198 protein-coding genes, 2 pseudogenes, 2 riboswitches and 1 other annotated feature (2 of these 203 running past the window's edge) are annotated in these 230,686 nt (G+C 37.6%); of the genes and pseudogenes, 40 read left to right on the forward strand and 160 right to left on the reverse strand.

All coding sequences use genetic code 11. The features are described 5' to 3' along the window. Window positions 1-360, forward strand: the 3' portion of a protein-coding gene (locus HXV90_RS12085; RefSeq protein ID WP_269897319.1) for a hypothetical protein. The gene continues 66 nt to the left of window position 1, outside the view; only the last 360 of its 426 coding nucleotides appear in the window; its start codon lies off the left edge, out of view; it ends in the stop codon at window positions 358-360. Window positions 361-386: 26 nt separating this feature from the next. Here the strand turns inward: HXV90_RS12085 and HXV90_RS12090 are convergent, their stop codons facing one another. The 7 genes from HXV90_RS12090 to HXV90_RS12120 all read right to left on the reverse strand — a co-directional run bounded on the left by HXV90_RS12090 (window position 387) and on the right by HXV90_RS12120 (window position 10,554). Then, a complete protein-coding gene (locus HXV90_RS12090; RefSeq protein ID WP_048392050.1) occupies window positions 387-1,694 on the reverse strand; it encodes a murein hydrolase activator EnvC family protein in 1,308 nt (435 codons plus the stop codon). Window positions 1,695-1,747: 53 nt separating this feature from the next. Further along, entirely contained in the window at window positions 1,748-2,632 is an 885-nt protein-coding gene (gene ftsX, locus HXV90_RS12095) for a permease-like cell division protein FtsX (RefSeq protein ID WP_004227513.1), read from the reverse strand. Then, window positions 2,622-3,308, reverse strand: a complete 687-nt coding sequence (gene ftsE, locus HXV90_RS12100) for a cell division ATP-binding protein FtsE (RefSeq protein WP_016991524.1) — start codon at window positions 3,306-3,308, stop codon at window positions 2,622-2,624. Before ftsE ends, ftsX begins: the two co-directional genes overlap by 11 nt. A gap of 242 nt (window positions 3,309-3,550) precedes the next feature. Next, complete coding sequence (locus HXV90_RS12105; protein WP_269897320.1) at window positions 3,551-4,738, reverse strand: DUF4097 family beta strand repeat-containing protein; 1,188 nt, start codon at window positions 4,736-4,738, stop codon at window positions 3,551-3,553. A gap of 283 nt (window positions 4,739-5,021) precedes the next feature. Continuing rightward, complete coding sequence (gene uvrA, locus HXV90_RS12110) at window positions 5,022-7,889, reverse strand: excinuclease ABC subunit UvrA (protein ID WP_112117403.1); 2,868 nt, start codon at window positions 7,887-7,889, stop codon at window positions 5,022-5,024. Window positions 7,890-7,896: 7 nt separating this feature from the next. Then, window positions 7,897-9,876, reverse strand: coding sequence for an excinuclease ABC subunit UvrB (uvrB, locus tag HXV90_RS12115; RefSeq protein ID WP_115674275.1), 1,980 nt, complete (start codon window positions 9,874-9,876; stop codon window positions 7,897-7,899). A gap of 429 nt (window positions 9,877-10,305) precedes the next feature. Then, window positions 10,306-10,554 (reverse strand): IDEAL domain-containing protein, encoded by a 249-nt coding sequence (locus HXV90_RS12120; protein WP_048392054.1) that lies wholly within the window; start codon window positions 10,552-10,554, stop codon window positions 10,306-10,308. A 227-nt stretch (window positions 10,555-10,781) separates the two neighbouring features. On the opposite strand from HXV90_RS12120, the gene HXV90_RS12125 reads away from it, so the two are divergent. Then, window positions 10,782-11,291: a competence protein ComK gene (locus HXV90_RS12125; protein WP_048392055.1), complete on the forward strand. Its 510-nt coding sequence runs from the start codon at window positions 10,782-10,784 to the stop codon at window positions 11,289-11,291. A gap of 43 nt (window positions 11,292-11,334) precedes the next feature. On the opposite strand, the gene prfB is transcribed toward HXV90_RS12125, so the two are convergent. From prfB to HXV90_RS12300, 35 genes are all read right to left on the reverse strand, one after another. Continuing rightward, window positions 11,335-12,439, reverse strand: a protein-coding gene (gene prfB, locus HXV90_RS12130; RefSeq protein WP_237497242.1) for a peptide chain release factor 2 whose coding sequence is annotated in 2 segments (ribosomal slippage) — window positions 11,335-12,363 and window positions 12,365-12,439 — 1,104 coding nt in all. Because the reading frame shifts where the segments join, the coding sequence is not laid out codon by codon here. Window positions 12,440-12,561: 122 nt separating this feature from the next. Next, a complete protein-coding gene (locus tag HXV90_RS12135; RefSeq protein WP_048392056.1) occupies window positions 12,562-13,104 on the reverse strand; it encodes a competence protein ComK in 543 nt (180 codons plus the stop codon). A gap of 328 nt (window positions 13,105-13,432) precedes the next feature. Then, window positions 13,433-15,943: a preprotein translocase subunit SecA gene (gene secA / locus HXV90_RS12140; RefSeq protein WP_269897321.1), complete on the reverse strand. Its 2,511-nt coding sequence runs from the start codon at window positions 15,941-15,943 to the stop codon at window positions 13,433-13,435. A gap of 144 nt (window positions 15,944-16,087) precedes the next feature. Then, window positions 16,088-16,639 carry a ribosome hibernation-promoting factor, HPF/YfiA family gene (gene hpf, locus HXV90_RS12145; RefSeq protein ID WP_004227537.1) on the reverse strand — a complete coding sequence of 184 codons (552 nt, stop codon included), beginning with the start codon at window positions 16,637-16,639 and terminating at the stop codon, window positions 16,088-16,090. Window positions 16,640-16,729: 90 nt separating this feature from the next. Then, on the reverse strand, window positions 16,730-17,113 hold the full coding sequence (locus HXV90_RS12150; protein WP_269897322.1) for a PilZ domain-containing protein: 384 nt from the start codon (window positions 17,111-17,113) through the stop codon (window positions 16,730-16,732). A 181-nt stretch (window positions 17,114-17,294) separates the two neighbouring features. After that, window positions 17,295-17,705 carry a flagellar export chaperone FliS gene (fliS, locus tag HXV90_RS12155; RefSeq protein WP_269897323.1) on the reverse strand — a complete coding sequence of 137 codons (411 nt, stop codon included), beginning with the start codon at window positions 17,703-17,705 and terminating at the stop codon, window positions 17,295-17,297. 274 nt (window positions 17,706-17,979) lie between these two features. After that, window positions 17,980-18,342, reverse strand: a complete 363-nt coding sequence (locus HXV90_RS12160; RefSeq protein ID WP_216486501.1) for a flagellar protein FliT — start codon at window positions 18,340-18,342, stop codon at window positions 17,980-17,982. A gap of 35 nt (window positions 18,343-18,377) precedes the next feature. Continuing rightward, the gene (fliD, locus tag HXV90_RS12165; protein ID WP_269897324.1) at window positions 18,378-19,931 is read right to left on the reverse strand and encodes a flagellar filament capping protein FliD; all 1,554 of its coding nucleotides are present in this window, start codon (window positions 19,929-19,931) and stop codon (window positions 18,378-18,380) included. A gap of 30 nt (window positions 19,932-19,961) precedes the next feature. Next, complete coding sequence (locus HXV90_RS12170) at window positions 19,962-20,336, reverse strand: flagellar protein FlaG (protein ID WP_131522097.1); 375 nt, start codon at window positions 20,334-20,336, stop codon at window positions 19,962-19,964. A 129-nt stretch (window positions 20,337-20,465) separates the two neighbouring features. Beyond that, on the reverse strand, window positions 20,466-21,149 hold the full coding sequence (locus tag HXV90_RS12175; RefSeq protein WP_216486513.1) for an acylneuraminate cytidylyltransferase family protein: 684 nt from the start codon (window positions 21,147-21,149) through the stop codon (window positions 20,466-20,468). Further along, a complete protein-coding gene (locus HXV90_RS12180; RefSeq protein WP_237899349.1) occupies window positions 21,146-22,195 on the reverse strand; it encodes a nucleotidyltransferase family protein in 1,050 nt (349 codons plus the stop codon). The genes HXV90_RS12175 and HXV90_RS12180 overlap by 4 nt, the downstream gene beginning before the upstream one ends. Before the next feature lie 3 nt (window positions 22,196-22,198). Beyond that, window positions 22,199-22,822, reverse strand: a complete 624-nt coding sequence (locus HXV90_RS12185) for an acetyltransferase (protein WP_237899348.1) — start codon at window positions 22,820-22,822, stop codon at window positions 22,199-22,201. Then, window positions 22,815-23,891 carry an N-acetylneuraminate synthase gene (gene neuB / locus HXV90_RS12190; RefSeq protein WP_237899346.1) on the reverse strand — a complete coding sequence of 359 codons (1,077 nt, stop codon included), beginning with the start codon at window positions 23,889-23,891 and terminating at the stop codon, window positions 22,815-22,817. Before neuB ends, HXV90_RS12185 begins: the two co-directional genes overlap by 8 nt. Continuing rightward, window positions 23,888-25,009, reverse strand: a complete 1,122-nt coding sequence (gene neuC / locus HXV90_RS12195; protein WP_237899344.1) for a UDP-N-acetylglucosamine 2-epimerase — start codon at window positions 25,007-25,009, stop codon at window positions 23,888-23,890. Before neuC ends, neuB begins: the two co-directional genes overlap by 4 nt. Before the next feature lies 1 nt (window position 25,010). After that, the gene (locus HXV90_RS12200) at window positions 25,011-25,469 is read right to left on the reverse strand and encodes a polysaccharide deacetylase family protein (RefSeq protein WP_237899342.1); all 459 of its coding nucleotides are present in this window, start codon (window positions 25,467-25,469) and stop codon (window positions 25,011-25,013) included. An 85-nt stretch (window positions 25,470-25,554) separates the two neighbouring features. Then, window positions 25,555-26,712, reverse strand: a complete 1,158-nt coding sequence (locus HXV90_RS12205) for a LegC family aminotransferase (protein ID WP_237899335.1) — start codon at window positions 26,710-26,712, stop codon at window positions 25,555-25,557. Further along, window positions 26,709-27,707 carry an NAD-dependent 4,6-dehydratase LegB gene (locus HXV90_RS12210; protein WP_237899326.1) on the reverse strand — a complete coding sequence of 333 codons (999 nt, stop codon included), beginning with the start codon at window positions 27,705-27,707 and terminating at the stop codon, window positions 26,709-26,711. The genes HXV90_RS12205 and HXV90_RS12210 overlap by 4 nt, the downstream gene beginning before the upstream one ends. Before the next feature lie 17 nt (window positions 27,708-27,724). Further along, window positions 27,725-28,060: a DUF8042 domain-containing protein gene (locus HXV90_RS12215; protein ID WP_237899325.1), complete on the reverse strand. Its 336-nt coding sequence runs from the start codon at window positions 28,058-28,060 to the stop codon at window positions 27,725-27,727. Further along, a complete protein-coding gene (locus HXV90_RS12220) occupies window positions 28,057-30,945 on the reverse strand; it encodes a 6-hydroxymethylpterin diphosphokinase MptE-like protein (RefSeq protein ID WP_237899324.1) in 2,889 nt (962 codons plus the stop codon). The genes HXV90_RS12215 and HXV90_RS12220 overlap by 4 nt, the downstream gene beginning before the upstream one ends. A 135-nt stretch (window positions 30,946-31,080) precedes the next feature. Next, the gene (locus HXV90_RS12225) at window positions 31,081-32,319 is read right to left on the reverse strand and encodes a flagellin N-terminal helical domain-containing protein (RefSeq protein WP_269897325.1); all 1,239 of its coding nucleotides are present in this window, start codon (window positions 32,317-32,319) and stop codon (window positions 31,081-31,083) included. A gap of 204 nt (window positions 32,320-32,523) precedes the next feature. After that, entirely contained in the window at window positions 32,524-33,684 is a 1,161-nt protein-coding gene (gene fliB, locus HXV90_RS12230) for a flagellin lysine-N-methylase (protein WP_237899323.1), read from the reverse strand. Window positions 33,685-33,761: 77 nt separating this feature from the next. After that, window positions 33,762-33,983 (reverse strand): carbon storage regulator CsrA, encoded by a 222-nt coding sequence (gene csrA / locus HXV90_RS12235; RefSeq protein ID WP_237899319.1) that lies wholly within the window; start codon window positions 33,981-33,983, stop codon window positions 33,762-33,764. Beyond that, window positions 33,983-34,348 (reverse strand): flagellar assembly protein FliW, encoded by a 366-nt coding sequence (fliW, locus tag HXV90_RS12240; RefSeq protein WP_269897326.1) that lies wholly within the window; start codon window positions 34,346-34,348, stop codon window positions 33,983-33,985. Before fliW ends, csrA begins: the two co-directional genes overlap by 1 nt. Before the next feature lie 105 nt (window positions 34,349-34,453). Continuing rightward, window positions 34,454-35,020 carry a DUF6470 family protein gene (locus tag HXV90_RS12245; RefSeq protein ID WP_269897327.1) on the reverse strand — a complete coding sequence of 189 codons (567 nt, stop codon included), beginning with the start codon at window positions 35,018-35,020 and terminating at the stop codon, window positions 34,454-34,456. A gap of 93 nt (window positions 35,021-35,113) precedes the next feature. Further along, on the reverse strand, window positions 35,114-36,040 hold the full coding sequence (flgL, locus tag HXV90_RS12250; RefSeq protein WP_237899314.1) for a flagellar hook-associated protein FlgL: 927 nt from the start codon (window positions 36,038-36,040) through the stop codon (window positions 35,114-35,116). 25 nt (window positions 36,041-36,065) lie between these two features. After that, window positions 36,066-37,628, reverse strand: a complete 1,563-nt coding sequence (gene flgK / locus HXV90_RS12255; RefSeq protein WP_237899313.1) for a flagellar hook-associated protein FlgK — start codon at window positions 37,626-37,628, stop codon at window positions 36,066-36,068. Window positions 37,629-37,644: 16 nt separating this feature from the next. After that, window positions 37,645-38,145 carry a flagellar protein FlgN gene (locus HXV90_RS12260; RefSeq protein WP_016994953.1) on the reverse strand — a complete coding sequence of 167 codons (501 nt, stop codon included), beginning with the start codon at window positions 38,143-38,145 and terminating at the stop codon, window positions 37,645-37,647. Window positions 38,146-38,172: 27 nt separating this feature from the next. Then, entirely contained in the window at window positions 38,173-38,433 is a 261-nt protein-coding gene (flgM, locus tag HXV90_RS12265) for a flagellar biosynthesis anti-sigma factor FlgM (RefSeq protein ID WP_016994952.1), read from the reverse strand. 121 nt (window positions 38,434-38,554) lie between these two features. Then, window positions 38,555-38,968, reverse strand: a complete 414-nt coding sequence (locus tag HXV90_RS12270; protein WP_036076801.1) for a TIGR03826 family flagellar region protein — start codon at window positions 38,966-38,968, stop codon at window positions 38,555-38,557. Between the two features lie 77 nt (window positions 38,969-39,045). Next, on the reverse strand, window positions 39,046-39,636 hold the full coding sequence (locus HXV90_RS12275; protein ID WP_269897328.1) for a ComF family protein: 591 nt from the start codon (window positions 39,634-39,636) through the stop codon (window positions 39,046-39,048). Next, a complete protein-coding gene (locus HXV90_RS12280; protein WP_442916324.1) occupies window positions 39,629-40,999 on the reverse strand; it encodes an ATP-dependent helicase ComFA in 1,371 nt (456 codons plus the stop codon). Before HXV90_RS12280 ends, HXV90_RS12275 begins: the two co-directional genes overlap by 8 nt. Before the next feature lie 62 nt (window positions 41,000-41,061). Continuing rightward, window positions 41,062-41,904 carry a DegV family protein gene (locus tag HXV90_RS12285; protein WP_048392086.1) on the reverse strand — a complete coding sequence of 281 codons (843 nt, stop codon included), beginning with the start codon at window positions 41,902-41,904 and terminating at the stop codon, window positions 41,062-41,064. A 268-nt stretch (window positions 41,905-42,172) separates the two neighbouring features. Continuing rightward, window positions 42,173-42,718: a DUF3225 domain-containing protein gene (locus HXV90_RS12290; RefSeq protein ID WP_004227588.1), complete on the reverse strand. Its 546-nt coding sequence runs from the start codon at window positions 42,716-42,718 to the stop codon at window positions 42,173-42,175. A 285-nt stretch (window positions 42,719-43,003) separates the two neighbouring features. After that, the gene (locus tag HXV90_RS12295) at window positions 43,004-43,678 is read right to left on the reverse strand and encodes a response regulator transcription factor (protein WP_004227590.1); all 675 of its coding nucleotides are present in this window, start codon (window positions 43,676-43,678) and stop codon (window positions 43,004-43,006) included. 35 nt (window positions 43,679-43,713) lie between these two features. Beyond that, complete coding sequence (locus tag HXV90_RS12300) at window positions 43,714-44,862, reverse strand: sensor histidine kinase (RefSeq protein ID WP_048392088.1); 1,149 nt, start codon at window positions 44,860-44,862, stop codon at window positions 43,714-43,716. A 165-nt stretch (window positions 44,863-45,027) separates the two neighbouring features. On the opposite strand from HXV90_RS12300, the gene HXV90_RS12305 reads away from it, so the two are divergent. Further along, window positions 45,028-45,663: a YigZ family protein gene (locus tag HXV90_RS12305; RefSeq protein ID WP_269897330.1), complete on the forward strand. Its 636-nt coding sequence runs from the start codon at window positions 45,028-45,030 to the stop codon at window positions 45,661-45,663. A 147-nt stretch (window positions 45,664-45,810) separates the two neighbouring features. Next, entirely contained in the window at window positions 45,811-46,866 is a 1,056-nt protein-coding gene (locus HXV90_RS12310) for an LCP family protein (RefSeq protein ID WP_103117452.1), read from the forward strand. 238 nt (window positions 46,867-47,104) lie between these two features. Here HXV90_RS12310 and HXV90_RS12315 read toward each other — a convergent pair whose 3' ends face one another. Continuing rightward, complete coding sequence (locus tag HXV90_RS12315) at window positions 47,105-48,172, reverse strand: glycosyltransferase family 4 protein (RefSeq protein ID WP_269897331.1); 1,068 nt, start codon at window positions 48,170-48,172, stop codon at window positions 47,105-47,107. A gap of 225 nt (window positions 48,173-48,397) precedes the next feature. Between HXV90_RS12315 and secA2 the strand changes: the two genes are divergently transcribed. Continuing rightward, a complete protein-coding gene (gene secA2 / locus HXV90_RS12320; RefSeq protein ID WP_269897332.1) occupies window positions 48,398-50,761 on the forward strand; it encodes an accessory Sec system translocase SecA2 in 2,364 nt (787 codons plus the stop codon). Next, window positions 50,761-51,657, forward strand: coding sequence for an accessory Sec system S-layer assembly protein (locus tag HXV90_RS12325; RefSeq protein ID WP_269897333.1), 897 nt, complete (start codon window positions 50,761-50,763; stop codon window positions 51,655-51,657). The genes secA2 and HXV90_RS12325 overlap by 1 nt, the downstream gene beginning before the upstream one ends. Before the next feature lie 83 nt (window positions 51,658-51,740). Here the strand turns inward: HXV90_RS12325 and HXV90_RS12330 are convergent, their stop codons facing one another. Further along, window positions 51,741-52,634: a C40 family peptidase gene (locus tag HXV90_RS12330; protein WP_269897334.1), complete on the reverse strand. Its 894-nt coding sequence runs from the start codon at window positions 52,632-52,634 to the stop codon at window positions 51,741-51,743. 250 nt (window positions 52,635-52,884) lie between these two features. Between HXV90_RS12330 and brnQ the strand changes: the two genes are divergently transcribed. Both brnQ and HXV90_RS12340 read left to right on the forward strand, forming a co-directional pair. Further along, window positions 52,885-54,204 carry a branched-chain amino acid transport system II carrier protein gene (brnQ, locus tag HXV90_RS12335; RefSeq protein ID WP_048392094.1) on the forward strand — a complete coding sequence of 440 codons (1,320 nt, stop codon included), beginning with the start codon at window positions 52,885-52,887 and terminating at the stop codon, window positions 54,202-54,204. Between the two features lie 181 nt (window positions 54,205-54,385). Then, entirely contained in the window at window positions 54,386-55,753 is a 1,368-nt protein-coding gene (locus HXV90_RS12340; protein WP_269897335.1) for a S41 family peptidase, read from the forward strand. Between the two features lie 38 nt (window positions 55,754-55,791). Here the strand turns inward: HXV90_RS12340 and HXV90_RS12345 are convergent, their stop codons facing one another. Then, window positions 55,792-56,391 carry a TetR/AcrR family transcriptional regulator gene (locus HXV90_RS12345; protein WP_103117447.1) on the reverse strand — a complete coding sequence of 200 codons (600 nt, stop codon included), beginning with the start codon at window positions 56,389-56,391 and terminating at the stop codon, window positions 55,792-55,794. A 565-nt stretch (window positions 56,392-56,956) separates the two neighbouring features. On the opposite strand from HXV90_RS12345, the gene HXV90_RS12350 reads away from it, so the two are divergent. Continuing rightward, window positions 56,957-57,931: a proline dehydrogenase family protein gene (locus HXV90_RS12350; RefSeq protein ID WP_036074906.1), complete on the forward strand. Its 975-nt coding sequence runs from the start codon at window positions 56,957-56,959 to the stop codon at window positions 57,929-57,931. Window positions 57,932-58,034: 103 nt separating this feature from the next. On the opposite strand, the gene HXV90_RS12355 is transcribed toward HXV90_RS12350, so the two are convergent. Then, window positions 58,035-59,372 carry an AAA-type ATPase lid domain-containing protein gene (locus HXV90_RS12355; RefSeq protein WP_048395890.1) on the reverse strand — a complete coding sequence of 446 codons (1,338 nt, stop codon included), beginning with the start codon at window positions 59,370-59,372 and terminating at the stop codon, window positions 58,035-58,037. Between the two features lie 179 nt (window positions 59,373-59,551). On the opposite strand from HXV90_RS12355, the gene pruA reads away from it, so the two are divergent. After that, on the forward strand, window positions 59,552-61,096 hold the full coding sequence (gene pruA, locus HXV90_RS12360) for an L-glutamate gamma-semialdehyde dehydrogenase (protein WP_112117357.1): 1,545 nt from the start codon (window positions 59,552-59,554) through the stop codon (window positions 61,094-61,096). A 275-nt stretch (window positions 61,097-61,371) separates the two neighbouring features. Beyond that, window positions 61,372-63,339, forward strand: coding sequence for an S-layer homology domain-containing protein (locus HXV90_RS12365; protein ID WP_269897336.1), 1,968 nt, complete (start codon window positions 61,372-61,374; stop codon window positions 63,337-63,339). A 414-nt stretch (window positions 63,340-63,753) separates the two neighbouring features. Here the strand turns inward: HXV90_RS12365 and HXV90_RS12370 are convergent, their stop codons facing one another. The 4 genes from HXV90_RS12370 to HXV90_RS12385 form a co-directional block, all read right to left on the reverse strand. Further along, window positions 63,754-65,670 carry an N-acetylmuramoyl-L-alanine amidase gene (locus HXV90_RS12370; RefSeq protein WP_269897337.1) on the reverse strand — a complete coding sequence of 639 codons (1,917 nt, stop codon included), beginning with the start codon at window positions 65,668-65,670 and terminating at the stop codon, window positions 63,754-63,756. 233 nt (window positions 65,671-65,903) lie between these two features. Next, window positions 65,904-66,815 carry a C40 family peptidase gene (locus HXV90_RS12375; RefSeq protein ID WP_009371892.1) on the reverse strand — a complete coding sequence of 304 codons (912 nt, stop codon included), beginning with the start codon at window positions 66,813-66,815 and terminating at the stop codon, window positions 65,904-65,906. Window positions 66,816-67,036: 221 nt separating this feature from the next. Then, window positions 67,037-68,104, reverse strand: a complete 1,068-nt coding sequence (locus HXV90_RS12380) for a CAP and S-layer homology domain-containing protein (RefSeq protein ID WP_054548730.1) — start codon at window positions 68,102-68,104, stop codon at window positions 67,037-67,039. 200 nt (window positions 68,105-68,304) lie between these two features. Next, window positions 68,305-72,303, reverse strand: a complete 3,999-nt coding sequence (locus HXV90_RS12385) for a cell wall-binding protein (RefSeq protein WP_269897338.1) — start codon at window positions 72,301-72,303, stop codon at window positions 68,305-68,307. Between the two features lie 347 nt (window positions 72,304-72,650). Between HXV90_RS12385 and HXV90_RS12390 the strand changes: the two genes are divergently transcribed. Continuing rightward, window positions 72,651-73,328 carry a hypothetical protein gene (locus tag HXV90_RS12390; RefSeq protein WP_221679402.1) on the forward strand — a complete coding sequence of 226 codons (678 nt, stop codon included), beginning with the start codon at window positions 72,651-72,653 and terminating at the stop codon, window positions 73,326-73,328. Next, on the forward strand, window positions 73,325-74,584 hold the full coding sequence (locus tag HXV90_RS12395; RefSeq protein ID WP_269897339.1) for an HlyD family secretion protein: 1,260 nt from the start codon (window positions 73,325-73,327) through the stop codon (window positions 74,582-74,584). The genes HXV90_RS12390 and HXV90_RS12395 overlap by 4 nt, the downstream gene beginning before the upstream one ends. A gap of 86 nt (window positions 74,585-74,670) precedes the next feature. Here HXV90_RS12395 and HXV90_RS12400 read toward each other — a convergent pair whose 3' ends face one another. Both HXV90_RS12400 and HXV90_RS12405 read right to left on the reverse strand, forming a co-directional pair. After that, entirely contained in the window at window positions 74,671-77,163 is a 2,493-nt protein-coding gene (locus HXV90_RS12400) for an S-layer homology domain-containing protein (RefSeq protein ID WP_269897340.1), read from the reverse strand. 66 nt (window positions 77,164-77,229) lie between these two features. Beyond that, on the reverse strand, window positions 77,230-79,122 hold the full coding sequence (locus HXV90_RS12405) for a stalk domain-containing protein (RefSeq protein ID WP_269897341.1): 1,893 nt from the start codon (window positions 79,120-79,122) through the stop codon (window positions 77,230-77,232). A gap of 750 nt (window positions 79,123-79,872) precedes the next feature. Between HXV90_RS12405 and HXV90_RS12410 the strand changes: the two are divergent. Next, window positions 79,873-80,332: pseudogene (locus HXV90_RS12410) on the forward strand (transposase); the annotation flags it as partial. Window positions 80,333-80,448: 116 nt separating this feature from the next. Here HXV90_RS12410 and HXV90_RS12415 read toward each other — a convergent pair. After that, window positions 80,449-84,033, reverse strand: coding sequence for an S-layer homology domain-containing protein (locus HXV90_RS12415; RefSeq protein ID WP_269897342.1), 3,585 nt, complete (start codon window positions 84,031-84,033; stop codon window positions 80,449-80,451). A gap of 631 nt (window positions 84,034-84,664) precedes the next feature. Between HXV90_RS12415 and HXV90_RS12420 the strand changes: the two genes are divergently transcribed. The 5 genes from HXV90_RS12420 to csaB all read left to right on the forward strand — a co-directional run bounded on the left by HXV90_RS12420 (window position 84,665) and on the right by csaB (window position 92,164). Continuing rightward, window positions 84,665-86,515 carry an S-layer homology domain-containing protein gene (locus tag HXV90_RS12420; protein WP_269897343.1) on the forward strand — a complete coding sequence of 617 codons (1,851 nt, stop codon included), beginning with the start codon at window positions 84,665-84,667 and terminating at the stop codon, window positions 86,513-86,515. 342 nt (window positions 86,516-86,857) lie between these two features. Continuing rightward, entirely contained in the window at window positions 86,858-87,598 is a 741-nt protein-coding gene (locus HXV90_RS12425; protein ID WP_269897344.1) for a WecB/TagA/CpsF family glycosyltransferase, read from the forward strand. Further along, entirely contained in the window at window positions 87,595-89,151 is a 1,557-nt protein-coding gene (locus tag HXV90_RS12430) for a putative polysaccharide biosynthesis protein (RefSeq protein ID WP_269897345.1), read from the forward strand. The genes HXV90_RS12425 and HXV90_RS12430 overlap by 4 nt, the downstream gene beginning before the upstream one ends. Before the next feature lie 20 nt (window positions 89,152-89,171). Continuing rightward, window positions 89,172-91,085, forward strand: coding sequence for a DUF5693 family protein (locus HXV90_RS12435; RefSeq protein WP_269897346.1), 1,914 nt, complete (start codon window positions 89,172-89,174; stop codon window positions 91,083-91,085). After that, a complete protein-coding gene (gene csaB / locus HXV90_RS12440) occupies window positions 91,085-92,164 on the forward strand; it encodes a polysaccharide pyruvyl transferase CsaB (RefSeq protein ID WP_269897347.1) in 1,080 nt (359 codons plus the stop codon). Before HXV90_RS12435 ends, csaB begins: the two co-directional genes overlap by 1 nt. 40 nt (window positions 92,165-92,204) lie before the next feature. Here the strand turns inward: csaB and HXV90_RS12445 are convergent, their stop codons facing one another. The 3 genes from HXV90_RS12445 to HXV90_RS12455 form a co-directional block, all read right to left on the reverse strand. After that, entirely contained in the window at window positions 92,205-93,035 is an 831-nt protein-coding gene (locus HXV90_RS12445) for a flagellin N-terminal helical domain-containing protein (RefSeq protein ID WP_269897348.1), read from the reverse strand. 252 nt (window positions 93,036-93,287) lie between these two features. Then, complete coding sequence (locus HXV90_RS12450) at window positions 93,288-93,947, reverse strand: ribbon-helix-helix domain-containing protein (protein WP_131520806.1); 660 nt, start codon at window positions 93,945-93,947, stop codon at window positions 93,288-93,290. Window positions 93,948-94,450: 503 nt separating this feature from the next. After that, window positions 94,451-94,927, reverse strand: a complete 477-nt coding sequence (locus tag HXV90_RS12455) for an IDEAL domain-containing protein (RefSeq protein ID WP_004269498.1) — start codon at window positions 94,925-94,927, stop codon at window positions 94,451-94,453. A 204-nt stretch (window positions 94,928-95,131) separates the two neighbouring features. Here HXV90_RS12455 and HXV90_RS12460 point away from each other — a divergent pair, with 204 nt between their 5' ends. Together HXV90_RS12460 and HXV90_RS12465 are read left to right on the forward strand one after the other, a co-directional pair. Further along, the gene (locus HXV90_RS12460; protein WP_257961610.1) at window positions 95,132-96,706 is read left to right on the forward strand and encodes a hypothetical protein; all 1,575 of its coding nucleotides are present in this window, start codon (window positions 95,132-95,134) and stop codon (window positions 96,704-96,706) included. After that, window positions 96,703-99,465 (forward strand): DEAD/DEAH box helicase, encoded by a 2,763-nt coding sequence (locus tag HXV90_RS12465; protein ID WP_269897349.1) that lies wholly within the window; start codon window positions 96,703-96,705, stop codon window positions 99,463-99,465. Before HXV90_RS12460 ends, HXV90_RS12465 begins: the two co-directional genes overlap by 4 nt. 243 nt (window positions 99,466-99,708) lie before the next feature. Here HXV90_RS12465 and HXV90_RS12470 read toward each other — a convergent pair whose 3' ends face one another. Continuing rightward, window positions 99,709-100,107 (reverse strand): single-stranded DNA-binding protein, encoded by a 399-nt coding sequence (locus tag HXV90_RS12470; protein ID WP_103117429.1) that lies wholly within the window; start codon window positions 100,105-100,107, stop codon window positions 99,709-99,711. A 297-nt stretch (window positions 100,108-100,404) separates the two neighbouring features. Here HXV90_RS12470 and HXV90_RS12475 point away from each other — a divergent pair, with 297 nt between their 5' ends. After that, window positions 100,405-100,830: a YwpF family protein gene (locus HXV90_RS12475; protein ID WP_048395644.1), complete on the forward strand. Its 426-nt coding sequence runs from the start codon at window positions 100,405-100,407 to the stop codon at window positions 100,828-100,830. Between the two features lie 276 nt (window positions 100,831-101,106). Here the strand turns inward: HXV90_RS12475 and HXV90_RS12480 are convergent, their stop codons facing one another. The 48 genes from HXV90_RS12480 to HXV90_RS12715 all read right to left on the reverse strand — a co-directional run bounded on the left by HXV90_RS12480 (window position 101,107) and on the right by HXV90_RS12715 (window position 146,744). Then, window positions 101,107-101,532, reverse strand: a complete 426-nt coding sequence (locus tag HXV90_RS12480) for a hypothetical protein (RefSeq protein ID WP_269897350.1) — start codon at window positions 101,530-101,532, stop codon at window positions 101,107-101,109. Between the two features lie 109 nt (window positions 101,533-101,641). Then, window positions 101,642-102,025 carry a hypothetical protein gene (locus HXV90_RS12485; RefSeq protein WP_048395640.1) on the reverse strand — a complete coding sequence of 128 codons (384 nt, stop codon included), beginning with the start codon at window positions 102,023-102,025 and terminating at the stop codon, window positions 101,642-101,644. A gap of 147 nt (window positions 102,026-102,172) precedes the next feature. Beyond that, window positions 102,173-102,616 (reverse strand): 3-hydroxyacyl-ACP dehydratase FabZ, encoded by a 444-nt coding sequence (gene fabZ / locus HXV90_RS12490; protein ID WP_016991806.1) that lies wholly within the window; start codon window positions 102,614-102,616, stop codon window positions 102,173-102,175. Between the two features lie 56 nt (window positions 102,617-102,672). Next, window positions 102,673-102,963 carry a DNA-directed RNA polymerase subunit beta gene (locus HXV90_RS12495; RefSeq protein WP_269897351.1) on the reverse strand — a complete coding sequence of 97 codons (291 nt, stop codon included), beginning with the start codon at window positions 102,961-102,963 and terminating at the stop codon, window positions 102,673-102,675. A 47-nt stretch (window positions 102,964-103,010) separates the two neighbouring features. After that, window positions 103,011-103,850, reverse strand: a complete 840-nt coding sequence (locus HXV90_RS12500) for a flagellar hook-basal body protein (RefSeq protein WP_048395638.1) — start codon at window positions 103,848-103,850, stop codon at window positions 103,011-103,013. A 24-nt stretch (window positions 103,851-103,874) separates the two neighbouring features. Continuing rightward, window positions 103,875-104,708, reverse strand: coding sequence for a flagellar hook-basal body protein (locus HXV90_RS12505; RefSeq protein ID WP_269897352.1), 834 nt, complete (start codon window positions 104,706-104,708; stop codon window positions 103,875-103,877). Between the two features lie 21 nt (window positions 104,709-104,729). After that, a complete protein-coding gene (locus HXV90_RS12510; RefSeq protein WP_004269486.1) occupies window positions 104,730-105,725 on the reverse strand; it encodes a rod shape-determining protein in 996 nt (331 codons plus the stop codon). 209 nt (window positions 105,726-105,934) lie between these two features. After that, complete coding sequence (locus HXV90_RS12515; RefSeq protein WP_004269485.1) at window positions 105,935-106,195, reverse strand: sporulation transcriptional regulator SpoIIID; 261 nt, start codon at window positions 106,193-106,195, stop codon at window positions 105,935-105,937. Between the two features lie 156 nt (window positions 106,196-106,351). Continuing rightward, window positions 106,352-107,029, reverse strand: coding sequence for a M23 family metallopeptidase (locus tag HXV90_RS12520; protein ID WP_048395635.1), 678 nt, complete (start codon window positions 107,027-107,029; stop codon window positions 106,352-106,354). 37 nt (window positions 107,030-107,066) lie between these two features. Beyond that, on the reverse strand, window positions 107,067-108,005 hold the full coding sequence (gene spoIID / locus HXV90_RS12525; protein ID WP_048395630.1) for a stage II sporulation protein D: 939 nt from the start codon (window positions 108,003-108,005) through the stop codon (window positions 107,067-107,069). Between the two features lie 81 nt (window positions 108,006-108,086). After that, window positions 108,087-109,397 (reverse strand): UDP-N-acetylglucosamine 1-carboxyvinyltransferase, encoded by a 1,311-nt coding sequence (gene murA, locus HXV90_RS12530; RefSeq protein WP_048395622.1) that lies wholly within the window; start codon window positions 109,395-109,397, stop codon window positions 108,087-108,089. 463 nt (window positions 109,398-109,860) lie between these two features. Beyond that, entirely contained in the window at window positions 109,861-110,100 is a 240-nt protein-coding gene (locus HXV90_RS12535; protein ID WP_004269481.1) for a DUF1146 family protein, read from the reverse strand. A gap of 81 nt (window positions 110,101-110,181) precedes the next feature. Then, window positions 110,182-110,589, reverse strand: a complete 408-nt coding sequence (locus HXV90_RS12540; protein WP_004269480.1) for a F0F1 ATP synthase subunit epsilon — start codon at window positions 110,587-110,589, stop codon at window positions 110,182-110,184. 24 nt (window positions 110,590-110,613) lie between these two features. Then, window positions 110,614-112,029 carry a F0F1 ATP synthase subunit beta gene (gene atpD / locus HXV90_RS12545; protein ID WP_004269479.1) on the reverse strand — a complete coding sequence of 472 codons (1,416 nt, stop codon included), beginning with the start codon at window positions 112,027-112,029 and terminating at the stop codon, window positions 110,614-110,616. Window positions 112,030-112,080: 51 nt separating this feature from the next. Next, window positions 112,081-112,938, reverse strand: a complete 858-nt coding sequence (gene atpG, locus HXV90_RS12550; RefSeq protein ID WP_004269478.1) for an ATP synthase F1 subunit gamma — start codon at window positions 112,936-112,938, stop codon at window positions 112,081-112,083. A 47-nt stretch (window positions 112,939-112,985) separates the two neighbouring features. After that, complete coding sequence (atpA, locus tag HXV90_RS12555) at window positions 112,986-114,494, reverse strand: F0F1 ATP synthase subunit alpha (RefSeq protein WP_004269477.1); 1,509 nt, start codon at window positions 114,492-114,494, stop codon at window positions 112,986-112,988. Between the two features lie 28 nt (window positions 114,495-114,522). Beyond that, the gene (locus HXV90_RS12560) at window positions 114,523-115,059 is read right to left on the reverse strand and encodes a F0F1 ATP synthase subunit delta (protein WP_115674213.1); all 537 of its coding nucleotides are present in this window, start codon (window positions 115,057-115,059) and stop codon (window positions 114,523-114,525) included. Next, entirely contained in the window at window positions 115,056-115,577 is a 522-nt protein-coding gene (gene atpF / locus HXV90_RS12565) for a F0F1 ATP synthase subunit B (RefSeq protein WP_016992759.1), read from the reverse strand. The genes HXV90_RS12560 and atpF overlap by 4 nt, the downstream gene beginning before the upstream one ends. A gap of 172 nt (window positions 115,578-115,749) precedes the next feature. Continuing rightward, a complete protein-coding gene (atpE, locus tag HXV90_RS12570; RefSeq protein ID WP_004269474.1) occupies window positions 115,750-115,974 on the reverse strand; it encodes a F0F1 ATP synthase subunit C in 225 nt (74 codons plus the stop codon). Window positions 115,975-116,037: 63 nt separating this feature from the next. After that, on the reverse strand, window positions 116,038-116,748 hold the full coding sequence (gene atpB / locus HXV90_RS12575; RefSeq protein ID WP_004269473.1) for a F0F1 ATP synthase subunit A: 711 nt from the start codon (window positions 116,746-116,748) through the stop codon (window positions 116,038-116,040). Between the two features lie 36 nt (window positions 116,749-116,784). After that, complete coding sequence (locus HXV90_RS12580; protein WP_004269472.1) at window positions 116,785-117,156, reverse strand: ATP synthase subunit I; 372 nt, start codon at window positions 117,154-117,156, stop codon at window positions 116,785-116,787. Between the two features lie 537 nt (window positions 117,157-117,693). Continuing rightward, entirely contained in the window at window positions 117,694-118,815 is a 1,122-nt protein-coding gene (wecB, locus tag HXV90_RS12585; RefSeq protein WP_004269471.1) for a non-hydrolyzing UDP-N-acetylglucosamine 2-epimerase, read from the reverse strand. Between the two features lie 157 nt (window positions 118,816-118,972). Continuing rightward, complete coding sequence (upp, locus tag HXV90_RS12590) at window positions 118,973-119,602, reverse strand: uracil phosphoribosyltransferase (RefSeq protein WP_004269470.1); 630 nt, start codon at window positions 119,600-119,602, stop codon at window positions 118,973-118,975. 124 nt (window positions 119,603-119,726) lie between these two features. Further along, window positions 119,727-121,883 carry an EAL domain-containing protein gene (locus tag HXV90_RS12595; protein ID WP_054548715.1) on the reverse strand — a complete coding sequence of 719 codons (2,157 nt, stop codon included), beginning with the start codon at window positions 121,881-121,883 and terminating at the stop codon, window positions 119,727-119,729. Window positions 121,884-122,168: 285 nt separating this feature from the next. After that, a complete protein-coding gene (gene glyA / locus HXV90_RS12600; protein WP_048395620.1) occupies window positions 122,169-123,410 on the reverse strand; it encodes a serine hydroxymethyltransferase in 1,242 nt (413 codons plus the stop codon). A gap of 58 nt (window positions 123,411-123,468) precedes the next feature. Further along, on the reverse strand, window positions 123,469-124,011 hold the full coding sequence (locus tag HXV90_RS12605) for a TIGR01440 family protein (protein WP_016992753.1): 543 nt from the start codon (window positions 124,009-124,011) through the stop codon (window positions 123,469-123,471). 86 nt (window positions 124,012-124,097) lie between these two features. Continuing rightward, window positions 124,098-124,535, reverse strand: a complete 438-nt coding sequence (gene rpiB, locus HXV90_RS12610; RefSeq protein ID WP_004269466.1) for a ribose 5-phosphate isomerase B — start codon at window positions 124,533-124,535, stop codon at window positions 124,098-124,100. Window positions 124,536-124,863: 328 nt separating this feature from the next. Then, window positions 124,864-126,147, reverse strand: a complete 1,284-nt coding sequence (locus HXV90_RS12615) for a methyl-accepting chemotaxis protein (protein WP_004269465.1) — start codon at window positions 126,145-126,147, stop codon at window positions 124,864-124,866. An 8-nt stretch (window positions 126,148-126,155) separates the two neighbouring features. Continuing rightward, entirely contained in the window at window positions 126,156-126,596 is a 441-nt protein-coding gene (locus HXV90_RS12620) for a low molecular weight protein arginine phosphatase (protein WP_054548714.1), read from the reverse strand. Window positions 126,597-126,618: 22 nt separating this feature from the next. Next, entirely contained in the window at window positions 126,619-127,116 is a 498-nt protein-coding gene (locus tag HXV90_RS12625; RefSeq protein WP_048395616.1) for a manganese efflux pump, read from the reverse strand. 169 nt (window positions 127,117-127,285) lie between these two features. Further along, window positions 127,286-128,320, reverse strand: a complete 1,035-nt coding sequence (locus tag HXV90_RS12630) for an L-threonylcarbamoyladenylate synthase (RefSeq protein ID WP_269897353.1) — start codon at window positions 128,318-128,320, stop codon at window positions 127,286-127,288. Between the two features lie 101 nt (window positions 128,321-128,421). Then, complete coding sequence (locus tag HXV90_RS12635; RefSeq protein WP_066036937.1) at window positions 128,422-129,015, reverse strand: stage II sporulation protein R; 594 nt, start codon at window positions 129,013-129,015, stop codon at window positions 128,422-128,424. A gap of 44 nt (window positions 129,016-129,059) precedes the next feature. Beyond that, a complete protein-coding gene (gene prmC, locus HXV90_RS12640) occupies window positions 129,060-129,920 on the reverse strand; it encodes a peptide chain release factor N(5)-glutamine methyltransferase (protein WP_112117318.1) in 861 nt (286 codons plus the stop codon). Next, window positions 129,907-130,983: a peptide chain release factor 1 gene (gene prfA / locus HXV90_RS12645; protein WP_004269459.1), complete on the reverse strand. Its 1,077-nt coding sequence runs from the start codon at window positions 130,981-130,983 to the stop codon at window positions 129,907-129,909. The genes prmC and prfA overlap by 14 nt, the downstream gene beginning before the upstream one ends. 173 nt (window positions 130,984-131,156) lie before the next feature. Beyond that, the gene (locus HXV90_RS12650; protein WP_048395608.1) at window positions 131,157-131,729 is read right to left on the reverse strand and encodes a thymidine kinase; all 573 of its coding nucleotides are present in this window, start codon (window positions 131,727-131,729) and stop codon (window positions 131,157-131,159) included. A 116-nt stretch (window positions 131,730-131,845) separates the two neighbouring features. Then, the gene (gene rpmE / locus HXV90_RS12655; RefSeq protein WP_004269457.1) at window positions 131,846-132,049 is read right to left on the reverse strand and encodes a 50S ribosomal protein L31; all 204 of its coding nucleotides are present in this window, start codon (window positions 132,047-132,049) and stop codon (window positions 131,846-131,848) included. 203 nt (window positions 132,050-132,252) lie between these two features. Continuing rightward, window positions 132,253-133,302, reverse strand: coding sequence for an NAD(P)/FAD-dependent oxidoreductase (locus tag HXV90_RS12660; protein WP_269897354.1), 1,050 nt, complete (start codon window positions 133,300-133,302; stop codon window positions 132,253-132,255). A gap of 123 nt (window positions 133,303-133,425) precedes the next feature. Next, window positions 133,426-134,460 (reverse strand): FecCD family ABC transporter permease, encoded by a 1,035-nt coding sequence (locus HXV90_RS12665; protein ID WP_009371943.1) that lies wholly within the window; start codon window positions 134,458-134,460, stop codon window positions 133,426-133,428. Beyond that, window positions 134,457-135,509 carry a FecCD family ABC transporter permease gene (locus HXV90_RS12670; protein ID WP_269897355.1) on the reverse strand — a complete coding sequence of 351 codons (1,053 nt, stop codon included), beginning with the start codon at window positions 135,507-135,509 and terminating at the stop codon, window positions 134,457-134,459. The genes HXV90_RS12665 and HXV90_RS12670 overlap by 4 nt, the downstream gene beginning before the upstream one ends. Before the next feature lie 32 nt (window positions 135,510-135,541). Then, window positions 135,542-136,336: an ABC transporter ATP-binding protein gene (locus tag HXV90_RS12675; protein WP_048395606.1), complete on the reverse strand. Its 795-nt coding sequence runs from the start codon at window positions 136,334-136,336 to the stop codon at window positions 135,542-135,544. A 37-nt stretch (window positions 136,337-136,373) separates the two neighbouring features. After that, on the reverse strand, window positions 136,374-138,098 hold the full coding sequence (locus tag HXV90_RS12680) for an ABC transporter ATP-binding protein (RefSeq protein WP_103117424.1): 1,725 nt from the start codon (window positions 138,096-138,098) through the stop codon (window positions 136,374-136,376). Window positions 138,099-138,173: 75 nt separating this feature from the next. After that, a complete protein-coding gene (locus tag HXV90_RS12685) occupies window positions 138,174-140,075 on the reverse strand; it encodes an AraC family transcriptional regulator (protein ID WP_269897356.1) in 1,902 nt (633 codons plus the stop codon). A 134-nt stretch (window positions 140,076-140,209) separates the two neighbouring features. Beyond that, complete coding sequence (rho, locus tag HXV90_RS12690) at window positions 140,210-141,493, reverse strand: transcription termination factor Rho (RefSeq protein WP_016992739.1); 1,284 nt, start codon at window positions 141,491-141,493, stop codon at window positions 140,210-140,212. 223 nt (window positions 141,494-141,716) lie between these two features. After that, window positions 141,717-142,673 (reverse strand): class II fructose-bisphosphatase, encoded by a 957-nt coding sequence (glpX, locus tag HXV90_RS12695; RefSeq protein WP_004269449.1) that lies wholly within the window; start codon window positions 142,671-142,673, stop codon window positions 141,717-141,719. Between the two features lie 94 nt (window positions 142,674-142,767). Next, window positions 142,768-144,054: a UDP-N-acetylglucosamine 1-carboxyvinyltransferase gene (locus HXV90_RS12700; protein ID WP_048395599.1), complete on the reverse strand. Its 1,287-nt coding sequence runs from the start codon at window positions 144,052-144,054 to the stop codon at window positions 142,768-142,770. A 62-nt stretch (window positions 144,055-144,116) separates the two neighbouring features. Next, window positions 144,117-144,767: a fructose-6-phosphate aldolase gene (fsa, locus tag HXV90_RS12705; RefSeq protein ID WP_269897357.1), complete on the reverse strand. Its 651-nt coding sequence runs from the start codon at window positions 144,765-144,767 to the stop codon at window positions 144,117-144,119. A 149-nt stretch (window positions 144,768-144,916) separates the two neighbouring features. Beyond that, window positions 144,917-145,771 (reverse strand): class II fructose-bisphosphate aldolase, encoded by an 855-nt coding sequence (locus HXV90_RS12710; RefSeq protein ID WP_004269446.1) that lies wholly within the window; start codon window positions 145,769-145,771, stop codon window positions 144,917-144,919. A 613-nt stretch (window positions 145,772-146,384) separates the two neighbouring features. Beyond that, complete coding sequence (locus HXV90_RS12715) at window positions 146,385-146,744, reverse strand: response regulator (RefSeq protein WP_004269444.1); 360 nt, start codon at window positions 146,742-146,744, stop codon at window positions 146,385-146,387. A 153-nt stretch (window positions 146,745-146,897) separates the two neighbouring features. Between HXV90_RS12715 and HXV90_RS12720 the strand changes: the two genes are divergently transcribed. Then, window positions 146,898-147,428: a DUF2529 family protein gene (locus tag HXV90_RS12720; protein ID WP_054548562.1), complete on the forward strand. Its 531-nt coding sequence runs from the start codon at window positions 146,898-146,900 to the stop codon at window positions 147,426-147,428. Between the two features lie 51 nt (window positions 147,429-147,479). Here HXV90_RS12720 and HXV90_RS12725 read toward each other — a convergent pair whose 3' ends face one another. From HXV90_RS12725 to speB, 21 genes are all read right to left on the reverse strand, one after another. Then, window positions 147,480-149,072 (reverse strand): CTP synthase, encoded by a 1,593-nt coding sequence (locus tag HXV90_RS12725; protein ID WP_048393729.1) that lies wholly within the window; start codon window positions 149,070-149,072, stop codon window positions 147,480-147,482. A gap of 444 nt (window positions 149,073-149,516) precedes the next feature. After that, window positions 149,517-150,059 carry a DNA-directed RNA polymerase subunit delta gene (rpoE, locus tag HXV90_RS12730; protein WP_103117419.1) on the reverse strand — a complete coding sequence of 181 codons (543 nt, stop codon included), beginning with the start codon at window positions 150,057-150,059 and terminating at the stop codon, window positions 149,517-149,519. Between the two features lie 449 nt (window positions 150,060-150,508). Continuing rightward, window positions 150,509-153,757 (reverse strand): fused isobutyryl-CoA mutase/GTPase IcmF, encoded by a 3,249-nt coding sequence (gene icmF, locus HXV90_RS12735; protein WP_048393735.1) that lies wholly within the window; start codon window positions 153,755-153,757, stop codon window positions 150,509-150,511. Between the two features lie 90 nt (window positions 153,758-153,847). After that, window positions 153,848-154,480, reverse strand: a complete 633-nt coding sequence (locus HXV90_RS12740) for a TetR/AcrR family transcriptional regulator (protein ID WP_048393737.1) — start codon at window positions 154,478-154,480, stop codon at window positions 153,848-153,850. A gap of 3 nt (window positions 154,481-154,483) precedes the next feature. Then, a complete protein-coding gene (locus tag HXV90_RS12745; protein ID WP_016993589.1) occupies window positions 154,484-155,620 on the reverse strand; it encodes an acyl-CoA dehydrogenase in 1,137 nt (378 codons plus the stop codon). Between the two features lie 167 nt (window positions 155,621-155,787). Continuing rightward, complete coding sequence (locus HXV90_RS12750) at window positions 155,788-156,924, reverse strand: acyl-CoA dehydrogenase (protein ID WP_054548564.1); 1,137 nt, start codon at window positions 156,922-156,924, stop codon at window positions 155,788-155,790. 59 nt (window positions 156,925-156,983) lie between these two features. Then, on the reverse strand, window positions 156,984-157,835 hold the full coding sequence (locus HXV90_RS12755) for a 3-hydroxybutyryl-CoA dehydrogenase (RefSeq protein ID WP_004269435.1): 852 nt from the start codon (window positions 157,833-157,835) through the stop codon (window positions 156,984-156,986). After that, window positions 157,835-159,040 (reverse strand): acetyl-CoA C-acetyltransferase, encoded by a 1,206-nt coding sequence (locus tag HXV90_RS12760; RefSeq protein ID WP_269897358.1) that lies wholly within the window; start codon window positions 159,038-159,040, stop codon window positions 157,835-157,837. Before HXV90_RS12760 ends, HXV90_RS12755 begins: the two co-directional genes overlap by 1 nt. Before the next feature lie 196 nt (window positions 159,041-159,236). Continuing rightward, the gene (locus tag HXV90_RS12765) at window positions 159,237-161,468 is read right to left on the reverse strand and encodes a heterodisulfide reductase-related iron-sulfur binding cluster (protein ID WP_269897359.1); all 2,232 of its coding nucleotides are present in this window, start codon (window positions 161,466-161,468) and stop codon (window positions 159,237-159,239) included. A gap of 360 nt (window positions 161,469-161,828) precedes the next feature. After that, window positions 161,829-162,392, reverse strand: a complete 564-nt coding sequence (locus tag HXV90_RS12770) for a cob(I)yrinic acid a,c-diamide adenosyltransferase (RefSeq protein WP_004231536.1) — start codon at window positions 162,390-162,392, stop codon at window positions 161,829-161,831. A 12-nt stretch (window positions 162,393-162,404) separates the two neighbouring features. Next, window positions 162,405-163,865, reverse strand: coding sequence for an adenosylcobinamide amidohydrolase (locus HXV90_RS12775; protein ID WP_269897360.1), 1,461 nt, complete (start codon window positions 163,863-163,865; stop codon window positions 162,405-162,407). Next, entirely contained in the window at window positions 163,862-164,863 is a 1,002-nt protein-coding gene (locus HXV90_RS12780; protein ID WP_004231533.1) for a FecCD family ABC transporter permease, read from the reverse strand. Before HXV90_RS12780 ends, HXV90_RS12775 begins: the two co-directional genes overlap by 4 nt. Continuing rightward, window positions 164,860-165,828 (reverse strand): ABC transporter substrate-binding protein, encoded by a 969-nt coding sequence (locus HXV90_RS12785; RefSeq protein ID WP_269897361.1) that lies wholly within the window; start codon window positions 165,826-165,828, stop codon window positions 164,860-164,862. Before HXV90_RS12785 ends, HXV90_RS12780 begins: the two co-directional genes overlap by 4 nt. Before the next feature lie 137 nt (window positions 165,829-165,965). Continuing rightward, window positions 165,966-166,148, reverse strand: a riboswitch (cobalamin riboswitch). 57 nt (window positions 166,149-166,205) lie between these two features. After that, window positions 166,206-167,873 carry an acyl-CoA dehydrogenase family protein gene (locus HXV90_RS12790; protein ID WP_115674200.1) on the reverse strand — a complete coding sequence of 556 codons (1,668 nt, stop codon included), beginning with the start codon at window positions 167,871-167,873 and terminating at the stop codon, window positions 166,206-166,208. Window position 167,874: 1 nt separating this feature from the next. Further along, complete coding sequence (locus HXV90_RS12795) at window positions 167,875-169,377, reverse strand: class I adenylate-forming enzyme family protein (protein WP_112117309.1); 1,503 nt, start codon at window positions 169,375-169,377, stop codon at window positions 167,875-167,877. Then, the gene (locus HXV90_RS12800) at window positions 169,370-169,759 is read right to left on the reverse strand and encodes a MerR family transcriptional regulator (RefSeq protein ID WP_066037054.1); all 390 of its coding nucleotides are present in this window, start codon (window positions 169,757-169,759) and stop codon (window positions 169,370-169,372) included. Before HXV90_RS12800 ends, HXV90_RS12795 begins: the two co-directional genes overlap by 8 nt. Before the next feature lie 232 nt (window positions 169,760-169,991). Next, the gene (gene argS / locus HXV90_RS12805) at window positions 169,992-171,659 is read right to left on the reverse strand and encodes an arginine--tRNA ligase (RefSeq protein ID WP_269899040.1); all 1,668 of its coding nucleotides are present in this window, start codon (window positions 171,657-171,659) and stop codon (window positions 169,992-169,994) included. Then, entirely contained in the window at window positions 171,659-172,090 is a 432-nt protein-coding gene (locus HXV90_RS12810) for a YwiB family protein (RefSeq protein WP_048393761.1), read from the reverse strand. The genes argS and HXV90_RS12810 overlap by 1 nt, the downstream gene beginning before the upstream one ends. Before the next feature lie 155 nt (window positions 172,091-172,245). Further along, window positions 172,246-172,878, reverse strand: coding sequence for a membrane protein insertase YidC (yidC, locus tag HXV90_RS12815; protein ID WP_269897362.1), 633 nt, complete (start codon window positions 172,876-172,878; stop codon window positions 172,246-172,248). Between the two features lie 24 nt (window positions 172,879-172,902). Next, window positions 172,903-173,178, reverse strand: a complete 276-nt coding sequence (locus tag HXV90_RS12820) for a hypothetical protein (RefSeq protein WP_004231520.1) — start codon at window positions 173,176-173,178, stop codon at window positions 172,903-172,905. Between the two features lie 163 nt (window positions 173,179-173,341). Continuing rightward, window positions 173,342-174,214 carry an agmatinase gene (gene speB / locus HXV90_RS12825; RefSeq protein WP_004231519.1) on the reverse strand — a complete coding sequence of 291 codons (873 nt, stop codon included), beginning with the start codon at window positions 174,212-174,214 and terminating at the stop codon, window positions 173,342-173,344. A gap of 301 nt (window positions 174,215-174,515) precedes the next feature. Between speB and HXV90_RS12830 the strand changes: the two genes are divergently transcribed. Continuing rightward, on the forward strand, window positions 174,516-176,570 hold the full coding sequence (locus HXV90_RS12830; RefSeq protein ID WP_048393764.1) for a transglycosylase domain-containing protein: 2,055 nt from the start codon (window positions 174,516-174,518) through the stop codon (window positions 176,568-176,570). Between the two features lie 354 nt (window positions 176,571-176,924). On the opposite strand, the gene HXV90_RS12835 is transcribed toward HXV90_RS12830, so the two are convergent. Then, entirely contained in the window at window positions 176,925-177,443 is a 519-nt protein-coding gene (locus tag HXV90_RS12835; protein WP_004231517.1) for a YwhD family protein, read from the reverse strand. Window positions 177,444-177,609: 166 nt separating this feature from the next. Between HXV90_RS12835 and HXV90_RS12840 the strand changes: the two genes are divergently transcribed. Next, a complete protein-coding gene (locus HXV90_RS12840) occupies window positions 177,610-177,795 on the forward strand; it encodes a 2-hydroxymuconate tautomerase (RefSeq protein WP_004231516.1) in 186 nt (61 codons plus the stop codon). Window positions 177,796-177,916: 121 nt separating this feature from the next. Further along, the gene (locus HXV90_RS12845) at window positions 177,917-178,585 is read left to right on the forward strand and encodes a class A sortase (protein ID WP_054548575.1); all 669 of its coding nucleotides are present in this window, start codon (window positions 177,917-177,919) and stop codon (window positions 178,583-178,585) included. 55 nt (window positions 178,586-178,640) lie between these two features. Here the strand turns inward: HXV90_RS12845 and HXV90_RS12850 are convergent, their stop codons facing one another. From HXV90_RS12850 to HXV90_RS12860, 3 genes are all read right to left on the reverse strand, one after another. Then, window positions 178,641-184,088 (reverse strand): collagen binding domain-containing protein, encoded by a 5,448-nt coding sequence (locus HXV90_RS12850; protein WP_269897363.1) that lies wholly within the window; start codon window positions 184,086-184,088, stop codon window positions 178,641-178,643. 369 nt (window positions 184,089-184,457) lie between these two features. Beyond that, on the reverse strand, window positions 184,458-185,765 hold the full coding sequence (locus HXV90_RS12855; RefSeq protein ID WP_269897364.1) for an HD domain-containing protein: 1,308 nt from the start codon (window positions 185,763-185,765) through the stop codon (window positions 184,458-184,460). A gap of 202 nt (window positions 185,766-185,967) precedes the next feature. Beyond that, entirely contained in the window at window positions 185,968-186,192 is a 225-nt protein-coding gene (locus tag HXV90_RS12860) for a YuzB family protein (RefSeq protein WP_004227652.1), read from the reverse strand. Between the two features lie 235 nt (window positions 186,193-186,427). Here HXV90_RS12860 and HXV90_RS12865 point away from each other — a divergent pair, with 235 nt between their 5' ends. Beyond that, window positions 186,428-187,078, forward strand: a complete 651-nt coding sequence (locus HXV90_RS12865) for an RsfA family transcriptional regulator (RefSeq protein WP_004227650.1) — start codon at window positions 186,428-186,430, stop codon at window positions 187,076-187,078. A 36-nt stretch (window positions 187,079-187,114) separates the two neighbouring features. Here the strand turns inward: HXV90_RS12865 and HXV90_RS12870 are convergent, their stop codons facing one another. After that, complete coding sequence (locus HXV90_RS12870; RefSeq protein WP_269897365.1) at window positions 187,115-187,948, reverse strand: octanoyl-[GcvH]:protein N-octanoyltransferase; 834 nt, start codon at window positions 187,946-187,948, stop codon at window positions 187,115-187,117. A gap of 156 nt (window positions 187,949-188,104) precedes the next feature. On the opposite strand from HXV90_RS12870, the gene hemQ reads away from it, so the two are divergent. Beyond that, window positions 188,105-188,854, forward strand: coding sequence for a hydrogen peroxide-dependent heme synthase (gene hemQ / locus HXV90_RS12875; protein WP_004227638.1), 750 nt, complete (start codon window positions 188,105-188,107; stop codon window positions 188,852-188,854). A 462-nt stretch (window positions 188,855-189,316) separates the two neighbouring features. Here hemQ and HXV90_RS12880 read toward each other — a convergent pair whose 3' ends face one another. Further along, window positions 189,317-189,487 (reverse strand): hypothetical protein, encoded by a 171-nt coding sequence (locus tag HXV90_RS12880; RefSeq protein ID WP_004227634.1) that lies wholly within the window; start codon window positions 189,485-189,487, stop codon window positions 189,317-189,319. Window positions 189,488-189,732: 245 nt separating this feature from the next. Here HXV90_RS12880 and HXV90_RS12885 point away from each other — a divergent pair, with 245 nt between their 5' ends. Beyond that, window positions 189,733-190,158 carry a cell wall hydrolase gene (locus HXV90_RS12885; protein ID WP_004227631.1) on the forward strand — a complete coding sequence of 142 codons (426 nt, stop codon included), beginning with the start codon at window positions 189,733-189,735 and terminating at the stop codon, window positions 190,156-190,158. Window positions 190,159-190,180: 22 nt separating this feature from the next. Then, a complete protein-coding gene (gene gerQ, locus HXV90_RS12890; protein ID WP_004227629.1) occupies window positions 190,181-190,516 on the forward strand; it encodes a spore coat protein GerQ in 336 nt (111 codons plus the stop codon). 82 nt (window positions 190,517-190,598) lie between these two features. Here the strand turns inward: gerQ and HXV90_RS12895 are convergent, their stop codons facing one another. The 5 genes from HXV90_RS12895 to HXV90_RS12915 form a co-directional block, all read right to left on the reverse strand. Continuing rightward, window positions 190,599-191,774, reverse strand: a complete 1,176-nt coding sequence (locus HXV90_RS12895) for a M20 family metallopeptidase (RefSeq protein ID WP_103117407.1) — start codon at window positions 191,772-191,774, stop codon at window positions 190,599-190,601. A 163-nt stretch (window positions 191,775-191,937) separates the two neighbouring features. Then, a complete protein-coding gene (locus HXV90_RS12900; RefSeq protein ID WP_103117406.1) occupies window positions 191,938-192,318 on the reverse strand; it encodes a DUF423 domain-containing protein in 381 nt (126 codons plus the stop codon). A 26-nt stretch (window positions 192,319-192,344) separates the two neighbouring features. Next, window positions 192,345-192,611 (reverse strand): YwdI family protein, encoded by a 267-nt coding sequence (locus HXV90_RS12905; protein ID WP_048393438.1) that lies wholly within the window; start codon window positions 192,609-192,611, stop codon window positions 192,345-192,347. Further along, entirely contained in the window at window positions 192,611-192,787 is a 177-nt protein-coding gene (locus tag HXV90_RS12910) for a hypothetical protein (RefSeq protein ID WP_048393435.1), read from the reverse strand. The genes HXV90_RS12905 and HXV90_RS12910 overlap by 1 nt, the downstream gene beginning before the upstream one ends. Window positions 192,788-192,862: 75 nt before the next feature. Continuing rightward, window positions 192,863-193,540 carry a uracil-DNA glycosylase gene (locus HXV90_RS12915; RefSeq protein WP_103117405.1) on the reverse strand — a complete coding sequence of 226 codons (678 nt, stop codon included), beginning with the start codon at window positions 193,538-193,540 and terminating at the stop codon, window positions 192,863-192,865. 175 nt (window positions 193,541-193,715) lie between these two features. Here HXV90_RS12915 and thiD point away from each other — a divergent pair, with 175 nt between their 5' ends. Then, a complete protein-coding gene (gene thiD / locus HXV90_RS12920) occupies window positions 193,716-194,546 on the forward strand; it encodes a bifunctional hydroxymethylpyrimidine kinase/phosphomethylpyrimidine kinase (RefSeq protein ID WP_269897366.1) in 831 nt (276 codons plus the stop codon). Between the two features lie 45 nt (window positions 194,547-194,591). On the opposite strand, the gene HXV90_RS12925 is transcribed toward thiD, so the two are convergent. Continuing rightward, a complete protein-coding gene (locus tag HXV90_RS12925) occupies window positions 194,592-195,140 on the reverse strand; it encodes an acyl-CoA thioesterase (RefSeq protein ID WP_004227610.1) in 549 nt (182 codons plus the stop codon). Between the two features lie 196 nt (window positions 195,141-195,336). Between HXV90_RS12925 and HXV90_RS12930 the strand changes: the two genes are divergently transcribed. From HXV90_RS12930 to bshB2, 3 genes are all read left to right on the forward strand, one after another. Beyond that, window positions 195,337-195,618: a hypothetical protein gene (locus tag HXV90_RS12930; RefSeq protein ID WP_048393429.1), complete on the forward strand. Its 282-nt coding sequence runs from the start codon at window positions 195,337-195,339 to the stop codon at window positions 195,616-195,618. A 558-nt stretch (window positions 195,619-196,176) separates the two neighbouring features. Further along, window positions 196,177-196,527 (forward strand): YojF family protein, encoded by a 351-nt coding sequence (locus tag HXV90_RS12935; RefSeq protein WP_004225428.1) that lies wholly within the window; start codon window positions 196,177-196,179, stop codon window positions 196,525-196,527. Window positions 196,528-196,540: 13 nt separating this feature from the next. Next, complete coding sequence (gene bshB2 / locus HXV90_RS12940; protein ID WP_048393426.1) at window positions 196,541-197,230, forward strand: bacillithiol biosynthesis deacetylase BshB2; 690 nt, start codon at window positions 196,541-196,543, stop codon at window positions 197,228-197,230. A 41-nt stretch (window positions 197,231-197,271) separates the two neighbouring features. On the opposite strand, the gene HXV90_RS12945 is transcribed toward bshB2, so the two are convergent. Next, a complete protein-coding gene (locus HXV90_RS12945) occupies window positions 197,272-198,015 on the reverse strand; it encodes a TerC family protein (RefSeq protein ID WP_269897367.1) in 744 nt (247 codons plus the stop codon). Between the two features lie 289 nt (window positions 198,016-198,304). Between HXV90_RS12945 and ilvA the strand changes: the two genes are divergently transcribed. Then, entirely contained in the window at window positions 198,305-199,567 is a 1,263-nt protein-coding gene (ilvA, locus tag HXV90_RS12950; RefSeq protein ID WP_048393422.1) for a threonine ammonia-lyase IlvA, read from the forward strand. 505 nt (window positions 199,568-200,072) lie between these two features. Here ilvA and HXV90_RS12955 read toward each other — a convergent pair. From HXV90_RS12955 to HXV90_RS12965, 3 genes are all read right to left on the reverse strand, one after another. After that, window positions 200,073-200,867 carry an ABC transporter ATP-binding protein gene (locus HXV90_RS12955; protein ID WP_269897368.1) on the reverse strand — a complete coding sequence of 265 codons (795 nt, stop codon included), beginning with the start codon at window positions 200,865-200,867 and terminating at the stop codon, window positions 200,073-200,075. Further along, a complete protein-coding gene (locus tag HXV90_RS12960) occupies window positions 200,860-201,888 on the reverse strand; it encodes an ABC transporter permease (protein ID WP_009371612.1) in 1,029 nt (342 codons plus the stop codon). The genes HXV90_RS12955 and HXV90_RS12960 overlap by 8 nt, the downstream gene beginning before the upstream one ends. 84 nt (window positions 201,889-201,972) lie before the next feature. After that, on the reverse strand, window positions 201,973-202,995 hold the full coding sequence (locus HXV90_RS12965) for an ABC transporter substrate-binding protein (RefSeq protein ID WP_054549123.1): 1,023 nt from the start codon (window positions 202,993-202,995) through the stop codon (window positions 201,973-201,975). Between the two features lie 321 nt (window positions 202,996-203,316). Then, window positions 203,317-203,361, forward strand: a riboswitch (PreQ1 riboswitch). A 6-nt stretch (window positions 203,362-203,367) separates the two neighbouring features. On the opposite strand from HXV90_RS12965, the gene HXV90_RS12970 reads away from it, so the two are divergent. Both HXV90_RS12970 and trpB read left to right on the forward strand, forming a co-directional pair. Continuing rightward, a complete protein-coding gene (locus HXV90_RS12970; RefSeq protein WP_048393417.1) occupies window positions 203,368-203,850 on the forward strand; it encodes a QueT transporter family protein in 483 nt (160 codons plus the stop codon). Window positions 203,851-203,918: 68 nt separating this feature from the next. After that, window positions 203,919-204,118, forward strand: a binding site (T-box leader). Between the two features lie 58 nt (window positions 204,119-204,176). Further along, window positions 204,177-205,340, forward strand: a complete 1,164-nt coding sequence (gene trpB, locus HXV90_RS12975; protein WP_054549122.1) for a tryptophan synthase subunit beta — start codon at window positions 204,177-204,179, stop codon at window positions 205,338-205,340. A gap of 43 nt (window positions 205,341-205,383) precedes the next feature. On the opposite strand, the gene HXV90_RS12980 is transcribed toward trpB, so the two are convergent. The 3 genes from HXV90_RS12980 to HXV90_RS12990 form a co-directional block, all read right to left on the reverse strand. After that, window positions 205,384-207,003, reverse strand: a complete 1,620-nt coding sequence (locus HXV90_RS12980) for a long-chain fatty acid--CoA ligase (protein ID WP_066037065.1) — start codon at window positions 207,001-207,003, stop codon at window positions 205,384-205,386. 188 nt (window positions 207,004-207,191) lie between these two features. After that, window positions 207,192-208,145 carry an L-threonine 3-dehydrogenase gene (locus HXV90_RS12985; protein ID WP_004225462.1) on the reverse strand — a complete coding sequence of 318 codons (954 nt, stop codon included), beginning with the start codon at window positions 208,143-208,145 and terminating at the stop codon, window positions 207,192-207,194. 351 nt (window positions 208,146-208,496) lie between these two features. Continuing rightward, the gene (locus HXV90_RS12990; RefSeq protein ID WP_269897369.1) at window positions 208,497-210,167 is read right to left on the reverse strand and encodes a methyl-accepting chemotaxis protein; all 1,671 of its coding nucleotides are present in this window, start codon (window positions 210,165-210,167) and stop codon (window positions 208,497-208,499) included. Between the two features lie 234 nt (window positions 210,168-210,401). Between HXV90_RS12990 and HXV90_RS12995 the strand changes: the two genes are divergently transcribed. Next, window positions 210,402-211,577, forward strand: a complete 1,176-nt coding sequence (locus tag HXV90_RS12995) for an FtsW/RodA/SpoVE family cell cycle protein (RefSeq protein WP_254660008.1) — start codon at window positions 210,402-210,404, stop codon at window positions 211,575-211,577. Between the two features lie 57 nt (window positions 211,578-211,634). Here the strand turns inward: HXV90_RS12995 and HXV90_RS13000 are convergent, their stop codons facing one another. From HXV90_RS13000 to HXV90_RS13070, 14 genes and pseudogenes are all read right to left on the reverse strand, one after another. Next, window positions 211,635-212,615 carry an N-acetylglucosamine kinase gene (locus HXV90_RS13000; protein WP_269897370.1) on the reverse strand — a complete coding sequence of 327 codons (981 nt, stop codon included), beginning with the start codon at window positions 212,613-212,615 and terminating at the stop codon, window positions 211,635-211,637. A gap of 12 nt (window positions 212,616-212,627) precedes the next feature. Next, window positions 212,628-213,629, reverse strand: coding sequence for an asparaginase (locus tag HXV90_RS13005; RefSeq protein ID WP_269897371.1), 1,002 nt, complete (start codon window positions 213,627-213,629; stop codon window positions 212,628-212,630). An 18-nt stretch (window positions 213,630-213,647) separates the two neighbouring features. Beyond that, window positions 213,648-214,799 carry an ROK family transcriptional regulator gene (locus tag HXV90_RS13010; RefSeq protein WP_048393408.1) on the reverse strand — a complete coding sequence of 384 codons (1,152 nt, stop codon included), beginning with the start codon at window positions 214,797-214,799 and terminating at the stop codon, window positions 213,648-213,650. A 14-nt stretch (window positions 214,800-214,813) separates the two neighbouring features. After that, window positions 214,814-215,695 (reverse strand): sugar phosphate isomerase/epimerase family protein, encoded by an 882-nt coding sequence (locus HXV90_RS13015; protein ID WP_269897372.1) that lies wholly within the window; start codon window positions 215,693-215,695, stop codon window positions 214,814-214,816. A gap of 1 nt (window position 215,696) precedes the next feature. Then, a complete protein-coding gene (locus HXV90_RS13020) occupies window positions 215,697-216,755 on the reverse strand; it encodes a Gfo/Idh/MocA family protein (RefSeq protein ID WP_048393404.1) in 1,059 nt (352 codons plus the stop codon). Between the two features lie 13 nt (window positions 216,756-216,768). Then, a complete protein-coding gene (locus tag HXV90_RS13025) occupies window positions 216,769-217,647 on the reverse strand; it encodes a sugar phosphate isomerase/epimerase family protein (RefSeq protein ID WP_112117293.1) in 879 nt (292 codons plus the stop codon). Window positions 217,648-217,665: 18 nt separating this feature from the next. After that, window positions 217,666-218,631 (reverse strand): ABC transporter ATP-binding protein, encoded by a 966-nt coding sequence (locus HXV90_RS13030; protein WP_048393399.1) that lies wholly within the window; start codon window positions 218,629-218,631, stop codon window positions 217,666-217,668. Continuing rightward, complete coding sequence (locus HXV90_RS13035; protein WP_054549115.1) at window positions 218,624-219,616, reverse strand: ABC transporter ATP-binding protein; 993 nt, start codon at window positions 219,614-219,616, stop codon at window positions 218,624-218,626. Before HXV90_RS13035 ends, HXV90_RS13030 begins: the two co-directional genes overlap by 8 nt. Before the next feature lie 11 nt (window positions 219,617-219,627). Beyond that, entirely contained in the window at window positions 219,628-220,524 is an 897-nt protein-coding gene (locus HXV90_RS13040) for an ABC transporter permease (protein ID WP_048393395.1), read from the reverse strand. Window positions 220,525-220,537: 13 nt separating this feature from the next. Further along, window positions 220,538-221,461 carry a nickel ABC transporter permease gene (gene nikB, locus HXV90_RS13045; protein WP_054549113.1) on the reverse strand — a complete coding sequence of 308 codons (924 nt, stop codon included), beginning with the start codon at window positions 221,459-221,461 and terminating at the stop codon, window positions 220,538-220,540. Window positions 221,462-221,527: 66 nt separating this feature from the next. Further along, window positions 221,528-223,108 (reverse strand): annotated as a pseudogene (locus HXV90_RS23520) (glutathione ABC transporter substrate-binding protein). A 482-nt stretch (window positions 223,109-223,590) separates the two neighbouring features. Then, window positions 223,591-224,943: an aspartate aminotransferase family protein gene (locus HXV90_RS13060; RefSeq protein WP_269897374.1), complete on the reverse strand. Its 1,353-nt coding sequence runs from the start codon at window positions 224,941-224,943 to the stop codon at window positions 223,591-223,593. Between the two features lie 24 nt (window positions 224,944-224,967). Continuing rightward, the gene (locus HXV90_RS13065; RefSeq protein ID WP_269897375.1) at window positions 224,968-226,497 is read right to left on the reverse strand and encodes a CoA-acylating methylmalonate-semialdehyde dehydrogenase; all 1,530 of its coding nucleotides are present in this window, start codon (window positions 226,495-226,497) and stop codon (window positions 224,968-224,970) included. Between the two features lie 24 nt (window positions 226,498-226,521). Then, window positions 226,522-227,934, reverse strand: coding sequence for an amino acid permease (locus HXV90_RS13070; protein ID WP_048393384.1), 1,413 nt, complete (start codon window positions 227,932-227,934; stop codon window positions 226,522-226,524). Between the two features lie 233 nt (window positions 227,935-228,167). On the opposite strand from HXV90_RS13070, the gene HXV90_RS13075 reads away from it, so the two are divergent. Further along, a complete protein-coding gene (locus tag HXV90_RS13075) occupies window positions 228,168-229,736 on the forward strand; it encodes a PucR family transcriptional regulator (protein WP_269897376.1) in 1,569 nt (522 codons plus the stop codon). Window positions 229,737-229,788: 52 nt separating this feature from the next. On the opposite strand, the gene HXV90_RS13080 is transcribed toward HXV90_RS13075, so the two are convergent. Then, the gene (locus tag HXV90_RS13080; RefSeq protein ID WP_048393380.1) at window positions 229,789-230,583 is read right to left on the reverse strand and encodes a carbon-nitrogen family hydrolase; all 795 of its coding nucleotides are present in this window, start codon (window positions 230,581-230,583) and stop codon (window positions 229,789-229,791) included. 96 nt (window positions 230,584-230,679) lie between these two features. Between HXV90_RS13080 and HXV90_RS13085 the strand changes: the two genes are divergently transcribed. Then, window positions 230,680-230,686: the beginning of a pyridoxal phosphate-dependent aminotransferase gene (locus HXV90_RS13085; RefSeq protein ID WP_269897377.1), read on the forward strand. Its footprint extends 1,163 nt past the window's final position; the window shows 7 of its 1,170 coding nt (coding positions 1-7); the start codon lies at window positions 230,680-230,682; the stop codon falls past the right edge of the window.

Genomic DNA, 230,686 nt, shown 5'->3' on the forward strand with positions numbered 1-230,686 from the left:
TACTCAGAGTATCGAACAAAGAATTTACTACAAGATTTTTCACCTAATAAATATCTTCTAGAAATAGTAAATAAGATAACGATTTGGAAAGTTGACATTGGTACCAATAAAAGCTTTACCATTATCAATCGTGAAAATCTACGATTAAGATGTTTGCGTTTAGACTTACGTACTTTGGAAGTAAAAAGAACCTTATTAAATAACAAAAAAGCTGATGTTGTCTATCAATTGGATCTTACTTATTTTGACCATACATTAAAAATACTGTTCTTCAAAAATGGCTTATTGGCTATTAATGGGCAAACCTATAAGTTGATGAATGGTGAAACATTCGATGAAATATTAAAAGCTATACACTAGAAAACGCTAGTGTATAGCTTTTATGTTTACAATGGAATATATTTCAGTGGATTTACACTGCCGACTGCTTGTCCTTTCCAAGGACCAATATGCACTTCAAAGTGTAAGTGTGGGCCAGTAGAGCGACCTGTACTACCCATGGCTGCAATTTGTTGACCTTGTGTTACTTCTTGTCCTACACTAACATTAAATGCACTTAAATGTGCATAAACGGTTGTGTAAATTTGTCCATCGATAGAGTGCGTTACAATGACAACATTACCATACGAACTAAGTGGTGCTGCGTAAGAAACAACGCCATCTGCTGCTGCCCATATTGGTGTTCCCGTTGCATTTGCAAGGTCGACACCATAATGGAATTCAGGACCTGCTCCAAGATTTCGCCAACCATATGGTGATGTTAAGCGACCATTCGTTGGTTTTATCCAAGTTCCGTTTGATTGAGGCGCATGGACTGTACCACCAGATGATCCGCCACCATTGTTAGCAGCAGCAGCTGCCGCGGCCGCGGCGGCTGCTTTACGTTTTGCCTCTTGCTGACGTGCAATTTCAGCCAAACGATTTTGTTCAGCAATAATTTGATCTTGCAATTCCTGACTTACTTCCAAAGCCTCTGAGTATTCTTTTTCAAGTAATACCTTTTCTGATTTCAGCTTTTCTTGCTCTTTTTCTAATTGGTCTACTAGTTTATTTTTCTCAGTTTTTTGACTGTCTAATGATGCTTTTAATCGTTCAAGCTCAGCTTTTTTACCTTCTAGGTTTTTACGTTTCTCTTCTACACTTTGCTTTTGCTCTTCTAATTTTTGTTTATCATCTTTTTGATCTTGAATAATTTGACGATCCGCTTCCAATAATGCATTAACTGCAGAGAAACGATCAATAAAGTCTACAAAACTATTAGAGCCTAGCAAAACATCTAAATAACTTACAGAGCCCCCAGCTTGAATGGCACGTGCACGTTCTTGTAACAATAAATCGCGCTCTTCAATTTTATGCAAAAGCTCTTCAATAGAAGCTTCTAACTTTTTAATTTCCTCATTTGTTGCCCGAATATCTGCTTGTACTTTTTTAATATTACTATTAGTTTTGTCGATTTCAGCGTTCAATGCTTGAATTTGATCTAAGATTTGTTGTTGCTTTTCTTGATTAGCTGTAATTGCATTTGATTTATTGCTGATAGATGAATTTAACTGATTCTTCTTTGTTTCAACTTGTTTCTTTTCTTCTTTTAAATCCGATAAACTTGTTGCATATGCTGATGGGGTTTGGATAAAAAGAATTAGAGCAGATGCTGCTGCAAGTGTTTTTAATATGTTTTTCGCCTTACTTTTCACCGATTGAACTCCCCTTCGACTATTCTTTTCTTTTTCACAAATATCCGTTGTGACTAAATTTTTAAAAACTTACGTACTGACATGAAACTTCCCCAAATACCGATCAGTACACCAATGAGTAACAGAAGACCGCTTACCTGATACACAAGTGGAGAAAAATCTAGTAATTGAACAAGCTCTCCTTGTAAACGTGGTGCAATAATTTTATAAATATTGTGGTAAAGGGTCGTGACAACCGCAATCGGAATAATTGAACCTAAAATTCCAAGCCACATACCTTCTAATAAGAATGGGATACGCACGAATGAATTTGTAGCCCCTACAAGTTTCATAATTTCTATTTCATCACGTCGAGCTATAATCGTTATACGAATTGTATTCGAAATTAAGAAAATTGCCGTAAATAATAACCCTAAAATAAGTACGATTCCTACATTACGACTAATATTTAAGAAGTTAAATAGTTTTTCAACTTTTCCTTCGCCATACATTACATCATATGTATACTCATATTTATCAATGGTTTTCGCAACTTTTGCTGTTTGCTGTGGATCAGCAGCTTTTACATAAATAACGTTACGTAAAGGGTTACTTTGTTCAAATAGTTTAAAATCATCACCGAAGTCTTTTACTAGCTTGGTTAACTCATCTTCCTTAGTGGAATACGTCATCTCGGAGACACCAGGCAATTTTTTGACTTTTTCGATGAGTGCTTTTTCAGCAGCTTCATCTGCTGTTTCATCAATTAACACTTTAATTTCGACATCATTTTCTAAATCCGTTGCTACTTTATTTAAATTCATCATAATAAGCGCAAAAACACCTACTAGAATGAGCGTAACGGTAACGGCACTGACAGAGGCAATGGTCATCCAGCTATTTCGACCAAGTGATTTGATACTTTCCCGGAAGTGGCGCTTTACTGTACTAAATTTCATAGCCGTATTCACCTCCGTGTTCATCACGGACAATTAAGCCGCCTTCAATTGCAATAACACGACGTCGAATCGTATTTACAATTTCACGGTTGTGGGTTGCCATTACAATCGTTGTCCCACGTGCATTAATTTCCTCAAATAAATTCATAATTTCCCATGATGTTTCAGGGTCAAGATTCCCTGTAGGTTCATCTGCAATCACCACTTTTGGGACATTGACGATTGAACGAGCAATCGATACTCGTTGCTGCTCTCCTCCTGAAAGTTCATTTGGAAACATTCTTGCTTTATGCTTCAATCCAACTAGTTCTAGCACTTCCATAACCCGACGTCGGATTTCATCTGGCTTTTCCTCTATTACTTCAAGCGCAAACGCTACATTCTCATAGACATTCAAACGAGGTAGCAATTTGAAATCTTGGAAAACTACACCAAGTTGACGGCGCAAAAAAGGGACCTTCTTATTCTTTAAAGTTGCTAAATCAATACCATTTACAATTATTTGTCCTGATGTTGCTTTTTCTTCACGGTACATCAATTTAATAAATGTGGATTTCCCTGCCCCACTTGGGCCAACTACATACACAAATTCGCCTTGCTTTATATTAACGGAAATACCATTTGTCGCAACAACACCGTTTGGGTATTTCTTTGTCACATTTTTCATTTCTATCATGATTAAACCACCTAAAACTCTCATCTATGTAAGAGGTATTTCTTTTACTATTATAGCACTCTATTTCTGTTTTTTTATTACAGTTTCATTTCAATCCGTGGCAGTTCCTTCTATTTCATTCTTTCCTTGCCATTATCCTTAAAAATATGACAAAAATAAAAACAAGATTCGCCTCTATGTGCTAGGTCGAATCCTGTTTGAAAAGAAAAAGCATTCAAGCTTTACCTTGAATGCTTCTACTGTTAAATTTGTTGTTCATCTGTTGTTGTGTAGCGCACTAAAACAGCACCAGTTTTCGATTCACCCTCGATAAATAGGCGATTCGCATTTTCAACTTCTTTGTCGAAACGGACTACTTTGGATAAGAATTGATCTTGTGACTCCATTTTAGAAACATCCTGGATACCCACATCCACTTTACCGAAATTCGTTACGACTTTACCGCTCAATGAAATTGTTCGTGGGACATATAATTCCACTGCTCCAGCAACTGTTTGAGCTTTAATTTTAGAAGAATTTGTCGAGCATGTTGTTACGACTACATGTCCATTGACAGACTTAGCTTCAACTTCATCCAATGCACCATCCAAATAAACACGCCCATTCAATGTTTCAGCCTCTAAATCCTTACCTCGAACATTCGTTAATTCAATGGAACCATTAGAAGAATCCACTTCAGCTTTTCCAAAATTAAATTTCGTACCTTTAATGGCACCGTTTAACGTTTTCACTTTTAATTCTTTAAATTCTGTATCCTGTAATGAAACACTACCATTCATTAGACGAACAGATAATTTTTCAAGTTTATCCTTTGGTACTAGCACCTTCACATTGACTTGAACAAGCTTTAATTGGCTCAAAATACGAAGTGATTGCGCTTCTTCTTTCACAACAAATTGCTCTAAGAAGTGATTACGAGTTTCTTCTTCACTTTCGTTCATCAAAGGTGCCTTTACCTTGCAAATCACCTGAATAGTTTCTCCTTCACTGGATTCCAATGAGAAGTTACCATTCGGTAATTCAACAATAATATTGTCCACATTGGCAGCAGCCACTTCTTCTGTATGGGTAAATTCAATTTTATCTCCAAATGGAGAAGCTACATCAAATTCCTTTACCTTTTTAACAGCCGTATTCATCATATCCATAAAAAGAGAACCGATTTGCGTTAAATCCTTACGAAAATCCTGCATTTCATCTTGGAAGTATTTCATAAAATCATCTTTTTTCTTGTCACCATCTTTTGATTTTTCTTCAAATAATGGCTCTTTTTCATTTGAAAAGGATTGCGTCTCTTTCGACACATCATTCATAACATGTTGAGTAGACTTGCCAGGTTGCTCTAATGCTTCTAATAATGTAATCGCCTCTTGTGCCGAAATTGTTCCTTTTTCTACAAGTTCTAAAATTCGTTGACGTTCATTTTGCATAAATAAATAGCCTCCCTCAGTTCGTTATACTATTTATACGATTCATCATGTGAAAAGTTTCACTGCAAAATTGAATAAATTGGGTCTTTTCATTTCAACATCGACAGGCTTTTACCTCTGAAGATTTTATTGCTCGTTTTTTAGATTAGTTGGATCACTTCTGACCTCTGTTTGAGTGGGTTCTTCACATTTCGAATCATTTTCAATCTGGATTGAGCGACTTTCCCCAATTTAAGATCACCTTTCAATCCAGATTAATCATTTCCGTTCGAATGTAAAAATCTTAAGACTTAGTAGCTTCTGCTAGCAATGCATCCATTCTCATACGATCACGTTCCAGAATTGGTTTTAAGTATTTGCCTGTATAGGAGCCTGCTACTTCTACTACCTCTTCAGGTGTACCAGTTGCAACAATCGTACCACCTTTGTCTCCGCCTTCTGGACCTAAGTCAATGATATAATCAGCTGTTTTAATCACATCCAAGTTATGCTCAATAACTAATACCGAATCACCGTTTTCAACAAGACGCTGTAAAACGACAAGTAAACGAGCAATATCATCGGCATGTAATCCTGTCGTTGGTTCATCTAAAATATAGAAGGATTTCCCTGTTGAGCGTCGATGTAATTCAGAGGCTAGTTTTACACGCTGCGCCTCACCACCCGATAAGGTTGTGGCTGGTTGCCCTAATTTCATATAACCCAACCCCACATCAACAATCGTTTGTAGCTTACGCTGGATCTTTGGAATATTTTCAAAGAACACTACTGCATTTTCAATTGTCATATCGAGAATATCTGCAATACTCTTATCTTTATACTTCACTTCAAGTGTTTCACGGTTATAACGTTTGCCGTGACATACTTCACATGGTACATAAACATCTGGAAGGAAATGCATTTCAATTTTAATAATGCCGTCACCACGACATGCTTCACAGCGACCGCCCTTAACATTGAAGCTAAAGCGTCCTTTTTTATAGCCTCGTACCTTTGCTTCATTTGTTGCTGCGAAAACATCGCGAATATCATCAAAAACACCTGTATAAGTTGCTGGGTTTGAACGAGGTGTACGACCAATTGGCGATTGATCAATATCGATTACTTTTTCAAGCTCATCGATACCTGTCACTTCTTTATGCTCGCCAGGCTTAACCTTTGAACGATTAAGCTTCTGTGCCAAAGATTTATATAAAATTTCATTTATCAGTGTAGATTTCCCTGAACCAGACACACCTGTCACTGCTACAAATAAGCCTAATGGAACATCTACTTTAACATTGCGTAAATTATTTTCCTTGGCACCTTTAATGGAGAGCTTTCGACCATTTGGTTGGCGTCTTTCAATTGGTAAAGGAATAAACTTTCTACCACTTAAATATTGTCCAGTTAAGGATTTTTCATTATTCATAACTTCCTGTGGTGTACCTGCTGCCACAATTTGACCGCCATGGACGCCTGCTCCAGGTCCTACATCGATGAGATAATCTGCAGCAAGCATCGTATCTTCATCATGCTCTACCACAATCAGCGTATTTCCAATGTCACGCATATTTTGTAATGTGCTAATCAGTCGATCATTATCTCGCTGATGCAAACCAATCGAAGGCTCATCTAAAATATAGAGGACTCCCGTTAATCGTGAACCAATTTGTGTAGCAAGGCGAATACGTTGTGCCTCTCCACCAGATAATGTACCTGCTGCACGACTCAATGTTAAATAGTCTAAACCAACATTCACAAGGAAGCCCAATCGTTCTTCGATTTCTCGTAAAACTAATCGAGCAATTTGCATATCCTTTTCAGTGAGATCAAGCTCTTTAAAGAAAGTGTCTGCTTCCTGAATTGAATATTGTGTGACCTCACCGATATGTTTATCAGCTACTTTCACTGCTAGCGTCTCAGGCTTTAAACGATACCCTTTACATGAAGGGCAAGCCTGCTGTGCCATGTATTTTTCCATCTGCTCACGAACATAATCGGATGTCGTCTCTTTAAAACGACGCTCAACATTGCGCACCACCCCTTCAAATTCAATCATTTGATCTCGCACATTGCCAAACTCATTTTCATAATGGAAGTGTATCTTGTCTTTTCCAGAGCCATATAAAACTTTATCCATCTTTTCCTTTGGCAAATCCTTCACAGGCACGTCCATTGGAATATCGTAATGATCACATACAGCTTTTAGTAATTGTGGGTAGTACTGCGAACTTGTTGGTTCCCATGGTGCGATGGCATGCTCTAACAAAGAACGATCCCAATCAGGCACCACTAAATCTAAATCTACTTCTTGTGTTGAACCTAAGCCATCACAGCTTGGACAAGCACCAAACGGACTATTAAATGAAAACATACGAGGCTCTAACTCACCAATAGAAAAACCACATAATGGGCAGGCATGATGCTCACTAAATAATAACTCTTCATGTTCCATCACATCGACAAGCACACGTCCATCTGCCAGGCGTAAAGCCGTTTCTAAAGAATCACTCAGACGAGCAGCAATCCCTTCCTTCATAACAACACGGTCCACTACTACTTCGATGGAATGCTTTTTATTTTTATCAAGTTCGATAGCATCATCTAAATCACGCAATTCCCCATCAATTCGTACACGAACAAACCCCTGCTTTTTTAAATCTTCTAGCAGTTTAACATGTGTACCCTTACGTCCAGAAACCATTGGTGCAAGGAGCTGCATCTTAGTTCTCTCAGGATAGGTTAATAAACGATCCACCATTTGCTCAATCGTTTGGGAAGTGATTTCTATGCCATGATTTGGACAAATCGGTTTACCAATACGTGCATAAAGTAAACGTAGGTAATCATAGATTTCCGTTACCGTACCGACAGTAGATCGTGGGTTACGACTTGTCGTTTTTTGGTCAATGGAAATAGCAGGCGATAAACCTTCTATCGCATCGACATCTGGCTTATCCATTTGTCCAAGAAATTGACGGGCATAGGCGGAAAGGGACTCAACGTAACGACGCTGGCCCTCCGCATAAATTGTGTCAAATGCTAGAGAAGACTTTCCAGAGCCCGATAATCCTGTTAAAACGACTAATTGGTCACGTGGAATTGTGACATTAATATTTTTTAAATTATGAGCACGTGCACCTTGCACGACGATTTCAGTATTTTTCACAAGTCATTCACCCTTCTACCTTCAATTCAAATATTGTATCTCGTAACTCAGCCGCACGTTCAAAGTCAAGCGCTTTTGCTGCTTCCTTCATTTCGACTTCTAGAGAAGCCAAGAGCTGTTCTCTTTCCGCCTTTGTCAGCTTTTTGCCTTTTGTTGCCTTTGTTACATAGGATTCCTCTTCTTCTGCTACTTGTGTTGCACGAATCACATCTGGGATTTTCTTAATGATCGTTTGAGGTGTTATGCCATGCTCCTCGTTATAAGCCATTTGTAACGCACGACGACGTTGCGTTTCATCAATCGCCTTTTTCATCGAGTCTGTTATATGATCCGCATACATAATGACATGACCATTCGCGTTACGAGCAGCACGACCAATGGTTTGAATCAATGAACGCTCTGAACGTAAAAATCCTTCTTTATCAGCATCTAAAATTGCCACAAGGGACACCTCAGGGATATCAAGACCTTCACGCAATAGATTAATACCTATTAGCACATCATACGTTCCTTTGCGTAGCTCACGGATAATTTCAATACGTTCTAGTGTCTTAATTTCTGAATGTAAGTATTCTACTTTTAAGCCCATTTCCTTCAGGTAAGCCGTTAAATCCTCAGACATTTTCTTCGTTAGCGTTGTCACTAAAACTCGCTCATCACGCGCAATTCGATCTTGTATTTCATCAATTAAATTATCAATTTGACCTTCAATAGGACGTACATCAATTAATGGATCTAATAATCCAGTTGGACGGATAATTTGCTCTACCATTTCTGGTGTATGCTCCAGTTCATAAGGACCTGGTGTGGCTGATACATAGATCGCTTGATGTACGCGGTTTTCATACTCTTCAAAACGTAATGGACGGTTATCTAGAGCAGATGGCAATCGGAAGCCATGTTCTACGAGCACTCCTTTACGTGCTTGGTCACCATTGTACATTCCTCGAACCTGTGGAAGTGTTACGTGACTTTCATCAACCACAAGTAAAAAGTCTTCGGGGAAATAATCTAACAAAGTATATGGAGTAGCACCTGCTTCACGCAATGTTAAATGACGTGAATAGTTTTCAATCCCAGAGCAAAAGCCCATTTCACGCATCATCTCTAAATCATAGCGTGTACGCTGTTCTAAACGCTGTGCCTCTAGTAATTTATCTTCTGCACGTAATAATGCAAGTCGTTCCTCTAATTCTTTTTCAATGTTTTCAATCGCTTTACGCATTTTCTCTTCTCGTGTAACGAAGTGAGATGCAGGGAAAATAGCAACATGCTCTCGATCCGATAAAATCTCTCCCGTTAGTGCATCTACCTCACGTATGCGATCGATTTCATCCCCAAAAAATTCCACACGAATACAATGCTCATCACGAGAGGCTGGGAAGATTTCCACTACATCTCCACGTACCCGAAATGTTCCGCGAGTAAAACTAACATCATTTCGCTCATACTGAACGTCTACAAGCTTGCGCAGTAGCTGATTACGTTCAATTTCCATACCCGTACGAATGGAAACAACCATTTCTCGATATTCTTCGGGAGAACCTAAACCATAAATGCAGGACACGGATGCAATAATAATGACATCCTCACGCTCAAACAATGCAGAAGTAGCAGAGTGACGCAGCTTATCAATTTCATCGTTAATGCTAGAGTCTTTTTCTATATAGGTATCTGTCTGCGGTACATAAGCTTCTGGTTGGTAGTAATCATAGTAGCTGACAAAATATTCAACGGCGTTATTTGGGAAGAACTCTTTAAATTCACTATACAACTGGCCAGCTAACGTTTTATTGTGTGCCATGATTAGTGTTGGTTTTTTGACTTGCTGGATGACATTCGAAATGGTAAACGTCTTACCTGTTCCAGTAGCACCAAGCAATGTTTGATGACGTTTGCCTGCTTTCACACCCTCCACTAATTCCGCAATGGCCTGTGGCTGATCCCCGTTAGGCTGATATGGCGCTTGTAAATCAAATGTTTGCACTCATGTCCCCGTCCTTTCTTCCAATTTGTACATATATTTTAGCATAGCAATATTAAAATTTCGAACATTTAACGAACGAATGTTTGTAAATTTTTTTTTCATCTCTAAAATTTTTATTACATAACAATACAGTCAATTTAACTTGTTACTCTTATAATAGCCGTTTTATTAGGTTTTCAAGCTTCATCGATGGATGGGATTTCCTGTTTTGCTTTATGTGCAGCTCACACTCTCTCAGGAGCCGGGCTATGTACTTTTAGAGCGACTCTCACTTTTTTATAAACAGCGTCTCAAACTTTTTAAATGACTTTCCCCATTCTATAAGCAAGATCACTTCTTCTAACCAAAACATACAATCTTCACATCCTCTGCAAATATTTTCAAAAGCAAAAAAATCCCACTCTCCAATAGATATGGAGAGCGGGTTCGTCAACATGATTCATCTTCTGTTTGGTGTAAGGAAGTTAGTTCGGATGCGTATTGATAAAATGCGTTTTCATCTTTTTCATCGAGTGCTCTATCTATCAGAACCATGAGCTGCTCTTGCCGATGCATACGCTGGATACGATTTAAAAATAAATCTAAATAAATCTCGTTTAATAATTTCTCTGCCTCATCAACTTTTTTCGACTGACCAACGGCTTTCAGAAAATCTGTATACGAATAATATTTATCCAACGATCCCACCTCGATCCTTTTCTAAATTATATGAAAATTGAATTTAAAAAGCAATGCTTACGATTCGAAAATATCTTGGATTAGCTATTAATCATTTTATATTTAGAGCAAATTCTCTAGGCATTTCGTGCTTTTCTGAACGATTTTCAACTATTTCATTTAATTTAAGAAAGTCATATTCTGTTTTACACTACCGTTATCACTAGAAAAAAGGAGGCACTCCCTATATGACAACTAACTTTGTAAACGGCTACTTAATTTCATTCAATACTTATTTGCTGCAACCTATTCAGCATGACTCCAAAGTCTTCACGCATGTGATTGATAAGCATAATGAGCTGATTGTTACACGCAAACCGATGCATGTCCTTCGAAAATCCTGTCTCTCATTAGGATCAACTTATGAAGCCGCAAAACAATCGGCTAAACGTTTTTTCGGCAATCAACACAAGCTACCAATCGTCGTGGCCTTTGATTATGGTTATCCCTGTATTTTTCTGCCAACTTATTCACCCAGCTCCATTCACAATATATGGATAGGGCTTCATGCAATTATTAATATTACACCTAGTGAATTGGGGTGTATTGTAACGTTAAAAAATGATAAACAAATCGAACTACCTATTCGTTATGCTTCCATTAGTAAACAATTTCTTAACGCATCTATGCTGTATAAATATTACATGAATGAACGAAAACAGCTGAGCCAAGATGCACCCTATCATCCACCCTTTTAACAAAAATTCCCCAAGAGCATCTCACTCTTGGGGAATCTGGGTATTAATTTATTTTTGAACGTAAATAGGCATTAATAAATGGATCTAAGTCGCCATCCATCACAGCACCCACATTACCTGTTTCTTCATTTGTACGATGATCCTTCACCATCGAGTATGGGTGGAAGACATACGAACGAATTTGGGAGCCCCAGCCTATTTCTTTTTGCTCACCGCGTATTTCATCTAATTGTGCCTGCTGTTTATCAAGTTCTAGTTGATATAGCTTCCCTTTTAACATCGTCATCGCTTTTTCACGGTTTTTAATCTGGGAGCGCTCAGCTTGACATTGTACGATCGTACCAGTAGGAATATGCGTAATACGGACTGCAGAATCTGTCGTATTAATATGCTGACCACCTGCACCTGTTGCACGATACGTATCAATTTTTAAATCCTCTGTACGAATATCGATTTCTATATTGTCGTCAAACTCTGGCATAACATCACAGGAAACGAAGGACGTATGACGGCGGCCAGACGAATCGAATGGAGAAATACGTACTAGACGATGCACACCCTTTTCCGCTTGTAAATAACCGAAAGCATTGTGACCTTTAATCGACAATGTTACAGATTTAATCCCAGCTTCATCTCCTGGTAGATAGTCCACTGTTTCCACTTTAAATCCTCGCTTCTCAGCCCATCGTGTATACATACGTAATAGCATTGAACCCCAGTCCTGTGACTCCGTACCACCAGCACCAGGATGCAGCTCTAAAATGGCATTGTTTTGATCGTATGGGCCACTTAGCAGTAATTGAAGCTCAAAATCAGCCATCTTTTGTTGGAATTCTGCTAGTTCTTTGCCTAGTTCTTCTTGTAATTCTTCGTCTGGTTCTTCACGCAAAAGTTCCAGTGTCATATCTAAATTTTCATGTGTTTCCACTAAATCTTTATATTCATTGACAATAGCTTTTAAGCCATTTCCTTCATTGATAATCACCTGAGCACCTTGCTGATCATCCCAAAAGCCTGGCTCTAGCATCATTTCATCTAGCTCCTGAATACGTGCCTCTTTGTTCTCTAAGTCAAAGAGACCCCCTAAAGTCCGCCAATTTTTTGGCTGTAGTGTCTAACACATTGCGTACATCTGCTAATTCAATCATCGTTAAATCCTCCGAACGTTAGTCATGGAGCTAACACTTTATTCATAAAGCTCCGTATCTTTTTATTATAACGTTTTTAGAAACGAAAACATACTATCTAGCAGATGTTTTGTGGAATTAAGTCAACTATCCTGCGTCTCGTCCTCAAACATATTCTTGGCAAGACGTTGAAATACTTTCACACGGTCATACTGAACAAGTAAATATTTTGTTCGTTTCTCTAGTCTATATTTTAATAAAAAAGCTCTTTGAATCCGAGACTCTAACGCATTGACACTGACATCCACAATAAATTCCTTGCCATTCATAAAAGTAACCTTTGTCCTCTTTTTATCCACAGCGACATAGTCATCTATATGATGAACTGCGAACCAGATACAGTCAGGGTGTAAAGGAGACCTACTAGGAAACCATAAAATATTACAACGTTCGTGCACGACGATAGGATTTTTATTAAGCTTGCCTAGGATCATTTTCGAACCATCGAACGCTCCTCTTAAACTAGAACCAAAATAACGCAGATTAAAGTCCAATAATTTCGTTGGTGGTAACGTAGATATATACTCATTATTTTTCTCATACACCTGCGTACATAAATTTCCAAAGGAATCATACACAGGCATATACATCATTGTTTCACTATTCATAATATCTTTTTTATGCATCTATAGTCCCCCTTTATACATTTTATGTTGCTTCCAGTCAAAATAAAAAGGAATATACAAATATGCGTACATTCCCGCTATTTTCAATGAGTAAGATTGCTTGAAAATTCCGATCCTCCTTAAGACTTAGTATCACCATCAAAAATTCAGGATAATAATAGGATAAATAACTTGTACTATATACCTATTATTACAGCTATTGTATACCCATATTTTTCAATTGTCTATAAATTCTGACTTTTTATACTAAAATTTCTTCATTTTTAAGTAATTTTAAAAAGAAAAAATCATTTCAACACGTAGTTAAAATGATTTTTTCACCTAGATATTATTGAGCTGTGCCATGACAGTTTTTAAATTTCTTGCCGCTACCACATGGACATAAATCATTACGGCCAATGTTTTCAGCTTTACGTACTGGTTGCTTTTTCGGCGAAGCGCCACCTTCTTCTTTTGGATTAACAGCCTGCCCCTTTGCCACCTCTTCACGCTCCAGATTATTGCGGATTTCTGCTTTCATCGCATATTTCGCAACATCCTCGCGAATAGAGGCTACCATATCCTCAAACATCGCAAAGCCTTCTTGTTGATATTCACGAAGTGGATCGTTTTGACCATAAGCACGCAGATGGATACCTTGACGTAGTTGATCCATTGCATCAATATGATCAATCCATTTTGTATCGATTGATCGTAATAAAATAACCTTTTCAAACTCACGCATACGCTCTGGTGTCAGTTCTGCCTCTTTTTCATCATAACGAACATGAACAGCATCAGAGATTAGCTGATTAATATCTTCAGCAGACTTGCCTTGGAAATCAGATACTTTAAGTTGACCTTCCTCTAAAAGATTAGCCGCTACAAAGTCTTCAATAGCCTTTAGGTTCCAATCCTTCTGTTCACCTTGAGTATACAGGCTAACAACATTATCAATTGTTTCTTGAATCATAGACTCAACAAGCACACGCATATTTTCTGTTTCTAGTACATCATAACGCTCTTTATAAATAATCTCACGTTGCTGACGTAGTACATCGTCATATTGTAATAAGCGTTTACGCGCATCAAAGTTATTACCCTCGACACGTTTCTGCGCTGATTCTACAGCTCTCGACACAACTTTAGATTGCAATGGCTGGGAATCATCCATACCTAAGCGCATCATCATCGACTTCATATTATCAGAGCCAAAACGACGCATTAAATCATCCTCTAAGGATAGGTAGAATTGTGTAACCCCTGGATTCCCTTGACGACCAGAACGTCCACGAAGCTGATTATCAATACGACGTGATTCATGTCGCTCTGTACCGATTACCGCTAAACCGCCAATTTCGAGTACTCCTTCGCCAGGTTTAATATCGGTACCACGTCCAGCCATGTTAGTTGCAATTGTCACTGCACCCTTTGTACCAGCGTTCGCAATGATTTCAGCTTCACGTTCATGATTTTTCGCATTTAATACATTATGAGGAATTTTATGTTTATCCAATAGTTTAGAAATAATCTCAGACGTTTCAATAGCAACTGTACCAACAAGAACAGGTTGACCAGCTCTATGACGCTCTGCGATATCAGCAGCAACTGCTTTATATTTCCCTTCCATCGTTGCAAAAATCAAGTCAGCACGATCATCACGAGCAATCGGTTTATTCGTCGGAATAGCGACAACATTCATATTGTAAATATTACGGAATTCCTCTTCCTCTGTTTTCGCTGTACCTGTCATCCCTGCAAGCTTTTGATACATACGGAAGTAGTTTTGGAAGGTAATTGTCGCCATTGTCATCGATTCATTTTGAATCTCAACGCCTTCTTTAGCCTCAATCGCTTGGTGTAAGCCATCAGAATAACGACGACCCTTCATCAAACGACCAGTAAAGCCATCAACGATCACAATTTCGCCATCCTGCACAACATAATCGACATCATTATGCATACTAACATGCGCCTTTAATGATTGATTGATCGCATGATTTAAACGAACATGTGTCAAATCAAATAGATTATCGATGCCAAATGCTTTTTCTGCCTTTTCCACACCTGCATCTGTTAACGTAACACCTTTTGTGGACTCTTCATACGTATAGTCTGTCTCTGCATTTAACATACGCACAAACGCATTAGACTGTTTATAAAGCTGTGCTGATTTCCCAGCTTGACCCGAAATAATTAATGGCGTACGAGCTTCATCAATTAAGATCGAGTCCACCTCATCAATGACAGCATAGTGCAATGGACGTTGTACACGTTCCTCTTTGTAAAGCACCATGTTATCACGTAAGTAGTCAAATCCTAGCTCATTGTTTGTACTATACGTAATATCTGCCTCATAAGCAGTACGTTTTTCATCTTTTGAAAGGCTATTTAAATTAAGCCCAACAGATAAGCCTAAGAAATTATAAAGTTGTCCCATTTCAGCAGCATCACGACTCGCTAGGTATTCGTTGACTGTTACAACATGTACACCTTTACCAGTGATGGCATTTAAATAAACAGCCATTGTCGCTGTTAAAGTTTTACCTTCCCCGGTTTTCATCTCCGCAATATTCCCCTCATCAAGAGCGGCTGCCCCCATGATTTGAACGCGGAATGGGTACATTTCTAATACACGTTTTGCCGCTTCTCGACAAACAGCAAACGCTTCGGCACGAATCGACTCTAAATGCTCACCCTCAGCATAGCGCTTTTTAAATTCATCTGTTTTCGCTTGTAGTTGATCATCTGAAAGCTGTTCCATTTGAGAAGCGAAACGCTCAACTTGGTCAGCGATTTTTTCTAATTTTTTTAGCTCACGTTTATTGAAATCAAATAATTTATTTAATAGGTTTGCCATGAATGTTTTTCACTTCCTATATAGATTCAACTTTCATTTTACCATTGTGTAACAGTTTCATGCAAACTGTCACCTCGGCTACATATGATTGTCATACCAAAAAAAGGCCCTCGCCATCGCGAGAGCCTTCGTCATCATGAAGTTTTAAGTTGTTTCAATTAAGCCATATTTTCCATCTTTACGTTTATATACAATATTTGTGCCGTTCGATTCAGCATCTGTAAAGACATAGAAATCATGTCCAAGCATATTCATTTGTAGAACTGCCTCTTCTTGATCCATAGGTTTTAAATCAAATTGCTTTGTACGAACAATTGAGTATTCTTCTTCCTCTGACACAGCATCAGCGGCTGCTTGAGTAGTAGCAAAATAAAGGCCTGCACCTTCACGCTCGCGGAATTTACGGTTTACTTTTGTTTTATGCTTGCGGATCTGACGCTCTAATTTATCAACAATTAGATCAACAGCAGCATACATATCATTATGACGCTCTTCAGCACGAAGAGTTAGATTCTTCATTGGAATAGTAACTTCCACTTTAGTTTGTTTGTCATTGTAAACCTTTAAATTGACATTAGCGTTGGCATTAACATCTTCGTTAAAATAGCGTTCAACTTTATCGATTTTGTTCTCAACATACTCTCGAATAGCTGGAGTTACCTCAATATTTTCACCACGAATGTTAAAGTTTAACATGTAAACTCCTCCTTTATAACTGCTATACTATCTATTTCTACACAAGTGTGTGAAATTCCTCTAAAATCATTCTTTTTTTTACAAAAATTTTTATAAATTATTATTTTGTTTTTTCGCTTCTGCTGCTTCCTTTTTTCGTCGAAGCTTTAGTTCTTCAACAATCAAATCTTCCACGGGTCCTTGATTATTGAAATAGATGCCATATTGCTTGCCACTCCCAAATGGACGACTCCAAATCACTTCTCCATAAGCGCGAACTTCTTGTGTATCAAGCACAAAATGGATATCTAATGGAGGAGGGGTTATACCTAAATCCACTTCCGTAAACATCTTTAATCCACGTGGGCTTATATCCAACAAGTCAGCCATAGCCGTTTGTCCATGATTAACCTTCCCATTCTCATAAATAGCAAAAGTTATTTGAATAGGCTCCTTAAATTTAAATCGGAAACCTTCTTGACGCTTAAAAATCATATTCCCACCCCAGTACTCTTTTAAACATGTTTATTGCTTTGATTATGCCATGATGCCCAACTAACAGCCACAGGGAATAAGTAACATATTTTACCGTTGAATAGCCTAATTTATGACTATTTCATGATAATATCGATTTAACAAAAAAGAGACCATCACTTTCGATGGTCTCTAATTGTGTCTAAATTTGTCCGCTGTTTCCCTGACCAAATTGCTGTTGTCGATTAATGCGAATAACTTCCTTCCACGTATCGCGAAACTCCGTCACCAATCCTTCCACTTCTTCAATAATGGCTACATCATCTAGCATATTGGCTTCCATTAAACGTTGGTTCATATATTCATATAATGCTAACATATTTTTAGAAATAGCATAATCCATGTTTAATGTCACTATTAACTCTTGAATAATAGCTTGCGCTTTTTGAATATTGGTATTTTTAGCTTGAATCTTTTTTTCTCGAGTAGCTATCTTAGCCAGATGTAAAAACTTCAAGCAACCATTATAGAGCATCAGTGTTAGTTCTCCGGGAGAAGCAGTAGAAACAGTATTTTGTTTATAGGCATTTTGCGCCGATAAATTAGCTGACATAAAAGGTCAACCCCTTTTTTAGAATATATTGACATTTATTTTTTCGAATATTACCATATATAATATATATCACAAAGCTCTCCCATCAAATTTCTACTTTTTTGAGAAAAGTCGTAATATATAAATTCGTAAACATTGATTTGTACAATTTGCACTTATACCTATCTATATACATCAATTTCCTTATCTAAAGAATCAGTGATTATATGATTTTGGTTATCTAAATGTTATTTGTGATTATTCAATAGTAAGTCACATCACATCTTTAAATTTACTAATTTTTTTTATCATAATACATCCCATCCATTACTCGCACACTAGCAAAAGGATTATAATATTGAGATTCATTTTTTTTAGCTTTTTGTAGATTTGTTAAATCCTTCTTAATGGAATTTATTACAATCTCCAATCTTTCTTTAATTCCATTATCTAATTCTAGTAATTTACAATGAATACGATTTTGCTTGTCAAAGCGAAAACCACCTTCTTGTACTAACATATCTATAATAATTTTACGTTGATCCAGAAGCTCATGTATATGTGCAATATATTCATCACGTTCTTCACTAATTAGTGTATCGTCTAAAACTTTATATAAGTTCGTCGATACTTGTAATAGTTGTTCTACTAGTTGCATAGTACACCTCTATTTCACTTAATGACGACTCTTATTTACCTTTGCATAAAAATACTTGATTGTTCACTGGCTTTGTTCATTGCTTGCTCCATAGCTGTGAATTGTTTCCAATACATTTGCTCAATCGTTTCTAATCTTCTTTTTAAATTATCCATTCGCTCAGTTGTTGCTTTCAAATCTCGACCAATACTAAATTTTTCATCGGCCATATTTGCTCGTCCAGCTTTATCCTCAATAGCAAGTTTAAAACCTTCCAATGAATCACGTAGTTTTTTAACAAAACCACGTGTATCTGTTGTAATGGTCTCCTCTACACCAGTATCTGGGTTCACTTTTGTCACAGTACCATTTTTATTTCCAGTACTTGTAAGGAGTTGCTCAACAGCATCTGGATTTTCTGTTAAGGCTTGACGCAATTTCTCCTCATTAATCTCAATCATACCACCATCGTTATAATTTTGAGTTGTAGTAATCCCAATTTTATAAAGGGTGTTATAGTTTGTATCCTCGACTGCGGGATTAGACTGGTAGAGTAAAGAGCGCATATTAGATAAACCATCGCGCAAAATACTATCTCTACTTAGTAAACCACTTTTCGCTTTTTCATCCCAAAGTTTTACTTCACTCTCAGACAGCTCTTTCCTTTGTTCATCCGTTAGTGGTGGATAATCTCGGTATCTTGTTTCATTTGTTTGATCCATTAAGTCTTTGACAAACCCATTATAGGTCTTCACAAAATCTTTCACCTTATCTACCATCTCATCTACATTGCTTGTCGCAGTGATTGTAACGGCAGGACCTTGGTCAAATTTCTCCTTTAATGTAATATTATAACCAGAAATGGAGAAGGTGTTGGATGTACGTTCCGTTTCGATACCATTAACTGTGAAAACAGCATTTTGTCCCGCTGTTGCACTAGCTTTTTTACTTGTATCTGGATTAGCAAAATCAGCTGCTGAAAATCCTAGAGCATCTGCACCGACAAGCTCGATTTCCTCCCCATTTATTACATCACCTGTATTTTTAGCGGTAAAGGAGAATCGGCCATTTTCAAAAATGGCTGTCACACCAGCATTACTAGTATTAACTTTATTTATAAACTGATCCACTGTCATATCTTCTATAATGCTAATTTTTGTAGCTTCTTTTGCAAGTGTCCCATTATTTTGAATCGCTTTAATATCTATCGTTGAACTTGTTACACCTAAATCGCTTAATTTTGTTGAGCCTGTTGCTGTTTCAGTTTTTACTGTTTTTGCTCCTACTAGACGACCTGCAGTTGCTAGTTGTTTTACTTCTTCAATGCTTATTGTACCTGACGCACTTCCAGTTGCTTTAGCATCGACTAATTTAGAGTTAGAACTAGAAGCCGTCTTACTATTAAGTTCCTTTAACACTAAATTGTCAGCCATATACGTATCAAATGCTCTGATTTTTGTATTAACAGCTCGGTAAGCATCACGTTGCCATTCCCCTATTTGCTTATTTTGAAATAGTCTGTCTAATGGTGCTCGTTGTGTTCTCATCATTTTTTGTACAAGTCCATCAATATCCATTCCCGAGACCAAACCGCCAATTCGATTTACCATAATCATTTTCCTCCTTAATATTGAATACGTTTAGATTTTTTCGTCTACTATCAACCCAAGCATCTTTTGCATTTCATAAAAGGCATCTAATAACTTTTTAGGTGGAATCTCTTTTACAACCTGATCCGTTTCCTTATTTACAACCGTTACATAAAAGCGATCTAACCCTTCATGATAAACAAATTTTGCCGTATTGCTGTTTGCCTCCAACACATTATTCATCGTATCAACTGCTTGTTGTAGTTTTTCTTTTGAAATTTCTTTTTCTTCTACAGTAACTAACGCTGTTTCTCCACTTGGTGTTGAACTTATATGAGTATAATCGGTAGATGTTATTTTCTCTGATGCTTTGGTTGGAGTTACGTTGCCTCCTTCTGTAGGCTGCCCTTGCGATGTAATACGCATTGAATTCACCTCACATATATATTTTTTTACTTGCTTCTATTATCGGAAGTAATTTCTATAAGTTTCATGTTTTTTTGCGAAACGGCTAAATTCCCCACAATTTTCAGGAAGCGCCACAGGAATTATATTTTATTCAACGAGCGGTTGCATGATATTCTCACAAACCAAAAAATCTTTCTCCACATCAATATCAAAAGATCGTTCTTCTGGCATTTCATATGCAACTGTTTCTGAGGTAATAAAGCTTTCCGTTTTCTTTAATTCTTCCACTTTCGCCACATATACAGCGCCATTTAAAATATATGCTTTCGGTAATTCTTGCCTTCTTACTACTAATGGCGAATCTATTAATGGTTGCATAACATCATCTTTATTTAATGTGTACATCCAATATGGCGATTGTGACGCCTCTGCAACAGAAACACAAAAATCCCCATCATTTTTAAACATTTTTTCGATAGTCCCATCAATATCTTCAGCTGTTCTTAATGGTGAAGTTGGTTGGAGCACTACTACATAATCGTAATCTGGACATTGTTCTAACGCATGCAAAATGGGCGCTACACCTGGTGTATCATCCTCAGCTAAATGGGCGGGTCTAATGAAAGGAACTTCTGCACCGTATTCAATAGCGACTGTACTAATTTCTTCATCATCCGTCGAAACAATTGTTGTCGTAATATATTTCGATCTTTTAGCCGCTTCAATTGTCCAAGCAATGAGTGGCTTTCCTGCTAGTAGTCTTATATTTTTACCCGGTACTCCTTTTGATCCTCCACGCGCAGGAATTACAGCTAAACATCTTGCAGTCATATATCCAACCTCCCAAACTCTTCATTCGCCCGATAAAAATCATCCATCTGCCCAATATCCAACCAGTATTCATGAATTGGAAATGCTGCTGTTTTTTTACCTCTTGCCATCAATTGCTCAAACAATGTCGGCATATCATAAAACTCATATTGTGGTATAAAATCTAATACCTCAGGACTTAAAACATAAATACCTGCGTTTATAAAACTACGATGTATAGGTTTCTCTTTTATATTGACAAGATTCGCGCCGTTCGTTTCAATCACACCGTACGGAATTTGAAACTCATACTCCCGCACACACATCGTCGCAATCGCTTCGTGCTCTTTATGAAACTGCATGAGTTGATCAAAATTAATTTGTGTCAGCAAATCGCCATTCATGACAAAAAAAGGTGCTACCGGGCGCTCTTTTAATAACGACAATGCCCCGGCTGTCCCCATCCTCTTTTGTTCTTCTATATATTCAATCGAAATTCCAAAAGGCTCACCATCTTGGAAATACTCTTGAATCATCTCTTTTTTATAATTAACCGAAAAAATAAAGTTCGTGTAGCCATGTTGCTTGAAGCTATCAACGATTGTTTCGACAATTGGCTTATTCCCCACTTTCAACATCGGTTTCGGTACGTCATTCGTTAATGGACGTAGACGTGTGCCTAAACCACCCAACATTAAAATAACACTATTTTTATTTTCACCAATATTTTGCCACTTATCAAAAAATACAATATCGATTAATTGTTTTGCACTATCTACAATCGGTAGCTGCTTCAGCTTCTTTTTTTGCATCAACTGTTTATACTTATAAGGTTTTTGCCCAGCTAGAGCGGTAATAGGTGTTGTATTCATCACTTCATCAATCGATACATCTAGCCCTTCACCGCGCAAAATACCACGCCGAATATCCCCGTCCGTCACAGTACCAAGCAAATGCTGTTCGTCGTCTACAACAACTGCAAACTGAAGTGAAGATGCATCAATAACTTGCATTGTTTCTAGTAGTGTATAATTTTTTTTCACAATAATTTGTTGCCACTGTTTCATTATTTACACTTCCTTCGCTGGCACACCATACGCCGTCTTATTATCTTCTATATTTTTCAAAACGACTGCTCCAGCTCCTATTAAACAGCCTTTTCCAATCGTTATATTTTGAATAACAGTAACGCCTGTACCGATATGCGTCCCTTCACCTATAGTCACTGCACCAGATAATACAGCCCCTGGTGCGATATGTATGTGCTCTCTAATCATGCAATCATGATCAATTTGAGCACCTGTATTAATAATAGTATTATCGGCAATTTTGACGTTTGTTTGAGCAATTGTACCTGCCATCATTTGTACACCTTCGCCTAAAGTAACAGAAGAGGCGATAATGGCAGTCTGGTGGATGACAGATTTAAAACTGTAACCTAACTGTGTAAAATGTTGATAAATTTTAGTGCGTAAACTGTTAGGTCCCACCATACCAATTCCTAACACTAAATCAATCTCTTTTGGATTATATTGCAGCACAATATCGTCTTGCCCTAAATAACGAAGGTTAAAAGAATTATCTTCTTCATTCAGTGCGGTAAAGCCAATAATTTTCTCATCTTGCGCTAGTAATGTTTCTGTTAAAACCGATGCATGTCCACCGTTGCCAATAATAATAAGCGGTTTATTCATCAATCATCGCATCCTCTGCATAATTTTTAGTAGCAGTTTTACCAATATATCCCCAGTACTTTGATGGCGCGATCCCATTACCGGGACGTTTCACGGTTAAGTTCATTTCTGAGAATACTTCTCCTACTTGTATCGCCTTTTTCGCGACTAAGCTTTTACGGGCTGGCTGGCGATTTTGCAGCTCAACTGCTGTCGGCTCTTTTACACCATCGCCGAGTGCCTCTTCAATTTCACGTATTCCCTGTACCATCGTTTTCAATTCTTGTGGATTTAATGATGCGACATGGTCAGGTCCTTCCATTTTCTTATCTAAAGTAAAATGTTTTTCAATAACTGTTGCACCCATAACTACAGCTCCGATGGGTATAATAATGCCTTCCGAATGATCAGAAAAACCAATAGGCACTTGGAATGTTGTACGTATTGCATCCATAGCCTTTAAGTTAATAGAATGTACAGGTGCTGGGTATTGTGTTGTGCAGTGTAGCACTGTTACATATTTTTGTAGCAGTTCTTTCGCTATCAATGTTTTATAAAACGCTTCAACTTCAGTAGTATCAACACTCTGCTGTGGATAAGCTAGACCATATGCAATAAACGCTAGTGCTTCATGTATCTCATCCACCGTCGCCATACCTGTAGATAAAATAATTGGACGTTGCTTTGTCGCAATGTAATGGATGAAGGGCGAATTCGTTAGCTCACCAGATGGAATTTTCACAGTCTGCATCGCTAATTGGTCTAATAAAAAATCGACACTTTCAAAATCAAAAGGTGTCGATAAAAAAGCGATGTTTTGCTCATCACAAAATGCATGAAGTTCTACAAATTCGTCAAATGTTAGCTCAAGTTTTTTGAGCATCGCATATTGTGATGTAGCTTCACCTAGATTTTCAACTTGATAGTCTGCTTGTTGTGCTTCTTTCGTCACTAAAGTTTCAGCCTTGAATGTCTGAAACTTTACAGCATCCGCGCCTGCATCTTTTGCGACAAGGACGAGCTCCTTTGCTAACTCTAGCGAACCATTATGATTTACACCGGCTTCTGCGATGATGTATGTTTTAGTCATAGATCATAAAACTCCTTTACTACTGTAAATGACGGTAACTCTTTTAAAATTTTTATAATTTTTTTAGACACCTGACCATCTCCAAATATTTGTTCATACGGCTCATTAAATGATAGGGCTTGTTCAATCGCATCCACGATATCTTCCGTTCTTAAAGCCACATCGAACACGGAACTTGGTCGCTCTCGTCCCTTTTGTCTTGTCCCACAATTAACTGTCGGTGTTTCCAAGTATGGAACCTCGATTAATGCGCTTGAAGAATTACCAATGACAACTTGTGCATGTTTTACAGCGCTTAAATAGCGCAATTGCCCTAATGAATCATATAATTGCGCATTTGGGTGGTCATTAACGAATTGCTGAATCGCTTCATTGATCGCTCTGCCACCATTATCTGCATTTGATTTTGTAAATAATAAGTTAACTTCTGGATAATTTTCTAATGCTGCTAAAAGCTTAAAGATTCCTCCCGTTTCCCCGTTCGTTTCTGGATGATATGTAATTAAAAACAATGGTTTATTTTCATCTACAGAAAGCTGCTCATATAACGAAGCTTTTGTTAATAAGTCAATAGTCATAACATTTTCTATGCCAATCGCTCCAACATTAAACACACGCTCTGGATTCTCACCAAGTTGGATAACACGCTTGCGATGAGATGCTGTGCTCGTAAAGTGCCATGTTGCCATTTTCGTAATTGAATGCCGTATCGCATCATCATATGCGCCGTACGTACACTCTCCCCCGTGCAGATGTGCAATTGGGATTTGCATAATGAGAGCGGCCTGTGCAGCAGCTAACATTTCAAAGCGATCACCTAATATAATGAGTAAATCTGGTCGTAATCGAGTGAAGGCATCCGCAAAGCCAATCGTCGCAAGCCCTATTGACTTTACCACGCTATTCGCACTATCCCCCGACAGCAGCATCTCTACTTTCTCATCAATCACAAAGCCATCACGTTCAATTTGTTCGTATGTATTGCCAAATTCAGGAGATAAATGCATCCCAGTTACGACTAACTGCAACTGGAATGCATCATCTTCTTTTATCTTCTTCATCAATGGATATAATAAACCGTACTCTGCTCTTGTACCTGTCATAACGCATATTTTCATATCAAACAACTCCATTTAGAATTAATTGATTACAATCAATTCGCTTATGCCAAAATCCATTTCTCATATCTGTAAAACCCTTTTCTGTAGTGAATCCTAAAATAAAACCATTCTCAATTAAAATCGGCAACAATTCCACTTGCATTTGAATTGACTGCTCACCACCACCAAAAGACGGTGTATACAGTTTCACCTCTTTATTCAATAATTTTTCTAAGTAGTTTTTACAACCACGTATTTCTTTATCATAAAAACCCTGTGGATTCCCTTCATATGGTAAGTGATTCACACTATGAACACCTATAGACATACCACTAGCATCCATCTCAAGAATTTCTCTCTCTGATAAATAAAATTCTTCTATAAAGTTTTCAAGTGTGTGATAAATAGAAGTTACTTTCCTCTCTAAATAAGGACGACTTTGCTTCTGACCAATAAAAATTAAATAAATATTTGACATAACGTCTATATTCATTCATCTCATATGAATAAATATCACTCTTATTTTTAATTTCAGTTACATTGACTTGTTTCATCAAATTTATTCATAATTTCACCTCAATTGCTGTGCTAGGTATATTGATAACCTTTCTCTTTAATTTCTCCGTCACCATCAAATCCATCCTCGGACAACCTTTATACATCCCTAACTCATGCATCGGCGTCCAAATAGGTCGACTCATGATACCTTCATCATTTAATAACTGTAAAACTTCATCTCGCTTATACGTTTCATCAAGCACTATCGTCTGTAACCAGTAATTGCTTGACGTATGAACCGGTTCTTTCATTAAGCGCACGCCATCTATAGTTGCGACAAGCTCATCATAGAAGTTTGTGAGCGAACGCTTTTGCTCAATAAATATTCGGAGCTTTTCTAACTGTGCACACCCCAGCGCAGCATTAATATTTGGCATACGATAGTTATAGCCGATTTCATCGTGGACAAATTCCCACTTGTGTGGCACTTTGGCAGTTGTTGTGATGTGCTTCATATAATTAGCGAGCTCCTCGTCATCTGTCAAAATTGCACCGCCGCCACCTGTCGTCATAATTTTATTGCCATTAAAGCTCATCGCACTTACTTTACCAAATGTCCCTGTATGCTTCCCTTTATAATAGCTACCAAGTGATTCTGCCGCATCTTCTACGAGAACAATATGATACTTTTCACAAATAGCGACGAGCTCGTCCATCATACAAGGGTGACCGAACGTGTGCATTGGCACAAGTGCTTTTATACGACGGTTCGTCTGTTTATTAAAAAGCACACCACCGCGCATTTCGCCAATTTGTACTAAGTACTGCTCAAGCTTCACAGGGTCTACACCAAGTGTCTCTTCATTCACATCCACAAAGTGCGGCACAGCTTGCAAGTAACTCACTGCATTCGCTGTCGCAATAAATGTTAAAGAAGGCATGAGTACTTCATCTTGAGCCTCAACTCCAACTGCCTTTAGGGCGATATGCAGTGACGCCGTACCGTTCACGACAGCTACCGCACGTTTCACACCGACAAATTTCGCCAAGTCTTCCTCAAAGCGTGTGACATATGCCCCCACAGACGACACCCAGCCAGTTTCTATACAGTCTGTTACGTATTCGACTTCTTTTTCATTGAATGTTGGTTCGTGTAATGGAACAAATTCTTTCCCGTATAACTGTTTAATGTTATGAGCAAATTCTATCCATTGTTTCGTCATATGTTATACACATCCGCCTTATATTGTGCTAAATTTTTAGGATTCGTAAACCATTCAATCGTTTCTTCTAGTCCTTGTCGGAAGCCTTTTTTCCCACCGTATTGTGGTGTCCAATTTAATAGCTCTCGCGCTTTTTGATTATCGGCCCAAAGACGCTCAACCTCGCTCTTTTCGGGACGTAGGCGTTGTTCATCTGTCTCAATCGTCAAATCTACATCCATAATGTCAGCAATCATTTCAGCTGTCTCACCAATCGATACTTCATAGTTCGAACCGATATTAATAACTTGCCCAATCGACTTTTCAGATTGCATAACAGAAATAAAGCCTTGCACAGTATCTTTCACATAGTTAAAATCACGAGTCGGACTCACTGCACCAAGCTTAATTGTCGTTTGACCACTCGCGAGCTGGCTAATAATTGTCGGTATTACCGCGCGTGCTGATTGACGTGGGCCATACGTATTGAAGGGACGAATAATAGAAACAGGTGTGTCAAATGAGCGATAAAATGATAACGCCATTTGATCTGCCCCAATTTTCGATGCTGAATACGGCGACTGTCCTTGTAGTGGATGATTCTCGTCAATTGGCACGTACATAGCTGTACCATATACTTCACTCGTAGATGTGTGGACAACCTTTTCTACATTTAATTCTTTTGCCGCTTGCACGATATTCAACGTCCCAGTTACATTAGTATCAACATACGTCGCTGGTGAGTGATATGAATAAGGTATTGCAATAAGTGCCGCTAAATTTAGCACATGTGTACAGCCTTTCATCGCTTCTTTCACACCGTAAGGATCGCGAATATCTCCAGAGAATACGTTAAGTTGTGATTTAATATCTTGCGGCGCTTGGTCAAGCCATCCCCAAGAGTTAAATGAATTGTAGTAAACAAATGCTCGTACTTCGTGACCTTCACGTACAAGCTGCTCTGTTAGATGTGAGCCGATGAACCCGTCGGCGCCAGTGATTAATATTTTCGCCATAAAAAATCCCCTGCTTATTATTGTATTATTTGCACTTCTTCTTCAAAGAATGGTGTGATTTCATATTCAAATAAATCTGCTACTAACACCCAATCTTTTTTACTCAATCCTTCATTAATTTCCGTTAAAAACATTTGAATTTGCTCTATAGGAAAATTAAGTTCAATATTATGTTCCTTCAACAATGGTTTTAACTCCATCAACCATAACATACCTTCAGAAAAATCTTGAATAGCTAATAGTGCTTCATCATGCTTCCCAGCTGCTAATTGTTCTGCTATATACTGTGCACCGTGGGGGATATTGTAAATATACTCATTATAACTTGCAATCACTTCTTGTAAGTCTGTCATGAACGTGTACCTCTCTCTTCGATTTCTAATAATACTTCTTGTGTATAACGTCTAGCTTTCTGGAATACCACTAATAATTTTTCATATAATGCTTTACTTTGATTATAAACACGCTCATATGTCTGTTCTAGTGTTTCATTTTTTCCTTTCTTATAATCTTTACGCGTTTCTAAAATAATAAGGTATATGACACTATCTAGAAGTACTTGATCATACAATTCAATTAATTTCTCGTCAATTTTATCTAGCTTTTTGAGAACAGGTTTTGTAAATTGAATGTTAGATTTCTTTTCCCTTAATATCGAAAGTGCTCTTTGAAGTTGATGTTCCAATTGACGATATACATCCATTTCATCTTCAAAGAATTTTTTTAATTGCGTTAAAGAGACTGTTTGTTTCTCATAGCTGGCATCTTGCAATTCTTTCGTTTGTAAAAGGTCCGCATACTCCTGACAAAAATCTTGGAATGTTTTTTGCGGCATTCCTTCAATTTTACTGCCACCCTCTGTACAGTTATAAATGACATGGTTGTTTTTTAACACTTCATAAATTTCCTCGAATTGCTGGCGCATTGAATTAAACGTTAAATCTGTATAAACTTTATCTCCATTATACCCTTCTACTTCATAAGCATGATTTCTAATTAGCCAATTTTCATCAATTTCTACATACCCAGCATTGTCTGCTGCATGTGTTTGATTATTTGTAAATGCTAAATCTTGTCCAATTAATGCGACAGGACCACTTGAGATAAACGTAGCAACATGGAGCGCTGTATGTGCACAGCTCCCCCCATTGAGCATAATCGGTATTTTAATCCCTAACTTTTCCTCGCAATAATCTAAAATTGTATCTTCTATCCCCATACCATAAAAATACAAATTATTTTGATACTTCTCAGTTATTTTGTAATGGCTACTAAGCGCCGTAATTAATTTTGATTTTCCTATTTCTAGGTTTTTAAAATGCAAATCATAGTTAATTTGTGCACCGTCAATTGTCAAGACATAATCTGGTTCAATGCCTGCTGCAAGTAAGGATTTAGTCGTAGAACCTGCTGCGATAATGACAACTTGATCTGCAATTTTCTTTAGTAAAGGAAGCTGCTTTGTTAATGATGGCCCACCTGAAGCGACAATAACAGGCTGTGTATAGCGTTTATATAAACGATTCAAGCTTTCTGCACCATTCAAGTATTGAAGATTACGGCGAACATTTTGTTGCCAAATATCACTAAAGAAACTAATCGTATTTCTTCTCATTCGATCTGCTAAGTAGCTTTCTTTCACAATTAAATTTATATTGCGCTGCTCCATCGGAAACAATTTATCATAGTTAGGAGAACAAATTAATTTCATATTTGTATCATATTCATTGTGATAAGCTCTAACCTGCTCTTGGAACAGTTTTTTATTAGAAATGACTGTCACACCTTCAACAGTCATTGTTTTTTCAATGCCACTCATGGCAGGCTCGTAAACGAGTAATGGGGCATCCTTTAATTTCGCTTTTAACGCTTGTGCAACATAGCCATAGCCATAGCCGAATAATACATGTAAATAATCTTCTTCGATTTCCTTTTCAGCTATTTTTTCTGCCTCTTTTATAGGGTCATATTTACTATGTAATAAATAACCACCTAATGCAATCGTTGGAGAACCAATTTTTGTATCGATATATTCTATTGTCGGTTGTTGTTGTTTTATTTCTGCAATAATATTTTTCGATTTCAATGTATAGTCTTCCAAAGCCTTTGTATTTCGCTTCGTTTGTTTTGCCAACTCATCTAGTGCTACATCTATATTCACATATCCATCTTCTAACTGAAAGAGTGGTAACCCATAACGATAATCTACATGGATTTTCGTATTAGCACTCGTAACTGTATAGCATAGTTGGCGTTCATTTATATTATGATGTTGGGGTTTCTTTTTTAATACATACTTTACAAGTTCAAGGAAATCAGCATCCATACCGTGATTTGTCGATTTAAAAATTACATTATCTACTTTTGTATTGTCAATAATTTCAAATTGAACGTGTTGTAACTCGCTTAAACTTTTTTTCTTATCCGCCAGATTCACTAAATTATCTGTTGTGCCGTTAGCTGAATAAATAAATGCCCCATTTTCAAAATTTTTATAAAGTTGGTGTAACGTTAATGCCTCTTGATCTTGAATAATATCCTTTGCTAAGTAATTGAAGGAAACACATAATTTTTGTGTATATAGGCATCTCTCATACTTTAAATACACTGGGGAGACCCACGCTGCTAGATCAACAATATGAGAAAACAAATGCGGCACTAAGCGGTTGCTAAGATGCAGTAAATAGGCCCCTTGCGATTGTCCAAATCCGATAATTCGCTGTTCATTATATTGAAAACCATTTTTAGTTAAAACAACTTTAACAGCTTCAATAGCGGTTATAATGTCGATTGCCTGCATATAACTCATATCCGCAAATTCATCTAAAGTTTCGTCTAATTTTGCATAGACAGGAAATTCTGCATCTTTATTTTGCAATAATGGTATTAAATTTGATGAATCATTTTGGATTTGTGCAATTTCATGATCTAAAAATATTTTAGCTAAAAAAGCAGTTTCATCGTTAAATGTAAATCTGTCAACGCCTTGCATAAAACGATTCCCAAAATAATCACATTGTATTGTCACTACATTATATAAATCTGAAAATTGACTCCGCATTTTTTTATAAACGTTAGAGTCGATATGTCCACCAAAACCAGGAGCAAAAATAAAGAATCCGGTTTCCTCGTTCGTCCCTTTTTCAGGTAGCGCAAATTCGATTCTTAACTCTCTTTTATTATAGCCATTCCATATTGTATGGTGTGCAGGAATAATGATTGATTCTAAATGTGCCACCTTTTCTCTTCTCCTTCACGTTCCTAATTTTTTATGTATTAATGAATTAAATTCACCTTCCTACCCTATGTATATCGGTTATTTCTTATAAATATAAAGAAAAAGCCTTCAAAAAGAAGGCTTTTTCTAAATTTCTTATTGTAATAATTGAAGAACACCTTGAGGTTGTTGGTTTGCTTGTGCAAGCATAGATTGTGCTGCTTGCATTAAGATGTTGTTCTTCGTGAAGCCCATCATCTCTTTTGCCATATCAGCATCACGGATACGAGATTCAGCATCTTGTAAGTTTTCAGCTGATGTACCTAAGTTTTTCACTGTATGTTCTAAACGGTTTTGTACTGCCCCTAAGCGAGAACGCTCAACAGATACTTTTGTCACAGCATCATCGATTTTCTTGATTGCTGCATCCGCATCTGCACGAGAAGTAATTTCCATTAAATTTTTACCTTGATCATCTGTTAAATTAAGACCTTTAAGACCCATTTCAGCAATATTTACTTCAATGTTTTGACCTGTGTTTGCACCGATGTGGAATTTCTTACCTTGGTACGTACCATCTAATAACTTCATGTTATTGAACTCAGTTTGTTCAGCGATACGATCTACTTCATTACGTAATGCTGATAATTCTTCTTGAATTTTACCTACGTCTTTATTTGCTACAGTATCTTTATTCCCAGCACCTTTACCTGAAATAAGTGTTGCTGATGCTTTAAGTACAGCTGCTGATGCATTGATGTTATCAGCTGAGCCTTTAAGTTCTGCTGCTGACTGTTGAAGTACAGCTGCTGAACCATTAATTGTCGATGCTGAACCGTTAAGTGTTGCTGCTGATGCTTCTAAAGCTGCTGCTGATGCAAGGCTTCCCGCTGCTTTCATTGCGTCAGCTGATGCTTTTTTAACTGTTGCTGATGCTGTTTTTGATGCTGCTGATGCTGCTTTTTTTGAAGCAGATTGTGATTTAGTAGCTGCTGACGCTCCCTTACTTGCTGCTGATGCTGTTTTTGATGCTGCTGATGCTGTTTTTGCTGCTGCTGATGCTGCTTTAGTAGCATCATCACCGCGCTCATTCGTTTGAGTAGATGCTTGAACAGCTAACTCACGCATACGTTGTAAAATTGCGTGTGTTTCTTCTAACGCACCCTCAGCAGTTTTGATTAATGAAATACCATCTTGTGCGTTTTTAGAAGCCATTTGTAGACCACGGATTTGTCCACGCATTTTTTCTGAAATCGCTAAACCTGCTGCATCGTCTCCAGCACGGTTAATACGGAAACCTGAAGATAATTTCTCAAGGTGTTTACTCGTATTTGTAGTATTGTTTGCTAAGTTACGGTGTGCGTTAAACGCTGCAATGTTATTTTGAATTCTCATTTGGAATTCCTCCTTGAATGTTTTTTATTTCCACGTCCTTGTGGTTGTTTGGAAACAAAGCGTTTTTCAACTTTTTATTTCCCACAATTTCTATATCGACATGCTTTTAAAATGTTTAATATATTTAATAAATTATTTTATTAATTTATTTCAAACTTCACTACTTCGTCAAACATAGACATTCATTTATATGGTGATCGAATGCTAGTCATTTTCTCTCTCCAATATACTTTTCATTAGTTTTCTAAAATCCTTATTATTTTCTAATGTCTTCGTAAAAGATTGGATGAATTTTAATACGATTTCCTCCGATAAGCCTTGATGATAACTTCCCAAACCTATTAACGTACCTTTAATAAATAAAAACCACATAAACAATTGCTCATATTCCTTCACAAAGCTCATTTGACTTTGTGGTAAGCTATTTTTAAACACATAATTCACTAAATAATTTTCTAAAATATAGTCTTTTTCTTCAAAGAAAGGTTTGTAATAGTTTTGTACGGACTGTTTGTACAAAGCAACTGACTGCTCTACTGTATCCCCACCATTTAATTGTAAACCTTCTTCTAACTGTGCGATACATTCATCGAAACGGCGATTAAATAGCTCATATTCTTTTTGGAATTCTAGAAGGCGGTATATAATATTAATCATTTCTTCATCGCTTGGTAAATATTTGTGTATACCAAAAGACGCTGCACGATTTAAAATATCGTTACATTCGCTTATATAAAGAGGTAGCCGCTGTTCCCAGTCACCCTCTTCAGTAGTTTGCATTTTTCTCATGAATATTCCTAATACTAGTAAACGAGATTCAATGGAAGCTTGGCGATTTTGAAGTATTTGAATAACAAATATACGCATATCCCAAAAACGACTCGTCACATCCGGGTATGCAAATAGTGTATGTTTAGCAAATTCATCTTCCATCATCACAAAGTCAATGCCATCTGGATTTAACAATATTAATCTCGCAGCTTCAGGGCATGCTACACTCAAATCTCTTTCTACACGCTGCTCGATAGCTGAAATTTGTCTTGGAAAAAATGTACATGTATCACACAAAAAATTTTCTCCGAGCTCAATAAAAATGTTACATAATTTATCTTCATTTAAAAATGAACAGTTCATATTTTCGTCTAATTTTATTTTAGCGTAGTTACTATCTGATGGGTTTGCGCGCTCTCTTGTTACGTTCGTGCGTAAATCTTTAGCAATCGATCCACTTGTTACTTTTCGATACATTTGGAAAGTGCGTTTATCAACACTTAACTTCCATCCCGCACAGCAAGTATCCTCACACGCTGGACCTATACAAGAGAATTTTTCAAAATAAGTAGGCTGCAATACTTGTTTCTTCATTGTTAATCCTCTTTCATTTAGTATTTACCACACAAAGAAACACCCGAAAGAAATCTTTCAGGCTTCCTTTGTCCATATTATTTATATTTTTTTAATTGATCTAATAAATCAACATTTAATACTAATGCCTCTTTGTTTTGTCTTTGAATATCTTCGAATATTTCTTTACGATGGATGGTTACTGCTTTTGGAGCGATAATCCCAAGCTTTATTTGTTCTCCTTCAACAGCTAATATTTTTATTTCAATTTGATCACCAATCATAATAGATTCATCTTTTTTCCTTGATAATACGAGCATTATTTATCCCTACCTTTTAACACTGGGATTGGATAGCGCAGCGGATAATCTTTATCGTGTAGTACTATTTGTTTACCAAGCTTTTTGTTATTATTCATAACGATTGGTGCTAATAAATTCAATGTAGATTGTTCAAAGGGTTCTTTGAATGTAATGATTACATAAGCAACTACATCCTCTTCTTTTTCAATTTGTAGCTCCTTTTTATCCTCTTCACTTATATCAAAATGATAATCTATTTTAAAAGCATAAGGAAACGCAAGAATAAAACTAATTTCTGCACACTCTATTGATTGCAATAGGATTAATGGTAAATCAACATCCAGAGGGAGAAGAACAAATTTCTTATACTCCTCTAAGCCCATTAAGCCATGTTCAAAAACTAATATATCTTGTTCCGCAATTTCTATTTCCCCAAAAAAATCGAATTTATTTTCATTATAGAAACCCTTCTTTTGTGTATTTTCTCTTTAACGAAGAACATCGATATCAACACGTGGTCTTTGTATCATTGTTCCTGTTATTTTACCAGGTGTGTAAGCATGTATTACTTTGTTTACTTGTACATTAATTTGTGGATAACGACGTGTAATATTTATGTCTAGTTTGCCAGGGTGATAATTCGTTTTCACTGAACCGACAGAAGGAACAAATTCAATATTATATGGACCTGCTCTTTTTGGACCATGATTTTGTTTAGCGATTTGTTGAATAACAGCGCCTTCTTGACCTTTACCAGCACTTTCTCTCATTTGTCGTCCTTCTTGCATTCGGCGCACAAGACCTTTTGCAGCTTCGTTCTTCCCCTCCTGTGCATAGCGCTCTATCATTTCACCAGTTGGAAAATATCCTAAATCTCTTCTTGCATCCGAAGAGTCAATTGTCAATTTACCTGGTGTTGTACTCATTTCAAGAATTGCAGCTGGCTGAGAAATAGATAATTCAGCTGAAGGTTGTTTAATGTATTGGATAGGATCCTGTTTTTGCCAATCCATTTGAATATCTGTTGTGCGAATTTGAATTTGTGGCAATTTCATACGCATCACATCTTTCTTAAAATATCTAAATTCATCATTTGGATAATCGATTAATTCATCCTATATTACTTTTTAAAAGAGCTTTAGTCGATTTTATCTAATAAAATCGACTAAAGTCTGCTGAATAATTTTTGCTCCTACGGATAGAGCTGCCTGGTGAATAGATTCTTGTGTTACCATATTGGTAATCGTTTCAGGGTATTCTGTATCCTCGTTTAGCGACATTTGCTTTGTGGCATGTTCTTCACCAATTTTCAAACGATTTCCCATCAGTTCAACTCGATTTTGACGTGCTCCAACATCAGCTTGTAGTTTCAATGTCTTTTCATGAACACTATCTAGTGCCGGGATTGTTGCCCCACCACCATCTGTTACTTGTAAGCCAAGTGCTGCGCTCACTTCATCACTTGTTTTAGTATCATCATCTAAAGTAGCTATCACATGAGCCATAAAGTCATCGAGTTCCCCGAATAACTCAGCACCTGGTGTATTCACTGACATTCTAATTCCGTCAAACACATCAATCTCAATATTTTTCTCTTTTCCCAATGTTGTAATAGCTGGATTTTGTGGACTTATTTTATCCGTATAGAGCGGCTGATCTACATGTGTACCTGAAAAAATATAATTCCCAGCAATTTGTGTGTTACCAACATCTCGGAGAGACTCCTTAATTTGTTTCATTTCTGCATTAATTTTTTGACGTTCCTTCCCATTTGTATCATTTGCAGCCTGGACAATCAGTTCCTTGACACGGGTTAATGCAGAACCAACTTCATTAAATGCTGAATCCGTTGAATCCAACCATGAATTCGCTGTACTTAGATTACGTTGGTATTGTTCGTTTTTACCGAGATCTACACGGTATCCCATGCCCACCACTGCTGCAACAGGATCCTCAGATGGTTTGTTGAATTTCCTACCAGAAGTCAACATATTTTGATAGTTGGACATTTTTCCATAGCTGTTATTTAAATTCCGTAACATGTTATTAGATAACATGGATTGTGTAACACGCATCGATAACTCTCCTTTCAGGTAGCGATTATAGTCCTACTCGTCCCATTCCATTAATAATTCTGTCTAGTGTTTCATCCACTACGGTAATCATACGTGCATTAGCATTGTATGCTTGTTGAAATGTAATCATATTGGTCATCTCTTCATCTAAAGAAACTGAACTCATCGCAGCTCGATTATTAGCGATTTGTAAATGTAATGCCTGTGAGTTCTTAAAATTAGTTTCTGCCTCTTTTCCTTTGACAGCTAAGTCCCCTGTTATTCCTCTATAGAAGTTTTGGAATGTGGCTTGGCCTAAATTGGCATTTGTCTTTGACTGTAACTCTGCTAATTTAAGCATATTTTTATTATTACCAGATTCACCTGCTGTATCAGACGCAGCCACTTCTTCTGGTTTTGTAATTACTATTTTAAAATCACGGGCTGTTGTACCACTGAAAAAATCACGATTGCCAACAGTGTCGTTTAGTCCAAAACCTGCTCGATGAATCGCATTAAATTCGGTAATAAATTCATTAGCTAACTTATCCAGATTAGCTATCATTTCGGAATAGAGTCCTTGTCCTGTGCCATTATTATAACTGTGACCATAAGCTTCGATTAACGCTCGAAAACCCCCACCTTCTTTATGCAGTTGACCAAAGCTAATAGTAGAAGGACCTACCATCGGATCAGTTGGTGGTTCCCCAATATCAGAAATTCTAAACTCCAAAAACTCTGCAAAACTTCCTGTTGCTGGATCGTCTTCTTCACCATCTATACGATTACCGTTTCTATCCACAGCAGCAAGTGTTGCATATTCCCTGCCGTTTACTAAGGTGATTGGTGGACTACCATCTGATGGTTCATAGGTAATTGTAATAGTACCTTCTGCTACATCGTTTGCTAACCCACCAGATTTTTCTCGTTGGATGGACACAGGCAATTTTTTATTTAATTCATCTACCAACAAGTCCCGTGCATCATATAAATCATTCGGCACATTGCCATTCGGTTCAACCTCTTCAATTTGCTTATTAATATGAGCAATTTGTTTAAGAAGCGAGTTGACGACGTCTGTTGTAACCTTTATTTCATTCCCGATATTCCCTTGAATCTTCTTTAATTGCCGATCCATATAATTGAAGGAGTCTGCAAGAGTTCTTCCTTCAGCAAGCAACACCTGACGCCCAGCCATTAATTGTGGATCTTTAGTAATATCTTCCATAGATTTCCAGAAATTAGTGAATGCCTGGTTAATTCCATATTGAGAGGGTTCATTCATTACATCTTCTATTTGCGAGATAGATTTTACTGTGGATTCCCAATAACCTAGTCGATTTGTTTCCTGACGATACTGGCGATCAATAAACTCATCGCGAATACGTTGGATAGATGTCGCTTCGACACCAGTCCCTAGATGGCCAGGATAGTAAGGTGAATTTAATCCAGCAGTTGGGAAACCTGGTGTTGCCTGCATATTTACTCGTTGACGAGAGTAGCCTAGTGTGTTGGCGTTGGAAATATTATGACCTGTTGTATATAAAGCAGTTTGCTGTGTGAAGAGGCCACGTTTACTAGCTTCTAAGCCCATAAATGTTGAGCGCATTTTTCTTCCTCCCTTGTTATGCTTGTGAATCGAAATATGATTTTTTAGCTATGGTATTAGTTCCACGTACTTCGTTGCTGGAATAGTTCATTTGCTCTGTACGGGGTCTTACTGCATCTAATGTTAGGTTGACGATTTGTAATGATTGGAAAACGAGTTTTTGATTTAGATCATTTTGTTTTCGTAGGTCATTGATAATTTGCATTAAACGTTCGCGAACTGCTGAAAGTGTTGCTTTGTCTGCTTGTTGTTCAGCAGCCTCGATGACATCCGCGACAGTTGTTTTGTCAGATGAAGCAAGTCCCTTTGCTTCAAGGTAGTCCGTTACCTGTTTCTGACGCTGTTGCTCGAGCTTATCGATGGCCGCTACATGTGCCTGCTCGTCCTTGAGCAATTGGTCTAAAGCTTCGATATCGCCACTTTTAATAATTTCTGTTTTTTTAAAGGCTAGTTCGAGTAAGCTTTTATGCATTCTCTCTAGCATTGTTAGTGTAGAACTAATTGCTTCTACAGACATATCGTTATACACCCTTTCTGCTATTCCCTAGAAACGATAATATTTCAGCATATCCTCTGCCACTTTACGAGCGTCTACTTTGTATTCACCAGAAGCGATATCCTTTTTCAATTGTTGAACATGGTTTGCTCGCTCTGTACTGTATGTTGAAACCCCTTGCATTTCCTGCGCAGCCTTTGAAATTTCAATTTTATCGGCGAAAGATGCCTTGTTTGTATTTGATTTTGCATTGCGTACTTGGTTTTTATAGGCGTTTACTGCATTAACTCCATAAGATGTAATTTTCATTTCAATACCCCCCATCTCTAAATCCTATCTTACTATTATTTCGGATTGTCTCACATAATGTTAAGTTTTCACATAGAAAAAAGTGTGCTAATTTTGTTTAAAATTAACACACTTAGCGTAATTAACGTTTACGATCTGAGTGATAGGTTACACGGTCACGTTCTTCAACACTTTGGCGAAACTCTTTGGCAGCTTCAAATGTCCGTAAGTCTGCTTTTAATTCATCTTGACATTTCGAGCAGAGCTTTCCTGTAGTCGTTAGATGACCACAGTTATCACATGGATAACCTAGGTTTGGAAACATAGCTGGCTGTAAACGGCCTTTACGAACCCATTTAAACAGTAAGTCTTTATCTGCCCCCGTTGCTTCCACAATTCGTTCTACTGTTGCCGCACGGTTTTCACGTTTACGTAAGAAACGATAAACGATTTGATAAAGCTCCTCCTCTGATTGTGCACACTTATGACACACTTCTCGGACTCCCGTATAATTAAAAAATTCATTACATTTCGGACAATTACGAACCTCTGCCATTGGCCTTCCTCCTCTTTCTAGAAAACTTATCTACGAATGCTGTCTCATTAACTATTATACATAATGTATTGGTATTTTCATCCTTCAATTAATGTGAAGTATTGGACATTTTTAGCACCCGATTGCATTAAAACCTGTTCAGCATGCTGTAAAGTTGTCCCCGTAGTTTTTATATCGTCAAAAAGAAGATAATTTTTATGTTCGACTTCTGCACCCTCCTTTAAGCGAAAAAGTGGAGCTGCTTGTATACGTTGCTCTCTATTTTTGGAGCTTTGGGTTTCTGTCGTTGTCTTTTCTAATAATTGTATAAAAGGAATATGCGCTGCCTTTAATAGTTCATCCGTATGCGAGAATGTACGCTCCTGTTGTTTGAGAGGGTGCATTGGAATGGGTAGAATTATCGCTTTTTCTTTGGTGAGACGATTATGAAGCTCCTGCCGAAATACCTTTGCAAGAGCCACATCTTGAAGAAACTTTAACTGGTGTAAGTAATCCTTCATCGCCTCATTATATTGATAAAGGGATGTAGCAGATTGAGAAGGCACAAAACGAGCAGCACATCTTTCACATATAGTCGGCGAGAATTGCTTGGTTAGAATCATTTTCCAGGAAATAGTTATTTTTAACGGCTGTGCGCATATTAAACAACGAGGTTCTATTTTATTCATTCAGAAATCCCTTCTTATTAAAAAAATGAATTTTTGCACATGCCTCATCCATCTCTGCCGTAATACCGTGATGAAAGAATAGGACGTCCCCATCAGGAAATTGAACATCTCGCCCAACTCGACCTGCAATCTGAATGAGAGCATTTGCAGTAAAAATCAATGACTCTGCCCCTATAACAGCCACCTGTACATTGCTGATTGTAATGCCTCTTTCTAATATCGTAGTGGTTAATAAGCCCGGAACTGCTTTATTTCGTAGCTTTAACACCTTCAGCTTCCGCTCTGGGTCAGCTGCATGCACAGCTAATATGTCTTCATTTAACCCTTGAAAAAGAGGAGTTGCACGTTTCATTAAGTCAATTGTCGGGAAAAATAGTAAAAAGGGTTCCTTTTGGTGTAAGCGCTCCTCCACCCACTTTTTTAACCTTTTAGGGATTTTACCTCGCTTGAAGCATTTATCATAGCTCCATAAAGAACGAACTTGTGGGACTGGTAATGGATGATTATGATAGCGTTTTGGAATAAAAGAGTAGCTTTCTTGTTGGAAAGTATGGAGTAATGATGCTGATGGGGTTGCTGTCACAAATACCAGAGGAGCATTTTCCTTTTTAGCCTTATCTACTGCTCTTTGTAAAGTTTCATCAAATGTATAAGGAAAAGCATCTGCCTCATCTACAATAATGACATCAAATGCCTTGTCAAATCGGTAGAGCTGATGCGTCGTTGCTATAATAAACTGCGCATAGCCCTTTTGGTGAGGTGCTCCACCGTATAAAGCATGAATAACTGTATCAGGAAAAGCCTCTTGAAAGCGTGGATACAGTTCTAACACTACATCTGTCCGTGGTGTAGCGATACAAACACGTAGCCCTCTCTTTAATGCATCATAGACAGTAGGAAAAAGCAGCTCTGTTTTGCCTGCACCGCAAACTGCATGAATTAAATGGGAGCGTTTTGCTTTCACACTTGCCAAGGTTTCATTAGCAGCCTGTTGCTGGAGTTCGGTGTATTGCCCTGCCCATTTTAATGAATGCTTGTTAATTTTAATCGTCTTGGGACCTGTCCAAATCATCAATTTTGTACAGCTACTTACTCTCCCCATTTTAATACAGTGTCGGCAGTACACACATTGTTGCTGACATTTTGAGCAATCGAATTTTGTGAATAAGTGCGGGTCTGTATTGTGACAACGATTGCATTTAATAGCTGGCTTTATTTGAATTCCTTCTATTATACTGACGTATTTTCGCTTTATTGCTTTCTCAATATCTTCAGATGAAAATGGCGAATGTTCTTTTAACCAAATGCGCCCTTCATGAAAATCACGTAATGCTGGGGGCATCAACCAACCCCTATATCTCATTAAAACCTCCCCTTTCACAGAAAAAAGCCTCTACTTTTGCTGTAGAGACTTCTCACAATTCGTTATTTTTTTGTCCATCCTAATCCCATTGACCCTTCACCCAAATGAGTACCAATAACAGGACCAAAATAGCTCAATTTAAAGTTTACGTTTGGGTACGTTGCGGCTAATTGCTCTAGCCATTCTTGGGCTTCAGCAGGGCAATTTCCGTGAATGACAACAGCGTCCATCGCTGCATACTTTTTTGCATCCTCTGCTAGCAATTCTTCCGCACGCTTTAATGCCTTTTTACGTGTTCGGATTTTTTCGAAAGGTACAATTACCTTATCCACAAAATGTAAAACAGGCTTTACTTGTAATAAGCCACCGATTAATGCAGCTGCAGAAGATAAACGCCCACCACGTTGTAAATGTGCTAAGTCGTCTACGATGAAGTAAGCACGAATAGACTGTTGCATGTCCGCTAATGCTGCAAGTATGTCTTTTGCTGAATGGCCCTCTTTCGCCATCTCCGCTGCTCTTAATACGTAAAAGCCTTGAACAGCACAGGATATTTCACTGTCAAAGGCATAAACATTAATACCTTCCACCATTTCACCGGCCTGCACTGCACCTTGGTATGTTCCACTAATACCACTCGATAAATGGATAGAAATTATCTCATCGTAATCCTTTGCTAGCTCATCAAAAAGAGCAACAAATTCTCCAATTGGAGGTTGTGTTGTTTTAGGAAATTCTTTAGCTCCACGCACCTTATCATAAAATTCAGATGCTGTGATATCTACTTCTTCTGCAAATAATTGACCTGAGATATTAACACTTAAAGGTATCATGTGAATGTTTAAGCGTGCACGTTCCTCAGCTGTAATATATGCAGTACTATCTGTTACGATTGCCGTCCTCATCCATGTCCACTCTCCTATAATTTTTAGTTTACAATCTATTTCTACTTGGTGCAATTGTTGTTGTTGTGTTGTTATTGCTGGCGCTTCGCTTTTGCATAAATGACGGAAAACAAAAAGAAATGAATGTGAAATGAATGACGAACGTCGGATTCCCGTTCTCGCCCTTCTAGAGTCGTGCTAGTAAGCTAGCTTCCATTTCACATTCATTGTCTATGTATAAATAGGCATATCTTCACTCAATTGTTATGTTGAATGAAGATAGCTTCTGTTAATTTCCTGTACTTGACTGTGAGTCGTCACCAATATAAAAGACACTTGTTACTTTCCAATCATTGTCCTCTTTCACAAAGACTGTTACCTGACGTCCTGCACTTTCATGTTCGACATTTGTCTCAAGCTGAAGTGAGTGCATTTTCATGTTGGCAAATACTTGCGCCTCTTCTGATTCATACTTTGCAATTGTTACATTTTCTACTTCACGCTTAATATCAAATTGATCAAATACTTCTGATGCATATGTTTTTTCTTCATCGTATTTAAAACCCTTTGGATTTTTCGAGATTGTATTCATATAACGATCAATTTCTTCAGCATTTAATGCAGCAATATACTCATCAAAAGATGCTAAAATTGCCTTTTCATCTTCCGCTGGTACATTATCAGCCTTTTCTACGTTTCCACCCATCATTTCAAAGCCAACTGTACCATCCTCTATTACTTTATCTCGTTCTTCATCACTCATCTTCTCATCTTTATTACCACAGGCAGTTAACACTAATAAGATTAGAACTGCTAGAAAACTTTTCTTTAACATCAAAAAACCTCCCGCGCATATTGTAGCATATAAATGCTTTCGTAGGAATTTTGTTGTGCATTTTCAACATTTAAGTGCTACATCTTCCTTATGACGCATTAGGCTGTAAAATGTTGCATGAATTGCTAGTTATCATATTCATACTAATGATTAGTAATGTTACAAAATTGTGAATGACCTGTTCTTCATCATGTAAGCCCAATACAAATTATTACCAAAAAACAATAAAAAACTGTTTTAAAAACTACTTCAATAAAAAGTAGCTTTTAAAAACAGTTTTAGCAATTAACGTACTTCAACCCAGCCATTTTTAATGGCTGTTACAACTGCTTGTGTACGGTCATTCACATTCATTTTTTGTAGAATACTTGATACGTGGTTTTTAACTGTTTTTTCAGAGATAAACAGTGTCTCACCGATTGTACGGTTTGATTGACCATCTGTTAATAATTGTAATACTTCACATTCACGCTTAGTTAGCAAATGGAATGGACGACGAATTTCAGTTTGATGGAAGTTTCCTTTATTTTCATGTTCTGAAAGTCGTTTAAATTCTGCTACTAGGTTTTTCGTTACTTTTGGATGTAAATAAGAACCGCCGTTGGCAACAACTTTAATCGCCTCAACGATTTCATCTGCATCCATCTCTTTTAACATATAGCCAAGAGCACCTGATTTTAATGCATGCGTAACATATGTTTCATCGTCATGTATAGACAGCATAATCACTTTTGCATCTGGAAATTCAGTAATTAACTCTGCCGTTGCTTCTACTCCATTTTTGCCTGGCATGTTAATATCCATAAGTACAACATCTGGTTCGTTTTCAGCGTATAACGTAACCACATCTGTACCATCGTCACCTTCTGCTACTACATCAAACGTATCTTCAAAATCTAAAATGCGTTTTACTCCTTCGCGGAATAGCTGGTGATCGTCTACAATAATAATCTTTGTCATTTGTCTTTACCCCCTAGATTTCTGCGACAGTTACATCATTCTACTTCTAACGGTATTTTAAATAACACCGTTGTCCCTCGATTGATTTCACTCGTAATGGTGATTGTACCATTTAAAATTTCAATACGTTCTTTCATTCCTAATATTCCAAAGGAATGATCTTTCACTACTTGTGGGTCGAAGCCTATGCCATCATCTTTTACAACAATGTTGACGGCATCTTTTAACCATTCAAGCTTTACCCAAATGTCTTTACACTTTCCATGCTTCATGGCGTTGGTTACACATTCTTGTACTAATCGGAAAATGGATACTTCATAATTTGAAGGTATACGTTTTTCTGTACTTCTCGATTGGAAATGAATTTCAACACCTGGATTATATTCAGTCACTGTCGATAAATACTTCTTTAATGTCGGAATAATTCCCAAATCATCAAGTGCCATTGGTCGTAGATCATAAATAATACGTCGCACCTCAGATAAGGCATTACGTACCGTTTTCTTTAAATCGGCAATTTCAGCCAAAGCCTTTTCAATACCTTTTTCACGATACGTTCTATCTATTAAATCAGTGCGCATAAGGACATTTGCAAGCATTTGAGCAGGTCCATCGTGAATCTCTCTTGATAAACGCTTACGCTCTTCCTCTTGAGCTGCAATAATACGTATCCCAAAATCCTGTTTCATTTTTGCTTGTTCAAGGGCTAAACCAACATTTCTTAAATCTGAAGTTAAGTAATTCAAAACGACATTTACCTGATTAACAATATGATCAGCACGTTCAATCGTATCGAGTAATCCTCTTAATCTTCTCTCTAGATCATCTCTTTTATCCCGTAGCTGTTTTTCTTGTGTTCTAATAACGGAGAGCTTTACTTGAAAATCATGTGCAGTTTCATAGGCTTCTCTAACTTGTTCTTCGGTATAATTATCAAAAGCTTTACTCACTAGCACAAGTCGTTGCTTAGCAAGCTGCGTACTTTTTTCCAATGCATCGCCATCATCAATTACGATTGATATTTGTTTTCGAACAATTTCCAGCTCTTTTTGCATATCTTCAAAGCTTCTGCGGCTTTGTTCACTTATAATAAAGATATCATCCTTTGAGCTCATGATTGTATCTAACATTCGATTAAAAATGTCATCAAGCGACTTTAAATCGAAGGTATCATTTGAAAACATAGTATACTCCCCAGTCTAATGTCTTATGATTACTTACTAATTTAATAGACTAAAATCACATATTCCATAGTCTACACCTATTATAGCATTACCATGCTAAAATTTAATGCTTTTTCTTCATGAAAATTATAGAATAGAACTCTAGTTAAAAGGAGATTGATACGAATGAGAGAAAACTATTTAACAGTAAAAGGATATGGTGAAAGCGAAATTGTCATTTCCAAATCTCGCTTTCTCACTTATATAGAACGTGCAGAAACGGAAGAGGATGCAATTTCTTTTATAGATGGTATAAAAAAATTGCATCATAATGCAACACATAACTGCTCTGCATATATTATTGGAGAGCATGATCATATTCAAAAGGCAAATGATGATGGGGAACCTAGTGGTACTGCAGGCGTCCCTATGTTAGAGGTCTTAAAAAAACAAGGGTTAAAAGATACGGTCGTTGTTGTGACCCGCTATTTTGGAGGCATTAAGCTCGGTGGTGGTGGTCTCATTCGTGCTTATGGAAAAGCAACTACAGAGGGATTAACTGCTGCACAGATAGTTGAACGTAAATTGCATCATGTCATGAAAGTAGCTATTGATTATACATGGCTAGGAAAAGTCGAAAATGAAATAAGAAGTTCATCATATTCTTTAGAGGAAATACGTTATTTGGAGGGTGTTGAAATCATTGTTTCTGTGCTAAAAGAGGAAGAAGAACAGTTCCGAAGTTGGATAACAGAAATGACTAATGGACAAGCTTCCATCACTTTCGAAGATGCTCAATTTGTAGAATTTATTGTCAATTAAATAGTTTTAATTGTCGAAACTAAATATGCATAGTATAATTTTTTTGTTAAGCTATTTTATTGTCCACACAATTACTTAGTTAAAATTGAATAAAAGTTAGCTTTATCGCATTATTATTCCCAATAATTAGAGGAGAATATATCTATTATGAAAAAAAGATCTGTTAGTCCGACTAAAAAGAGGTCTTCTAAAGCTTCATTAATTATAAAAGTTACACTTCTATTAGTTGCCAGCTTGGTAATTTGTGTAACGGCTTATGCTGTTTACCTTACTAAACAGGTAGAGCATGCTGCAGACTCAGCATATGAGGAGTTAGAAGGTCGAGAGGTTTCAACGCAACGTGTAGAGAAAGTAGAGCCTGTACAAGACAATGTCTCTATTTTATTTGTAGGTGTTGATGATAGTGACAATCGAGGGCAAGGTTCGGATCATTCACGCTCCGATGCACTCGTTTTAGCTACATTAAATAACAAAACTCATACAATTAAAATGCTAAGCATTCCTCGTGATTCTTACGTTTATATTCCTAAAGTAGGTTATAAAGATAAAATTACTCATGCACACGCTATGGGTGGAACACTTACTACGATCGAAACTGTAGAAGAACTATTTGATATTCCTATTGACTATTATGTACGCATGAACTTTAATGCATTCATAGATGTTGTAGATGCATTAGGTGGTATTGAAGCTGAAGTACCATATGCATTGCATGAATTAGATGAGTTTGATAAGTTTACAATTAACTTACAGCCAGGCTTACAACATTTAAATGGTAGTGAGGCACTTGCACTCGCAAGAACACGTAAACAAGATAATGATATTGAGCGTGGTAAACGTCAACAGGAAATTCTATCTGCGATTATTAAAAAAGTCGCTTCTGTTAAGTCCGTTACGAAATATGATGATGTCATTAAAGCTCTTGGTGATAATATGAAAACAGATATGACATTCACTGAAATGAAGTCCTTCTTATCTTATTTATCAAAAGGCGCACCACGTATCGATTCCTTAACATTAGATGGCACGGATGATACATCTACTGGTATTTATTATTACCAGTTAAATCAAGATTCTGTTGAAGAAACAAAGGAGATTTTCAAAAACCATCTTGGCCTAAATGAACAATCATCAAGTCTAACAAGTGGCAATACAGGAACAGATAGTGCTGCTAGTAGCGATGACAATTCAGTTACTGAATAGAGCTTTCAGACCATAGACAAACAACTTGTCTATGGTCTTTTTATATGACTTCTCCATTGATTGACTACCCTTTTCATTTACCCCTCCTAGTAATCGATAAACAAGCTTATTTAAGTTTACCTTCTATTCCATTCCCTATATATAATCGGTTTAAAAGAGTTTCTCAGTGTCTAACTTTAATAGTAACCCTATTTAACAACAAAAAAGCAATCATACAAATTGTATGATTGCTTATATTTTATTTACTAAATATCCGTACAAAATTTAATAATGGTTTATAGTTTTTACCAGCCAATCCGATGACCTCTACAAAGATTTCAATAGCTGTTAGGATGACCGCTACAAGTAATATAGCTCCCCAAACCTTTGCCATAGAGAAAATGATAGCTGCTAATCCAAACATTACTGCAATTCCGTAGATAATTAGGACTGTTTGTCGATGTGTAAAGCCCATATCGAGTAATCGATGGTGTAAATGTGATTTATCTGGGTCAGACCATTTCTTCTTCATGCGAACACGACGAACAATGGCAAAGAATGTATCAGAAATCGGAACACCAAGGATAATAATTGGGATGATTAAAGCTACGAATGTAATATTTTTAAAACCAAGTAACGCTAACACAGAGATCATAAATCCTAGGAACAATGCCCCTGTATCACCCATAAAGATTTTTGCTGGGTGGAAATTATAAAATAAGAAACCAAGTGAAGCTACAGCTAAAATGGCCGCTAACGCTAAAACAAACACATTGCTCAAAATAAACGCCATGACAGCTATTGTAATCAGTGCAATCGTAGAAACACCTGCAGCTAGACCATCTAGACCGTCAATTAAATTAATGGCATTCGTAATACCGATGATCCAAATAATTGTTAATGGAATACTCAGTAACCCAAAGTCTAATGTACCTAAGAACGGTAGATTAACCATTTCGATTTCAATACCGCCTACAAAAACAACAATCAGTGCAGCAACTAGCTGACCAAGCATTTTTGCTTTCGCAGAAATCTCACGCATATCATCAATAACACCCGTGATTACGATTATACAAGCACCAAAAATGATAGCTAATAAAGCCTCATTACTACCATGTTTTGTATGAACTAAGAATGAGTATAAAATCGTCACGCCAATAATAAAGGCAAGGAAAATGGCTAAACCGCCAAGTCTTGGCATAATTCGAGCATGTACTTTTCGATAGTTTGGTGCATCAACTGCACCTATTCTAAACGCTAAACGTTTCACTAATGGAGTTAACAAAATGGATGCAACGAACGCTGCTATTAAAGACACGTAAAGCATGTCTCTCCTCCTCAAATATATAATCTACATTGAAATCCAAATTGATTATAGCATGAACAAGCATTGAAATATACTTTTTCTAAACATTTTCCACGATTTCACAAATATTTTGTACATTTTAGCATTAATAGATTCCTATACAGTCAATTGTAGTCACCATAAGTAAAATTTGATAGAATAATGGTGTGTCTAGCATGTAGACAACATTAAAGGAGCGTATATTTCATGTTCTCAATTTTCAAAAGTAACAAAGAGCAAACAAGTGCTCGTCAATTAAAACGCTACTACAAAATAGTAGATCAAATTAATAATCTTGAAGAAAAGTATGTTGATAAGTCAGATGCTGAATTAAGAGAAATGACTTTTATTTTCAAAAATCAATTAGAACAAGGTGAGCCTATTACATCAATCATCCCAGACGCATTTGCTGTTGTACGCGAAGCCTCAAAGCGTGTATTAGGAATGCGTCATTTTGATGTGCAGCTTATCGGTGGTCTAGTATTAACAGAAGGTAATATTGCTGAAATGCCAACAGGTGAAGGTAAAACTCTAGTTGCCTCCCTTCCCTCTTATGTACGTGCATTAGAAGGTAAAGGTGTTCATGTCATCACAGTTAATGATTACCTAGCAAAGCGTGACTATGAGCTAGTCGGTCAAATTCATCGTTTCCTTGGCTTAACTGTTGGTTTAAATGTACCGATGATGGAAGCTGATGCGAAAAAAGAAGCTTATAATGCCGATATTACATATGGTGTTGGTACTGAGTTTGGTTTCGATTATTTACGCGATAATATGGCTTATAGCCTTGCAGATAAAGTGCAACGTCCTTATCACTTCGCCATTATTGATGAAGTGGATAGTGTATTAATCGACGAAGCGAAAACACCTTTAATTATCGCAGGTAAAATGCCTTCCAACGAAGAATTACACCGAATTGCTGCTATGTTAGCGAAACGATTCAAGAAAGATGAAGATTATGACTTTGACGATGAAACAAAGGCTACTTCTCTAACGGATAAAGGTATTGAAAAGGTAGAGGCTGCCTTCAATATCGATAATTTATATGACTTAGAACACCAAACACTCTTCCATTACGTAATCCAAGCAGTACGTGCACATGTTATGTTTAAGCGCGATGTTGATTACATTGTCAAAGAAGACAAAATCGAGCTTGTTGATATGTTTACAGGTCGTATTTTAGAAGGTCGTTCACTTTCTGATGGCTTACATCAAGCGATTGAAGCTAAAGAAGGCGTAACGATTACAGATGAAAATAAATCAATGGCCCAGGTCACAATTCAAAACTATTTCCGTATGTATCCAAAGCTTTCCGGGATGACGGGTACAGCGAAAACACAGGAAAAAGAAATTCGCGAAGTGTACGGCATGGAAGTTGTGCAAATCCCAACAAACCGTCCGCGTCAGCGTATTGATCAGCCTGATCTTATTTTTAACACACAGGAAGCAAAATATAAGTATGTTACAGCAGAGGTTAAAAAACGTCATGAAAAAGGCCAGCCAATTTTAATTGGGACAACATCAATTTTACAGTCTGAAACTGTAGCTGACTATCTGAAAAAGGAAAAATTAACATTCCAATTACTTAATGCAAAAACAGTTGAACAAGAAGTTGAACTTATTTCACAGGCAGGTCAAAAAGGTCGTATTACAGTAGCGACAAACATGGCTGGTCGTGGTACGGATATCATGTTAGGTGAGGATGTACACGAGCTTGGTGGTTTATATGTAATTGGGACAGAAAAGCATGAAAGCCGTCGTGTAGACAATCAGCTACGTGGGCGTTCAGGCCGTCAAGGTGATGTAGGCGAAAGTCGCTTCATTCTCTCTATTGAAGATGATATGTTCCGCCGTTACGCAAAAGAAGAAGTAGAAAAATTCTCTGCAAAAATGATTGTAGATGATCAGGGTATTATTCAAAATAAAGAGGTTCAAGAGCTTATTGACCGAACACAACGAATTGTTGAAGGTTCCCAATATGGCATGCGGGAATATAACCTAAAATTAGACGATGTTATCAATGACCAACGTACCGTTCTTTATGGACTTCGCGACAAAATTTTAGCTGGCGAAGATTTAATGGGTGAACTGAAGAAAATGCTACGTGAAACGGTTGATTTTGCTGTTCATGACGCCGCGCCAGAAGATGTATCTCCAATTGAATGGGATTACGAACAAATGGAGAATGCGCTTAACTCATTATTCATCACACCTGTTTCAATCAACCGAGAAATAGGAAAAACAAAACAAATTCTTGCTGAAATTCAACCTTCTGAACAAGAACTGCTTGATCGCATGGAGACATTCGCTGAAAACGAAAGAGTCATAGAAGTACTTCCTCAAATTATGCTTAGCCATATTGATAGCGGCTGGATTAAGCATTTAGAGGCCATGACGCATTTAAAAGAAGGAATCGGTCTACGTCATTATCAGCAAGAAGATCCAATGCGAATTTACCAACGTGAAGGGCTAGAATTATTCGGTAAAAATTTCCAAGAATTACGTCGTTCTATTATTATAGAAATTACAGGCTTCATGAAAACAGTTGAGGCACAACAGGAGGAACAATAATGGGCTTATTTTCATTTTTTAAAAAATCAGATAAAGTTGTTCAGGAAAACACAATTGACTCAAAAGATTTACTAGGGAATACAACGAAAAATACAGGTGATAATCGCGATGTGGAAACAAAATTATCATTCCATCCTGAATGGGATGTCCCACAAGAGCAAAAATACATTTTTAACTTCTTAGCGAATGAGCTAGAGCCGTTGAAACCAAATCAATTATCGCTTTCTTCAATTAGTATTGAAGAAGGTCGAGGTGGAAAATGGTTAGTTCGTGCATTTTTCCGTTCCTCTCTACCTCAAGCTATTGAGCTAGGTGAAATTGAGCTTTTCATTATGGATAAAAATGATGAGCTTGTTGCATCTAAAAAATTCGATTTTAAAGCACTTGGTACAATCCCAGCAGAAAGTGCTCGTCCATGGGTATTTGAATTTGAAGAGTCTACAATTAAAGTAGATGAAGTTCCTGAAGATGGCTGGAAAATTGCCTTTAATCTTGTTTCCCTTCGCGGTCATCAATTAGAATTAGATCCGTCATGGGAAAAACAGTTACCAGCAGAACAAAAAGAAGAACTTGAGAAAATCGTTAAAACATTACCAAAGCTAGGTGAGACAGAAGTGAATTTCACAGGTTTACAGGCCAAACTAGCTGACAATGGTAATTTAAACGTATCTATCTTTATTCGTAATGGACATAATAAAGCAATCAATCTAGAACAATTACCATTAGAAATTGTCGATGCTACAGGTAAACAAATTGCCAAAGGTTCCTTTAAGATGGATCCAATCTTAACTGTCCAACCAAACTCCACAAAGCCTTGGACATTTATTTTCCCAGCAGAGCTTGTTGATGCTAAAAACGCTGACCTTTCTCGTTGGACAGCTCGTGTAACACAATAACCTAACCCCCCTTTCTCTTTTAGTAGAAAGGGGGGTTTGTTAAAACAAAAAGCGATTTTTGCCTAGGCAAAAATCGCTACTTTTTATTTCACACTATCAAAACGTTTATAGGCTACTAATTTAGAAGACCAGTAGGAGTACGTAACATCCGAAACTTCTACACCATCTGTACCCGCATGAATGAATTTATTATCTCCGAGATAAATTCCCATATGAGAAATACCTTCTTTATACGTATTCTCAAAGAACACTAAATCGCCGGGTACTGGATTTTCTACATGGGTAGTATTACCGTAAAAATAGCCCTCACTGCTTGCTCTTCCTATTTTTAAACCACCTTGATTAAAGGCATAAAAAATAAAGCCACTGCAATCAAGCCCTACAGGTGTATTTCCACCGTATAGATAGGGTGTTCCAACCAATGTATTGGCAACTTCAACGGTTTTGTTATAAATCGCTTGTCCATTAGCTGTAGGATCTTTCGCAATTACTTTTGATGGAGTGCCCGTACCTGAAGTCACATTATTATGTATAGTATCACCATCGGGTATCACTGCAGCTGAAGAAAGCTTCAGTACTTGTCCAACAAAAATCATGTCTTTTTCAAGCTTATTCCAATCCATTATATCCTTAATTGTCACATTATATAGCTTTGCAATTTTTGATAAGGTGTCACCCTTTGCTACTGTATGAGAACTAAATGCTGGTTTTCCAGAAGTTGATGGAGTTGTGGGCTTTACTCCCTCATTCGTTGATTGTTTTTGAATCTCAAGCTTTTGAGCTACAAAAATCGTATCTTTCGATAGATTATTCCACTTCATAATATCCCCAATCGTGACTTGATGATTTTGGGCGATTTTCGTTAAAGTATCTCCTTTTTGTACAGTATATGTTGCTGCTTCCGCTGTTTGTAATGCTAAAAATGAAGTTGCTAAAGTACTTAGAACAAGAATTCTCCATTTTTTTGTCTTTTGCATACCAAAGTGCCTCCGTTCGTGCTAGAATATTCCCTTGTGTGTCTATCATACTAGATAACTATTGCATGAAAAATCGGAAAAACTGACTATTTTTCAAACATTATAGGAAACTTATAGAATACGACGAAATCCGACTATATTGAAATACTATTTTCATTGCAAGATTAGTGTTCCTATGATAACATACACTTCTGTATTTAAAATTTTTAGAAAGTTTTAGCTTTTCAATCTTAAAGGAGTTATTATACTTATGAAAAACATCTTGCATTTCATCAAAGGAAATTTAGCAGTAGGATTACTACTATTTGCCTTGTTCTTGGGTGCTGGTAATATTATTTTCCCACCATTATTAGGCCAACAAGCAGGTGAAAACATCACTGTAGCCATGATTGGTTTCCTTATAACAGGTGTTGGTCTTCCACTATTAGCGATTGTTGCTGTTGCCAAAGCAGGAGGCGATTTACAACTGCTTGCTAACCGTGTTAGTCCTGCTTTTGGGGTGATTTTCACCTCCATTGTCTACTTAGCAATTGGACCGTTCTTTGCTGTACCACGTACTGGATCTGTGTCCTATGAAATAGGCATTGCGCCATTTCTCTCTGAAGCGATGAGGGATCATTGGGCGCCACTTTTTATCACATCTATTTTGTTTTTCACGTTAATTCTATATTTATCTATTAACCCTTCGAAGCTCGTTGATCGAGTAGGTAAAATTTTAACACCTGCCCTGCTTTTTGTTATTTTATTGCTTGCTGTTAAAAGTTTTATCTCTCCTATGGGAGAACCAGGAGAAGCCGTAGGAAACTATAAAGTGTCACCTTTAGCTGAAGGCTTTGTACAAGGTTACTTAACGATGGACGTTCTAAGTGCTCTTGTTTTTGGTATCGTCATTTTACAAGCCTTGCGTGATATGGGTATGAAAGATACACGAAAGCAAGTAAAAACAACGATTTTTGCGGGGGTCGTTGCTGCAATAGGTTTATCCTTTGTCTATATCTCTCTTGGGCATATTGGTAATACAAGTATCAATGCAATCGGTATTTCTGATAATGGCGGAAATATTATTGCAAAATCAGCTGAGGTGCTCTTTGGAAGCCTAGGAAGTATTATTTTGTCTGCGACTATTTTACTAGCTTGTATATCCACAGCTGTTGGTTTATTAACTGCTAATGCACAATTTTTCCATAAGCTATTCCCTCAAATTTCATATAAAACGTTTTTAGTTGTCTTCACTATTTTTAGTACAGCTATTACAAATGTGGGACTTTCAACAATAATTAGTGCATCACTACCTGTACTATTAATCATTTATCCTTTAGCTATGGTATTGATGGTATTGTCACTAGCAGATCATTTCTTTAAAGGTGGACAAATTGTTTATATTTTAGCGCTCGTTCCAACTTTCCTTGTCAGTCTATATGATGGCTTAAAACAAATGAAAGTTGAAATTACACCTTATGAAACTATCCTGAAAGCATTGCCAATGTATGAGCAAAATTTAGGATGGCTTTTACCAGCAATTGTTGGCGCATCAATTGGTTTTATTATTCATAAATTGATAAAAAAATAATTTACAAGAATCTACTTGCCCATAGCGACAAGTAGATTCTTTTTCTACCTCATATAAGTCCACCACTATAACGATGGCTTCATGTATAATAAAAATCAGATACTCAATTGCATAATGTAACCATCCATTTAATACCTAATAATGATACATTCTATTTTGAGTTCTAGAAAAGAGGTGTCCAATGAAAAAGTTAATATGGTCATTCGTATTTGTTCTAGGTTTCTTCCTTCTCCCTTTTACAACTACTCACGCTGCTGAAAATGATCAACAGCTTATTAAGGAAATTAAGGAGATTGTGAAAGATACTTACGTTGGAACAATTAATGGAAATTTAGAGAAGGCTACATCCATCTCAGAAATCATGAGTATGCTTGATCCTTACTCAACCTACTTCACTAAGCAAGAATTTGAAAATTATATGAATAGCATCAACCTATCTACTATAGGTATAGGTGTGGTGATTGAAGAACACGAAGATGGAATTCATATTTTACAAGTAATCGAAGGCAGTGGTGCTTTTGAGGCTGGTGTTCAGGCTGGAGATATCATCATTGGGGTTAATGGTGAATCCATTATCGGGCGTTCTACTCAAGAGGCCTCTTCCCTTTTAATCGGTAATGAAGGGACTAAGGTGGAAGTTACATTAAAGAATAGTGACAGTTCAAAAACTACCAAAACTATTACACGTAAAAAATTCACATTACCAAATGTACAAACTGACCTACTATTTGGAAATGTGGGCTATATTTCGTTGGCTTCCTTTTCAGAGGATGGTGCACAACTTGTTAAAAATGCGCTGATTGACTTAAAAAAACGTGGTGCAACATCGTTCATCTTAGATTTACAAAATAATGGTGGAGGTTATGTGACAACAGCTGAAGAACTAACAGGATTATTCCAATCTGCTAAAGTTGCGTATTTGTTAGAAGAAGCACATAACTCTTATACCATCCCAGCAGTTCAACAAGATACAAAGTTTCCTAAAGATACCCGTATTCTTGTAAACCGCTATAGTGCCAGTGCTTCTGAAATGCTTTCCGCATCATTGAAAGACCAGAAAGCTGCTATTTTATACGGAGAAACAACCTATGGGAAAGGCGCTATGCAAGGCTTTTACACATTACAGGATGGTAGCTATTTAAAGCTTACAGTTGGTAAATTTACAGGTCCTGCGGGTCATACTATTCATGAAGTAGGCGTTAAGCCAAATGTTCAAACCACAACAGCACCTATTTTCCAGGCACATTATGATGCATTGAAGGAGAAATATCCTAAATATAAACAACTTTCCACGGTAAAAAATATAGCTGATACACAAAAATTTACAGTAAAAATTCCTGCTGGGCTTACTTCTCAAATTGCTAAAAGCAACATTCAACTGGCTGCTTTAGGAGCTAAGGAAGTACCCGTAGCAGTTAAAATTGAAGGTCGTACATTAACTGTTACACCTAAGAGTGCTTTATCACCAAATCAGGAATATATGCTACTTATTCACCCAAAGAGCAAAGATCAAAAAGGCTACTATCAGCATATAAGAATAAGCAATTAAAAAAACTGTCATCGATAATAAGTATCGATGGCAGTTTTTTATATCACTTCTTTGGTTTTCCAAAAATATAATTGTACAATATCATTTGCAAGTTCTGCAGGTAACCTTTTTTCTTCTAATAAATTCGTAATGATGAGTCTTTCTATTGAGCCTACTAAACTATCTATCATGATTTTTATATCCACACTATACAATTGTAGATCTTTGTCACAATCATGCAGATAAATAAGGTGGATCAATTGCTGTGTCATTTGGTTTTTCACCAAATGTGCTTGCTTTGATTCAATAAAACCTATTTTTGTTAATTCAGGATTTTCAATTATGTATACGAACAAGTTCAATAACTTTTGCTCTAAGAGCGTGATAAAACCCTGTAATCCATATTCAATAATGTCAGTTGACTTACTATTCATTACTGCCAAGAATCCGCTTTGAAATTGCGCATTCAAATCGTTATAAAGGGCATCCTTGCTTTTAAAATAGAGATAAAAAGTAGGCTGAGTTACATTGGCAGCCTTTACAATGTCACTAATTTTTGTGTGATGATAACCTTTATCAGAAAATAGCTCTATCGCTTTTTCAAGTAATAGTTGTTTACTTTGTTCGCCATTTGAATTAAATTTTCTGCCTCTTGCCATACTTTCCACCTTATCTTAGTTTAGAGTAGTCATATTCCCTTTTGTATTGCTTATATAGACACACTATTCTAAATCAAAAGTAACTACAAATTCACAAAACGTACATAATTTAATCTTGATTATATACCATTTTATTATAATACACCCTGTTTTTTTTTACTATAAACTACTATTAATATGATATTTAAATTGAAAAATGAAAAAGCGGATATCTAAGAATCACTTCTAAGAATACCCACTAATAAATTATATTAAAATATAAATAATTCTGAAATACTATCATGCCATTCAAGTAAATCACTCTCGAAAAGTCCAATATTATACATATTCGCAAATTTAGACATATACTAATTAACATAAAGCAAATCTTTTATTTTGAAAAGTCCTTTTTTTTTGAAAAAATTTTTTAATTTAAATTTTTATCATGAAAAAGTCAATGACTGCAATAGTTTTATCTCACTAACTGGCTTCGAAAAATTTTTTTCTGAAAATCAAACCATTTTACTTTTCAAAAAAAGTGTTATAATCGCCAAGAATTTAAAATTTTCATTTTTGGAGGCATATGATGGTATTACGTGACTTTTTCATTTACTTATCAGAGAACAAATTATTAAACAGCGCTGCACAAAAATATGGTTTAAAAATGGGTGCTCAAAGTGTTGTTGCTGGCACAAGTTTACCAGAAGTTGTGCAATCGATTAAAGAATTAAACAAGGCCAATATTTCTTGTACAGTCGATAATCTAGGCGAGTTCGTCTACGAAAAATCAGAGGCAACTGCTGCCAAAAATAACATTTTAGCTGTTGTACAAGCTATTCATGATGAACAGCTTGATGCACACATCTCTCTTAAACCTTCACAATTAGGTTTAGATATTGATTACGCATTTTGCTATGAAAACTTAAAAGAAATCGTAGCTCTTGCACATCAATATAATATTTTCGTGAATTTCGATATGGAAAACTACGAGCGTTTACATAGCTCTTTTGAATTATTAGAGGAATTACACAAAGAGTATGATAACGTAGGGACAGTTATTCAAGCTTACTTCTTCGAATCAGAGGAAAATATTGAGAAATATAAAAACTTCCGCTTACGTATTGTAAAAGGTGCTTATAAAGAACCTGAAAATGTGGCTTATCAATCTAAAACTGATATTGACCATAATTACTTAAAACTAATTGAATATCATTTGCTACATGGTAAATTTACTTCGATTGCGACACACGATCATAATGTGATCAACCATGTAAAACAATTTGTGAAACAACATAATATTCCAAATGAAAAATTCGAATTCCAAATGCTATATGGTTTCCGTAAAGAAATGCAGCTAGACCTTGCTCGTGAAGGTTATAATTTCTGCACATACCTACCATTCGGTAATGACTGGTACGGTTACTTTATGCGTCGTTTAGCTGAGCGTCCACAAAATGTTGCACTTGTGACAAAACAAGTGTTTAACAAAAAAACGAACATGGCAATTGGCTTAGGAGCAGCTGCATTTGCGCTTGGTCGCCTTTCGAAAAAAGGAAAATAATTATACAAGCTTGAAGCTATCCATCAGTTTTGTGTTTTTATCCTTCAGTTAGATCGTTCTATCCTTCACTTTCGGGAAACTATCCAAAAAAGCGAAAACATTGTTAATCAATGTTTTCGCTTTTTTTATTGAGCTTATAGTTTTTAACTCGATACTGTAAACTTTGTCGCCGAATCCCCAACGCAGCAGCCGTTTTGGAGATATTGCCTTGATGAAAGTCCAACGCCTTCGAAATATAGTACTCCTCTACCTCTTTCATATAGACATCTAATGGTCGAATATCCTGTTGATTTTTAATGACAAACAAGTCACTCGTAGAAACCTCTTTTTCCGTCTCCTCACAAGAGCTTTGGATTTTCCATTTGAAATGCACTGGCAGCATATGTGATTCAACTATCGTTTCATTGGTGATTAATGAGGTTATTTCATCCAGCAGGACTTCTAATTCCTTTAAATTTCCTGGCCAATCATATTTTAAAAAGGTATCTCGTACTTCTTCTGAAAGCCCGTGAATAGATGAGCCAAAGCTATCACGATGTCTTTTGAAATAATCATCGATAAAGGGCATAATATCTTCTTTTCTTTCTCGTAAAGGAGGTACATAAATCGTAATACCTGAAAAAAGTCTGTAAAGCTTTTTGGATAGCTCATGCTTTTGAATCAAATCAATTGGATCTTTGCCAACACTAGCAATTAAAACATGCTGATGATTAGGATGATTATTAAAAAGTTCAACAATCTTTTCTTGTGCTTCTAAAGATAAATATTCAATGCGCTCAGCAAAGAAGGTTATTTTCTCCTTTTCCACAATATATTTTTCAAATTGTTTTAATACCGTTTTCTCATCTCGACGGCAAATTAAAGCAATAAACATATCATTTTGTACCTTTAGATCATGATGTATTCCCTCTGCAACCATATCAATCCCAGTACCTGATTCCCCTATTAACACAACAGGCATTCTACTTAGTGCCACAATTTTTGCTTTTTCAATGACATCCTTCATGACTGGTGATACAGCCGTGATGATATCAAATGTCAATGGAGCGCCATACCTTCGCAATGGCTGATACATCATGTATTCAAGCTGTGTAATATCTCGGGCAAATTCCACAGCGCCTATTAAAGAGCCTTCATAGTGCAACGGATAAATATTGCTTATGTAGGTCACTTCTTGATTTTTTTTATTCCAATACGTTTTTTTTATATTGTGCACTGGCGTTTCAGAGCTGAGGACCTTATAAATATCGCTTTTTTCAATTTCAAAATCAATAATCTCTAAGGCTCGCCTCTCCTCAAATTCATCCTCATTAACGCCTTCTAATTCTCTCATTTTTTTATTGTATATAAGCAATTTGCCCTCTGTGTCTACAACGCAAATTCCCATATCGCCTTTTTCAATGACGTATTTATAAATACTTAGTAGTACATTGTTATCCATTTTGTCCTCCTGTAGTCCATTAAGCTTATTCTAACACCAATATGAAAAGCAGATGCAAAAATTAAAAAAGTTTTAAAATTTGAGTTGATTAATGCCAAATTATATTGCATTATATAATTAACGCAATCTTAAAAGGTGCATAATCATTTGGCACTACTTATACCTGGGAGGAAACTGACATGATTCCATACAAACACGAACCATTCACAGATTTTTCACAAGAGGCAAACTACAATGCTTATGTAGAGGCTTTAAATAAAGTTGAAGGTTACTTAGGTCAAGACTACCCACTAATTATTGGTGGCGAGCGCATTACAACAGAAGATAAAATCGTTTCGTACAATCCTGCAAAGAAAACAGAAGTCATTGGTCGCGTTTCAAAAGCAAGTAAAGATTTAGCTGAAAAAGCGATGCAAGCGGCAGATGAAACATTCAAAACATGGAAAAAAGTTGATCCAGCCATTCGTGCGGACGTTCTTTTCAAAGCGGCAGCAATCGTTCGTCGTCGTAAACATGAATTCTCAGCTTTATTAACAAAAGAAGCCGGGAAACCATGGGCAGAGGCTGATGCAGATACAGCGGAAGCAATCGACTTCATGGAATACTATGGTCGCCAAATGCTACGCATTAAAAACGGTCAGCCAGTCGAAAGCCGTCCAGGTGAATACAATCGTTATGACTACATTCCATTAGGAATCGGTATTGTCATTTCTCCTTGGAACTTCCCATTTGCAATCATGGCTGGTACAACAGTAGCTGCTTTAGTAACAGGGAATACAGTGTTATTAAAACCAGCTTCTACAACGCCAGTTATAGCGTATAAATTTATCGAAGTATTAGAAGAAGCTGGTCTTCCAGCAGGTGCGGTGAACTTCGTACCAGGTTCTGGTGCTGAAGTAGGTGACTACTTAGTCGATCATCCAAAAACACGCTTCATCAGCTTCACAGGTTCACGTGATGTTGGCTTACGTATCAACCAACGTGCATCTGTATTAAACGAAGGCCAAATTTGGATTAAACGTGTCATCGCTGAAATGGGCGGTAAAGATACAATCGTAGTGGATAAAGAAGCAGATTTAGAATTAGCTGCACAATCCATCGTGAAATCAGCATTTGGTTTCTCAGGTCAAAAATGTTCAGCATGTTCTCGTGCTGTCATCGTAGAAGATGTATATGAGCAAGTGGTAAATCGCGTAGAAGAGTTAACAAACGCTTTAACAGTGGGTGACCCAACTGATTACAGCAACTTCATGGCAACAGTAATTGACCAAGCAGCATTCAATAAAATTACAGAGTACATCGAAATCGGTAAAGGCGAAGGTCGTTTAGTAGCTGGTGGTACAGCAGACGATTCAGTCGGCTACTTCGTACAACCAACTGTATTCGCGGACGTAGATCCTTCTGCTCGTATTATGAAGGAAGAAATCTTCGGACCAGTGGTAGCCATTGCAAAAGCAAAAGATTTCGACCATGCGATTGAAATTGCAAACGATACAGAATACGGTTTAACAGGCGCTGTTATCACAACAAATCGTATGAACCTAGAAAAAGCACGTGAAGAATTCCATGTAGGAAACCTTTACTTCAACCGTGGCTGTACAGGTGCAATCGTAGGTTACCAACCATTTGGTGGCTTCAACATGTCAGGTACAGATTCAAAAGCAGGTGGCCCAGACTACCTACAGCTGCATATGCAAGCAAAAACAACTTCAGAAATGCTTTAATAATTACTTCAATAAAATGCCGTACATTGTTTCTTAGTAAGCAATGTACGGCATTATTTTTTGGGGGTAACACAAATGACATATATAATAGAAGAAACTCATGTGAATTTCGGTTCACTTTCCTTCCCCTATTTAAAACTAACTTTCACACCAAATTATAAAAGCATACTTATTGCCTATAAAACGCTGGTATATTTTATGGCATTTCTAACATTTGACCCTTATCTTGATTGTATAACTTTGTTAAAATGATATCAGTTTAGGAGGGTAAAACTATGAAAAAACTATCAATTTTTATGTTGCTCATGATGCTTGTTAGTCTAGTCATTTGGCAGCCTCAATCTGTCTATGCAGACGAGCTATCAGGACATATGCATGAAAGTGGTCTACGCTATTTAATTCAGAAAGATGCATTACTAAAGGATGCAAATGGAAGCTATCGTCCAAATGCTACGGTTACACGCGGTGAATTCGCCACATACATAGCAAAAGCATTAAATTTGGACACGAAGAACGAGATAACGTTTACAGATGTGTCAGACACATATTTATTTGCAAATGAAATTAAGCTTGCCGCAACTGCTGGAATTATTACTGGTTATACGGATGGCTCATTTAAGCCAGATGACCGTATTTCAAGAGAGCATATGGCAGTGATGCTAATCAGAGCAGTTGATTATTTAAAAATACCAAAAGGTACTTCTTCTATTACCTTCAAAGACAATACAACTATTTTTAAAGATTTCCGTGAGGATGTTGCAATCGGTGCACAATTAGGACTTATTAAAGGAAGCTCCAATGGCATGTTTTTACCAAGAGACAGTGCCACAATTGGTGAGGCATCGACATTTATTCTACGATTAATACTTCTTGCTGATCAGCTTGACGCTGGTAAAAATGAAAACAATGGTAACTCCGAAAATAACGGTAATACTAATAATGGGAACAACAATAATACTGGTAATAACGGTAATACTACCGCATATATCGTCAAAGAAGTTTCCAATGGTAACTTGGTAGACAAACAAACCTTTACTAGCTTTGAAGCAGCTGAAAAGGCGATGACGACTAGTTCCTTAGTGATTACTCAAAATGATAAAATTATTAAAATGACTTCAGGTTATGTTGTAACGAATAATTATGTTGCTCTAAATTCTGAAACGATTAAGGATCAAATCGCAGTTGCGGGTAATACAGAAATGGAGTATCTAGGTAGTGATGCCACACAAGTAAAAGTACGCTTAGCTGGTCATACTGGCTATTTAAAGCAGGCTGACGTTACCTTAATTCCTTCTGCTTTAGTGAAAGGCCGTTCTTATTACACAAATGAGTACGGTGAAATAAAACATACTTTATATGATTATAAAACTAATAAATATTCTGCTAGTTACGTGTATGGCAAGGCACCTAGCTTTATGAAGCAGGGTGAGAAATACTTTAGCTGGGATGGCATCAACTTTACCAATGCTGATGGTTCTTCAAAGGGAGAAGCCTATAACTACTATCAGTTCTTACCAGCTCGTGCAGCAACTCAATATACAGCAGATGAGCTAGATCAATATATTGTGGGAAAATTAGCAGAGGTTGAAAGCTCAGGTGCTTCGATTTATAAAAATGCCACAACTAAAAGTAAACTACTTGGTTTAGGCTCTGTATTAAAAGAAGTGGAAGCCAATTCTCATATCAATGCTATGCTTATTTTATCCTTAGCACAGCATGAGAGTGCCTATGGTATGAGTGATCACGCTCAAAATCTAAACAATCTATTTGGCTTATATGTCTATGATACAAATCCACTAAACAAGAAGTTTGATAGTGTGGAAGCCAATATTAATGAGCTAGTTGAAAAATTCCTTCAGCCAAATTATATTACGCCAGGTGGACGTTATACAAATGGCGCAGTTGTTGGTTCTAAGGCTATCGGCTTCAACGTAAAATACGCTTCAGATCCATTCTGGGGGGCAAAAATTGCAGGACATTACTATCGTGCAGAAAAAGCTTTAGGCTTTAAAGATGCAAATAATCCTTATAAAATCGCTCTCACAACAACTGCTGGACTAAATGTTCGTGCAGATGCATCAACAAGTCAAAGTCCACTTTTCACATTTAGTAAAAGTAATATGCCTGTCATCGTTACAGATACAAGCTCAAATGGTTGGTATCAAATTGTTTCAGATAAACTAAACACTGAACCTGGATATATAAGTAAGGATTATATTAAATTCATCAATACCGTGAAATAACGTAAATGGCTGTCTCTTAATAAATGAGACAGCCATTTACTGTTGTTGAAAAAAGATAAAGTCACTGGCAAAAAGGCCTTTTTATAAGGCAGGAGGTTGATTTCCGTTCCGCCAGCGACCTCTCCAGGGGCCGTCCGATGAGCACTTCACTTACTTATATTCGCTCTAGGCTCTCCTCTGTGACGCTCAATCAGGAGTGATGTTGGCTCCTCTCCAATCACCCATGTGCAAAAGTGTCTTTTCCTTATCTTTCATACTAGCTAGCAAGCAATCTAATTAGCTTTTATTTGTATGATTAGAGAAAATTTTATGGCCATTTTATCAATTAGTTTGTATTTTTCTTATATGGGTATATAGAGAATAAGAAAAACGATTCCAAAGGCTAGTACATCTTTGGAATCGTCTCTTAATCAATTATTGTTTTTTATAATATTGCAAAATACCATTATAAATAGATTCTGCAAATAATTTAACGTATTGATCATTTGTCATTTTACTGTTATCCTCTGCATTCGTTAAGAAACCAAGTTCTACTAGAATAGAAGGGATCACCATATTACGAATTACGTAGTATTGCTCTTGCTTGACACCACGATTTTTCATATTTAAATTGTTGACAATTTGATTATTAACATATGTCGCTAAATCAATGTCTTCCTGATACATATCTCCTGTAGATATTGCATAATATGTTTCAGTACCAGACGCTGACGTATTAGCAGCAGAGTTGACATGAACACTTACAAAAATTTCACCATAGTTTGCTTGAGTAAAGTCTACGCGATCTTGTAAGGATGGATACGTATCACCAGTACGTGTCATATAAACTTTTGCACCAGCATTCTCTAGTAATTGTTTCACTTGTGTGCTGACTTTTAATGTAATGTTCTTTTCAGAAGCAGAGCCCTTTACTGTACCTGGATCTTTACCACCATGACCTGGGTCTAGGATGATAATACGATTTTGTAAAGGTTTAGCTGTTTGATTTAGTAGTTTCAAATAAGACTTGTGAACATAGCCTGATTGGCCATTATAGGTGATTTCTGCCCAGTAACCACTAATGTTATTAACTTGGACATACTCTCCTTTATTCAGCTTAAATAACACGGCTGATGTAGAGTTACTTTGACTGCGAACATTTAAATTAGCTACCGTTACTCTTCCTAGCACATCACCAGAAGCTGGTGGTGTTGGATCTGGATTTGGATTTGGCTTTTCTTCCTCCACAATATCCGTAGTGCTATTCGCTACAATATAACCTGGTAAACCATTTACTTGTGTTAAGTAGTAGCCACCAGTTGTTTTGTAAACGGGAAGCTTTTCGTTCGCTTTAATCGATGAAATGACTTTTGCTGAAGATGTAGGCTTCACATATAAATTGACAGCATTTTTTGTCGTTACTTCTTTTTCGACTGTTCCTAATGGATTACCATCTGCATCTACAAATTCTGCATATTGCTTATAGATGTAGGCATATGCGCCTTTATAAGTAACCTTTAGCCAATTACTTTCAACAGCGTAGACTGATAATTTACCGCCTGTATTGACTTTGCCTACAATGTTCGTGCTTGAAGTAGAATCTTTTGTCTTACGGATGTTTAACCCATCTGTAGTGACCTTCACTAAGCCAATGACTTGTGATGTATCTGGAACTTGTACACCTTTTACAGGAAGCTCTAATCGATATTTTTCACTGTTTGCACGTGCAACGAATAATGAAAATTGAGAACGTGTTACAGTGCTATTCGGTAAATACGTATTACCTGTTCCGTTGGTAATGCCATTATAATAGATTGTATTGATGTATTTCACATATTCATGTGTAATTCCTACATCAGTAAAAGGCGAGTCGATCCCCTCATACTCACTAGTATCTAAATTAAAAGCTTTTGTTAATACATAACTCATTTCTCCACGAGTTAGAGGCTTATTTGGTAAGAATTGACCTTTTATATTTTTGTCGAAAAATCCTAGCTGTACAGCACGTTCTATATAACCTGACATTTCAGTGCCGACTGTAACATCTGAAAAGCTAGATTTATTTACAACTAATGGTTTATTACCAGAGGCAACAACAACCATTTTAGCTGCTTGTCCTCTTGTAACACTATTATTTGGTCCAAAGACTCTCTTACCATTCACAAAGTAACCTTGAATTACCCCCAAATTTACTAAATAATTGATTTCTTCATAGGCTGGGTGATTTTTAGTAACATCTTCAAATGTTATATTTGAATTGTTAGCTGCACTGACACTTGCACTATGTATCGTAAACATAGAAGCCGAAATGAATAAGACGCACAAGATAAGACTAATTTTTTTGATGTTCAATGTCTTATTTCCTCCCTTCTTGTTCTCTTAACGTGTCCATTTTAACAAAATTAGCTAAATAAAGCATCATACAATAGAACTGTTAAACTTTAATTTTCCAATTCACATCCTTTCCTACAAAATTATCATAAAAATAGAAGAGTCTGCTATTGCAAACCCTTCTTCCATTATACGCTATTCAAAAGATCATTTCTTGCAATCTATGACACAATTAAAGTGTTAACTTTATGAACTTATTGTTGAATTCTTTCAATAAATACTTTTAATTGTTCGATTTTTAGTAATTCATCAGAACCGAAGCTACCGTCTCCGTCACCATTTGTAATGCCATTTGACGCTAGAGTAGAAACATATTCATTAGCCCAGCTCTTTTGAGGCACATCACTAAAAGCTACACTTCCACCATTATTTTCAAGACCAAATGCTAGCACTAATACTTTAGCAATTTGTGCACGCGTAATTGGTGAAGACGGGTTGAATTTACCATTTGCATCGCCTTCAAAGATACCTAATTTTGCTACAGCTGCAATAGCACCTGCATGAGCATATGTAGGTTTTACATCTACGAAACTAGTAGTAGTATCAGATGTATCTAAGTTTAAAGCTTTTGCAATTTGTACTGCTACCTCTGCACGAGAAGCATATACGGAAAAGTCAATAGCTGCTTGTTTTACTTCAGCCTGTTGTTGAGCATCAAATGTTGCTACACGTTTAGCACCTACATAACGATCGCCCCAATAATATGGGTCATTAACATTTGAGTAGCTTACACCTTGACCAGTTTGAGAGTGGATCATTTTACCATCACCTATGTATATCCCCACATGTGAAATACCACTACCACTTGTATTGAAAAATACTAAATCGCCAACTTGAAGATCACTCTTGGCAACTGCAGTACCTTGTTGATATTGAGATCCCGACGTACGGTTTAATTGAATGCCTAAGTCTGAAAATACTTTAGAAGTAAAGCCAGAGCAATCAAAACCGCTTGTTGTTGTACCGCCGTATTTATATGGAACACCTAAATATTTAGAAGCTGTATCAGTTAAATCTGCTTTAGACGCTGCTTCAGCAGTATTAATATTAGTAGTTGAAAATAACATAAATGATGCAAAAATCGGTAATAACCATTTCTTATTCATACTTTTGTTATACCCCTCTCAAAACTTTTTTGCCTATACATAGACTATCACAAAAGAGGCGAATGTTATTTTTCAATTGTGTAACGGTTTTAGACAGCAAAAAAACGCTGTAATACCAACGTTTGGTGGTATTTCCAGCGTTAAAAAGGGGATTTTTTTATCGTAATTTGGAACTTTCGTAATATTTCTGTAATATTAGCGATTCTTTGTTACACAACAACTTATTGACTAGAGAACATTTGGACCCAATAGTAATTTCCTTTGCTATCCTGGGCTATTGCAACACCTGTGTTCGTATAGTGCTCTTTTAAAATATTATCTCGATGGCTAGGTGAAGCCATCCATGCCTTAACAGCAATTTCAGGTGTTTTAATATTTCTAGCAATATTCTCTCCAAAACTTGTATAGTTGTAATCAAATAATGTCGCTAAATCCCAGGGTGCCCCATAAAATGGAGAAACGTGTTCAAAATAATGGCGATTTACCATGTCCTGCGCTTTAATAATGGCAATTTGTGTAAGTTCCGAATCATAAGCAACAGGTTCTAGCTTATTCTTCTGTCTTTCAACATTTATTAATTCAATCACCTTTTTTGACCACTCAGAAGAAAGGTTTACAGTTGGGATATAATCCTTTGCTAGATAGTCATAGGCTACTTCCAATGCCTTAATTTTTTGTTGAAAAACCATGCTTCGCTCAACAAATACAGCAAACTGTGCACGTGTTACCAATTGGTCAGGAGCAAAATGTTTAGCATCCACTCCACTAATAATGCCGATATCTGCTAAGGATTCAATATAGTCTTTTGCCCAATGCGTACGCGTAATATCCGCAAACTGGCTATTATTTTTGCCATCTACTTTAATTTGGTAAGCTAGTGCTAGCATTTTTGCCACCTGCATACGCTTTAAAGGCTCTTCTGGATGAAAGGCATCACTTTTTTGAATAACTCCCAGTTTAACAAGCTGGCAAATTTCCTTGTAATATGGATGTGTTGTAGGAACATCCTTGAATTTTACAGGGTTCTCAATGTCAATGTTTGTTTGAAGAGAGCGAGCAATGGCAGCAGCAGCCTCTGCCCTTGTAATAGCTTGCTCTGGCTTAAAAGTGTTGTCGTTGTATGTAGTCATATATTGTTTTGTGAGCATATGTTGAATCGAGGCATTTGCCCAGTATGAATTTGTCACATCTACTGCCTTAGCAGACGCTGCTTCTACTTGACTAAAACTAGTTAAACTTCCTACGGTTGCAGCTATTGAAAGTACCATTATACTCAATAATTTTTTCAACAGGGCGACCTCCTCACGTTGGCAAAATGAAAATGTATCAAATGGTACCTCCCAGTCAAAGCGACCATTTATACTATAAGATACGAATTTCAGATGATATAGTTTCACTTTTTTGGAAATTAATATTAGGATTCATTTTTTCTTACTTATAAAAGGAGTTTTCCCGTTATATTGATTGGGAAAACTCCTTTTTTATCATACTATTGAATCATTTTAAGATAGTCTTCTAGAATGCGGTAATTATACACTAAGCCCTGTTGCTCAATTGACAAATTACTATAATCTTTTTGAGCAGCTAACACTTTTTTCTCGAATGAGGAGCTGTCTGGATCAATATTTCCGATCGCTTGAACAACTTTGAGAACGGCAGCCACATCTTTTTCAGCCTGCTTTAAGACATCCTCATTAATGACCTGTCCTTTAATTTTAGAGTCCAATGCCTTATAGGCAGCAACGGCATTCGCCACATCTTCAATATACGTTGAAGAGCTTGGAGACAGTCCCGCTATGATCTCCACAACCTTCTTCACATCAGCTAAACTTTTCTCTGCTTCGAGTAAAAGAGCATAATTGGAGATACGTTGTTTATCTGTCGTATTCAAACTATCATATTCTTTACGCGCCGCTTCCACCATGCCAAAGTAATATTTATCCTTTGGATTCAATTTAGCAATATTATTATAAACCTTTATAACATTATCTAGCGAAAGCAATAGCTGGTCGTTATAAACATAGCGACGTTGATCCGCATTGAGCTTATCATAGGCTTTTAAAATCTTTTGGTATTGGCTATTCATATCTTTTGCCGTTAGCAATCGGTCTATATCTTCTACAATACTCATTACAGGCTTTATTAGCTTTTCCTGATCTTGTAGCACTTTATAATTTTGAACAGCCCTTTGCTGATCCTTTGGTAAAGCATTGTAAGCAGCACGGATTTCTTGAATACGTTTCACATATTGCTTTGGATCAACGGATGGTAAGTCATCAATCATTTGCATGACATTACCAGCCCCTAAAATACTAGACTCCGCTGCTTGCAATAAGTAGTAGTTTGTCACATATTGCTTCATATCGTCAGGTAGTGCATCGTAAAGTGAGCGTGCTCGTGATGTATCTTGAAGGAATGTGTTACTTGAAGATTTAAGTTTACTAATCAATTCCATCACATTAGAGACAGGCTCAAATTTTAAGAGAATATTAATATTATCGATGTATTTTTTTTGATCTTTCGATAATTTATCATACGCTTTACGTGCTGAGTTTACCTTACTAACAAAGCTTGTTGATTCTGGATCTAGTTCATTAATTTGAACCATCACACTTAAAATTGGTTTCACTGCTTTTTCACGTGTTGTTAAATCTTTAATATTCGTCACTAATTTCTTTTGGTCCGATGACAGCTTATCGTATGCTACACGCGCATTCATCAGCTTCGTTAAATAGTCAGCATCTTGCACTTCTGTTAATTTAATTAGCTCGACTACACTCTGTGCTAATCCCTGTTCATTCTCTGCTGCTACCAGTGCATCATAGTTTACGATCGCTTGCTGCTTCTCTGCTGGCAAGGAATCATAAAGCTCACGCGCTGTTTTCATATCTTGATAGAAAGTTTTACTTGTTGGCTTTAACGACGCAATGAGACCAATCAAGGAAGCAACATCCTCTACAGCAGTGAGATTAGCATAGTTTGTCACTCGCTTTTGGGAAACTTGATCAAGTGCATTATAGGCTTTACGTGCATCAAGAACCTTTTTTGTATAATCCTTATTTGTTGGGTTTAAGGCATCGATCATTTGAATCACCTTGATTACTGCCTTATTATCCTTTTCATAGGAGCTTAACATTTTGGCTTGCTCCACTAGCTTCTGTGCGTTCTTATCCATTGCTTTATATTCTAATGTAAGTTCTGCTACCTTTTTGACAAATGTGTCAGGGCCTTCATTTGCTAATGCTATAATACGGTCATCAAATGCTTTAGCCGTATTGATATAGCCTTGTGCGTTTGTTAGGTCCTGGCTGTTTACTACCTTTGCCTTAAGAGATTCACCCAATTTATTAAACGCTTCTTGTGCTTTTACCACATCATCTTTATACGTTTTTTTAGAAGGGCTTAATGCACTAATTTGTACCATTACATCAATCGTAGGAATTATATCTTTTAAATCTTTATAATTTTGGACAAACGTCTTATTCTTATCATCTAGCTTCGCGTAAGCCGTATAAGCTGATTTTGCTTTAGAAATATAGCTTTTAGAGGAAGGATCCAATTTTTCAAATTGAGAGATGACATTAACAACCGATTTATAGGCTTTCTCTAAATCTGTTAGCTCTTTGATATTCGTTACTCGCTTTTTAGCTGTTGGTGATAACGCATTATAGTTTGCTCGTGCATCCAATATTTTTTCAATAGCTATATTGCTATTAAGCAGATCAATTTCCGTTATAACAGCCTGTACCGCTTCATCCTCTTTCACTAAAGCATCTATTTTGTTTTGCAGATGTGTTTTCAAATTAGTAAGAGCTGTTTCATGCCCTTGCAAAGTCGTATCTAATTTCTCCACTTTCTCTTTCAACTTGGTAAGCTGTGTACCGTAGTCAACTGTCGGCTTTAATGTATTAATCGTTTTCGATGCTTCTGCGTATGTTTGAAACAGCATTAGTTTTGTCGCTCCCTGCACTAGCTTCTGATCATTTTCAGTCAGCTTATTAAAGGCAGTCCACGCAGATAAAGTTTTACTTTCAAATGTTTTGGCGGCAGGATCAAGGCTATCAATTAACTTATCTACCTTTAAGGCAGCACCTAAATTTTTCTCCCAAGCTGTGAGCTCTGCTAGATTATTGACGATTTTTTTCACATTGGACGCGTTGATACTTGTGCCTGAAGGATTATTATAGGCTTCGCGTGCAGCTTTAATAGCAGCTACTTTATTAGCTTCTTCTACAACATTAATGGCTTTAATCTTTCCTTCAATATCCTCTGCATATGCAATATTTGCTAACGCCAGATCTAGATCCCCTATGTTTTTAACAAAACCTTTACCATCCGTTAAGAGATCGTATTGCGCTTTTATGTCTTTGACTGTTGTACGATATACATCTTCTTTGGATACACGCAACCCTGAAATGCTTTTCGAAATATTTGCTGCTTTAAGATATTGAGCAATACTTTCATATTCCGTTTTTAATAATTGTTTGGAGGCTGCATCCAGACTATTGTAGGCTTTCTCAACAGCCGTCACAGCACTAATAAAGCTTGAGGCTGAAGTGAAATCTGCAGGTTGCTTACCTTTTAACTGTACAATGCTGGAAGTCACTTTATCTAAAGCAGATAAACCTGACAAGGCATCCTTATACTTCTTAAAAGGTGTGATTTTATCATCATTTGGATTATAAGCTTCGACCACTTTCTTTTGCTCTGCTGTCAGCGCATTATAATTCGTGGTAAAACTATTCATTCCAGGAGAAATAGTTGAATAATCCGTAGATTTCTCCAATAACTCAACTAACTGATCTAATTCTGTAATGACCGGTTCTACTTTTGCTACGTCCACTTTCAGCTTACTTAACTTGTCAACATCCATTCCCTTGCCTTTAAAATAGACATTGCGTGCTGTTTCATCATAGCCATATTGCAACACTGTGCCACGAACTGTTGAGGCAATATCCTTCGCCCCATTATTAAGTGCAGCAAGAACAACTTGGTTGAATTGGTCTTGCACATATTGATAGGATGTCGCTGTTGATTCATCTCCTAAAAATGTTTCATATTGGCTTTGTACATTTTTCACATCGTTAATAAATGTTTTGCTGGTATATGAAATAGTACCCATCTTATCGCTAATTTCCTTAAGCTTCTTTAACAGTAGTCGTTGCTTAACTACATAGTCATATTTCGCTTGTATAAAAGCTTTTTCATCGGCATTAAAATCAGCTGAATTTTGTACAATCGTTATATCACCATCTGCAATAACCATTTCATTATCTGATGAATTCTCTGATAGCTTGCCAAATTGTGCAATAAGTTGTTCCCTTGCTATAGTTGCTGCAACCTCATTTGCATAAGCTACCTTTTCTGATTGTATTGAGATGTGCGACTGTCCTTCGTTGTCCTGTGCGTGTGCGTTCGCTATAGCCGTAGGTGCCAATAAAAGACCCGTTATGACCCCTGCTGTCAATTTTCGATTCAATCGAACCACCCTTTCATCGTTTATGTATAGGAAAATGATTGTGTTCATTTTCATTTAGAATTTATGACTTTAGTATCGGTGTAAATTGCTTGATTTCAAGCCATTCTAATATATTTACAAAATGAGACATATCAAAAGTAATTTTTCTAAATTACTAGCTAGAAAAACAGGAAGTTATTTCAATTATACTATACAATGGTGTTATATAAGGTTTTCACCAATTGACATATAATAAGAGATTATGTTTTTTCAATGAATTTATTGGAAAAAAACAGCTATTTTCATATGTCATAATATCTTTACAAGGTGTATACTACAACTTTGATATCCTATTTTGGAAGAAAGGACGCTGTTTTATGTTTTACCATTATAAGTTCTGGCATAGCTTAAAAAATCCTACCTACTTTACTAGCATCGTAGAGGAAGGCGAGGTCATCGGATATAAAAAAAGAGTACTAACGGTGTTCATTCTTTTCATCCTGTTGTTTGCTGCTCGCGAATATTGGGGAATGGGGACAGAAAATTTAACGTCCTTATTCGCAAAGGATTTACAAAATGAATACTATGTAGCACGTATACTTTCGATGCTTGGTGCCGTTTTATGGGCAATCGTCTATTTTTGCTTCCACTATTATGGTGTTACCTATCTTTTACATCTATTAACGGACATTCCTTATACTTGGATAAAAAGAGTGCAGCTTTATGTTGTAGCCTTTCTATTAATTGAAAAAGCAATCCTCTTTGCTGTTTTCTATGCTGTAGGCTATACAACCATGTTTTCTTTCTTCTCCTTAGCTCCTGCTGCCTTACAGGTGATTGAAACAGATTTCGTATTATTTACCCTCAATCAGTTGACGGTAACAACTGTTTTAATCATTATTGTACAGTATCTCTTCCTATCAAAATGGGAGGAAGAGGCTAGTAGAAAAATGTTAGTAGTCAAATTGATTGGTGTACAGCTATTTATGGCCATATTTGTTGGTTTGATTAGTGTACTACCAATTAAAGAATGGATTGCTAGGGGGTTAGGATGATGGCATTTATCAAAACAAGACCATGGACAACTACGACCATCGTGTTAGCAATGCTAGTAATCGGCATAAATGCTTATTTTGTCTTTAAAGATAATAGCAACGTGACACGATCCTACTTTATCGATGAATTTCAAAAAGCTTATATCGGCACGAATACAGAGCGTGTTCATAAAGAAACTATTGTAGCACCTGCTGAGACATACACGATTACTGCTGATGCAACTAGCTTATCAGCTGTGAATGTAAAGCGTGGCCAAGAAGTGATGATGAATGATGTACTTGCTACCTATAAAACAGATGAGGTGGATGAGGAGTTAACAAAGCTTGAATCTGAACGCACAGCCTATGAAACAGAATTACAAGATTTACAGGATGCACTTGATCAAATTGAGGATGAATATGGTGATGATTCTAATCCAAAAAGCTCCATTAATACGGATCAAATCAATGACAAACTATCTGTAACGCTAAAATTAGAGCTTGCTCAACAAAATTCAGCATCTACAGCGGTTGCCCTGTTAAATCGACATATTGCTGAAACAAATCGTCAAATTGCGTTACTTGAAGCCCAAATTACACAAATTCAATCTCGTCAGGGTATTGTCAGCCCTATTGATGGTGTTGTGGCAGCGATTAAGGAAGAAGCTGGTGCGCTAACTTTTGAAATCTATTCGAATGAAAAAGCAATGTATGCCTATTTATCAGAAAAGGAATGGCAAAAGGTGGAGGAAGGGCAAACTGTAGATTTCGAGGTGAAACATGTCAAGGATGATCTATCTGGCATCGTATTAGAAAAACAAACGATTGCTACTGACGATCAGACAGTTTGGGCAAATGAGTTAGCCAAAACGACTGCCTTGCCACAACCAACTAATTATGAAGTGACCTTACAGCAAGATGCCCCACTCGAGGACATCCCGTTTTCGACAACTGGCAAAGCCTCTATTATTGTCAACGAAGCATTCGATTCCTATAAAGTCGATAAATCGTGGCTAGCCACAGCTAAAAAAGGGAACAAAAAGTTATATATCATCAATCAGGACGGTAAAATTCAGCTAATTGATGTCAATGTGCAATTTAAAACGGCTAAGTCAGCTATTTTTATGGATTATCTTGATGAAGGTACGCCAATGCTCTCGAATGAGAAACGTAATCTCGAAGCCTATACCTTCAGAACATTACCTGTTGAGAAAATTCATTGGAGCCATTTTAAAGAGCTAACTTGGAAGCAATATGTGAAATATATCGTTTTCTAACCTAAATCCGCCTCGTCTTTTTATGGACAAGGTGGTTTTTTTACAAAAGAAATCCCCTGTAGATTACTACAGGGGATTCGTCATTTTTATTTTAATGATAAACATCTATTTAAGAAGCTTGCAAATTGCGCACGTGTAATTTGTGCATCTGGTCTAAATGTGTTATCTGGGAAGCCGCCAGTTAAATCATTTGCCACAAGTGCTTGGATATGGCTGTATGCCCAATGTGTTGATTTCACATCAGAGAAGCTTACTTTGCTTGTACCCGTTAATTTATAGGCCCTTGTTAAAATGGCAGACATTTCTGCACGTGAAAGCTGTCCGTTTGGATTAAACTTCCCTGCCTCTTGCCCTTTAATAATACCAGCCTGCTCAACTGCGGCAATGGCACTGTATGCATAATGGCTCTTACTCACATCATTAAAGCTAGAATCCTTCGTTGTAGTTAGATTTAAAGCTCTGGCAATGATCGTAGCTGCCTCAGCACGTGTAATGGATGCCTCTGGTTTGAACGTTCCATTTGAGTATCCTTTAATAAGGGATTGATCGTATAGACTTTGGATTTCGGAAAATGCCCAATGTCCTTTTGTTACATCTGTATAAACTAATTCCTCATGATTATCTTTATAAACGGCTTGTAATTGATCGAAATACAGCTGTCCTTTCTTCTGAAGAGATGCTGTTGGCTGAGCAACATACAAACGCTCGAATTTCAATGGCTGTGGTAAGTCACTCGGAATATTCGCCGTCACGTACTTCCAACCACTCCAGTCTAAACCACCCTGGCTTGTAAAATCAATTGTGTGCTTAGCTCCAGCACCATCAATGACAACGCCTCTTAGCCAATGCTTACCAGCATCGCCAAATACCCAAAGACCGATATTTTTAGGCTGCCCTGAAATAGCAATTGGTGTTTTCGCAACCATATAGGCTGCTTTTGTACCTGTACCTGCTGTTGTGAAATCATAGTTTAATTGTAAGCTAGCCATTCCCTGTCTTGCATACTCTTTAGAGCTTGCTAATGAAGCATTAGCTTTCGCCACTTCTGTTGTCCAAGATGACGTATTATCAAAGCTATCTAGTACAATAGGTTTTTCTGCTAGATCTACTACTTTCACAGCTGTAGACGTACGAATTCCTTCATACTCTCCAATAATTTTCCCTTCACCCTTTTGTGTTGCTGTGAAGGTTGCACCATCCATTTTGCCGATATTACCTTCAACTGTCCAGCTCATATTTGCTGGGTTAATGGTCATTGGATTCAAGTATTGATCATAGGCACTTACAACCTGCATATCTACAGAAGAACCTTTCATTACCTGACCAACACTACTTAACGTAATTGATTTTACTTTCCCTGGTGGCGCTGTATTCACTACCTGTAAAATGGCAGATACACGACGTTCACTACCCTCTGACGGTCTATTCACTAGGTTGGCGAAATAACCTCCTGGGTTACGCGCCACCATTGCTGTAGAGCCGCCTCCGTCTAGGTTAATAGCCGAAGAAGCACCCACTGAAATTAAATGAGCAGCTAAATCTGATAAATTAACACCATTACTATGACCACTTATGCGACCATCAATCGTTACAAGAGATACCTTTGTACCTGTAGCATCTATAGCTACTGCTGTACGTGGACTACGTGTAGAAGCAAACCCTGAATTCGTTGGCATAGAAATATCCACTTTGCCGTTACGCACAAGCATTGGTCCAGCAGCTAAGATGAACTGTGCATCCATCCATTTTTGATCGATTGATAAGCTGACATCCACGCTTGTACCTGCTGTAATGCTACTTAATTCAGCGGCTAACTCTTTATTTTGGACAGAGATAACAAAGCCATCTGCTGGTACAGAAGAGTTACCTTCTGCTCCGTAAGCTGTTACATGAGATACTGTACCTGAGAACTGATCACCAAAATGCAAGGTACTTGTATCTTGGCTAGCGCCCGACACAACGAGTTCTACCCCCCATGTATTTGTCCCTGTTGATTTTTTTTCAGGTGTATATAAAACGTTTTTATTTGTTCCTCGTTCACTATTAATAAGATCAATAGGATAGCTTTTGCCATTCACTTGGAAAGTTAGATTCGTAGAATAATAATCTGCAATCGCTTTCCCTGATTTCGATAAACCAAATGCAACTGGCTTTTGTGTTGGGCTATCATATGTATCTCCCAAAATACCATAGTTCACAATTTCATTATTTTCTGCTAACAAGTTCGCAGGCATACCATTTCCTAAAAAGTAAGAGGCATTGACAGCCCCAACAACACGATGCCCATCATATGTGTTTTGCTTGGCCATCGCTGATGTTGTTTTTAATGAATTAATAGGATTTGGCATACCAATTTCTAGTTTTGTATATGTATTATTTAAATTGACATCTAAAACATTTACAAACTGACGTATCGAACCTGACGTATAGTTTTGCTGTGAATGTATTACCTGTGGTGAAACCTCTGTTTTAACTTCACTGACTTTATTGCCTAAACCAGCAGCTTGTCCATTGATGGGGCTAACTGTTAGTGTAAGCATGAATAGGACTACAATAATCGTTATTAGTTTTCTTGCCATTTTTCACTCCGAATTAATTCAAAGTATGGCACGTACCATGTCACATGACCCGTGCCAGTGACTTTTTTATTTTGTTTCTACATAGATCGCTACTGGAAGGTTCACACCACCAGCATGCATTAGCTCTAATTCAATCGTATCTTTTGAACCCTTCATTTTGAAATCTGGTAATTCAACATACTCTGCCCCTACTCTTAAAGAAGGCACTAAATACACTTTGCCATTCACCTTAATCGCTCCACTGTATAATCCTCCTCGACCAGCCAACTTCAGCTTAATCGTTTTTGTAGAGCCTGTTGGATTGACAACAGGAATGGATACTTTATAATTCACACCAAAATGTCCCGGATTTCCTACTGAGCCATTAATTTGCGACATTGAATTTTCAGCCGTTTGTAAATGGTCAGTACGACCGTTAGAAATATTGTAGCCTACCTCAGGAGAATCTACTGTGTAAGCTGGTAGTTCTGCTAGAATTGACGCACTAGACCATGCACCTCTAGGGTGTTTAGCATACTGATCAACTGCCACCTGCTCAGATTGAATTGTTGTTAAATCACTATTATCCTTAGTAAGTACTGTGCGAATCGTATATTCTGGCTTTCCACCATTAACCGCTTGAATATCTAAATCATGTAAAAAGCCAATAATATAATCATAGTTTAGTTCATATGTTTCGATGACCTTTGTTTCACCTGGTGCAATGACAATGCCACTGCTGTCCGATTTTTGAAGCTTGTTATTTAAAACAGCATCCGCAATCGTCAAGCCAAGATCATGACCTACCCAGCTATTACCTGTTTTTTGGTTAATGCCTTTCGAGTCTGTGACTTTAATGCTTTCTGTCGTAGACTTGTTTTGAACGGTAATCCCAAGATTGACATCTGTACCTAATGTGTTGTAATGCCAGCCAAAGATACGATGCTTATTTGTTGCCGCTGTTGGTTTCACATCATATTGGGCAAGTGTCGCATTGTTCAGTGGCACAAGCTTACGTGTTAACGTTTCTGGATTATCACTAATAAATAAATCACGATCTCCTTCTACACGAGCAGAAGGAACAGCTTCTGGATAGGACGTAGAACCAAATGATTTATCTAGGAAGGGGCTTGTGAACATATAACGGTAAACATAAATATACATTTCTTTTTTCTCTGTGATATAGCGTAAATTTCCGCCTAATGCATCCACAAGAAACTTGGTAGGAATGTACATTTTGCCTTTTTGTATAAATGGCTTTTCGATCATTGTCACTGCTTCATTGTTAACCAAAGCCTGATTGCTGTTATCATTAAAAATAAAGCTCATCCCACCAATTAACAATTCAAAGGAACCATCAGGTTGCCAAGTACCAGATGAATCATCTAAATAATCATAAATATAGCTAGCAGGTAAATAGGTTCTTCCATCTTTTGAAACAATCGGATCTTTCATGACAATACGTTTGTTATTGATATGTAAGATATATGGATCTTCCTGCGGTGGTGCTGTTGTTTCATCTGATAATGTAATATCTACCGATTGGGTAGCCTCATCCCAATTTACAATACCATCAAAGTTTTCGCTGACGAAACGTAATGGCATATAAGTACGATCCTTATACATAAATGGTGCAACATCCATTGCAACCTCTTCTCCGTCTATTAAAGCAGTCATCGAATCGATCGTTAAATCAACCATCTTACCATTGCGCATCGCCGATGCAGTCAATGTTTCCTTATCCCAATCCACACTTGCGCCAACCGCTTCATATAATGCACGCATTGGTAATAATAAGAAATCCGATTTATTTAAAATAGGATCATTGACTTGAATCGTCTCTCCATTAATCGTAATCGAAACATTGTTTTTTATCTGAATTCCATTGTTACTAGTCGCTAATGCAGACGCTTGTCCTGGCAAAATCGTAGCCAACGCAACTGCTGATACAATACATGTAGTCCTAAGTTTCTTAAACATCTTAATCTCCTTTTTCCTCTTACAATAGTCTTTATCATCTTAACACGAAAAACCCCTAAAATGTGGGATTTATATCGAAAAGAGTAGAATTCGGTACTAGAGTGCTAGCCTTTCTCCTTCGAAAGCTTCATATGCAGCTAATGATATTTCCAAAATTCCATGAACATTTTCTATCAAACATATTGCTGCTCGAAAAATCTTTTATACACCCTCCATTACATTTAGTTTTAAGGTAATAAAACTAGCTTTTTTCTAATCCAAATGATTCTATATATGGATAATCCAAGAAATGATTACCTAATTATTCATATACACTCTATTAGAATATCGAACTATTCTATTAATTAGACTTGTTAAACTATAAAAAGTTACAAATTTTTTCCTTGAAAATCCCACTTGACTGTTGGTTCAACTTATATTTTATATATTATTTTATTAAATGGATGATAACTATAAAAGGATAATACTAGATATTATCATATGTAACGAACATCTTAAGTAACGTATTGCTATTACTATTGCTTCTTTTGCAGTCTCTATATTCATCCTAAAACCTTCATCTTAAAATGTACATGCACAGTTAATATTTCTATATTCTAGGCTCTCAATAAGAAATATTACTTTTAGGTTGAGTATAAAAAACTACGCAAAATATTGAACTTCCCCAACTGTTGGACACCATCTAATAATTGAAGGAACAGTTTTTTCTATTGTCAATATACTGCGGAAGATAAAATAGTGCTGTTGAGCGTTACTTATATCACAGAATTTAAACTATTCGGAGAGAAGCTATATTTATCGCCTATATTGGATTTAATTCACCAGGAAATTATAACATATACAATTGGGCTCTAGATCAACTTATACCACTTATTTCAGACATGTTGGAAACACATTTGAACGTTTATCTGAGCACGGTCAGCTACTTATGATTATCAATCAAGGCTGACACTATCAAGTGAAGAAATATCGTGGAGTCCTAGTGTCAAGAGGGATTGTTCAAAGTATTTCTCGTAAAGGAAAGTGGTACTGTAACTCTGTCATGGAGAATTTATTGGGCATTATGAAATCTGAATTCTTTTAAATGAGGGATTTTGAAAGTTTAGAGAATTTTAAAATAGATTTAGAAGAATATATTATTCTCTAAAATAATAAGAAACAATTAAAAATGAGTCCGGTGCAATACCGGACTCATTTTACCCAAGCTTCTAATGAAATAACGTGTCTAACTTTTAGGAGTCACTTCATATTTATGCGTAGGTTTTTGCAATAAATTCAATATGTTTACTAGACAATGAAGTTACTACAAATAATTTAAAAATATAATTATAGAGCTGCTGGAGTTACTACATTAGTTGTTAGAACAAATTTGCTATCTGTAAATGCTTTTACTCCAGAAATTGATTTAACAGTGTAAGTAGTAGATACTGTTAATTTAGAAGCATTTGTTAATACAAGAGTTAATACTTCATCTTTTACTTCTTTAACAGTACCAGTTAATGCAACTGTTGAACCGCCATTTTCTAAGTTTAATGTAACAGTAGAGCCTACTGTTGCAGATACACTTTGGTCAAATGTTAATTGTAATTCAGCTGGTTTTACAGTTTCTGCATTAGTACCACCTGCAGTAGTTAAAGTAGTAGTACCTGCTGTTGCAAGTTCTGTTGCAAAGCTTGCTTCAGCTAAATCAGTTGTAACTGTTACATCTAAATCAGTTGCAGCTTTGATTGCATCAATAACTTGTTTATTAGTATTTGAAACATTACCAGCAGCATCAAATCCTAGTTTAATAGTTAATGTTTTTGTTGCTGTATCATATTTTGAGTCTAGTGTTGAATTTGCTGTGTCTGATCCATCAATCACTACATTATATCCATTACCAGCTGTACCAGCTTTCTTAGATGTAATTGTTAAAGTTTTAGTACCAAGTGTTGCAGAATCAGTTGATTTTACTTCAGCAACAGATGCAACAGATGCTGTATAAGCAGCTACAGCATTAATATCACCGAATGTAGTAGCACTATGTGTCTTTAATTCTGTATTTAACTCATCGATACTTACATACGCACCTACACCAGTAACATGCGTGTGTACTGCTGTAATAGCTGCAGCCTTTTCTGTAGCTGTTAAAGCTTTAAAGAAGTTTGAGCCAGCTAATGCTGTTTGTACTTGTGCTGGAGTAGTTGCAGCATTTACTTTGCCTACTACAGTTGAATCAGCGCCACCTGTACCTGTACCAGCACCAACACTTACAATGTAGAATGATACAACATCATCTTTTACTTCGTACGTTACACGAACTGTTTGACCAACATAGCCTTCTAATTCTTCAATGAAGTTAGCAGCAGTTGTGATTGGTGTGCTACCAATACCATAGTATTTGTAAGTTTTTCCTTCTTCACCAGCATATTTAATTGCTTTTTTACCAACAAAGTTAATTTCTTTTTTATCTTTGTTGATGTTAGCTAAATCAATAACACCAGTGTATGGGTTAGTGATATCATTAACAGCTGTGAATTTCGCAGTTGATTCTTTTGCTGTGAAGTTGAAATCTTTGTACGTTTTTGCATCTTTATCGTAGTATCTAGCTACACCTGCAGCTTCTACACGTACAGAAGTAGTTTTACCATCAACAGAGTATACTTTTAAATCGCCAGTGCCATAGTTAGTGAATGTATAGCTACGGTTTGGTGAAATAATGCGTTCTCCAACTTTGATATCATTAGCACCAGTATTAAATACTGTGTAAGATACATTTTTGATAGATTCGTCAGAACCAAGTTTATATTCTTCACCACTTTGATTTGTTAGGTTAACGCTGAATACAGCAGGACCTTCACCATCGAATGAAGATTTTTTCTTATTATTTTCATCAGTTACTTTAATAGCAGCACCATCAACAACTGGGCTTTGGAAGTATGAAATTGCACCAACTGCTTTAGGTTCACCCTCATCTAATTGACCCTCTTTAGCATTAGAAGTATTAATATCAATCCATGCTACTGGTGTACCATAAGTATCTTCTTTCTCGTTTCCGATATAGAAGCTAGCTTCACCTTTAGAGTTAGTTTTAACAGTAATTTTCTTACCATTGTAACCAACTTTATCGCCATCATCATTTAATTTAATGAATTCTGCATCAGATGTAGTACTAATTACTCGATCAATATCTTCATTTATTGCTACATTTACTACTTCATTTGCAGCAAGTTTACCGTCTTTATCTTTAACAACTACATTGTATTTACGTCCATTTGCCCAGCCAATTGCAGCAACTTCGCCACCATCACGAGTAAGTTCGATAGAGTAGTCTGCTTGTACTGCTGCAAATTTCACTTTAGCTGCAGTTGCTTGTAAATCAGAAGCATCATATTTGTAGTCATAAACAGTTGAATTATTTACTACAGTATTGTTTGCTTCGTATACTACTGGAGTAGCTTCAGCATTTGTACCTGAAACTGTGAATGTAGCTTCACCTTTAGAATCCGTAGTGATTTGTGCAGCACGTGTAATAGAACCATTGCTTAATTGAGCAACGTTTACACCGTTTACTGAAACATTTTGTAATTTATCAGATGTTACATCAATGTTTTCTAAAACTGATGCATTAAGAACTTTGTTTGCTTCTGGTTTACCAGTTTTAGCATTTTTATAAGTGATTTTGTAAGTTTTGTTAGCACCGTTATTAACTGTAGCGCCTGTAGTTACTTCTTGGATTGATAGAATTGTATCTACGCCCCAGAATACATAACCATATGCAAATTTAGAACGATCACCTGTTGCATAAGCAGTTACATCATCTCTACCTTCTTTATAACGAGTATAAGAATAAGTAGCGATACCTTCTTCATTTGTTACTGCTTCACCTACGATTGTTGGTACAACAGCATCATTGTTATCACCAGGTACGTTGAAAGTAACTGGAATACCAGCTTTAGATTGACCTTCACCAACAGAAACTTTAGCTTGAAGTTTAACTTCTTGACCAAGTTTACCTTGAATTGAAGAAGATACTAATTCTACTTTAGTTGGTACTACAGCTGCGATACCTTTGAAGCCACCAATTACTTCGTCATCAAGAGTTAAAACATACTCTTTTTCAGCTGTTTGTGATGCAGTTGTTAAAACAACTACTTTTTTGTTTGTTTGTTTAACAGATGCATTTTTAATCTCTAAACCATCGATTTTGAAGTTAAGAGCTTGAACGTTTGCAACTTCTTCGTCAAATGTTACTTCAACAGTTGTGTTGTTGATAGCTTTAACAAATGCTGCTTCTTCTGGAGTTTCACCTTCAACTTTGTCAACTGTACGTTTGAACACTAGTGCAAAGTCTTGGCGAGTGATTGAGTTGTTAGGGTTAAGTTTGTTTGCATCAGTACCTTCGAAAACGCCGTTAGCTACTGCGATTTCTAAGTATTTTTTAGCCCAAGGTTTTACTTGAGAAGCGTCAGCGAATTGGCTAAGATCTGCTTCACCTTCTAAACCGAATGCTTCTACTAAAATTTTAGCAGCTTCAGAACGAGTTAAAGATTTGTTTGGTGCAAATTCAGTTGCACTAACACCTTCAAAAATGCCGTTAGCTACAACAGCAGCGATTGAGTTGTAGTACCAAGCGCCAGCTTTCACGTCTTTGAAGTTTACATCACCATTAGCTTCTAATTCTAAAGCTTTAGTGAAGATTTCTGCAGCTTGTGCACGAGTTACTGTGTTAAGTGGGTTGAAGTTCCCGTTAGTATCACCTTGGATTACGCCTTGGTCAACTAAAGCTTGAACTGCTTCTTTAGCGTATCCAGAGATTTTGTTATAGTCGTTTACTTGTGCAGCAGATGCTACAGGTACGATTGCCGATGCAACTAATGCAGCTGTTGCTGATGCCGCGAAGAACTTACGGCCTTTGTTTTGCTTTGCCATTAATGTATTCCTCCCTAAAATTCCTTAAATTGATATTAATCCAACGAAAACTATAGTACCGCCTAGTTACCTAAATGTATGTATTATAGCTTTCTTGAATAATACAAAACTAAAGCAAATTTGTTAGTAAATTTACTAGAAAAAGCGTAGTAGAATACCATTCTAGTAAGTTTATTCACTTTCTACAATAATATAACACTATCTTTTCCGAAATTCAAGCATTGGGACATAAATTTAGTTATAGAAGATTTTTTTACCATACCTAATATGGTATTTAGTAGAAACCATTAAAATTACAACTAATTATATCCTCATTTGGATTGGTAACATATAGTTCCGTTACCTATTATACCTTACTCTCAATAATAACCAAGCATTTTCTGGAATGGTTACTAAATTGTCAAAAATTAAAGACTCCCGTAATATTTTAGTTATAATTGTAAAGAAACCGAAATATAGAAGGCGTTTCTTAGCGAATTCCGCCTCTTCCCCACCAACTTTATGAGTTTCTTCTTTATTAAGTAAAAGCTAAATCTATCTGTCCTCATGTTGTAATAATAGATTGCCACTTTTTATGCTACACTTTTGATAGTTTGATAGAACATATCAGCTATTGAAGGGAGCTTAAAAAATGAAACGTAAATTTCCTCTTTACGGGGCCGTGCTAGCAGGCATGTTATATCTTGCGCCAACTACCGCTTCAGCAGAAGATATTTCGAAGCACTGGGCCTACCATGAAATGAACTATCTTATTACCAACGATTTAATGAAGGGTGATGAATTCGGCCATTATCGTCCGAATGATGCTGTCACTCGTGCTGAATTTGCAGCCTTTCTTGTTAGAACACTGAACTTACCAGCAGCTTCTAGTCAGGCAACCTTTACAGATGTTAAAAAAGGTGACTGGTATTACGGAGTAGTCGAGCAAGCAAGCTATCACGGGCTAATTAAAGGTGACGAGCAAGGCAAATTCCATCCGAATAATCACATTAATCGTCAGGAAATGGCGGCTATGTTAAAAAGAGCTCTCACTTATCAAAATATCAATACATCTTCCTCCCCTATTGCTTTTAGTGATAATGCTCGCATTGCCAAATGGGCCTATGCAGATGTACAAGCTGTCGTCACAACAGGACTACTTGTTGGGAAGCCAAATAATCAATTTGCACCTCTTGCTCAAACAACTCGTGCTGAGGCAGCTACCGTGCTCTATCGTTTAATCCATTTAGAGGCGCCTGGGACAGGCGGTAAGCAATATATGACGACGAATTACTCACATGATTACTCCTCTGTAGTAAGTAAACAAACAATGAATAATCCAAAGGTCGATGGTGCGGGCATTTTCACGGCTAGCGAGGCACTAGTGTCATACTATGTACACCCAAAAAGCTTTATGCAGGATAGCCCATCTTATTATCAATTCCTAAAATTATCTACTGTCGTCAATAATCTGAGTGCAAAAGAGCTAAATGATAAAGTACTTGCCAATAAAGGAAGCTTAGCAGGTACAGCGGATGCCTTCATTCAAGCTGGTGTAGACAATAAAATCAATGCTATTTATTTAGTCTCGCATGCCTTGCATGAAACAGCCAATGGTGGTTCTGCACTAATTAAAGGGATCGAGGTTGGCTTAGATACAAATGGCAAGCCAATGGTAGCAACACCAGAAAATCGCGATAAATTAACTGCTATTAAGACAACCTACAATGCTTACGGTATTGGCGCTATAGATGCCGATGCTAATAAGTATGGTGCGGAGCGTGCTTATACAAATGGCTGGTTTACTGTTCAGGATGCCATTATCGGCGGGGCTCAATTTGTAAAGGATCAGTATATTAGCAGGGGGCAGGATACGCTCTATAAAATGCGTTGGAATCCTGATAATCCGACAGTCCACCAGTATGCAACACATGTGATGTGGGCTGTCATTCAAGCGAAAAAGATCTATGATATTTATGAATTAATTGGTGCTCATACGACAACAAACCTAGTGTTTGATGTGCCTGCATATCAAAGTCAATCTTCCGCTCCTTCATTACCGAGTCCATCGAAGCAATACGCATTGGATTTAGGGTTAGCTGGAGCTACTGGTAAAACGACGATTAATCTCAATATGAGAACGTATCCAAATACAGCAGATAATGCTTCGATTATTACGAATTTGCCAAAGGATACCTCCTTTAAAGTTCTTGGTGAAAATGGTGGTTGGTTGAAAGTAAGTGTCAATGGACAAGAGGGCTGGGTGATAGATGATTATGTGAGTCTTGAAAATGGCTTACAAATTGTTAATATGAACATTACACTTAATGTTCGAAGTGAACCATCTACGACAAGTGCTATTTTAGGTACTGTTAAACCGAATGGCTTTATTATCGGTGTTGTAGACGATAAAGGTGAGTTTATAAAAAATGGTGCCTGGTATCAGGTGCTTTACAACGGAAAAACAGGTTGGGTACATGGCGATTATATTGTAAAAAAATGATTTTAATAGGATGCGCAAAAGAAGAGTGCGAAGATGATTCGCACTCTTTTTGTTAGTCATTTTTTATCACCGAGATGAAAGCGCTATATAATAGAAGAAACTCGAAATTTTAGGATATAATTTTCAAACTATCCCCCTAAAATTTAGTAAATTCCACGTCAAAATAGTGTCCTAAAAAGGTTAATAGGACGAGTACTGTTCCTTTTAAAATTCGTTCAGTTATCAGCGCTATACCCTAGTTAGTCCCCGTTAAAACCATTATCGAAAATTTCCTGTCAATATTGCTTTTGTGGTATGATAGATTGCAGTGAAAATGGAATTACAGAAAGGTTTGAACACTATATGAGGCATGTAACGATTATGGGCGTACCCTTTTTACATATTGGTCAACAAGGGTTTGTTGATTTACTCGTTAATCGTATTGAACAGCAAGAAAAAACTTTCGTTGTGACAGCCAATCCTGAAGTTGTCATGCAGGCAAATGAAAATCCAACTGTCATGAATTACTTAAAGCAGGCAACATACATTTGTGCAGATGGCATTGGTGTCGTTAAGGCTGCACAAATCCTTGGAGATTCACTTCCAGAGCGCGTAACTGGCTATGATACGATGGTACGTCTGTTAGAGGTTGGTCAGCAAAAGCATTTTAAAATCTATTTACTAGGTGCTCAAAAGGAAACCATCGAAAAGACGGTTGCCAATATTAATAAGAACTATCCAAACGTTGATGTCGTTGGCTATCATGATGGCTACTTCGACTGGAATAATAATGATTTTGCAAAAGAAATTGCAACTTTACAGCCTGATCTTGTATTTGTGGCATTAGGAGTACCAAGACAGGAAAAATGGATAACAGAAAACCTTGAAAAATTTTCAAAGGGTGTATTTATCGGTGTAGGTGGCTCCTTCGATGTCATCGCTGGTACTGTAAAACGTGCACCAGTAATTTGGCAAAAGTTAAATCTTGAATGGCTCTATCGACTGTTACGCCAGCCGAGTCGGTTTGGAAGAATGCTTGTACTCCCTCGCTTTGCTTTAAAGGTATTTGCATTAAAATTTAAAGGTCAGGGCAAAACAAAATGAGTCAGTCAACATTTGTTAAAAGCACACTCATCCTGACGATTGCCACCTTACTTTCCAAAGTAATCGGAAGTATCTTCCGTATACCACTTCAAAATATTGCTGGTGATGAAGTACTTGGTATTTTTAGTCTTGTCTATCCTGTTTATATGGTAGCACTTTATTTATCCGTTGCGGGTATCCCTATCGCTATTTCTAAGCTAATAGCCGAAGCTAGGACGAGTCATGATACTGCCAAAATTAAGAAAATTTATGTGACTGCAAGAATCCTTGCATTATCCTTTGGCGTCATTAGTTTTACAATCATTTACGGCTTTTCAGAGCAGATAGCGAATGCACTTGGTGGACCTTCAACAGAGATTGCCTTAATTATTGTTGCCCTTACATTACTGGTAGCCCCCTATATGGCTGTCTATCGTGGATTTTTCCAAGGTTTTGGGGATATGCGACCTACTGCCATTTCTCAAGTGATTGAGCAGTTAGTACGTGTTGCATTAATTTTAATTGTTGCGTATTTCCTAGTAGCAATGGATTATTCAAATGATATCGTAGCTGGTGGAATTATGGCAGGTTCTGTATTAGGAGCCCTCGGTTCACTTTTCTATTTACTCTTTAAATATTTCTGTTCTTCGGTAAAAGTGACGAGTAAGGAGAAATATTCTGGTAAGGATTTCTCTAAATACAGTAAAACCATTTTAAAGATTTCTATTCCCATTGCGATCGGTTCTGTGACAATGGCACTCTTTAACTTTGTAGATTCCTTTACGGTTACATATGGCTTAAGAAGTGCTGGTGCAGATGCAAGTGAAATTAGCTACCTTTATGGTATTTATGGTCGAGGACTTACATTAGTTCAAATTACGACTGTTTTTGCTTCTTCAATTATCTTGCCGCTTGTGCCGTTGATTACAACGAAGCTAGCTGAGCGTAAATTGGATGAAACACGCACTATTATTGAGCAAACTCATCGTATGACACATCTTATTTCATGGCCAGCTGCGATTGGGCTACTAGCCTTAACCTTGCCTTTAAATCTAGCTCTTTTTAAAGACTTAGAGGGAAGCTTAATGTTAGCCATCATCAATCTAAGCTCTGTCTTTACATCACTGACTTTGCTAGGAACAGGTATTCTACAGGGCATGAATGCTGCCAAAACAGGAGCTCTCATTATTTTGAGCGGTGTTGTCCTTAAGGTCTTTTCTAACATCTTCCTTATTCAAGCATTTGGTTTAGATGGTGCTGCCTATGCAACTTTGCTAGTGTATTTTGTGTTATTTATTGTGAATTCTGTCTTAATTTATCGTACGATTCGCTTTACTGTTCTTGGAAAAGATACGGTGAAAATGATTGTGTCTTCAATTGTAATGGGAGCAGCAGTTGGATTACCAACACTTTGGCTTGACTTTACACATTGGTCAAGAATGTCGGCAATGGGCTATCTAACTGTCGCAATCGTAGTTGGTGGAGCTCTTTACTTCCTTCTACTATGGCTGATGAAAGCTATTCATAAACAAGATTTAAAGAAAATCCCTGTTATCGGAAAAAGATTTTCATAAATAAGAGAGGTAGGACACTTATGTCAAAACAGAAATGGCTTTGGGGAATCATTGTTCTTTTACTTGTCGTTTCCTCTACAGGTATCATGAAGAGGTGGAATGCGGAGCAATCGAATGATGCTTATGAGATTGTTATTCCCTATGATGAAATACAAACCGCAGAAAAAAATAGCGACCTAACAATGGATGAAATTCTTTCCTCCTTAAAGGATGCTGGGCTGAATACTGTGAGTCTAGAGCCCTTAACATTAAAGGAAATGGAAAAGCAAAACTTAATTACTGTTTATAAAGAAAGTGAGTTAGCAGCCCAATTATTGTTTACACCTTATAAAGATGCTGTTGATATCACTAATAGCGGCTATTATATTCGAGTGCCTGAAAACGAAAGCTACCAAAAACTGATTATGGAGAGCGTTGAACCAGAGGAAGTACAAATAGGAGAAGAAGCTTTCTATTTCCTTCCTGCTTCTAACCACAATTTTGATTTAAAAACTCCAATTGGCTATGATCAGCCTGCTATTGACATGATTAGTAAGCATGGACTAGCTCACATCTTTAAAGTGGAAAATGCGGATAATGAAGTAGCTAATGAAAAGTTGGTCAATCAATTAGTCGATTTAAAAGAGGCTTCAGCAGGACGCTTACTTGGTCAAGGTGATGAAGCTATTGGTTTTGGACAAGAAGACGGCAATCAATTAGTTGAAAAATTAAATGATGCTGGCTATTACTTCTACACAATTGAAAGTAACCCACTTAAAGGCGAAAGTAAAATCGCTCAAATGACGGATTATAATATGATTCGTTTGCATAGTATCAATGTCAATAGAGAGACTAAATTAAAGCTAAATGCAAGTATTGACCGTACAACACGAGCTGTCAAAGAGCGTAATATTCGCTCTATTTTCTATCATATTAAAACAACAGGTAATGCCAAAGAAAATGTAGAAGAAACGATTGATTATTTAAATGGTGTGCATGACACAATGCCAGATCATTTCAAAGCAGGTGAACCAAAGCTATTTGATAAAGTAGTAGTGCCAGCTTGGGTCACAGCAACCGTATTAGTAGCAGGTATTTTATTTACCTTTATCATTTCTGAATTAGTAAAATGGATGCCTCTTCGTATCGCGGCAGCTGGCTTTATGGCTGTACTAGCAATTGCGTACTTTATCCTGAAAAGTACTCTGTTTTTACAAGCATTTGCACTCATTATTGCAGTCCTTGCACCAACCTATGCAGTCATCAAATCAGCGCAAGGTTCTACGAAGGTGTCTAACATATTGATCCAATACTTAAAGGCAGTAGCAATTAGTGTAATTGGCATTGTTATTGTCATTGGCTTATTGAATGGTAATGCCTTTATGACAGGCTTTGCTGTATTTAAAGGGGTTAAGCTTGTTTATCTTATTCCAATTATGGGTGTTTTACTATTTACAGTGATTGAGATAAACCGACTAGCTGAACAAAACATTAAGAACTCTTTATCAAATACGGTAACATTGTTAAATAAAGAATTAAAATATTGGCATGTGCTACTACTCGTTGTGTTGGCAGGTGTCGGATTATTTTACATTAGCCGAACAGGGAACTCTGGCTCTGTAAGTGATATGGAATTAGCCTTTAGACAATGGCTAGAAAATACATTGTATGTTCGACCAAGAACAAAGGAATTTTTAATTGGTTTCCCATTCTTCATTTTAGCGTTATATGTAATGGGTATTAATCGAAAATGGGGAAGTATTCTCCTAGTACCAGGTGTTATCGGTTTCTTATCCATCATGAATACATTTACTCATCTACACATCCCAGTAGCTGTTTCTGTATTACGTACACTATACAGTGTATCTCTAGGTCTTGTAGTAGGACTTGTGTTTATCCTAATCTTCAAAATCGGTTATCGTTGGGTTTCTAAGGCAATCGCGAGGTGGTCATAATGCACGTTGTTTTATCTGGCTATTATGGATTTGATAATGTCGGAGATGATGCTATTCTACTGTCCATTATCCAATCTTTAAAAAAGTGGCAAAGTGATATAGAGATCACGGTATTATCTAATAATCCAGCAGCTACTGAGCAAACATATGGTGTCAAAGCCATTAACCGTTGGAAAATGAAAGAAATTCGTCAATTACTTAAAACAGCAGATGGACTGATTAGTGGTGGCGGTAGTCTTATGCAGGATCAAACAGGCATGAAAACGATTCCTTACTATGCGGGCGTTATTCAAATCGCAAAATGGTTGAAGAAGCCAGTATTTGTTTACGCCCAAGGTATGGGCCCGATTAATCGCCCGCTTAGTAAATTTATTGTTCGTACAGTTTTTAATAAGGTCGAACAAATAACAGTTAGAGACAGAGCCTCTCTAGCTCTTTTAACAGAGATCGGTGTGCGAAAAGAAACAAAGATCGTACCAGATCCTGTTATGGGACTTAACGGTAATGACTTTCATTGTGAGTGGCTAGAAAATGTCTCTTTGTCAGCCGATAGCTATATCTCTGTAAGCGTTCGAGATTGGCCATCCGCTGTTGCCTACAAGGAAAAAATTGCACACAGCCTAGATGAATTAGTACGTCAGGGTGAGCAAATCGTTTTCCTGCCTATGCATGGTGAGCATGATTTTATTACTTCACAGGAAGTAGCAGCACTTATGAAGGAAAAGAGCTTGATTGCTCCTGCTGATTTATCTATTGCAGAAAAAATCGCAGTGATTGGTCAATCTCAACTATTAATAGGTATGCGACTGCACTCCTTAATTTTCTCAGCAATCTATGCAACACCGTTTATTGCCATTTCGTATGATCCGAAAATTGATGCGTTTGCTGATATCGTTGATCAGCCTGTCATCGGTCATGTCGAGGTTGATGATTGGAATGGTGTAACATTGTTTGAACAAGCTGTAGCAATTCTTGAATCCTATACAACAGTTCAAGAAAAAATGCGCCAGGCCGTCATCCCATTGCAAGATGAAGCAACTGCAACTGCTAAATTAGCAATTGATGCTTTGTCAAAATAAACATTAAAAAATGATGAATTTCAATGTTAATTGAAATTCATCATTTTTTTCCTACTTCTAATAATTTTAAAATGGACTGGGCCTGTTGCATATGCATGGCTAAAACATATTGACCTGCTTGCATTAAAATTTGCGCCTTCACCATATTCATCATCTCTTTTGCGATATCTGCATCTCGAATACGAGACTCTGCTGCTTGTAAATTCTCTGCCGTGTTCACATTAGCATTATAGGCATGTTCCAAGCGGTTCTGATAGGCACCAAGACGTGAGCGCTCATTGGAAACACGTTTTAAGGCTTCATCCATCGAAGACATGGCTTTTTCCGCTTCCTCACGAGTAGCAATAGAAGTATCCTTCAACCCAAGTGCCTCGGACCCCATCCCATTGATAAATAATTCTATACTCTGTCCTGCATTGGCGCCTGCTTGAATCTTGATGCCATTTGTTTCATAATCCCCATTAAGTAATGTCTTTGTATTAAATTCTGTATCGGTTGATGTGCGCTGGATTTCCTTTTTTAATTCTTGAAATTCCAAATCTAATTTTTTACGATCATCATCTGTTAATGTATCATTGGCTGCCTCCACTGCTAGCTCACGCATACGCTGAATCATGGCATGTGTCTCATTCAGTGCCCCCTCTGCCGTCTGCACAAGCGAAATACCATCCTGTATATTCTTAGCTGCCATATTCAAGCCACGAATTTGAGCACGCATTTTTTCAGAAATCGCCAGTCCAGCTGGATCGTCTGCTGCACTATTAATTCGATATCCGGAAGAAATTCGTAGCATGGCTTTACTCATCGCCCCATAATGACGATTCATATTATTCAGGAATGACATCCCTGTTGCTGACCACTTACCAAGCATGATTTCACCACCTTCTTGACTTATATATCGTTCTATTCTTTAATCTATTAATCAACGGACTGTATTTTTTTCCAAAAAAAGTAATTGATATAATCAAAAATGGAAATATAACTAAATGAATTTTAATAGGCAATTGGAAATTTGAAATGAATTATTTTATATAAATCCTTAAATATTTTCTTAGAAGGCAAAAAAGACTATCACTTAATTTTTGATAGCCTTTTCGTCATTTGAATTATTAAACCGTTTTTATTAGTCTAACCAAAGTTCAGATACTTCTGTAGCACTTCTCAGTTTTTCCAAACTTGTATATCGTGTTTTTCTTACTGTCATAACATTACTATTCCCAAGAATAACATGGTTTTCCAAAGGGATTGCTTCACCATCAAAATAAATAATATACTTTCCATCATCGTATAGTTTGATCTCTTTTACTTTCGCATAGTGGGTGATTGCACTATAAGGAGCCCCTCGATAACAAGCAATATATTTTATTTGAGGAATGCGCCAAGATGCAATACGAACCGAATACCACTGATTTTTTCCTAAAAAAACTTCTTCAAATCCCTCATTTCTTGCTGGACAAAAGAATAAATCCCAATCTGTACTTACAGCTGAATCTTCATTATCATCGGCATCTTTATCCATAGTTTCCTCTATGTTGATCATATAATCTTTTAATAATACATCTGATGCAGCATTTACATATTCTTCAATAGCATCTTCAATTAGTTGATTACGAGAAGAAGGTAAATCTCCATTACCGTCTGTTAATATTTTAAATTGTTCCACAATAGCATCTGCCTTTTGCAGTGTGTGTTCATTAAGTGTAAGAGAAATTTGCTTATTAGCACCTTCTTCTTTTCCTGCACTCAATTTCCTTCTTATACTTTCTTGGAGTGAATTAACCATATTAAAGCCCCCTATATCATTTTACACTTTATGTTATCATATGATTATACATATGTAAATTAATATAACAATACATATGATTATATTTATAAATTTATTATACGCTATAAAATGGAACATCTTAGTACCTAAATGAGCGTATTAATATGTAAGACAACATAATAAGGGGAATTTAATTCGTTTCTTTTTTTAAAGTTAAGACCTAATGGTTAACATGCTTTACAATATACTTCATCTTTTTTTTGCGACTAACTTTTGTATTGTGACAATTGTATTTCCATAGTAAAAATTATTGAGTTTTAACAAGAACATTGATACTTACGTCATATATTGCTTATATTTCGCTTAAGAAACATCCTGAAGTGGCGCATTCAACACTGTTAGCCAGTCCTGTTTGGCAATTCACTATTAATAGCTATAGTAAGATTAATCACATCAGCGTATACAAAATAAAAGCACCTGCTTGTCATTTATGATAAGTAGGTGCTTACTGGACATTCCATCTATTCAATTTTGAAACCCCCAAGTTGATGGCTCTTTTGCTGTAGCAATTCGAAAAAGAGTTCTTTATCATTCTCTAGTAATGCCTGATCAATCAAATGATCCAAATTTTTCTCCTCTAACTCTGCAATAAGCTGATCGATTTCACCAACCGTCACAGTAGAAACCATCGGAATTTGTTGCTTTGGTGTAGCGCTTTCAAGTATTGGTGCTAAATGCTCATGAACATTAGTAATAAGCAATAGTTGATAAAGTGGTAACCGAATAAAGCGATTTCCTTTTTGGAAAACAAAAACCTCAGATAAATTTTCAATCTGCTGTGTCTTCATGTTGATGATCATCTCTTTACCTTCTATGGGAATGAAATGGAAAATCTCATTCTCTTTTAAAATAGAGAAATATTGATAAGCAAATACGAGACGTAATTTATCTCCAGTAACTTTTGTGTAAAACGGCTTCATGTATTGAACTTGCATCATCCTTCATCCCTCCCTATTTATCTGATTATTCAGATTTTAACACAAATCAAAAGCCTTGTTAACTATCTTTACCTCATTTTTTTCTTTCTGATCATTCAGCTTATCATTACTGCATTTTAATCGTATAATGGAAGGACAGTCTTTTTTTCCTTTTTACAATTAACAATGTTAACTATAGCCATACATGATGAAAGGAGTGAGGTTATGGCATTGTCTATATCGCAATTAGCTAAGGAACATCAAGCATTTGTGCTGACTAAATTAAAAGAAGCTGAACAAGGGTTACATCCTTCCTCTACCGAAGATGAGGAACTAGTGCGCCGTGCTGTCTTTTCAGTAAGGAATAAGTCCATTGTTTTTGAACGATTTAATGGAGCAAGTTCTATATTATATGCAAGTGTTCAAGATGTCAGACCCGCTTCTGTTGAAATTGATTTTTCAAAGGAAGAGCTACATTGTAGCTGTCCTCAAGCAAAATGGTGTCGACATCAAATAGGTGCTTTACTCGCTCTCTACCAATATTTTGATTCGGTTCAAAATTGGTCGAGTGCTTGGCGTGCACAAAAATCTGTTCAATTAAAATCTTTAGCAGATGAACGCAGCCCGCAAAGCTGGTCGATGATGGTGGATGAGGTGATGAAACGATTATTACCACCTGGGCGCATACTAGAAGGCTATGGGCTTTCCGCTGTAAGAACCGATGCTTTGGAGCGTCTTCGTCGACATATGCCCTTTGAGCGTGAATGGCAACCTCTTTATAAGCTCTATATGGAGCTAGCCATTTTTAATTCGATATGGCGACATTTAAATGAAACACCTGGACATTCGTTAGATTCACCTTATATGAAATATTTTATCGAGCAAAGCACGCAATCTTTTGAGAGCATTCTTACAGAGCTTTCTAATCGATCACGACTATTTGCAACAGATCCATTTTATGATGCCATCCAAGAGCTAGTAAGAGAATTTTTATTAGAAAGACAAGGACTTTTTGCCAATCGCCTTCGTCTATATATGCTACTATGGGCAGTACTTTTTTATGAGAAGCCTCGTCGTGAACAGGAATTGGCATTTATAAATAATCTTGTTCACTCTTCAGCAGAAATTTCTCTACAATCACTAAAATTATTATTTTATGTGCTATTACAGAAAGAGGATTTACTGCTTGAAAAGTTGGCACAGGTTGATTTACCACAAATGCAGGATTTGTTTGAACTGGCTACTTTTGCTCAACGTGCTGGAGAGTCAAATTCATTAGCAGTCATTTTACGAGCAATTTTACCTTTGACTGAAGTGTTTCTACAGGAGGTCGTTCCAGTCGTTCAGCGTGCCCAATACGTAAGGCAATTCCAACTTTTATTTGACGAGATTCAGCTTTCGGAGGAAGAGGAAGCAACGCTGTATAGTGCCTTTGGTGTGTATGGACTACAGCCGTTCTCAAGTTTTTTAATAAAAAAAGGTCGCTATCGGGAATGGGCAGCTCTGCATCAACTAAACCCATCATCCCTCTCTTACTTAGAAATGTGTGGATTAAAGGATGTATTACAGGTTGAACCTGCAACTGTTTTACCTTTATATCATGTCTATGCAATGGCTGAAATTACGCAAAAATCACGCTTAAATTATAAACAGGCTGTGCGTATTTGGAAAAGTATGCGTAGCGCTGCAAAGCGAGCTGGTAAAGCAGCTTATTTTGAAACATATATGCAAACCATTCGTGCAGAATATAAACGACTACGTGCGTTACAAGAAGAAATTGAGAAAGGAAACTTAGTATGATGACAATAAATGCTCCTTCCCCTTTTTCCAAAACACAACAGCTCCGTATTGAAGTAGCTCGGGAAGGATATTTTACGTTGCAGGGTTTTACTGCAAATGGTACAACAATCGATGTTGATACATTAATTTCTTCGCTATTCTTTACTTATGAGGCAAACGTTTATGGATTATTAACAAATCGAGCTGATTTTACAATTGAAGTTTCTACAGCTGAGTTACTCGATATTTTTTCAACAAGCTTCCAGCACCCTTTCATCAATTGGAGTGGTGCAAATGAAGAAAGTATAGAATGGTTAAAAAAAGTTTCCGCATTACAAGCATACTGGCAAGAGCCATCACTTTGGTCACATGCTGTGATTGCAGATGATTTTTCATCATTAACTTTCCCTATTGATCATATAGATTCAGCATTATTGGAAACAGCTGTACAGCAGAAGCTTTCACAGGTTGGGCTAATACTAGCTGATTTACCAAAGTTATTACCCTTTTTCCTACGTGGAGGCTGGCCATTGGATCAAGCTCGTCAAGCTGGAGCTGTTTCCGTTTCTTTACGGTTAAGTGAGCCAGAAGAAGATGCCGATGTATGGTTATTAGAAACGGTGCTAAGCACTGCTACAACGAAAAACTACTGGACACCTGCTATTCGTAAACAATCCTTACCTATTGAAGAGGCACTACCTACAAAGTGGAGAATGTTTGCGACTGAAATTACACAGCAACAACAGCAAATTATAGAACTTCTATCCACCGATACGATCAATAGTGATATCTTTATTCGTGTGACACTGGAAGATTTAGAAGTTCGCTCTTTTTTACGGGAAGATCTTGCTAGATTGCAGGCACTTGGTTTTGATGTTGTGCTGCCAGCATGGCTAAAGGATTTAAAACAATCCAAAATCCGAGTACGCGTTACAACTAGCAATGTTTCTACAAGGAAGGTAGCAGGTTTAGATGATATTTTAACGTTTAAATGGCAGTTTTCTATGAACGGACAAACGATTTCAGCTGAGCAATTTAAAAAACTTGTGGATGAGAAACGTGAATTTATTCGTATTGGTACTGAATGGTTCCGAGTAGATGCTAATTGGATGCAAGAAATGCGTGAATTGATGCAACAGGCAGAAGATGAAAGTTGGACTGTTCGAGAATTATTATTTAGGGAGTTACCAGAAGACCTGTCTGCCCCTCTTGAGGAAGAAGATGCAGATGATGCACTGAGAGATGATCCAATCTTTGCATTGGAAATACAACAATCATTAAAAGCATACATGGAGCAACTTTTGGAGAAGAAAGGCTTACCTGCCGTCTCGATTCCATTGTCCCTACAAACCGAATTACGCCCTTATCAATTAGAAGGCTTTGAATGGTTAGTCTTTATGCGCCAACAAGGTTTCGGTGCATGTCTAGCTGATGATATGGGACTTGGAAAAACGGTTCAATTGATTACCTATTTGCTCCATATTTATGAGTCATCAACTTACACAAAGCCATCCATCATTATTTGTCCCACTTCAGTACTTGGGAACTGGCAAAAAGAACTTGCTCGATTTGCCCCGTCCTTGATTGTGCATACACATTATCAAGCAAATCGAGCAAAGGATGAAGAGTTTAAAAAGCTAGTGACAGCAGAAAGGCCACATGTCATTTTATCAACCTATGGTACTGTGTCACAGGATACTGAATTTTTACAGGATATCGAATGGGCAACGGTAGTACTTGATGAAGCACAAAACATAAAAAATATGCAAACATTACAATCAAAAGCCATTCGTAAATTACTAGGTGACCATCACATAGCTCTTACTGGGACACCTGTAGAAAATCGTTTATCTGAGTTATGGGCTATTTTTGATTTCATTCATAAGGGCTATCTAGGTAGTTTTGGTCGCTTCAATGAAGAATTTATTTTGCCTATTGAACGAGACGAATCAGAGTCGCATAAGCAGAAGCTTCGAGCTAAAATTCAGCCATTCTTATTGCGTCGTACAAAGCGAGATCCACATTTACAGCTTAACTTACCAGATAAGCTAGAATCGAATGAATATTGTCCATTAACAACAGAGCAAGCTTCACTCTATGAGGGCTATATTTTAGAGACGCTTGATCAGTTGGAGCAGTTAACAGGCTTTCAAAAAAAGGGACGCGTCTTAAAGATGCTCAGTAAATTAAAGCAACTATGTAATCATCCTGCCTTATATTTAAAGGAACCTTTCGAGGATGCCGAAACAATGCTTGCGCGTTCGACTAAACTAGAGCGCATTGTACAAATGGCAGCTGAGATTGTGGACAATGGCGAGCAATGTCTCATCTTTACACAATATATTGGAATGGGACAATTGCTACAACATTGCTTTAGTGAAATATATAATGTAGATGCACCGTTTTTAACTGGTGCCATGCCTAAGCAGCAGCGAGACCGCTTAGTAGAGGCTTTCCAGGCAGGAGATTTCCCTATATTTATCCTTTCTTTGAAAGCTGGTGGAACAGGACTTAATTTAACAGCAGCTAATCATGTTTTACATGCAGATCGCTGGTGGAATCCTGCTGTTGAAAACCAAGCAACAGATCGAGCATATCGCATCGGACAGACACAATTTGTGCAGGTCCATAAATTTGTGACAATTGGCACGATCGAGGAAAAAATTGATAAGATGCTGGTGCAGAAATCTGCATTATCCGAAGAGCTTATTCAGTCAAGCCAGTGGTTGACCGAGTTAGAAGATCAAGAACTCCGCGATTTAATAACATTAGATATATAATAATGAGATGCGCCAAGAGCAAATAGTTCTTGGCGCTCTTTTAGTGGAACTTGCTACTTCTTTTCCCTACTTACTTCATTATTCGTATTTAGTTGTGTTGAAAATTCCATTGCTGTGCGGTCTTCAGCAATGTTTATTATAGTGTTACACATCATTCCTTTCTGTTTGTTACGGTGCAAGCAATATAAGGAGAATGGCGGATCAGACAATTAGTACTCTTGCCCCGTATGTAAACTATACTTGCTAAGGTAAAACAAAATCCTTTAAGTGTTCCTGTTCATTCGGTGGCTGAGGCGGTACAGTAACTGCTTCGTCACTATCTCTTTGTTTAAGTTGATAAAATCTAACATCCTCAACCACTATCTCTGTCATAAAAATCTTTGTGCTTTCCTCATTTACAAATGACCTTGTTTGAATACGGCCAGTGGCACCGATTAATGAACCTTTACCGCAATATTTAACGATATTCTCTGCAAGCCTTCCCCAAGCTGTACAGAAAACAAAATCTGTATCTACTTCCCCTTGATTGTTTTTAAAATTACGATTAATGGCTAGTGAGAAATGGGTCTGCATACGATTTCCAGATAAGTAACGTAACACCGGGTCTTTTGTAAACCTTCCAACCAATCCGACTTGATTCATTCATTCACCTCCTTTGCTTTTGATTGCTCTCATCTTACAAAATGATTCCGGCATTCGCAAAAATCGATATTGTTAATTTCCTTCAGTTTTTGTGCATAAATTAGGTAAATTGGCATTTTTATTTTTCTATTTTTTTTTAATTTTCTAGCTGAATGCTTTAGGCTGTAATGGCAAATGCTATTTCATGAAATCTGCAATTTCGCAGTTTTTGAAAAAACGTCACAGGTGCGCATCACAAACAACTGCTGCCTCATGTGTTATACTAAAAGAATGACAGACTTAGGAGGAATATACATATTGAAAACCTTTAAAATGCTTTCCTTTGACCTTGTCACAAAAGATGGCGTGCAACCATTCCCTTTAATCGATGGCATCATTATTAATCAGGAAAATAGCCATCAATCTTGGGTACTTGAATTGTTTATGGAAAAACAATATCGCTCAACCTTTGATGAGCTCTTAGCAAATGCTACAGTCTTCAATGTACGTGCAGTTATTTCATTTCCAGATAATGAACCCGCTCCTTTTCAGGTGATCGTACATACTGTTGAAGAAATCGGTAATCATGTTTCAGTCCTATTAAAAGGTACGCTTAAAATTAAACGATCAAAATATGCAGAACAATTACTTTCCGAGCTACTTGCTGAGGGTGTTTCTTTAGAGGATTTACTGGATCGCTTTACACAAGATATGAAAAAGCGACCAAAATTAAAAAATGACTGACGATGCGAATTTTTGCATCGTTTTTTTATTGGACAAGCAGTAATTTTTTTGTACAATACAATTTGAAAAAGGAGGGTTTCATTTGGTGGTTGCTATGAGGGGGGCCTTTAAGGCTGTTGGAAATGTTCGTTTTGTCATTATAGGAGTATAGGAATTTTCTCAGGGCAATGCTTGATTAGTGATTAGTTACTCTTCATGAGTATTCTGCTTCTGGCATTTCCCGCTTACATGGGTATAAAAAAGAGTGTTTTCCGCAGAGGAAACACTCTTTTTATGTTATCGGTTATTCATACCATCACGGTATTTTTCAGTGTTGTTTACTTTATCGTCGACAACATCATTATTATTGTTACCGTTCATGTTGTCATTACGTTCAACACCATTTACACCGTTTGCATTTGGTGTGTTGTCATAGCCGTTTGTGCTGTTGATATCGGCATTTGAACCAGGTGTTGTTGCTTCAGGTAATGTTGTATTATCGTTAACAGTACCTCGATCTACACCATTCCCATTTACATTATTGCGATCGTATGCATCGTCACGATTATTCGGATCTAATGCGTCCTCGACATCGTCGACTCCTCGACGTACGTCATTCTCGACTTCTCGAACAGGGTGATCTTCTACTGCATTATTTCCCCAGTTACAACCTCCAAGGAATGCAGTTGCAAGAACAATGGTTAAAAATGACATTTTCCACATAGTAAAAAACCTCCTTTCTTGGGTACTATGTCATCAAATACATCTACTGTATTTGTGATCCTACATAGATTGCCCGAGAAAGGAGGGAACTATCCGATTTTTGTACAAACTATTTTTGTTTTTCTTTTAATAACTGTTCAATATATGCTGCCTCTGCTTTACAGTCGTAGCTATAGTTTGTGCCTAGCTCTTTTTGCAATGCCTCGATTGTTTCGACTTGCTGTGCTGTTGGTTCTTCATTTAAAATTTTGGCAATAACCTCATCGATTTTTTGTGCCATTTCTTCATGAAACTGTGCGCTCATCAATGTATCAGCAGGGATTTTTTCGATCCACGCGGCATTCTCCTGAAAATAAGTCTGCCAGTTTGCAATGAAGTCTTCCATGGAAAAGCGCTCTTCATCCCAACCAATACTTGCTAAGTATGTTTCAAAAGATGTTGAAATCGAACGAGTAATGCTAATTTTAATACCTGAAGACAATTCCTTATACATCTTAATAATCCTCCTACGTTTGTAAAACCTAAAAATTACATCTATTTCAATTCACAATCGCATATTTACCATCGCAATTTAAGAACCTACTAATCAATTTTTGACTTGACTTTATCTATTTTATATCTTTTGGTCTACAAATGCAAATTAAGCTTGTTTAGGCTGTTCAGGCCCAATTGCAAATAGAATATCGGCTTCACATACAAGTTCTCCATCTACAGTTGCTACACCATGACCTTTACCCATTGCGCCACGAAGTTTTACAAATTCTACTTCCAATTTAAGTTGGTCGCCAGGTACGACTTGACGCTTGAAACGACAATTATCAACACCCGTTAAAAACGCTAAACGACCCTTAAATTCTTCAGCATTTAATAAAGCCACTCCACCTACTTGAGCTAAAGCTTCCACAATTAACACACCTGGCATAACTGGATAACCTGGGAAGTGCCCATTAAAAAAATCTTCGTTAATTGAAACGTTCTTTAATCCTACTGCACGTTTCCCTTCTTCTAATTCAATGATGCGATCGACGAATAAAAAAGGATAGCGGTGTGGTAAAATTGCTTGAATTTGTTCTGCAGTTAACATGTCATTTCCCCCTCAAAAATTAAGTATGTATACACAAAGTAAGGTAAAGAATAATGTTATTCTTTACCATTCATAATATCAAATATATGCTGCCATGTTTCTCGTTTAAAAATATCCATAGCATTGCCTTCTCCAATAACGCTAAAGCCAAACATTGCGCCTAATGCTGCGGCAACAACGACTAAAATGAGAACAATTACAATGCGTAACCAAATCGGAATCAGTCGGATTTGCACCCATCGAACCTCGCGTTGCTCTCCAGTCGAGCGGCGTTCTTTCTTTTCTGGTTGCAGTTGCGTATCGGTTTCTTGTGTCGGCACAGAACGTCGACGTGAATCGTTTGTCATAGATTGTACTCCTCTTCATTCCTTACTATGCGTTTTTGGATAACTTCCTATCGAATGCCATTAATTAGTCCTAGCATTTGATCTGCTAATGTCACCGCTCTTGCGTTGAATTGATAAGAACGTTGTGTTTGAATGAGTTCTGTCATTTCTTTCGAGAGGTTAACATTGGACATTTCTAGAGTACCACTTTGCATGCCAATTTGCTGACGGTTGGCTCCCACAAGCTCTGTCAAAACTTCTGCCTGCGTATAGCCAAGTTCAGCTAAATTATTAGGTAATCCCATATAAGAACCGGCAACATGCTCCATTAATTGCGGCTTTTGGAATTCTGTTACAGCTAAATCCGTACGTATAATATCCCCATTTGGATAAGATGCTTCTAATACGCCACCATCTCGAACAGCAAACTTTTGAACCGTGTCTGGTAATGTAATAGCTTGTCCTGCAGCATTAGCTACTGGATAACCCTCTGCTGTTACAAGCATAACTGTTCCATTATTCAATGGAGATAAATAAAAGTCACCTTGTCGAGTATACACTGTTTCAGTTCCATTTTCACCATCTGGCATCAAAATATTGAAATATTGTTTCGCTTTTGTGAAAGCTAAGTCTAAATCACGATTAGTTGTTTGTAATGAACCTTGCTTTTCATTGGATTTAATTTGCCCAATCATTGCGCCAGATCCATAGCGAATACCAACAGGTGTTTGTCGTTCTGCACGATCCTGCTTATCATTATTAAATTGCTGATAAAGTAATTCATTAAAGGATGCTTCCTTTGTTTTATAGCCCGTTGTATTACTGTTAGCAATGTTATTACTAATGGTATCCAGTTTGTTTTGTAATTGCCCCATTGTGTTTGTAGCTGTAATCATTGTACGTAGCATTGATAAAAGCCCCCTGTTCGCCCATTAAATTTTTCCGATTTCATTCACAGCCTTCTCCATGCTACGATCATAAGCTTGTAATACTTTTTGATTTGCTTCAAATGCACGGTAGGCAGTCATTAAATCTGTCATTGTGCGACCAGAATCTACGTTTGACCCTTCTAAAAAGTTTTGACGTAGTGTAAAGGAAACACCATTCGCTCCATAAGCTGTTGGCAAGTTCTCACCATTTTCTGTACGAATAAGGCCATTATCTTGTTTTTGTAGCATGTTCGGGTTAGCAGCAAATGATACACCAACACGAGTTACTTGTTGATTATTTACAAAGATAGCGCCACTTTCATCTAATCGGAAATCATCATTTGGTAGCTGGATACGTTGCCCAGCATCATTTAGTACATATAATCCTTGACCATTAACTAAATAGCCTTGCCCATCTAACGTGAAATTACCATTACGTGTGTAAGCCTCACCACCAGCAGGATGCTCTAGTCGGAAGAAAACTGAACCCGTCACACCATCTTCATTTTGTGGTAAGTTTCCATTAATCAATGCCATATCTGTTGTAAAATCAGTCTTATAGATTTGGCCTTGTATGTAATTTGGCAATGTTTCTTGTAAATATGTCCCTGTATTTAAAGCTCCTACTTGACTCATATATTCTGCGCCGGCTTGTTGGTGAGCAGGAGCATTTGTTTTTCCAATGCTAGACATTAGCATATCTGGAAATGAGCGAATCGTAGATTGATCTGCCTTAAATCCTGGTGTATTCGCATTTGATAAATTATTGGTAAGTAATTCTGTTCTTCTTTGTTGCGTGATCATACCTGTTGCAACTGTATAAAATCCTTTAAACAAAGAAATCACCTCATTTTATTTTTATAAGGATGCTGGCACACGATCAATATTTTCAAGCATGATACCTGTACCAATGGCTACACAATCCATAGGTCTCTCTGCAATGAAAACAGGTACCTTCAACTCTTCTATTAATAGCTGGTCCATTCCATGTAACAATGCACCACCACCAGTTATAATCACTCCACGATCAATGATATCGGCTGATAGTTCAGGTGGTGTTTTTTCTAAGACATTTTTAGCTGACTGGACAATCATGGCTACTGACTCATGTAGTGCACGTTCAATTTCTTCAGACTCAATTGTAATTGTACGTGGTAAACCTGTTACCATATCACGGCCACGAATATCCATTGTATCATTGCGACTACCTTTGAAAACTGTACCAATTGTCATTTTGATTGCCTCTGCAGTACGTTCTCCAATCAGCAATTTATATTCTTTTTTAATATATTGCAAAATATCGTTATCAAACACATCGCCTGCTACTTTAATGGATTCACTTGTTACGATATCACCCATTGATAGAACTGCGATATCTGTCGTTCCGCCCCCGATATCGACTACCATATTTCCACTTGGTTGGAAAATATCCATTCCAGCACCTATTGCTGCAACTTTTGGCTCTTCCTCTAAATATACTTTTTTACCACCGGATTTTTCAGCAGCTTCACGAATTGCCTTTTGTTCAACACTTGTAATATTCGTTGGACAACAAATTAATATGCGTGGCTTCGCCAAAAATCCTTTTACGTTTAATTTATTGATGAAATGTCTTAACATCGCCTCTGTCACATCAAAATCTGCAATGACTCCGTCTCTTAGTGGACGAATAGCTGTGATATTACCTGGCGTTCTCCCTACCATTTGGCGGGCTTCTTCCCCAACCGCTAATACTTTATTTGTCTTTTTATCGATCGCCACAACAGATGGTTCATTGAGGACGATCCCTTTCCCCTTAACGTGGATTAATACGTTCGCAGTCCCTAAGTCAATGCCAATATCTTTCGAAAACATTTTATAATTTCTCCTTCCCGCCAGTTCCAACTACATAACGTTCATTTTATCTCTTTATCTAGAATATTTTATCATATTCTATTGGTAATTTCACCTAAATTTAGTGAATAAGACTGTTTTCTTTTTAGGCAGTGAACGGCTATAATATAGAATTACTATTCTTAGAAAATCATTACTTATGCTTGTCCAACACAGCAAAAAAGAACGAATCATTCTTGACTCGCTCTTTCTTTCCACTTGTTTTTCGTTGCTTCTCCTCCGCGAATATGACGTACGGCCTTATGGTAGGCGAGTATTTCTTTCACTTGGTCAGCTAATCCTTCATGAATTGTTGGTAATCGCTCTGTTAAATCCTTGTGCACCGTACTTTTTGAATAACCAGTCATTTTCGCGAGGACACGCACAGTCTCACGCGTCTCAATCAGTAATTCACCGAGGCGTATGCAGCGCTTCCGAATGTGCTCATGCACGTTCTTCGTCCTTTCCACACAATTTCACAAAATGCTTTGGCAATCAGATGCACATTTGCGCATTTCTTCACCTTATGTGAGGACAAAGCTATTCAGAACACGTTTTGCATTTTCTTGATAAAATGCTGACTTTTTATGCGTTACTAGCTTTTCTCATTAAAAAGCTAGTAATTTTTTCGGATTGATATATTTTCCGTTTTCAAGAATTTCGAAATGCATGTGGACGCCAGCCGCTTGATTCCACTCGTTGTCAGTCGCTTTTCCTAATGCTTGACCTTGTGTAACCTCATCGCCTTCTTTAACAGCGATATCCTTCACAGAGCTATAATGTGTCTGCATACCATTTGGATGCTCGATCACGATCTTATTGCCTGTAAATGCGTCTAGTTTTACCTCTAGTACTTTACCACTCATAGCAGCTAGTACTTCAAACTCTTCACCATTCATAGCAATAGAGATTCCTGAAGATGTAGTAAATGTTTGATTAAATACCATTAGTGCATTTTCACGAGACTCTTCATTTGCCTCTAACTCGTAAAATTCTTGTAAGACTTGTACTTTACTAAAATTCTCTTCTTTGAATGGATACTTCATGTTTTCAGTTCGTGCATTAGTTTCCACTACAGGACCTGGATCTACTTCAGCTAAATCTGGTAAAGGAGCCTCTTCTACTTTTGATACGAGACTATTGTAACCAAATAACAATCCTGCTAGAACAAGTGCACCACCTGTGTAAACTACTGGCCAAAACCACGGTTTCTTTTGTAATTGGCCATTTTCCTTTTGATTTGGATCTTGGTTTTGAGAAGCTTTGTTATTTTTATCCTCTCTCATTTTCATCACCTCTAGTTGCAGTGTGAACAACTAGAAGTTATTTTAAACATGCATCTATTTTTTTTATTTCAATATCTTGATAATAATAGTGTAAAATTTCGGCAGCTGTTTTCCCTTCATTTGCCATTGCCTCAGCTCCATATTGACTCATGCCCACTCCATGCCCATAACCTTGAGTTTTCACTTGAACTTTTCTTTTATTGGCATTAAAGATGATTGTGAAATCAGTTGATGGTATACCAAGGAGCGTTCTTACCTCTCTCCCTGTCCAGACGTTATTCCCTAGCTGTAAACGTTCTACTCGTCCAGAATCATTATAAAATAACTGGATACGATTAAAATCACTAGGTTGCCATTGTATAGGCCAGAGCTTATTCCATTGAGCTAAAGTCCATTCTTGCTCAGCCTCAAACTTAGGAGATGTTTGATCAGATATACTTGCAACACTTTGCAAATATGGAATATCATTTCCACCATATCCATAAGCACTTTCTGTTTTACCATTGCTTGTTGAATGAAACATGGCTGTAATCAATTCATTATTATAAAGAATAACTTGTCCTTGTGTTTCATTGATAGCTTCGACAATTTTCTTTTCATTTCCCAGGAAATTGCTAGCCCAATTCGCCTTTCTTTGTTCTTCATCATAGAAGACTTGCTTTGCCACAGTTGGGGCGATCGCAATTTTTCCGTAATTTGTCGTTTTCAACGCATATGTGCGTGCTGCAATAGCTTGTGCCTTCAATGCCTCTTTTTTAAAAGAAACGGGCATTTCTGCAGCAACTACTCCTGTAATATACGTTTCCAAAGGGATTTTTTCTTCTTGCCCCTCCACTTCTATAAATATTTCACAAGCATTCTTATCACTAGTTTGAGGTATGATAGCCTCTTGTCTTTCACTAAACCCTACTATAGGAAGCATATATAATGCCCCAATCAAGCAAATGACACCTATACTAATCATCCATTTTTTCATAAGGAATAATATGCTAGATTTCTTGTAGTTATGAGAAAACAAAAACCCTCTGCATAAAAAGCAAAGGGTTTTAAAATCTATTTAGTTTGTAGGCAATTCAACTGTTACATCTTCAATTGTCACTACCTCTTCTGTAATACGTTCAATATTAGCACCAAGAGATGCTAATTTTCCATGGAAATCAACATAACCACGATCTAAATGATGAAGTTTTGTGACACGTGTCATTCCTTCTGATACAAGACCCGCTAAAATTAATGCAGCCGCAGCTCGTAAATCCGTTGCCATTACCTCAGCTCCCTGAAGATCCACAGGCCCCTCGATAAACACAGAACGTCCCTCTATTTTAGCACCAGCATTCATGCGACGGAATTCCTCAACATGCATAAAACGGTTTTCGAATACCGTTTCTGTAATAATACTCGTACCTTCAGCAGTAAGCATTAACGCCATCATTTGTGATTGCATATCTGTTGGGAAACCAGGATGTGGCATTGTTTTGATATCAACTGCTTTTAGTGTTTTGGGAACTCGTACACGGATTCCTTCATCCAACTCAGTAATTTCTACGCCCATCTCACGCATTTTAGCTATTAAAGCAGTCATATGCTCAGGAACTGCGTTTTCAATCACCACATCTCCTCTCGTAATAGCTGCTGCCACCATAAATGTACCAGCTTCAATACGGTCAGGAATAATATGATGCTCTACTCCATATAATGTATCGACTCCTTCGATACGAATCGTATTTGTCCCCGCTCCGATTACACGGCCACCCATACTATTAATAAAGTTTGCAAGATCCACGATTTCAGGCTCTTTCGCTGCATTTTCAATTACAGTTGTCCCTTCAGCTAAAGATGCAGCTGTCATAATATTTTCAGTTGCCCCAACACTTGGGAAATCCAAATACACATTAGCCCCTTTTAAGCGACCCTCTGTCTTCGCCTCAACATAGCCATGGCCAAATGAAATTTTTGCACCCATTGCTTCAAAACCTTTTAAGTGTAATTCAATCGGACGTGATCCAATTGCACAGCCTCCAGGAAGTGCTACACGAGCATAGCCATTACGAGCAAGTAGAGATCCCATTACTAAAATAGATGCACGCATTTTACTAACAAATTCAAATTGAGCTTCACTTGAAAGTTCTTTTGTTGCATCTATATATACGGCATTATCTTCAGGTATATATGTAACTGCTGCGTTTAAACTTTTAAGTACTTCATTTATTGTAAAGACGTCTGCTAAATTAGGGACTTCTTTAATTACATTTTCTCCTTTTGAAGCAAGTAAAGCAGCTGCAAGGATTGGTAACACTGCATTTTTTGCGCCCTCTACACGTACTTTTCCCTGTAGTTTTTGACCGCCAGTCACTATTATTTTATCCACCCTATGTCCCTCCGAATTCAATCTATTAACCTACCAAATTTTTATTTTAATAAAGAAGTATAATGTCATAATCAGTAAACAAACAACTCTATAGTACAACTTTTCTAACGCTCGTTCAAGCGTCCAAATCACTATTTTAAGCCATTATTAGATTTTTTGCTATTTATTTATTGTACGCTGCTAAATTTTTTTTGTGAATGACCAATAACCCGTTCGCTTCTAATACATACCCAAAGATATATGAATAAAAAACAACTTTTCACTTTTTTCTATAAAAAATGAAGTGGCAGGCCCTATTATCGTACATTTATCAATGGGTATCTTGGTAGCTAATAGCGTAAAATTCATAAGAATTTAATGTATTAGCGTCTTTTTACATAGTTCAAAGGGCCACACAAATGGTATTATAAAGTCCTTTGAAGTATGTAGACCTATAAATTTATGAAAGAAAGCAACGAATTCTTTAAAATAAATAAGGAAGTTTGCCTGACCAGCTAGATATTTGAAGAAAGAAATTAGATACTGCTGAGCCTATCGCAATACTAAGTAAAATATAAATGAGCTGAATTTGAAAAACTCGATTCTTTTTAAATAGTTTTTCGATCATAAAAGCTTGTAATGCGTAAAAAGTAATAGCAATAAAAAATAGGTGAGACAAAATACCCAATAAAGCTTCTTGTCCGATCGCTTCATATATTTCCATGTAGCATCCTCCATTTCTCCTTCAATATGTTTATTCACCTTAAAAAACGGGCAGATGCGATATCTGCCCGTTAAAAATGAATTAGATATTACCCTCATGAACGTTGATACGATTCAACGCACGTTTTAATGCTAGGTCAGCACGTTTGAAATCAATGTTGTCTTGTTTACTTTGAAGACGTCCTTCAGCACGTTTAACGGCTTCTTTAGCACGTTGAACATCGATGCTTTCAGCAATTTCAGCAGACGGCGCTAAAATTGAGATTTTTTCTGGACGAACTTCAATGAAACCACCGCTTACTGCAACAATATCAGTCGAACCGTTTTCTTTTTTAAGCTTCACTGCACCAATTGCAAGTGGAGCAACCATTGGAATATGGCCTGCAAGAACACCGATTTCTCCTGAAGTTGTTTTAGCGATTACCATTGATACTTCAGAATCGTATACTGGGCCGTCGGGAGTGACAATATTGACTAGAACTGTCTTCATATTTTTTCCTCCTCGTCCCTAGTATTAAACCTCTACGCCCATGCTTTTCGCTTTTTCAACTACTTCATCAATTGAACCAACTAGACGGAAAGCATCTTCTGGTAGGTGATCCCATTTGCCATCAAGGATTTCCTTGAATGAACGAACAGTTTCTTTTACAGGTACATAAGAACCTTTTTGACCAGTGAATTGTTCCGCTACGTGGAAGTTTTGTGATAAGAAGAATTGAATACGACGAGCACGTTCTACTGTTTGTTTATCTTCATCAGATAACTCATCCATACCTAAGATTGCAATGATATCTTGTAATTCACGGTAACGTTGGATTGTACGTTGTACACCAGTAGCAATTGCGTAGTGCTCAGCGCCTACGATTTCAGGTGATAATGCACGAGAAGTCGAAGCTAATGGGTCAACCGCAGGGTAGATACCCATTTCAGATAATTTACGCTCAAGGTTAGTTGTTGCATCTAAGTGGGCGAAAGTTGTAGCTGGAGCCGGGTCAGTATAGTCATCGGCTGGTACATAAATCGCTTGAATAGAAGTTACAGATCCTTTGTTCGTAGATGTGATACGTTCTTGTAGTTTACCCATTTCAGTTGCAAGTGTTGGTTGGTAACCTACCGCAGAAGGCATACGACCTAATAGGGCAGAAACCTCAGAACCTGCTTGTGTGAAACGGAAGATATTGTCGATGAATAAAAGTACGTCTTGACCTTGCTCATCACGGAAGTATTCCGCCATTGTAAGACCAGTTAAAGCAACACGCATACGTGCACCAGGTGGCTCGTTCATTTGACCGAATACCATCGCTGTTTGCTTGATAACGCCTGAATCGCTCATTTCGAAGAATAAGTCGTTCCCTTCACGAGTACGCTCACCTACACCAGCGAATACAGAGATACCAGAGTGCTCTTGTGCGATATTGTTGATTAATTCTTGGATTAATACAGTTTTACCTACACCGGCACCACCGAATAGACCGATTTTACCACCTTTGATATATGGTGCAAGTAAGTCTACTACTTTGATACCTGTTTCAAGAATTTCAACTGTAGTTGAAAGATTCTCGAAAGTTGGTGCTTCACGGTGAATTGAATCACGACGTGCGTCTGCTGGAATCTCTTCACCTAAGTCAATTACTTCTCCAAGTACGTTGAATACACGACCTAGTGTAACTTCACCAACTGGTACTGAGATAGCTTTTCCTAAGTCTGTTACTTCTGCTCCACGTTGTAAGCCATCAGTAGATGACATCGCAATTGTACGAACAGAATCATCACCTAAATGAAGCGCAACTTCTAATGCAAGAATTGTTGGTTCTTCATTAGGACGTTCAATCTTAACTGTTAAAGCGTTATAGATTGCTGGTAATTGGCCATTGTCGAATTTAACGTCAACAACTGGACCCATTACTTGAATAACATGTCCTTTATTCATTACTGTGTACCCTCCTATCGTATTCTTATACGACATTGGGAAGCTGCTTGCCTATTCTAAGGCTGCAGCTCCACCAACGATTTCTGTAATTTCTTGTGTAATCGCCGCTTGACGTGCACGGTTATATTGCAAAGAAAGGTCTGAAATAAGATCAGTTGCATTATCTGTTGCATTTTTCATAGCCGTCATACGAGAAGCATGTTCACTTGCTTTTCCATCTAATAATGCGCCATAAACTAAGCTTTCCGCATATTGTGGAAGTAACACTTCTAGAATTGCTTCACCAGATGGCTCGAATTCATAAGAAGCAGTACCGCTTGCAGGGGCAATATCTGTTAATGGAAGAAGTTTTTTCTCTGTCACTTCGCTAGCAATAGCGCTGACAAAGTGATTATAGTACATATAAAGTTCGTCATACGTACCATCAATGAACATACCAACAGCATTACGAGCGATTTCTTTAATATCAGCAAATGTTGGTTGGTCAGGTAGACCGACAACATTACTGATGACATTATGATCACGTTTCACAAAGTAGTCACGAACAACACGACCTACTGCTAAAATAACGTATTCGTCTTTTGATTTATGACGCTCGTTAATCGTACGTTGTACTTGACGTAGGATACTTGAATTGTAAGCACCTGCAAGACCACGGTCAGAACCAATGACTAAGTAAGCCGTTTTCTTAACAGGACGAGCAGTTAACATTGGATGTCCGCTGTCTTTTGTCCCTGAAGCGATCGCGCCTACTACGTCCTGAATTTTTTCCATGTAAGGAACGTAAGCTTTAGCATTTTGCTCTGCACGACGTAACTTAGAAGAAGAAACCATCTGCATTGCTTTTGTAATTTGCTTCGTACTCTTTGTTGAAGTAATACGACCTTTAATTTCGCGTAAGTTTACCACTGGTATTTCACCACCTTCTGTTTTTTAATCAAGTGACTAGCTAAGACTTATTCTGATTTAGCGAAAGTTTTTTTGAATGCATTGATTGCTGCTTCATAATCCGCATCAGGAGCAAGCTCTTTAGTAGTACGAACATGATCTAAAACGTTTGTGTGGTTTGAATCTAACCAGCTTAAGAATTCTGATTCGAAGCGAACGATATCTTGTACTGGAATATCATCTAAATGACCTTTAGTTAATGCGTAAAGGATTGCAACTTGTTTTTCAACTTTTAGTGGTTTGTTAAGGTCTTGTTTAAGAACTTCAACCGTACGTTTACCACGCTCAAGTTTAGCAAGTGTTACTTTATCTAAATCTGAACCAAATTGAGCAAATGATTCAAGCTCACGGAATGCAGCTAAGTCAAGACGAAGTGTACCCGCAACTTTTTTCATCGCTTTAATTTGAGCAGATCCACCTACACGTGATACAGAAAGACCGGCGTTAATCGCTGGACGTACACCTGAGTTGAATAAGTCAGATTGTAAGAAGATTTGTCCATCAGTGATTGAGATTACGTTAGTTGGGATGTATGCAGAGATATCCCCAGCTTGTGTCTCAACGAATGGAAGAGCTGTAATCGAACCATTTTGATATGTTTCATTTAACTTCGCAGCACGTTCAAGTAAGCGGCTGTGTAAGTAGAAAACGTCACCAGGATATGCTTCACGACCTGGAGGACGGCGAAGAAGAAGTGAAAGTTCACGGTAAGCTGATGCTTGTTTAGAAAGATCATCATACACGATTAATACGTGTTTACCTTGTAACATGAATTCTTCAGCCATAGATACACCAGCAAATGGTGCTAAGAATAATAATGGAGCTGGTTGAGAAGCAGAAGCTGTCACAACGATTGTGTAATCTAAAGCGCCATGTTTACGAAGAGTTTCTACAACACCACGTACAGTAGATTCTTTTTGACCGATTGCTACGTAGATACAAATCATATTTTGGTCATTTTGGTTAAGAATTGTATCGATAGCTACCGATGTTTTACCAGTTTGACGGTCACCGATGATTAACTCACGTTGACCACGACCGATTGGTACTAATGCGTCAATCGCTTTAATACCAGTTTGTAGTGGTTCGTGTACTGATTTACGAGCCATTACACCGAAAGCTGGACTTTCGATTGGACGAGATTTTGTAGTGTTGATAGGACCTTGTCCATCCACTGGTTGTCCAAGTGGGTTTACAACACGACCAATTAGTTCTTCACCAACTGGTACTTCCATGATACGACCTGTACGACGAACTTCATCGCCTTCTTTGATGTCAGTGTATGGACCTAAGATTACGATACCAACGTTACCTTCTTCTAGGTTTTGAGCCATACCCATAACACCATTAGAGAACTCTAGTAGTTCTCCAGCCATGGCGTTGTCGAGGCCATGAGCAAGAGCAATACCGTCACCAATACGGATAACTGTACCAACTTCGCTTACTTTAAGTTCAGATTCATAATTCTCAATCTGTTGTTTAATCAGACTGCTGATTTCTTCAGCCTTGATGCCCATGTATGTCACCTCTCACATTTCTAAATTATTAACCGATTAATTCACGTTTTAGACGCTCTAGTTTATTAGCTACTGAGCTATCATAAATATGGTTACCGATTTGAACACGAATACCACCAAGTAAAGATGGATCAACTTCGTTTGTAATATTTAATGATTGTTTTCCAACAAGTTTCGAGAACGCTGCTGAAATATTAGCGCTTTCTTCTGCAGAAAGTGCGCGTGTTGAAAATACTGTTGCATCTGCAGTGCCTTGTGCTTGCGCAGCAAGTTCAGCATATGCCTTAGCAATTTGTGTCATCTCGTTTACACGTTTTTTCTCAACTAGAAGTTGAACAGTGTGTAAAACTTCTGGTGTTGCACCATTAAAGATATCAGCTACCATTTGTTTTTTTCGTTCAACGGAGAACTTAGGTGCATTTAAAAGCGTTAAAAAATCAGGCGATTCTTTTACTACTTTTGTTAGTTCACTTAAGTCTGCTCCTACTTCAGTAAGAATATTTTTTTGTTGCGCCAATTCAAAAAGCGCTTGAGCGTAACGTTTTGCTACAGTTGAATTACTCATCGAGCTTCCCCTGCCTTCGCAATCGTCTCTTCAATTAGAGCACGGTTGTCTGCCTCAGAAATCTCTTTGCTAAGGACTTTAGATGCTGCAAGTACAGATAATGAAACGACTTCATCACGTACAGCTGCAATAGCTTTTTCTTTTTCAGACTCAATTTCACGTAAAGCCGATTCTTTTAAGCGATTTGCTTCATTACGAGCTACAGTAAGAATTTCTTCTTTTTGTAATTCGCCTTGCTTCTTAGCGCCTTCAACAATCGATTGTGCTTCTGTACGAGCTTCCTTAAGAAGGCTCTTTTGTTCTTCTAAAAATTGGTGCGATTCTTTGCGCGCTTTTTCAGCTGCTTCGATTTCACTCGCTACTAATTCTTCACGTTGTTGCATAATGCCCATAAGTGGACCCCAAGCGAATTTCTTAAGTAGTAACATTAATACGATGAAAATAACTAATGTTGCGATGATATCTCCACTATTTAACGAAGCACCGCCTGCACCTAGTACAAGATTATCTAAAAACACGATTGTTTCACTCCCTTCAAGAGCTTTAACTTCAACATAATTTAATGACTAAAAAACTACCTATTTTAAAAAGCTATATTTACACATAGCTTTTATCAGTTCCAAAATGAAGGGCGAAGTTTCATCTGGAGAATCCTGCTTCGCCACTAGTAAAATTCAGTGTTCAACTGAATTATTTGTTCATTACGATGAATGCTACTACTACTGCGATGATCGGTAGGGCCTCAACTAATGCAACCCCGATGAACATTGTAGTTTGAAGAACGCCACGAGCTTCTGGTTGACGAGCGATACCTTCTACTGTTTTTGATACGATAAGACCGTTACCAATACCTGCACCAAGTGCACCTAAACCGATTGCGATTGCTGCTGCTAATAAACCTAATGAACCTGTCATTTGAAAATTTCCTCCTTGGAATTGTTTGTTTTTGTTGTTCAAGCATAGGGTATATGCTTTATATTAATGGTCATCGCTCACTTTATGAGCCATGTAAACCATTGTTAACATTGTGAAGATAAAGGCTTGGATAAAGCCGATGAAAATTGAGAAACCTTGCCATGCCATCATAGGAACGATTGCCCCGATGAATCCCACAGCACCTGATGATGCTAAACCTGCAAGTAAGCCAAGTAAAATCTCACCCGCGTAAATGTTACCGTAAAGACGTAAACCTAATGTTAATGTGTTTGCAAATTCTTCTACTATTTTAAGTGGGAACATGAATGACATTGGTTTGAAGAATGTACCAACATAATGACCTGTACCCTTCATTTTTACACCATAGAAATGCGTTAAGACTAATATCATTGCTGCTAATGTCATCGTTACTGTAGGGTCAGCTGTTGGTGATTTCCACCATAGCTCATGCCCATAGACAATTGAGAAAGGAAGACCTAGTAAGTTAGATACTGCGATAAACATAATTAGTGTGATACCTAGAACGTGGAATCGACCACCAGTTTTCCAATCCATGTTGCTTTTAATGATATTCTTAACGAAATCCATAATCCATTCCATAAAGTTTTGCATACCAGTAGGTTTTAACTTTAGGCTTCTAGTTGAAATAAAGGCAATTAAAAATACGATAATTGCTGCAACTAGTAACATCATAACTGTTGATAAGTTAAATGTTAAAAAACCGACTTCTAGTAACGGAGCTTCATGATTCATTGTTATTTTTCACCTCTCTTTCTAATTTAAAGCACATTAGCGGTTCCTTACATGTGACACAATTCTCTCGACAAAGAGAAAAACGTACGGAATCATTAGCCCTATAACCGTGCTAATTAAGTGAAAATAGTTTGGCAACGAAATGGCTATTGCGACTGCCGCAACACCTGATCCAAAGCGAAGCGCTGTACCAAGTGAGCCTATTTTCTTCCCTTCACTAATGGATCTGTCAAACTTCTCCATACGCCGAACTAAAATCCAAAAATTATACGTACCAAAGAATGCACCGACTGCGATGCCCGCAAAAACAGTTTGATAGGGGGTAAATCCCCAGCCTAATGCGCAGAGTGCAAGCAAAAAAAATAACGCCCTCTTCTGCACAGCAAAAATGTGATGCAAATCTAGCATTGGTTGTAATCTCCTGAATCATTTTTTCGAGTAATGAAAACGTTTGCTGACCACTATGTGAAATCAGAAAAGAGCAGTGAAAAGCACTACTCACAGCGGAATAGTAATGGGAGAGTCATTTCAATTACAGGTGTAAATGCCCAAAAAAATAACTTACACCCCTTACCGACTCGGTAAAAACCGAAACGCACAAAACGTTGCAAATCGACAGTCTTATTTTGAACTGTCAATTTAGTAGAAAGTTGATATAACAAGTGTTTCAACGTCCTATTTATGAACAGAAACCCTTATCATTCTTACCCTTTGTAAGCATACAATAGGTGATATTTGAAGTCAATTGGTAAAGGAGAAAAACTTCACAGCCTCTATACTCTTGTCAAATTGTTGACAAATTTGTGTATGAAATTTCATAGTTTCAAAATTTCTCAACCTTCTCACGCATAAAAAAAGCTAATTTACGACAAGATTATGCTCGTAAATTAGCTTACCCATTTCAACAGGTACATTAGACTTATTTTTAATATAAAATATAGTATTTTAATTAGTTTTTTGTAAAAATCCTAGCAATGCTTCAACAATACGCTTAGATGCATGTCCATCTCCATATGGATTTGATGCTTTAGCCATTGCTTCATAGGCATTATTATCTGTTAGTAATTCCTTTGCTAAGGCGTAAATTGTTTCCTCTTCTGTTCCTGCTAGCTTTAATGTTCCTGCTGCAATCCCCTCTGGACGTTCTGTCGTATCTCTAAGAACAAGCACTGGCTTTCCTAATGAAGGTGCCTCTTCTTGTACACCGCCTGAATCCGTTAAGATCATATATGAATTAGCCGCAAAGTTATGGAAATCAAATACTTCAAGAGGCTCAATTAAATGCACTCGTTTATTATTCCCTAAAATTTCATTAGCAATTTCTCTTACAGCCGGATTCATATGAACTGGATAAACAACTTGAACATCCTCATGTTCTGCGAGTATTCTAGTAATCGCTTTAAACATATGGCGCATTGGTTCACCAAGATTTTCACGACGATGTGCCGTTAATAAAATCATGCGATCCTCGCCAATTTTATCTAATACAGGATGCGTGTAGTGTTCACTGACTGTTGTTGCTAATGCGTCTATTGCTGTATTACCTGTAACAAAAATCGTCGCTGGATTTTTGTTCTCATCTAAAAGATTCTTTTTAGATACTTCAGTTGGCGCAAAATGTAAATCTGCCATCACGCCTGTTAGTTGGCGATTCATTTCCTCTGGATATGGTGAATATTTGTTCCATGTTCGAAGTCCCGCTTCTACATGTCCTATCGCAATTTGGTTATAGAACGCAGCGAGGCTTGCAATGAAAGTCGTTGCTGTATCACCATGTACCAAAACGATATCTGGTTGTGCTTCCTTCATTACTTTATCTAAACCCTGTAATGCGTTTGTCGTTACATCAATTAATGTTTGGCGATCCTTCATTATATTTAAGTCATAGTTTGGTGTAATACTAAACGTCTCTAATACTTGATCGAGCATTTGGCGATGCTGTGCTGTTACAGTTACAATAGATTCTATTTGCTTAGGATACTTTTGTAACTCCAAAACAAGAGGAGCCATTTTAATTGCTTCTGGTCTTGTACCAAAAATCGTCATTACTTTCCATTTCTTTGTCAAAACGATCTGCACCGTCCTTTTTGTTATTGTATAGTAAGATCAATCTCCTGTTGATGAGGGATTACTTACCTACACATACTATGAAACGCCCTTCAATTTGAAGGACGCTTTCACAAATTATTAGTTTCCTAAATGAGGAAATTTCATGTATGGATTTTTATTTTGTACCGAATAGACGGTCTCCGGCATCACCTAAGCCAGGTACAATATAACCATGGTCATTTAATTTTTCATCAAGTGCAGCAATGTAAATATCTACATCCGAATGTTCTTCTTGAATAGCTTTCACACCCTCTGGTGCAGCGATTAAGCACATGAATTTAATGTTTTTAGCTCCACGTTTTTTCAGTGAATGAATTGCCTCCACTGCAGAACCACCAGTTGCAAGCATTGGATCTACAATGATGAAATCACGTTCTTCAACATCTGCAGGAAGTTTTGCGTAATATTCAACTGGTTTTAATGTTTCTGGATCACGGTAAAGACCAATATGACCAACTTTTGCAGCAGGGATAAGCTTTAATACGCCATCTACCATACCGATACCTGCACGTAAAATCGGTACGATTGCAAGTTTTTTACCAGAAAGTACTTTTGTTTTTGCAATTGTTACAGGTGTTTCAATTTCAATTTCCTCTACTGGCATATCACGTGTAATTTCAAATGCCATTAGTGTTGCCACTTCGTCTACTAGCTCACGAAATTCTTTTGTTCCTGTATTCTTGTCGCGAATATAAGTTAATTTGTGTTGGATTAGTGGATGATCAAATACATAGACTTTGCTCAAAGGGATTCTCTCCTCACCGTTCGGATTCATTTTTATCTCAACTAGTATAACAGAAAAAAGGAGTCGCCTCAAAAATAAATTTAGGACAACTCCATTTATCATCTATTCTTTTGTCAAAACTAAGTTATTGATCAAGGATTATATCTAATTGTTCAATTGGCATTGGCTTGAAATAGAAGTATCCTTGTCCTACTGTGCATCCTAGCGCACGTAGAATCTCAACCTGTTCCTCTGTCTCTATACCCTCTGCCACTGAAATCATCCCTAAATTTAATGCTAACTGAATGATAGAGCGAACAATAGCCAGTGTTGCTGGATCTTCAATAGCATTGATGAAGCTACGATCAATCTTTAGTTCAGCAAACGGTAGTTGTTGTAAATAGCTTAATGAAGAAAAGCCTGTTCCAAAATCATCTACGGATGTTTTAAAGCCATAGCTCTTCAGCTCTTGAATGATCTTATAGGCTGATTGGAAATCTACTAAACCAATATTTTCTGTCACCTCTAAGATAATATAGCTAGGGTCAATATTATACTTCCGCACAAGTTTCAGTGTATCCTGAACAAAGTGCGTGTAGTAAAAATGGTCAGGTGAAATATTGACAGCTATTTTCACTAATTTCCTTCCCAGGCGTTGTCGTTCTGAAAGCCATGAGAGTACCGTCTCTAAAATAAGTACATCAATTTCCCGAACCTTACCAGCACTCTCAGCTACTGGAATAAAGACTGCCGGTGAAACAAAACCCAATTTTGGAGAAATCCATCTTGCAAGTGCTTCAATACTTTGAATTTCCCCATTGCGTAAATCTACTTTAGGCTGTAAGTGGACTGTTATTTCTTTATTTTTGATGGCTTCTGACAAATGATTTAAAACCGTCATCTTCTGTACAAGCACATCATTTTTCTCTGTTGTAAATATTTCAGTATGTGTGCCTGGCCTATCGATTGCAAAGGATAACGCATTATCTGCAAAACGAATCGCATCATTAATATTTATGTCATCATTATAGGAAGCAATGCCTGTTTTTAATGTAATATAGATTTGCTTTCCTCCTATAATAAAAGGCTGGCGAATCGTTTCTTTTATTCTCATCTCATAATCATTCAAATCTTCATGAAGTGATATTGTAGTCATAATCAAACTAGAGCTAGTGAATCTAGCAACATACTCATTACTTTCTGACTTGTCTTGCTCAAGACGTTTGGCAAGTTGTCTTAAAAGTTCATCACCAATTTCACGGCCATATAATTCAACTACTTGATGAAATTCACTAGGTTTTAATATTTTAATAAAGCCGCTTTGCCCCTGCTGGACTTCCCTTTCAATCGTATTAACAAAGCTGTGACGATTAGGCAGACCTGTTGTAATATCTGTATAGGCTAAATCCCAAATTTTTTTCTGCGTCCTTGCATATGAATAAGCCAATGCAACAAGAGCACCCATTTTTCGAAACATATTTTTAAGCATTTGGTCACTTTGTGTTTTTTGGCTAAATATCGAGAAAACACCTATTACTTGCCGCTGTTGATTACGTATAGGGATAAACCATCCATGCGGCTTTTTAGCTAGCGAAGCATATTGCTTATGTTCTTTAGGAATATTCACTTCATCTAAATTTTCTATGAAAGTAGACGTTTCTGATTGCATGACCTTATTAAAGAAATCATTGTTTGTACAACATTTTGGTACGCTCTCTGTTTGATTATCTCCTATGAAAACTTGTAATTGGTTTACTTCTGTTTTTATAAGCACCATGCTTGCAATATTTGGCATGAAAAATTCATCGAGGCCTTGACAAATAAGCTTCATCTTTTGCTCAAAAGTAAACTCCTTCTCAATTGCCCTGTACATATCATTTTCTAAACGCATTAAGAAGTCTTCTGTATGATAATATGTAACATCCTTCACTAATACTAAAACAAATTGCGTTACATTTGCCTCATTGCAAAAAGGTAATGCTTGTATTTCTGCCCAAAAGGGAGGTTTATCGATGCCATTATGATATAGCTTCGCCTGCACCATTATGCCGTTATGTATTTTTTCTTTAATCATTTCAATGGTTGTCATTTTTTCGTCCATTGATAGCCATGAAAAATAATCAGTATTTAGAATTTGTGAACGTGCAGCATTAGTAAGCATACAAAAAGAATCATTACACTCTACTATGTAATGATGCTTCGTCGCATCAAAAATAACGTAGCTTTCTTTCGAATTATTACCTAATTTGCGAATGCTGTTTAATAATACATCATAATCTGTGTTTAACGATTTAGTGACCATCCAACCCCTCCTTTTCTATCACTTCATCTCATTTCCATTGTACATAAAATTTAATTAAATTTTCACTTTTATTAAAAAAAACTTCTTTTCTAGGACACTATCTGTCCTCTGCCTACTATAATATATCCCTTTATACCGTTTTTATGTAAATTTATTCAAAAATAAGAGGATTATTCTACTTTATTAGAAAAAAGATGTTTTTTACAGTTTAATCCTCCATTTCCAAAATAAAAAGCTGTATTTAAAGTAAATTTTGTACTTTAAATACAGCTTTTATTCTATTGATTATACATATAGTGGATGCTTATCAGTTAATGCCTTCACACGATCTTTTGCATCTGCTTTAACTGCCTCATCTTCAGGGCTTTTAAGAACAGCCGCTATAATTGCTCCTACTTCTTTCATATCTTCCTCTTTAAAGCCACGAGAAGTGACCGCTGGAGTACCAATACGAATTCCAGAAGTGACAAATGGGGATTCAGTATCGTAAGGGATTGTATTTTTATTTGTTGTAATCCCTACTTCATCTAGTGCGTGCTCTGCTACTTTACCTGTTAAACCAAGAGATTTAACATTTAGCAGTAATAAATGGTTATCTGTACCACCAGAAACAATTTCAACACCCTCAGCAATTAATACTTCTGCTAATGCCTTTGCATTGGCTTTAATTTGTTTTGCATAGTCTTTAAATTCTGGTTGTAAAGCTTCTCCAAATGCTACAGCTTTTGCAGCGATAACATGCATTAATGGGCCACCTTGAATGCCTGGAAATACAGATTTATTTAGTTTTTGCTCCCATTCTTTTGAAGCAAGAATTAATCCACCACGTGGTCCACGTAATGTTTTATGTGTAGTTGATGTAACAAAATCAGCATATGGCACTGGTGATTGATGTTCGCCAGCAGCTACAAGTCCAGCAATGTGTGCCATATCCACCATGAAATAGGCTCCGACTTCGTCTGCAATTTCACGGAATTTAGAGAAGTCAATTTCACGTGGATAAGCAGATGCACCAGCAACAATCAGTTTCGGTTTATGCTCTAAAGCCTTTTGTCGTACATCTTCATAATCAATCACTTGTGTATCTTGTGTTACACCATACTCTACAAAATTATATAGAATACCAGAGAAGTTTACTGGAGAACCATGTGTTAAGTGACCACCATGTGAAAGGTTCATACCCAGAACTGTGTCACCTGGTTCTAGAATCGTATGGTAAACAGCCATGTTTGCTTGTGCACCTGAGTGTGGTTGCACATTTGCATATTCTGCTCCGAAGAGTTCTTTTACACGATCACGTGCAATGTCTTCTACTACGTCTACATGCTCACAGCCACCATAATAGCGTTTACCAGGATAACCTTCAGCGTATTTATTTGTCAGTACTGATCCTTGCGCTTCCATCACTGCTTCGGATACAAAGTTTTCTGATGCAATCAATTCAATATTTGCTTGCTGACGTGTTTTTTCTGCAAGAATTCCATCTAGTACTGCTTTGTCTTGTACTGCTAATTTTTCATATGCCATGTTTGAAAAAGCCTCCTAAAGTATCGTTATTCATCTCTACCACTAAATAGGGTGGTAATTATTTATATACTGCACGTTCTCCGCCAATTAGCTTAGGACGTGTTGTTGCAATCGTCACAACAGCTTCTCCTACCATTTTTACCGATGTTCGAACAGGTACAGCTACTGCTTTCAAATGCATACCGATTAATGTTTGTCCAATATCAATACCTGCATGTGCCTGTATTGTTTCAACAATCACTGGGTTATCAAATTGCGTATAGGCATATGCTGACATTGAGCCGCCTGCCGTACGTACTGGGACAACCGCTACTGGATCATAGCCAAATTTTTCAGCTGTTGATGCTTCCATAGTAATGGCGCGATTTATATGCTCACAACCTTGGAATGCTAAAAGCAATTGATGCTTTGCTGCAAATTCTTGTAACGGCTCAAAAATGGCTTCTGCTATCTCCAATGCTCCCGCTGTGCCAATTTTCTGACCAATCACTTCAGATGTAGAGCACCCTACTACAAAAATTGTATGGGGTCGTAATGTTACTTGCTCTTCAAATTCACTGAGTAACTGAGTCAAATGTGTTCGTATTTGTTTTACAACCATTAAGCTCAGCTCCTTCATCTATATCCATTAAAATCATGCCATATATGACATCCTATAGGAATGCCATATATGGCATAACAAAACTATTATTGCTCTAGTTCAGTAATTTTTTCAATACGGCGTACATGGCGGCCACCTTCAAAATCGGTTTCTAGCCATGCTTGTACGATTTCACGTGCAAGGCCAGGGCCAATTACACGTTCGCCCATTGCTAAAATATTTGAATCATTATGGCAACGCGTTGCCTTGGCACTAAATACATCATGCACTAATGCACAACGTATGCCCTTGACCTTGTTAGCGGCAATGGACATACCAATTCCTGTGCCACAAATTAAAATGCCTTTATCAAATTCTCCGTTAGCAACACCCTCAGATACAGGTTTTGCATAGTCTGGATAGTCTACTGAATCCGCAGATTGTGGACCAAAATCTTCGTAGCTAATTTGAAGTTCATCTAATAGCTGCATAATCTCACGACGTAAGTTATTGCCTCCGTGATCAGAAGAAATTGCTATTCTCACTGGGTTCCCTCTTTTCGAATTATAGTCAACCTTAGTGTACCACTTCTTTCTGAAGAATAACACGATTTTTCTTATGTTTTTACGTTGATTTTTCCTGAAAGACGAACATTAATTGTATGTTAACACAAAATTATTCACTTTTAAACTTATTTTTTTGTGGATAATGTGAATATCATGTTAATAAGTTCGGATAATGGTCTTTTGTTGTAATATTCCATCTACTGAAGTTTTTTTAGCTTTTTACTTACAGTGGACATAAATTGTCCTTTAATAAAAAAGGTTATACATAAATCCGATTTTTCATGGGATTTATGTATAACCTTCAGGACTATGCTTGTCTATCAAATTGTTGGATCATTTTATGCAATGCTTCCGATTGCTTTTTCAAACTTTGAGCCAGATGCTCGACTTGTTCAATTGCATAGGCTTGCTCTTCAGCAGCACTACGAACTTCCTGTGCACCTGCTGACGTTTGTTCCGCAATGGCAGCAACTTCCTGTGATTGTCGAGCTGTCGTTTCAATATTATGCATTTGCTGTTCAATTAAAGAAGAAATCTCAACAATTGATGTTGCCATTTCATGTACATTAGAAGCCATATTTTCTACTGCTGTCGTTGTTTCAGACACTCGATCGGCTTCCTTTGTTGCAAAGGCAACTTGTTCGTTCATTTGTTTCACAACTACCTCTACGTTTTGCTGCATGGTTTGAATTAAAGCTGTAATTCCTTGCACTGCTTTTGCACTTTCATCAGCCAAACCACGGACTTCTTCAGCTACTACTGCAAAGCCTTTCCCATGTTCTCCTGCACGAGCAGCTTCTATAGAGGCGTTTAGTGCCAACAGATTGGTTTGTGCTGCAATGTCACCAACTAAGCTAATTATTCGTTCTACCTGTCCAGCATTCTCTTCTAGCGCATGAATGCTTTTTAATGCCTCATTATTGCCTGTCGCAATTTGTTGAATACTATTCACTAATGTTTCAATGGCTTTTGTTGTTGTCGATAAATTATGTAGAATCTCTTTAGTTTGTGATGCTGATGCTTCTGCCCTACTATTTACCTCTGTTGCAAGCGTTCTTACATCTTCAATCGCTTCAGCAGTATCTTGTACAGCAGTTGCAGATGCTTCTGCTCCTGTAGAAATATGCTTTACGGTAGATGCAATGCCTTCTGCCTTTCTTGTTGCCACTCCTGCTTCATCTGAAAGCTGAATAATCGATTGATTCGTTTGTTGGAAGTTATGATCAATACTTTCCACCATTTGACGCAAGTTTAACACCATTTGTTGGAATGCCTCTGCAACAGATCGAATCTCATCATTTGTATTAGGCATTTGTACATCCTGTCCTATTTTTCCTTCTGCCACAAGTGTTGCTGAATGTTCAAGCTGCTGTAACGGCTTGATGAGGATTACACTTAAAAAGGCAGCTAATATCCCTGACCAAGTTATGCCTAACGCATACGTAATCACTTCAAAAACTTTTCGATTTGTGTCAGGGAAGAAGGTAGGTTGTAAAAACTCAATGAATATAAAACTGACACTGTAGGTGATTAGTGCAAGAACACTAACAAATAACACCAACTTTAGGCGTAAACCAAATTGTTTTTTCATAGGACCCCTCAATTCTTTTCTAGTTTTTGTATTAATTGATCAACCAGTTCTTTTAATTCTGCAAATGTTGCTTCATAAATTGCTCTATTACCACCATAAGGATCCACTACATTTTCTAAACTGCCCTCATTTGTATACTCTTTCAATGTAAATACTTTATGCTCAGCTTCTGGATAATTGGAAATGACGGTATCTTTGTGAGCAGTCGTCATCGTTAAAACTAAGTCTGCCCATGCCATTTCAGCTTGTGATAATTGCGTCGCAAAATGTTGATGGGACATTTGGGCTTCATTTAACACTTGTTGTGCATGTGCTGACATTTGTGCATTAGGCATCGCATAAATACCCGCTGAGCGCACTTCTACATTGTTTATTTGTTTATGTTTTAAAATAGCTTCTGCCATCGGACTGCGACAAGTATTGCCTGTACAAACAAATAATATTTTCACACTTATCACTCTCCAATTTTATCTATTGTTGAATAGCTAGAATACTCATGATTATAAATATAATGCCAGCAATGATTTGAATTTTATTGCCAAAAAAGACTTGGCTCCTACGTGCTATAACTAATGACCCATAAGCACAAATTAATGCACTTAAGCCTGCACTCATAATAAAAATCGTTTTTTCTAAGTTAAGCATACCAAAAGAAACACTAACTGAAAAGGTGTCTAGGCTTGCAGTCACTGCTAAAAGTACAGGTGAAATCGTTACTTTTTCATCTCTGTGAGAAAATAATAATAAATGCATCCCGATACAAAATAATAAAATACTTGAAATCCATTGTCCCCATTCTAATAGAAATCGAACTAAATAGCTTCCTAATTCAAACCCTAATAAAGGAAAAAGCATATGTAATGCAGCCGTCCATAATGATAAAAATAATCGATATCTAACATTTGGCAGCAAAACATATAGACCAATCACATCAACAGACGTTAATATACCTGCAAGAATTCCCTGCAAGAACGCACTCCTTCGCTCCCTAATATTTTATCATTTTATGCTCGAAAATACATTATTATCATAACTGTTTACTATTGTTTTTCATTTTTAACATATAATAATTAGACAAAAAAAGACAAAAAACATGTGGTTTTTCAATGTCTTTTGCCTATAATTGTTCTATTATTATTTACAATGAATACCATTTACCTCCAGAGGCTTTTTCAAGTCTATTCATAATAGCTGCACCTACTCCTTCTATTGAAGTAGTTGTTGCTAATATTACGGTAGCGGTAGTTTTATCACATGCTCTAAGTGCATTATATAAGGCCGCACCCATTTCTTCTTTACTTCCTGCTTCACCAATAGAGAAGTAAAAATCCACTTTAATTTCTTCAAAGTTCTCAGGTGCAAGTAGTGCTACACTATGTCCTTGTCTCTGTAAATGCAGAACAGCTTCGTTGACTTCCTCAACATCACAGTCTATTAAATACACGGGAGCATTTGGTGCATAATGCGTATATTTCATTCCCGGTGCCTTAGGCGTTGCGTCTAGCTTCTGTTCTATTTTAGTTGGTTGAATCACTGGACCAATCTTAGCCTCAAGCATTTCCTTCGTAATGCCACCTGGACGTAAAATTACTGGAGGTTCATGTGTCACATCTAGTACAGTAGACTCAAGCCCTATGCCTGTAGAACCTCCATCTAAAATATAAGGTATGTACCCTTCTAAATCATCTAAAACATGAACGGCTTCTGTAGGACTTGGCTTTCCACTACGATTAGCGCTCGGTGCAGCAAGCGGTTTTTGGAGCTGTTGTAGTAAGGCGAGCGCTACTGGATGATCAGGCATTCGAATGCCAACTGTTGATAACCCAGCTGTGACACTTTTAGCTAATACATCTGGCTTCGCTGGCATCACCAGTGTTAATGGTCCTGGCCAAAATAAATCCATGCATTGTTTAGCTATGTCAGAAATATGTTCGATATAGATCGCTACTTCCTCTTTTGTACCAACATGGACAATTAAAGGATTATCTGAAGGTCGACCTTTTGCTTCAAATATCTTTTTAACTGCCAGATCATTTGTGGCAATCGCACCTAAGCCATAAACCGTCTCTGTTGGAAATGCGACTACCTCTCCTGCATTTAAGATATCCACAGCTTGTGTATAATTAATCTGACTATTCACATTACTGTCCACAACCTTACAAACAGTTTTCATGATTAATACCTACCTTCAATTATTCGTTTTTACTGAATTATCCACATATTGTTTATAACTTAATAAAAAATGTGTATAAGTTGTCTGAATTTGTGCACAATTCATTCAAAAAGTCCTTTAATCCATTCCCATATAAAGAATGTAACTTGTTCTTTTTCTTCTACTTCTACTTCTTCTTTTACCTCTTCTTTATCAGGCTCACATATCGATGGGAAGATACTGCACCACCAGTTATCTCCACGGGCATCACCAATCTTTACAACAATTGATTGATAGACATTTTGTGGATAAAGTACAGCACCTTGTCTTTTTGGTGGGAATAAATTATCCCCAACAACAACTTGTGCATCCAATTGTGGATAATTTTCGCTCAGTTCAGCTTCAATTTGTTGTTTTAACGAAAGAATTTGCTCATTCCCAGCAAATCCAGCCGTACCCAGTTGTAGAAAGTATGGCTTTAAATCTTGGACAAGCTGCTGTTTCTCTAGCTGATCTTGTGCAGTATTACTGTTTGCGATAACACGTATACGAAAATCTTTTTCTTGCACATCACCGGAAGATTCCTTCGCCAAACCTACTAATGTTGGAATATATAAAACACATAACTGTAAAACAATCGCAATTAATACTAGTCTAGCAAAAGCTAGAAAGATATTTTGTTTAGGTAATCTAATAATCTTGTATTCGTTCAACATAAAAATCCCTCCTTGCTCAACATTGTTGGCAAGAATAAGAAACTTTATACATGTAGCTCACAAAAAATCATTCGAGGTTTACCGTTAATATCTTTTTCTACTGAAACTGTCGCCTGTGGAAAACTATCTTGAAAGAATTTGGCTACTTTCTCCCCCTGTGTATAACCGATTTCTAATCCAATCAACGCTGGCCTATTCATATAAGCTGGTAATTGTTCGGCTAATTTTCTATATAAAATAAGACCATCTTCCTCGGCAAAGAGGGCACTATGCGGCTCATGCTCTAGCACAACGCTTGACATTGCTTGTGCCTCATCAAATGCGATATACGGTGGGTTCGATAAAACAATATCAAATTTTTCTCCTGCAAGTGGAGCAGCTAAATCTCCCAATCTAAAATCAATATCTGCCTCTAATTGCTTTGCATTTTTTTGAGCAGTTGCTAGTGCAGCTTCTGATAAATCGGTAGCTATGACCGTTAATGCTGGGCATTCCAGCTTCATTGAAATAGCAATGGCTCCACTACCTGTACCGATATCAGCCAGCTTCAATGTTTGCTTTGTAAATAATTTAGGTAGTCGATTAATTGTTCCAAGCACCAATTCCTCTGTTTCAGGTCGTGGTATTAAGACAGATTCATCGACTAAGAATGAACGGCCATAAAACTCCTCATACCCAACACAGTATTGGACAGGGCGTCCATTGACATGTTCTTCTATGAGCTCATTAAATCTCATTTGCTGCGCTGCTGTTAATTCATCTTGCAAATGCAACATAACTTCTCCATAACTAGTACCAAGCACATGTTGCATAACAATCCGCGCTGCTGTTTGTTCACAACCATTATCCACTAAAAAAGAAGAAGCCCACTCAAGGGCCTCCATCACATTTTTATAAGTCATCATTTAAACGCTCTAACTTCGATGCTTGTTCTTCTAAAATAAGAGCATCGATAATCTCATCTAGTCTGCCTTCAACGATTTGATCTAGCTTTTGAATCGTTAAGCCGATACGGTGGTCGGTTACGCGGTTTTGTGGATAATTGTATGTGCGAATTCGCTCAGAGCGGTCACCAGAACCAACAGCTGATTTACGTGTAGCATCAATCTCTTTTTGCGCTTCCTGCATATACATATCTGCAACACGAGCACGAAGAATTTTCATTGCTTTTTCACGGTTTTTAATTTGTGAACGTTCATCCTGCATCGAAACCACAACACCTGTCGGTAAATGGGTCATACGAACAGCAGACATTGTTGTATTTACAGATTGACCACCCGCACCAGAAGATGCGAATGTATCTACACGGATATCTTTTTCATGGATTTCAACATCTACTTCCTCAACCTCGGGTAAGCAAGCAACTGTTGCTGTTGATGTATGAATTCGACCTTGCGATTCTGTAGCAGGGACACGTTGTACACGGTGTGCGCCATTTTCAAATTTGAATTTTGAATAGGCTCCTTGTCCATTAATCATAAAGATTACCTCTTTATAGCCGCCCATTGGGTTTGGTGTAGCTTCCATAATATCAATTTTCCAGCCTTGCGTTTCTGCATAGCGAGAATACATACGGAACAAGTCACCTGCAAAAATATTAGCTTCGTCACCACCAGCTGCCCCACGGATTTCCATAATAACGTTTTTATTATCATTCGGATCTTTTGGAATTAATAAAATACGTAATCGCTCTTCTAGCTCTTCCTGCTGTGCTTTTAAAAGGTTAAATTCTTCCTTTACCATTTCGTGCATGTCAGGATCTTTTTCGCTATCTAACATTTCTCGTGTATCTACTAGCTGTTCTTTAACACTTTTATATTCACGATAAGTATCTACTGTCTCTTGGATATCTGATTGTTCCTTAGAATATTCGCGTAATTTCTTACTATCATTAACAATATCCGGATCGCTCAAAAGCTCAGTAAGCCTTTCATAACGATCTTCCACTGCTTGTAATCGATCAAACATGGATTTCACCTCTATTTAGTTTTTTAAATTGCTCCTTTTTTACAGAGAAGCCGCTTTCATCAAAATTACGCTAAGGCGTAATGGTTTTTTCATTTCTTATTTCCACTACTTAGTATAAGGAAATTTTCACATGTATGCTACTTTTTCTTAGCGCTTTAACAAGCTACTTAGCTTTAAAGCGGTGGATTTGCATGACATTTTCGGCAAACAGGATAATACGAATCATTGCCACCGATTTGAATTTGATCTCCTGTGTAAACTGGCTTTCCACTTTCATCTACTCGCAAATTCATTGTTGCTTTTTTATGACAGAACCAGCAAATTGTTTTCATTTCCTCAATTTTATCTGCATATGTAAGCATGTACTGGCTACCTTCAAATAGCTCATTTTGAAAATCATTTTTTAAACCAAAGCCCATTACGGGAATGTCCAATTTATCCACAATGTTAGCTAGCTGTAAAACATGTGCTTTTTTTAGAAATTGAACTTCATCCACAAGCACACAATAAGGTTTGACAGCATTAGTTTTCACTATTTCAAAAATATTTGTATCTTCATAAACAGGAATGGCTTGTTGTCGTAAACCTACTCGACTGGAAACGAAGCCCACCTCATCACGTGTATCTAGACCTGAAGTAAACATCATTACAGGTTTTTGTTGTTCTTCATAATTATGGGCAACTTTTAGAATTTCTATTGACTTCCCACTATTCATTGCACCATGTTTAAAATATAGCTGTGCCATTTTGTCTTCTCCCTTTCTTTGTGTCAATCTGGATTTTGAAAAGACTTGCATCAACGTGTATTATTTACTGAAAAAAATACCTGCCAAGCGCATGCTTGGCAGGTATTAAACTAACATTAGTTTTTAAGACCGTATTTTTTGTTGAAACGATCCACGCGACCATCAGCAGACGCGAATTTTTGACGGCCAGTGTAGAATGGGTGACATTCGTTGCAGAACTCGACAACGATGTTTTCTTTTACTGAACCAGTTTTGAAAGTGTTCCCACAAGAGCAAGTTACTGTTGCTTCTTTGTAGTCTGGATGAATTCCTTGTTTCATATTCGTTTTCTCCTCTCGCCCTGAACCATCTGGAACAGAGTATTATCGAACTGTACCTTACATAGCCCGAATATGTCGACTACAAAAGTTGTGTCGAAGTGGAACGTCAGCTACATATGTACACGTTGCATACTTTTGAAGTATAGCATAGACATTTTATCATTTTCAAGTAAAAAATATTAAAAGCAAACCATCCCTAATACCTAACCGCGAACTTCACGATAATCATTGTCTACTAACCCAATTTTCTCATTTCGTTCTTTAAAGCGAATATTATGTGAAGATACATAGGCTACTTTCGGTGCATCTGGCTCCAAGTATAGTTTTGCACTATTTAATGCTAGTATTCCATCAGTAAATGCACCAGCTATTAATCTAACTTTACTAGGATGATCAATAAAATCACCAGCTCCATAGATACCCGCTACGTTCGTTTCCCGATTCTCATTAACAATTGCTACGCCATCCTGAATATTTAATCCCCATTCTTCAAGCGCACCGTAATCGCATTTTAAACCATGATTTACAATGACAGCATCTACCTTTACTCGTTCCAATTCATCGGTATCTTTATTAACAATGGATACAGATTGAATTAAATCACCGTCCCCATGCAATTGAACCACTTCATAGGGCGTTTTTACATGAACTAAGGATTCTTTCATACGTAAGACATTTTTTTCATGTCCACCAAAATCATCTCGCCGATGAACAATCGTGACGCTTGCGGCAATTGACTCTAGCTCATTAGCCCAATCAACCGCAGAATTACCACCACCCGAAATCAACACATGCTTGTCTCGGAAGATTTCTAATTCCTGAACTGTATAATGTAAATTCGTTACTTCGTAGCGATCCGCTCCTTCAATTTCAAGCTTTTGCATAGAAAGGACGCCATAGCCTACTGCTAAAATAACCGTTTTGGAATAATGCTTTTCTCCTGTAGAGGATGTTAAAATAAATGTTCCATCCTGTTGCTTATCTAACTTTTCCACTTTTTGATTTAAGACAATCGTTGGATCAAAGGTTTCAGCTTGCTCCACAAGTTGTTTAATAAGCTGACCACCTAAAATAGGTGTTACTCCACCTACATCCCAAATCATTTTTTCAGGATATATTAACATACGACCACCTAGTTGTGAGCTATACTCGATAATTTTCGTTTTTAAATCTCGCATTCCACTATAAAAGGCAGTATAAAGCCCTGCTGGACCACCACCAACAATCGTTACATCATATAGTTCCTCTGACATTTCCTCTTCTCCATCCCCTTCTAATCTATTCAAACGTAAATTGTTTGACAAGAATTAATCTAATAACCGTCTATTCTTTCCCCTCATGGCAATACTATTCACACACAAAGGAAAGAGTGCTATTTACTCTTTTAATCGTGCTAGTAAATACAAGAAATAAGGTGCTCCTAAAACTGCTACCACAATCCCTGCTGGAATTTCTGAAGGTTCTAAAATGGAACGACCGATTGTATCAGCCATTAACACTAAAAAACCTCCTAATAATGCTGCGGTTGGCAATAAAAACTGGTGTTTAGCCCCAACAAGCTGTCGAGCTAAGTGTGGCGCAACAAGGCCAACGAAACCAATTCCACCACTTACTGAAACACTAGCTCCAGCCAAACCAACAGCAGCAGCCAACAACCAGCGTCGCTCTTTTTCTATCGAGGCACCTAGTCCTACTGCTGTTAATTCGCCTAAATTCAATATGTTTAATACACGTGATTTTGAATAGACGAATGGCAATAAGATAACTAACCATGGTAATAACGACAGAACAAATCTCCAATTTGAGCCCCAAATGCTACCCGCTAGCCATGTTGCTACAAATTGATAATTCTCTGGTGATAGACGTAGTGTTAGCACAATCATAGCCGAGCTAATCCCTGCTGCCACAGCTACCCCAGTTAAGATTAAACGCATTGGTGTAATCCCCTCATGGCGTCGATAAGAAAGTGAATAAATCAGTACAGCTGTCAAACCTGCTCCTACAAAAGCCAGTATAGGCAGTAAATAAACAGGTGCTGCTTTCGTAGTTGGAAAAAATGACACATAGAGCATAACCGCTAGTCCTGCTCCTGCATTAATCCCTAAGATTCCTGGGTCTGCTAAGGCATTTTTAGAAATGCCCTGTAAAATAGCGCCTGATATAGCTAACCCCATACCTACTAATACAGCAATCACAATTCTTGGAAGTCTGAATTCATATAAGATAAGCTGCTGTTGTGCATCACCTTGACCAAAAAGAGTCCGAAGAACCTCCATTGGTGTCAGTTTAATGACACCTGTATTCATACTTATGACAAAGGTAATAACAATTAACACAATGAGCGTAGCAAGGATGGAAAAGTGTTTCCTTTTCGCCTTTAGCTGACTTGGTGTTAAATAGCTGTTACTCATAGTTCTTTCCCTCCTTTTCGAGCTAAATAAAGGAAGAATGGTACTCCAATAAAGGCTATGAGCGCACCAATGGGTGTTTCATATGGTGGATTAATAACACGTGCTACTAAATCAGCTAACACAACAAGCAATGCTCCATATACCAAGGAACAAGCGATGATCCAGCGATAATCATGACCAACTATGTATCTGGTTAAATGAGGGATAATTAACCCTACAAAACCAACCGCACCGACAACAGAAACTGCTGCACCCGCTAAAACTAAAACAATGATCATTCCCCATACTTTTACCACAGCAGTACGTTGCCCTAGCCCTACTGCAATTTCTTCACCTAAGCTCAGTACGGTGATGGAGCGTGATAGGATAAGAGCTCCTATCATCGCAACAAGTATCCATGGAGATAAGATTTGTAGATGGCTCCATTTTGTGCCCGAAACCCCACCCGCATACCAAAATGCGAGGTCTTGTCCGATACGAAAATAAAGAGCAATTCCTTCTCCGAGCGCCCCAAGTAACGCACTAACAGCAGCTCCTGCTAAAACTAGTCGCATAGGTGTTAAGCCACCTTTAGAAAGCGAGCCAATACCATAAACGATGGCCACACCAAGACCTGCACCTACAAAGGACCATAAAATTAAATACATATAAGGCAACCCAGGGAAGAAGGCAAAACATACGGCTAACATAAAGGCAGCTCCTGAGTTCAAGCCTAATAACCCTGAGTCTGCTAAAGGGTTACGTGTCATCCCCTGCATAATCGCACCCGCTACCGCAAAGCTTGCACCGACTAATGCTGCTCCAAGTACCCGTGGTAAGCGAATATCATGGATAATTTGATGTGTTGTTAATTCTGGTGAAAAATGGGTAACAGCTGTCCAAACAGTAACCAATGAAATATCTGCTGCACCAAAAGAAATTGATAAGCCAATGGCAACTATTAATCCAATTACTCCTACGATTAAAGCCACTACTCCACGGATCGGATGAGATCGCTTCTGTAGCTCTTCTAAATCGTGGAGCTCTCCTACTCCTGTCGACGTAGTCATTTTATTTCCTCCTCATAACTTCCAACTAGCTTTTATTTTTTCATATCGTACAACTGATAAGATAGGCAGATTGGATTTTCACTATAGGGACATACAGCCATTTCTGCATCAATATTAAATACCCTTTGTAAATTTTCTTTTGTCATCACTTCTTTTGGACTGCCATTCACCATTAAATTGCCGTCTCTCATGGCCATCATAAAATGAGAGAACCGAGATGCATGATTTAAATCATGTAAAACCATGATAATTGTTCGTCCTTCTTCCTTATTTAGTTTTTGTAGCAACAATAAAATATCGAGCTGATGTGCTAAATCTAAATAAGTTGTTGGTTCATCCAGTACTAAAATATCCGTGCCTTGCGCCAATGCCATAGCAATCCATACTCTTTGACGCTGACCACCTGATAATGCTTCGATTGGTCGATCACTAAATTCTCTTAGTCCCGTAACATCAATAGCCCAATGGATATATTCATAGTCTTCCTTTTGCAATGTACCAAACCCTACTTGATGAGGAAAACGACCATAGGATACCAGTTCAAAAACCGTTAATCCTCCTGGTGCTGTTGCTGTTTGAGGTAAAATAGCCATTCTTTTGGCCACTTCTTTTGTTTTCAATTGATGTATAGCTTTGCCATCTAAATAGACAGCTCCATTTTGTGTGCGTAATACACGTGCTACAGCCTTTAATAAAGTAGACTTGCCACAACCATTTGGACCAATAATCGTGGAGATCTCCCCTTTCGGAATCTCCACACTTAAATCATTGACGATGAGCGCTGAAGAGTAACCAATCGCAACATGATCTATTTCAAGTACTGACATCTTTAACTTCCTTTCACTTTTGAGAATGCTTTTACTTTTAAATTTGTAAACCAAATTGGGCTGTATACAAGCCATAGTAAGCATTTTGGCGTTCCATTAATTGCTCATGTGTGCCTTCTTCAATAATGCCCTTTTTCGATACCACAACAATTCTGTCTGCATCCTTAATCGTTGCTAAACGGTGGGCAATCACTAATGTAGTACGACCGATAGAAAGCTCGTTTAAGGCTTGCTGGATAGCTTGTTCTGTTTCTGTATCCAATGCAGATGTTGCTTCATCTAGTATTAAGATTTTTGGATTTTTCAAGAAAATACGCGCAATTGATAATCTTTGTTTTTGTCCACCTGATAATTTGACACCACGTTCACCTATGAGAGTATCCATGCCTTCTGGTAAAGCATTAATTACATCCGTCAGTTGTGCTCGTTGTGCGGCATACCAAATATCTTCTTCACTGGCATTTAAATCACCATAGGCTATGTTTTCTCGAATGGTACCATCGAATAAAAAGACATCTTGCTGGACAATCCCGATATGCGAACGTAAAGATTGCAGTTTAAAATCTCGTATATCAACACCATCAATCTTAATGGAACCCTCATTCACCTCATAAAAACGTGGCAATAGGCTACAGATGGTAGATTTCCCTGCACCAGAAGGGCCTACTAAGGCAACCGTTTCACCAGGACGTACCTTTAAATTAATTTGATGTAAGGCATGATTATTGGCAGCGTAGCCAAACGATACATTAGAAAAAGTAATTTCACCATCAATTTCATCGATTGTTTTCGCTTCTGGACGGTCCGCAATTTCGGGCTCCGTTTCGAGGAATTCAATATAGCGCCTAAATCCTGCCATGCCCTTTGGATAGCTTTCTATAAACATATTGATTTTGTTAATTGGGCCTAAGAGAATACCTGATAGTAAAATAAATGCGATAAAATCGCCATTTGTTAAATGCCCATTTAATACAAAATAAGCCCCAACAAATAAAGTAAAGAGTGATAATACCTTCGTGAGTATGCCTGAAATAGCTTCATTCCAAGCCATTACTTTATAGGAAAACAGCTTTGTCATACGGAATCTTTCATTATTTACTTTAAAGCGTTTAATCTCATGATCTTCATTTGTAAAAGCTTGTACAACACGAATACCACTTACATTGTTTTCAACACGTGCATTAAAATCTGCAATATCTCCAAACATTTGACGGAATGCCTTGGACATTAATTTCCCGAAAATAATGGTTAAGATTAAGATAATCGGAACAAGTAAGAAAATAAGAATCGTAAAGGTTGGATCAATATAGTACATGACACCAAATGTTCCAATAATCGTCATCGCTGCAATAAAGATATCCTCTGGACCATGGTGAGCAAGTTCACCAATATCCATCAAATCATTTGTTAAACGAGAAACAAGATGCCCTGTTTTGTTGTTATCAAAATATCTAAAGGATAGCTTTTGTACATGGCTGAAGGATTCTTTTCTCATATCCGTCTCAATATTAATGCCCAGCATATGTCCCCAATATGAAACGATAAAATGAAGAATGGAGTTAAAAATATATAATCCAAACAGCAATAAACTCGCCATAATAATCCATTTCAATTCCCCATCTGGCAGAATATCATCAATTACTTTATTTAAAACAATCGGAAACGCAAGCTCTATTAGTGCCACTAATATGGCACAGCTAAAATCTAAAATAAATAAGCCTTTATAGGGCTTATAATATGAAAAAAATCGCCGTAATAACATGGTGTAGCCTCCTATCGTGATCTCGTTTTACGTATCTATAAATGAGCTATCTACAATAGCTCTCCTGTTATCTAGTTATTGTTGATGAGCCTTTGTAAATTCAACTATTTTGTCAGCTAGTTCTTCAGCTTGGTGTAAGCCAGAGAGCGGATCAGAAGCAAAATAATATTCAGATGGAAGCTCTAATACTTGATTACTTTTAACGACATCTAAGTTTGTCCATGTTGCTGGTAACTGGCCATCTTTGTTAAAGAAATTAATCATGAAGTTATAGTCACCTACATAATCACCTACTACTTCATAGGAAATCTCATAACGTCCATTACTTGCTTCCTTTGTATCAAAAATCTCCTGCACCTTTTCTTGAGGTTTCATGCCCAAAATTTGATAGAGTGCTCTACCGCCCGATACACTAGATTTCCCTATAATCGTTGCATTTTTTTCAAACATTTCATAAATAGTAAATGTAGATCCTTTTGGAATCACATCCATGATTTTTTCTTTAGCTTTTGCGATCCGATCTTCAAATTCTTTTGTAAAGGCCTTAGCCTCTTCTTGTCTTCCTAAGTAATTCCCCATTGCCTTAATCTCCTCAATCGCTGATTGATGGGCATCTTCAGCGAAGACAATTGTCGGGGCAATTTTTTCATATTTCGCTACATCTTCAATATTCCAAGTAATAATCAAGTCTGGCTTTAACTCTAAAACTTTTTCTAATGACACCTTACCATCTGTACCAATATTCGTAATTTCACCATCCTTATAGTGTTGCTTTAAGAAAGCAGCATAATCAAGATTAGCCGTTACGCCTCCAACTGGTACAACATCTAACGCTAAAATTTGCCCCAGATACCAATCAGTTACGACTCTCTCTGCCTGCATTGGAATTTCTACTTCGCGTCCACTATCATCTGTTACGGTTCTAGTCTCTGCCTTCTCGGGCGAAGTTGGTTCATCAACCTTAGATTGGCTTGTCTCTTCATTACACGCTGCCAGTAAAACGAACAGGCTTAATAAAAAAGGTAGCTTTATATGGTGAATCATCTTCTTCATCATGATTTCATTTTCTCCATTCTCAAATCGTTTTGCTTGCGCGAGCTGATTATTATTGTATTGAAAATGATTCTCATTTGTAATGGCAATTTCGGACATATTAGATGTATATTTCAGCCTAAAGCTACTTGGAGCCAGTTTTGTTGCTTTTTTAAAAGCACGGCTAAAATAATATTCATCTTCAAATCCAAGAGATATGGCAATTTCTTTTATGCCATATTGATTGGTTAATAAATACTGCTTAGCCTGCTCTATTCTTAATTGTTGTAAATATATTTGTGGACCTATTTCATAGCGAGCTTTAAAGATGCGTAATAAATGTCGTGTACTAATCTGAAGCATATCTGCTAATGTCTGGATAGATAATGGTTGATGAATATGTTGCTTTATAAATAATCGTGCAGCTTCTGCCTTATCAATTTCATGTGGTTTCCCTTGTCCTTCTGCTAATTCTCGAAAGACATGATAGATAAGCTCATAGAAGGATGCCCTTACAGATAAATGCTCCTGTATAGAGCCAGATTGCCATTTGCTATACATATCCTGAAGGATGCTGTGAATGACTATCGGATTTGCGGGTACACAAGAGAAATGTGTTTGGAATGGTTGATAGTGCATGTGCAAATGCTGCATAAAGGCATCTTTGTACATGACATCTCCTTTATAGCTAATGAGAAAATAGCTAATACTCTGCTGTGCCCTAATGTGAAGAGATTGAGATTTACCTAGATGAAAAATACTGAAGCGCTGCACATGATAAGATTGATCATCAATGACAATCTGTGCACCGCCTGCTGTGACAATAAGAAACGAGCTATATGTTAAAACCTTTGACACATGAATGTCTGATTTATTTATGTAATCGATTTGCTTCAACTGGATAAATGCATTTTGCCAAAGAAGCATATAGGCATCATAATTCATCTTCGTCTCCTTCAGAACACATATTTACTTACCATTATATTGATAATGATTATCAATTTCAATATACATTTATAAAATAAACATATACAAAAAAAAATCACCACTGACAATTTGATTGTCAATGGTGATGCCCTTTATAAAAGTCCCTTACCCTTTGTTGCTTTTTTCATATCTTCGTTTAGCTTTTCAAAAAATTCTTCATTTGATTTTGTTGTACGTATTTTTTTCAGGAAGCGCTCTGCAAAATCAGGTGCATCAGAAAACGTTTTACGAATTGCCCATAGCTTTTCAAGTTGTTCTGGTTCCAGAAGAAGCTCTTCTTTACGTGTACCCGAACGACGAATGTCAAGCGCAGGGAATATACGGCGTTCCGCTAACTGACGATCAAGATGAAGCTCTAAGTTCCCTGTTCCCTTAAATTCTTCATAGATAACTTCATCCATACGAGAACCTGTATCTACTAAAGCCGTCGCTAAAATTGTTAAACTACCGCCTTCTTCAATATTACGAGCCGAACCAAAGAAACGTTTCGGTCTATGGAATGCAGCAGGATCAATACCACCAGATAGTGTACGTCCACTTGGTGGAATTACTAAGTTATAAGCACGAGCTAAACGTGTAATAGAGTCCATTAAAATAATTACATCACGTTTATGTTCCACTAAACGTCGTGCGCGTTCTAATACTATTTCAGCCACTTTGACGTGGTTCTCAGGTACTTCATCAAATGTTGAGCTGACAACATCTGCATTGACAGAACGTTCAATATCTGTCACTTCCTCAGGTCGTTCATCAATCAATAGGACAATTAACTCCGCTTGCGGATGATTGGTTGTAATAGCGTTCGCAATCTCTTTTAATAAAGACGTTTTCCCTGCCTTTGGCGGAGCTACAATTAATCCACGTTGTCCAAAGCCTACTGGTGCCACTAAATCCATTATACGTGTGGATAAATTGCGTTGTGTTGTTTCTAGTTTAATTTGTCGATTTGGATATAAAGGTGTTAGTGCTGGGAAATGAACTCGTTCTTTCGCTACTTCAGGATCTTCGCCATTGACAGCATCTACTTGTAATAGGCCATAATAGCGCTCATTTTCCTTCGGTGGACGCACCTTTCCTGACACCTTGTCCCCATTACGCAAATCAAAGCGACGGATTTGGGATGCAGAAATATAAATATCTTCTTTACTTGGTGAGTAGTTGATTGGTCGAAGGAAGCCGAAGCCCTCTTGCGAAACAATTTCTAGTACGCCTTCCATAAAGAAATAGCCCTCTTGCTCTGAACGCGTTTTCAAAATAGCAAATATCAATTCTTTTTTCGTTAGCTTGCTATAATAAGAAATTTTATATTGGCGTGCAAGGGCGTAAAGCTCTTTTAACGTCATGTTTTCTAATTGAGCGATTGTCAATGCAGACATATGCACAACTCCAGTCTTTTTCAAAATATAATTCAATTTAATGGGGTTATCATTGAAGTTTACGATTGGCTCTGCTAACGCTTATATGGTTGCCTTTAATAATATCTATTGAAATACTTCCACCATATAACTAAACATTGCCTTAAAAATATGGGATGGTTATTTAAAGAAGAAGGTACCTAGCACAATAGATGTACTAGGTATATTTTAGAAGAAAATAACATTAATATCTAGGTTTTTTCTCAAGAGCGTGACGGCCTTCAACAAAGCGAACCGTACCAGATTTAGCACGCATAACTACTGAATGAGTTAAGGCATAAGCACCTTTATATTGAACACCCTTTAAAAGCTCGCAATCTGTTACTGCTGTCGCTGCAAAAATAGCATCGTCACCTTTTACTAGGTCATCTAAATAAAGAACTTTTTCAACATCCACACCCATTTTTGTGCAGCGTTCTAATTGCTCTTCATCTTCTGGTACTAGTTTTGCTTGGAAGTCACCACCAAGGCATTTTAAAGCTACTGCTGCTATAACACCCTCAGGTGCACCACCTGTTCCAAACATAATATCAATGCCTGTTTCATCAAAAGCCGTATTGATTGCTGCACCAACATCGCCATCTTGAATAAATTTAATACGTGCACCAGCCTCACGAATTTCATCAACAATCGCTTGGTGACGTGGTCGATCTAAAAGAGTAGCTACAACATCAGAAATATCTTTATTTTTAGCTTTTGCTACTTGTAATAAGTTATAAGTGACGGAAGCATTGATATCCACTTTGCCCGCCGCTTCTGGTCCTACAGCAATTTTCTCCATGTACATATCTGGTGCATTTAACAGATTCCCTTTATCTGCAATAGCAAGAACTGTCATAGCACCATTTGTACCTTTTGCTACAATGTTTGTACCTTCTAAAGGATCTACTGCAATATCTACTTTAGGCCCACCATTTCGTAAACCAAGTTCTTCACCAATATAAAGCATTGGTGCTTCATCCATTTCGCCTTCACCAATTACTACTGTAGCATGCATTGGAATTGTATCGAACATTTTGCGCATCGCTGTTGTTGCTGCATCGTCTGCCTCAATTTTCAAACCGCGCCCCATCCATTTCCCGGATGCGATTGCTGCTGCTTCTGTTACTCGTACTACTTCCATCGATAAACTACGTTCCATTGTTGCTTTGCCTCCCGTTATGGGCACCTTTTCGTGCCAAAACATTCAAATTACCTCTATTGTAACATAATTGGTTGAAAACTTTTAGCTCTCATTATTCCTTTGTCTCAGCTACACGTGCCACAATTGTTTCACGTCGAATATCAGCGCCTAAATCACGTAATTTCTCAATAAGTGAGCTATAGCCACGTTCGATATGATAGATATCCTGAATCTCAGTTTCTCCTTCTGCTAAGAGTCCAGCTAACACTAAAGCTGCTCCAGCACGAAGATCTGTAGCTGTGACAGTTGAGCCATGTAATCTACTCGGCCCTTTAATAATTGCTGTGTTTCCTTCTACACGAGCATCTGCATTCATACGACGAAGCTCATCAATATGCTTGAAACGAGCTGTGTAAATAGTATCTGTTACTTTTGAGGAACCGAATGCTTGTGACATTAACACGGCAAGCGGTTGTTGAATATCCGTTGGGAATCCAGGGTATACCAATGTTTTGACATCCACTGCCTGTAATGTTGAGAGGTCTGTTTTTGGTACATAAATACTTTCTTCACCAATCTCAATTTTCACACCCATTTCACGAAGCTTGGCGATAATTGCTTCTAAGTGAAGTGGAATAACGTTATCGATTGTTATACCATCACCAACTGCTGCAGCCATAATCAAAAATGTAGAGGCCTCAATGCGATCAGGTATAATCGTATGTTCAGTACCATGTAGCTCTTCTACGCCTTCGATACGAATGACACTTGTACCTGCACCTTTAATATTGGCACCCATATTTGTTAGAAGTGTCGCCACATCAATTATCTCAGGTTCTTTTGCAGCATTTTCAATGACAGTACGCCCCTTAGCAAGGACAGCAGCAAGCATGATATTAATCGTAGCCCCAACACTTGCCACATCTAAATAAATTTTTGCCCCTATCAATTCATCTGCACGTAAATAAATGGCTCCGTGTTCATTAGTAATTTTAGCTCCTAAAGCCTCAAAGCCCTTTATATGTTGATCAATAGGTCGAGGTCCTAAAAAACAGCCTCCAGGTAAACCAATAACTGCTTTTTTGAAACGTCCAAGCATAGCCCCCATTAAATAATAAGAAGCACGTAACTTTTTAACGTTGCCGTTTGGTAAGGGCAATGCAATCATCTCTGTTGGATCGATTGTCATTTTCCCATTCTCAAATGAAACTTCTCCACCAATTTCCTCTAGTAGAGCCTTTAACGTCCAAGCATCTGAAATTTCGGGTATCCCTCCAATAGTCACTGGAGAGTTCGCCAAAATTGATGCAGGAATTAAGGCGACTGCACTATTTTTTGCGCCACTAACTTTAATTGTACCTTGTAGACGATTTTCGCCAGTAATTTTATAAACATCCATTTTGCGTTCTCCCTCATGATTGGAAAGTAGTATTTTTGCAATTTGCACACTTTATAATCTTATTATTCGCCTTTTCTCTTATTCCAATCCGCTAAAAATCCTTCAATTCCTTTTTCAGTTAATGGATGGTGGAAAAGCTGCTTTAATACTTTAAACGGAGTAGTTGAAATATGTGCACCTGCTAAAGCCGCTGCTGTAACGTGTTGCGGGTGACGGACAGAGGCAGCGATAATTTGTGTATCGATATTATGGATTGTAAAAATATCTGCAATTGTTTCAATTAACTCAACACCATTTTGACCAATGTCATCTAAACGGCCGATAAATGGTGATACGTATGTAGCACCTGCACGCGCAGCCATTAATGCTTGGTTAGCACTAAAAATTAATGTCACGTTTGTTTTAATTCCTTTGTTTGCAAAGAATCGACATGCCTCTAATCCAGCTGGTGTCATAGGAAGCTTTACTGTGATGTTTGGCGCAATCGCAGCTAATTCCAAACCTTCTTTAATCATACCTTCTGCATCAAGTGCAATAACTTCCCCACTTACAGAGCCATCAACAAGCTCAGCGATTTCGCGAAGACGATCATGGAAAGAAACATTCTCTTCTTTAGCCACTAACGATGGGTTTGTCGTTACTCCTGATAAAATACCCCATGTATGTGCCTCTTTAATCTCTTCAAAGTTTGCTGTATCAATGAAAAATTTCATATTATTTCCTCCTGATCATTTTTCTTATATTATTAAATATTTTCCAAAATTTCTTTATTTCAAAAACAAGAGAAGGTCGATTGAAAGCATCAACACTTCTCTTATTATGTGTATTTATCTATGCTTTTGTAACATATTAAATGCAAAAATTATGCTTTTTGTGCACTTCCAAATTCACGAATTTTACCAATAACCGTAGCTTTGATGGCTTCACGTGCTGGACCAAGGAATTTACGTGGGTCGTAAACAACTTTGTCGTTGTCCAGAATTTCACGAATTACTTTTGTTGCTTCAATTTGATTTTCAGTATTGACGTTAATTTTAGCCGTACCTAACGAAATAGAACGTTGGATATCTTTTGTTGGGATACCTGTACCACCATGTAAAACAAGTGGAAGGTCTGCCAATTTAGAGATCTCCTCCATTTCTTTAAAGCCTAAGTTTGGCTCTCCTTTGTAAGGACCGTGTACAGAACCAAGTGCTGGCGCTAAGCAATCGATGTCTGTTAGTTCAACCATTTTGCGACATTCTTCTGGATCAGCGTAAATAATACCACCGATTACGCCATCTTCATCTCCACCAACTGTCCCTAATTCTGCTTCCACAGAAACGCCTTTAGCATGTGCGTATTCTACTACTTCTGAAGTAATTTTCACATTTTCCTCAAATGGGTGATGTGATGCATCAATCATCACGGAAGTAAAGCCTGCATCAATTGCTTCTTTACATTTTGCAAAGCTAGAACCATGGTCAAGGTGAATTGCTACAGGAACTGTAGTACCGTAAGATTCCATTAAACCTTTTACCATATGAACAACAGAAATAAATCCGCCCATATATTTACCTGCACCTTCAGAAACACCAAGAATCACTGGAGACTTTTCTTCTTCAGCTGCTTGTAAAATTGCTTGAGTCCATTCAAGGTTATTAATGTTGAATTGACCAACAGCATAACCTTCTGCTTTTGCTTTAATTAACATCTCTTTCATAGATACTAATGCCATACTAAAAATCCTCCTCATAGGACTATTCTTTCTACATAAACATGCTCCTCAATCATAGCAAAAATAATAGCCCCTGAAAAGCAGGGGCTATTATTTTCTACCCGAAAGCGAAGTGTAACGTAGCGGCAGGGGTGACGAAGTGGAGTGTAACGTAACGAAGTCATAGCCCCTGAAAAGCAGGGGCTATTATTTTCTACCCGAAAGCGAAGTGTAACGTAGCGGCAGGGGTGACGAAGTGAAGTGTTACGTAACGAAGTCATAGCCCCTGAAAAGCAGGGGCTATTATTTTCTACCCGAAAGCGGAGTGTAACGTAGCGGCAGGGATGACGAAGTGAAGTGTTACGTAACGAAGTCATAGCCCCTGAAAAGCAGGGGCTATTATTTTCTACCCGAAAGCGAAGTGTAACGTAGCGGCAGGGGTGACGAAGTGAAGTGTAACACAACGAAGTCCTCGCACCTGAAAAGCAGGGGCTATTATTTTCTACCCGAAAGCGGAGTGTAACGTAGCGGCAGGGGTGACGAAGTGAAGTGTTACGTAACGAAGTCATAGCCCCTGAAAAGCAGGGCTATTAATCTACATAAAAAAACAGGCCGTGTGTCCACTGCCTGCTTTTTAAACTTGTAAAGCTTTATTTACTTCATCACGCACTTCGAAAATATCGAACGGTTTTGTAAAGTAACGAATGGCTCCTAATTCTAACGCTTCTTGCACAACATCCAATTCTCCGTATGCTGTCATCATAAAAACAGGCAGCTTCGGAAACTTCTTTTTTAAACGTCTCAAAATTTCAATACCATCCATTCCTGGAATTTTCATGTCCAGTAAAACACAATCCATCTCTTGTTCGTCTGCATACTTTAATGCCTCTGAACCATTCGCTGCTAAATATGTAATATATCCTTCCTTTTTCAGCACTTCATTTAAAAGTAAACGAATTCCCTGCTGATCATCGACAATTAGTAATCGTTTCACATCGCATTCCGCCCTTTTTAGTTTTATTCTTACACAAAAACTTTCTTTATTATGTATAATTCTCCTTTTTCAGCTTAATACCTTCTAGTATTATAAATTATCTGCTTTTGCTTTCTACCTTTTACCCCCTATAATATGAATAGAGGTGGGAACATGTCAAAAATTCTAACAACACAATTAAGTGGATTATTACAAAGAATTATACAAAATGAAGAAGATGCTATCGAGGAAACAGCAAGGTTATTAGCACAAGCCGCAATTGGCGAAGGAAATGTCTATTTTGCTTGCTTTGGAGAAATGCAGGTTGTGGCATTAAATGCACTTCAAGCAGTCGAACCCTTTAGCAAGTTAGCACCTTGGACTACAGACACAAGCTTAACAGAAGCTGATCGGGTTTGCATTTTTACTCGTAGTGCATATGATGAAGAAGCACTCGTCTTAGCACAAAAATTAAATACGCAATTTATTCCCTTTGCTGCTATAGCTAGTGAAGCAGCTAGTGTAGATAACCCTCTTGCTGATTTAGCCTATACGTATGTTTCTACACGCATTAAAGGCGGTTTAATACCAAATGATCTAGGTCAACGTATTGTTGTACCACATGCACTTGCAGGACTCTTTGTATATGAAGCTGTCAAAATTGCTTATGATGAAATGCTTGGGTTGGATGAAGAAGAATTGTAGTCATCAAATTAAAAAGAGTTGTCTCGTATATCACGAGACAACTCTTTTTGATTATTTAAATGTTGAGCCGATAAAATCGCGGAACAATGGTTGTGGACGATTTGGACGTGACACTAGCTCTGGGTGGAATTGACATGCTACAAAGAAATTGTTTTCTGGTAGCTCAATAATTTCAACCAATTTGCCATCAGGACTTGTACCTGAGAAGACAAGGCCAGCTGCTTCCATTGCCTCACGATATTCATTGTTAAATTCATAGCGGTGACGATGACGCTCATAAACAAGCTCTTTACCATAGGCTTGGCTAGCTTTTGAACCATCCTTTAATTTACATGGGTATAAACCTAAACGTAAAGTACCACCGATATCTACAGTATCATTTTGATCTGGTAGGAAGTCGATAATTGGATACTCCGTATTTGCATCAAGCTCTGTAGAATGAGCACCTTTTAGGCCAAGTACATTACGTGCAAATTCTACTGTTGCTAATTGCATACCTAAACAAATGCCTAGGAAAGGAACATTATTTTCACGTGCATATTGTGTTGCTAAGATTTTACCTTCAACACCACGATCACCAAAGCCGCCTGGTACTAAAATAGCGTCAGCACCTTTTAATAGAGAGGCCACATTGTTAGCATCAACGTGTTCTGCATTAATCCAGTCAATTTCAATATCAGAATTAAATGCATATCCAGCATGCTTTAATGCCTCAACTACAGAAATGTAAGCATCTTGTAGTTCTACGTATTTTCCTACTAATGCTACCTTTCTTTTATTTGGTAAGTTCTTCACTTTTTCTACAAGGTCACGCCATTCTTCCATATCTGCTTCTGGAGCTTCCATACCAAAATGATCCAAAACGATATCATCTATATCTTGCGCATGTAGGTTTAATGGTACTTCATATAAATGCTCAGCATCACGAGATTCAATAATTTCATGTGGTTGAACATCACAGAATAATGCTAATTTCTCTTTCATCTCTTGTGGTACTTCTTGTTCAGTACGAACTACGATAATATTTGGCTGAATACCTAAAGAGCGTAATTCTTTAACAGAATGCTGTGTAGGTTTTGTTTTAAGTTCACCAGCTGCTTTAATATAAGGAATAAGTGTACAGTGAATATACATTACATTGTTATGCCCTAAATTTGTTTTCATTTGGCGAATGGCTTCTAGGAATGGCAATGATTCAATATCACCTACTGTTCCACCAACCTCTGTGATCACAACATCTGCATTTGTTTCACGACCAGCACGTTGGATACGATCTTTGATTTCGTTTGTAATATGAGGAATTACTTGGACTGTTCCACCATTATAATCTCCACGACGTTCTTTCTGTAATACAGATTGGTAAACACGACCTGAAGTTACTGTAGAATGTTTCCCTAGGTTAATATCAATAAAACGTTCATAGTGTCCTAAGTCTAAATCAGCCTCAGCACCATCATCTGTTACAAAAACCTCACCATGTTGATAAGGACTCATCGTACCTGGGTCAATATTGATATATGGGTCAAATTTTTGAATCGTCACTTCTAACCCACGATTTTTTAATAAACGGCCTAAAGATGCTGCAACAATCCCTTTTCCAAGTGATGATACAACCCCACCTGTTACAAAAATATACTTCGTCATGAATAAATTCCTCCTTATGATGTTCTAAAATATTAGTGCGTTTAGGGGGGATCAGAACCATTTACATTCTAATACCCTAAAAAAAGAAAAGCCGAGAATGTCTACAAAATGTAGTCGATTCGAAGCTGTAATCGGTTCTATCTCTTTTCCACTTTCCTTTAAACCATAAAACTCTAATAACTTTTCAGTCACCGTTTACTATACATCATGAATAATTAAAAACATTTATATTCATATCGGTATTAAAAGTATGGGAGAACTAAAATGATTAAAGTTAAAAACAAAAAAACGCTCCTCCTGCATAGGTTTGCAGGGGGAGCGTATTATATACACGGTCTTTCTCCTTCTTTTAAGGAGCCCAAGTAAAAGATTAAACGTAACCGTGATAGAAGTCAAGATTTTTTGCTTCTAGCTTAAAAGAAAGAAAATTCTAAGTGTACTGTATTAGATCTCTTCCTCTTCTTCCTCAAATTCTTCTTCCTCTTCATCAATAAACTCTTCATCGATTTCTTCATCAATTTCTTCTAGTTCTTCATCGTCAAAGTCGATATCTTCTTTTTCATCATCTTCTTCATCAAGTTCTTCTTCATCAATGAACTCTTCAAAGTCTTCATCAAAGTCGATATCTTCTTCATCTAAGTCTACATCTTCATCAAGATCTTCATCATCAAAGGCAGCTTTAGATTTTTTCTTTTGAGTCTTAACAGAAGGAGCTGTTTCTTCTTCGATTTGCTCAACTTTAAACCATTCACGTAAGCCCCAGCCTGCTTCTTGATTATATAAGAAGCGACCATCAATATTGATATCTGTATAAAATTGTAACAGACGGGATTTCATTTCTGCATCACTATAGCCCACAAGCTCTTGAATTAATTTTAATAAATCATTAAAAGACACTGAGGCACGTTTTTCATTTAAAATTGCATAAGCTAAGTTAATTAACGATTCTTCTGTTAATTGTTCCTTTGTCATTTCACGAAAATTCAATTCGTGCACTTCCTTTCCCTCATCACAATGGACGTTTTAAAATTACATGGTGCTTTATTCTCCAAGCGCAGCAAAAAAGGCCACGCAAAAGGTTCTTTCCATACAATAAGCATAATACCCATTATATACAAAGTTTTAGCCCCTTTGCTAGCTTCAATTACTGTTTTTTATATTACGCATTTTTTTTATTCCAAGATAAAACAAATAGACAGATAATAGTAGTAAAGGAATAGCGCCAATTTGCTTATTATACAGGAAAAAGGCTCCCAATACTAAAGCTAATATAATTATGTAGTGAATAGCTGATTTCATCCTCTACTGCGCCTCCCCTTTTTTTACATTTCTATTATAACGAAAATAAAAAGAAGTGCCTAATCTTAAGACTAGACACTAGAAATTAGAGAAGCATGATACTTGAATAGAAAACAAGAAGTTTTGATCAACCTTGCTTACATATTACGACGATATTGTCCGCCAACTTCATATAAAGCTTTTGTAATTTGTCCTAAACTTGCTACTTTTACTGACTCCATCAGCTCAGCAAAAATATTACCATTATTGACAGCCACTTCTTGTAGACGTGCAATCGCAGCTTCACTTTCCTCTTCATGGGCTTTCCAAAAAGCTTGTAAATTACGAATTTGTGTCTCTTTTTCTTCTGTCGATGCACGTGCGATTTCCATATTATCTATATCAGCATCTGAAGGTGGATTTGGGTTCAAGTAAGTATTAACACCAATGATTGGTAACTCCCCTGAATGTTTTAACATTTCGTAGTACATAGATTCTTCTTGAATTTTACCACGTTGGTATTGTGTTTCCATAGCACCTAACACACCGCCACGATCATTAATACGATCAAACTCTTCAAGAACCGCTTCTTCCACAAGATCTGTTAATTCTTCAACAATAAACGCGCCTTGTAGTGGGTTTTCATTTTTTGCTAAACCATGCTCTTTTGTAATAATCATTTGAATTGCCATAGCACGTCTTACAGATTCCTCCGTAGGTGTAGTAATGGCCTCATCGTAGGCGTTTGTATGCAATGAATTACAGTTATCTTGTAATGCCATTAAAGCCTGTAATGTTGTACGAATATCATTAAAATCAATCTCTTGTGCGTGTAAACTACGCCCAGACGTTTGAATGTGATACTTTAGCTTTTGAGCGCGCTCATTAGCACCGTATTTATCACGCATTACAATAGCCCAAATACGTCGTGCCACACGGCCGATTACTGTATACTCTGGATCTAGTCCATTTGAGAAGAAGAATGATAAATTTGGTGCAAAGTCATTGATATTCATGCCACGACTTAAATAATACTCTACATACGTAAAGCCATTAGCTAAGGTGAAGGCTAATTGGGAAATTGGGTTTGCTCCAGCTTCCGCAATATGATAACCAGAAATGGAAACAGAATAATAGTTACGTACTTTATGGTCTATAAAGTATTGCTGAATATCGCCCATCATACGCAAAGCAAACTCTGTTGAGAAAATGCATGTATTCTGGCCCTGATCTTCTTTTAAAATATCAGCTTGTACTGTTCCACGTACGACTTGCAATGTTTTTTCACGTGTCTCGGTAAACTCTTCAACTGTCAAAGTTCGTCCTAGCTCTTGCTCACGTAATTGAACTTGTTGATCGATTGCTGTATTCATAAACATTGCTAAAATAATAGGTGCTGGTCCATTAATAGTCATTGATACAGATGTAGACGGTGCACATAAATCAAAGCCTGCGTAAAGTTTTTTCATATCTTCTAGTGTACAGATCGATACACCTGATTCTCCAACCTTACCGTAAATATCTGGACGGTAATCTGGGTCTTCCCCATACAAGGTTACAGAATCAAAAGCTGTAGATAAACGTTTTGCATCATCATCTTTTGATAAATAATGGAATCGTTTATTTGTACGTTCTGGTGTTCCCTCGCCAGCAAATTGACGCTTCGGATCTTCACCCTCACGTTTGAATTGGAATACACCCGCCGTATATGGGAATTCGCCAGGAACATTTTCTTTATAAACCCAACGCAAGATTTCCCCATAGTCTTCAAACTTCGGTAATGCTACTTTTGGAATTTTCGTGCCAGAAAGACTAGTTGTTTTTAAGATGGTACGAATTTCTTTATCGCGAACTTTAGTCACAAACTCATCGCCAGCATACGCTTCTTTTAATGCCTGCCAATTATCCAATATACGCTTGGATTCTGCTGTTAATTCATCTCTAACACCTTCTGCTAAAGAAGTAAGCGATGCCACAAGCACATCATCTGGAGCTTTTTCTTGGACAGCTGCAATAGCACCTTCTAATTGGAATAGTCGACGAGCAAATGCCACCTGCTGCTCAGTTTTTTTATGATAGCCACGGACAGTGTCCGTAATCTCACGTAAATAATAACGGCGATCGTTTGGAATGATAACATCTTGCTTTTGCGTTTTCGCAAATTGCTCATAGCTTGTTTCCCAATTAAAACCTGTTTTTTCGTTAATTATTTTAACGAGGGCGGCGAATAACGCATTTGTGCCTTTGTCATTAAATTGGCTAGCTATTGTACCGTAGACTGGCATGTTATCAAGTGATTCATCCCAAAGCTCGCGGGAACGTTGATATTGTTTTTGTACTTGTCGAAGGGCGTCCTCTGAGCCTTTTCGCTCAAATTTATTGATCGCAATAACATCTGCAAAGTCAATCATATCAATTTTCTCAAGTTGTGTAGGTGCACCGAATTCGCTTGTCATGACATACATAGATAGATCCGTGTATTTAGTAATTTCGGCATCACCTTGACCGATTCCACTTGTTTCTACGATGATTAAGTCATAACCTGCTACACGTACTACATCTAGCACATCACCAATTGATGCAGATAATTCTGTACGTGAGCCACGTGTTGCTAAACTACGCATATAAACACGGTTATTAAAAATAGCGTTCATGCGAATACGATCCCCAAGCAATGCTCCACCCGTTTTTTGCTTTGTTGGATCGACTGATAGAATGGCTACACGTTTATCTGGGAATTCTTTTAGGAAGCGGCGAATCAGTTCATCCGTTAAGGATGATTTCCCTGCACCACCTGTTCCCGTAATCCCCATTACTGGCGTACCTTTTGAAAGCTTTCTTGCCTCTGCTAGCATTTCTTTCGTAGCTTCATCGTCATTTGACTCAGCTGCTGTTATTAGATTGGCTAAAATTTCAGGCGTCTCTGTCGTTAAAGACTTTAATTTCTCTAAATAATTACCTGTTGCAGTAGGAAAATCTGTACCTTTAATTTGTTCATTAATCATTCCCTGTAGCCCTAAAACACGGCCATCCTCTGGTGAGAATATCCCTGCAATGCCATACGTATGAAGCTCTTTAATTTCACGAGGTAAAATAACTCCTCCACCACCGCCATAAATTTTAATATGTGGTGCTCCTTTTTCACGCAGTAAATCATACATATATTTAAAGTATTCCATATGTCCGCCTTGATAAGAAGAAACCGCAATCCCTTGTGCATCTTCTTGTATCGCAGCATTCACGACTTCTTCAACAGAACGATTATGACCTAAATGGATTACTTCTACACCGCTCGATTGTAAAATGCGTCGCATAATATTGACTGAAGCATCATGTCCATCAAAAAGACTCGATGCTGTCACAAAACGTACGTGATTTTTTGGACGATATACTTCTACCTTTGTCATATGAAATCCCCACTTTCTCCCCTTATTGAATAAAAAAAGCCGGCATTGCAATATCGCTATATGCAATTGCCGACAAACCCCTTACAAATATTAAAACCCCTTTATGCCTGAAATGAACAAGGTGATTTGCATGTCAATGAATTCGTCTATTGAATGCTGACGATGTAAAGCCCATTTGCGAAACGCCCAGCTTTGTCCTGAAACAACTAAGTTATTGGCTGCTAAATGGATTTGCTTCTCTGTCATAGTTAGTTCGCCAGACTGGACACATCGCTGTAACAAGCGTTCAAATGTGGCAACCATTTCAAACTCTTTACTAAAAACATAGCGTTGTGCTTCTTTTGACAATGATTTTGTTTCTTGATACATGATTGTTAGCTCATCAACCATACTATCGATTTGCAGGAAGTATTCCCGAATCATTTCTTTTAACTCATCAATAGTTCCTGCTTTAATCTCATAACTTGAAAGACGCTCCATTGCATGGTGATAGATACTGTCACAAACAAGGTATAGAACATCTTCCTTCGTTCGGATGTATTCATACAAAGTACCGATACTAAAGCCAGCAGCTTTTGCAATTTCTCTCGTCGTGGCACGGTGAAAGCCTTTTTCTTTAAATAGCTTAATAGCTCCTTGAATCATTTGTTCACGACGAATGGCGATTAGATTTTCATCTTTTACGGTTGACTGTACTTGGGGCCTTTTATCTTTATCAGTCATCAATTATTTCGTTAGCATACGCGAGATAACAAGACGTTGAATCTCCTGCGTACCTTCGTAAATTTGTGTAATTTTAGCATCACGCATAAAGCGCTCTACAGGGTAATCTTTTGTATAACCATAGCCACCAAAAACTTGAACCGCCTCTGTCGTTACACTCATTGCTGTATCGCCAGCCATTAATTTCGCCATTGCAGATGCCTTACCATATGGTAGGTTATTAGATTCTAACCATGCCGCTTGGTATGTAAGAAGTCGAGAAGCCTCAATTTGAGTTGCCATATCGGCTAATTTAAAGGAAATGCCTTGATTTGCAGTGATCGGTTTACCAAATTGCACACGTTCTTTGGCATAGTCAACTGCTGCATCGAGTGCTCCTTGTGCAATTCCTACTGCTTGAGCCGCAATACCATTACGTCCACCATCTAGTGTCGTCATGGCAATCTTAAAGCCTTCCCCTTCAGCCCCTAATAGATTTTCCTTTGGAACACGACAGTTATCAAAAATAATCTCTGTTGTTGGAGATGAACGAATTCCTAATTTCTTTTCTTTCTTCCCTACAGAGAAACCTTCAAATCCAGCTTCCACGATAAATGCGGATGTGCCATGTTTTGCTTCAGGATCTGTTACTGCAAATACAATATATGTATCTGCTACTCCACCGTTCGTAATAAAGATTTTTGAGCCATTTAAAATATAATCATCGCCATCACGTTTTGCATAAGTTTTCATGCCACCCGCATCAGAGCCAGAGCCAGGTTCTGTTAAACCATATGCACCAATATGTTTGCCTTCAGCCATTGGACGAAGGTATTTTTGTTTTTGTTCTTCTGTACCGAACTTGTAAAGTGGCCAACCTGCCAGTGAAGTATGTGCAGATAAAGTTACACCAGTCGAAGCACAAACACGTGAAAGTTCCTCAACAGCTATGACATATGCAAGGTAATCAAATCCTGCACCACCATATTCCTCAGGCCATGGAATACCAGTAAGCCCAAGCTCCGCCATTTTGTCGAAAATCGCACGGTCAAATTCTTCATTTTCGTCACGTTCAGCAGCTGTTGGCGCCACTTCATTTATAGCAAAATCACGAATCATTTCACGTAATTGTTCATGCTCTTCTGTTAACTGAAAGTTCATTGTCCATTTCCCCTTTTTAGTTAGACTCTGTTTTGTGTTACCTGATTATTGTTAGGTTGGATTGAGCGGGTTTGCCTTATTTCAGAGCAGTTCTACACCCTTTATAAACGTTTTTCCCTCACTCTTGAACGGTTTCCATCACTTTGTACCATTCGCAATATCAGGCTTTATTTCAGTAAATGTTTACTAATGACTAGTCGTTGAATTTCACTTGTACCTTCATAGATTTCTGTCACCTTTGCATCGCGGAAATAGCGCTCTACTGGATAATCTTCCGTATAGCCGTAGCCGCCAAATATTTGAACAGCCTCTATTGCCGTTTGTACCGCTGTTCGTGATGAGAAAAGTTTAGCCATTGAAGCTTCTGCTCCACATGGTAAACCTTTTGCACGTAAATCGGCTGCACGATAGACTAACAGTTTTGCAGATTCAACAGCCGTTGCCATATCCGCAAGCTTAAAGCCAATACCTTGTTGTGCGGCAATCGGCTTACCAAATTGAATGCGTTCTTTAGCATAAGCAGTAGACGCCTCTAGTGCCGCCTCAGCAATTCCTAACGCCTGTGCCGCAATGCCGATTCGTCCAACATCTAAATTGGCCATCGCAATTTTAAAGCCTTCTCCCTCTTCCCCAAGTAGGTTGTCGGCTGGAATGCGACAATTATCGAATGTCAGCTGAACTGTACGTGAGCCGTGTAAGCCCATCTTATGCTCATCTTTTCCGATGATTAAACCAGGTGTTCCCTTTTCAACAATAAATGCTGAGATACCCTTTGTTTTTTCAGCTGGGTTAGTAGATGCGAATACAATATACACATCAGCTTCTCCACCATTTGTAATAAATACTTTGGAGCCGTTAATCACATATTCATTGCCATCACGCACTGCTTTTGACTGTAAAGAGCCAGCGTCTGAGCCTGCACTTGGTTCTGTTAAACAAAATGCACCTAAATATTCGCCTGTTGCAAGCTTTGGTACATAACGTTTCTTTTGTTCGTCATTCCCAAAGTAAATAATTGGATTCGTTCCAACTGAAGTATGGACGGATAAAATAACACCCATTACAGCGCTTACTTTTGATAGTTCATTAATCGCAATAATATAAGATGTAAAATCCATACCAGAGCCACCTAAGTCTTCTGGAGTCGTAATCCCCATTAAGCCAAGTTCACCCATTTGCTGTAGAAGCTCACGTGGAAATTCTCCCGCTTCCATTCGCTCCACCCATGGTTGAATTTTTTCCTGAGCAAATTGACGAACCATATCGCGCATCATAATTTGCTCATCTGTAAATTGCAAATGCATCTATAATGTCACCCCTCTAAGTTGTCCCGAAACATCTAAATAACCCCATCCCCATAGGATTATTCGTAAACGTAAAAACCTCTTCCTGATTTCTTACCTAACCAGCCAGCTGCAACGTATTTACGTAGCAGTGGGCAAGGGCGATATTTACTGTCTCCAAGACCCTCATGTAAAATTTCCATGATGTAAAGACAAGTATCTAAACCAATGAAGTCTGCCAATGTTAATGGCCCCATCGGATGATTCATACCAAGCTTCATCACATCATCAATTGCTTCTTTTGTTGCCACACCTTCGTAAAGTGCGTAAATCGCTTCATTAATCATCGGTAGTAGGATTCGGTTTGAAATAAATCCTGGGAAATCATTCACTTCTACTGGTGTTTTCGATAATTTAACCGTCATCTCTTCGACAGCTTTGTACACTTCATCTGTTGTTGCTAAACCTCGAATGATTTCAACAAGTTTCATAACTGGTACAGGGTTCATAAAATGCATACCAATTACTTGCTCTGGACGCTTTGTTACTGCTGCAATTTCTGTAATAGGCAGTGAAGATGTATTCGTAGCTAAAATAGCATGTGCTGGCGCAATGCCATCAAGTTGCTTAAAGATGGATTGCTTAATTTCCATATTTTCCACAGCTGCTTCAATGATAATATCTACATCACTAGCATCTTGTAAATCTAGCGACATACTAATTCGACTTAGAACAGCAGCCTTCTCATCTTCAGTTTTACGACCCTTTTCTACATCACGTGATAAATTTTTCGTAATAACCCCTAATCCACGCTCGAAAAATTCTTGTTTGATATCGTTCAATTTCACATCAAAGCCTGCTTGTGCACAAACTTGGGCAATACCAGAGCCCATTTGCCCTGCACCAATGACCATTACCTTTTGAATTCCCATTAGTTCAGTCCCCCTGTTTTTGGTACTTCAATCATAATTGCATCACCTTGGCCGCCGCCTGAACAAATTGCGGCAATGCCAATGCCGCCGCCACGACGCTTCAATTCCTGTGCAAGTGTTAATATTATACGTGCACCAGATGCCCCAATCGGATGACCTAAAGCAACTGCACCGCCATTAACATTCACTTTTTCTGCATCTAAATCTGCCAACTGCTTGCTGACTAAAGCTACCGCTGCAAAGGCTTCATTGATTTCAATTAAATCAATATCGGTTAATGATTTGTTAGTCCTTTTCAGTAATTTATTAATAACAAGACCTGGTGTTTGCGGGAAGTTTTCTGGCTCAAGCGCAAGTTCTTCGTGACCAATGATTATTGCCAATGGTTCTCTACCTTCACGTTTTGCACGTTCTTCACTCATAACGACAAGTGCACATGCACCGTCGTTAACCCCAGGTGCATTACCTGCTGTAATCGTGCCATCCTTGTCAAAGGCTGGTTTTAGCTTCGCCAGTACTTCCAAAGACGTCCCTGCTCTTGGTGCCTCATCTGTATCTACAATAAGTGGTGCACCTTTTCGTTGAGGAATCTCCACTGGTACGATTTCTTCAGCAAAGTAACCTTTTTCAATTGCGGCTAACGCGCGTTCATGACTGCGTACTGACCAAGTGTCCTGTTCTTCTCGGCTTAGCGAGAACTCTTTAGCTGTTGCATTACCATAGCTACCCATATGTGGTCTTGCTTTATCGAAAGCACATGTTAAGCCGTCATATAGCATGCCATCTACCATTGTAGAATCTCCCATACGCAAACCATTTCGACCATTCAGAAGATAATATGGTGCATTGGACATAGATTCCATGCCACCCGCAATAATCACTTCTTCGTCCCCTAAACGAATCAATTGATCTGCTAATGTCACCGCACGCATCCCTGAAGCACAAACTTTATTGATTGTTTCTGTTTTTACTGCTGTTGGTAAATTGGCCTTCAGCGCAGCCTGTCGAGAAGGAATTTGCCCCTGTCCCCCTTGTAAAACAGAACCTAAAATTACCTCATCCACTTGCTCAGGTGCAAGATTTGCCTTCTCTAATGCCCCTTTAATGGCAATCGCACCTAAATCACTTGCATGTAATGCTGATAATGAACCTCCAAATTTACCAAACGCAGTTCTTGCTCCTGCTAAAATTACAGCTCTATTCAAGTAAAACACCCCTTTTGTTTTACGTTCTCGATGAAGATGCAAAGCATTATTGACTGAACGCTCGCTCGACTTCTATCGAGGAAAAATGGGAGTTTACTATCTCAACTCCCATTCCCATTTAATCTTATTCTACAAAACAATTTTTTATTGTGCAATTTATATTTTTCAGATAACTAAAATATTTCTGCAATAGCAATCATTTTTCTGCGTTCGCTTCCGTATTCTCGTCTTGTTGAACATTTTCTATAGACGCTACCACTTCTTCGTATGTTTCTTCTGTTTCTTCGGAAGAAGGATTAACTGCCTTTACTTTTTCACCGAATACAGAACGTTCTAGTAATTCTGCAACATCAAATGTTCCAATAGAGTCTTCAACCTCTTTAGCCTTTGTACCATCCTCTAGCATTGTTAGGCAGTAAGGACAGCCTGATGAAATAACTGATGCATTTGTTGCAAGAGCCTGTTCTGTTCGCGCTACGTTTATGCGATTTCCTACATGCTCTTCCATCCACATTAATCCACCACCAGCTCCACAGCACATCGCTGTTTCGCGATTACGTTCCATTTCAACAAGCTTCACGCCAGGGATTCCTCGAAGGATCTCACGTGGGGCATCGTACACATCATTGTAGCGGCCTAAATAACAGGAATCATGGAAAACAATCGTTTCATGAACCTCATAGTTTAGCGCTAGACGATTTTCCTCAATCAACTGATTTAATAACTCAGTGTGATGATACACTTCACCTTTCCAGCCAAAGTCTTGATATTCATTTTTAAAGATATTGTAGGCATGAGGATCGATTGTTACAATTTTCTTCACGTCATTTTTCTCAAACTCATCAATATTTGCTGTAGCTAGCTCTTGGAATAAGAATTCATTCCCTAAACGACGAGGTGTATCCCCAGAGTTTTTCTCTTTATTACCTAAGATTGCAAACTTCACACCAGCCTCGTTTAATAGACGACAGAATGCTAAAGCGATTTTTTGAGAGCGGTTGTCGAAAGCTCCCATCGAACCAACCCAGAATAAATACTCCATTTCCTCGCCAGATTTTTTCAGCTCTTTTACAGTTGGAATTTGGATTGTTGGATCTAGATCACGCCAATTTTCTTTTTCCTTGCGGTTTAAGCCCCAAGGATTACCTTGTCGTTCGATATTCGTCATTGCACGTTGAGCATCAGGATTTACTTTCCCTTCAGTCATTGTTAGATAACGACGTAGATCAATAATTTTATCAACATGCTCATTCATTACAGGGCATTGATCCTCACAGTTACGACATGTCGTACAAGCCCAAATTTCCTCTTCTGTAATGACATCGCCAATTAAAGATGGGCTGTAGATATCCTCAATTACAGCACCTTCAGCACCAGCTGCAATTGCAAGCTGGTTACCCTTTGTATTGGCAAAGAATTGATAAGGCACCCATGGTTTTTGTTTTGTTACGACTGCGCCCGTAAATGTTAAATGGTCACGCAATTTTACGATTAAATCCATAGGAGACAGCATTTTTCCTGTTCCTGTTGCTGGACACATGTTTGTACAACGTCCGCATTCTACACAAGAATATAGATCAAGCATTTGCTTTTGTGTGAAGTCCTGTATGCGTCCTACCCCAATAGAAGGCATATCCTCTTCGCTTTCAGCATTTTCTCCAGCTTCTTCCAAGTCCTCAAAATCAATTGGTGTTAATGTACCCGTACGATCTAAACGATTCATGTAAACATTAAGTGGACTGACAATTAAGTGGAAATGTTTAGACTGCGGTACGTATACCAGGAATGTTAATAGAATTAAAAGGTGTGCCCACCACATTACATAAAACACACCAGCGGCAACTGATGTAGGTAGGAAGCCAAAAATAGCAGCAATACTTGAAGCAACTGGCTCCGTATAAGTTAATCCCTCACCATGCCAAATTAATCCCATACCATTAGCGATTAATGTAGATACCATTAACCCACCAATGAAAATTAATACAAGGCCGTTTTTCCATCCTCGTTTTAGACGCACTAGCTTTTCAACATAGCGGCGGTAAAATGCCCACACTACCGCGACTAAAATCATTAAAACCACCAGTTCTTGGAAGAATGTAAAGACACCATAGAAAATGCCTAGTGGCAGATGTGACTCTGGTGCTAGTCCTTTCCAAATTAAATCAATGGCCCCTAACTGTACCATCAAAAATCCATAGAAAAACATAACATGTATTAAACCACTCTTTGGATCCTTTAATAGCTTATTTTGACCAAATACATTGACCATAATATAACGAAGTCGTTCTTTAACACTTTCATCAAACTCAACCTTTTTCCCCAATTGCACATACTTATAGCGTGTTTTCAACAGGTAGAAGAACAATCCTACTGCATAAAGCACAACCACGACTGTTAAGACAATGTTAGCAATTAATAATGGACTCATGGTTGGTCCCCCCTTTAGTTTGTCGTAATTTTCTCTCTTTGTGACGAATTTGCTAGTTCAAACAGAAATGTACTTCACTTTATCATTATATTCCTATTCTAATAAATGAGTGAGCATTCAGTCAACATAAAACGGAAATATTTCTGATAATTTTATATTCTTACATTTTACAAGAAAAAAAGCCACCCTGAATTTTTCAAAGTAGCAATTTTTACTTTCCTTAACTATTATACTTAGGGGGGATGTCCCATATTCAGTAGACTTTTGAAAATCTGCTAAATTGCATACAAACCTATACCGCCCCGTAGCTTAACATCTGGAAATTCATTTTTTGTACAAAAACATTTTTTAAATCAAACTTTATTTTTTAAAAACATTCCCACTGCGAATGTATTCAACATCTGCTACGTTTAAGCGAGCATTTACAACACGTGCAGCTGCAAATAAATAATCCGATAAGCGATTTAAATATTTTTGTACAACCTTTGGTACATCTTCAACTTCTTTCATAAGTGTCACCATTTCACGCTCTGCTCGGCGTGCAACCGTGCGTGCAATGTGTAAAGTTGCCGCTGCTGGTGCACCTCCTGGTAAAATAAAACGTTGTAAAGGTGGCGCTTCGTCTGATAAAGCATCTATACGAGCTTCAAGTACTTCAATCGGTTGCTCTGTTAATTTATAATGACGTTCTTTCATCACATTAGCAAGGTCTCCACCAGCATCGAACAACTCATGCTGAATTGTCTCTAGGTCTGTTAAAATATCCTTGAAAAGCGCTTGATCTAATTCACTTACGGCCTTCCCAATAAAGGAATTTAATTCATCAATTGCCCCGTATGTTTCCACACGTAAACTATCTTTATCAACCCGTCCTCCAATAAGACTTGTTTTCCCCGTATCGCCTGTTTTCGTGTAAAGCTTCATTTCTCTCATCTCCTAAAACTGGTTTTTATAATTCCTAATCGCCTGAACTGTTGTTTCATAGACACCCTTTGCAATCATTTTACCAACTTCCGTAATAGGGCCACCATACAGCATTTCTTCTCCTTTTTGAGTTGCAGCAATTAACAGACTATCTGTAGCAGTACCTGTTGCAATTGTTCCACTCCGCTCATCACGAATATTTTCTGATTGCAACGCCTTTGTTTTTGCCTCAGTTGCTGTCATCAATGCCTGAAAAAATGCCTCTTCCGATAAACAACCATTAACGATAACCCATGTATTAATAGTACCAATATATGGATCATCTTGTCTTTCGTGTACTCGAGATACATCAACTGCATTGCCTACGCCAGCTGTTACAGCTACGATTATACTGCCAAAAGGTGCTGAAAATTCATTGATGGCCACTAGAGCTGTTGGTACTGCTGTTAGCATAACAACAGTATTTGTAGATGAAAAATTTTCCCTTTTCAAAAATTCTTTAACTTCTCGTTTCACATCGCTAATGACATAATCACCAGGAACTGAGCGATTTAATAAGCAATTATGCCAGCCAATACCTGGGTTATGAACTGCAGAAGATACGGTCTTCAGAGGAAGCTCTGATTGAAGTTGGATATATTGTTCAGTTATCGTAAAGTGCTCTTTTTTGATGACAGCTCGCTGCTGATAGTCTGTAGCTGCGGGCATCATTGTAATTTGAGGTTTTGGTATTTCAGGGTGAGCATATGTAGTCACCCGTGCTTGATAAACTTCTTCAATTTGGGAGGCAATTAATACTTCATGTGGTGCACCAAGTGCTCTCATTTGTCCGCTTTCCATCAGCAATAATTCATCACAATAAAGAGAGGCTAAATTCATATCGTGTAGTACCATAACGACTGTTAAACCACACTCCATGGCTTCCTTCCGAACCATATCTAAAATTTGACGTTGGTGTGCAATATCAAGATGATTCGTTGGTTCATCCAGCAGTAAGATTTCAGCTGTTTGAGCTAATGCCTGTGCAACAAAAACTCTTTGTTGTTCACCGCCAGATAAAAATTCCATCGGTGTATGCTCATATCGCTTTACACCTGTTTGAAGCATTGCATGTTGAACTGCCTTCTCATCTTGTTCAGACCAACTCGAGAAAAAGCCTGTTTGATGCGGGTAGCGCCCCAGTGAAACTGCCTCTCTCACACTGTTCGAGAAAGCATTTGCATGAAGCTGTGGTAATACAGCCATTTTTTTCGCCAAAGCACGAGCATTATAAGAAAGAATATTTTGTCCATCAATCGAAACGGTTCCAGCAGTAGCTGGTAAAATACCACTCATTACTTTTAATAATGTGGATTTCCCGCTACCATTCGGCCCTAGAATGCCAAGAATTTTTCCTTTTTCAACAGTAAAACTAATGTCCCTGACGATTGGTACATCTTCATAGCCACCTGATAGATGTTCAACAACAATCATGCCCGTACCCCCTTGCTTCTTCGCTGCTTATAAAAAATATAGGAGAAAACAGGTGCTCCAATAAATGCCGTAATAACACCAATTGGTAGCTCTCTTGGCACAATGATTGTTCGTGCTACTAAGTCGCAAATAATGAGTAATGTTGCACCATTGAAAAAAGATAATGGTAATAAGTGGCGATGATCAGAACCCCAAATCATCCTTGTCATATGCGGCACCACTAATCCTACAAAGCCAATTGTGCCAGAAACTGCTACAGCTGCCCCAGTTAGCATGGAGCCCCCTGCTAATATCAAATATTTACTACGCTTTACATTAACACCTAAATGTTTTGCTCGCTCTTCACCATACAATAAGACATTTAATTCTCGTCTTTGTGTCCATAGCATTATTGAACCTACAATCACAAATGGAATGATCATCTGGACATATGGCCAACCACGCATCGAAACAGAACCAAGTAGCCAGCCTATTACCTGACGTAATTCTTCACCAGATAAGGCAATCATTAATGAAATGAGGGAACCTAAAAATGAACTAAAAATAACGCCTGTTAATATCAACGTTTCCATTTTTAATGAGCGGTCTACGAGTCTAGCAAAGCTCATAACAACTACCATCGTGATGATAGCACCAATCATACTGAAGGTTGGCAGCGCATACAAACCGACAACAGGTATAGAAATACTAAAAAAGATCGTTAAAACAGCACCAACAGAAGCCCCTGATGAAACCCCTAGTGTATATGGATCTGCTAATGGATTTTTTAACAAACCTTGGAAAGCTGCTCCAGCAATAGCTAGAGATGCGCCTACTAGTCCCGCTAATAACACACGAGGTAAACGAATTTTCCAAAAGATATTGGCGGCTGTTTCATCAACCGCCTTATTCCACAATACTTCTAATGGAATATGAACCGAGCCTATCGCTACGCCACACCAGATGCTAATAAGAAGAAGCGTACATGTTAGTGTATAGGCTAGTGCTATTTTTTTCACTTAAATACCTCAGGATAGATTGCTTTGGCTAATTCTTCTAGACCTTCTGCTAGACGTGGCCCTTGACGACTTGTTGTACTTTCATCTACCTGCACAATCGCATTATTTTTTACGGCATTAATCGTATCAAAGCCCGCACGTTTTGGTATTTTCGTTAAAATATCTGGTACATAATGGTATGTCACCACGATGACATCTGGATTTTTTGCGATAATTTGTTCTGCATCAATTTTATACCAATTATCACCATCTACAGCTACATTCTTTGCATGGATCATCTCAAGCATCGCGTTCATAAATGTACCATTACCAGCTGTATAAATATCTGGCTCATCTGATGCTTCAACTAACACTTTTTTGGGTTCAACATCCTTGACTTTAGACAAAACATCTTCTACTTTTGCCTTCATATTCGCAACAATTTTTTCTGCCTCTGGTAATTTCCCTGTAGCACGTCCAAGTTGCTCAATTGTTGCATATGTTTCATTAAAGTCTTGTGCATTTCTTACTACAAATACTTTTAAACCTGCTGATTCAAGCTGTGCAATAGCCTCTTCTGAAAGAGACATGCTAGATTCGTGTGAAAAAACGATATCTGGTTTTAAGGCAATAATTTTTTCAATATTGTATTCCATACCGCCAACCTTATCCTTCTCAGTTGCCTCTGGCGGATAATCGTCGTTGTCAGTAACACCAACTATTTCATCATTTAAACCTAATCCAAAAAGGATTTCCGTATTACTCGGAATAAGTGAAACAATTTTCTCAGGAGGTGCTTCAAGTGTAATGTCCTTACCAAGGGCATCTGTTATCGTCATTGGGAATGTCGCTTCATCCACCTGTGCTGTTTCTTGCTGTGTTTGCTGCTCGTTAGATGGCTTGTTATCTTTTGCTTCCTGCCCACAAGCAGCTAGCAAGCCTACTGCTAAAAATGCTGATAATCCTATTTTCCAAAATTTCTTCATGTGAATCCTCCTTCGTTGATCCGTGCGACATTTCGCTTTATTCTACATCAAAATAAAACCCCTCATCTTTGATCGATGAGGGGGCAAAATCGCACCAAAAAAACTGATACAAAATCCACCACCCTATCCTCGTAGGTTGTCATGTCGTTATAAAGGCAGGTCTCCTGGCTAGTGCTACTTGCGATTTTTCAAGCCTTCCCGAAATCTTCAGTGGCATCATTTGAAAAAACTCACACTTACAGTGGCGGGACCGCATCGGAATTACACCGATTTCCCTTTTCACTTTACTTAAGTAAAGAACCTTTATAATATTCAGTTGATTTCATTATACATGAAAATGAAAAAAGTCGCCTCCATTCAAGACGACTCCCCGGCCATTATACAATTTCAGAAAAGTATTGGACTGTTTTCATTTGAGCACCCATTTCTCTTAATGACCATGTCTGTTCTAAATAAACGTCCGCTAGTTTTTCATATTTCCCACCAAATTTATGTGCCCACTCAACCGCTATGACACTTTCATAAAGGTGAGCCATTTTTTCCGCCATACCCTTAGCTTCAAAAGTTTTCGTTGCCTCGTCTAAAGCGCTAAAAATTTGCAGTTTCACAGACATATTCGCCAATTGTTCTTTAACGATTTGTACTAGTGAGCTGTCAGCTAATTTGTCTAATCGTTCCTCCATCTCCTGTACAAAAAGTTCATGAGCATGAAACTTATCTACTAAACGAATGAGTTCTAAGGCCAAAATATTAGCCGTACCCTCCCACACCGTTAACACTTGGGCGTCTCTTAATAAGCGGGGCGTTACAAAGTCTTCTATATAGCCATTACCTCCGTGTAATTCAATTGCCTCACTAGCATAATGAACAGCTTGCTCTGCTGTTTCCTTTTTCATAATGGCAATATATAAACGATTCATAATAAGATCTTGCTGAGTTCCCTGTCCACTTGTCACTTTATCGTATAATTGGATAAGATCAAAAACTGTCGCTACTTCCACGTGCAACTTAGCTGCAAATTTCCCTAAAGTATCCTGAATCATAGGGTACTGTGTTAAGGGCTTGCCAAATGCATGTCGATTGCTTACATAATGTTTTGCCTCTAAGAAGCCGCGACGCATAATACCAATTGAAGCGACTGCATTACAAATTCTAGAGAGATTTAGTGCTTCTAGCATATAATAAATCCCTTTATTTTGCTCCCCTACAACATAGGCAAGTGCACCATCAAATTCTACCTCACCAGAGGGAACTGCCCGAACGCCTAGCTTATCTTTCAGTCGGCGAATACGTAAATGATTTGTTGTTCCATCTTCTTTGCGCCAAGGAACTGCAAACAATGTTAAGCCTTTGGAACCTGCTGGCGCACCTTCTAGTCGTGCTAATACCATCGCTACACCACACATGCCCGCATTGGATGCAAAATATTTTTCACCATATAGACGATAAGCAGTGCCATCCTTTCTCGCCTCCACCACATTTGCACCTACGTCAGAGCCCCCTTGACGTTCTGTTAAAAAGGTCGCACCTTCATATAAATCTGTGTCACCTGTTGCACACACATGTGGTAAAAAACGCTGCTTTACCTCTTCATCTGCATAATGATCTAATAGATAGGCAGTTGCCATTGTCAATGTTACTGGACAATAAAAACCGGGCTCTGCATGTGATAGCAAATAACCTTGTGCAAAGCTATAAACATAATTCCCCTTGTGTCCTAGCTGCGGAATATGCTTGTGTACATAGCCTACAATCCCAGTATTATATGTCTCTTCAATCGTTTTTTTATAGCCATCATTAACCCAAACCTCCGATATCTCTTCCCCATAGGCATCATATCTTTGAAGGCGAGGCTCACCCTGTCGATCTGTATGCTTTGCCCTTGCATCAATATCACCTGCACATAGCTCACCAAAATCTGTTAACTCTCGTTGGGCATAGGATAAAAACTCTTTATCTAACATCATTTCTACTATTTTTTGAAGCGTGTCATCTTCAGTAAAAAAGTTCGTAGTACGCATTGCTTCTTGTTGTAATACTTTCATGCTATCTCACCTCTTGCCCCTTTAAATTTTGTTTTAATATTTTGCCTGATGCATTGCGTGGTAGCGCTTCTACTTTTTCAAAAATACGTGGTATTTTAAACTTTGCAAGATGTTCCTCTAAATAAGCTTTCAAAGCTTCCTCATGGATGTCTTGTTTAGCAGAATACACCGCCTTTACAGTTTCCCCCCATTGCGGATGTGGTACACCAATTACCGCAACCTCGAATATACCTTCAAAGCTCAATAAACAATCTTCAATTTCTTTCGGATAAATGTTGACACCTCCCGAAATAATGACATCCTTTTTACGATCTACGATCCAAATAAAACCATCTTCATCCTTGCGAGCTAGATCTCCTGTTTTTAACCAACCATCAATAAAGGCTTCATTAGTAGCTACTTCATCCTTATAGTAGCCAAGCATGTTGCCCTCACCCAACAAGACAATTTCCCCTACTTCGCCTACATTTACATCTTCTCCACTGTCATTCACAATACGCAACTCTGTACCAAGTGGCGCCCGCTGACCAATACTTCCTGCCTTTGCTTCATGCTCCTTGCCAAATAATAATGAACCACTTGGACCTGCCTCTGTTAATCCATATACACAAGTCAAATTATTTGTGCGGAATGCCTGCTGAATGAACCGAACCTCACTTTGAGATAACGGTGCCCCACCATAGACCCACCATTTCATAGAAGACAAATCTGCCGAATGTAGCCTTGGCAGTTGTGCCGTTAATAAATAAGCAACAGGTGCACCAAAGAAATGTGTTGTTTTCTCCTTTTCAATGGAATCAATGAATAAATCGGGTGTAAAAGTTGGTGTTAATACATTTGTTGAGCCTACCAATACACCCGCCATTAAAAATAAATGTAATGGTGCAGAGTGTGTTAATGGCATCATAAGCAAAATACGGCTCTCAGGCTTTACCTCCATTTCAACAGCTATCATTTGCGCCACTGTTAAAATATTACGGTAGCTAAATAACACACCCTTTGGTTTTCCTGTCGTGCCAGATGTATATAAAATCGTGGAAGGGTCATCCTCTTGTAACTGACAATCAATTGTTTGTGTACTAGCATTTTGAAGCATTGATTCATACTGATGCCATCCCACTTTTTCTTGACCTGTTTTAATTTTTAACGGAATACCGGCTAGCTGTTCAACTGCTGCAAAAATAACCTCATGTACGACAATTGCCTTCGCCTCGGCATGCTGCGCCACGTACTCTACTTCTTGCAATGTAAACTTCGCATTGACTGGCACAACGATTGCTCCAATACGCTGAATAGCAAAGTAACTGACTACAAACTCTAAAACGTTTGGCATAAAAATTAAAACCTTATCCCCCTGCTTTACTCCCTGCTCTAGTAAAGCATGACTAAAACATGTCACCTGCTTATCTAAATCTTGGTAGGTTACTCTTCTGCCATGACAAATAACGGCTTCATTTTTCGGATACTTACGGGCATTACGTGCTAATAAATTGGAACTATTCATCTTGCATCTCTCCCTTTAAAGTCGCTAATTTTTCGCTAAACATGCCATGCATTTGTTGTAACTCATGCTTCATCTGCGTCAGCTCAGCTATTTTACTGTCAATCTCTTGAATTTTTTGTTCCCCGTATTCAACCGTTCGCTCTAATTGCTGAATTCCTGAGCGATCAAAATCAAATAGTAAAACCATCTCTTTTATTTCCTCTAAAGAAAATCCGTACCGCTTGCCTCTGAAAATAAGCTTGAGTTTCGCCAATTCTTTTTTGGAAAAGGTTCGTTGGTTAGTAGATGAACGATGGGGGCAAAGAAGCCCAAGTTCCTCATAATAACGAATTGTCCGCGTAGACACATTAAACTCCTTTGCTACCTCCTGAATCGTCTTCAAAACCATCTCCCCTTTCCTAATTGGCAACAGTATACCATTGACGTTAACGTAAACTTCAACAAAATTTTCGGAATTAACAGAAAAATAAAGTTTGGGACAGCTAATTTCCCACGGTTTATCCGTTTCTTTTGTCTTTCTATCCGACACATTCGGAACTTTATCTCTCATATTCAGCCATCTATCCATTAAAAAAAGCCCCTAACACTTTTCATGTTAGGAGCCTAAAGTTTAATTACATTTTTTCAGGTGCAGATACGCCGATTAAGCGTAATGCGTTCGCAATTGTTGTGCGGACAGCCGTAATTAATGCTAAACGAGCCTCTGTTAACTCTTTATTTGAAGCATCTAATACTTTTTCTGCATTATAGAAGCTGTGGAATGCAGCTGCTGTTTCTTGAATATAGTTTGCGATACGGTGCGGTGTGCGGTGTTTCGCTGCTTCCGCTACCACTTTCGGGAAATCACCAATCTTTTTCAGTAAATCAATTTCCTTTTCTGCTGTTAACAAATTGAGATGTTCTGTTGTAGCAGCAAAGCCTTGTTCATTTGCTGAACGTAAAATAGATGAAATACGTGCATGCGCATATTGTGCATAGTACACAGGGTTTTCATTAGATTGTGATACTGCAAGGTCAAGATCAAAGTCCATATGAGAATCGCCAGCTGTTTTTACAAAGAAGTAACGAACTGCGTCAAGACCAACCTCTTCTACAAGCTCACGCATAGTTACTGCATTCCCTGTACGCTTAGACATCTTGAATTTTTCACCGTTTTTATAAAGCTGAACCATTTGAATAACTTCCACTTCTAACGTATCTCGATCATAACCAAGTGCTTGAATCGCTGCTTTCATACGTGGAATATATCCGTGATGATCAGCTCCCCAAATATTGATTAATTTATCGAAGCCACGGACAATTTTGTCTTCGTGATAAGCAATATCTGGTGTTAAATACGTGAATGACCCATCATTTTTAATTAGCACACGATCTTTATCATCACCAAATGTTGTAGAGCGGAACCAAGTAGCACCATCCTCTTCAAACACATGTCCATTAGCTTTTAATTTATCTAAAGCTACTTCGATTTTCCCGTTTTCATATAGAGACGTTTCAGAATACCAGACATCAAAATTTACACGGAAGTTTGCTAGGTCTGTTTTTAATTTATCTAATTCTAAAGCTAAACCGTGCTGACGGAAGAAGGCAAAACGCTCATCATCTGATTTTGCTAAAATTGCATCCCCATGCTCTTTTGCTAATTTACCCGCAATATCAATAATATCTTGCCCATGATAGCCGTCTTCTGGCATTTCAGCTTCCATTCCTAATGCTTGTTTATAACGAGCTTCTAATGAATAAGCTAAGTTATTAATTTGATTACCTGCATCATTAATATAATATTCACGAGAGACACTGTAACCAGCCATATCCAACACATTACATAAGGAATCACCAACAGAAGCGCCACGAGCATGACCTAGGTGAAGATCTCCAGTAGGATTTGCTGAAACGAACTCCACTTGAATCTTTTCCCCAGCACCAGCATTTGAGCGGCCATAGTCCGTACCTTGCTCAAGCACCTGTGTCACTACCTCTGTGAGGAAATCTTTACGCACTGTGATATTCATGAAGCCTGGGCCAGCAATATCAATCTTTTCAATATCAGTGCCTGATGGATCAAGATTTTCTAAAATAGCTTCGGCGATAGCACGTGGTGGCTTTTTAGCTAACTTCGTTAATTGCATCGCAATGTTTGTTGCATAGTCACCATTTGCTTTATCCTTTGGTGTTTCTAGGTGAATCGATAATTCTGTGCCAGCCTCAACTAGACCAGCTTTTTCAACAGCCTGCACGATCGTTGCTTTAATAGCCTGTTGTACTTGTTCTACTGCGTTCATCATTGTACCTCCGTAAATGTAATATCTAATGTATAGTTGCCAACGGATTGCCCACCCATTAGTAAATCGTACTGTACATGGAAATCTCCGCTTGTTGCCAGTTTTGTAAACGTCATATTTTTCGTATCAATCACGAGGGGCATAGAACCGAACTCACTTTCATAATGCCCTTTTTGTTGTTCGATTATGTTCAGCGGTAATCGCATATTAACCGCTCCAGCACGCATAATTAGTGCCTTCTCATGACCTAACTTCATCGTTGTGCGGACGATTTTATCCTCCTGCACCTCATCATATTTCAAATACAAGCTTCCTGCCTTTTCAAGTAGCTGCCCTTTGAGCCACATTTCATAACTTTCGGACTCCCCATCACTTGGACGAATGGTAGAAATGAGCTTTATGTTCACATGCGATCTTACTTCGTTCGCCATAACGGATGCCCCTTTTTAGTCTTTTACTATAACCTTTTTATTATAGGATGAATACTTATGGTTTTTCAAGATAGAAGTGATGTAAAGCTCCTCAACAAGTTTATTCGAGAAAATAAAAACCCTCTCTTCCAATAACGGAAAGAGAGGATTTCTTTTTATCTATACCATTTTTTTATAATCAATTGTTGAACTATTAACAATAAAGCACTAACAGTCCAATAGATGGGGATAATCGCTGGATTGAACAGACTAAAAATGAGGATCATGAGAGGATTAATAAATACCATTATCTTCATATTTAATGGTTGACTTTTCTCTAGGGCTATACAACTTTGAAAGAAATAAATCAAACAAGCAATCATCGAAACCCCAATATCAATCGTCCCTAAATTCATCCAAAGGAAATTTTCACTGGCAATCACTGAATCTAGCCTAATCGCGTAGTACAGTGAAAATAATATCGGTAATTGAATAATGATTGGTAAACAACCTAGTAAAGAGCTTTTCAATGAATCTGAAGTTAGCTCTTGGATTTGTTGCTGTACCATTCTTTTTTCAGATTCGCTTTGACTATTCTTATATTTATCTGTAAGCGCATCTAATTCAGGCTTAATGGTAGTCATTAATTCTTTTGAGTGCTTTTGGTGTTTTGCCGATCGAATAAATAACGGCATAAGAATTAATCTGACTGCAATCGTAATACCAATGACACTAAGTGCGTAGCTACCTGTAAAAGAATGGATGAAATGAATGAGGTTAATAATAGGTTGTGCTAAAAATGTTAACAATGGTTGTCCTCCTAGTTTTAAAGTTTAAATCAAACTAGGAGATACACTTTCTTCCTCATTGTCTTCGGACATTCTAATACACAGAACAAACCACGTTAGCATAGGTGGAGTCCAAGTATTCGTGATAGTATAGTCAACTTCAAACTCCTCGTCCTTCACATCTTGAACGGTTATTTTATTGACGAGATACAGATGCAAATGAACACTTAATACAGTTAAAACCAAAGATGCTAATAGCCAAAAGTATTCCATTGTACTGACAAAAATGAATAAATCATTCATGAGAAGTGACCAAATCATAATACTCCTCCTCCCTTTATTAAAATTGAAGAAACATACATTTTACCTAACTTATCTACGCTACAAAGTAAAATAAGTTTCAATTTTATGCTAAGGCTCATTCCTCATTTCAAAAATTTAAAATGGGGCTTGCTCATAGCTAACCCCATTCAACCAATCTTATTTATTTTACCCAGCCTAAAATCATTTCCCGTAATAATTTAGAAGCTGTGTTTGCTGTCATTTCTGAAGAATCGTAGATCGGTGCTACTTCAACTAGGTCGAAACCTACTACATTTACACCACTTGCTGCAATAGCATGGATGGAAGCGAGTAATTCTTTCGAAGTAATACCACCACAGTCTACTGTACCAGTGCCTGGTGCGTGTGCTGGATCTAAAACATCAATATCAATTGTTACATACACATTGCGTCCAGCTAGTGTTGGTAGGACCTCTTTTAACGGTTCAAGCACTTCAAATTTTGAAATGTGCATGCCGTTTTCCTTTGCCCATTCAAATTCCTCTTTCATACCTGAACGAATTCCAAATGAATAGACATTTTTAGGTCCTATATGTTCCGCAATTTTACGGATTGGTGTAGAGTGCGAAAGTGGCTCTCCCTCATATTCCACACGTAAATCTGTATGTGCATCAAAGTGAATAATAGCAAGATCATCATATTTAGCTGATACAGCCTTCATTACTGGCCAAGACACTAGATGCTCGCCACCCATGCCGACAGGAATCTTGCCATCCGCTAATAATTTCTCTATGAATTTCTCAATTTCATCTAAAGAACGCTGTGCATTACCGAATGGTAGTGGAATATCCCCTGCATCAAAGTACTTTACTTCCTCAAGCTCACGATCTAGATATGGACTGTACTCTTCAAGACCAATGGATACCTCACGGATACGCTGTGGACCGAAACGTGATCCTGGACGGTAACTTACTGTCCAATCCATTGGCATACCATAAATTACTGCCTGTGCGTCGTCATATGTAGGATGACTTTTTATAAAAACATTTCCTGAATAAGCTTCATCAAATCTCATTGCTAGCCCTCCATATAATTAATCATCATTTTTTGTCTTCTTCTATTATGGCTTACAGGATTGTAATGAAACCTGTATCCTTTTATCCTCGTATACATTATTGGAACGTCTAGCAAATTTCGATTAAAATCTACAAGGTGCGATTTTTTTGTCGAATGCCAGCATTTCAAGTAGTACAAAAAAAGTATAGATGTTTTTGAATAAAGTGCAATAGTTTTTAGTTAGAATTTCGATTAAAGATGAATGTTCGAACACATACTAAAGCTAAGTTCGAAGTTGTGAGAAAACGAGGTGAAGTCGGATGAAACGAAAAAGCTATCATCGAAAGCAACAACGTGTAAAGCGCACACGCAAAAGCCTTACGTTATTCGTGGCCTTTACATCTGCAATTGTCGTAGCGTTTGTCGCACTCCGCATCTATGTTCAAGTGGCTGGTGCACCGCCTTTAACCGTACCAAAGGCTTCTATTTTCTTAGATGAAAATGAGAACCAAATTGGGGATCACTTTACAAATCAACGACGATATTGGGTCGGCCTCGATGAGATGTCACCTTATTTAAAGGAAGCAGTTGTTGCTGTTGAAGATAAAGATTTCTATCAACATGGCGGTTTCGACTATTCACGTATTGCTGGTGCCATTTTAGTGGACATTAAGGCTGGTGGTAAGGTTCAAGGAGCTAGTACCATTACGCAACAATATGCTCGTAACCTTTATCTTTCCCATGAAAAGTCTTGGACACGTAAATTAAACGAAGCCCTGTATGCTTATAGATTAGAAGTTTTTTATGACAAGGACGAAATATTAGAGGGCTATTTGAATACGGTATATTACGGTCATGGCATGTATGGAGTAGAAGCTGCAAGTCGTTTTTATTTCGGAAAATCTGCCAGTGATTTAACGCTTGCTGAAGCAGCAATGCTAACAGGCGTACCAAAAGGACCAAGTATTTACTCACCAATTGCCAATTTAGATAAGGCTACCAATCGTCAACACGTTATTTTAAAACTTATGGCAGACCAAGGTGCCATTACACAAGAAGAAAAAACGCGTGCTGAAAATGAACAGCTCGTCTTAAAAAATGATAGCTGGGTTGCAACCAAATCTGTTGCCCCTTATTTCCTAGATGTGGCTTGGCAAGAAGCCAGTGAAATCTTAAAATCAAAAAACCTTGATATTAGTGAAGGTGGCTGGACAATTCAAACAACGCTTAATCTGGAGCATCAAAAAGCAGCTGAAGAAGCAGTAGCCAAAAATATGCCTGCCAATGATCTGCAATCTGCGTTTGTAAGTATGGAATCTAAAACAGGAGCTGTCACTGCACTAGTCGGTGGTCGTGATTATTCAGTAAGCTCATTTAACCGAGTTACACAAGCCAAACGTCAACCAGGCTCTACTATTAAGCCGATCTTATATGCAGCGGCGCTAGAAAATGGTTACACGCCACTAACTTTTTTAGATGTTGGTGAAACAACTTTTACGTATGATAATGGGCGTGGCACTTATGCACCTAAAAACGTCAACGGTCAATTTGCAGATCATGATATGACGATGGCACAAGCTATTGCTATCTCAGATAATATTTACGCAGTAAAAACCTTAGAGGACATTGGCTTCAAAGAGTTTCATGATATGGCAAACCGTTTTAATGTAGGAATTGGTGCGAAGGATAATTTATCCATTGCACTAGGAACGATTGAAACGACATTATACGAAATGACAAATGCATATAATATTTTGGCGTCGCAAGGACAGCAAACAACACCAACAACCATTGTATCCATTAAAAATGCACATGGAGATGTTATTTATGAAAACAAAGATGTAGCAAGCAAAGCTGAAACAGCCATTTCTAAAGAAAATGCATACATCTTAACAGAAATGATGACAGGTATTTTTGATCCGGTTTTCAGTGACTATTCACCCGCTACAGGAATCAGTATTCGTTCACGTATGACACACACATATGCTGCTAAATCAGGTTCTACGAATAGTGATCAATGGTTAATTGGTTTTACTCCAAAACTAACTGCTGGTGTATGGAATGGCTATGATCAGGGTAAAAACCTTACCACGAAGGAAGATACTGCTGCAACAAAGCAAATCTGGATTGACTTTATGGAAACTGTCAACAAAGGTACAAAAAATGAGGATTTCAAAAAACCTAAAGGTGTAGAGGGCGTTGTCATTGATATTGAAACAGGTAAATTAGCGACTGACGCTTGTCCTAAACAACGTCTAGTCTATGTAGAGTCGAAGGATGTACCTACTGAAAAATGTACAAACTTCGATATTCTCGACAGTAATACATGGGGAGAATTTTGGAATATGCTACCATTCTCTATATTTAAGGACTAAAAACAAGATAATTTCGGAAACCTTTTTAATCCTAATACGTTTTTAGCTATGAAGGCTCTCGACAAAGTAACTGATATACTAAAAAAAAGAAAAGCTTTCTCTTCCCCGGAGACGTGTCCGTGGGAACAGAAAGCTTTTCTTTTTTTATGGTCCGCGAAGTATGAGCATCATGGGGCATTTGGCTTGGGTTTGGGTTGTTCAAATGCCGCATAGCGCTCATCACATTCGCGATACCAAGTGTCCTAGCTTACTAAAATGTAAGCTCTGCATCAAGTGTACTTTGTTTCAAACACACTTTCAACCTAATATCGAAAGCGATTGCAAAATGTCACAGATTGTTCAATCATTACGAGTCTATTCGACAAATAAGTCTTGACGCAATTGTTCCTCACTACGTTCCCACAATTCTGGATTAAGTTGTTTAAGGAAAGAAGCTAACACTTTTTTAGACGGTGCATCCATATGCTCTACAATAATATGACGTTTCATGGATTTATCCATTTTATTTACATGATCAGCTAGAATTTTATAGCCACGTCGTTTTTCACGATTTACAACCATCTCACAGGCTGTAACTCCTGCATAATATGGCCCATTTTCTTTATGGTCTATCGTCACCCACACGAGCCAATACGGTTTCCCGCCCTCTGAATCAGCACGGTCCATTGTAAATTTAATACCACGCTCTACGTCACTTCTTGCATGCATGGCACCAATTTCAACAGAAGCCGTCCCCTCTTCTACGTCCACTATTACAGGCGATACATTCTCTAATGAAAGTGAACCGATACCAAACCCTTTATGTCCATCTGTTGGATCGTTTTTTATAATGGTAAAACCCATTTTTTGTTTTGGTTTTTCTTCATTTGTCATACTTAAATATCCTCCATTCTGCTATTATAAAGGAAAGCATATCAACGCATATTTTGTCGAAACAATCACTATTTTCGCCATTGCGTATATGCCTCAACGCAAGTAAGAAGTTTATACTTTCTTATAAACTAACTATACAACATTATTCTATAAAGGAGGCAATATTATGCCATACGTAACAGTGAAAATGCTTGAAGGTCGTACAGAGGAACAAAAACGTGCTCTTGTAAAAGAAGTAACAGAAGCAGTATCTCGCACAGTTAATGCACCTGCAGAAAATGTAACAGTTTTTATTGAAGAAATGTCTAAAAACCATTACGGCGTTGCAGGCGTTCGTTTTAGCGACAAATAGTAGTAAGATGGATAGAGCAAGCATCTTAACGCTCTATCCATTTTTTTAAAATGGTCATAAGTTAACCATCTTTTGCTGGAATAAAACCTTCTATTTCAAAAACAAGGATGTGATCTACGACATGAATAAACTGAAGATAATATTGCTCATCACTATGCTCGTCCTTGGCCTAATACTTGTATTTATCAGCCCCATTCAAAATGCGATCATTGCCCATTTAAGCCATCAATTAAATACTACTGAAATCAGTGTAGAAGAGATTGAAAAGAATAATCAGGTTAATGCAGATTATGTATTTGAGGATGTACAATCGCTGTCCATAGCGGAGGTATTAAAGGCTCAAACAAAGGCCAATAAAATGCCCATAATTGGTAGTATCGCCATACCAAGTGTTGACATGCAACTTCCGATTGTCAAAGGTGTTGGAAATGCTGCACTTGCCGTAGGGGCAGGTACCATGAAGCCAAATCAAAGCCTCGGGCAGGGAAATTACGCCTTAGCAGGACATTATTTTGAAGAAAAGGATATCTTATTTAGTCCTCTATATAAAGCAAGTATAGGAGATACAGTCTATGTAACGGATTTAACCAATATTTATGAATATCATTTAGCTTCTAAGAAAGTCATTGCGGCAACAGATATTTATGTAATCGATGATATTCCAAATAAAACTGTTTTAACACTCATTACATGTGCTGATAATGGATCAAAGCGTCTTGCCATACAAGCTGATTTTGTTCAACAATATCCATTTGATAAAGCACCTGAAAAGCTATCAGAAGCATTTTAGAAATAGGTGAAGCCCCTAAGATTTAAGAGTCTTAGGGGCTTCTTCTTTTAAGTAATTATTTAACTTCAGCGTTGCGGCGACGTAAGAAGTATAATGCACCAAGAATAAGTGCTACTCCAATCAGCATTAGTGCTGTTTGATCGGCACCATCTGTCTGAGGTAATTTACCTTGTGCTTTTAATTGAGCTTCTAATCGTTTTGCATCCGATTTAATTTTGTTAATATCAAGTGATTCTGCAACAGCTTCCTGTTCCTCTTTAGTTAATTGACTATATTTATTCAAGAAATCCTTATAAGCATCTAGTGTATCTTTTGTAGCTTTAGTTGGATTATAAGGCGGTAAGTTTTTCCCTTGATCAATGACACCTTGAACAGAAGGTTTAGATCCCTCAGTTTTTCCAGGATTGGCCGAATTGTTTGAATCTGTATTTGGTTTGTTTGGTTCTACAGGATTCTCTGGATCTGGATTTGGTTTATTCGGATCCACCGGTTTTTCTGGATCTGGATTTGGTTTGTTCGGATCCACCGGTTTTTCTGGATCTGGATTTGGTTTGTTGGGATCCACTGGTTTCTCTGGATCTGGATTTGGTTTGTTGGGATCCACTGGTTTCTCTGGATCTGGATTCGGTTTGTTCGGATCCACTGGTTTTTCTGGGTCTGGATCTGGATTTCCTGGATTAGTTGTAGGAGGTGTTACTGGTAGACTTGGCTGAATTTTAGCCTCGCATGTATTACCCACGATAACTGTACCAATAATTGTCTTACCATTCTCCCTTACAATATACTTACCTGGCTTAATAATTGAATTATTGATCGTAATTTGACCCTTACTATCTGTTATAAACTCTGTTGAACCATTATCTTCAACCTGTATACCATCTTCACCTGTTATTGTTACTTTTACGCCTACACGTGGTTGACCAAACATATTGTTAATTGTCAATGTAAAGGCTGGACAAACTGGTGCAATTGATAATGTAATTTCACAAGGAACACTCGCATAAGAAACTTCTATCTCACCTAAGTAAATATTTTTATCATATACATCATATTTACCCGCAGGAGTTGTTTTAGATACAAATATTAAATTTCCATCTTTATCCTTATTTGTTGAGATTACTTTTCCAGATTTATCTTTAATAATGACATCGTTACCTGGCTTGATGATGCCAGTATTATCTTTGATTATTACTGTGAAGTTTTCACATTTTGGTGTTGGTTGAACGCTCGCTTTACAATCGATATTGCTTTCAAACTCATCAATTTCTTCTCCATCAACTACAACTGTGTAAACACCTGGCTCTAAATCACTTAATTCAATTACACCGTCTTTTGTAGTTTTTGTAGCTATAATGTTACCTGTATCTTTATTTTTAACCGTTACTGAAGTACCATCTGCAACTAAATTACCATCAACATCATAGACAGTTAATTCAAACGTTTCACATTTTGGTGCTAACTGTACTTCACTTTGGCAATTATCATTGTGATACGTAACATTTACTTCACCTAAATACTGGGTACCCTCATATAGCTTATATTTTCCTGCTGGAGTTGTTTTATCAATGATGAATTGACCATCACTATTTGTTGTGCCAGTAGCTATAACAGTATTACTTAGATCTTTAAGTGTAACTGATACATTTGGACGTGGATTTCCATTCTCATTTTTTACAGTAATTTTAAAGTTAGGACATGAATTTGTAGGTTGGACTGTATCTTGACATTCTCCAGTACCATATTTAACGGTAACAGTACCTAAAGGAATGTCATTTTCGTCCACTAATGTATACACGCCTGCTTGGACTTCTTTACCACCTGTACCAGGTCGCTTAATATCTGATACTTGCCCCGCAGCATTTGTTGTGCCCGTGTATTTTGCATTGCCGTTGCTATCAATTAATTTAATATTTTTATTAGCAATAGCATTACCATCAATATCTTTCACTGTTAATGTGAATGCTGGACAGGCATTTGTTAAATTAACATCCTCAATGTTATCAATAACATATGCTTTACCATCCACACCTGGAGTAATATCTATATTTGCTCCCATTGTAATCGTGATTGGCGCAATCGCAATATAGCCCCCTGGTGATTCCTCTCTTAACGTATACTTTCCATAACGCACTTGTTCAAATGTCAATGTACCATCTGCGTCTGTTGTTCCTTCATCAAGTTTGATTGTGTTATTTTTATTCCATAATTCAAACTTAACACCAGCAAACTCTTCACGTTTACCTGTTAAAGGATTTACTTTATATTTTTTTAATTGCAATGTACCCTTAACACCTGATGCACTTGTATCAGATGAGCTATATTTAAATGTTTTGCTATCGCCACCGTGGTCACTTGTACCTGCAGCTGTTGCTCCAGCGTAACCAATAGAGGCACTATTAGAAATTGTTTCACCCGCGTTACCATCCCCCATAAAGAATGTGGAATACGTAACAACATAACCTTTGCCATTTAATTCTCCCAAATTAAGACTAAAACTACCATCTTGATTTAAGACAATTTCGCTAGCATCCACAGTAATAGGGGATCCTATATTTTGAGAAGTCCCATTTGCATTTAGTTTAATCTCTTGTTTCTTGAACGTATTTGTTAATATTTTTTGGTTACTTGATGGTTTGTCTGTTAATGTAATATTTCCTAATTTTGAATTAGAAGCATTTACTGTAACTGCCCAATTAATAATATCGCTGGCTGGAACAGGTGTCGCTGTTTTTTTAATTAACTCATTTGCAAGATTACTAATTTTTGCTGTTGCATTATAATTATAGCTTCCATTGTGTGGAGTATCTAGAGTCGCTGTATTTGTGTAATCTCTTGGAGCATTCGTTGAGTTTTGACCAAAAATATCGTCAGCATCTTTTGTTTTGTATTCAATTAAATACGCTTCGTTGTTATCAGTAATTGGATCTAGGTTAATAAACGTAATTTCAAAACCTGTAACCTTGTTATCTGTTAGTGTTTCTGTAACAGTCCATTTAGCAGGATCTAATGTACCATTTTTTGTTCCCTCTTCTGTTGTTAAGTTTAGCTTAGATATGGTAATTTGATCTTTTAATGTTTGACCATCTGGAACAGGAATATAATGACCCGCACCTAATGTATCTGTTAAGGTAGCACTATTTATATCTTGTTTATTGATATTAACCCCAATACGCCAAGAAAACTCTTGTGTCTGGTTATCTACGACAACTTTTTTGTAGCCATTATTGTTTGTTGGAGAAGTAGAATCTGGCGTATAATTAGCAGTTCTATCTAATGCTTGGTTATGAGAATCTATTGCGCCATCCCATGTTGCATCAGCCGTATTAATATACGAGGTTGCTACACCTCCGTTTGGCTTAATATCGTACTTTGTTTTGTATCGAATAGTAACTGTGCGGTCTTTTGGAATGTCACTTGAAATTTCCATTTTAAAACCTTCGTTGCCTATAGTTGGGGCATTACCCGCTTTATCTGTAATCGAGTACGTTAAACCATTTGCACCAGTAACCTCATAGAAGTCAGTACCGTTCCATGGTGTTAATGTGTGTTTTAACGTTTCTCCGGCTTTATTTGTGGTTGTAAAGTCATCTTCTATTACAAAGTTTTTCAAATCTTTCTCAGCATTAATGGTTAAAGTCCATGTAATTGTTTTGTTTACATAGTCAATTGCCCCACGTGCTTTATTAAAGATGTTTGAAGCCAGGTCTAGAGTTGCTGTGTCTGAACCACTATCTCCTCTTGTTACAGTATTTGTAATCGTGCCCGTATTTGCATCTGTAACAAATTCATCTTCCAGCTCCGAATCATAAACAATTTTAAAGGCAGATGTTACTTCACCATTTGGACCTGAGGTGTTAGTTGATTTATCAAAGTCAATCTCAAAATCATAGTCATGTTCAGTTAAAGCATAGTCTGTGTCTTTAGTTAAAAGAGTTGAAGATTGTTCACTTTGACCATCACTTGATAATATTACACGATATACTTTAAAACTACTGTAATCAATTTTATGCTTACCAGTTGTTGGCGACGAGCCTGTCAGTGTATCTGTTAATTTCGCTTTATCAGCAGGTATTTTTTGACCTAGCCAGTTATACTTAATTGTCCATGTCGAATTATATTTATCGCCACTTCTTGTTTTATCTAAGCTCGGTCCATATTGTACAGTTTGTGTTCCATTGGCTGTTGTGTTAGCAGGAATATTTGTCCCTGTCAAAGTAGCTACGTTTGTATAGGACATACTTGATGCAGTTGGATCTGCTGTTACAACAGTGTTATATGTTACTTTGTATGCATAGTATCCATCTGTCAATGAGATAGGGAATGAGGTTTCAATGCTTGTATCGTCTACAGCACCTGGGCTATTTGAATTAAACCCATTCAATCCAATTTTGTATCGCTCAACTGTAATATTTCCAGCCAGCTCATGCTTTGCATCTGGTACATCATTCAAACTTGCACTTTCAAGTTTTTGCCCACCAGTATTCACCCAAACTGTCCATGGAATCGTTACTTCACCACTTGCGTCTCGTGTAATAGAACCAGCATTTTTTGTTAGTAATTCCCCACTATCTGTAGGTGCAAATTCAAAGTCTAGTTGAACATCTGCTCCTCCAAGCACAGGGATTATTAATGATTGTTCAAGTTCACTTTCATCAGCAAAGTTATCAAATTTCGCCATAAACTCAAAGTTCATACTACCTGATTGCCCTTGTTCTAATTCACTATCTATTGTGACTGTTACTGTTTTTGTAGCACTGTTATAGCTTGACGAATAGGCTAACCAATCACCAGTCTCTGTTAATGTTCTTGATTGATTAAAAGAACCTGCTGTGTACTCTTCAATCATATTGGCAGGTAATTGGAATGTGAACGTAGAACCTATTCCATAATCAATTGTTGGATCCAAAGAGAATGTGTAGTTTAGATATACTACATCACCCTTTTTAGGTTTTGGCCCTGAATAATTTGCTAAATCTGTAGCATTTGTAATTAATGCTCCACCTTGTGAAAAGAGCTTTAAGCCACTAAATGACATCGTCACATCTGCTTGCATATTTTCAACAGGGTAACCTACTGGCGCACCTAATGGCATTATTAGCTGTGGCTGGTTTTCTAGCTGCTCTTCTTCTTGTTGTTCTTCTGGCTGTCCTTCTTGCTGTTCTTCTGGTTGCTCTTCTTGCTGTCCTTCTGGCTGCTCTTCTTGCTGTCCTTCTGGCTGCTCTTCTTGCTGTCCTTCTGGCTGCTCTTCTTGCTGTCCTTCTGTTTGCTCTTCTGATTTTGTTTCATCTTCTGGAGTTGTCACTTCAGCAGCATCTTCACTTGGTATTTCACTTGTAGTATTTTGGTTTCCTACTTCTCCATCAGAATCAATCACAGTATTTTCGCTAGATTCATTTTGAGGAGTCACAGGTGGTTGACTCTCGTCGGCAAACACTGAAATTGGTGAAAGTACTGTTTGAAATACAAGTAGCAATATAATTATCGCTATGTTTAATTTTTTCATGTTTCTCTCCTTTTTTAGTTAGAGAGATACCTGATACTGTTTGCTACAAGATTGATCCTTTCAGGTTTAGGAAAGGAATGAACAAACAATAGGTCACACTCTCTCCTTTAATTTTTATGGAAACATCTCAAATAAAATTCAACCATTATCTTAATATAGGTCATTAGAATTATTCACAGATGTTTCCACATATCTTTACGGCACTTTTGTATTACAACAATCAATGGGCACCACCTCCATTTCAAAATTATTGATTAATTATATCTAATTCAACTTAACAGTTTCTAAACAATTATCTAAAAATAATAAAGCAGTAAACAACATCCCCCTGGAACGTGTTTACTGCTTTATTATTTTTAAAATTTATATTTATTTATTGTCTTTCCTTAATAACATTAATATTTGTTTTTTTACAGTTGAGTTTGTTGAATCGTCCTCTAAGAAATCTAATGGGAAATAGATTTTATGATCTCGTTTCATACGCCCTGAGATAGCATCCACAATAATGGATTCACGTGAAAGCTCCCGTAGCTCACCATTTTTCATTTCTAAAAAAATTGGTACACGCACTTCTTCCTCTCCTGGTCTGTAAAAATCATATGGCAGATCTGCTGTTGTATCATGTACAAGATAATAATCGGGGTCTAATCCTGCCTTTTTGAAAAGCTCTTGGAGTTTTTGATATTTATTGAGCTCTACTCCAGGGTCTAAATCAATGTATTGAAATAGCTTACGATTCACAAAGCGGCGGCTTAAATCACTTAGAATGGCATCCTCCTCTTGCATCCATAACTGAAAATATGTAAAAAGTATACTCTCGTCTAACGCAAGATAATCCTCTAATGTAATAACATTTCGGAAAAATGCTAGGAAATGAGTAGGCTCATGCTTAAATGTATAGCCCGCTAAGCTTAATTGTTTTACTCTTTTTAATATATTATTTAAAATTACCTCTGCACTTCGTGAAACAGGATGGAAATAAATTTGTAAGTACATTTGATAGCGACTCATTATATAGTCTTCCACCGCATGCATGCCTGTTGCTTTGATTACTACTTGGTTTTTTCTTGGACGCATTACTCTTAAAATCCGTTCCATATCAAAATAACCGTAGCTTACACCTGTAAAATAAGCATCACGTTGTAAGTAATCCATACGATCTGCATCAATTTGGCTCGAAATTAAACTAATTACTTGCTTATTTGGATATGTCTTTTCAATTACTTGGGATACCTTTTCAGGAAAATCAGCTGCCACTTTTTTTAAGATCGCATTTACTTCCGTATCTCCCAACAAAATTTGCCTTGTAAAATATTCATGATCAAGCTCAAATACATTTTCAAAGGCATGGGAAAATGGGCCATGACCTAAATCATGTAAAAGGGCTGCACATAACACTAATAATCTTTCACTTTCATCCCAATCTGGACGCCCTACAAAGATATCATCTACTATGCGACGTACAATTTCGTAAACCCCCAGAGAATGACTAAAGCGACTATGCTCTGCTCCATGAAATACTAAAAATGTGGTACCTAGTTGACGAATTCTACGTAAACGCTGAAATTCTCTTGTACCCACTAAATCCCATATCACTTGATCTCGAACATGTACATAACGGTGTACTGGATCTTTAAATACCTTTTCTTCTTCTAATTTAGCGTTTGCATATGTCATTTGGATAGCACCCCCATTTTGTTATAGTTCTATTATATGCGATAAATCTAGGACTAGCATACTTATTGCCATTTTTCTATAGATATTAACAACCTATTTCGATTACCTTTATCATTATTTTTATATTTATATTGGTCTAATTTCTCAACATATAAAAAAGCAAAACAAAAACTATCCCCCCAAGTAGAGATAGCTTTTAGTTTTACTTTTTTAATTTTGCTAAAACCTTTTCCATTAGTTCATCTTCTGTTAATGCAGCAACAGGTCGGCTATTTACAAAGGTAAATGTCTTTTTGCGTCCTGGACCACAGTAAGAATGACAGCCAATTTCGATGGTTGCATCAGGATCGATTTCCTTTAATTTTGGAATTAACGTTTTTAAGTTAACGGCCTGACATTCATCGCAAACTTTAAATTCGTTTGCCATTTTGTCAACAACCCTTTCTATATAGTATTTTTCAAACATAATCTCGCTCTATTGCACACATGACCTTCACATATTTAAGTATGCAGCATGTGCGCAAACCTACATCGGGTATTGTATCGTACTTTTCCCCTTCTATTCAAGCATAATTCCTTCTACATAGATGAATAAAAGGTTAAAAGATTGGTCATGCTAGTCTTAAATAACAAGTTCCAGATAAAGGTGGGAGGATTTTAATATGAGTAAAGTAAGACAAGATGCTTGGTTAAAAGAAAACGATGAATTACTAGCAGAGGCTGTAATCCGTCATGTAACAGAAGGAAGCACACAGCTTAATGCCTTTGAGGAAGCAGGCGATGCATTAAATCGTACTGCGGCAGCCTGTGGTTTTCGTTGGAATGCCGTTGTTCGTAAAGAATACGAGGAACAATTAGCAGAAGCTAAAAAGGAAAGAAAAGAGAGAATGCGAGTGTTGGGAGCGCCAGCAAGACGCCGTGCTTCTAGTATGTTTACCGTAAATAATAGTGCTGCAGAAGGAAAATCAATTCCACTATCTGCCCTTTCTCTTGATATTGTCATAGCTTATTTACTACGTTTACAGCATTCTGGTGAAGTAGGAAATGAATCTTCAAAATGGCGACAACTTGTACATGTAACATCTGAGAAAAATAAAAAACTAGAGAAAACCATTACAAAACTAGAAGAGGAAAATCGAGCGATTCGCAAAGATTACGAGCAATTTGTACAAATTATGAATCGTGCTAGACGTCTTGTTACGCTTGATGAAGAGGAAGAGCGAATTGCACCTGTTTTTAAAATGGAAAAGAACGGAAATCTTGTAACTAGCAGTTCTATTTATCAACCAGAAAATGGCGATGCGCTAAATTAGCCGCATCGCTTTTTCTGTTTCATATAATCAACCAACTTACTTACGTTCAAGCATTTTGGTGTTGCGCTCAAAAACCCGCTGTAAATAAAAACCATACAACGTTAATTCTTCGTCATAAAAGGACTGTGGACGTACTTCCTCGGCCGACTGATTAAGTAGTTGCTGTAGACGAATAACAACCGCTTCTACTGTTAAATGAGGGTCTATAAGCTCCGATAGCGAAGCCATGACTTCTGGCACGATTTGAGGGTAAGCGAATTTTGTTTCCTCTTGTTGCAAGCTCTCTTCATAAAAGTCACGGATAAGTGCCGCGCGTTGTGAGCCACTCCCCTCAATACATAAATAAATTTGCACTGCCACCCCTTGACGTAAGCGTCTTTGTGAAATACCAGCAAATTTTTTCCCATCAATACTTAAATCATAAGAACCTGGGCAATAAGAGCCCACTATTTCATAAGCCTCAATTTTTTCAGCTACTTCTGGGAACAATCCCTTCACAAGGTCCACCATCACATCATAGCCATCGTTTATACTGAGCGACTCTTTTTGTTCAGACAATACAATGGAAATATTAAGAATCCCTTCATCTAGCACAACCGCTAGTCCACCAGAATTACGAACAATAGGATGATAGCCTCTAGATTCTAGTAATTCCATACCTTGCTGAACATAAGGTAACCGATGGTCTTGAATACCTAGCACAACAGATGCCTCATGGACCCATGTACGAATTGTTGGAGGAGACATCAATTGGCCAACTAATTGGCACAATGTATCGTCCGTCGCAAAAGATTCAAGCGGTGATCTTTGCTTCGCACTAATGGATTGATCATAATAACGCCAAATTGGCTGTTGTAAAATATGTTTCATTTTGGTACTCCTCTTATTACATCTCTTCTCTTTAGAATACATGATCTTTAGATGGTGTCAAATTCGTGAATTACTATCATGAACTTAGGGTTTTTGTACAAACTATGATAAACTAATTTTTGAATGGTATTCACTTATAAAGGAGTGTTTTCAATAATGAATGAAGCAGCAATTACGTTAGATGGTTGGTACGCTTTACATGATTTCCGCTCAATTGATTGGGCATCTTGGAAACTTGTTTCTGCAGAGGAACGTCAAGCAGCAGTAGAGGAATTTATTGCTTATTTAGAAAAACTGAACGAAGCAGACGTAGCTAAAACAGGTGCTCATGCTTTCTATGCAATCGTTGGTCAAAAAGCTGACTTTATGATTATGACATTGCGTGAAACAATGGATGAGTTACAAGAGCTTGAAGCAGAATTCAATAAATTAGCTATTGCAGATTTTACAATTCCTACATATTCTTATGTATCTGTGGTAGAGCTTTCAAACTATTTAGCTGGCGAGTCAAATGAAGATCCTTACCAAAATCCACATGTACGTGCGCGTCTATATCCTGAACTTCCGCGCGCTAAATATGTATGCTTCTATCCAATGGATAAACGCCGTCAAGGGAACGACAACTGGTACATGCTATCAATGGATGAGCGTAAATCATTAATGCGTTCACATGGAATGATTGGTCGCGGCTATGCTGGTAAAGTAAAACAAATTATCACTGGCTCTGTAGGCTTCGATGATCACGAATGGGGCGTAACTTTATTTGCTGATGACGTACTGCAATTCAAAAAATTAGTATATGAAATGCGCTTTGACGAAGTGTCAGCACGCTATGGCGAATTCGGGGAATTTTTCGTCGGAAACCTTCTTGATAAAGATAAATTGGTTAAATTCTTAACTGTTTAATATCTAATTAAAAATGCGAGTCCGTCAATATGGACTCGCATTTTTAAATTTCGTTTTCTTCTGCATTCTCGGATTCGAATATTAAAATAATAATATGAATAAAAATCCCAGTTAGAATCATAAGAAAAACTAAATACCAATTATATGGTTGATGATAATATTCTGCTATTCCAACTGCCAGAAAAGCGCTGATGATGATCGCTACAAACATACTAAAAATACGCATGGAAACGCTCCTTCATAAAAGCAAAAATAAAGTCAATTTTAGTATGTCACGCTATATTTTTAATATACTTACTAGGCAAGAATAATTATGTCTTATTGGATGTCAGCTAAAACAAGCATTGTAAAGGCATTTTTCCTGATGCCCTGCTTTCCACCCTTTTACTCACAATATAAAAAAGTGCCATCTTTTAGCGATGACACTTTCTTAACCTCAACACGTTTCTTCTATATACCTCATTAAGAGCTCTCGTTCTTTACTTTTAAAATTAAGATAACCGTTTGAATAAAAAAACCAATCACTATAATAACAATAAAGAGATACCAGTGGAGCGGCTGTCCATAAAACTCCCCTAATAGAAAAGCCAGAACTGCACTTAATAAGATCCCAAACCAAACGCCAATTTCCATAAGCCATCACCTCACATGTATTAGATACACATGCAATTCATTGATCTCACGTTCCCCTAAATCTATTTTTTTCTATTTACCCTTTTTGCTATAAAAACTATCGGGCCTTGCAGGATTTGAAGTATTTTCTACGTACTTGTCGTTATTACTACTATATGCATAGTAACTTTAATATGTGATTGTCTTTCTTAACAAAATTGAACATGACTACTATACCTTCGTGCATATACTGTCTGCGAGGAGGTATGAAAATCGCTGTTATTAAGACGAATGATGCACAGACAGCCCTACTTGCAAGACTAATGCGTGCCGAAGCAGAAGGCGAAGGAGAGTTAGGCATGCTGATGGTTGGGAATGTTGGTGTTAATCGTGTAAGAGGTGATTGTTTAGATTTTGGTGATATTCGAACAATTGAACAAATGGTTTATCAGCGTCCGGGAGGCTTTGAGGCAACACAAAAGGGTTATTTTTATCAAAGAGCACGTGATCAAGATATCCGGTTAGCTAAAAGGGTGATTCAGGGTGAAAGATTTCATCCAGCTACCCGCTCTTTGTGGTTTTTCATGCCAGCAGGTGATTGTCCTGCACAATGGTATGGCCAATGGAATACTGGCAGGTTCAAATCCCATTGTTTTTTCTCGCCAACTGAACAAGATTGTCCTCAAATTTAAAAAGAAAGTAGGTTGATAATTGATGATGCCTTATTATTGGACACCAACAACGCAACAACAAATGACTCCTCCTCCAGTCACACTTCCGAGCGGACGACCACCTGGCCGTGAGGAGTCCTATATAGAAAATATTTTGCGTTTGAACCGTGGAAAACCAGCTACCTTCCATTTTTCTTTTGAGCACGCAGTAGAGCAGGGAAAAAACACAAAAACTGTTCGTGGTGTGGTAGAAGCAGCTGGTCGAGATCATGTCATTATTCGTGAGCTTAAGTCTAATCATCGTTTTCTTTTCCCTATGATTTATTTCGATTTTGCTGAGTATGATGAGGAAATGGCTTACTTTAATCAAAATCCATAATTCTATCTCTAAGTAAAAATCCGCAATACACTCACTGACCAAAAGTCGATGGGCGTATGCGGATTTTTATCATTCGCTATGTTCAATTTTCTTTTAAATACGTTAAGGTTGCTTTACCTAAGGTTTTTGCTGCAATTAGCATGGCACGTTCATCAAAATCAAAGCGTGCATGATGATGCGGATAGGCCGTTTCCCATTCTGGCTTTTTAGCTCCTGTGAAGAAAAATGTGCCTGGTACTTTTTCTAAATAATACGCAAAATCTTCCCCAATCATAAATGGCGGACATGTTATTACTTGATCTACCCCTGGTACAGTCGACGCCAATTGTGCCAAAAACTCGGTTTCTCTCTGATGGTTATAAACAGGTGGATAACCCCTTGTGTAACGATATTCGTAACTTGCCCCAAATGCCAGACAAGTCGCATTTAATACTGCTTCTAACTCTTGTTCCATTTGTATGCGTACTTCTTCTTCAAATGTACGAATTGTCCCCGCTAAAACTACCCGATCAGCTATAACGTTAAATGGATTAATTGCCTCAAAATGACCGATTGTTAAAACAGCTGATTTCAATGGGTCTATTCGTCTTGAAACAAGCTGTTGAGCATTAACGACAAATTGGGAGGCTAGGGTAACTGCATCAATAGAATGATGAGGCTCTGCGCCATGACCACCCTTTCCTTGTACCGTTATTTCTACTTTATCCGCGGCAGCCATGATAGCTCCATCTTTCACTAATATTTCTCCTAATGGTGTAGGTGCCCATAAATGTGTACCAAAAATAACATCTACACCTTCTAAACAACCATCCTCAATCATCGGCTTAGCTCCACCTGGTGCCACTTCCTCTGCATGCTGATGAATAAATACGACATTGCCTTCAATTTGGTCCCTCATCGCATTCAATGCCTTAGCTAGCCCAAGCAATGTAGCTGTATGTCCATCATGTCCACATGCATGCATTTTTCCAGCTATTTTAGATTTGTAAGGTACATCATTTTCTTCTTGAATCGCTAATGCATCGAAGTCAGCTCGTAAAGCCACCGTTTTGCCCGGCTTTCCGCCACGTAATATCGCTACGACGCCACGTCCTCCCACTCCTTCTCGAACCACATGACCCAATTCTCTATGAAAAGTAGCTATATAGGATGGCGTTTCGACTTCTTCAAAGGATAATTCAGGGTATTCATGTAAATGGCGACGAATCCCTACCATCTCATTATAGTTAGCATCCAGTAATGTAAATAGTTTTTCCATACTACGTAACCTCACTTTTGGTATTTTCGAAATATTGCAAGTAATATTAGTAGTGTACTATAAATTCTTACAAAATGGATAGGATTTAAATCCCTATCTTTGAAAGATGACTCATAACAAAGAAAAACCCCCCTACAAATAATGTAAGAGAGTCAGCTTAAAATTAGCGAGCATGCTTGAGAGCAGTTAAAATAATAAGTAGCCATCCAGCTAAAAATAGTACGCCACCAATTGGTGTAATAGCTCCTAATACTTTAATACCACTTATCGCCAGAACATATAAGCTCCCAGAAAAGAAAACAATACCAAGGTTAAAGAAAATACCTGCTAGATTTAATTGTTTCACTTCACCTAATAGTTTAGAGCTCATTAACAGACCAATGATTAGTAATCCTGTAGCGTGAAACATTTGATATTGAACAGCCGTTTCCCAAATACCTTGACTATATTCATCTAAAATTTCCTTTAAAGCATGTGCACCAAATGCACCGAATGCTACTGCTAATAGGCCATGAAGAGCACCTGTCACGATAAATCTTTTCATTTTCGTTACCCTACCTTTAAAATGGATTAAAAATCAAAAATGGAATCGCCATTGGCTCCATCTTCTTCAATCTTTGCTGTATATAAAGTGGATGGTTTTGACTCTGATACAAGCATTTGCGGTACATGCTTATGAGGAGTGATAGATGGTGCATCACTTGAAGAATCTAACACCACATCACATAATGCTCGAATGGCTGTAAGTGCCTCACGAATTTGCTGATCATTTCCCGCATTTTTTGCGTAAGATAATTGTTTTTCAAGTTGCTGTATAACGGCCTGATAAGAAATCATTACATTCTCCCACTTTCTACTTTTGGTACGAATTTTAAACAATCTACACCCGAGGATTGCTTCACAACAACGGATGGTATTTGCTTTGTTTTAAAGCCATAAGCTGCACATGCTCGTGGGTTTTGAGGGTCCCAGGTTACTTTAAAAAATTGACACTTAAAACAATTCACCTTCATCAATGTCCCTCACTTTCTTCTATATTAAATGTAACATGATTGCTAAAGCGTATAAAGCAAACGATTTGTGCCAATCTATTCTAAACACCAATCAATCGGCTGCTTGCCCCACTCCACTAATTGTTGATTTATCTTTGAATAAGGTTTACTACCAAAGAATCCTCGATAAGCACTTAATGGACTTGGGTGTGGCGCTTCGAGTATGACATGTGGTGTTTTATATTTTCGGATTAATTGCTTTTTGCGTTGCGCTGGTTTGCCCCACAATACAAAAATTAGTGGTTCTTCCCTTGCAGCTAATAGATCGATAACAGCATCGGTAAATTGCTCCCACCCTTGTTCTTTATGGGAATTCGCTTGTCCTGCTCGAACTGTAAGCACCGTATTTAATAGCATAACACCCTGTTCAGCCCACTTTGTTAGCGTTCCATTTTGAGGAATTGGACAGCCTAAATCATCCTGTAGCTCTTGAAACATATTCCGTAAGCTAGGAGGATGTGGAATACCTGGTTTAACAGAAAAGCTTAGCCCATGTGCTTGATTAGGCCCATGATAAGGGTCTTGTCCCAAAATAACAACCTTCACATCATGATATGCTGTTGTATAGAATGCGTTCATCACATCATTGATTGGTGGATAAATAGTTTGTGTCGAATATTCATTTGCGACAAATTGACGTAGTTTTTGATAATATGGTTTTTCTAATTCTTCTTTGAGTACTTCTTGCCAATCATTCGGGAATACTTGTTTCATCGTTCATTAAGCCCCTTTCTCTTCTTACAACGGTACAAAAAATTAAAGATGAATTCAAGCATCAGTTGAAACTGACCATATAAAAATATAGTATTCTGGCTATTTTTATAGAATCAGAATCGGACTATACTAGATGTTAATTTTATAACTCTTAACGATAAAGGAGATCCTTTACATGACTCTAAAAAAAACATTAACAATTGCTGGTTCAGATACATCAGGCGGTGCAGGAATGCAAGCTGACCTTAAAACATTCCAAGAGCACGGTACATATGGGATGGTGGCATTAACAGTTGTCGTAACAATGGACCCTAACGGCTGGACACATAACGTCACACCTTTGCCAACTGATTTACTACAAAAGCAAATTGACACAGCACTTTCCACAGGAATTGATGCCATTAAGACAGGAATGCTCTCAACAGAAGAAATTATTCGTATTGCTGGAAAGGCTATTGCAAATTCAGGGACTAAAAATGTTGTCATCGATCCTGTTATGGTATGTAAAGGTGACGATGAAGTACTGAATCCAGGTAACACAGATGCCATGATTCAGCATCTTTTACCGCTAGCAGCGGTAACAACACCAAACCTGTTTGAAGCTGGACAATTAGCTGGCACAGGTACACCAAAAAACATTGACGACATGAAGATTGCTGCTCGTAAAATCCATGAACTAGGAGCTAAAGCTGTTGTCATAAAAGGTGGAAAAGCCCTAGCTACTGAAAAAGCAATAGACTTATTCTTTGATGGTGAAACATTCTACTTATTAGAATCTGAAAAAGTTGCATCTACAAATAACCACGGTGCAGGCTGTACTTTTGCTGCCTCTGTCACAGCGAATCTTGCGAATGGTCTTACTATTAAAGATTCTGTCATTGAAGCAAAAGAGTTTGTATCGGCAGCTATTGCACATGGCTGGGCGCTAAATGAATATGTAGGTCCTATCATGCATGGAGCGAAATCACGCTTTGGTGCTCCACACGTAACAGTAACAGAAATATAAGAATGAAAGGGATGTCTCAAAGTCATTTGAGACATCCCTCTTTTTTTACATATAATTCTCCATCATTTCTAGCCGATAATCCCATGGATCATTCATAGATATAAATTGCGCTAATGCTTTACTTTCCTTTTTACGTTCAGCACGGGCCTTCGCTCGTTCTGAAGCTGTTTCATGCAATTTTGTCTCTTCTACTGTTTCAGGTATTACTCGTGGGACCAGTGCTGGTTTGTTATTTTCATCCAATGCCACGAAAGTTAATAATGCAGTCGCTGCCACCTTTCTCTCCCCAGTTTTCAAGTTTTCAGAAATGACTTTAACAAAAACCTCCATAGAAGACCTTCCCGTCCAAGTTACATAGGATTCGAAATAAACCGAATCTGTTGGGCGAATGGGATGTAGGAAATCTACTGAATCAGTTGAGGCTGTAACACAATCTCTTCTGCTATGCTTTGCAGCTGAAATGGAAGCAACTTGATCAATATCGCTCATCAATCGTCCGCCAAATAATGTATTATGATTATTCACATCGTTTGGAAATACACGACTTGTACGCATCACTCTTGATTCCTTACAATATTTAAAGTCCTTATTCACACCAATTCCCCCTCTAAACGTCTTGTTTATTCCTACTATAATGCTATATTTAAATGGAAAAATCAATGTAATTATTAGAAAATTACAAATACTAAACAATTATTTAATGATGAGTATTTATCCGATAAAGATTAAAATTGGACAAGATACGTTAATGCCTCATACCCCATATATTAGCTGTATGGGAGGGGAAAAAATGAAAAAAAACAAGGTAGAAGACTTAACGGAAGAATCAGGTTTACTAGCTGGAGAAATCACCTCTTCAAAAGTTGAAGTAATTGCCTCCATCATATTAACACTTGGTTACTCATTATCCACCCTTGCCACAATATTGGCTCTGCAGGAGGAGGAAGAATTGGCACAAGCCAAAACTACTGAAACCCAAGATCAAAATCTTTATATGAAGCAAATGTTTAAACAATTACAAAATGTTAATAATCGTTTAGATACAATAGAACGAAAGCTCAATCGATACTAACAAATACATAGCCTACATTAATTTTCAATAAAAAACCGCGACTCTCCGTCATAAAGAGAGTCGCGGTTTTTATTATACTATGATAATGAGCTTCATTTTTCTTCCCTTTTTCACAGCTACCTTGCATAACCTGTTCAAGGAACGTCATCTATTGTACCAAGATAGAATTCATTATTTCTGAAATAATACTACCTTCAACAGGTGGAGCTGTCTACACACACAAATTAGGAAGAAGTCATGGTTGCAATATCTTTTCAGATGTGAAAACGGATACAATGCGAAACGACACAGTTTGTACATATTTATTTTCACACTCCCTATATTGATACATTACAATAATTTTTTCAAGAATATTGCTTAAGAACTTGTCATAGGTTTAGAGATGATGATTTATTTCTCTGGATGCTAGGATTCATTTTCACACTCTCAAAAATTTGGACAAAATGGCGCTAAGGTTTGTAAATATAAATCATCAATTTTTTTATCAAAGCAATCAATTTCCCTTTGCGAATTTTTTTTACTATACTTAAAGGAGAAATGATCGAGAGGAGTGTTAAGATGCAAGAAGTACAAGTAGAGACGTTGCAAAAATTGCTGAATTCTTTCGCCAACAAAGACGTTTATATTCATCTTGAGACGACAAACGGATCTTATGCAGCACACTATGATGAACAGTTTTTTAATGCAGGTGCTTTTATTCGCAATGCTAAAATTAACTATGAGCTTGCTAAGGTTGTAGATAATGCACCTCATCGTGTGGGTTTAAAATTACCTCATGGCTGGGTTTATGCTCAAGGCATTACACATTTTGAATTAGATGATTTAGGCCGTTTATTAATGGCTGGACTAGACTACTCTGGAAAATTGGCGATTGCGCTTGAAATTAGTGAAACGCCATTTACTTACTAAGGGGGACGACTATTTGAATTTACAACCACAACGTCATATTTTAATTGTGTACCCTCACCCAGATGATGAGGCTTTCTCAGTTGCGGGGACCATCGCCTACTATACAAAGAAAATGAATACACCTGTTACATATGCCTGTTTAACATTAGGCGAAATGGGACGTAATTTAGGTAATCCACCCTTTGCTACACGCGAGTCTTTACCTGAAATCCGTCGTAAGGAATTGGTTGCAGCGGCAGAGGCGATGGGTATTCAAGATTTACGCATGCTTGGTCTACGTGATAAAACAATTGAATTTGAAGATGATGAGAAAATGGTAAAATTAATGGAAGGGCTAATCGAAGAACTAATGCCTTCTTTAATTTTCACATTTTTACCTGGCTTTGCTGTCCACCCAGACCATGAAGCAACAGCACGTGCTGTAATTGAAGCTGTACGTCGTATGCCAAAGGCTGCTCGTCCACAAATATTCGGTTGTGCCTTCGCCAATGATACGATTGAAAAAAATGGTGAACCACATGTGGTCTATGATATTCGGGAAATGCGAATGGACAAATTAAAAGCATTACAAGCCCATGCGTCTCAGACTGGTTGGATGATGCAGGAGACTGAAAAACGTATTGATGACGGCGAACCAATGAGCGAGAGCTGGCTTAATGTTGAAAAGTTCTATATTGTTGACCCAGATAAATATGTAAAATAAATAAAGTACTGTTCTCATTTTTGGAGAACAGTACTTTTTAATTAGGCAGATCTTACTCTCTTCATCATATGCACAATGATTGTGATGGAAAAAGCAATCACTAAGAAAAGGAAGAATAAATAATGAGGGATGTGGATATTGAAAACACTTACTAACATTTTTAAGCCGATGACACCTATAATTATGAAGGCTGTTGCTTCAAGTTCTGGTATTTTTTCAATGATGATTAAAAATACACCTGCAATCGTCCTCATCATTAATATTCCTAACATCCCTCCAATTAAAAGCACCCAGACCTGATCTGATATCGCAAACGCAGCAAAGATTGAATCAATTGAAAAAGCAATATCCATTAGCTCAACAGAAATGACAGTTGCCCAAAACGTGCCGAAAAGACGCACCATCCATCCTGACCTCTTTACCTCTTTTACACTATCCTCATTCCCTATGTGAAGGAAATGAGCTACACAAAGCCAACCTAAATACAAAGCACCTAATACTTTAATAAACCAAAATTCTACTAGATAAACACCTATGCCAATAAATAAAAATCTAAAAAAATAGGCACCTAGCATACCATACATTAATGCCCGTTTTCGCTGTTGATCTGGTAAATGTTTCACTAGTACCGCTAATACCAGTGCATTATCTGCCGACAGCAAACCTTCTATAATAATTAATGAGGATATTAGTCCCCAGGAGACAGGGTCCATTAGTACTTCTTGCCACATCGCCAAATCAAAAAACTTCCAATATGTTGATAAAATTCCTTGAATGATTTCCACTACATACCCTCCTACTTGTCCTAAGCTAATCTAGTATATGCTTGACCATTTTTGTTATGAGAGTAGTATTTTTTAGAATTGAAACAACAGATTTTCTCCCCTTAAATTGAGCTAATTCTAGGTCTGAGACATTGCTTCTTTATAAAATAATTAGCTATATCAAGATAAAACGCTTACATCATAAAATAGACACGGAAAATTTAGAATTTACTAAAAATTAATCACAAAAAGCAAATAAAGTGTGCTATCATAGATAAATGTTTTAAACGTATAACGGAGGATGAATACTATGGAAGTTGCTGATACTAGAACCGTGCAAGTGGAGAATGTCCTGATTGCACATCATTTTTTAAAAGATGTAGTTGTGCACACACCACTACAAAAAAACGACTATTTATCCGAGAAATACGGAGCTAATATTTATATTAAACGCGAAGATTTACAGCATGTACGCTCATTCAAGCTTCGTGGTGCCTATTATAAAATTAAAAAAATCGAGGATGAAGCGCGCGATGCTGGGGTTGTCTGTGCAAGTGCAGGCAATCATGCACAAGGTGTAGCTTATGCCTGTGCCCAATTAAAAATTCAAGCAAGCATTTTTATGCCACAAACAACACCGAAGCAAAAAATAGACCAAGTACGTATGTTTGGACGTGAATATGTGGAAATTATTTTAGCAGGAGATACATTCGATGATTCTGCTGAAAGCGCGTTGAGCTATTGTGAAGAGCATGGTAAAATCTTCATTCATCCATTTGATGATTTTGATGTCATTGCTGGTCAAGGAACGGTAGCGGTAGAAATTATGAATGATATGGAGGAGCCAATCGACTACGTATTCGGAAGTATTGGCGGTGGTGGCTTAATGTCAGGCGTGTCTGCCTACATTAAAAATCTCTCTCCTGCTAGTAAAATTATTGGTGTGGAGCCTGCTGGTGCTGGTAGTATGAAGGCTGCCTTTGCTGAAGGTGGCGCAGTTGCTCTTGATTGGATTGATAAATTCGTTGATGGTGCTGCAGTAAAATGCGTCGGTCATCATACTTATGATGTTTGCCGTCGCTATTTAGATGATATTGTTCTTGTACCTGAAGGCAAGGTATGTACGACCATTCTAGATCTATATAATAAACATGCGATTATCGCTGAGCCTGCAGGAGCATTATCAGTGGCAGCTCTTGATTTTTATAAAGAAGAAATTAAAGGTAAGTCAGTCGTTGTCATCATCAGTGGTGGGAATAATGACATTGGACGAATGCAGGAGATTAAAGAAAAGTCACTTATACACGAAGGATTACTTTACTACTTCATCGTCAGCTTCCCTCAGCGTGCCGGAGCATTACGTCAATTCCTCACTAGTGTACTTGGACCAAACGATGACATTACTACCTTTGAATATACCAAGAAAAATAATAAAGAAAGTGGCCCTGCACTAGTCGGCATTGAGTTAGGTGATCGTGCTGAATATGAAGGACTACTTGCCCGAATGGATGAATTCGGCTTCAAATACAAAGAAGTAAACAACGATATTCAACTATTTGGTTTACTCGTTTAAAATGAAGAGCCTCACTTCTCTGAAAGTGAGGCTTTTTTATGCGATAAAATTTATTGATCGTTTAATTTCCCTAAATAAAAATTATTAAAACTAGTTGATGTTGAAAAAACAATATCGTCTGCGGGAAGAGACATTCTGGCTAGGCGAGAGATTGATATCTGTTCCGCCAGCGTCCAGGTGGCGTCTGATGAGCCGCTAAATCCCCTAAGGGGCAACTCCTCTCCAATCAACCCTTTTAAAACTGTGCCCTTTCATTTTCTATCATACTAACAATGTGGAAAAACGATGTGTGACAACGCCCTCCATAAAGAGTAGTGAGGACCTTTGCTAAATTAATGAGCTGGATTGGAAGGCTACTAGACTCCCATAAGATAGATCGGCACCCCCCACACATGAAATTAGGGAACCTGCAACGGTCATTCATTTACACCATTCATAAAAACACTATGGATGAAATTTTTTACACTATGGAAAACGCCCATACAAGTGTATGAGCGTTTCGATATTAACCTAATAGAGCACGGTCTGAATTCATTTTTTCCCCACGAATACGTTCAAACTCGGACATTAAATCAGGAATTGTTAATTCATGTTTGCGATCTTCACCAACTTCTAAAATGATTTGGCCTTTGTCCATCATAATAAGACGATTCCCTAAATCTAATGCTTGCTGCATATTGTGCGTTACCATTAATGTCGTTAAATTATCTTTTTCCACTAAATACTTCGTAATATGGGTAATTAATTCTGCACGTGATGGATCAAGTGCAGCTGTATGTTCATCTAGCAATAAAATAGATGGCTTTGTGAAGGTAGCCATTAAGAGCGACAAAGCTTGACGTTCCCCACCTGAAAGTAAACCTACCTTAGCAGAAAGACGATTCTCAAGATTCAAACCAAGCATCGCTAGTGATTCTTTAAAAAATTCACGACGCTTTTTGTCCACACCATTGCGTAGTCCTCTATGCTTATTTCGAGAGTATGCTAATGCTAGATTTTCTTCAATTGTCATCGTAGGTGCAGTTCCTGCCATTGGGTCCTGGAAGACACGCCCAATGTATTGAGAGCGTTTATATTCAGGCAAACTTGTCACATCATTACCATCAATCAATACTGTACCGAAATCGGGTGTTAAAGCACCTGAAATCATATTCATCATCGTTGATTTACCTGCACCATTACTACCTATAATTGTCACAAAATCACCGGGCTTTAAATGTAGGTTTATCTCCGCAAGTGCAATCTTCTCATCAGGTGTTCCTTCATTAAATACCTTATTAATACCATGTAATTTAAGCAAGGCCATTACCTCCCTGCTCTACTTTTTTTACTTGTGAAAGTTCTGCAGCACGTTTAGCTTTACGTTTACGTTCTTTACTCTTATTAATAAATTGCGGTAAGATCAGCGCCAAAATAACGATAATCGCTGTAATTAATTTCATGTCTCCTGAATCAAGGAAATCTACACGTAATGCTAAAGCTAATATAATACGATAAATGATGGCTCCTGCAATAACTGCAAACGTTGTACGGATAATAGTTTTAGTCCCAAAAATAGCTTCACCAATAATAACGGATGCGAGACCGATCACAATCATACCAATCCCCATACTAACATCAGAGAACTTCGAGTATTGTGCGATTAAAGCTCCAGAAAATGCGACAAGCGCATTGGAAAGACCTAGCCCCAAAATGATAAGTGTGTCTGTATTTGCAGAGAAGCTGCGAATCATTCGTTTATTATCACCAGTTGCTCGGATAGCTAGCCCAACCTCTGTCTTTAAGAACCAGTCTGCTATTAACTTAATTAAAATCGTGATGATTAATACAACAATCAGCACACTCCATGTACCTGGTACATGCTGAAAGCCTATGCTTTTTAATAGGTTATTGATAGCATCATCGATCCCTAAATTACTCCAAAAAGATTGAAACTTTGAAAAGATTGTTTCAGAGTTTAGTAGTGGAATATTCGGGCGACCTATCGTATTTTCTGCAGTTAACCCCATGATACGTAGATTAATCGAGTATAAAGCAATCATCATTAAAATTCCTGATAAAAGCGGATTAATCTTTCCTTTCGTGTGAAGAATTCCTGTCATACATCCAGCAATAAATCCAGCAACAATTGCCACTAAAGTCGCTAAGATTGGGTGGTAGCCAAGCAAAACCATTGTTGCTGCAGTTGCCGCCCCTGTTACAAAGCTTCCATCAACCGTTAAATCCGGAAAATCTAACACCCGAAATGTTAAATATACACCAAGTGCCATAATTGCATAGATGATTCCTTGCTCCACTGCGCCAAATAATGCTAAAAACATCGTTGAATCATCTCCTAAATCTCTTTATTATTTATATCACTTGTAAAATGAAGATAAAGCGGGGATAGTGCACCCCGCTTCGTTTTACTGTTCTAGAATTTCGGCACCCCAAGAATCTTTAATTTCGATGCCTAAATCATCTGCAACTTTTTTATTGATTAATAATTTCAGATTTTGTGGGTATTGTGCTGGTGTATCGGCAGGTGTCGCTTCACCTTTTAAAATTTTCACAGCCATTTGACCTGCTTCATAACCGATATCGAAATATTCAAAACCATAAGCGGCTAAACCGCCACGTGCTACAGAATCTAGTTCTCCTACAATTAATGGTAATTTATTCGTATTGGCAACATCAATTACCGATTCTAATGCAGAAACAACTGTGTTATCAGTAATAATATAGAAAGCGTCTACTTTACCAATTAGAGACTCTGTCGCTTGTTTTACATCCGCTGAAGTAGATGCTGATGCTTCTACCACCGCTAAACCTTGTTCGTCCATAACCTTTTTCACTTCTGAAACTTGTGCAACTGAGTTTTGCTCACCCGCATTGTAGACCATCCCTACTTTTTTCGCACCAAGTTCTTTTAGGAATGCTACAGTTTTAGAAATCGTTTCTGGATGTAAATCGATTGTGCCTGTAATATTTTTCCCTGGCTTCTCCATTGAGTCAATTAGCTGTGCACCAACAGCATCTGTAACAGATGTAAAAATAATTGGAATATCACTTGTTGCTGTTGCAGCGGCTTGTGCAGAAGGTGTAGAGTTTGCAAAAATTAAATCTACGTTTGCACTTACTAGATTGTTAGCAATCGTTGTGTTAAGGCTATTATCTCCCTGTGCAATTTGTGGATCGTAGTCAACTTTTAAACCAGCATCTTCAATTGCTTTTTTAAAGCCTTCCGTTGCTGCGTTTAACGATGGATGCTCAACAATTTGAGTAATCCCGATTTTATATGTTTTATCATCTGCATTTCCGCTCTCACTTGCATTGTTTTTTTCATTTCCTTTTGAATCTGCTGTACCTGAGCCACCGCTACCACAAGCAGCAAGAAGCAACACTAATCCAAAAAGAAGGAATGACAACTTCTTTACATTGCTTTTCACAAATAATCCCCCCGATTATATTCTCGAATATCTATCGCACTTTATCCAAACAAAGTGTGAATGTATCGCTATATTATCGTTATTATCGAGCTCCGTCAACAACATTATGAATGTTCTGACTTTTAAAAGTGACAAAATATTTTAGTTTTTCATTTAATTTGGCGCTTTAAACCGCTAAACTACGCTGTTTTAGTTAATCGATTTCTTTTTTCAACATAGTAAAAAATATTTATGACAATTTTGCGACGATAGGACATTATAGACAAAGTCTGACATTTGACTTCTACTAGATATCTATAATAGAATATTTACTTGTGTGAAAGCACCGTGGTTCGTAACCATCCCACGAAAAAAAACTAAGGAGAAATGAATATGAAGATAAAATTTTTAGCAGCAAGTGGTATCATTGCGGCTCTATATATAGCTGTAACCATGCTTGTTGCCCCATTTGGTTTTACAGAGGTACAGTTCCGAGTATCTGAGATGTTTAACCATTTAGTGGCCTTTAATCCACGCTTTGCCGTAGGGATTATTATTGGTGTATTGATCTCTAATCTCTTTTCACCACTTGGCATTTACGATTTAGTTTTTGGTGTAGGTCATTCAATGATTACTCTTGGCCTGTTTATTTTAATCTGTAAATTTGTCAAAAATATTTGGGCACGTTTAATTATTAATACATTGCTCTTTACATGTACTATGTTTATCATTGCCTTTGAGCTGAACTTGGCTTTAGAGTTGCCATTTTTCTGGACTTGGCTAACAGTCGCGGCGGGTGAATTTGTTGTATTAGCTGTAGGTGCACCGATTATGTATGTTTTAAACAAACGCCTTCACTTTAAAAATTTGATTTAACTGACGGATCTTTTTAGATTCGTCTTTTTTCTTGACACTATTCTGAAAATACTCTACAATTCTTTCTAATAAATGCAAGGAAGAAGAGTAGTAGCAAGCATTGTTACTTTTAGAGAGCTGGTGGTTGGTGCAAACCAGTAGTACAGACTTGTGAATGGACTTCAGAGCAGCCTTATCAAATGTAAGGCCGTTTCGCTCCCCGTTACCGGAGCAGGAAAGCGCGCAAAAATTGCGAATGAAGGTGGCACCACGGTTACTCGTCCTTTTTATGAGGGATTGGAGTGGCTTTTTTTTTGGAAAAATTAGCATAGAGGAGTCGAGTTAAGATGAGTACAGTAGTAGAAAAAAAGGGATATTTCGGTGAATTTGGTGGAAGCTTTGTTCCAAAGGAGCTTCAAAATGTTTTAAATAGACTAGATGAGAATTTTCAAAAGTATAAAGAGGATGATGATTTTAAGCAAGAATTAGATTACTATTTCCGTGAATATGTCGGTCGTAAATCCCCTCTTTATTTTGCAGAGAATTTAACAAAGCAATTAGGTGGCGCAAAAATCTATTTAAAACGTGAAGACCTTAACCACACAGGCTCCCATAAAATCAATAATGTATTAGGACAAATCTTACTAGCTAAACGTATGGGAGCAAATCGCGTGATTGCCGAAACAGGGGCAGGTCAACATGGTGTAGCAACAGCTACAGCGTGTGCCATGTTTGGAATGGATTGCACGGTTTATATGGGCTTGGAAGATACAAAACGCCAGGCATTGAACGTATTTCGCATGGAACTTCTCGGAGCGAAAGTTGTAGCTGTCGATAAAGGGCAAGGCCGCTTAAAGGATGCAGTAGATGAGGCATTCGCTGATTTAGTAGAAAACTATGAAACAACCTTCTATTTATTAGGCTCAGCAGTTGGACCACATCCCTTCCCATCAATGGTTAAACATTTTCAATCAGTGATTAGCCGCGAAAGTCGTGAACAGATTTTAGAAAAGGAAGGAAAGCTGCCGACAGCTGTTCTTGCCTGTGTAGGAGGCGGTAGTAATGCCATTGGGGCATTTGCTGATTATATTGCAGACGAAGATGTTCGTCTTATTGGAATAGAGCCAGACAAAGCTGCTACCTTAAACGAAGGAACACCAGGAGAGCTACACGGCTTCAAATGTTTAGTACTTCAGGACGCAGAAGGTAACCCACTCCCTACCTATTCAATAGCAGCTGGTTTAGATTATCCAGGTGCGGGGCCTGAGCATAGCCATTTGAAAACAATCGGTCGTGCTGAGTATGTGACCGTGACAAATGAAGAAGTTTTAGATGCCTTCCAAGTACTTTCTAAGGTTGAAGGTATTATTCCTGCCCTTGAAAGCTCACATGCAGTCGCACATGCTCTAAAATTAGCACCAACTTTATCATCTGAGGAAAGCATTATTATTAATATTTCTGGTCGTGGCGATAAAGACGTTGAACAAGTCTTCCACATGCTAACTAAATAACTCAAAAAAGAGCGACTTCCATTTACGGAAATCGCTCTTTTACCTATACCAATGATTTAGGATAAATTTCTGCTACATTATCTCGCAGCTTCGCTTTCAGGAATTTTCCGACAGATGTCTTTGGAATTTCTTCTAGAAAGACGACTGCATCTGGTACCCACCACTTGGCAAATTGATTTTCTAAAAAAGCAAGAAGCTCTGGTTCAGTTACTGATTGTCCCTCTTTCAATACAACGCAAGCTAATGGACGCTCCTGCCATTTAGCATGGGGCATGGCAATGACAGCCGCTTCTAAAACGGCATCATGAGTCATCAGCGCATTTTCCAAATCAACAGAGGAAATCCATTCCCCACCTGATTTAATAAGATCCTTCGTACGGTCAGTAATTTTAATAAAGCCATCTGCTGTTCGTACAGCAATATCACCAGTATATAACCAACCATCTCGATAGGCATCTGCTGTTCGCTCATCACGATAGTATTCGTTGGAAATCCATGGGCCTTTTAAACGTAATTCCCCCATTGTTTCGCCATCCCAAGGTACCTCACCCGCCTCATTAATAATACTAGATTCGATACCTGCCATTGTCATCCCTTGCATCGCTCGAGCTTCAATACGTTTTTCAATCGGCCAATCTTCCATCCATGACATATAATTAGACAATGCCACGATTGGTGTAGTTTCCGTCATGCCGTAGACAACAATATAAGGAATCCCATATTTTTCTTCAAATGTCCGAATGAGTCGAGTTGGTGAAGCCGATCCACCACAGCATATCGCTCTTAAAGAACTAATATCTCGTTCTTTCTTTTCCTGCTCCTGTAAGGCACCTATCCAAATGGTTGGAACACCAGCAGTTAATGTAACCTTTTCTTGTTCGATTAAATCCATTATTAATGCTGAAGTAAATTGCGGACCTGGTAGAACTTGTGTAGCACCCACATTGACACTAGCAAAAGGCAAGCCCCATGCATTTGCATGAAACATGGGTACAATCGGCATCACGACATCTCTTTCCGCAATTCCCATAGAGTCAGACATACTCAGCATGATACTGTGTAGTACTAAACCCCGATGGGAATAGACAACCCCCTTTGGATTCCCTGTTGTGGCGCTTGTATAGCACATACCGGCAGGTGCTTCTTCATCAATATCCTCTGGAAATTGAAATTCTTCATCAGCAGTAGCTAATATGTCCTCATAGGATAAAACATTTTGTAATGTAGTCTTTGGCAAAGCTGGTTCATCCGTCATAATGATATAATGTTTCACTGTCTCAAGTTTTGGCGCAATATTTTCAATGATCGGTAATAAATCTACATCGACCATTAAAATCTCATCTTCTGCATGATTAATAATATAGATCAAATGCTCTTCTGATAAACGAATATTTACCATGTGTAAGATTGCCCCTGAGCAAGGCACAGCAAAATAAGCTTCTAAATGTCGATGCTGATTCCACGCAAAGGAGCCGACTTTTGTTCCTCTTGTCATCCCAAGCTTCGTAAGGGCATCTGCTAAACGACGCGTTCTTTTTGCCCACTGCCCATATGTTAAACGATGTATTTTGTGTGGGCTTGTCCGTGAAATAATTGATTTTCTTGCAAAATAGCTCTCTGCTCGTTTAAAAAAACTAGTTAAAACTAATGGTGCTTGCATCATAAAACCCATCATCCCTTCATTTGTGAATTTCCCCTTGTGAAAATATCATAGAAACAATTTAACAGAATACTATTAATATTCCGAATATTATTATATTTTAATTTCATAATTTAATCTATATATTCCAATAATTTTCTTTTATATATAAAAAAACGGATGAAGTCTAGTCTTCACCCGTTGCCTATCTATTATGAAATTGCTTTTTTATGCAGTTTAATTTTCAATTTTTCTAACATATCTACCGTCATTTTAGCTAAATCATATTCTGCTTTGAAGCCCCACTCTTTTTGAGCCGCTTCAATATTTAAAGAGTTTGGCCAGCTATCTGCAATGGCTTGACGAACAGGATCTACCTGATAGCTCATTGTGAAATTTGGTAAGTGTTTCTTGATTTCAGCCGCGATTTGCGAAGGTTCGAAGCTCATGGCTGTAATATTAAAAGCATTGCGATGAACAAGCTTACTACCGTCTGCTTCCATTAAATCTACAATAGCTTGTAAGGCATCTGGCATGTACATCATATCCATAAATGTACCTTCCTGAATATACGATGTATATTTGCCTTGTTCGATGGCTTCATAGAAAATTTCTACAGCATAATCTGTTGTACCACCACCTGGAGGTGTTACATAAGAAATTAGCCCCGGGAAGCGTACTCCGCGTGTATCAACACCAAAACGATTGAAGTAATAATCGCATAATAACTCACCCGCTACCTTATTTACCCCATACATAGTTGTTGGTCTTTGCAAAGTATCCTGTGGTGTATCTTCCTTAGGTGTAGACGGACCAAACGCACCAATTGAGCTTGGCGTGAAAAATTGCATATTTAACTCACGTGAAACTTCTAACGCATTCATTAATCCACCCATATTTAAATTCCAAGCTAACAATGGATTTCTCTCTGCTGTAGCTGATAATAGTGCTGCTAAATGCATCATCGTATCTGCACCGAAGTCCTTTGCTAAATCATGCATTCTTTGTCCATCTGTCACGTCCAATATTTCAAATGGGCCCTTAGTATGTTCAAGCTTTCTAATGTCTGTAGCAAGTATATTGTCCTCTCCATAAATACCACGAAGTTTTTCTACTAGCTCAGAACCAATTTGACCAAGTGCTCCAGTAACAATAATCTTTTTCATTTCCCAAAACCTCCACATGTGAACAATTGTACTTTCTGAAAGTACAAAAATACATTAATAAACATTGATTTAATAACACTTTCAATGAAATTCATTATAATGTGTTCGTTTTGAAAATACAACAATTATATTAATAATATTCCTTACAAAGAACATACAATCCCTTATTCACAGTATATGAGAACAAGAAAAATATTGTGCTACAAAAATATACAAAACACATTTGTACATCTCAAAAACACAAATCATTCACACTTTCATAAGCTAGTTTTGTAACCATGCAAAAAAAGAATCTTCTTTGCTATTTTTTGCAAATAAGACCCTTTTTGAATATTATTCTTTAATATTAAATTATATCGAAAAACGTTTGACAGCTATTTGCAAAACTTTTGATACTTTGCGCAATTCCTTAATATAATTATGGAACTGTTGCTGAGCTGTTAATTGATCAGCTGTTAACGTAGCAACATGCTTAGTAGACACGGCATTCGTATCGGATAAGGCTGTCAGCATACCCGCATCTTCACTTACCTTCTTCGTGTGATTGGCAATCTCTTGAACCGTAGTAGATACTTCCATAATATATGGCTTAATAGTATGTACTTTTTCTAAAATTTGATCAAAACTTGACGCAGTTTGTCCTGTAACAGCTACACCTTTTTCAGTCGCTACTAAAACCCCTTCCATCATTTGTACCGCATAACTCGAATCTAAATGGATGTTCTGTACAATGGATGTAATCGTTTGTGTCGATTGAACAGTTTGCTCTGCAAGCTTACGAACCTCATTAGCCACTACTGCAAAGCCTTTACCATGCTCTCCTGCTCTAGCGGCTTCAATTGAAGCGTTTAAAGCCAGTAAATTAGTTTGCGCTGTTATTCTTTCTATTACTTCAATCATTTGATCAATCGATGCAGCCCGCTCTACTAAATTAAAGATAGCTGTATTAGATTTTTCAACCGCCTGCTTAATAGCTTGCATTTGTGTTAAATTAGCCTGTACAATTTCAGTTCCACTTTCTGCATCTCTGGCCGTTTTTTGTGCAAAACTTTCTACAACCTGAACCTTTTCTAAAATAACCTGTACATCATTTAAAACTTCCTCTAAGGAAGCAGTATTCGAAGCTAATTTACTAGAAGAAGCAGACGTTGACTCTGAAATAGATTGTACATCCTTCGCTATTTTTAATGTCGTTGTTGATGATTGCTCAGAGGATTTCTGCAATTTCCCTGTCATTTCTTCTACTTCATAAGCACTGTCTGTGACAGTATGGAGTAGTCGTTTCACCTCTGTTACCATTTGATTGTATGACAGAACTACTTCACCAAGCTCATCATGAGCTACATAACTTGCATTGGCAGTGAAATCACCTTGTTCTGCTCGTTTTAATAATGACTTTAGTTGACGGGTTGGCACATTGACTGCCTTCGTTGCAATAAAGCCGATAAGGATAACTAGCAAGACAACCGCTAAGCATACGCCACCTAGTAACCAGTAGCCAAATTGTACATCTTTTTGATAAGCCTGCTGTTGGTCTTTTGCTCGTTGAACCAAATAATTTTGCGTGTCTTCTAATAATGCATGACTCTCCTGACTAATTGGTATAAATGTTTGCACATAAAACTGATCTAGCTCACCATGGTTCAATTGCTTAAAGTTCTCAATGGCTTCTTCCTGCTTCTTAAGCAATGACTTATACTTCTTAATTTGATGACTCATCTTCTTGTCAATTTCTTGGCTATTTAGATGATCTAAAGGCTGCGCCATGTTTTGTAAAATGGCTGTCATTTCTTTATCGTCACCCTTCGAATCTACTATAAAATCTAATCGACGCTGTGATTCTTCTAGCTCATTTAGCCATCCAATTGGGACAAGTCCCTGTGTGTAACTCTCACTTGCATGCCACGACATTTTCCTTAAATAATCTACACTGAATACACCTAGCAATACATTCGATAATACACAAACAATCATGAGTACAAGTAACTTGTCCTTCACCTTAATGAAACGGAAAAAATGCATGATCCTTGGCTCCTCCTCCAACTCTTACCAATAATGATAGTATAGAGATATAAAGCCAGTGTTATATTTTTGTAAATTTTAATCGAAATATTAAGAATTTATACCCATCATTTAGTTTTATTTAGGTAATTTAACTCGCTAAATTAGCCAGATTATTGCTTCTTATTCATACTATTTTTAGAAAAACATTCGCAACCTTCCATACATTGTAAGCGTTCATACTAGAGAATGGAGGTGTTACATTTGACGCAATTCAAGAAGTTAGATTGGAGTTTAGTAATAAGTCTTCTTTTACTCGGCGCTATTAGTTGCCTTTTTGTCCATTCTAGTAGTGTAAATTTTGAACAGTATTCAAGCTCCTTTATTATCAAACAGTTTTTATTTTATGTCATCGGATTAACCATCATGCTTGGAATATCCTTGCTTGATATTGAACAGTTGAAGAAGATTGGATGGCCATTTTACTTCCTAATAGTTGCTTTAACGGCTGGTCTTATTGTTGCTCCTGAAAGCATTGCTCGAACGATCAATCAGGCAAAATCATGGTATCAAATCCCGTTTTTAGGTTCTCTCCAACCCTCGGAATTTTTAAAGTTTGCTTTTTTAATAGTTGTGAGTAAGGTCATTATTGCTCATCAAGAGAAAAATGTCCGCCCCTCCTATCTAGCAGATTTTTGGTTACTTATAAAAATCGGGCTAATTGTCCTTCCTCCTACGCTACTCGTTTATAGACAACCCGATACAGGTATGGTCATGTTATATATGGCAATGATTTTACCGATGATTTTCTTTTCAGGTATTCATAGAAAGCTTCTTGTCGTATTTACGGCTGTTCCTCTAGTTATCATCAGTACGCTGGTAGTGCTCTATGTCAGATTTAATGAATTTTTTACAGAGAAGGTTTTAGGTGCTCTATCAGGACATCAGATTTCTAGAATTTATGGATGGCTTCAGCCTTATGAATATACAGATTCTTCTTTTCAAGTACGCCAAGGCTTTATGGCTATCGGGTCAGGAGAATTTGTGGGCAAGGGCTATCTACATAACAATGTCTATGTACCAGAAAAACATACCGATTTTATATTCTCTGCTATTGCAGAAGAGCTAGGTTTTATTGGAGGAGCATTTGTAATCGCGCTACTTTTTTTTGTTATCTATCGTATTGTCGTTATTACGGTAGTAGCGCGAGACCCCTTTATGACTTTAATGGGGGCAGGTATTTCAAGCTTACTAGCCTTTCAAATTACTCAAAATATCGGCATGACCATTGGGCTTTTACCTGTCACAGGTGTCACCCTACCCTTTTTAAGCTATGGCGGAAGTTCGTTATTATCCAATTTTATGCTTATCGGAATCGTCATGATCATTCATAATTCATATAAGGGGTATATGTTTAAAGTAGGAGACTGACAAAATGCAAGTAGAGACATGTATATGCTATTCTCTACTTGCTAAGTTAAGGGGGGATTAATTCGTTAAAAACTTATTCATACTTGCATTATATTGATCGATAAATAGCTTTGCCTCATTATATGGTAATCTTAAAGCAGCTAAAGCGGCACCACCTACCGGTAAGCTATAAGCACCCACGAAGTCATATTGATTACTATTCTTTTTATCAATAGCGATTAATTTTTTAGTAAATAGCTCCAATTCATTAAAAACGCCACCAGCTAGCACTACTTTGACTTGCTTATGTGCAAACGGGTTTTTTTTGTAACAAGCGTCTATACTTTGATAAAAAACATGGCACACTTGATCAATAATTGTATTGGCTTCTCCATCACCACGTTTAGCGCATTCAATTGCAACCTTACTTAAAGGTGATATGGTATCCCGCGGATGTCCTTCGCCATATACCACTTCAATTATCTGCGGAACGGATTGTAATCGAAAATATTCTAATACCGCTGCTGTTAGAAGCGTTTCAGGACCTCTTTTGTCGAATGCTTTAAATACCGCTTTTAATGTGCGAATGCCAATATCATAGCCACTGCCCTCATCATCAAAAATATAACCCCATCCTGCTGTACGCTCAATTCTTCCAGATGCATCTATACTGAGTGTAATCGCACCCGTACCAGAAATTTGTACAATGCCTGGCTGCCCCAAGGTTCCCGCATACAGCGCGTTCATTCCATCATTCGATAGTGATAGTTGACAGTCTTTCGGTAAAAGCGAGGTTAATAATGCATAGGTAATTTTCTCATTATTATTTTCTGTTACACCAGACAGGCCAGCATGGCACTTTGTAATGTGTTGAAATTCGTGAGGCTGTTGTCTTTTTAAATTATTTATTAATTCTGTTATCGTCTCTGTAAAATGCTCGAAGCTCATGGATGTGGGATTACTTTTGCCTGTTTCTGCTAGCGCCATAATTTGCCCATGACATGTTGAGATTGTTGCAATCGTTTTCGTTCCACCGCCATCTATTGCCAAAACATGCAAGTGCCTTCACCTCTATACAATTTTAATTGTAGATACAATTTCTCCTACCTCTACCCCTGCATCATTACGCACAAATGCAGGAGACAATGCTTTAATACGCTCAATTGTTTCTTGATTTGTATACTGCATTTGTTCCAATACAGAAGCAATTACATTGGGCCACGGACTTTCGGAGCCATTCATAATTTTCAAGGCAAAACTTACTCCTTCATTTCTTAGAGCAAAACAGTATACACCCTGTGCTCCGCCCTTCGCCACAATATTAGGGTCCTTTAATAATGCTGTACAAATAAAGTTTTGCGCTGCAATGATATGACTCTCTTGATTCATTACTGCTGTAAGTTTTATTACTGCTTCACGAATTAGTTCATCATCAATCAATTCTGGTCGTGCTAACTTTAAATAGGCAATGGCCATGTTTTTTAGCGGAATCGCAAAGACAGGCGCACCACAGCCATCAATCCCTGTACGAATTCTCTCTATTTCATATTCACTTAAATAAGCAATATATTTTTTTATCATCTGTTGCAGTGGATGTTCTGGATGACAATATTGCTTGACATCATAGCCATTTGCTAAACATGCAGTTAAAAATCCTAAATGCTTGCCCGCGCAATTATGAAAGAGTTTCCTCTTTTCAAATCCCTGTTGAATATACTGTGTTTTAGGTTCCTCATTTAATGGATAGGATGCTGCACAAATTAAATCATTTTCATTAATAGGGAGTTTTTCCAGCAAAGAGACTAATGCCTCTTGATGATAAATTTCGCCTCTTTGCGAAGCCAGAAATAATGCACTTTCATTTGAAGTAATCCCGTATTTTCCTATAAAATCAGTCATAAAAATGGGAATGGCTTGAAATGGTTTTGCTGCAGAACGAAAATACACAGGCTCATAGTCTTGACCTACAGAGACGAATTCTTCCTTCGTTAGATTCACAGCACTCATTTGTCCATAATGCACATTTTCCATTAATCCTGAACGATACTCCTTTAAAAATTCTGAGTAAGCCACGAATCAACCAACCTTTCTTTAAACAGACAGCAACTGCTTTTGTGCTTGTAATGCCGCTCCTTTAACAACCCCTTCTTTTAATTGATTGGAAAACTGCAAATCAAAGTAGGGTTGTAATTCCTTCCATATATACTGTTTACACTTTTCACTAAGTAGTTTTTGAAATGTCACATTGTGCTCAATAATTTCTCCACTGACGATGACAGCCTCTGGTTCGTATAAACAAACTAGATTATTGATGGCTATAGCTAGAAAAGTAGCTACATCTTGTTGAATATCGATCGCCCATTGCTCACCTTGATCAACACACTGCAAAATCTCTTCTATTGATTGAATATTAAGATTTTTAGGCGTTCTTTTTAAAAGCGTAACTTCAGAAACATACATCGATAAGCATCCTCTTTTACCACAGTGACACATTTCACCAAAGGGATTAATCGTTATATGACTTATTTCTCCAGCTTTATTTTGAATGCCACGATACACTTCTCCATTTAATAATATGGATGCTCCTATTCCCGTTCCAATTCCCACTAAAATACAATTTGAATACAGTGGCGTATAGATATCACCAATTTCAGCAATGATTTGCATTTTTAATTCATTATCTACGATGACTTCACAACCAAAAACACCATTTAAATCTTCTCTTATATGGCAGTTTTCCCACTTCAATTGCTCAGAGGAAACGATAATTCCTTCCTCGTTATTGATTACTCCTGGAATTCCTATCCCAATGCCTAGTAATTTATCCTGAGCAATCTGATATTCTGTCATGATATTTTCTATAGATCGTTTAAGTAGATATATAGCTTCTTCGTATTGATGCTTGATGCTACATTTGACTTCCTGAAAGGCAATAAGCTTCCCTAAGAAATCTAGTATACCTATTCGAATAGTAAAGCAGTCAATTTCTATCCCAATCGTATATAAAGCATCTTCTCGCATATGAATTAACGTAGGACGTCTACCAATGGCTGTTTCTTCCGATACCCCTTCAAGAATAAAGCCTTCCGCTTCTAGCTCCTGCACAATACGAGTAATGGTCGTAGGGCTCATTTTTGTATATTTTGATAATTGAATTCTTGAAATTGGCGCCATCTGCCTTATTGCGTCAAGCACAATATATTTATTTTGTCTTCGCATTTGTACTTGATCTTGCTTTTTCAAATTAGATTCAACCCCTATTTAAACTTTTCTATGAATTGTACAGCTTCTTTGATGTCTTTTTCGGGATTTGATCTCACTTCTCGTTCAATAGTTAAATAGCCATTGTATCCGATTTCTTGTAAAGCTGAAAAATAAAGCTCGAAATTGACATCTCCATGACCTAATGGAAGTTCTCTGAAAAACTCTCCATTTTCCACCATTTCTTCTATTTTATCATGAGATGTTCCAGAATCGTATCCTAAGTACCCGTACACATCTTTAGGATTCGTTAACTGCAGTTGAATACCATCCTTTACATGTGTATGTACAATATATTTCTTTAATAGTTTGACTCCAGCTACAGGATCATCTTTTGTTACCATCACCATATTGGCTGGATCAAAATTAACCGATACACCGTTCGTTGATAGCTTATCTAAAAACTCTTTTAATGTTTTACTCGTTTCTGGCCCTGTTTCAATCGCAAAATAAGCATCTAATGATGTAGCATATTGTCCTAATTCTTCACAAGCTTCCAGCATTGTTTGATAGATTGGGTCATTTTCATCTTCAGGAATAATACCGATATGGGTTGTAACAATGGATGTTCCTAGGTCCTTGGCTAATTGCAGTATTTCTTTCGATTTCTTTATTTTCCAAGCATTTTCTGCTTTATCTTGGAAGCCATGTCCTCCTAAATCTCCACATAAGGCGGAGATTTCTAGACCTAACCCTAAAATATACGCCTTCAATTCTGCTCTTTGTTCAGCATTTAGGTTATCGGGGTCCAACTCACCTGAAACGGCATACATTTGTACCCCCTGTGCCCCAACTTCTTTCGCCTTTAACAAACCTTCACGAATAGGTAAACGAAAGCTGTCTACTATCACACCGATTTTATTATCCAATTTCACCATTTTAATAAACAACCTCCTTTCCTTCAGTTGCAGAAATATAAATACCTTCTAAGATTTTCATAATTTCTACCCCATCCTCCACAGGTGCAACTGAATCATAATGATGAAGGCAACAATCAACAAATGAATTAATTTCATTTTGAAAGGCAGTTGCAAAATCAAAAGTTAGATCGTTAATTTGAGGATGAATATTTAAAATCGTATTATGCTCTTCACTTACAATTTTTAATTCAGGCTCTAGCTCTGCTCCACCATTCGTGCCATATAGCTTAATACTTATTTCATCTTTTAAAGCATGTAGTGTATAGGAAACGTCTACCATTAGCGATGCTCCATTCTCAAATGTAATGAGGGCATTTGCTAAGTCTTCTACTGTGTTTTTCGTTGCATCATAGTCTGCAGCCTTGTAGAAGGATAAATTTTCTATATGATTTCGATTTCCTAATTGATTGTAAGTATGACCTGTTATACGTTTCACCTTTGGTCTACCCATTAAGTACCAGCATATATCAATTACATGTACCCCTAGATCAATTAAAGGTCCACCGCCAGACTTATCAATTTCGGCAAACCAGCCTCCTGGATTCCCTAATCTTCTTAGGCAGGAAGCTTTGGCATAATAAATATCGCCCAATTTGTTATCGTCGATGAAGCTTTTCAGTACTTTGGTATTTGTTGCAAATCGTCTTACATAGCCCACTTGAAATACTTTCTGATGCTTTTCTGCAACCTTTTGGATATTTAGAGCCTCTGCATAAGTCATAGATAGCGGCTTTTCTATTAGAACATGTAAGTCATTTTCCAAAGCAAAAATCGCCAATTCTGCATGCGTATTATTCCATGTACAAATACTGACAGCATCCACATTTTTATCTGCGAATAGCTCTTCTTTTGAAGAAAAAACATGTGTTGCTCCAAATTGGGCTGCTTTTGCTTTGCCTCGTTCAATGGAAGCATCATACACGCCATATAATTCAACGTATGGATTATTCGTATAGGAACCTAAGTGAAAATCTGAAATAGAACCTGTGCCAATTACACAAACTTTTAATTTGTCCATGTGCTTTCCTCCTTTAGAGCTTGCATTCATTCCATAAACGACGTACATTATCCATCCCTATTTTTGAACCAACTTGGCAATCTTCCATCCCTTCAAACTCAATAGTAAGATAGCCATCATATCCACTGCCTTTTACGAGTTTAATAATTTCTCGAATATTTATATCACCATGCCCGACAATAGCACCTCTGATGTAGTTGTTATGAACTGTACGGAACCACTCGCCCTCACCTGGATTTTCATAATAAGGACGAATATAAAAATCTTTGAAATGCACTGTAGCAGCATAAGGAATGTTTTTCATAACACCAATGAGAGGCTCTTCATCAATACATAAAAAATTACCGATATCTAAAGTTGTTTTAAAGTTGTCTCTGTTTACCGCATGAATTAATTGTTGTACACGATCACTTGTTTGAACATTAAAGCCATGATTTTCAATCGTTGTCGTAATATTAAATTGTTTCGCGTAATCTGCAATTAACTGACAGCCTCTAACCATTTCTTCAAAATGCTCGTTGTAATAATGAATGGATGTTTGCTCCTTTGGTAAGGTAAAGAGAGTAACGTCATGGCGCATAATGTGAATACCCATGTGATGTACTACATCAATATGTTTCTTTAAACGTTCAACTTCTTCTAAAAAAGCTTCCTCCGTATCCTGAATAAAGTTAGCAGGTAACGAATAGGCGGATAACTCTAATCCTAGCTCTGCTGCTTTATCTTTAATTTCAGTTGCAAGTTCATAGTTATCTACAACCGTAAATTCATAGGGCACTAATTCTACATGCTGACCACCGTTGTCTGCTACCCATTGTAAAACATCTAGAACATCCATCTCTCCCTGTCTCATTTTTTTAACCATGCTGTATGTGCTTAACCCTATTTTCATTTATAAACATCCTCTCCATTAGTTAACAAAGTGACATGCAACACTTTGCTCTTCGTTAATTTTCCTCATTTCTGGTATAGCTTGCTTACATATATCTGATGCAAAGGGGCACCTTGTGTGGAAGGTACAACCACTCGGCGGATTTTTAGGATTTGGAATATCACCAGTTAAAACGATCTTCTTTTTTCGTAATGTTGGGTCTGCAATCGGTACGGAAGCAATGAGCGCTTGTGTATAGGGATGCTTTGGTTCATTAAATATGGTTTCTTTACGCCCAATTTCTACAATGGATCCTAAATACATAACCCCAATATAATGGCTAATATGTTCTACAACACTTAAATCGTGAGAAATAAAGAGATAAGATATTTTATATTCTTGCTGCAATTGCTTTAATAGATTCAATATTTGTGATTGTATAGATACATCCAACGCAGACACAGGCTCATCAGCAATAATTAATTTTGGCTTTGTTATTAAAGCACGGGCAATACCCAAACGCTGTCTTTGTCCACCACTGAACTCATGTGCATAGCGATCAGCATGTTCAGCATTTAATCCAACGACTTCCAGCATTTCAAGCACTAGTTTTTCACGCTCTACTTTCGAAAGTTTTGTATGAATTTCTAAAGGCTCTCCAACAAGCTCCTTGACCTTCATTCTTGGATTCAATGAGGCATATGGGTCTTGAAAAATCATTTGAACAGTTTGCCTTAAGTGCCTTAATTCAGATGGCTTTGCAGTAGCTACTTCTTTCCCATCCACAACGATACTTCCATTCGTTGGTGCTATTAATCTAGTAATTAATCTGCCCGTAGTAGATTTCCCACAACCACTTTCCCCAACTAAACTAAATGTCGTACCTTCTTCTATTTCAAAGGAGACATCTATAACTGCGTTAACATATTGCTTTTTTTGAAATAACCCTCCGGCTATTTGAAAGCTCTTTTTTAAATTCTCCACTTTTAATATACTGTTAGGCATTTACTTCCACATCCTTTTTCACATATAGCCAGCAGCTACATTGGCGTGTAGCTGAAATTTTTACTGTCGGTGGACTCTCCTGATGGCATATAGACATCGCTTGATTACAACGTGGAGCAAATTTACAACCATTCGGCATATTTTGTGGGGATGGTACTTGACCATTGATAGAATCTAATACTTCTTTGTTATCACCAATTTTCGGTACAGATGCAATTAAACCTTTTGTATAGGGATGCTTGGGGCTAGCAAATAATTCAAAGACATCTGCTTCCTCTACAACCTGCCCTGCATACATGACCACTACCCTATCGCACATTTCTGCCACAACACCTAAATCATGTGTAATTAATAAAATAGCTGTCTCATTTTCTTCCTTTAGCTTTTTCATTAGCTCTAAAATTTGAGCTTGTATCGTGACATCAAGCGCAGTGGTTGGTTCGTCGGCAATAAGTAAATTAGGGTGGCAGGCCATAGCCATTGCAATCATTACCCGTTGGCGCATTCCTCCTGAGAGCTGATGTGGATATTCATAAATGATTTCCTCGGCTCTTCCTATGCCCACGCTTTTTAACATTTGGATTGCATGATGCTTACTTTCGTTTTTCGGCAGCTTCAAATGCATCTCAATTGCTTCCATTAACTGCTTGCCTATTTTTAAGACAGGATTTAAAGAAGTCATGGGCTCTTGAAAAATCATGGCCATTTGCTTGCCACGAATCTTCCGAATTTCTGATTCGGACATTTTCGTCAAGTCATGTCCATTAAAATGTATAGAGCCATTGACGATTTTGCCTGTAGTACCGTGAAATAATTGCATGATGGATAACGATGTTAAGCTTTTTCCACTGCCCGATTCTCCCACTAAGCCTACTATCTCTCCTTTACGGATGGAAAAATTGACACCTCTTAAAATTTTGATTTCCTTATTATCACGCGTAAAGGACGTTTCTAAGTCAATTACTCGCAATACATGTTCTGGCATAGGCATTCTCCTTAATTATTTTTTATTTTTGGATCTAACACATCTCGTAATCCATCACCTATTAAGTTAAATGCTAGTACGGTTAAAAATATGGCAATACCTGGCATGATGACTACATGCGAAGATGTCCCTAAATAGTCGCGCCCACTACTTAGCATTACTCCCCACTCAGGCATTTCAGGGCTTGCACCTAAGCCTAAAAAACTTAAACCAGAAGCTGCTAAAATGGCTGTCCCTATACGCATTGTGACAAAAATGATTAACTCACTAATTGTTTCAGGGAAAATATGTTTCCACAGCACTCTAACATGCGATGCTCCCATAGATTGTGCTGCTTCTACATAGACATTCTCCTTCGCATTCAATGTAGCACCTCTGACTAAACGAGCAAAAGATGGCACACTAAAGATCATCACAGCAATGATGACATTATTAATACCAGGGCCCAATAAGGCTACAATGGCAATCGCTAATAATAAATCAGGGAATGAAAACAACACATCACAGCTACGCATGATGATTTTGTCAACCCACCCACCGAAGTAACCGCTAATTAAACCTAAAATAGTTCCTAGTATTAAGCCTAAAAATACGGCACTGAAACTCACCATTAAGGATATTTTTGCGCCTACTATTAAACGACTAAAAATATCTCGACCATACTCGTCCGTTCCTGCCAAATGACTTGCACTTGGTCCCTCTAATAAAGCATTATAATTCGGTTCAAAAGGATCGTAAGGTGCGATATAAGGGCCAATAATAGCGATTACAATTAACAATCCTATAAAGATACTTGCTACCAAAGCAGCCTTTTGTTTTTTAAAAGACTTCCAAAATTCTTTAAGAGGAGAGTATTTTCTTTGTGTATTTTGCACTTGGCTATTTTGCACAGTAGTTGGTGAAGTCATTTTGTTCCCTCCCTTAAGAATTTAATTGGATTTTTGGATTTAACACGGTATAAAGCACATCAACGATTAAATTGACTAAAATAAATTCAAATGCAAATAACAGCAGTGCAGACTGAATGACGGGATAATCTCGAAAGGCAATCGAATCAATTAAAAGTCGTCCCATCCCTGGAAAACTAAAGACTGTCTCCACTACCACCGATCCTCCTAAGAGAAATCCGAATTGCAGACCTGCTACTGTTACCACAGAAATCAAGGAATTTCTTAAAGCATGGGTCACAATAACGGAGTGTTCTTTCAATCCTTTTGCTCTCCCTGTTCTTATAAAATCTGCTTGTAACGTTTCAAGCATGGAAGAACGAGTAAATCGCGCAATCATTGACATAATGCCAGCCCCTAAAGTCAAGGAGGGCAAAATATAACTAGAAAAGCCATCTAATCCACCTGTCGGAAATAGCCCTAGCTGCACTGAAAATAATTGAATTAATAATAAGCCCAACCAAAATCCTGGAATTGAGATGCCAGAAACAGCCGTTACCATACCAAAATAATCAGGCCATTTGTTTTTATTGATGGCAGAAAGAACACCAATCACCAAACCCATTAATGTAGCCCAAAACATGGAAAGGAAAGTAAGATGAAGAGAAGGCATAAACCTTGTTTTAAACATATCTATGACAGGTAGTCCTGTTGTTAAAGATGTTCCAAGCTCACCCGTCACAAGATTTTTCATATAATCCATGTATTGTTTAAGAATGGGTTTATCTAAACCTAACTCATGGCGTACATTTTCAACATCTTCTAGCGTGGCATCCTTACCAGCTACTAATCTTGCAGGGTCACCTGGTATGAAATGAATAAATAAGAATGTTAATATAGAAATGACAATTAATATCGGTATCATTTCAACAGTTCTTCTTGCTATATACTTCCACATGTGGCCTTCCTCCTTTCTATTTTTATGGAAAAGGAATTGACGAGCATCAATTCCTTTTACTGTTCATTACTCCACTTTGGCATTCTTCACATCAAGCCCACCTGTAGGGTTTACTAGCACACCGCTCACATTTGAACGTACACCATATACAACTTCATCTACCCCTAAGAAAATCCAAGGTGTATCTTGATAAACGATTTCCTGTAATTTTTCATATAATTCAGCTTGGCGATCTACATCTGAAATGGAGTTAGCTTCATCCATTAATTGATCTGCCTCCGTGTTATGATAGTAAGCTGTATTTGCACCATTCGGTGGGAATGATACGCTATGGAAAAGAGGCTTTGTTGCATTCGTTATATCCGAAGCATACGCTGACCAACTCACATACCACATTTGTAATTTCGCATCATCTGGTGTTTGTGCACCATAGATTTCGTCTGATAAAGTTCCTTCTTCCATCGATTTAATTTCTACTTTTACACCGATTTGACCTAACTGTTGTTGAATAAACTGCATACCCTTCATCGTATCCGAGTTCGTGTTCCCCCAGATTTCAATATCGAAACCATCTGGATAGCCTGCCTCAGCCAATAATTCTTTTGCCTTTTCAATATTGTGTTCATACATTTTTTGCTGCTTATAATAAACGGTTTTGGAAGGAATAATAGAGTCTAATGGTAAACCAAGCCCTGCATTCACCACTTTTAAATAAGCATCCTTGTCCACGGCGTAGTTAAAGGCTTGTCGAACTTTAATATCATCCAAAGGTTTTTATAGGTATTTAATGAAACGTAATGGGCAATTGTAGAAGGAACCTTATTTACCTCTACATCTTTACTATTAGAAAGCTCATCAATATTTTGTGCTGGCACTGGATAGATAACCTGAGCATCGCCCGCTTTAGCATCGCTACGCGCGAGCCGTTTTCTGGCACTGGTTTATAGGTGATTTTAGCAACACGTTCTCCACCATCCCAATAGCCATCAAAGTTTTCAATTGTTAAATGGTCTCCTTGTACCCATTCAACAAATTTATATGGTCCTGTACCAACAGGTTTTTTAGGTATGTCTGCTGAATTTTCTTTAATCATTTTTGGACTAATCATTTTGGCAACTCCGAAACGTGTAATCATTGGTCCATATGGTTCTTTTAAAGTAACTTTAATTTCATAGTCGCCTAGGATTTCAACAGCGCTGATTAAGCTAAAACCACGAGAATATAAACGTAAGCTTTCATCATTCATGATTCGTTCAATGTTGACCTTTACAGCTTCAGCATTAAACTGCTCCCCGTCATGAAAAGTAACTCCTTCTTTAAGTTTGAATGTATAGACTAGCGCGTCTTCACTAATTGAATAGTCATCTGCTAGAACCTTAATAATTTGACCATCTGCATTAAAGCCTAACAATCCTTCTAGCATTGTCTCCTGTACAGAACTCGAATTCGTATCCCCTGTGTTATGTGGATCCATTGAAATAAAGTTTTCATTTACAGCGATAACAAGTTCATTTTTTGAACTAGCTGTACCTGAATCTGTAGTAGACTTGTCCCCAGTATTTGATGCGTTAGAATTGTCTTTCTCTGCGCATGCTGCTAAAAGCAACGTACATAGAATTACAAAAACCAATTTTTAACATAATTCATCTCATCTACTCCCTTTGTAAAAATCTATAAGAATATTTCTTAAAACTTAAATTAAGAAATATAATTACCAAAAAACATTTATTTTCTCCACTGATGAAAATAAGTAGGCAAAAAATAAACTATATTTTCTTACGATTAGACAATTCAATTCAGGAAAAATTGCTCCCTCAACTATCACAATTGCTTTTAATCAGAAAGTATAGTTCAAAATACAAGGTGTATTTATTCCACTGCTGAAAATAAATGATTAAAAAAATATTCCCTCTCAGGACATTTTTATTATCAGAAAATTAATTATTTTTTAACAACTATAAACTATGAAATCTATTATTTCCACTATTTTTTAAATAAATTTCAGAATTTTATAATTATTTTTATAGAACTATAATAATTATCCCTAGAATTTTTGTTGCCTCAAAGGCCAATAATAAAAGTTCTAAAAGCCCTTATTACATGGCTTTTAGAACCTACATGAATAGTTGCTATAGCGTATTTATACTATTCACAACCACATTTAGTATGCGGTCAAGATCTTCTTGTGCAATATTAAGTGGTGGTGATAACGTTAAGACATTATTAAACCCTGCTACAGTAGCTCCATTTTTCCCAATGATGACCCCTTGCCCTTTACATGCTGCAATGACAGCATTCACTTTCTCCACAGGTAAAGGTTCTTTCGAAACTTTATCTACCACTAATTCAATTCCAATCAATAAGCCTTTGCCTCGTACATCTCCTACATTTGGGTGAGGCTGTAATTCTTGTTGCAGTGTTTTTAGTGTTGCTGCACCAATTTCCTTGGAACGGTCAAATAAAGCCTCTTGCTCAAGAATCTCAATATTTTTTAATGCGACTGCACATGCCACCGGTGAGCCACCGAATGTATTTACATGGCGGAAATAGCCGTATGCATCTGATCCAGTAAACGCCTCATATATTTCACGCTTTACCGCTGTAGCTGATAATGGTAAATAGGCACTTGTAATTCCTTTGGCCATTGTAATAATATCAGGCTTTACACCATAATTCATAAATCCAAATGGCTTCCCTGTACGACCAAAGCCACAAATAACCTCATCCACAATCATTAAAGCGCCGTGTTTTTTGCATACTTCTTCAATACCTTTTAAATAGTTTTCTGGAGGCATAATGACACCCCCACCTGTAATAATAGGCTCTAAGATCATTGCTGCAATTGTATCGCTCAGCTCCCATGTCATCGTTTTGTCTACGGCCCTTACACTCGCTAAATCTAATGGCGCAATAGTCTCACTTTCATGCTCACGATATTGATCAGGTGGTGCAACATGGATAAAGCCAGGTGATAGAGGCTCATATTTATATTTACGCTCCGCCTGCCCTGTTGCCGCTAATGCACCGAAGGAATTCCCATGATAAGCACGGTAGCGAGAGACGATTTTATAGCGCGAGCTTTGTCCTTTTTGCTGATGGTATTGTCGAGCTATTTTAAAAGCTGTTTCATTCGCTTCTGAACCACTGTTAGAGAAGAAAATAACATAATCTCCACCAAGCATTTCATTAAGTTTTTCGGCTAGTTCCACGGCTGGTAAATGTCCCTGAGATAAAGGTGCATAAGCATTTTTCATCATTTGTTCATGGGCTGCATCCGCTAATTCTTTACGACCATAGCCAACATTGACACACCATAGCCCAGCCATCGCATCAATATATTCCACACCATCTGTATCAGTAATTCTTGCACCATCAGATTTCTCTACTACATACGTGGCTTGTGGATTATAGGGTTTCATCGAATGCCATACATATTGCTCATCCTTTGCTAATACATCACTTTTAAGATTGATCTGCGTCATCGCCAAACACCCCTCATTATTATTTTAGTTTTTCGCATCGTTATTACTTGGGAACGCAAAGGAGCTTGCTGTATCCTCTGTCTCATCGGGCCAACGTTCAGAAATCGTTTTTGCCTTTGTAAAGAACCTCGCCTGATCTGGACCAAACATATGCCCTTCACCAAACTTAGAGCGTTTCCACCCACCAAAGTTATGATAGCCAACTGGGATTGGGATTGGCACATTTACCCCTACCATACCCACCTCTATTTCTTCTTGGAATTTACGCGCTGCCGCACCACTGCTTGTAAACATTGTGACACCATTGCCAAGCTCATGATCATTTATTAAATCAATAGCCTCTTGTAGTGAATCAACCCCTACTACAATACGTGCTGGACCAAAGACCTCCTCTTTGAAGATCGTCATTTCTGGTGTGACATGATTAAGTAATGTAGGACCAAGATAAAAACCATTTGACGATTCACATACTTTTGGATTTCTTCCGTCGATGACAAGATTCGCTCCTTCACTGACTGCCCCATCGATATAACGTATAATCGTTTCCTTTGATTGTTTAGTGATAACAGGACCAAAATCGACGTCTTGCTCTGTAAAAGGCCCTACCTTTAGTTCGGAAATTTTATTTTTCAATATTTCCGTAAATCGTTGCTCCGTATCCTTCCCTACAACGAGTGCACCAGAAATAGCCATGCAACGCTGAGATGCTGCGCCATATGCTGCTCCTAAAAAGGCATTTGCTGTCTGTTCTAAATTGGCATCAGGCATAACAATCATAAAGTTCTTTCCACCACCAAATGCAGCGACTCGTTTATTGTGCTTTGTCCCAGTTTGATAGATATATTCAGCAACAGGCGTTGAGCCAACAAATGAAATTGCTTGAATCTCTTTATTTTCTAATAGTTCATCGACTGCCTCTTTATCTCCATTAACCACTGTCCAAATACCGTCTGGTAGACCTGCCTCTTTCCATAATTGGCTCAAATATAATGCTGAAATAGGTACACGTTCAGATGGCTTTAGAATAACTGCATTTCCTACCGCAACAGCCATACTTGTAATAGCCAGTGGTACCATAACAGGGAAATTAAATGGTGCAATGGTTGCTACTACACCAAGAGGCGATTTGGCAGAAAAAGCATTAATATTTCCACCTACATTGACGGAATACTCTCCTTTTAGCATTTGTGGGGCACTGATCGCCATATCCACAGATTCAATACCACGAACAATTTCACCTTTCGCATCTTCCTTAGTTTTTCCACTCTCTTGGCAAATCACATTGATAAGTTCTTCCTGTCTTTCTACTAACAGCTGACGGAAACGATGTAGCACTTCTACCCGCTTCCCAATTGATGTTTTTTTCCATGCTGGAAAGGCTTCCTTAGCTAACTGAATAGCATGCTTTACCTCGGCTCTTGAAGCAAGGGGTACTCTTGCAATAACCTCACCTGTTGACGGATTATATACTTCAGAGAATCTGTTACTTGTACCTGCTACCTCTTCTCCTTTGATAAAATGTGTTAGCGTTTTCATTTCTTGTTGAACTGTCATAATTGACCACTCCTTTTTTTCGTCTTATTGTTCAAAATCAAACTTGTCTTTTGTGAAAAGGGAACTTGATTCATCGGCTTGTTTGATCACCTTTTTCTTTTGAGTCAGCATATAGAAAATCATCACAATGGCCACAATAACGCATGTAAATAAAATTTGTGAGCGCATAGACTCTATAAAGAACATCGCAATGAGTAATGCTGTTGTTGCTACTATTGTTAAATATGTTAAATATGGAAATAGCCACATTTTCACCTTTAATAGCTCTGGATTTTCTTGCTCAATCTTCCGTCGCATTCTTAACTGTGAAAAGGCAATGATTAAATAAAGAATCAACGTAATAGCACTACAAGAACTTAATAAAAACATAAATACTTTATCTGGCGACACATAGTTCATAATGACCGCAATATATGAGAAAAATGTTGCGGCAAGTATGGCATTAACAGGTGCACCATTTTTATTTAATTTTAAAAATGCCTTTGGTGCTTCTCCTTTTTCCGCTAAAGAAAATACCATTCTTGATGTAGCATATAGTGCTGAATTTAGGCATGATAATACAGCAGTTAAAACAACAAAATTCATAATTTGTGCGGCTGCAGGAATACCAATATAATCAAGTACCGCTACATAAGGACTTGTTAAAATATCTGAGGAATGCCAAGGCAATAGCGTCACTACAACTGCAATAGAGCCTACATAGAAAATTAAAATACGCCAAGTAATAGAATTGGTAGCTTTTGTGACAGCGGCTAACGGTTCATCCGATTCACCAGCAGCAATCGCAACGATTTCTGTCCCCATAAATGAAAAAATAACGATAACGACACCCATTAGAACAGCGCCAAAACCATTTGGTAAAAAACCACCCTGTTCAACTAAATTGGTCATACCAACAGCATTAAAGTTTGGAGCAATACCAAAGATAATAAAAGCACCAAGACCTAGAAAAACGACTATACTTGCAACCTTAATAAGAGAGAACCAATACTCAAACTCACCAAAAGCTTTGACAGAAAGAACATTTGTTAATGTAAGTGCTACAGTTAATAACAGACTTAAAAGCCATAAAGGAATCCCATCGTACCAATATTGAATAATGGCAGCTGCTGCTGTTGCCTCTAAAGCAATAGCAATCACCCAGAAAAACCAGTACAACCATCCAATCATAAAACCTGCCCACGGACCAATGGCTTCATGTGCATAGTGAGCAAACGATCCACTCGTTGGATTGACTGCCGCCATCTCACCTAGCATACGCATAACTAATACAACGATAATTCCTGCAAATATATACGATAAAATTGCCCCTGGACCAGCTAGGTTAATGACCGAGCCACTCCCCATAAATAGTCCAGCACCGATTACACCGGCAATCGCAATCATCGTCATATGCCGCTTCTTTAATCCTCTTTGTAAATGCGTTTGTTGCCCCATATCTGTCACCTCTTTTAGTAGATTGCTTGATCGCTTACAAAAATCTTACATCTTTCATAACGTTGAAGTAATAGACAAACTGTAAAATTCTATACTTTTGTTTTATACATAATGTAAAATAGACTAAATATTCTTAAAATAATTTTTAAACGATTTTATGAGTAAATTTTTAGCGCCAAGCAGAAATTATTGAATTCCAACCACAGACACGCATGTCAAAAGGAGGGGCAAAAATGAGCCCATTTCAACTAAAAGTACTAGACGTTTTACAGAATAAATATTTTCAAAATGCAGAGGTAGTTGCAGGTCATGAGGGATTAACAAGGAGCGTTAAATGGGCACATGTACTAGAAATCATACATGTTGATAATTTTTTAGTTGGTGAAGAGTTAGTATTAACTACAGGGCTTAGTCTCCAACATAGTATTGAGGACTTTGTATCCTTTATAGAAGCCATCATTCAAAAAAATTGTGCAGCACTTTGTATTGAATATGGCACCTCTATTCAAGCAGTACCTGAAGCGATTTTAACACTTGCCAACCGCCACCAGTTTCCTATTATTGTTTTCCATGAAGCAGTTCCTTTTGTTCGTATTACACAGGATTTACATAGTCAAATTATCAATCAGCAATATCTATTGATTTCTTCACTAGAAGCTTACTCACAAACATTGAACAAAAATGCAGTATTGGGACAAAATACGGACGATATTTTACAAAATATGTTTAATGAATTGAAAATACAAATTATGTTTTCCATTAAGGGAAGAGAACCTGTCTTTTTCCCGAATATGGCTCATAAAAAGCGGCAGCAATTCCTAACATTGAATACATCGTCTCAGCAATTTAAACATGAGCCTATTTTTCTATTTGATCAACATTATGCCGATTTATCAATTTATCGAGAAGATGGGCTTTTCTCCGAATTTGAATTATTAATATTAGATCGCACGGCAACAGCGTTGGCACAGCTTTTAATGCGAGAGTTCTATATTGAGGAAAAAAAGAATATTGAGGATGCTTCGATTTTAGCTGATTGGATTGATCAAAAACTATCTAAGGAGGAAATCTATAAATTTATCGTTACACATTATACTAACTATACACAATCCAGTGGCACTGTCTTTATTTTGGCTTCTCCTAATACCTTGACAAAGGCACAGGAGGATGTAGTCTATAGTAAGCTTTATTATCGTAATCTCTTTGAGCAACATGGCTTTATTCCATTTTTATTTGAAAGAAAAAGCTATGTTATTTTTATTTTACTGCATACAAAAGATAGTAAAGCCATTCGTGATATGTTAAACAACATGTTTTCCTCTTTGGTCAAAACTGAATTTTATAAAAAGCAGCAGGCACAAGGTTATCAGATAGCTATTGGGAAGGTCGTTTGTGATGTGGATAAAATTCCTAAAAGCTATCAAACTGCACTGGAAACCTTATATATTTGTCGAAAAGTACAAACGTCCTCGTTCTTTTATGATGATCTGCATTTATATCATTTAATCTATAAATTACAAATGCAGGTGGATTTACAGGAAGTGATTTACGACTATTTACAGCCCGTTATTGAATACGATGAAAAATATAATAGTAAGCTTCTCGAAACATTGCAGGTGTATTTACAAACAAATGGCTCTAAACAGCAAACAGCGAATCAATTGTTTATTGTTCGTCAAACACTCTATCACCGCTTAAAAAAGCTTGAAAGTTTACTTGGTAAAAATTTTATGAACGGGCATAACCGCATTACACTTGAATTTATGCTACTAGCCAATTCATTAATCGAGGATAAGAGCTAGAAAAAAGTTGGCACGCTTAAAAGGTTAACTCCCCTCCTAAGCGTGCCCTTTATTACCCTTTCACAACTACATCGTGATACAGTCCTGGTCTACGATCATCGTAAACAGGAATTCTTCCACGTACTTCATCGACAATAGAAAAGTCTACATCGATCACTGCTACTTCCTCATCCTCAGCACCTACCCATAATACTTCTCCCCAAGGCTGAATAATCATAGACTGCCCATTAAAATTTTCTACCTTTTTCGAAATACGATTTACTGCAATGACAAAGCATTGATTTTCAATTGCACGAGCCTGTAGCAACGTTTTCCAATGGTCAATCCTTGGAGTTGGCCACTGCGCTGGTACAAATAATACCTTTGCTCCTTGTAATGCATGTGCACGTAACCATTCTGGGAAGCGAATATCATAGCAAATGACACCAGCAGCTTCAATATCATCTAAAGCAAAACGATTCATTTCATCCCCTGCTTCCAAGTAAAGATGCTCGTCCATTAAACGGAAAAGATGTGCCTTGCTATATTCCCCAACAAGTTCTCCATTACGATCAAAGGTATACATCGTATTATAAAATTTATCGCCTTTCTTTGTTGAAACAGAGCCCCCTACAATATGTACATCAAGTTCCTTAGCAAGTTTAGCCAAAAAGGCCTTTGTCCGCTCACCATTGATATCTGCTAGCTCAGGCAGTTTCTCTAAAGCATAGCCTGTATTCCACATTTCAGGTAACACTATGATTTCTGCCCCATTTTTTGCAGCTTCACGAATCTTATCCTCGGCACGTTCAAAATTTTCTTCAACTTTGCCAAAGCCAACATTTAATTGAATACAACCGATTTTCATCTCTATTCCTCCTCTAGACAATTAACAGAAAAAGTAATACTATTTGCTTCATATTCTTCAATAATAATTATTATATTCTGAAAAAGGTGATCATGCATGGAAT

Origin of the sequence: Lysinibacillus sp. JK80 (assembly GCF_027557635.1) — a bacterium.
Classification (GTDB): Bacteria; Bacillota; Bacilli; order Bacillales_A; family Planococcaceae; genus Lysinibacillus; species Lysinibacillus capsici.

Excerpts from the sequence above, each read along its gene's own strand:
- HXV90_RS12660 (WP_269897354.1), bottom strand. The coding sequence starts at position 133,302 with ATGTCAGAGGAACTATATGATGTAACGATTGTTGGTGGTGGTCCAGCA.
- icmF (WP_048393735.1), bottom strand. The coding sequence starts at position 153,757 with ATGACAAAGGTAGAAGTATATCGTCCAAAAAATCACGTACGTTTTGTG.
- HXV90_RS12270 (WP_036076801.1), bottom strand. The coding sequence starts at position 38,968 with ATGGCAGAGGTTCGTAATTGTCCGAAATGTAATGAATTTTTTAATTAT.
- csrA (WP_237899319.1), bottom strand. The coding sequence starts at position 33,983 with ATGCTCGTATTATCAAGGAAAAAAGATGAATCTATTATGATTGGTGAT.
- HXV90_RS12210 (WP_237899326.1), bottom strand. The coding sequence starts at position 27,707 with ATGGCGAAAATATTAATCACTGGCGCCGACGGGTTCATCGGCTCACAT.
- HXV90_RS12795 (WP_112117309.1), bottom strand. The coding sequence starts at position 169,377 with ATGAATAGTTCCAATTTATTAGCACGTAATGCCCGTAAGTATCCGAAA.
- HXV90_RS12245 (WP_269897327.1), bottom strand. The coding sequence starts at position 35,020 with ATGAAATTGCCACAAATTCAAATTCGCACAACAGATATTCAAATGGAT.
- HXV90_RS12580 (WP_004269472.1), bottom strand. The coding sequence starts at position 117,156 with ATGCTAGATTTGCATCACATTTTTGCTGTGCAGAAGAGGGCGTTATTT.
- HXV90_RS12770 (WP_004231536.1), bottom strand. The coding sequence starts at position 162,392 with ATGAAGCTTTACACGAAAACAGGCGATACGGGGAAAACAAGTCTTATT.
- HXV90_RS12485 (WP_048395640.1), bottom strand. The coding sequence starts at position 102,025 with ATGTATAAGGAATTGTCTTCAGGTATTAAAATTAGCATTACTCGTTCG.
- HXV90_RS12845 (WP_054548575.1), top strand. The coding sequence starts at position 177,917 with ATGAATAAACTGAAGATAATATTGCTCATCACTATGCTCGTCCTTGGC.
- atpD (WP_004269479.1), bottom strand. The coding sequence starts at position 112,029 with ATGAATAAAGGACATGTTATTCAAGTAATGGGTCCAGTTGTTGACGTT.
- HXV90_RS12755 (WP_004269435.1), bottom strand. The coding sequence starts at position 157,835 with ATGGGAATTCAAAAGGTAATGGTCATTGGTGCAGGGCAAATGGGCTCT.
- fliW (WP_269897326.1), bottom strand. The coding sequence starts at position 34,348 with ATGGGCTTAGAGGAGTATAAGAAATTTGTTCTTCTCCCTCTGGATGTT.
- HXV90_RS12685 (WP_269897356.1), bottom strand. The coding sequence starts at position 140,075 with ATGAATTATGATGCCTATATGCTTCTTTGGCAAAATGCATTTATCCAG.
- fliD (WP_269897324.1), bottom strand. The coding sequence starts at position 19,931 with ATGGTAAATCGAATTGGCGGTTTGGTCTCGGGAATGGATATTGATGGA.
- HXV90_RS12980 (WP_066037065.1), bottom strand. The coding sequence starts at position 207,003 with ATGATGCAAGCACCATTAGTTTTAACTAGTTTTTTTAAACGAGCAGAG.
- HXV90_RS12700 (WP_048395599.1), bottom strand. The coding sequence starts at position 144,054 with ATGGATGTTTATAAAATTACTGGCGAAAATCGTCTACAAGGTACAATT.
- HXV90_RS12870 (WP_269897365.1), bottom strand. The coding sequence starts at position 187,948 with ATGAAACATATTTTACAACAGCCAATTTGGCGTTATTATGATCAATCC.
- HXV90_RS12215 (WP_237899325.1), bottom strand. The coding sequence starts at position 28,060 with ATGACAGACTTACAAGAAGTGATTGCAAGTTATAATGAGTATATTTAC.
- HXV90_RS12260 (WP_016994953.1), bottom strand. The coding sequence starts at position 38,145 with ATGTCTGTAGAAGCAATTAGTTCTACACTAACAATGCTAGAGAGAATG.
- HXV90_RS12710 (WP_004269446.1), bottom strand. The coding sequence starts at position 145,771 with ATGGCATTAGTATCTATGAAAGAGATGTTAATTAAAGCAAAAGCAGAA.
- secA2 (WP_269897332.1), top strand. The coding sequence starts at position 48,398 with ATGTTCTCAATTTTCAAAAGTAACAAAGAGCAAACAAGTGCTCGTCAA.
- HXV90_RS12990 (WP_269897369.1), bottom strand. The coding sequence starts at position 210,167 with ATGCATTTTTTCCGTTTCATTAAGGTGAAGGACAAGTTACTTGTACTC.
- HXV90_RS12985 (WP_004225462.1), bottom strand. The coding sequence starts at position 208,145 with ATGAAAAAGATTATTGTTACTGGAGCACTTGGTCAAATTGGTTCTGAG.
- HXV90_RS12905 (WP_048393438.1), bottom strand. The coding sequence starts at position 192,611 with ATGATTTCTTATCAGGCCGTTATACAGCAACTTGAAAAACAATTATCT.
- HXV90_RS12810 (WP_048393761.1), bottom strand. The coding sequence starts at position 172,090 with ATGGCGAACGAAGTAAGATCGCATGTGAACATAAAGCTCATTTCTACC.
- HXV90_RS12500 (WP_048395638.1), bottom strand. The coding sequence starts at position 103,850 with ATGCTACGTACAATGATTACAGCTACAAACACAATGGGGCAATTACAA.
- pruA (WP_112117357.1), top strand. The coding sequence starts at position 59,552 with ATGATTCCATACAAACACGAACCATTCACAGATTTTTCACAAGAGGCA.
- HXV90_RS12205 (WP_237899335.1), bottom strand. The coding sequence starts at position 26,712 with ATGACGAAACAATGGATAGAATTTGCTCATAACATTAAACAGTTATAC.
- HXV90_RS12295 (WP_004227590.1), bottom strand. The coding sequence starts at position 43,678 with ATGACAAAGATTATTATTGTAGACGATCACCAGCTATTCCGCGAAGGA.
- HXV90_RS12280 (WP_442916324.1), bottom strand. The coding sequence starts at position 40,999 with ATGAGATATAGGGGTTGGTTGATGCCCCCAGCATTACGTGATTTTCAT.
- HXV90_RS12765 (WP_269897359.1), bottom strand. The coding sequence starts at position 161,468 with ATGAGTCCATTATTAATTGCTAACATTGTCTTAACAGTCGTGGTTGTG.
- HXV90_RS12345 (WP_103117447.1), bottom strand. The coding sequence starts at position 56,391 with ATGGCAAGAGGCAGAAAATTTAATTCAAATGGCGAACAAAGTAAACAA.
- HXV90_RS12285 (WP_048392086.1), bottom strand. The coding sequence starts at position 41,904 with ATGAGGACGGCAATCGTAACAGATAGTACTGCATATATTACAGCTGAG.
- HXV90_RS12480 (WP_269897350.1), bottom strand. The coding sequence starts at position 101,532 with ATGTGGAAAATGTCATTTTTAACCATTGTTCTTGCAACTGCATTCCTT.
- HXV90_RS12630 (WP_269897353.1), bottom strand. The coding sequence starts at position 128,320 with ATGAAAACTGTTTGTAAGGTTGTGGACAGTAATGTGAATAGTCAGATT.
- HXV90_RS12390 (WP_221679402.1), top strand. The coding sequence starts at position 72,651 with ATGTTTTACCATTATAAGTTCTGGCATAGCTTAAAAAATCCTACCTAC.
- HXV90_RS12865 (WP_004227650.1), top strand. The coding sequence starts at position 186,428 with ATGAGTAAAGTAAGACAAGATGCTTGGTTAAAAGAAAACGATGAATTA.
- HXV90_RS12935 (WP_004225428.1), top strand. The coding sequence starts at position 196,177 with ATGCAAGAAGTACAAGTAGAGACGTTGCAAAAATTGCTGAATTCTTTC.
- flgL (WP_237899314.1), bottom strand. The coding sequence starts at position 36,040 with ATGCGTGTTACACAATCCATGTTATCTAATAACATGTTACGGAATTTA.
- thiD (WP_269897366.1), top strand. The coding sequence starts at position 193,716 with ATGACTCTAAAAAAAACATTAACAATTGCTGGTTCAGATACATCAGGC.
- HXV90_RS12790 (WP_115674200.1), bottom strand. The coding sequence starts at position 167,873 with ATGAAAGTATTACAACAAGAAGCAATGCGTACTACGAACTTTTTTACT.
- HXV90_RS12420 (WP_269897343.1), top strand. The coding sequence starts at position 84,665 with ATGAAACGTAAATTTCCTCTTTACGGGGCCGTGCTAGCAGGCATGTTA.
- HXV90_RS12560 (WP_115674213.1), bottom strand. The coding sequence starts at position 115,059 with ATGAGTAATTCAACTGTAGCAAAACGTTACGCTCAAGCGCTTTTTGAA.
- HXV90_RS12895 (WP_103117407.1), bottom strand. The coding sequence starts at position 191,774 with ATGGAAAAACTATTTACATTACTGGATGCTAACTATAATGAGATGGTA.
- flgM (WP_016994952.1), bottom strand. The coding sequence starts at position 38,433 with ATGAAAATTACATCTTATGGAGTTAATGCAGTAAACGCCTATAAAAAC.
- HXV90_RS12650 (WP_048395608.1), bottom strand. The coding sequence starts at position 131,729 with ATGGCACAGCTATATTTTAAACATGGTGCAATGAATAGTGGGAAGTCA.
- hemQ (WP_004227638.1), top strand. The coding sequence starts at position 188,105 with ATGAATGAAGCAGCAATTACGTTAGATGGTTGGTACGCTTTACATGAT.
- HXV90_RS12175 (WP_216486513.1), bottom strand. The coding sequence starts at position 21,149 with ATGACTGCAAGATGTTTAGCTGTAATTCCTGCGCGTGGAGGATCAAAA.
- HXV90_RS12725 (WP_048393729.1), bottom strand. The coding sequence starts at position 149,072 with ATGACGAAGTATATTTTTGTAACAGGTGGGGTTGTATCATCACTTGGA.
- HXV90_RS12675 (WP_048395606.1), bottom strand. The coding sequence starts at position 136,336 with ATGTCAGTACTTGAAATAGATCATGTTGCGATTGGTTACTCTTCAGCG.
- HXV90_RS12300 (WP_048392088.1), bottom strand. The coding sequence starts at position 44,862 with ATGTTTTCAAATGATACCTTCGATTTAAAGTCGCTTGATGACATTTTT.
- HXV90_RS12635 (WP_066036937.1), bottom strand. The coding sequence starts at position 129,015 with ATGTTGAACGAATACAAGATTATTAGATTACCTAAACAAAATATCTTT.
- HXV90_RS12470 (WP_103117429.1), bottom strand. The coding sequence starts at position 100,107 with ATGAATCAAGTCGGATTGGTTGGAAGGTTTACAAAAGACCCGGTGTTA.
- HXV90_RS13040 (WP_048393395.1), bottom strand. The coding sequence starts at position 220,524 with ATGACTTCACCAACTACTGTGCAAAATAGCCAAGTGCAAAATACACAA.
- rpmE (WP_004269457.1), bottom strand. The coding sequence starts at position 132,049 with ATGAAACAAGGAATTCATCCAGACTACAAAGAAGCAACAGTAACTTGC.
- HXV90_RS13030 (WP_048393399.1), bottom strand. The coding sequence starts at position 218,631 with ATGCCTAACAGTATATTAAAAGTGGAGAATTTAAAAAAGAGCTTTCAA.
- HXV90_RS12930 (WP_048393429.1), top strand. The coding sequence starts at position 195,337 with ATGAAAAAAAACAAGGTAGAAGACTTAACGGAAGAATCAGGTTTACTA.
- spoIID (WP_048395630.1), bottom strand. The coding sequence starts at position 108,005 with ATGAAAAAATGGATGATTAGTATAGGTGTCATTTGCTTGATTGGGGCA.
- HXV90_RS12750 (WP_054548564.1), bottom strand. The coding sequence starts at position 156,924 with ATGCATTTGCAATTTACAGATGAGCAAATTATGATGCGCGATATGGTT.
- fabZ (WP_016991806.1), bottom strand. The coding sequence starts at position 102,616 with ATGTTAACTGCAGAACAAATTCAAGCAATTTTACCACACCGCTATCCT.
- atpE (WP_004269474.1), bottom strand. The coding sequence starts at position 115,974 with ATGACAGGTTCATTAGGTTTATTAGCAGCAGCAATCGCAATCGGTTTA.
- HXV90_RS12850 (WP_269897363.1), bottom strand. The coding sequence starts at position 184,088 with ATGAAAAAATTAAACATAGCGATAATTATATTGCTACTTGTATTTCAA.
- neuC (WP_237899344.1), bottom strand. The coding sequence starts at position 25,009 with ATGAAAATATGCGTTATGACAGGTACAAGAGCAGAGTACGGTTTATTA.
- HXV90_RS12740 (WP_048393737.1), bottom strand. The coding sequence starts at position 154,480 with ATGACTGATAAAGATAAAAGGCCCCAAGTACAGTCAACCGTAAAAGAT.
- HXV90_RS12315 (WP_269897331.1), bottom strand. The coding sequence starts at position 48,172 with ATGCTTTACGTGTCTTTAATAGCAGCGTTCGTTGCATCCATTTTGTTA.
- HXV90_RS12520 (WP_048395635.1), bottom strand. The coding sequence starts at position 107,029 with ATGAGAGAGGATAAAAATAACAAAGCTTCTCAAAACCAAGATCCAAAT.
- HXV90_RS12405 (WP_269897341.1), bottom strand. The coding sequence starts at position 79,122 with ATGTTTAAGAAACTTAGGACTACATGTATTGTATCAGCAGTTGCGTTG.
- HXV90_RS12445 (WP_269897348.1), bottom strand. The coding sequence starts at position 93,035 with ATGCTTGGTAAGTGGTCAGCAACAGGGATGTCATTCCTGAATAATATG.
- HXV90_RS12665 (WP_009371943.1), bottom strand. The coding sequence starts at position 134,460 with ATGAGTAACAGCTATTTAACACCAAGTCAGCTAAAGGCGAAAAGGAAA.
- HXV90_RS12275 (WP_269897328.1), bottom strand. The coding sequence starts at position 39,636 with ATGAATAAAATAGAACCTCGTTGTTTAATATGCGCACAGCCGTTAAAA.
- gerQ (WP_004227629.1), top strand. The coding sequence starts at position 190,181 with ATGATGCCTTATTATTGGACACCAACAACGCAACAACAAATGACTCCT.
- HXV90_RS12745 (WP_016993589.1), bottom strand. The coding sequence starts at position 155,620 with ATGAACTTTCAGTTAACAGAAGAGCATGAACAATTACGTGAAATGATT.
- atpB (WP_004269473.1), bottom strand. The coding sequence starts at position 116,748 with ATGAATCATGAAGCTCCGTTACTAGAAGTCGGTTTTTTAACATTTAAC.
- HXV90_RS12495 (WP_269897351.1), bottom strand. The coding sequence starts at position 102,963 with ATGACAAACGATTCACGTCGACGTTCTGTGCCGACACAAGAAACCGAT.
- HXV90_RS12340 (WP_269897335.1), top strand. The coding sequence starts at position 54,386 with ATGAAAAAGTTAATATGGTCATTCGTATTTGTTCTAGGTTTCTTCCTT.
- HXV90_RS12395 (WP_269897339.1), top strand. The coding sequence starts at position 73,325 with ATGATGGCATTTATCAAAACAAGACCATGGACAACTACGACCATCGTG.
- HXV90_RS12465 (WP_269897349.1), top strand. The coding sequence starts at position 96,703 with ATGATGACAATAAATGCTCCTTCCCCTTTTTCCAAAACACAACAGCTC.
- HXV90_RS13060 (WP_269897374.1), bottom strand. The coding sequence starts at position 224,943 with ATGACGCAGATCAATCTTAAAAGTGATGTATTAGCAAAGGATGAGCAA.
- HXV90_RS12535 (WP_004269481.1), bottom strand. The coding sequence starts at position 110,100 with ATGGAAATATATGAAGCGATCGGACAAGAAGCTTTATTGGGTATTTTG.
- argS (WP_269899040.1), bottom strand. The coding sequence starts at position 171,659 with ATGAACGCAGTAGAACAAGTACAACAGGCTATTAAAGCAACGATCGTG.
- HXV90_RS12400 (WP_269897340.1), bottom strand. The coding sequence starts at position 77,163 with ATGGCAAGAAAACTAATAACGATTATTGTAGTCCTATTCATGCTTACA.
- HXV90_RS12830 (WP_048393764.1), top strand. The coding sequence starts at position 174,516 with ATGAAACGAAAAAGCTATCATCGAAAGCAACAACGTGTAAAGCGCACA.
- HXV90_RS12185 (WP_237899348.1), bottom strand. The coding sequence starts at position 22,822 with ATGAATAAACCGCTTATTATTATTGGCAACGGTGGACATGCATCGGTT.
- HXV90_RS12200 (WP_237899342.1), bottom strand. The coding sequence starts at position 25,469 with ATGTCAAATATTTATTTAATTTTTATTGGTCAGAAGCAAAGTCGTCCT.
- speB (WP_004231519.1), bottom strand. The coding sequence starts at position 174,214 with ATGAGATTTGATGAAGCTTATTCAGGAAATGTTTTTATAAAAAGTCAT.
- HXV90_RS12135 (WP_048392056.1), bottom strand. The coding sequence starts at position 13,104 with ATGCATAAAAAAGATATTATGAATAGTGAAACAATGATGTATATGCCT.
- hpf (WP_004227537.1), bottom strand. The coding sequence starts at position 16,639 with ATGTTAAACTTTAACATTCGTGGTGAAAATATTGAGGTAACTCCAGCT.
- HXV90_RS13020 (WP_048393404.1), bottom strand. The coding sequence starts at position 216,755 with ATGGACAAATTAAAAGTTTGTGTAATTGGCACAGGTTCTATTTCAGAT.
- HXV90_RS12910 (WP_048393435.1), bottom strand. The coding sequence starts at position 192,787 with ATGAAGGTGAATTGTTTTAAGTGTCAATTTTTTAAAGTAACCTGGGAC.
- HXV90_RS12105 (WP_269897320.1), bottom strand. The coding sequence starts at position 4,738 with ATGCAAAATGAACGTCAACGAATTTTAGAACTTGTAGAAAAAGGAACA.
- HXV90_RS12970 (WP_048393417.1), top strand. The coding sequence starts at position 203,368 with ATGAAGATAAAATTTTTAGCAGCAAGTGGTATCATTGCGGCTCTATAT.
- HXV90_RS12860 (WP_004227652.1), bottom strand. The coding sequence starts at position 186,192 with ATGGCAAACGAATTTAAAGTTTGCGATGAATGTCAGGCCGTTAACTTA.
- HXV90_RS12355 (WP_048395890.1), bottom strand. The coding sequence starts at position 59,372 with ATGGATAACAATGTACTACTAAGTATTTATAAATACGTCATTGAAAAA.
- HXV90_RS12455 (WP_004269498.1), bottom strand. The coding sequence starts at position 94,927 with ATGATGCAAGTTCAATACATGAAGCCGTTTTACACAAAAGTTACTGGA.
- ilvA (WP_048393422.1), top strand. The coding sequence starts at position 198,305 with ATGGAAGTTGCTGATACTAGAACCGTGCAAGTGGAGAATGTCCTGATT.
- flgK (WP_237899313.1), bottom strand. The coding sequence starts at position 37,628 with ATGCGCTCAACATTTATGGGCTTAGAAGCTAGTAAACGTGGCCTCTTC.
- HXV90_RS12510 (WP_004269486.1), bottom strand. The coding sequence starts at position 105,725 with ATGTTTTCGAAAGATATTGGCATTGACTTAGGGACTGCGAACGTATTA.
- HXV90_RS13025 (WP_112117293.1), bottom strand. The coding sequence starts at position 217,647 with ATGAAAATAGGGTTAAGCACATACAGCATGGTTAAAAAAATGAGACAG.
- HXV90_RS13070 (WP_048393384.1), bottom strand. The coding sequence starts at position 227,934 with ATGGGGCAACAAACGCATTTACAAAGAGGATTAAAGAAGCGGCATATG.
- HXV90_RS12670 (WP_269897355.1), bottom strand. The coding sequence starts at position 135,509 with ATGACTACGTCGACAGGAGTAGGAGAGCTCCACGATTTAGAAGAGCTA.
- ftsE (WP_016991524.1), bottom strand. The coding sequence starts at position 3,308 with ATGATAGAAATGAAAAATGTGACAAAGAAATACCCAAACGGTGTTGTT.
- trpB (WP_054549122.1), top strand. The coding sequence starts at position 204,177 with ATGAGTACAGTAGTAGAAAAAAAGGGATATTTCGGTGAATTTGGTGGA.
- prfA (WP_004269459.1), bottom strand. The coding sequence starts at position 130,983 with ATGTTTGATCGATTACAAGCAGTGGAAGATCGTTATGAAAGGCTTACT.
- HXV90_RS12325 (WP_269897333.1), top strand. The coding sequence starts at position 50,761 with ATGGGCTTATTTTCATTTTTTAAAAAATCAGATAAAGTTGTTCAGGAA.
- fliB (WP_237899323.1), bottom strand. The coding sequence starts at position 33,684 with ATGAAGAAACAAGTATTGCAGCCTACTTATTTTGAAAAATTCTCTTGT.
- HXV90_RS12900 (WP_103117406.1), bottom strand. The coding sequence starts at position 192,318 with ATGAAAAGATTTATCGTGACAGGTGCTCTTCATGGCCTATTAGCAGTA.
- HXV90_RS12160 (WP_216486501.1), bottom strand. The coding sequence starts at position 18,342 with ATGCAACTAGTAGAACAACTATTACAAGTATCGACGAACTTATATAAA.
- HXV90_RS12720 (WP_054548562.1), top strand. The coding sequence starts at position 146,898 with ATGTCAAAAATTCTAACAACACAATTAAGTGGATTATTACAAAGAATT.
- HXV90_RS12460 (WP_257961610.1), top strand. The coding sequence starts at position 95,132 with ATGGCATTGTCTATATCGCAATTAGCTAAGGAACATCAAGCATTTGTG.
- HXV90_RS12915 (WP_103117405.1), bottom strand. The coding sequence starts at position 193,540 with ATGAAACAAGTATTCCCGAATGATTGGCAAGAAGTACTCAAAGAAGAA.
- HXV90_RS12430 (WP_269897345.1), top strand. The coding sequence starts at position 87,595 with ATGAGTCAGTCAACATTTGTTAAAAGCACACTCATCCTGACGATTGCC.
- ftsX (WP_004227513.1), bottom strand. The coding sequence starts at position 2,632 with ATGAAATTTAGTACAGTAAAGCGCCACTTCCGGGAAAGTATCAAATCA.
- HXV90_RS12350 (WP_036074906.1), top strand. The coding sequence starts at position 56,957 with ATGGTATTACGTGACTTTTTCATTTACTTATCAGAGAACAAATTATTA.
- HXV90_RS12775 (WP_269897360.1), bottom strand. The coding sequence starts at position 163,865 with ATGATTGTTGTTGAACATCTATCAGGTGGCTATGAAGATGTACCAATC.
- HXV90_RS12880 (WP_004227634.1), bottom strand. The coding sequence starts at position 189,487 with ATGGAAATTGGCGTTTGGTTTGGGATCTTATTAAGTGCAGTTCTGGCT.
- HXV90_RS13075 (WP_269897376.1), top strand. The coding sequence starts at position 228,168 with ATGAGCCCATTTCAACTAAAAGTACTAGACGTTTTACAGAATAAATAT.
- fsa (WP_269897357.1), bottom strand. The coding sequence starts at position 144,767 with ATGAAATTTTTCATTGATACAGCAAACTTTGAAGAGATTAAAGAGGCA.
- HXV90_RS12605 (WP_016992753.1), bottom strand. The coding sequence starts at position 124,011 with ATGGTTGTAAAACAAATACGAACACATTTGACTCAGTTACTCAGTGAA.
- HXV90_RS12960 (WP_009371612.1), bottom strand. The coding sequence starts at position 201,888 with ATGTTTTTAGCATTATTTGGCGCAGTGGAGCAAGGAATCATCTATGCA.
- HXV90_RS12615 (WP_004269465.1), bottom strand. The coding sequence starts at position 126,147 with ATGAAAAAACAATTTGGTTTACGCCTAAAGTTGGTGTTATTTGTTAGT.
- rho (WP_016992739.1), bottom strand. The coding sequence starts at position 141,493 with ATGTCTGCATTGACAATCGCTCAATTAGAAAACATGACGTTAAAAGAG.
- neuB (WP_237899346.1), bottom strand. The coding sequence starts at position 23,891 with ATGACTAAAACATACATCATCGCAGAAGCCGGTGTAAATCATAATGGT.
- HXV90_RS13065 (WP_269897375.1), bottom strand. The coding sequence starts at position 226,497 with ATGACAGTTCAACAAGAAATGAAAACGCTAACACATTTTATCAAAGGA.
- HXV90_RS12785 (WP_269897361.1), bottom strand. The coding sequence starts at position 165,828 with ATGAAGAAATTTTGGAAAATAGGATTATCAGCATTTTTAGCAGTAGGC.
- fliS (WP_269897323.1), bottom strand. The coding sequence starts at position 17,705 with ATGTCAGCTAATTTATCGGCGCAAAATGCCTATAAACAAAATACTGTT.
- glpX (WP_004269449.1), bottom strand. The coding sequence starts at position 142,673 with ATGGAACGTAGTTTATCGATGGAAGTAGTACGAGTAACAGAAGCAGCA.
- nikB (WP_054549113.1), bottom strand. The coding sequence starts at position 221,461 with ATGTGGAAGTATATAGCAAGAAGAACTGTTGAAATGATACCGATATTA.
- HXV90_RS12125 (WP_048392055.1), top strand. The coding sequence starts at position 10,782 with ATGACAACTAACTTTGTAAACGGCTACTTAATTTCATTCAATACTTAT.
- HXV90_RS12415 (WP_269897342.1), bottom strand. The coding sequence starts at position 84,033 with ATGGCAAAGCAAAACAAAGGCCGTAAGTTCTTCGCGGCATCAGCAACA.
- HXV90_RS12310 (WP_103117452.1), top strand. The coding sequence starts at position 45,811 with ATGAAAAAAAGATCTGTTAGTCCGACTAAAAAGAGGTCTTCTAAAGCT.
- HXV90_RS12150 (WP_269897322.1), bottom strand. The coding sequence starts at position 17,113 with ATGATTTTTAAGCGTCAAGAAGGTTTCCGATTTAAATTTAAGGAGCCT.
- HXV90_RS12450 (WP_131520806.1), bottom strand. The coding sequence starts at position 93,947 with ATGGTTAATTCACTCCAAGAAAGTATAAGAAGGAAATTGAGTGCAGGA.
- HXV90_RS12225 (WP_269897325.1), bottom strand. The coding sequence starts at position 32,319 with ATGAGAATTCAAAATAACATTGCAGCGTTTAACGCACACCGTAACTTA.
- brnQ (WP_048392094.1), top strand. The coding sequence starts at position 52,885 with ATGAAAAACATCTTGCATTTCATCAAAGGAAATTTAGCAGTAGGATTA.
- HXV90_RS13035 (WP_054549115.1), bottom strand. The coding sequence starts at position 219,616 with ATGCCAGAACATGTATTGCGAGTAATTGACTTAGAAACGTCCTTTACG.
- secA (WP_269897321.1), bottom strand. The coding sequence starts at position 15,943 with ATGGCAAACCTATTAAATAAATTATTTGATTTCAATAAACGTGAGCTA.
- HXV90_RS12375 (WP_009371892.1), bottom strand. The coding sequence starts at position 66,815 with ATGAATAAGAAATGGTTATTACCGATTTTTGCATCATTTATGTTATTT.
- csaB (WP_269897347.1), top strand. The coding sequence starts at position 91,085 with ATGCACGTTGTTTTATCTGGCTATTATGGATTTGATAATGTCGGAGAT.
- HXV90_RS12820 (WP_004231520.1), bottom strand. The coding sequence starts at position 173,178 with ATGATTTGGTCACTTCTCATGAATGATTTATTCATTTTTGTCAGTACA.
- HXV90_RS12840 (WP_004231516.1), top strand. The coding sequence starts at position 177,610 with ATGCCATACGTAACAGTGAAAATGCTTGAAGGTCGTACAGAGGAACAA.
- HXV90_RS12170 (WP_131522097.1), bottom strand. The coding sequence starts at position 20,336 with ATGCGTATTACATCGCAAGGGCAGCCTACAGAAGGAGGCAACGTAACT.
- HXV90_RS13080 (WP_048393380.1), bottom strand. The coding sequence starts at position 230,583 with ATGAAAATCGGTTGTATTCAATTAAATGTTGGCTTTGGCAAAGTTGAA.
- HXV90_RS12180 (WP_237899349.1), bottom strand. The coding sequence starts at position 22,195 with ATGAAACAGTGGCAACAAATTATTGTGAAAAAAAATTATACACTACTA.
- HXV90_RS12885 (WP_004227631.1), top strand. The coding sequence starts at position 189,733 with ATGAAAATCGCTGTTATTAAGACGAATGATGCACAGACAGCCCTACTT.
- glyA (WP_048395620.1), bottom strand. The coding sequence starts at position 123,410 with ATGGCATATGAAAAATTAGCAGTACAAGACAAAGCAGTACTAGATGGA.
- HXV90_RS12290 (WP_004227588.1), bottom strand. The coding sequence starts at position 42,718 with ATGTTAAAGAAAAGTTTTCTAGCAGTTCTAATCTTATTAGTGTTAACT.
- HXV90_RS12595 (WP_054548715.1), bottom strand. The coding sequence starts at position 121,883 with ATGGTCACTAAATCGTTAAACACAGATTATGATGTATTATTAAACAGC.
- HXV90_RS12305 (WP_269897330.1), top strand. The coding sequence starts at position 45,028 with ATGAGAGAAAACTATTTAACAGTAAAAGGATATGGTGAAAGCGAAATT.
- prmC (WP_112117318.1), bottom strand. The coding sequence starts at position 129,920 with ATGATGACTTATAAAAATGTGATGGAGGCCCTTGAGTGGGCTTCTTCT.
- HXV90_RS12365 (WP_269897336.1), top strand. The coding sequence starts at position 61,372 with ATGAAAAAACTATCAATTTTTATGTTGCTCATGATGCTTGTTAGTCTA.
- HXV90_RS12855 (WP_269897364.1), bottom strand. The coding sequence starts at position 185,765 with ATGACATATGCAAACGCTAAATTAGAAGAAGAAAAGGTATTTAAAGAT.
- HXV90_RS12680 (WP_103117424.1), bottom strand. The coding sequence starts at position 138,098 with ATGTTATTACGGCGATTTTTTTCATATTATAAGCCCTATAAAGGCTTA.
- HXV90_RS12835 (WP_004231517.1), bottom strand. The coding sequence starts at position 177,443 with ATGACAAATGAAGAAAAACCAAAACAAAAAATGGGTTTTACCATTATA.
- HXV90_RS12435 (WP_269897346.1), top strand. The coding sequence starts at position 89,172 with ATGTCAAAACAGAAATGGCTTTGGGGAATCATTGTTCTTTTACTTGTC.
- HXV90_RS12425 (WP_269897344.1), top strand. The coding sequence starts at position 86,858 with ATGAGGCATGTAACGATTATGGGCGTACCCTTTTTACATATTGGTCAA.
- atpA (WP_004269477.1), bottom strand. The coding sequence starts at position 114,494 with ATGGGCATCAAGGCTGAAGAAATCAGCAGTCTGATTAAACAACAGATT.
- HXV90_RS12330 (WP_269897334.1), bottom strand. The coding sequence starts at position 52,634 with ATGCAAAAGACAAAAAAATGGAGAATTCTTGTTCTAAGTACTTTAGCA.
- HXV90_RS13015 (WP_269897372.1), bottom strand. The coding sequence starts at position 215,695 with ATGGTGAAATTGGATAATAAAATCGGTGTGATAGTAGACAGCTTTCGT.
- HXV90_RS12540 (WP_004269480.1), bottom strand. The coding sequence starts at position 110,589 with ATGAAGACAGTTCTAGTCAATATTGTCACTCCCGACGGCCCAGTATAC.